Origin of the sequence: Halosimplex litoreum, assembly GCF_016065055.1 — an archaeon.
GTDB classification, from domain to species: domain Archaea; phylum Halobacteriota; class Halobacteria; order Halobacteriales; family Haloarculaceae; genus Halosimplex; species Halosimplex litoreum.
Map to the genome: position 1 here is coordinate 2956994 of NZ_CP065856.1, position 224826 is coordinate 3181819.

The following is a 224826-nucleotide window of genomic DNA, read 5'->3' on the forward strand; positions in this document are numbered from 1 at the left end:
CTGCGACCCCTCGGCGAGCGTCTCCTCGACGACCCGCTCGAGTTCGCTCGCGCTCGACGACTCGAGCGCGGCGATCTGGTCGTCGAGGGCGGCGTCGGAACTCCCCGCGAGCCGTTTCGCGACGAGGTTCGCGACGCCCGTCGGCTCGCGGTCGCCGAGGGCCGCTGCGACGGACTCGTTTTCGAGCGCCCGTTGCTGGAACTCCAGCGAGTCCAGCAGTGCGGCCTTCGAGAGAGCGTTGTCGTCGCTGCGGACGTAGACGGGTGCGGGGCTGACCGCGGTCCCGTTCGACTCGCTGTCGTTCGTGCCGTAGTTCGCCCGGATGTAGTCGAGCTTCTGGGCGACCTCCGTGTCGCCGACCGCGCTGGAGCCGTTCATCCGACTCTGGGTCTCCAACTGGCCGATCCCGGCGACGACGCCGCCGGTCACCAGCAGCATGAGCAGGAGCACGACCAGGTTGTGCTCGGTGACGAACCGGAACGGGCGGTCGAGGCGACTCACGGCGTCACCTCCGCGGACGCCTGCGGTGCGCCGCCCGGCGGTCTGTGTTGGCCGGGCGGGAGGGCGCTTCGACGTGAAGGCGGTTCGGGAACCATCGCGTTCGACACGACAGCCGGACAGGACATATAAAGGGGAACAGAGTTTCCGGGTCGGAAACTGTGCGAAACCGACCGGCAACCGCCCGGTCGCGGCCGTTCGGTGCGTGTCAGTCACGGCCGTGATAGTCGCGAGGTCCGGGCGCGGGTGTGTGTCGGACGAGACGGTATTCGATATAGCGCTATTCGGTTGAGGGCGTCAGACGCCGGGGTCGGCGCGAGCGACGACAACGTTACGTCGCTGGCGGGCGGAAATCGGGGTATGACGCTCAGACGGCCGCCGCTCGCGGCGGTTCACGAGGACGCGGGCGCGACGCTCACCGAGTTCGGCGGGTGGGAGATGCCCGTCGAGTTCGACTCCATCCGGACGGAACACGAGGCGGTCCGTGAGTCGGTCGGGCGTTTCGACGTGTCCCACATGGGACAGCTAACCGTGAGCGGCCCGGGCGCCCGCCGACTCACCAACCGGCTGGTGACGAACGACGTGGCCGACCTCGACCCCGGCGAGTCGAACTACGCCGCGATCACCGACGACCGCGGCGCGATGCTCGACGACACCGTCGTCTACCGTCCACCCGAGGCGTGGTCGGTCGAGGCCGACTACCTCGTGGTCCCCAACGCCGGCCACGACGACGAGACGACCGACCGCTGGATCGACCACCGCGACGCCTGGGAACTCGACGCGACGGTGGACAACCGCACGGAGTCGTTCGCCATGGTCGCGCTCCAGGGTCGCGAGGCCCGTGACCTGCTCGCCGCCGAGACCGACGCCGACCTCGGGGAACTGGGTCGGTTCGAGACGGCGGTCGGGGCGGTCGCGGGCGTCGAGACGCTGATATCCCGGACCGGCTACACCGGCGAGCCCGGCTACGAACTGGTCTACCCCTGGGACGAGGCCGAGGCGGTCTGGTCGGCGCTCGAGTGCCAGCCCTGCGGCCTCGGCGCGCGGGACACCCTCCGTCTGGAGATGGGGTTTCTGCTCTCGGGGCAGGACTTCGACCCCGAGGACGACCCCCGCAACCCCTACGAGGCGGGTATCGGCTTCGCCGTCGACCTGGACACCGAGTTCGTCGGTCGTGATGCGCTGGAGGGCGCGGCGGTGGAAGGCGTCGACGAGAGACTCCGGGGGATCGAACTGGTCGACCGGGGCGTCCCCCGGGAGGGGTACCCCGTCACGGCCACCGACGGCGACGGCCTCGGCGAGATCACCAGCGGGACGATGAGCCCGACGCTCGGACGGGGGATCGGGTTGGCCTATCTCCCCGTCGAAGTCGGACTCGACGAGTCGGTCCGCGTCGAGGTGCGGGGCGAACCGAAGAAAGCACGTACCACTGCGACCCCATTCCTCGATAGATGAGCTTCGACGTTCCATCGGACCTGCGCTATCTCGACTCTCACGAGTGGGCGCGGGTCGACGACGCCAGCGCACGCATCGGTATCTCCGAGTTCGCACAGGACGAACTCGGCGACGTGGTCTTCGTCGACCTCCCGGGCGAGGGCGACGAGGTGGCCGCGGGCGAGGACTTCGGCGTCGTCGAGTCGATCAAAGCCGTCTCGGACATCTACGCCCCGCTCGGTGGGACCGTCACCGCCGTCAACGACGATCTCGTCGACCGGCCGGAACTGATCAACGAAGCCCCCTACGGAGACGGCTGGCTGATCGAGGTCGAACTGAGCGACGAGTCCGAACTCGACGACCTGCTGTCGACCGACGAGTACCGCGACCAGATCGCCTGAATCGTCCGATTTTGCCACTCGACTCGAAGTCCTTCGCTCCCGACAGCGGCGCGAGTCTCTCGCCCGAAGCCGACGCGGTAAACCCTCTTTCGCGATACCGAATCCGTGGGGCGGGCCGTCTCCGACGAGGGCGGTGCGGTCGAGCCGATGGCTCGCGGGTCGCCAGCGTCCGAACGCGGGGTTCGGTGACAGGTCGACGCGAACCTGCCACAGTCGAGTGCGACTCGAAACGGCGTTCGGCCAGACCGTCCGTCTTTCGAGGATTTTCGGCAGATATCGTTATTACCTGTCGTCGCTCATCTCCCGCATGGACGGATCGCAAGAGGACGGTCGCCTGTCGCGGGACCGCGACGACGGGCTCGACCACCCGCTCGCTCGGCTGGTCGTCCGGGCGCTGCTCGACGAGTCGGACGGCGAACGCGGCATGGTGTTGCTGGTCAACGAGGCCGCCCGGTTCAAGGCCGCCAGCGACGGCGAGACGATGGACGCGATCACCCTCGACACGGTACGCGCCGAACTCGTCGAGGAGCACATTCCCGCGCTGGAATCCGCGGGGATCGCGACCTACGACGAGAACGAGGATTCCCTGTCGCTCGCCGGCTCCGAGGGGGAGGTCCGGATCCGACTGGAGGAAGCCGCCGCCGAGGCACCCGGGGAGTCGTACAAGTAAGTTCGACGGATCGACCGTCGGAACGATCGGTGACAGCCGCGATCTTTTAAACTGGAGTGGGCCCGCCCGGATTTGAACCAGGGACGAAGCGGTTATGAGCCGCTCTCTCTAACCAGACTGAGATACAGGCCCTCGCGTCTAGCGGTTCCGGGCGGTCGCCCTTTAGCCTACCGGGTTCGCGCGCTCAGCGGGCCCGGGAACGCCTTTTAGCCGCTCGCGCCCGGACCGTCGAACATGGAGTTCGACATCGTTCAGGGGGACATCGCCGAGCAGTCGGCCGACGCGCTGGTCAACGCGGCGGGGACGAGCCTGCGGATGGGCAGCGGCGTCGCCGGTGCGCTCCGGCGGGCCGCGAGCGGGCCGATCAACGAGGAAGCGATCTCGAAGGGGCCGGTCGAGCTGGGCGCCGCGGCCGTGACGGACCCGTACGGTCTCGACGCCGAACACGTGATCCACGCGGCCGCGATGCCCCACTACGGCGACGGGCGCGCGACCGAGCGATCGATCGCCGACGCGACGCGCAACGCGCTGGCCGCCGCCGACGACCTCGGCTGCGAGTCGGTCGTCCTCCCCGTCCTCGGCACCGGCGCCGCCGGCTTCGAGTTCGCCGATGGGGCGCGGATCGTCTGTGAGACCGTCGCCGAGTACGAGGCCGAGACGCTCTCGGACGCTCGCGTCGTCGCCTACTCGGACGAAGAGTTCGCCGAACTGGAGCGGGTCGCCGCGGACGTGCGGGAGTGAAATCGGCTACTCGCCGGCCGTCCGCCGGACCAGGTCGGCCAGGTCGTCCCAGAAGCCGTCGACGTACTTCTCGGCGTCGTCGACCGTGGGGCGGGCGTTGGTCTCGTTTACCACCGCGCGGTCGTCGGTGACGAGCAGGTCGACGCCGAGGAAGGGGACCTCCAGTACGTCGGCCGTCCGCTCGGCCAGCGCCCGGAGGTCGGGATCGAGGTCGACGCGGCTGGCCTCGGCGCCGCGGTGGACGTTGTGCTTCCACTGGCCGGCCGCGAGCGCCTCGTCGGGGAGGCGTCGCTCGACCGCGCCGACGTACTCGCCGTCGAGCACCATCACCCGGTAGTCGGTCGCGTCGGGCAGGTACTCCTGGACGAGGAAGGACTTGTCCCCCGTGGCCTGGAAGTCGTGGACCAGGTCGAGGTAGTCGACGACACCCAGCAGCGAATCCAGGTCGCCCGCCTTCGCGACGCCGACGCCCCGGGTGGTGGAGTTGGGTTTGACGACCACGGGCGGGTCCAGCCGCTCGAAGGCGTCGACGAGTTCCGATTCGTCGACGGGGTTCGACACCATCACCGTCTCTGGGACCGGTACGTCGGCGGCGGCCAGGCGAGCGATCACGCCCGCTTTGTTGCGCGAGCGGAGGATGCACTCGCGGTCGTTGACCCACGGGACGCCCAGCGCGGCGTCGGCGACACCGCCCTCCATCAGCCGCGGCGGGAAGACGAACCCGGCGTCGAAGTCCTCCCAGGGCGGGTCGCTGAGGGCGACTGTCCGTTCGCGCGAGCGGACGTGCTCGACCGCGATGTCGCGGTCCGCGAGCGGCTCCTGTATCCGCTCGTACGTTTCGGCGTTCGTCGCGACCGCCAGCCGGAGCATGCCCGCCCGTAGTGATCAGTCCCACTTAGCACCTCCGCCCCAGCGGTCGCACGCGTCGGTGTCGCCGACACGCCGGTCGTGAGTCGACGAACTCGCCCGAACTCGTCAGTACCCGACGGGAAAACCGAGAGGAAGGACGCCTCAGGCGATCAGCAGCTCTTCGCCGCGTTCGACCTTGATGCGGCAAGGCGGGGTGATCTTGTTGTACGCGCGGCGGTAGGCTTCCTTGACTTCCTCGGCCTGGTCGACGTCGCAGTAGGCGGTGAACAGGCGCTCGCCGGCCTGGATGCGCGCGGCGGTACCGACGATCTTGCCGAACGCCTGGCGCATGCCGTCGGAGACACGGTCGGCCCCGGCACCGGTCGCCTGCTTGTTCTCTCGGATGACCTGGTGGGGGAACTTCCGGAGGACCATCTTGTAGTTGCCCTCGCCGAGCTCTTTGATCAGGTGGCGGTTGGCCGAGAGGCGGGAGGCCTCCATCGAACCGTGGCGCAGCTGGACCGACTCCTCGACGATGAGCGAGATCTGCACGGGGTAGTCGTCGCCCTCGGTGTTCTTGTCGCCCATCTGGTGCTGTGCGATCTTCGAACCGGGAATACCCGTGATGTACTCCCGTCGGGTGTACGCGGGCTTGTCGATGTCCCGGTACATCGAGGCAGGTTTGTCCGACATATTCTTGCCGTAAACGAGTCCGAGCGCGTGGATAAAGCCTTCGAACCCGCCCGACCCCGTGAGAACGCCTGGCACTGACCTTCCCGGCTCGACCGCGAGTCACTCCTCGGTGGCGGCGTCGGGAACCGAGACGCGGTGTTCGTCGAGTTCGGCGACCAACGTATCCGGTTGGACCACCGTCACGCCGGCCTCCGCCGCACGATCGCGGACGTCGAGCGGGAGTGTCGCGCCGGCGACGATCACCGCCGCGTCGAGGTCCGCGTCGCCCTCGACCGCGGCGGCGAATCGCTCGATCGCCGACCCGTCGACCGCCACTGCGGCGTCCGCGTGAACGGCCAGCACACCCGCGCGCAGGCTCGCCGGTCCCGGGACCGCCGCGCACAGGTCCACCGCGTCGTCGTCGCCCGTGTCGACTGTCCACCCGGTCGCGCCGAGGCAGTCCGCGACGACCCGTCTGAACCCGTCGGCCCCGAGGGCGCCCAGCGTCGCGGGCGTCCACCCCTCGGCGGCGTCGGCGACCACTTTAGAGTCCGAGGCGTCGGTGACCGCGCCGGTACCGTCGGCGTCGTCGACCCCTTCGGCGTCGATCGGCGTCGCAGTTCGCTCGGCGGTCAGCCACTCGTCGTCCCTCTCGTCGTCGGCCAGCGTCCACTCGCCGTCCGGGAGGTCGGCCCCGCCGCCCTCGGCATCGTCGGCCGCGGATTCGCCGTCTGGTTCGACGCTCGCGTCGCCCGAGCCGCCGTCGGCCTCCTCGGACGGGACGACCACGGTGTCGGAGTCGACGTCGTCGGTGCCGTCACGCTCGCTCGCGGCCGGACCGGGCCGGCGGTCGGCGAGTCGTTCGTCGAGCTCCTCGACGGTGTCGAGCGCGTCGGGGACTCGCTCGCGGGCGACCGCGCGGGCGGCGTCGAGCGACGACTCGGCGCGGTCGCAGGCGGCCGTGGCCGCGGCGGACGGTGCCCCGTCGGCCGCGGCGAGCGCCTGCCGAGCCCGCTCACAGCGCGACTCGACCAGCCGTTCGGCGACGGTCGCGAGCCGCTCGCGGACCGCCTCGCGGTCGCCGTCGAAGCGCGGCTCGTCCCGCCCCCAGTCGAGCGCGCGGAGCCGTTCGTACCGCTCCAGCGCCCGCTCCCACCAGGTGACGGCGGTCTCGGCGTCGTCCGCCGACCGGGCGACTTCGACGGCCTGCTCGGCCCGTTCGAGCGGCGAGGCGGCCAGTCGCTCGCGCTCGGCGTCGAGGTTCGCCCGCCGCCGCTCGATCAGGTCGTCGCTCGGCCGGTCGGCGTCGACCGACAGCGCCGCCGCGTAGCTGTCGGCCGCTCGCTCGAAGTGGTCGGCCGCCGTCTCGTAGGCCTCGTCGTCCCAGCGGGTGTGGCCTCGCTCGCGGGCCTGCTCGGCCTGCTCGGCGTAGGCGCGACGCTCGAACAGTCGCAACCGGTCGCGATACCCTCCGATGCGGTCGTCGACCGACGCCGCGGCGCCGTCGAGCGACGCGGCCGCCTCCCGGGCGTCCCCGAGCGTCTCGCGCACGTCGCCGACCGCCGCCAGCACCACGTCGACGTCGCCGGACTCGAAGGCCCGCTCGACCCGGTCGAGCGTCTCCTCGGCGGCTTCGAGGTGGCGCTCGGCGCGCGACCAGACGCCCGCCGCAGCGTCGACGAACTCCCGGACGGCGTCCAGGTCGCCCCGCGTGGGGAACCGGTACTGCGCCCCAGTGACGGTGTCGAGTACGAGCGCTCCGTTTCGCAGGCCCGTCTCCGCGCGGGCGTCGACCACGTCGCCCAGCGCCACCGACTGGGTGCGATCCCCCCCGGCACGGCCGACGGCGAACAGCACCCGAACGTCCGTCACCAGCGCCACCGCGCTGTGGTCGCTATCGGGCACGACCTGCTCGGTCTCGACCGCGTCGTCGCTCGCCGCGCCGTCGGTCGCTTCGACCGTGACTCCCCGTTTCCTGTTCCGGACGACGAACCTGGCGGTCTCGGCCGGCTCGACGTATTCGGCGAGTGGCCGGTCGTGCAAGAGCCCTCGACCGATCAGCCCCCCGCTCCCCGTCTCCGTGAGCACCTGTGCGTCCCCGTTTTCGACTTCGATGACGTGTTTCATTTCCCCCACCGCGCGTGACTGGCTCAACCGTCGATTGGATGATACTAAACGCTTGTGTCGATTCGCCCCGGGTTCGGGTTCCGTGCGGATCCGGCGGTCGTTTCCGGACGAACCGGAAGCGAGCGACCGCGCCGCCGGGTTCGCTCGCGGGACTCGCGTCCGGACGCCGCCGTTCGTCGTCCGGCCCTCCGGTTACCCAGGTGTCACTGGTGGTCTTTTGAGGCTCGCGACCCAACGAATCGACACCTATGAACAAACTCGTCGACGGCGAGTGGCGGACGGATATCGACGAATACACCAACGAGGACGGGGAGTTCGAGCGTAGCGAGACCACCTTCCGCGACCGGATCGAGGACGACCCCGACGCGCGGTTCCAGCCCGAGGCCGGTCGGTACCACCTCTACGTCTCCTACGCCTGCCCGTGGGCCCACCGGACCCTGCTGATCCGGTCGCTGAAAGGGCTCGAAGACGCGATCTCGGTCGATATCGTCGACCCCTACCGCGACGACGGCGGCTGGCAGTTCACCCCCGACAAAGAGGGCTGTACCTCCGACACAGTCAACGGCAGCGACTACCTCCGCGAGGTCTACCAGGAAGCCGACCCGGACGCGACCTGCCGCGTGACGGTGCCCGTCCTCTGGGACAAAGAGGAGGAGACCATCGTCAACAACGAGTCCGAGGAGATCCTGCGCATGCTCGACACGGAGTTCGACGACGTGGCCGAGCGCGACGTGGACCTGTACCCCGAGGGGTACCGCGAGGAAGTCGACGAGATCATCGACGACATCTACGAGCCGATCAACAACGGCGTCTACCGGGCGGGTTTCGCCGGCTCGCAGGAGGCCTACGACGAGGCGATCGACGAGCTGTTCGCGGCCCTGGACCACTGGGACGAGGTGCTGGCCGACCAGCGCTACCTCGCCGGCGACCGCCTGACGGAGGCGGACGTCTGCATGTTCACGACGCTGGTCCGCTTCGACGAGGTGTATCACACCCACTTCAAGTGCAACGTCGAAGCGATCCACGAGTACGACAACCTCTGGCCGTACCTGCGCGATCTGTACCAGACGCCGGGCGTCGCCGAGACGGTGAACATGGACCACATCAAGGAACACTACTACACGACCCACCCGGACGTCAACCCCAAGCGGCTGGTCGCCCGCGGGCCGGACCTGCACTTCGACGCCGAACACGACCGCGACGAACTGCCCGGCAGCCCGCCCACGGAACTGCTGCCGCTCGCGTGAGGCGCCCGGCGGTCGCTCTCAGCTACTGGTCGAGTGGCTGGCTCAGTCGTCGCCGGCCGGCGCCGGACGCTTCGACAGGTCGCCGACGCGGGCCGCGAGTTCGCGGTCCAGCGGCGAGTCGGGGCGGGTGTGGAGTGTGAGGACGGTGCCGTCGTCGAACGTCGCGGTGACCGTCCGGCGTCGCCGCCGGACCGCCTCTATCCCGTCGAACTCCTCACCGTTGCGCACGGCGTAGACGACCAGGGCGAAACTCGCGACGGTCGCCAGCGCGAACAGCGGCGGGAGGACGGTACCGTCGACCGCGACCAGCACCGTGAACGGTCCGACCGCGAGCGCGGCCGCCCCCCAGCGACCGAGCGGGTCGGCGCCCGCGCGGCCGCGGACGCGGCGTTCGAGCCCGCCGAGCGCGTCGGCGAGGGAGGCCAGCGGGCCGAACCGACGCAGTCGGTCTGTCGGCGTCTCCCCGCTCGGGGCGGCGCCCGCGCGACGGACGTAGTCGGCGGCGAGCGCGCCCCCGACGGCGGCCAGCGCGAGCGCGGGTGTCAGCGGGTCGGCGGCCGTCCCCAGGACGCCGAGGAACGCGACCACCGAGCAGAGATAGCCGAGGCCGCCGAGCAGGCGGGCGTCACGGCCGCGCAGACCCACCGTCGCAGTGACGGAGCTGCGAACCGCCGACAGCCGGTCGAGGCCGACGCTGACCAGTCCGTCGTCGGTGACGGCGAGGAGTCGGCCGTCGCTGAGGCCGACCGCCGCCCGACCGCCGCGGTCGCCGAGCAGTCGGGCGGCGTCGACGACCTGCAGCGACTCGTCGCGCCGGAGGTGCTGCCGAACGGACGCGGTCTCGTGGCCGGGCGGCGACGAGAGCGTCCACGGTTCGACGGTCGTCGCGCCCGCGACGGCGGTCGCCAGCCGGCCGGCGTCGCGTCCGCCTCTCTCGTTGCCGGCCGCGCCGTCACTGTCGCCGCCGGCCCCGGACGGCGTGTCTCGGGGACCCGGCGGCGAGTCGCAGTCGGTTGTCGTCGTCCCCGTCACCGGCCGGTCGGAGTCGTCACCGTCCCCGACCGCTGGCGGCGGCCCCTCCCCGCCGTCGCGAACGGACTCGTCCCCGCTCTCGCCGGGCGGTCGCTGCTCACTCATGGCCTCGTCTACGGCGCCCGTACCCGATTGTAAATGGCGGCTTATCGCCCCGATACGGTCGCTTCGCCGACGCCGATGGGCCGCGTGTCTCCGAGAACGGCGGCGCCACTGGCGACACTCGCGCCGGCGTCACGCCGGCGGTGCCGACGACGGCGTCCCGGGCTCCGGCGACGACGGCCGCTGTCGAAAGGCCGTAGGAGCGGGGCGACGTCGGTGACGACATGACCCGGGTCACGGTCGGCGGGCGCATCCACGTCGGCTTCCAGAACCTCTCGCTGGCACACGAACGCCTCTACGGCGGCGTCGGCCTCGCGCTCGCCGAACCGCGGCTCGACCTGCGGGCCGAGCGGGCCGAAGCAGTCGACTGCGACGACGACGCGGCGCGGCAGTACGTCGATCGGGTCGTCGACCACCTCGACGTGCCCGGTGCGACCGTCCGCGTCGACGAGCGACTCCCCCGCCACGCCGGACTCGGTAGCGGGACCCAGCTCGCGCTCGCCGCGCTGGTCGCCGTCGCCGGTGCCTACGATATCGACGTGAACCCGCGCGAGCGCGCCCCGGCGCTGGGCCGCGGCGGCCGCAGCGGGATCGGCGTCGCGACCTTCGAGTCGGGCGGGTTCGTCGTCGACGGCGGCCACCCGACCGAGCGGTTCACCACCGCGCCGCCCGCCGAGGGCGAGTGGGCGGTCCCGCCGGTCGTCGCGCGCCACGACCTCCCCGAGTCCTGGCGGTTCGTCCTCGCGATCCCCGACGCGGGCCCCGGCCGGAGCGGCGACGAGGAGGACGAGAGTATGCGCTCGGTCGTCGAGCGGGCCGACCCCGGCATCGCCGAGGATATCGCGCTGGTCGTCACCCAGCAGCTGCTCCCGGCGGCCGCGACCGGTGACCGGGCGGCCTTCGGCGACGCGATCGCCCGTCTCGGCCGGCTCAACGGCGCCTGGTACGCCGACGAACAGGGCGGCGTCTATCGCCCGCCGGCGGGAGCGATCATCGACGCCCTCTCGGACCACCCGGCGGTCGCCGGGGCCGGCCAGTCCTCGTGGGGCCCCACCGTCTACGCGCTGACCGACGCCGACTACGCCGAGGACGTGGCCGATGCAGCCCGGGCGGCACTCTCGGCGGTGGCGGACGGCGGACGGGTCGTCGTCGCTCGCCCGCGAGACGACGGTGCGACCGTCGAGAGGGCAACCGCCGAGACCGACTGAGACCCGTCGAAGCTGCCGCACCGTCCGTTTCAGCGAGCGAGAATGGCGGCACAACAGGTAAACGGGTGGGGCCGAGTGGTGGTCGCATGGACCGGATACCGTTCGGGGTCCGCCAGCTCGACACGACCCTCGGCGGCGGGGCGCCGACGGGCAGCGTCGTCCTCGTGGCGGGCGAGGGCGGCGCGGGGTCGCGCGAGTTCCTCCAGACGAGCACGCTGTTGAACGGCCTCGCAGAGGGCGACGCGGAGTTACACGACCTCTACTACGGCGACCTGGCCGCAAACGCCCACCCGCCCGAGGAGGTCCACTTCGTCTCGTTCACCGAGAGCCGCGACTGCTTCGAGAGCGAGGTGCGGACGACGATGGAGTCGGAGATCGTCGACGCCGGCATGGACGCGGTCCGATACCACGACCTCTCGGAGCAGTACTTCCACCAGAGCCCGGTCCCGCGGGAGTGGTACGCCGACGCGGCCGCCGACATCCGCGACCTGCGGGCCCGCCAGGAACGCGACGACATCCTCGGCGAACTCGGGAGTCGGCTGAGCGAGCACGCGCCGGGCAACCTGGTCGTCATCGACTCGATCAGCGACCTCGTCAGCACCGCCGGCCGCGACCAGAACCTCGACTGGACCGACGTGGCCTTCCTCGTCAAGGGCCTCCAGAAGGGCGCCGACCAGTGGAACGGTGTCATCCTGGTCCACCTCAACCGGGAGACGGTCTCGCCGACCGAGTACGGCCAGCTCGTCGACGGCGTCGACGGCACGCTGGAGTTCCAGTGGGCCAGCGGCGGGTCGACCCGCGCGCGCACGCTCGTCGTCAAGCAGTTCCGAGGCGTCCTCGCGGCCATCGACAGCGAGAACATCGTCCAGTTCGAGACCGAGGTCGGCGACGGCGGCTTCGACATCAGCGACGTGCGCAAGATCCGTTGACCGGACTCCGGACCGTATTCGCCGGACAACGGCCGCGAAAGACGGCGTCGGGCGGATACGTTCAGTTCGACTTTCGAGAATCGGTGGCAAACCCTTAACTGCCTACTCGCGTCAGAGGAACGTAATGGCGAGCGAGTCGTCGGACGACGCCGGCGTGTCCGTGTCCCTGCCCGCCGACGTAGAGGCGTGGCTGGACCGCAAGGCCGCCGATCTGGGAGTCGACCGGGAGGCCGTCGTCGTCCAGTTACTCGCGTCCTACCGCGCCGCCGAGGAGTTCGGCGACGAGGAGGTGGCCGCCACCCTGAACGCCGACGTCGAGGACGAAGTGCGGGACGTGATCGCCGAGCGACTGCCCGACATCGCCGACGCCGTCGCCGAGCGCGTCGACGGCGGGAGCGGGGACCTCGACGCCGTCGAGGAGGGGCTGTCGGCGGAGATAGACCGCGTCGAGTCGCAGTTCACCGACAAGATCGACGACGTGCGCGACCGGGTCGTGCAGGTGAAACGCGAGGCCGACGACAAGGCCGACGGCGAACACACTCACCCTGAGTTCGGCGAGCTCGCGACGCTCTCGACGGCCGTCGACGACCTGGAATCGTCGCTGTCGGCCCTGGAGTCGCGGGTCGACGAGGCCGCCGACGCGGCCGAAGACGCCGAGGCGCGGGTCGACGCCCTCGACGACCGCGTGCGCGAGATCGAGCGAGCGACCGACCGGCTCGACGATGTCGAGGAGCGTCTGCAGACGGTCGCGTGGGTCGTCAGCGACCTCCGGGAGGCCGAGCAGGCCCGCTCGACCGGCACCGACGCCATCGACCGGCTGAAAGCCACCGCGGCGGAGCTGGACGTCGACCGGGCGGTCTGCGAGCACTGCTCGCAGGCCGTCGACATCGCGTTGTTGCACGAACCCAAGTGCCCCCACTGCGACGCGACCGTCAGCGACGTGACGCTGCCGAGCGGTCTGTTCGGCAAGCCGAAGCTGACCGTCGCGCGCAAGCTCGAGGCCGGCGACGAGACCGACCGTTCGAACGTCCCCGACGCGGCCGACGGGAGTTGACATCGTGAGCGACGATTCCGACACCGGTGGCCCCGATACGGACGACTCCGACGAGGCGACCGGGGGCGACCGCGGCGACCCCTTCGAGTCGTTGGACGAGTACCGCGACCGCGAGGGCGACCCGTTCGACTCGTTCGGCGCCGACTCGGCCGGACGTCGGGACGCCGTAACCGAGGACGACGACGCAGAGCCTCCGGATCCGGACGTGGCCACGACGGCGGGGTCGACCGACGAGTCCGCGACACCGGGGTCGGCAGACGCGGTCGACCCCGACCCCTTCGAATACATGGGTGACAGCGGCGGCGAGCGAGCCGGCGGCGCCGACCGCGAAGAACGGGTCGGCGAGCGCCGAGGGGACCCGCTCGCGGACGTGGCCGTGTCCGACGAGGACCCCTTCGAGTCGTCGGCCAGCGCCTTCGAGCGGTCGGGCGTCGAGGGGATCGACGCCGACGAGGTGTGGGACCGACTCACCGCGGAGCCCGACGGAGACGGCGGTGCGGACGCCGAGGGCACCCGCGACCGCTCCGAGGACGAGGAGGCCGACGTGGTCACGGTATCGAAACACGGCTACTGCGAGGGGTGCGAGCACTTCTCGGCGCCGCCCGACGTGGCCTGCAGCCACGAGGGCACCGACATCCTGGCGTTCGTCGACGTCGACAGCGTCAGGGTGAGTAACTGCCCCGTCGTCGAGGAGCGCCGGGAACTCGAAGACGACGCCTGACGGGGCGGTCTCGGGGCGACGTTCGGCGGACGAGTGAGTGGGTCCGCCGAGAGCGAGGTATACTTACGCCCGGGCCGTCAACGGGCCTGGTACCATGCAGTTCTGCGACGACTGCGGTTCGATGATGCACGCCGACGGTGACGAGATGGTCTGCAAGAGCTGCGGCGCCACCGTCGGGAAGGACGACGACCTGGCCGACCAGTTCGTCAGCACCGCCGAGCAGTCGGGCGAGGAGGTCGTCGAGACCGAGGAAGGCGCCAACTTCGAGGGCAAGCCCAAAGACAAAAGCGTCACCTGTGACGACTGCGGCAACGGCGTCGCCTGGTACACGATCAAACAGACCGGCTCCGCCGACGAGCCGCCGACGCGATTCTTCAAGTGTACGGAGTGTGGCCACCGCTGGCGCGAGTACAACTGACCCGGCCAGGGAGTCGGCGGTGACCGACGCGGCCGGCCGGCCCGTGAGCGGTTCGGGCGACCGCGCGACCGTACGAGGGTATATACCAGACCGGTCCAAAGACGGCGTGGGATGAGTTCGAACGACACCAAAGCGGCGGAGACATCGGTCGACGAGACGACGACGTGGCCGGACCTGGCGATCGGCCTCTACGAGCGACTGACCGGTAGAGGGGCGGCGATCACCTACGAGTTCGAGGACATGGAGGTCGACGTGCCGAGCAAGGCGGGCGAAGACGCCGAACACGCCCAGTGGCGCGTCGACGGGACCCTGCGTATCACGACCGAAGAGGAGTGACCGGAACAGCCCTGACGGTCGACGCGGAGCTGGTCGTCGAGCGTGGCGAGCGGACCTACCGCGTCTGGAGCGAAGACGACAGGCTCGTCCTCGACGCGCCGTCGCTGACCGCGTTGCGGGCGCTCGGGACCCTCCGGGACGCGCTTCCCCCAGGGATCGCCCCCGACGACCGGCTGACCGAAGCGGGGCTGACGGTCGAACTACAGGTGCGCCGGTCGCCCGTCGCGTCGCTCGGCGAGGGTGTCACGGGTGACCCGCTCGGTCGGTGGCTCGCCGGCGCGGACGCGGCCGTAGACCCCCTGGGCGTCCTGACGGCGGCCGTTCGTGCGCTCGGGTGACGGCGGGCGACCGTGTTCGACCGGCGACCGCGCTCCGGTCGCGGTCGCTCCGACGGCGGCCGACCACCCGCTACCGCGCCGTCGCGTCCGGATCGACCGTCCAGTAGGCGCCGCGGTGGCGGACCAGACCCCGGTCTTCGAGTCGAGCGAGGACGACCCCGACGCTACCGCGGGGGACGCCGGTGCCCTGGCAGATCTCGGCGGGAGTGAACGCCTCTCGGTGGCGCTCGGTGAGGTAGGCGAGCACGCGGTCGGCGTTCTCGGTGCCCGCCGCCGGCGGGCGGAGCTTCGGCTCGGGCGCCTTCTCGAACTGGTCGATACTGATGGGCATGGGGCTCTCTACGCCGGCTGCGGACATATCGCTATCGTCCCGTCTACCGGTCGGACGCGCTCGGACTCGGCGGCTGGGCGTGCCGTCGACGTCGTCGGACCGGCCGCGGTCGTCCCCGGCAATTATACCGCCCGGCCCGGTACCGTCGGACATGAGCGACGAACGGAGTGACGAGACGGACGACCCCGTGGAGGCACTGGTCGGGATCGTCGCGGTCGCGACGCTTCCGCTGGCGGCGCTGGCGGCTATCTTCGTCGGCGGCGACGCGGCCGCCGTCGTCGCCATCGTCGGGTGGTTCCTCCTCGTGCCGGTGCTGGGTATCCTCTCCGAGTACGTCGACCTGCGCGAGTACCTCGGCGAGCGGCGCGAGCGGGACCGAACGGCCGACGGGGTTCGGAGCGACGAACGGGACGGCGAGGACGACGCTCTCCAGCGGCTCCGGGAACGCTACGCTGCCGGCGAGATCGGCGACGCCGAGTTCGAGCGCCGGCTCGAACGCCTGCTGGAGACGGAAGACGTAGAGATATCGGAGGGCGTCGACCCGACCGGCTCCGTCGGGGCGGGCGTCGACCTGTCGGCCGACCGCCAGCGCGAGCGCGAGCGGGAACGGCGGTAGCGAGGAACTACGGCGAGACGGCGACCCAGGCGACGACGACGACGGCGGCGCCGACGACGGTGCTGCCGACGGCGTGGAGCCGCAGTCGGTCCAGCAGCTCGTGGGACTCCTCGTGGAGCGAGCAGACCTGGTCGATCTCCGAGCCGGCGTCGCAGACGGGGAGAAAGTCCATGGCGACGTGGAGGAAGATCCCGGCGGCGAAGCCGAAGACGACGGCGTTGAGCGCCGCGATCTCGGGGACCGGGAGCGCGGCCGTCGGGACGGCGGTGATGCCGACGCCGGCGGCCGGCAGGAGGAGCGCGGAGACGGGCTTGCCGTTGCGACGCAGGCGACGCGCCGCCGCGTAGCCCGCGGGGCCCTTGTGCGAGACGATGGCGAGGCCGAGCAACAGGCCGAGCGTCGGCATCGAGCCGTAGACGAGACCGATGATCAGCCCCGCCGAGAGCGCGTGGGCGGTGATCTGGGCGGTCGTCACGTCCATCGGGAGGTCGCGGTGGGTGAGCCGGTGGCCGACGACGTGGCCGCTGTAGCCGACGACGATCCCCGCGGCGATGCCGATGCCGCCGACCTGGGGCGCGATACCGCCGTTGCCGGCGATCCCGATGGCCTGCGGAACCAGGAACATCGCCGCGCTGGTCACCATCGCGCCGCTGGCGAGTCCGTACCCCCAGACGAGTCGCTGTGGGTCCGTCTCCGTCGCTCGCGCGCCGAGATACGACCCGCCGGCCATCGCCGCGAACGCGACCCACCCGACGATCAGCACTTTCCACGTCTCGGCCAGTGCCGCCGCGACCGACAGCGCCAGCAGTATCGCGACGCCCGCACCGCCGACCAGCGAGAGCCGACCACCCCCGTTATTAACACCCATATATCCGTTAATACTCATCGTTTAGTAACACGGGAGTTGTTGTTAATAAGGCTGTCGCTCGGGGCTCAGAGAGGCCGGAGAAGCGGCGAGACCGGGTGAACCGGCGGGGTGCCGGGTCAGGTCTCGCGCATCGCGCGGCGGTCGAGGACGCTCCCGTCGAGGCGGTCGGGGTCGGCGTCGCGGGCGGCCCAGACCACCAGGTCGGCGGCGCGCTCGGGGTCGGTGCCGCGGCCACCGGTCAGATCCGTGGCGACCGCACCGGGGTCGACGACCGCAGCGGGCCAGTCGGTGTCGGCGGCGAACTGTCGGACGAGGCCCTCGACGGCAGCCTTCGAGGCGGCGTAGGCGCCGAATCCCTCGCGGGCCTCGCGGGCGATGCCCCCCGAGAGCGCCAGCAGACGCGCGTCGTCGGCGAGGTGGGGGCTTGCCTCACGGAAGGTAGCGAAGACGCCGCGGGCGTTGGTCCGCATCGTGTCGTCGAACGCCGCGTAGGATTCGCGGTCGATCGGCGTCTCGCCGGGGTCGCCGTGGTAGACGCCGGCGTTCGCGACGACGACGTCGACAGCTCCGCCCTCGCGAGCGGCGGTCTCCAGCAGGCGTTCGACGTCGAACTCGTCGCGCACGTCCGCACGCTGGGTCGTGACCGACCCGCCCGATTCGTGGACGGCGGCTGCCAACTCCACCAGTGCGTCGGTGTCGCGAGCACACGTGACGACGTGCGCGCCGGCGTCGGCGACCGCTTCGACTACCGCTCTGCCGATCCCTCGCGTCCCGCCCGTGACGACGACCGTCGCTCCGTCCATACCGCGTCGTTGGGCCGGGTCCGTGATGAGCGTCCCGACGGAACGGGCGACGGCGGCTGTCCGTCGAGGCGGCGGCCGCCGGCCACCACGGGATCCACCGACCGCACCGGTTTGGCACCCCCTTTTTCAGTGCCGGGCACCGATGTGGAAGTAATGGTAGGTCTATCGGGACGGGCGGACGGCGAGTCTGTGACGGTGGTCGGCGGCGGCGTCGGCGGTCTCTCGACGGCGGCGTACCTCGCCGACGCCGGGGCGGACGTGACGCTCGTGGAGAAAAACGACCAACTAGGCGGGCGGGCGAGTCGCCTCGAAGCCGACGGCTTCCGCTTCGACATGGGTCCCTCGTGGTATCTCATGCCCGACGTGTTCGAGCGCTTCTTCGCCCACTTCGGGAAGGCCCCGAGCGACTACTACGACTTGGAACGGCTCGACCCGCACTATCGGATCTTCTTCAAAAACGAAGGCATCGGTGCCGGCGACGGCGAGCAGGTCGATATCGCCGCCGACCGGTCGAAGAACCGCGAGCTGTTCGAGTCCATCGAGCCCGGCGCGGGCGAGGCCTTCGACGAGTACCTCGCGACGAGCGAACGCCACTACGAGACGGCGATGGAGAAGTTCGTCTACGAGGACCGCTCGTCGCTGCGGGACTGGGTGGACCTGGACGTGATGCGCGCGGCGCCCATCGGGATCAAGCTCATGCGGTCGATGCAGGGCCACGTGGACAACTACTTCGAGAACCCCAAGCTCCAGCAGATCATGCAGTACACGCTCGTGTTCCTCGGGGGGTCGCCCCGCAACACGCCGGCGCTGTACAACATGATGAGCCACGTCGACTTCAACATGGGCGTGTACTACCCCGTGGCCAACGAGGCCGACGAAAACGGCGACCACCCGGGCGGCATCGGCGTCGTCGTCGACGCGTTCGTCGACCTCTGTCGGGAACTCGGCGTGGACTTCGAGACCGGCGTCGAGGTCGACGAGATCACCCGCCGCAAGCGCGGGTTCCTCGTCGCCGACGAGACGGGCGCGGAGCGCCGACCGGACCGCGTGGTCGTCAACGCCGACTACGCCCACGCCGAGCAGGAACTGCTGCCCGAGCACGAGCGGCAGTACGACGACGGCTACTGGGACGACCGTACCTACGCTCCCTCGGCGTACCTCCTCTACCTCGGGGTCGAAGGAGACGTGCCCGAACTGGCCCACCACACCCTCGTCCTCCCGGACGACTGGGACCCGCACTTCGAGAAGATCTTCGACGACCCGGCCTGGCCCGACGAGCCGGCGTACTACCTGTGCGTGCCGTCGAAGACCGACGACACCGTGGCGCCGGAGGGCCACAGTAACCTGTTCGTCCTCGTGCCCATCGCGCCCGGACTGGAGGACTCGCCCGCACGACGCGACCGGTACCGGGAGCAGATCCTCGACGACGTGGCCGACCACACCGGGACCGACCTCCGGGACCGGATCGTCTTCGAGGAGGACTTCTGCGTCTCCGACTTCGTCGACCGCTACAACGCGACGGCGGGGACGGCCCTGGGGCTTGCGCACACGCTCCGCCAGACCGCGCTCCTGCGACCGCCGAACCGCTCGGACGCGGTCGAGGGGCTGTACTTCACTGGCTCGTTCACGACCCCCGGGATCGGCGTCCCGATGTGTCTCATCAGTGGCCAGCACACTGCCCAGGCGCTCGTCGATGACGTGAACTAAAGCCGATCGACCGAGTATGTCCGACGACGCGATGGCTTCGCTGACCGCACGCCTCGGCGCGCTCGCACCGCCCGACACCACCGTCGGGTATCTCCTGCGGCTCTCGCGGCCGCGGTTCTGGCTGTACCTGGCCGGGCCGGCGATGGTCGGGACCGTCTTCGCTGCGGGCACGACCGACGCGCTGTTCACGCCGCTGACCGTCGTGCTGGCCGCGTACTTCCTCGTTCCCGCGAACGTCTTTCTCTACGGCGTCAACGACGTGTTCGACGCCGACATCGACGTCGAGAACCCCAAGAAAGAGGACAAGGAGGTCCGCTACCGGGGGAGTCGCGCGGTCGTCGCCGCCGTGCTGGCGAGCGGCGTCTTCGGGATCGCGATACTGCCGGTCCTCCCCACAGAGGCCGTCTTCGCGATGCTGGCCTTTCTCGCCCTGTCGGTCCAGTACAGCGCGCCACCGTTCCGGTTCAAGACGACCCCGCTGCTCGATTCGCTGTCGAACGGGTTGTACGTCCTCCCGGGCGTGGTGGCGTACGCGACCGTCGCCGGGGCGTTCCCGCCGACGCTGGCGGTCGCCGGTGCGTGGCTGTGGACGATGGCGATGCACACGTTCTCGGCCGTCCCGGATATCGAACCGGACCGCGCCGCGGGCATCGAGACGACCGCGACCCTCCTCGGCGAGGGGCCCACCTACGCCTACTGCGCGGTCGTCTGGGCGGCAGCCGCGGCGGTGTTCTGGCTGGTCCACCCCTACTGGGGCGGCCTGCTCGCCGTCTACCCCGTGTTCACCGCCGGCGTCGCGCTGACCGACGTGTCGGTCGACCGGGCCTACTGGTGGTTCCCGTTCCTGAACACCGCCGTCGGAACGCTGTTGACGATGGGCGGGCTCTGGGTGATCCTCTATGGCGCCTGACTGGGTCGAGTCGGCCGGCTGGCCCACTTCCGGGTCGATCGACCGTGGCCGGATCGAAGCCCGTCTGGACCGCCTCGTCCGTCTGAACCGGTTCACGATCGCCGTCGTCTTTCCCGTCACCGGGGCCGTCCTCCTGTTGGCCAGCGCGCTCGGGTGGTTCGCCACCGCGGTCGCGGCGCTCCCCGCACCGCTCGCGAGCGGGCTCGCGTGGCTACCCGAGGCGCTGGCGTTCAACCCCTGGCTCGTCCTCGTCGGCGTCGTCGTGATGCGCCTGCCGCTCGTCGCGGGCGTCGCGCCGCTTCTCGACCGGCGGGCGACCCTCGCGCTGGTCGCGCTGGCGGCCTACGCCTACGGGATCGAGTTCGTCGGGGTCACGACCGGGTGGCCCTACGGCGCCTTCGAGTACGGCGTCGCGCTGGGCCCGATGGCCGGCGGCGTCCCGCTCGCGCTGCCCGTCTTCTTCTTCCCGCTCGTGCTCAACAGCTACCTGCTCTGTCTGCTCCTGCTCGGTGACCTGGCCCGCTCGCCGTGGGTCCGTCTCCCGGTCGTCGTCGCGACGATCGTCGGCATCGACCTGGTGCTGGACCCGGGCGCCGTCGCGCTGGGCTTCTGGGCGTACGACGGCGGCGGCGCCTTCTACGGCGTCCCCTGGAGCAACTACGCCGGCTGGGTACTCTCGGCGACGGTCGCCGTCGGCGCCTTCGACTGGGGGCTGGACCGCGAGGCGCTGCTCGCCCGGTTGGAGGCCTGTCCGTTCATGCTCGACGACATGGTGAGCTTCGTGATCCTGTGGGGCGGGATCAACGCCGCGTTCGGCAACTGGCTCCCGGTCGCGCTCGCGGGGCTGTTCGGGCTCGGCCTCGTCGTCACCGACCGCTTCGACGTGCCGACGCGGCCGCGGTGGGTACAGTAGCGACTCCGGGCACGTCGACCGTCGCGGGACGCCGACCGATTCCGTCGCGCGCTACCGACAGATGTCGTGGAGCCGCTCGAGCGAGTCGATGTCCCAGGTGGGCCAGACGTTCAGGTCCCAGTCGGAGCGGTGGGGGCGGCGGATGAACGCCGAGTCGATGCCGGCGTTCTCGGCGGCGCGGATGTCGGACTCGTTGTCGCCGACGAACAGCGCCGAGTCGGCGTCGAGGTCCGACAGGGCCCGCTCGATGTAGTGGGGGTTCGGTTTCCGTAACGTGAGGCTCTCGAGGGTCGCCTCGCGGCCGTAGGCGGTGTCGAAGTGGGCGCCCAGGTCGAAGTGGTCGAGGAGGAAATCGACCGTCTCCTGCTGGTTCGAGCTGACGATCCCCGTCGCCACGTCCAGATCCGCCAGCGTGTCGATATCGCCGTAGGGGGTCTTCCGTCCGGCCCGGGCCTCGTCCTGCTGTGCGCCCGAGACGGTGCTGTCGCGGGCGCGCCAGAACTGCGCCGGCTCGAAGCCGTAGGTATCGCAGACGCTGTTGACCTGTTCGGGAGTCGCTCCGATCGTCATGTCCTCGACGTGGTCGGGGTCCGGGTCGGACACACCGAACTGCGCGAACGTCTCCTCGGTCGCCTCCTGGAGGACGTCGAACCGCGTTCGGCCCACGAGGACACCGTCGTTGTCGAATACGACGGTATCGTACGTCATAGTCCCCCTGGGTCGCCCGCGGTGAAAGGGCTTGCGACCGCCGGCCCGCCCGGCGCGTGCGCCGACCGCACGCGACCCACCGACGACTCTCAGGCGAAATACCGCGACAGCGGTAGAACTTTGTGATGCTGTCTCATGGGTGAGTATGTATCGCAATGCAACCGTGCCAAAACTGTCAGACGGTCATCGACGAGTACACCCTGGACAAACAACTCGAACCGCTACGAGAGCTGACAGTCGACGATTTCAACCTCTGTGGCGACTGCGTGACGATCGCCGACGGCGCGTGCGTGGAGTGCGGCGGCGCGGTCTACGTCCCCCGGAACGAGGACGCCAGACCGGACTTCTGCCCGGCGTGTCGGTCCGACCGCATCGAGCGGACCGGTCGGGACCCCGGCTGGCACCTCGAATCGCCCTCGACGACCTGACCGCGGGCGGCTGCGACGCGGTTTTCGGCGGCACGAACGCGTCCGAGCGGCGGCTTCGTGCCGCAGCCGGCGACCGCCGGACCCTGATCGGACGATCGAATTTTTACCGACGGGTCTCGACGCCTCGACCATGCCGGGACCTGTTTTCATCGAGGGCGCGACGGTCGATCTGCGGACCATCGAAGACGAGGATATCGCGTTCCTCCGCGAGGGATCGCATCACCCGCGCGTCCGGCGCTACGCCGGTCCGGACGCACCGGTCGGCGGCGACGACTACGAGTCGCGTCTCTTCGACCGGATGGACGGCCCCGACGCCGTCGAGTTGCTCGTCTGCGACGGCGACGAACCGGTCGGCGACGTGTCGCTGGCACCGATCGACGACCGGCGCGGCTGGGCCAATCTCGGCTACTGGATCCACCCCGACCACCAGGGCGAGGGGTACGCCACCGAGGCGGCGCGGCTGGTCGTCGACCACGGATTCGCGGCGCTCGGGCTCCACCGTATCTCGGCGACGATCCACGCCGGCAACGGGGCCTCGGAGCGAGTCGTCGAGAAGCTGGGGTTCTCCCACGAGGGCACCAAGCGCGACGACGACTTCGTGAATGGGGAGTACGTCGACCGCGAGGTGTACGCCGTCCTCCGCGAGGAGTGGGACGGGTAGTAGCGAGCGGTCGGACACCCACCAGTTTTGTACGCACAGAACAAGTCCAAATCGATGAGCGCGATCCGTCCGTCGGAACTCGCCGAGCGACTCGAATCGGGATCGACCGACCGGCCGTTCGTCCTTGATATCCGCCCAACCCCGTCATATCGCTCGGACGCGATCGACGGGAGTCACAGTCTCCCGGTGTACGACGAGCTGCGTCGGGGAGAGGAGGGTGCCCTGTTGGACCGGCTGGAGGAGGTGCCGGCCGACCGCGACGTGGTCGTCGTCTGCAAGATGGGCATCGTCGCGAAGAAAGCGACCGGGCTGCTCGTCGACGAGGGGTACGACGCGGCGACGCTACTCGGCGGGATGAGCGGCTGGAACGGGTATCACGAGGGGTCGCTCACCTACAGGCTCCGGTCGCTGATCTGGCGGTTACGGTAGGGGAAACTTGGCGGTTAGAGCGGGGACAGCCGTGTTCAGTGACCGAACGACCGTGAAATTCTTGTTCGACCGGTCGAAAGAAAACGCATGAGTGGCACGGATGCCGGTCCGAACGACCGGATCCGACGGGAAGCGCTCGAGCGGGTAAGCGACGGCATCGTCGCGCTGGACGAGGGGTTTCGGTACACGTACGTCAACCACCGTGCCGAGCAGATCCTCGGCTGCGACGAGGAGGCGGTGCTCGGCGAGTGCATGTGGGACGTGTTCCCGGAGACACGGGGGACGGCTACCGAAGAGAACCTCAGAGCCGCCGCAACGTCGGGCGAGCAACGCAGTTTCGAGCGGTACAACGCGGCGCTGGAGCTGTGGTTCGACGTCCGTGTCTACCCGGACGACAGCGGCCTGACCGTCCACTTCACGGACGTCACCGAACGCAAAGTGTACGAACGCGAGCTTCGCGCGTCGACCCGAAAGCTGACCGCGCTCGTCGAGAGCACCTCGGAGGCGATCTACATCAAGGACCGCGACGGGCGATACCAGTTCGTCAACGAGGCGGCGGCGGACGTGTTCGGGCACGACCCGGAGACGGTCGTCGGACGGACCGACGAGGGGTTGTTCGACCCGGAGAGCGCCGCCGAGATCCGCGAACTGGACGACCGGATCGTCGAAGGCGACGAGCGGGACTCGCGTGAGACGGTCCGATACATCGACGGCGTCGAACACGTCTTCCTCGACGACAAGTACCCCTATCACGACGAGGACGGCGACGTGGTCGGTGTCATGGGGATCAGTCGCGACATCACCGACCGAAAACGGCGTTCGCGCCGTCTCGAGGCGCTCACCGAGGAGTACGAGGCCATCTTCGAGACAGCAGGCGACGCCATCTTCCTGGTCGACGTCGAACCCGGCCGGGGAGACGGGGTCGGCGGTGCAGAGGCCGAAGAGGCGGACTACGAGTTCCGCTTCCAGCGGCTCAACCCCTCTCACGAGGATACGACCGGTCTCACGACCGACGCGGTCAGGGGGAAGACACCGCGGGAGGTGCTCGGTGAGGACCTGGGTGCGGAGGTCGAAGCGAACTACCATCGCTGCGCCGAGACGCGCGAGCCGATCACCTACGACGAGGAACTCGAGTTGCCCGAGGGCCGGTTCGTCTGGGAGACGAACCTCGCGCCGGTCGTCGTGGACGGTCGCGTCGCGAGGATCGTCGGGATCGCGCGGGACGTGACCGAGCGCGTCGAACAGGAGCGGGAACTCCGACGGAAGAACGACCGGCTCGACGAGTTCGCGAGCGTCATCTCCCACGACCTGCGCAACCCGCTGAACGTCGCCCAGGGGCGAGCGGCGATGCTCGACCGGCACTGCGGCGGCGAGGCGCTCGAGCACCTCGAACCGACGCTCGAGGCGCTCGACCGGATGGAGGCCATCGTCGAGGACACGCTCACGCTCGCCCGGCAGGGCGAGACGGTCGGGGAGACCGACCGAATCCCTCTCCGCGCGCTCGCGAGCCAGTGCTGGGACCTCGTCGAGACCGCCGACGCGACGCTCGACGTCGAGAGCGGGGTGGCGATCGAAGGGGACCGCGAGCGGTTGCGTCACGTCTTCGAGAACCTGTTCAGGAACGCGGTCGAGCACGGTGGGCCGGACGTGACCGTCCGGGTGGGACGGACCGACGACGGCACCGTCTTCGTCGAAGACGACGGCCCGGGGATCGACCAAGCGGACCGCGGACGGGTGTTCGAGCCGGGTCACACGTCGGTCGATGGCGGGACCGGGTTCGGGCTGACGATCGTCCGGCGGATCGCCCAGGCCCACGATTGGACCGTCGCCGTCGGCGACGGACCGGACGGCGGTGCACGGTTCGAGTTGGACGGCGTCGACGCACCGGCCGGCTGATCCGAGCTACCGGAAAGCCGTGCGGGAGGCGGACGATATTTGGGTTCCCAGCGGCTAGCACCGCCGATGACAGACCTCTTCGACCCGCTGGAGCTTCGGGACACTACGGTCCCGAACCGGGTGATGGTCTCGCCGATGTGCCAGTACTCCTGTGACGCCCGCGACGGGCGTGCGACCGAGTGGCACCACGTTCACCTCGGGTCACGAGCCGTCGGTGGCGCCGGCCTCGTCGTGGCCGAAGCCACCGCCGTCGAGAAGCGCGGCCGGATCACCCCCGAGGACCTGGGGATCTGGAACGACGACCAGGCCGACGCGCTCGCGCGCACCACCCGGTTCGTGAAAGAACAGGGCGCCGTCCCGGGCATCCAGCTCGCTCACGCCGGTCGCAAGGCGTCGACAAGTCGCCCGTGGGACGGGAGCCGGCCGCTGTACCCCGACGACGGCGGCTGGGAAGTCGTCGGCCCGAGCGGCGACCCCTGGCCCTACGAGGACGACGACGGCGAGCGCGTCGACGCGCCGCCCACTCGCGAGATGGACCAGGGGGACATCGAGCAGGTGATCGACTCGTTCCGGACGGCCGCCGAGCGCGCCCGTGACGCCGGCTTCGAGGTCGCGGAGGTCCACGCCGCTCACGGCTACCTCCTCCACGAGTTCCTCTCGCCGGTGACGAACCACCGCGCGGGCGACTACGGCGGCGACTTCGAGGGCCGCACCCGGCTCACGCGGGAGGTCACCGAGGCTGTCCGGGAGGTCTGGCCCGACGGCAAGCCCGTATTCGTCCGGATCTCCGGCACCGACTGGTTCGACGACCGCGAGTCGTGGACCGTCGAGCAGTCCGCGCGGCTGGCCGACCGGCTGGCCGGTATCGGCGCCGACCTGATCGACGTGTCCAGCGGCGGGATCGCGCCCGGTTCCTGGCCCGAACAGGCCGGGCCGAACTACCAGCTTCCCCTGGCCGAGACGGTCCGCGAGACGTCCGAGAGCGACATCGCCGTCGGCACCGTCGGCGGGATCACGACGCCCGAGCAGGCCCAGGCGGTCGTCGCCAACGACCGCGCCGATCTGGCCATCGTCGGCCGGCAGTTCCTCCGCGATCCCTACTTCGGGCTGCGCGCGGCCGACGCCCTCGACGCCACCGACGAGGTCACGGGACCGCCGCAGTACCGTCGCGGGTTCGGTTTCTGAGCGAGCGAGACGACGGGCGGAAGATAGGCAGGTCGAAGTGTCACCGGCCGTTGGGTCCGTCGTGCGAGTCCGCGCCGGCCCGCCGGGTCGAGGTCGAGCACCACACTCCAATTCATGACAGCGCTCTCTACAGTCTTCGGACGGATCGGGCCGGTCGTCACTCGTGGCGGTCGCTCGGACGCGACGGACGGGCTCGCGATACCCGTCGGCCAGCAACTGGCCGCCGACGGGCTCGACGCCGTGCTGGCGGTCGACCGAGCCGCCGTCGACCTGGTGCTGGCGGTCCGACGACCGTTACTGACGAAGTTCATGACCTCGGTCACCGGGATCGGGTCGGCGGCCAGTGTCGCGGTGCTACTGGGCCTGTTCTACCTGGCGGGTTGGAAGCGCGAGTTCGCGCTGGCGGGCGTCGCGCTGGTACCGACGGGTATCGTCGTCGTGACGCTCATGGGCGCGGTCCAGCGACCCTTCCCGCCGAGTCCGGTCTGTATGACTGGTGACACCGGGATGGCACCCCACTCGTTTCCGTCGGGCCACGCCGCCGCGGCGACGGTGTACGCGCTGGTCGCGCGTCGCTCGGCGGTGTTGCCGTTCGCGGTCGTCACGGGACTGGCCGCGCTGGTGGCGGTCTCGCGGATCTACCTCGGCACCCACTACCTCAGCGACACCGTGGCGGGCGTCGCTATCGGTGTCGGTGGGTTCGCGCTCGCGCTCGTCGTCCTCGACCGATTCGGCGACCGGTTGCCGCCCGGATTCGCCGGCAACCATTAGGAGCCGGTAGTCCGTAGAGCGGGCGTGTACTTCTTGACGCACCTGGCGGCGGCCGCGCTGGTGGGGCGGTACGCCCGGCTGGCACCGACGTGGCTGGTCGCCGGGGCGGCGCTGCCCGACCTCGTGGACAAGCCGCTGGGGACGCTGGGCCTCGTCGACCTCTACCACACCGTCGGCCACACCGCGCTGCTGGCGCCGCTGGCGGTCGCCGTCGCGCTGACCGGTCGGGCCGGCCTCGCGGTCGCCGTCGGCTGGGCGTCGCATCTCTTCCTCGACGCCTTCCACATCGTGATCAACGGCCGCCCCACCGACGCGCTCTTTCTCGTCTGGCCGATGGCCGTCCCGCCGGACCCGCTCGCGCTGCCGCCCGGCGCCTTCTTCCGCTACTACCTCTGGTCGCCCTCGTTCTTCCTGGAGGTGGCCTTCTGGCTCGCGCTGGCCGGGCTCGCCGTCCGGGAACGGCGCGCCGGGCGGTCGCTGCTGAATCGAGCGTGAACGCCGCTGTCCGCCCGTGGCTCCCTGCTACCCCGTCGGCGGGACCGGTCGGCACCGGCGGTAGTTTTACCACTCGGTAAACCCAACGGCGGGTATGGCAGCCGATGGCAAGATTCTGGACGGTGTCACGGTCGTCGACCTCTCGACGTTCGTGACGGGCGGGTTCTCCTCGTCGATGCTGGCGAACCTGGGCGCCGACGTGGTGAAGGTCGAACAACCCGGGTACGGCGACGCGATCCGCCACACGGGGCCGCCCTTTATCGAGGGCGAGTCGCCGTACTACTGGACGGTCAACTACGGCAAGCGCAGCGTCGAACTCGACCTGAAAAACGACGCGGCGCTCGACGCGCTGTACGACCTGATCGCGGAGACAGACGTCTTCGTCCAGAACTTCCGACCGGGGACCGCCGAGCGCCTCGGCGTCGACTACGACACCCTCAGCGAGCACAACGACGAGTTGATCTACCTCGCCATCTCGGCGTTCGGCCAGACCGGGCCCTGGCGCGAGCGGTCGGGCTACGACCTGCTGATCCAGGGGATGGGCGGGATCATGGACGTGACCGGCGAAGAGGGCCGCCAGCCGGTGAAGGTCGGCCTGCCGATGACCGACCTGATCACCGCGATGTGGGCCGCCTTCGGCGCGACTTCGGCGCTCTATCGCCGGGAGCTGACCGGCGAGGGCGAGTACATCGACCTCGGCATGTTGGAGTCGGTGCTGCCGTGGCTCACGAAGCAGGCTGGCCAGGTGTTCGCCGACGAGACGCCGCGGCGGATGGGGACGAAAGATCCCGTCCTCGCCCCCTACCAGACCTTCGAGACGGGCGACGGCTACATCAACATCTGTATCCTCAACGAGAAGCTTTGGGGCGAGCTCTGCGAGGCGATCGACCGCCCCGATCTCGTCGACGACGAGCGGTTCGACCAGAACAGCGACCGGGTCGAACACCAGGACGAGCTGGAGGCCGAGATCGAGTCGACGCTCGCCGAGCGGTCGACCGAGGAGTGGATCGAGATCATCGCGGAGGACAACGGCGTCCCCGCGGGGCCGGTCTACAGCGTCGAGGAGGCGCTGACCAACCCGCAGGTCGAGGCCCGCGGGGCGATCGGCGAGATCGAACACCCGGAGATCGGGGCGGTTCCGGTGGTCGAACACCCGCTGAAGTTCGAGACCGTCGACAGCGGGTTCGAGCTGCCGCCGCCGCTGCTCGGCGAACACAACCGCGAGGTGTTCCGCGAGTTGGGGTACAGCGAGGAGCGGGTGGACGAACTGGAAGCGATGGGTGTGTTCGGCGCGGACGAGGGCGGAGACGGCGGGTAGAGACGGTGGGATCAGTCCTCGGCGGCGTCGAGGGCGTCGGATTCGGAGCCGGTCGTCGGGGCGGTGTCGGTAGCGGCGTCGGAGTCTTCGAGGGGCTCGCCGTCGGCCAGCAGCGACGCGACGATGTACTCGTCGACGGCGCGGCGAGCCTGTTCCGGGGCGTCGTCGTGGCCGAGAGAGATGCGACGGCCGCGGGCGGCGTGGATAGCGTCGGTGATGAGCTGACCGACCAGCTCGGGGTCGACCTCGCGGAAGACGCCCTCGTCGATCCCCTCGTCGACGACCTCGACGATACTGCCCCTGATGCGCTCGTAGTGCTCGTTGAACAGCTCTCGGTGGCGCTCGTCGTTCTGGGCGTGGGCGTACAGCTCGTGGTACACCTTCATGCGGTCCCAGTGCGAAAAGTCCTCGAACTCCGGCCCGAACAGGCACTGTTCGACCCGCGCGTCGAGTTCGGTCCGTGGGTCGGTGTCGGCGTCGACCTCGACGCTGCCCTCGTACTGGTCGATGACGTACTCCAGGAACGACGACATCAGGTCGTACTTCCCGTCGAAGTGGTAGTGGATGACCTGCCGGGTCAGATCCATCTCTTCGCCGATATCGCGCATCCGGAGGTCGCTGTAGCCGTGCTCGCTCAGCGCACGAAACGTCGCCTCCATGATGACCTCCCGCGTGTCCTTCGACCCGACCGCCTCCTCTGTGCTGCCCATACCTCCACTCTATCCACTCCCGTATTTATATTGATGGTTCGACGCAACGCCGGCCGTGCGGTCGCCCCGTCGTTCCCCCGCCGGGCCGGCCCGTCTTACCGCGCGGTCTTACTGCCCGGTAAACTTATGGCCGCTCGGTCGAACGGTACGGGTGAACATGACACGAAAGATCGTTCGGAATGGGACGGTGGTGTCCCTGGATCCGGAGGTGGGCCAGTACGACGAGGCGGACGTGCTCGTCGAGGACGGCGAGATCGTCGAGATCGGGCGCGGTCTGTCGGCCTCGAACGCCGAGGTGATCGACGCCAGCGACCACATCGTCCTCCCCGGGTTCGTCGATTCGCACATCCACCTCGCCCAGACCCAGGTACGGGGTATCGCCGGGGACTGGTCGCTGATGGGCGAGTACTTCGAGCACATGCTCGGCAACATCACCGGTCTGTACCGGCCCGAGGACATGTATCTGGGCGGCCTGTTCGGCGCCTTCGAGAAGCTCCACACGGGGACGACGACGGCGTTGGACTGGTCGTATCCAAACACGCTCGAACACGGCGAGCGGGCGGTCGACGCGCTCAAGGACGCCGGGCTGCGCACGGTGTACACCTACGGGCCGCCGGGCGACGACTCCGCCAAGTGGTGGTACGAGAGCGACGTGGGGCTCCCGGAGGAGAACATCCGGACGCTCTACGACGAACAGATCGGTGACGACGACCTGCTCGATCTGGGGATCGGGCTCCGCGGCCCGGACTTCTGCGTCGACGAGACCGCCCGTTCAGATCTGGAACTGGCCCGCGATATGGGCGCCATCGCGACGATACACATGGGTGCCGCGCTGTGGCCGTCGTCGGAGTACGGCGGCGACTACCAGGGCTTTGGCTGTCTGGAGAGCGTGCTCGGCCCCGACGTGAACGTCGCCCACGGCAACCACTTCTCCCAGGAGGACATCGACCACGCCGTCGAACAGGGCGTCTCGTTCTCATCGACGCCGGAGGTCGAGATGCAGATGGGCCACGGCATCCCCGTCACCGGCAAGGTTCTCGACGCGGGCGGTCGGCCGACGTGGGGCGTCGACGTCTGTTCGGCCGTCAGCGGCGACATGGGGAGCCAGATGCGAATCGGCCTCCAGCTCCAGCGCATGTTCGACAACCAGGCGGTCCTCGAAGGCGACGAGGAGGTCGACGAGGTGAGCATCTCCTGCCGGGACACCCTGGAGATGGCCACCATCGAGGGCGCGAAGGCCCTGGGGATGGACGACGAGATCGGCACCCTGACGCCGGGCAAGCGGGCGGACATCCAGCTGATCCGGGCGAACGACTTCGTGACCGCGCCGAACCACGACCCGGTCCAGACCGTCGTCTTCCAGGCCGACCCCTCCCACATCGACACCGTGCTGGTCGACGGCGAAGTCGTCAAGCGCAACGGCGCGCTCACGAACCCCCTCGTCGACGACGAGTTCGACCGCTTCGTCGAATCGGGTCACCGGCTGCTCGACGAGGCCGGCATCGACCTGTGACCGGGAACGCCTGCGCGACCGCGGTGGCGTCCCCCGCCGAGACGAGAGCGGCGTCCCCCGCCGAGACTGCAGCGACCGCCCCGACGGCGAACCGACCCGACTTTGCGGTGCGACCCCCGATCGCGACACGACCATGAGAGTAGGACAATACAGCGCGGACGGCGAACTGCCGTGGTGTGGCATCGAGACCGACGAGGGCGTCGTCGCCCTGCCCGAGGCCGGCGCGGCCGCGGGCGTCGACATCCCGCGGACGACCGGCGAACTGCTGGCGACCTGGGAGTGGGAGCGCAAGGCCGACCTCGCGGTCGAGCACGCCGTCGAGACGGGCGAGGGTCTGCACGACGCCGACGACCTGGACCGCCACGCCCCCGTGACAGACCCGGAGAAGGTCGTCTGCGTCGGGCTCAACTACCGCGACCACGCCGAGGAGGGCGGCAATCCGATCCCCGACACCCCGGTGCTGTTCTCGAAGTTCCCGACGACGGTCAACGGCCCCGGCAACACCGTTCGCTGGGACCCCGACCTGACCGAGAAGGTCGACTACGAGGCCGAGCTCGTCGTCGTCATCGGCGAGGAGACGCGCCGCGTCGACCCCGACGAGGCGATGGACCACGTCGCCGGCTTCACGGTCGGTAACGACGTGTCGGCCCGGGATCTGCAGCACGGCGACGGCCAGTGGATCCGCGGCAAGAGCCTCGACGGCTTCGCGCCCATCGGCCCCGATCTGGTCACGACCGGCGAGGTCGAGGACCCCCACGACTTGGACATCTGGACGGAGGTCAACGGCGAGCGCCTGCAGGACTCCTCGACCGAGGAGTTCATCTTCGGCGTCGACGAACTGGTCTCCTTTTGCAGCCAGGCGTTCACGCTCGAGCCCGGCGACCTGCTCTTTACGGGGACGCCCCCGGGCGTCGGCGTCTACCGCGAACCGCCCGTCCTGCTGGAGGAAGGCGACGAGGTGACCGTCGGCGTCGAAGGGCTGGGCGAGTTGACGAACGACTTCGCGTATCTGGACTGAGACGGGCTGTCGGGTCTTCGACCCGTGACGCGTGCCTCTCGTTCAGCGAGCGGAGGTCACGAAGGGAGACGTCGACGACGCTACGACCCATCGATCTCCCGGAATTCGGGTCGATACGCGACGGTCCCGCTCACGTCGTCGAGCGCCCCTTCGCGTAGCGATTTGGCCATGAAGGCTTCGTCGGCGCCGTACTCGTTACCGAGCCCGTGCTCGCTGGCCCGTTCGAAGCCGAAGCGAGCGTAGTACCCCGGGTCGCCCAGCACGACCACGGCGTCGACACCGGCGTCGCGACACTCCGCCAAGCCCCGCTCGACCAGCGACGAGCCGACTCCCCGGTTCTGGTGGTCCGGGAGGACGCCGACCGGTGCTAGCCCCACGAGGGTAGCAGTACCGTTCGGTCCGTCGACAGACACCGGCGAAAAGAGGATATGTCCGACTATCCGGTCGTTTTCGACCGCGACGAGTGAGACGACGGCTTCGTCGGCGTCGTGCACTCGCCGTACGATGCGTGACTCGTCGTCTCTCCCGTCGAACGCGCGTCGATGTACCTCGGAGACTGGGTCGGCGTCACTGCGAGTGTAGGGTCGTATCTCCATGGACGGTCCCGCGTTCACAGACGAGTCCGCGCGACAAGAACGGATCTGTCCTGTCGGTACCGAGCCGCTCAGGGGCGGCCCACGAATCCAGTTGCAGCGTGGATCGAAACGCGGCGGACGTTCGGAGCAAGTCGGGCGAGCCGACCGCGTCTCCGCGGGTCGCATTCCGCAAGGGCTCGACGAGCTATCGACGGCCGAGAGTCGTGACAGATCCGGTCGTCCGATCACTCACCGATCCCGAACACGTCGCGCGGGTTCTCCCACACGACCTGCCGGATGTCGGCGGGGTCGATCCCGTAGCGGTACAGCTCGAAGATCGCCCGCTTGAGCGCGAACGGATCCGTTCTGAGAACGTTCGCGCAGTCGGTGTCGACCATGATCCGGTCGGGGCCCCACCGGTCGATGGCGTTCGCCACGTCGGCGGCGTCGACGCCGACCAGCCAGGAGTGGCCGATGGTGAAACTCGCGTAGCAGTCGGTCTCCTCCATGACGTACTCGATGTTGTTCGGGTCGGCGTGGGAGGCGACGACGCGCTCCTCCGGGAGCCCGGCGTCGTTCGCGGCCGCAACGTCGATCTTCACCGCCTCAAGATGGGGGTTCTCGCCCGTGATGACGGGCTCCTGACCCAGTCCGGTGTTCTTCTCGTACCCCGGCGTCCCGCCGGGCGGCCGGACGTACTCCCGCTTCGAGTCGGTCCCGGTGTTGGGCGTGTGGAGGATGACCGGGAGGTCGTGGTCCGCCGCGAGCGCCATCTGTGCCTCGACGACGGCGCGTTGCTCGTCCAGATCCCAGGCTTCGGCGTGCTGGGCGGGCGTGACGCCGGTCTCGCCGATGGTGACGACCTCGTCGAGTTCGCAGTAGTCGGCCATCGCGTCGAGCAGGTCGTCGGGGTTCTCGATGCGGACGCCGGTGTGGATCCCGAGGCCGAGTTTCGCCTCGAAGAAGTGGTCGCGCTCGATTGCGGCCCGGCGGTTGACGGCGTCGTCCCAGAGATACCGGATATCCTCGGCTCGTACCGGTTTGTAGGGGGTCCAGTGATACCCAGAGGAGACCATGATCATCCCCTCGCAGCCCGACAGCGCGTACCGTTCGCGGTCGGCCCACGAGAGCGTGTGGGCGTGGTTGTGCGCGTCGATCCAGGGGATGTTCAGCAGTTCGGTCGGCGGGTCGACCCGGTCGGCGTCGTCGAGATACGTCGCGTCGGTCGGCCGTCTGGTGGGTTGTGGTCGTGTCATAGGTATCGTTCGGCGTCGTCCGGCGACGCGTCACCGCGCCGGAACCGCTCTGACTCCCCTTCGCTCGCCTCGCACTTAGCGTTTTACAGCCTGGTAAACCTTTATGAGCGGCCGATCCTTCTGTGATACTGTATGACATTGTTGATCGGGACAGACGCGGGACTGCACCGGGTGGAGGAGTTGCCGTTCGCGGACGGCGAGGTCGAGCGGGTGCTCGACTGCGGCGTCGTAACGGCGGTGAAGACCTTCGACGCGTTCGAGGGCGTGTTCGTCGCCGCCTCGGAGGGAGCCTACCGGTCGACCGACGGCGGTGACTCCTGGGAGGACCTGGGCGTCCCCATCGGCGACCGCTTCTGGCACGCCGGGACGAGCGAGGTGTGGTCGATCCTCGGGACCGACGACGCGCTGTACGCCGGGACGAACGACCCCTACGTCTTCCGTTCGACCGACGAGGGCGAGACGTGGTCGGAGCTGAAGGGGTTTCGAGACCTCCCGTCGCGGGGTCACTGGGAGTCGCCGATCGACCCCCACTACGCTCGACTGCGGGCGCTGGAGCAGGTCCCCGGTCGACCGGAACGACTGATCGCCGGGGTCGAGGCCGGCGGGATCCACCTCAGTGACGACGGGGGGCAGACCTGGACAGACAGGCGGGATACCATCGTCGACGACGTCCACCAGATCCGTCCGATCTCCGAGGACGTGTGGCTGGCGACGACGGGCTATCTCGACCACGATCTGGAGAACCTGGGGCTGGGTCACGCGGTCGGCGAGGGCGGGCTCTGGCGGACGGTCGACGCCGGCGAGTCGTGGGACCGGCTCGACCGCGGGAACGACTTCTCGTACATCCGGCGCGTGTTCGTCCACGACGGCCGCGTGTTCTTCTGTGGCGGGGAGGAGGCCCCGCCCGCGTGGGTGAACGACGAGCACGGCGTCGCGCTGTTCGAATCGACCAACTTCGGCCGGGACTTCGAGCGGGTGGAGTTCCCCGGCGAACCTCACCAGGTGATCGAGGACTGGGCGGTCCACGACGGGGACGTCGTCTGCGGGTCGGGACTGTTCGACGTGCCCGACGCCCGCGACGACGTGCGCGGTCGCATCATGCGGCGCACCGACGGTGGCGAGTACGAGACCGTCGGTCGCGTCGACGCCAACGTCAGCCGGATCGAGGCGATCTGAGATGAGGGACGCGGACGCTCCCGCCGCGACCGCCGAGGCGCCCTCCCCACTGGGCCGCCTGCTGTACAGTGGCGTCCTCGCCTACATGGCGCTGGACGGCTTCAAGCACAACGACAAGCGCGTCGAGGCCGCCGCCGACAGCGGCGTGCCGATGCCCGACGTGATGGTCCCGTTCGTCACGGGGATGCTGTTCGTCGCCAACCTCGGCATCGCGTTCTGGAAGTACCCCCGTGCGTCGGCCGGCGCGCTGGTCGTCTTCTTCCTCGGGACCACGCCCGTCATCCACAACTACTGGACGATGGAGGGCGAGGAGCGCCAGGGCAACAAGATCAACTTCTGCAAGAACCTCGCCCTGCTCGGCGGCGCCGTCGTCCTCCTCGACGCCGCCGACCGCCAGCAACGCGAGGGGTAACGGCCGCTCGGACCCTCCCGCACGACCGCTTTCGACCGTTTCGACCGGTCCCCGGCGGAACCGGCCGTTGTTGCCCGCTTTTACCGAAGAGTAAAACCTATCCCGGGGCGGCCGTCAGAGACGGGTATGGTAGACGTAGCAGTCGTCGGCGGCGGCCCCGCCGGCCTGAGCGCAGGACTGTACGCGGCGAAAAACGACCTCGACACCGTCGTCTTCGACACCGACGAGTCGTGGATGCACAAGGCCCACCTGTTCAACTACCCCGCTATCCGGTCGATCAGCGGCGACGAGTTCCTGGAGGTCACGCGCGGCCAGACCGAGGACCGCGGCGCCGACCTCGAAGACGCCGAGGTGACGGCCGTCGAGCAGGACGGCGACGGCTTCGCCGTCCACACCGACGACGAGGAGTACGACGCCGACTACGTCGTCCTCGCGACCGGCGGTGACCGCGAGCTGGCCGAGGATCTCGGTTGCGAGTTCACCGACGAGGACGTCGTCGACGTGACCGTCGACATGGAGACCTCCGTCGAGGGCGTCTACGCCACCGGCGCGATGGGCCGCGCCGAGAAGTGGCAGGCCGTCATCGCTGCCGGCGACGGCGCCGCCGCGGTGCTGGACATCCTCTCGAAGGAGAAAGGCGAGTACTACCACGACTTCGACATGCCCGCCGACGTGCCCGACCTGTAATCGGGCCGACCACCGACCCCTCGTTCCTGCCGATGCGGTATCGCCGTCGAACTCCCGATACGCCGTCACCGAGCGGAGCGACCGCACCAATACGGGACCGGACGGGACCGGAACGACGCGTCGCCGGTCGCGACCCGAGATCGGCCGGTTACACTCGCGTCCCCCGATTACGCTCGGGTCCGCGAGCGCCTATGAGGGTGGCGTCCATCGGTGTGAGTGACGCGTGACGCGAGTCACGAAGACACCACCAATGAACGTACTCCTACTCGGTGCGAGCGGCATGATCGGACAGCGTATCGCAGACGAACTCCTCGACCGCGGCCACGCGGTCACGGGCACCTCACGCAGCGGCGACGTCGACGGCGTCGAGGGCGAGAACTTCGCGACACTCGCGCTCGACGCGACCGACGCCGACGCGGTCGCCGACGCCGCGGCCGACCACGACGCCGTGATCTCCGCGCTCGGTCCGTCCGAAGACGCCGACCTCGACATCCTCGTCGAGATGGCCGACGCGATTCTGGACGGCCTCCGCGAGAGCGAGACCGACCGCCTGCTGTGGGTCGGCGGCGCGGGCAGCCTCTACGTCGCCGAGGACACCCAGTTCATCGAGACCGAGGACTTCCCGGACGAACTCGTCCCGCTCGCCCAGGCCCACATCGACGCCTTCGAAGTCGTTCGCGAGGCCGACGACGTCGAATGGTCGTACCTCGCCCCGCCGGGCATCATCGAGCCCGGCGAGCGCACCGGTGACTACCGCACCGCCGAAGGCGAACTCGTCGTCGACGACGAGGGCGATTCGTACATCACCTGCGAGGACTACGCCATCGCCGTCGCCGACGAACTCGAAGCCGCCGACGAGGTCCACACCCACCTCGGCGTCGGTTACTGACGAACGGGGCTCGTCCGTTCGCGGTCACACGCTTTCGTTCCCCCGACTCGGGCTTCTGCTGGCACGGCGGTCCCGCGTCGCCCGCGAGAACACCGGTACCCCCCCGCTTTCGGTCGCGGCCTCGCGGCCACAAGACTGATTCCGTCGTTCTCCCAAGCGATAGTCACGCCAACAGATGCCCTCCTTCCCCCGACGGCTGCCGAGCGATTGGGAGTTCTGGCAGGCCGCGACGCTGATCGCACTCGCGGTCTGGATACTCGCCGAGACCAACCGCTTCTGGCTGATGAGCGCGCTCCAGTCGCTGGCCTGGTCGCTCCACGGGACCGTGCCCGGCGTCCCGCAGGCGGGTCTGGACCAGATCCGCCCCGTCGTGGACGTCTTCACCGCGATGTGGCTCCCGGTCGCGCTCTGTACGTTCTTCCTCGGGTTCTTCGCCTTCCACGTCGAGGCCGAACGGCACCGCGAGGCCGACGAGCGGCGGTCACCGCGTGGTCTCCGCAAGGATTAGGAGGGGGACCTGTGAAGCGTCGAGCATGACACGCCAGAACCTCGCGGACGCGAGCGACACCATCGAATCGGCTGCCGACGAGACGAGCGACGACGACGCGGCCGAGCGACTCGGCGGTCTCGCCGACCAGCTCGACTCGCTGGCGACCCAGGACCGCGACCCCGACCACGGTCGCCTCGCTCGCATCGAGAACGCGCTCAACGACCTCGAAGACTCGGACGTGACCGAGCAGGTTCAGTCGGCCCACGAGTCGGTCGTCGCCTTCCGCGAGACCGTCGAGGGCGTCTAACGACCATCTTTTTGCGGACAGGGTTTCCTCGGCGCGCCGGAGGCGCGCCTGCGGGGAACCCCGTCCGCAAAAACATGGGTGAAAAATGCCGCGAGCGCGCCAAAGGCGCGCTCGCGGTGAACCGCGCTCACTGCGTTCGCGCGGATGCTCAGTGTAGGTGAGAGGGGTAGCAATCCACCGTGGCGCGCGCTGTCGCGAGTCTCGTCTTTCTCGTGAGCGCAGCGAACGAGGGTTAGCGAGAGCTTCGATCTCGCCAGACGCGCCAGCACCGTGCGAGGGATGAGCGAACGGAGTGAGCGAATCGGCTGGGGAGGCTCGTGGCCGTCTGCGGTTGCTGTTCGGGGCGGGTGCGGTGCTGTCCCTGGTGGACTGAAAGGGCGAGGCGCGCTCGCGTTCAGTTTAGTCGTCTGAGCGGGCACTATCCGCGCGGGCGGTGCCGAGAGCGCGGATATCCCGCCTCGGCGACCGCGAGCGCGTCGAGGGCTTTCATCGCTTGCCGTCGACTGCGGTCGCGGTTGTTTGCGTTTCTTTCACGGTACGATCTGTTGCAACTCATGCTCGACAAGCACGCACACCGAACACTGTCGGGTCACGGTGGGCGAAGAGCGTACACGACGAACGGTTGGGAATGCGTTCGCTCAGGCCTCGCGCCGATAGAGGATCACGAGCAGGGCGACGAGGCCGAGCTGTGCGGTCTTGTCGACGAACCCCAGCGCCGAGAAGTTCGGGGCGTTGACGGCGTACCAGGCGACGACCTGGCCCAGCGTGAAGGGGATGCCGAGGAGGTAGACGAGCGGGCGGCGGTAGTTCGCGGCGACGGCGGCCGAGCCCGCGAGGAAGCCGACGCCGGCGAAGAGGAACGACCAGCCGAGCGGGTCGCCGACGAACAGCACCCCGAGGTAGAGGTGGAGCAGGCCCGAGACGACGGCCAGGGAGATGCCCGCGAAGTGGAGCGCCGAGAGCGATTCCTCCTCGACCGCGGCTCCGGATGCGGTATCGGTTGCCATGACGGCCAATAGGACAGGGCCCTAATCAATCCACGGTCCGGGCGACCGCCGCGCGGACGGCGTCGGCGAAGCGGTCGCGGGCGAAGCGGTCGCGGGCGAGGGTCGGCCGCGCGTCGGTCTCGACGGCGTGGCTCAGCAGGTCGACCGCCTCTGCCACCGAGCCGAACAGGCGGTCATCGCGGCCGTCGAGCACGTCGCGCTGGCCGCCGCTGTCCGGAGCGAACGCGACCATGCCCGCGGCGACGTATTCGGCGACGGACATCCCGAAGTGCTCCTCGGGCTTGGTGTTCAGGCCGTAGCGGTGGGTGCACAGCAGGCGTTCGAGGCGGTCGCGTGAGACGTCGCGTTCGAGGGCGACGTAGGGACGGGACTCGGCGGCGGCCGCGACGCGGTCGGCGTAGTCCCGATACGCTCGCGGCGCGGACCCGACGATGTGAAGGTGGCAGTCGTGGCCGCGCTCGCGGACACCGTCGACGATCCGGACCGCGTCGAGGAGCCGTTTGTCCGGCGCCAGTCGCCCGACGGCGACGATACCCGACTCGCGGCCGGTCCACGGCCGGTCGCAGTAGACGGGGTCGACCGGTGGGTGGACGACCGAGGGGCGGACGCCGTAGCCGTCGGCGACCACGTCGGCGGTCCACGACGAGTTTGCGAGCAGCGTCACGTCGTCGCCGGCCAGCGCCTCGCGCGTCGGCGCCGCGAGGCGGCTCCACAGGCCGTTCAGTCGCCCGGGGTCGCCGTCGGGCAATCTGTCGAGGTGGAACTGGGGGTAGTGGACGTACTGCACGGAGGGGATCGACAGTGCGAGTTCGTTGGCCGTGCTCACCGCGCAGTCGAACCGGTCGGCGACCCGCTCGAAGTCCGCCCGGAGCAGCACGGTCCGGGCGGCCAGTTGCGGACCGATTCGGGGAGTGGCCGCCGAGAGTGCCGCCGCGACCGAGCGGGCACCGGGCGGTAGTCGGACGGTCACGCCTCCGAGGTCGAACCCGAAGCGGTCGGCCAGCGCGGCCGGGTCGGTCTCCGAGACCGTGATAAGCGTCACGTCGTGGACGGGCGCGAGCGCCTCGCAGGTCGCGAGGCAGACGGCGTCGGCGCCGCCCTGGAAGTCCAGCGTGTTGTGGAGAACCGCGACCCGAGCCATAGCGCGCCGTTGGGACTCACCCCGGATAACCGCTCCCATGCGTTTATGAGGGTTCGGCCGAACGACCGTCAATGGACTGTGCGTTCGTCGGTGCCGGCGCGGTCGCCCGGAAGTACGCCGACGGTCTCCCGTCGTCGCCGCTGTCGCTGACCGCGGTCTGCGACCTCGACGCCGAGCGGGCCGAGGCGCTGGCGAACGACCACGACGCGACCGCCTACACCGATCTCTCGGCGCTGCTTTCGGCCGAGGACGCGCCGCTGGTCGTGAACCTGACGAGCCACGGGGCCCACGCGGGGGTCACGGAGCAGTGCCTCGAGGCCGACCGGCACGTCTTCGGCGAGAAACCGCTCGCGCTCGACGCCGCGGAGGCGACCGAACTGGTCGCGACCGCCGAGCGCCGCGGTCTCGCCCTGGGCTGTGCGCCGATCAACCATCGCTGTGACGCCCAGCGACACGCCGCCGGATTGGTCGGCGACGGCCGTCTCGGACCCGTTCGACTCGGCTACGCCCACGCTCACGTCGGCCGCGTGACCGACTGGCACGACGCGCCCGGCTCGTTTCTGTCGGTCGGGCCGCTGTACGACGGGGGCGTCTACCCGCTGAACCTGCTCGTGTCGTGGTTCGGTCCGGTCGAGCGCGTTCGCGCGGCCGACGGGCTCGACGCCTGGCCCGACCGCGAGCGCCGCGAGCCCGACCGGGAGAGTCACGTCGAGGCGACGCTGGCGTTCGCGAGCGGGCCGACGGTGCGGCTGACCGCCAGCCTCTACGCGCCCCACCGGAGCCGCGAGTTCAACAGCCTCGAGCTCCACGGCGACGATGGCTCGCTGTATCTCGCCGACAGCGGCGCGCTCGCCGCGGAGGCCGACACCGTCCGCGTCGGGGGATCGGGCCGCCCCTACGTCGACGCGCCCCACCCGGCCCCGCGGCGCGAGCGACCGTACGTCGATGGGCCGGCCCGGCTCGCGGCGGCCGTCGAGCGCGGTCGACGCCCCCGCGGAAGCGCCCGACGGGCGACGCACGTCGTCGCCGTCTGCAACGCCGTCGAACGCGCCGTCGAGCGGGGCGAGTCCATCGCCGTCGACGCCGTGGGGCTCGAACCGACCCGTCCCTCGGCGCCGCCGGTTCGGCCGGCGGTGGGGACGGACGGCGCCGGCCGATCGTCCGGCGCGGTCCGCGACGACGGTCGAGTCGGCCGGGACGCGGCGCTCCGGCTCCCGCCGGTCGGGTTCGGCTGCTCGCGCTATCGCGACGGGGAGTACGTCGACCGGGTGGACTCGATAGCGACCGCGCTCGACGCCGGCTACCGGCTGTTCGACTCGGCGGAGCTGTACGGTAACGAATCTCGGATCGGGGAGTTGCTCGCCCAGCCGGGAACGCCGGACCGCGGGGGGCTGTTCCTGACGAGCAAGGTCTGGAACACCAACCACGAACACGTCGCCGAGGCTTGCGAGGGGACGCTGGCGGCCCTGGGCGTCGACGCCATCGACTGCTACATGCTCCACTGGCCGACCGCCTGGGCCTACCAGGGACCGCTCGGTGACCTCGCGGCGAAGCCCCCCGCCGAGCAGGAGCGGCTGACGTTCCCGACCGACGACGGGGGCGAACCGGAGACGGCCGACACCGACCTGACCGAGACTTGGGCGCGGATGGAGCGGTTGCACGAGCAGGGGCTGGCACGGACGCTGGGGGTCTGCAACGTCGATACCGAGCAACTGGAGCGGCTCGCGGCCGCGGCGGACGTGTTGCCGGCGGTCGTCCAGGTCGAAGCGCACCCCTACCGGCCGCGGGCGGACCTCGTCCGGTGGTGTCACGAGCGCGGGATCCGGGTGATAGCCCACTCGCCGCTGTCGGCGCCGGGGCTGCTGGACGAACCGGCGCTGGCCGAGGTGGCCGACGAGCGAGGAGCGACGCCGGCACAGGTCGCGCTGGCGTGGCAGGTCGACCGCGGCGTCGTCCCGATCCCGGCGAGCAACCGCGCCGACCACGTCGTCGCGAACCTTGCCGCCGCCCGCGTCGAACTGACCGACACGGACCGCGAACGCCTGGCGACGCTCGAAAACACGGAGTTCGAGCGATGAGCGGGGCGGCCGCGAGGGGACTCCGCCGGGAGTGGACCGCCGCGGCAGTCGCGTTCGCGGTCGGGCTGGCCCTCGCCGTCGTCGGGCTGGACGGACTCGCCACGACCGACACCGTCGTCCCCCGCTGGGGGGTCGTCGTCGCGCTCCCGGTCGCCCTCCAGTGGGCGGCGCCCGCCGTCGGCGTCGGGGCGTTCGTCCTCTGGTTTCCCCGTCGCCACCTCGACGCGAACCGCCCCGACACCGACGGAGCGGACGACGACGGGGCCGACGGGCCCGTTCGCCGTTACGAGACGCTCGGACTCGCGAACCGCGTCACGCTCGCCCGCGGCGGGCTCGTCGCTGCCCTCGCCGGGTTCGTCGCCGTCGAGCCGACCGACGCCGTCCGCTGGGCGCCCGCGGTCTGCTACGGGGCGAACTGCCTGCTCGACCTCGTCGACGGCGCGCTCGCGCGCCGTCGGGGCCGGACGACCGTCCTCGGCGCTCGGCTCGACATGGCCTTCGACACCCTCGGGTTCCTCGTCGCCCCCGTCGTCGCGGTCGCGTGGGGCCGGCTCCCGGTCTGGTACCTCTCGCTGTCGGCCGCCCGCTATCTCTACAAGGCCGGTTGCGCTGCGCGGCGAAAGCGCGGTCACTCGCTGCGCGACCTCCCACCGAGCCGACTGCGCCGACCGCTCGCCGGGACGCAGATGGCTTTTATCACGCTCGCGCTCGCGCCGGTCCTTCCCGCCGCGACGATCCGTCCCCTCGCGGTCGTCGTGCTGGTGCCGTCGCTGGCGGTGTTCGCCAGGGACTACCTCGTCGTCGCCGGACACGTCGGTTCGCGCGCCGAGCCCGAACGGTAACGCCTGGGACGGGCGAGGGCTTTCGGCGGTCACCGTCGAGTGGGGTCGCTGTCGGTCGACTGCAGTTCGCGACTCGTTCGTCACGAGCAACCGATACGCAGGCAACGTGTACGGAACGTGCGGCGAGCCCGGCCACCCCGGAAAGATAATTACCCATCAGTCCTGAGGGTCTCTATTTCAGTGACCGACAGCATTCAGATGGCCCTCGTCCAGATCGACGAGTACGGCCCGTGGACGGTGACGCCGGCGCCCAGGCGCGAGACCGACCTCCAGTCGCTGCAGGCGGAGCTGTTCGCCGAACTGTCGTCGTTCGTCGGCGAGCGCGACGGCTACGCCTTCTACGGCCGCTTCGACAACATGGTCGCGGTGACGAACGGTCGCGACCCCGAGAGCCACCGGGCGTTCCAGCGCCGGGTGCGAAACCGCTATCCGGTGACGGTGAGCGTCGGGGTGGGGCGGGCGACGACGCCGGTCGAGGCGCTCGGTGCGGCGACCGAGGAGCTGCAGGCGGCGGGCAGCGCCCAGGCCGACGACCGCCGCGAGGTGTTCGGCGTCGCCGAGCGCGACCTGCCCGCCGAGGCCCGCGAACGCGTGACGGTCGCGCACTTCGACGTGGTCGACGCGACGGGGTCGCTGACCGACCGGGTCAACGCCGCCGACGCGACGCTGTCGGTGCGCCGGGCGACGCTCGACCTGGCGACGCACCTGCGGGAGGCCCACGACAGTGTCGCCCACTTCGTCGGCGGGGACAACGTGATCGCGGTCTGTCCGGATCTGGACGCGGCGGCGTTCGACGAGACGCTCACGCACGTCCGCGAGGAGAGCGGGATCGAACTGCAGGTCGGCGTCGGCCGCGGGCCCACGGCGCACGCGGCCGGCGACGACGCGAAGGAAGCCCTGGAGGTCTGTCGGGAGACCGGCACTCGCTTGCGGGGCGTCGACAGGGTCGCGGCCGACGACTGATGGAGCGCACGTCGCTGTACTTCACGGCGCCGCGCACGGTCGAGCGGCGGCCGACGAGCGTCGACCCCGACCCCGACGAGGTGGTCGTCGAGACGCGCGTCTCCGGGATCAGCGCCGGGACGGAGCTGCTCATCTACCGCGACGAGGCACCGACCGACGTGCCCGCCGACGAGACGCTGGACGCTCTGGACGGCGACCTGACCTACCCTGTCCGGTACGGCTACGCGGCCGTCGGAGACGTGGTCGCGACCGGCGGCCGTGTCGCGGACGACTGGCTCGATCGCACGGTCTTCGGGTTCAACCCCCACGAGACGCGATTCGCCGCCGCTCCCGACGCGCTCGTCGCCGTGCCCGAGGACGTGAGTCCCGAAGCGATGACGATGGCGCCCTCGGTCGAGACGGCCACGTCGCTCGTCCTCGACGGCCGTCCGCGGGTCGGCGAGCGCGTCGTCGTCTTCGGTGCCGGCGTGGTCGGCCTCTGTACCGTCGCCCGCCTCGCCGAGTTCCCGCTCGACCGGCTGGTCGCCGTCGACCCCATCGCCGCCCGACGCGAGCGAGCCCGCGATCTCGGTGCGGACGCGGCCGTCGGCCCCGGCGGAATCGCCTCGGTCGTCGACGGTTGGGACGACCCTGACGGTGCCGACCTCGTGTTCGAACTGTCGGGCCAGCCCGAGGCGCTCGATGCGGCCGTCGACGCGGCGGGCTACGATAGCCGCGTCGTCGTCGGCTCCTGGTACGGCGACAAGCCCGCGACGCTCGACCTGGGCACGGACTTCCACCGCGACCGGGTGTCGGTCGAGTCGAGTCAGGTCAGCACGCTGGACCCGGAGACGCGGGGTCGGTGGAGCAAGCCCAGGCGGATGGACGTCGCCCTCGATTGCCTCGGACGGCTCGACACCGAGTCGCTGATCTCCCACCGTGTCCCGTTCGGTGAGGCCACCGAGGCGTATCGACTCCTCGACGAGCGCGCCGACGACCCGCTGCAGGTGCTGTTGACCTACGAGTGAGAGACGCGACGCGGCCCCACGACGACACACATGACCGAATCACACGACTACGAACTGACCGTCACCCGCGAGTTCGTCGCACAGCACTTCCTGACCGTCCCCGACCCCGGGCCGGAGGGCCAGGTCCACAGCCACGTCTTCACCGTCGAACTCCGGTTCGGTGGCCCCGAACTCGGCGAGTACGGCTACCTCGTCGACATCGACGCCGTCGAGGCCGTTCTCGACGACCTCGAAGCCCGTTACCGGGACGCACTGCTCAACGACCTCCCGGAGTTCGAGGGGCTGAACCCCAGCGTCGAACACTTCGCGCGGCTGTTCGGCGACCGCGTCGCGGCGGCGCTGGCCGACCCCAACCCCGACGCATTGGTCGTCCGGATCTGGGAGGACGACTTCGCCTGGGCGAGCCACCGGCGGGACCTGGGCGGTACCGGCGTCGGGAACGGGAGTGGAGTGAGCGACGGTGAGAGAGCGAACGACGGAACCGGCGCCGAATGACCCACGCGGCGACGCGGTACCTGGAGTCCAAGCGCTCGGTGGACGACCGCGCACGCTCTCGTCGCGTCCGCGACCGTCTGCTCGGGGCACTCCCCGACGCGCCCCGCGTGCTCGAAGCCGGCTGTGGCACCGGCGTCACCGTCGCGAACCTCGTCGAGTGGGGCGTCGACCGTGGCGAGTATCGGGGGATCGACCGCGACCCGGGCGTCGTCGCGTTCGCCCGCGCCGTCCGGCCGCGGGAACTGCGCCGGCGGGGCCACGCGGTCGCCGAGACGCCCGAGGGGCTCGCCGTCGACCGCCTCGCCGCCCGATTCGAGACCGGCGACGCGCTGGCGGCGTTGGCCGACGAGCGCGGCGCGGATCTCTTCGTCGCACAGGCGTTCGCCGACCTCGTCCCGCTTCCGGCGCTCCTCGACACCGTCGAGACCGCGCTCGCGCCCGGCGGGCTGGCGTACCTCCCGATCACCTTCGACGGCGGAACCGTCTTCCAGCCCGACCACCCCGCAGACGACCGCGTCGAGCGCGCGTATCACGAAGCGATCGACGACCGCGAGGGTCGCGACGTCCGCGCGGGTCGGCACCTGATCGACCTCTGCCGACAGCGCGAGGGCGACCTGCTCGCCGTCGACGGCTCCGACTGGGTGGCCCGTCCCCGCGGCGGGCGGTATCCGGCCGACGAACGGCACTTCCTCGACCGGATCCTCGGCTTCGTCGCCGACGCGCTCTCGGGCGAGGGGATCGAGGGGTTCGACGACTGGCTGGCGACCCGCCGCGAGCAACTTCGGAGGGGCGAGCTGACCTACGTCGCCCACCAGTACGACCTGCTGTACCGAACGCCCGAGCGGTGACGGCGGTGACCGATCGAGACCGTCCGCTCCCGGGCGGTCAGTCCATCGTGACGTACTGACAGTCGGCCTCGATCCGGATCCCCGGGGACCCGCTCTCGTCGTCTTCGACCCAGACCTCGATTCCCGACCGATTCTCCCCGTCGCAGGGGAGCTGTGGCTGTTCGAACCCCGGCCAGTCGCGCTCGAAGCGGGTGCCGTCGACGGTCACGACGACGGTCTCGGGCTCGGTCGCGTCGGGGAAGGGGGCGTCCTCGTCGGCCTCGTCGTCGTCCGAGAGGCTGTACTCCTTCTCGAAGACGGTCTCGCCACTGTCGTCGGTGACCGTGACCGACACCTCGTGGGTCTCGTCGCGCTCCCCGAGGTACACGGTTACCCAGTGGGCGAGTTGCGGGGACGATTCGACCGCGCTGCAACCGCTGGCAGCGACGAGCGCTGCGCTCGCGCTCGCGAGCAGCGACCTGCGATTCAGGGAGGGCATCCCGACGATCTGAGTGGTCACGGCCCCTAAAAGCGGCTATGATCGCTATATAGACCAGCCCGGACGCTACCGAGACGGTCGGTGACGCCGGTGGGACTCCGCCGAGGGGGTCACATCGGTCGCCGCTCGTCTTTTCCGAGGGCTCCCTTCGGTCGCCCTCGCTACTCGTCCAGCAGGTGGTCGGCCAGGATCGGGACGAACGTGCCGATGTCGGTGACCATCCCGACCGCCTGGTCGCTGCCGCGGTCGAGCAGCTGAGTGACGGTGGCGGGGTTGATGTCGACACAGACGGTGCGGGTCGTCGACGGCAGACAGTTCCCGACCGCCACCGAGTGCAGCAGCGTCGAGAGCATCAGGACCAGATCGGCCTCGTGGGCCTGCTCGCGGATGGCGTTCTGGGCTTCCATCGAGTCGGTGATGGTGTCGGGCAGGGGGCCGTCGTCGCGGATGGAGCCGGCGATGACGAAGGGCACGTCGTTCTCGACGCACTCGTACATGACGCCCGATCCGACGGTGCCGCTCTCGACGGCCTGTTCGATACCGCCCTCGCGGATGATCTCCGAGATGGTGTAGATGTGGTGTTTGTGGCCCTTTCGTGGATGATCCAGGCTCTCGGTGTCCATACCGAGGGAGGTGCCGTACAGGTCGCGTTCGAGGTCGTGGACGGCGAAGCCGTTACCGATCGAGAGCATGTCGATAAAGCCCTCGCGGACGAGGCGAGCGAGGTCCTCGCGGGCGCCCGAGTGGATGAGCGCGGGACCACAGACCGCGAGGACGTCGCCGCCCTCGCGTTTGGTCTCCTCGATGGCCTCGCCGACCTGCCGGATGGTCGACTCCGAGGGCCGTTCCGAGGAGACGCCTCCCTGCATGAAGCCGAAGGCGCCCTCGCGGTCGCGGGGGCGCTCGGGCGGGCTCACTCTGATTCCGGTCTCGCCGGTGACGACCGCGTCGCCCTCCTCGACTGCGCTGAGGACCTTCGTGTAGGCCCGCGGGCCGCCGTTCTCGCTTTCCCGATCCTCGACGATCACGGCACAGTCCATCTCGACGTCCTCGACCTCGACCCACTCGCCGTCGATGCGGACCTCGGTGGGGTGGTTCGTGGTGGAGTAGAAGCCGTACGGCACGACCTTGTCCTTGGGGGCGCGCTGGAGCGTGGCGTCTTTCGGGTCCGAGGGGTTGGCACCGTTCTGGTGGAGCTCGTGGACGATCGATTGCAGGGTCTCCTCGTCGGGCGCCTCGACGAGGAGGCGAGCGTAGGACTCCTCGGTCTTCTCGCGGCCGATAGCGAACTCTTCGACTTCGAAGGAGCCGCCCATGTCCATGATGATACCGAAACTGGCCTGCATCATCCCCGAGTCGATGACGTGACCCTCCAACTCGACTTCGCGCGCGGCAGTCATGCCCGGAGCCACGGCGGGGGCGAGTAAGTCGTTTTGGATAGGATCCCGAACGTTCGGGCCCACCGAATCGAACGGGGCGAATCTCCGCGAACCCGACCGATCCGCTTACGTTCGCAGCGGCCCTATCGGCGGCCAATGGACCGCGGAGATATCGTGCTCGCGCTCGCACTGCTCGTCGGGATCGCTCTGACCGGTCAGGTCGCCGGCCTCGTCGAGTCCGCGGGCTTCGAGGGGGTCGGTAGCCTCGTCTGGCCGATCGGCTACGGGAGCGTCGTCCTCGCCGCGTGGTTCGTCTGGATCCGACCGATGGACCTCGGCTCGCGCGATCCCGACGACACCGACATCTGGGGCCCCGACGACGAAGGGACCGACACCGACCGATAATCCAGTCGCTCGACGGAGGTGCCAGGGGTCGCCGACTGACCGCTCGCCCGGCCGATCCCAGCGGTGCCGATGCGTTCTCCCGACCGACCTCGAATCCCGGCGAACGAGTGCCCGCAACGGCCCGGCTGCGATGGCCCCGGTTCGACACCGGGGCGCGGTCGCGACGGCGGCGCCGACGACGACGTTCCCGGTGACTGCGACCGCGCCAGCCCCACTGCTCGTGACAGCGAGACCGAATTCGTAACGTACTAGAAATCGTATACGATTCCCGAATAGACAGAAAAATTTAGTAACACGGTGATGACCGTTATCTGGGAGAGATGGACGAACGAGTCTACAGCTAGACGATACTACGAGGAAGGCGTGAAACGTGGCGGACCATCGAAATCGAACGCCTGAGACGAACGATTCACCCCGATTGTCGGGTAGAAGACGACTACAAGTGGATCTGCGGATCGTACTCGGGGATTGATTAGAGCAAAATAAAAAACATGCCGTCAATGACGAAGTTATTACCTTTCTGCGGCGGTGGGCTCCGCTCCGTTCGGTCTCGGAACCGTACTCGAGGGTCCGGGGCGTGCGGTCGCGGGTCGGGACGGCCTGTGGTGATGGGTGGCGCGGGACGGGGGTGGGAGGGGGTGGGATCGGGGTCCGGCGGGTGGTAGCGGCGGTCGTGTGGGGAAACGAACGGAAGACCTATCAGCGAGTCCGTGGTAGCAGGTGTGCATGACGAATCGACAGGACGAGCGCCCGGACAACAAGGTAGAGCGGGTGGTCCGCGAGTACGATCTGGGGGACCTGGGCCGGGAACTGGAGCGACGGTGGACGGGGGAGGGACGGGAACGCCAGAGCCTGCGCGACCTCGCGGACTTCTTCAACCGGCGCGTGCTGGAGAGCGCCATGGACGAGGCGGGGGTCGTGACGCTGCAGGGGGAACTGGAGAACATCTACGACCTGCTCACCGGCGACGACGTGACCGAGGGGGCGCGCACGCAGGCCCGAAACCGACTCGAACGGGAAGGGATCGACGTCGACGACCTGCAGAGCGACTTCGTGAGCCACTACGCCGTCCACACCTACCTGCGCGACTACCGGAACGCGGAGTACGAGGGCGGCAACGACGTGGACCAGCGCGAGAAGTCCGTCGAGACCATCCAGCGACTCACCAGTCGCCTGAACGCTGTCACCCGACGCAACGTCGAGAACCTCCGCTCGACCGAGCGGTTGGACATCGGACCCGTCGACGTGATCGCGGACGTACAGGTCGTCTGCCAGGAGTGTGGCCGCCAGGAGGACCCGATCGACCTCATCGAGCGCGGCGGCTGTCGCTGCCGTGTCGACGAGTAGGCATTACACTCGTATGTGTGTAATTCCGCCGAGACGGGACCAGGACGGCGTGGTCTGGGCGGATCGGTCGGCACGACCGGGAGCGACGATGCAATACTTTTATCCGCCGCTGACGGCCACCGATACACATGGGAGCGACCGATAGTAAGGCGAAGCCAGTAGACGTCGCCGTCGAGAACGTTGGGGGGATAGACACGACCGACGTGTCGTTCTCGGCGGGTGTGACGATACTCACGGGTCGCAACGCGACGAACCGGACGTCGCTGTTGCAGGCCATCATGGCGGGTCTCGGGAGCGACAACGTCTCGCTCAAAGGCGACGCCGACGAGGGCCGCGTCGAACTGACCGTCGGCGACGAGACGTACGCGCGGACGCTCACGCGTCAGAACGGGACCGTGGTCACGAGCGGCGACCCCTACCTGGAGGAGGCCGAGATCGCCGATCTGTTCGTCTTCCTGCTGGAGTCCAACGAGGCACGTCGGGCCGTCGAACGCACGGAGAACCTCCGGGAGCTCATCATGCGGCCGGTCGACACGGCCGCTATCGAGTCCGAGATCGACCAGTTGCAGGCCGAGCGCGACGATATCGAGGAGCGTCTCGACGACCTCCAGTCGCTGCGCACGACCCTGCCGGAACTGGAGGAGCGCCGTCAGGACCTCGAAGCCGAGATCGAGGACAAACGCGAGGAACTCGCCGACAAGAAAGCACAGATCGACGACGCCGACCAGGACGTGGGAACGACCCGCGACCAGAAAGCCGAGTTGGAAGACGCGCTGGAGTCGTTCCGCGAGGCCCGTTCGGACCTGGAGGACGTGCGCTACAACCTCGACAGCGAGCGCGAGAGCATCGGCGCGCTGGAGTCGGAGATCGAAGAGGTCGAGACCGAGCTCGCCGAACTCCCAGAAGAAGTGTCGGACGACGTGAGCGAGGTCGAGGACCACATCGACCGACTGCGTGACCAGCGCCAGACCCTGGACTCGACGGTCAACGAACTGCAGAAGGTGATCCAGTTCAACGAGGAGATGCTGGAGGGGACGAGTTCGGACGTGGTCGCCGCCCTCCGGGGCGAGGACGACGCCGAGGAGCTGACCGAGCGCCTCGTCGACGACCAGGTGGTCTGCTGGACCTGCGGCAGCGAGGTCGACCAGTCGGACGTCGAGACGACGCTCGACCGGATCCGCGACCTGCGCCAGTCGAAGCTCTCCGAGCGACAGGACCTGCAGTCGGAGATAGACGACCTGAAGACCGAGAAGGCGACCTATCAAGAGCAACAGCGCCAGCGCTCGCAGCTCGAGGACCGCCGTCGCCGCGCCGAATCCGAGCTCTCACAGCGCCGCGAGCGCGTCGAGGGCCTGGAGGGCGACCGCAACCGCCTGGAAGACCGGATCGACGACCTCGAAGGCGAGGTCAACGACCTCCAGGACGAGACCCAGAGCGACCTGCTGGACCTCCACCGGGAGGCTAACGAACTCGAGTTCGAGATCAGTCGCCGGCAGGACGATCTAGACGACGTCTCCGAGGAGATCGAGCGCATCGAGTCGGAACTGGACCGTCGCGGGGACCTCCAGGACGAGCGCGAGGAACTCCAGGACCGGATCGAGGACCTGCGCACCCGGATCGACCGTATCGAGACCGAGGCCGTCGAGCAGTTCAACGAGCACATGGAGTCGGTCCTGGAGATGCTCGGCTACGAGAACCTCGAACGGATCTGGATCGAGCGCAAACAGGAACGCGTCAAGGAGGGTCGGCGGCGCGTCGAGAAGTCCGTCTTCGACCTGCACGTCGTGCGTAGCACCGAGGACGGCACGACCTACGAGGACTCGATCGACCACCTCAGCGAGTCCGAGCGCGAGGTGACGGGACTCATCTTCGCACTCGCCGGCTACCTCACCCACGACGTCTACGAGACCTGCCCGTTCCTCCTGCTGGACTCCATCGAGGCCATCGACTCCGACCGCATCGCCCGACTCGTCGACTACGTCTCCGAATACGCCGAGTACGTCGTCGTCGCCCTCCTCGAAGAGGACGCGCAGGCGCTCGACGACACCTACCAGCGCGTCACCGAGGTCTGAGTCCACCCCCTTCTCGCTTCCGCCGCCGTGGACGTTCCGCTTCGTCACCGCACGCTCCAGCCGCGCTATCGGCCGACAGTCGAACACGTCCCGTCGCGCCGCACTTCTAGAGGTTTACTCGATCCGTAGTGAATATTTGGTATCGTAGAGTTCCAAATTCGTATACGAAATCTGGTAGCTTGTCGAGCCGTGGATGGCCGGTACGGAACGCGGGGGTGGATCCGAGTATATCCCTGGAAAGAGACACACACGACCGAAATATCGGTGTTTCGAGCATCCGAGTCGGCCGACCTGTCGACGCTCCCACCGGAAGCACTGATACACGAAAATCACCGTACAGCGTGGCGATGGCGACTTGAATTACTGTTCGCACGAGCCGAACGACAGTTTCGAAAAGTGCGAAGAACGCCTACTTCATTCGAACGTACCGATATCGTAGTATTCTGTAGATCAGATACGATGGGCGGGAACGGACGACACTGACGGGGCTGGTCGTCAGAGGATCGCCGACGAGGATGAGCTGGTCGTCAGAGGATCGCCGACGAGGATGAGCTGGTCGTCAGGCGCCGCGAGCGCGACGGAGTCGTTCCCGGACTGAGGCGAGGGGCGAGTACTGCGACCAGTACAGTTCGGTTCCGGCCCAGGCGACGGCGGTCAGGGCGGCGAGGCCGCCGAACGCCAGGTCGGTGAACCGGACCCAGGAGGGCGCGGCGTACAGCGCGCCGTTGACGACGAGGCTCGGGGTCAACTCCTTGAGTGCGACCCAGACGGTCTCGACGGGGCCACGACTGGGGTGGGTTATCTGACCGGCCGGCGGGACGGTGTCGGACCCGGTGTCGGGGTTGGCCGGCTGGAACAGGGGGACGCCGACGCCCGAACGCGAGCCCGACCCACCGGCGGTCGTGCCGCGCTCGTCGCGGATCGACCGCATGCTGTGTCCGCCCGCGCTCTCGTCGCCGGTGCCCAGCCGCTCGACGTCGTAGGGCATGCCGACGGTCTGGCTCCAGTTCACGGTCCCGTCGGGGGCGATCTCGGCGATACGGTCGCCGTGCGTGTCGACGATCAGGCTGTTGCCCGACGGCAGGCGGTCGACGTCCCGGGGCCACTGGAGGCGGCTGTCGCGCCAGCCCCACGACCGCACCCACTCGCCGTCGGCGGCCGTCGTCGCCTCGCCCGTCTCGGGGTCGACCCGCTGGTACTCCAGCAGCCGGCTGTTCTCCGAGTCGGCGACGGTGATCGCGGGCCCGCCGCGCTCGGGCGGGATGTAGTCCGGGTTGTGCTGCTCGTAGAGGATGTCGTAGTTGTCCTCCTCGCCGAGCGTCCAGTTCGCGTCGACGCCCTCGCCGGGCTCGACGAAGACGACCCGGTCCATGTTGCGGACGCTGACCATGAATCGACCGTCGTCGAGCACCTCTACGTCGTTGATGTGCGTCCAGTCGCCGGCGGCGCCGCCCACGTCGTCGGGGAAATACGCCGACGCGTTCCACTCGTAGACCGTCTCGTCGGTGGTCACGTTCACCACGCGGACGCTGTCGCGCAGGATGTCGGCGACGGCGACGTGGCTCTCGTTGATGCGGTCCACGTCGTGCCAGCGGCCGGAGTAGATCTTCGGGGTGAGCTCCCCGTAGACCGTCCGGGTCTCACCGGAGGTCAGGTTCACGCGTTCGAAGACGTTGAACGTACACCGGTCGGTGCGCACCGTCGCACAGGCCTCGCCGTCGCGATGTTCCGAGGCCAGGTACTCGACGGTGTAGGGTCGGCCTTCCACGGGGTCGACGTCGAAGTAGACGCGGTAGTCGTCCTCGTAGTAGGCCACCTCGCCCGAGCGATCGAACGCGACCAGTTCGGCCTGTTCGTCGGAGGCGTAGAAGCCCTGCGTACCGACCACGGTCAGGTCGGCGGGGTCGTACTCCGCGGGATCGACGAGCAGGGGGTCCTCGGCGGCGCTCGCCGCGCCGTCCGGCGAGCCGCCGGGGTCGGTGAGACCAGGGGCGACGGGATCCGAGGCGACGCCGGTCGGCGACGCTTCGGGACCCGCGACGCCGGGCGCGTCGGGCCCGGACCCGCTCGCGTCGGCGAGCGACCCGTGCGTGCGTGCGACGTTCGGCTCCGCAGTGGCGTAGCTGCTCGCCACCGCTCCCGCCGCGAGGACCAACACGGCGGCGAACAGCGCGCGAGCGACTCGTTTGGAGGGGCCGTCCATGTCCTATCCGTGTGTAAGGGTCCGTTAAGTTTCTTTAGATCCCGCTTGCGAGCCGGTTGCATCCTCGGGAGACCGTCCCGATCGACCGCACTCTCGGACGCGAAGCCCCGTCGCTCACCCCCGTGCGACGAACACGTCGCTGTCGAGGCGGTCGGTGACGCGGTCGGCGAGCGCGCGGAGGTTCTCCGTGTCGTCGCGGTTGTACGACACTAGCGTCTCCAGCGAGGAGTCGTCACCCCGTTCGTACTCCCGCCAGAGGCGGACGGCATCCTCGCCGGACAGATCCGGGCGGTCGCGGTCGATCCCCGTCTCCCGCTCGATGCGTTTCAGCCCGCCGGTCAGCCCCAGCCGTCGGCAGGGGTACATCAGGTCGACGTGCGGGACTTCGACGTCCACGTCGAAGGCGGTCTCGAGGAACGGCACGTCGAAGCGCTTGCCGTTGAACGTCACGAGCAGCTTCGCGTCGTCGAGGCGGCGCTGGAGGCGCTCACCGGTCAGGTCGCGGTCGGCGACCAGCACCTCGGTCTCGCCGGGCGTGTGGAGGCCGACGACCGTCACGTCGTGGCGGTGCTGGTCGAGCCCGGTAGTCTCGATGTCGAGGAAGCAGGTGTCCTCGCGGAAGTTCTCGTAACAGCGCCAGTGGCTGCCGGAGGGGAACCGCTCGCGGAAGAAGGCGGCGTCGCCGTCGTCGAGGCGCTCGGCGGCCGTCGCGACGAACGACTCGATGTTCTCGGCCTGTCGGGCGCCGACGGCCGACGGGTCGAAGGCGTCCCAGTGAGTGACCCCGGACTCCCACAGCGACCGCTCGGTCTTCTCGCCTACGCCGTCGACCGGGATGAAACTGTTCTCGATACGCACAGTGGTCGATTCGTCCCCGCCGTCTTGTCCCTTTCGGGACCGTCCGCGGACCCGGTCGCAGGGCGCCGCTCGGAGCGCGACTGCCCGGTGGGCGCGCACCTCGCCACGCCGCTTATGTGTCCCTCGTTCTAACGGCCGTCAATGGTCAGACGGCTCGCGCTGGTCGCACTGGTCGCGGTGACGCTGGCCGGCTGCAGCGCGCTCGCACCCGACGGCGCGGCGCCGACGCCGGCCGAGACGGTGACGCCAGTGGCGGTCCCGACGGACGCGCCCACAGAGACGGTGTCGCCGCCGCCAGGCGTCGCGGCCAACGGGAGCGTCTCACCCGGGGCGCTGACGCGTGCCCACTTCGCGGCGCTCGCCGACCGCTCGTTCCGCTGGCGGCTCGACTACCGGCGCAGCGTCGACCGGTCGGCCCCGGTCGGCGGCGAGACCGCGTCGAACGTCAGCGTCGACGTCGCGGAGCGACGACTGCGAGTCGGCGACGACGGGTCCTACCGCCTCGCTCGGCGGATGACCGGGATGGTGGGCGGGACCGTCTACGCCGACGACACCGGGCGATACGTGCGCGGCGCGGACTCGAACGGGACCGGGTACCGCGTCGGTAGCGGCGAGCCCAACTACCGACACTACCTGCGAACGGGCCAGACGCTCGGGCGCTACTTCGCCGTCGACGCCTCGACCGTCTCGACGGTCGAGCGCGAGGGGCGGACCTACTACCGCGTCCACGTCACCGCGCCGCCGCGGACCCTGGCCGAGGGGCACGCGAAACAGACGATCACGGACTACGCCGCGACCGCCTACGTGGCGCCGGAGGGGCTCGTGCGGGCGGTCGTCGTCGAGTACGAGTACACCCTCACGGACGACCGCGTCGCGGTGTCGCTCCGGTCGGCGTACCGCGGCGTCGGCGAGACCGACCTGTCCCGCCCCGACTGGGTCGCCGATTTGGTCGACGGCGGGACGGCGGCCACGGGGACGGCGACAGCGGGACCGACTGCGACCGCGGAGACGGTGACTCCGACGCCCGTTGACGGAGGGGACCAATAGATGGGTCGGACTCGTGGGCCGGGACTGGCCGGCTCCGGTCGCCTGCTCGTCGCCGTCGCGCTGGTGGTCGTCCTCGCTGGCTGCAGCGTCTTCGCCGGTGGCGGCCAGCCCACGCCGGCCCAGACGGTCACGCCGGCGCCGGTACCGGATCTGGGCCCGACGGACACCCCACCGCCGGCGACACCTCGGGAGCGGCTGGGGGCGTTCCCGGCGATCTCGGCCGAGGGCGACATCAACGTCAGCGGGCTGTTCACCGCACATATCGCGTACCTGTCCGACCACTCGTACACGCTGGAGTGGAACCGACGAACTGCCGGCGGGTCGGGCCCGATCGCACGGGAGTACGACCGACGGATCGCCGTCGGTGCCGACGGGAGTTTCCTGGTCCGTAACGCGGACGAGGGCACGAACACGACGGTCACCTACGGCGACCGCGACGGTGCCTACCGACGAGTCGAGGGGTCGAACGGCGCCGACGCCGAACCCGTGCCCGCGGGACTCACCGACCCCGTCGGCCAGCGCTACGCGGAGACCGTCTCCTTCGAGATACTCACGTTCCTGAACGAGGGGTACGACTCCGTCGAGGTGGTGACCAGGAACGGACGCCCGTACGCCCGGGTCGTCTCGGACAACGTCCCGCCACAGATCCCCGAGACCTACAGCGCGTACGCGGTTCACGACTTCGCCGCCACGCTGTGGATCGCCCCCGAGGGGTACGTCAGCGCCGTCCACTACGAGTTCGACCTGCGTAACATCGACGAGCGCATCGCCGTCGAGTGGCGCTACACCTACGACCGCGTCGGCGAGACGACCGTCGACCGCCCCGAGTGGGTCCCAGAGTCCACGCCCGTCCCCTCGCCGACCCCCACGGACGACCCCTCGCGCGTCCCGCCAGCGACGGTCGCCAGCACCTCCACTGCCGACTGATACGCCTCGTCGACAGTTGTCGTGGTACTCCCTGACAACCGCCCCGTCAGCGCCGCTCACGCCCGGATTCCTTTTTCGCTCCCGAGTTAATTTCTCGCAAAATATCGTGAAAAGAATTATGCCGGTGCCCGGTGAACGGTGAGATATGATCGAGGTCGGCGTCAACGGATACGGGACGATCGGCAAACGTGTCGCGGACGCGATACGCGCTCAGCCGGACATGGCGGTCGCGGGCGTCGCCAAGACGAGCCCGAACTTCGAGGCGAAGGTCGCGCTCGAACGCGGCTACTCCCTCTACGCGGCCGACGGAGAGCGGACCGACGCCTTCGACGAGGCCGGCTTCGAGCTGGCCGGGGCCGTCGACGAACTCGTCGCCGAGAGCGACGTGATCGTCGACGCCACGCCCTCGGGGATCGGCGCCGAGAACGCTGAACTGTACCGCGAACACGGCACACCCGCGATCTTCCAGGGCGGCGAGGACCCGGACGTGGCCGAGGTGAGTTTCACCGCCAGGGCCAGCTACGAGGCCGCCCGCGGCGCCGACACCGCCCGCGTCGTCTCCTGCAACACGACCGGGCTCTCGCGACTGTTCGCGCCCATCGTCGAGGAGTACGGGATCGAGAAGGCCCGCATCACACTCGTCCGTCGCGGCGGCGACCCCGGCCAGACCGACCGCGGGCCGATCAACGACACCCTGCCCGACCCCGTCGAGATCCCCTCTCACCACGGTCCCGACCTGAACACGGTCTTCCCCGACCTGGACGTCGACACCATGGGCATGAAGGTGCCCGCGACGCTGATGCACACCCACTCGGTCAACGTGACGCTGGCTTCGGACGCCGACGCCGAGTCCGTCCGCGAGCTGCTCGAGGCGGAGTCGCGCCTGTTCGTCCTCCCGCCCGAACTCGACATCGACGGCGCGGGCAAGCTCAAGGAGTTCGCCCAGGACGCCGGCCGCCCGCGCGGGGACTGCTGGGAGAACTGCATCTGGGGCGACTCGATCACCGTCGAGGGTCGCGACCTCTACCTCTTCCAGGCCATCCACCAGGAGGCCGACGTGGTGCCGGAGAACGTCGACGCCGTCCGTGCCGTCGCCGACACCGCCGACCGTGAGGAGAGCACGACCCTCACCGAGGACGCGCTCGGGCTCGACGGTCAGATCGGCGGGGCGACCCGCGACCCCGTCGCCCGCTCGCCTGCCGTCGCCGACGGCGGCCGCGACGACGACTGATCACACCGCATTCACCTCGATTTTCTACTCGCGTCCCGCCGACAGCGTGAACCGCTCGACGTCGTCGTCTCCCGTATCGACGACCTCGTCGGTTCCGGTGTCGAGGACGACGGCGTAGTGGGGACCGGGCGCGCCCTCGAAGGGGATGCCCCCGGGGTTGATCCGGACGGTGTCCTCGTAGGTCTCGTGGACGAACTGGTGGGTGTGGCCGTGCAGGACGTAGTCGTAGCGGCTGCACTCGACCAGCGCGTCGACGACGGCGCCGCTGGTGCCGTGGTAGACGACGAACTCCCGACCGTCGAGGGTGAGTTCGGCCGTCTCGCCGTGGTAGGTGCCGAAGCCGTCGACCGTCTCGGCCAGCGCCCACTCGCCGTCGTTGTTGCCCCGAACGGCGTGGAAGTCGAACGACGAGTCGAAGGGCGTCGCCGAGAACGGCGCCACGAAGTCGCCGCAGTGGACCACGAGGTCGCAGTCCTCGCGTTCGAACGTCTCGACGGCCGCTTCGACCGCCTCCAGGTCGTCGTGCGTGTCGGAAACGATGCCGAGTCGCATGGGCGGGCTTGGCCCGGTCGGACAATCAACGTGTCCCTCCACGCCAGGGTCAGGGACTGCGACCTCGACGTTGGATCCCGGAGGGGGACCGGCCCCGCCGTCGGGTTCCGGGAGACGCGGGTTCAAGACACTCCCCGTCGAACCGTCGCCATGGACGTACTCGTCACGGGCGGCGCGGGCACGATCGGCACGGCGATCACCGACCAGCTGGGCGACCGCGAGGACTACGAGTTCACCAGTCTCGACGTGACCGAACACCCCGACGACCACGTGGACTCGGTCGTCGCGGACGCGACCGACGGAGCGGTCGTGCGCGACCAGGTCGCCGAGGCGGACGCGGTCGTCCACCTCGCGCGGGTCCACATGGACGACGGCGGGCCGAACGACCGGACGATGGCCCGGAGCGACGAACACCTCGCGAACCTCCGACTCCACGCCACCGCCTACGAGGCGGCCGTCGAGGCGGGTCTGGACACCTTCGTCTACGCCTCCTCGAACCACGCCGTCGGGATGTACGAGGTCGAGGCCGCGCCCGACGTCTACTACGGGTCGGACCTCGAGGTCGACCATCGCGTCCAGCCCCGACCCGACTCGATGTACGGCGTCGAGAAGGTCTACGGCGAGGGGCTCGGCCGACTCGCCGCCGAGACGAGCGACCTCTCGGTGTACGCCCTGCGAATCTGCGCCGTTCGCGACCCCGAGTACGACCACCCGTACGGCGACGCCCAGCGCGGCGTCGACGAGGGCCGATTCGCCCTCGACTCGGCGGCCTACGACGAGCAGGTCGCCCGCATGCACTGCATGTGGCAGTCCCGTCGCGACATCGCTCACATGGTCGAGCGCTGTCTCGCCGACGACTCCGTCGACTTCGACGTGTTCTACGGCGTCAGCGACAACAGCGACCGCTGGTTCGACATCGACCACGCCCGCGACGTGCTCGGCTACGACCCCCGCGACGCCGCCGACGAGTGGGACGCCCCACCGTCCTGAGCGCCGTCTCCTCCCCGCCGCGCCGTCTCCTCCCCGCCGCGCCGTCTCCTCCCCGCCGCGACCTCCGATAGCCGAGGGATTAACTCGCTGTCGAGTTATTTTATTTCACAACTCAGAGAAAGAAATTTATTCCCGCGGCCCGAGCAGGGCACATGGGAGACACCGGCGGAGACTGGACGCGGCGGCACGCACGACTCACCTGGGAGGGTGAACAGGGTGGCACGCCACCGGAAGATGGGGGATCCGGCGGGGGGGTCGTCCGCGCGGACCCGCCCGCCGACGACTGGAGCGCGCGACACGCCTGGTGTCGCCGCGCCTGACGCCGCTCTCCTACTCGCGCAGGACTTCGACGCCGACCAGTCGCTCGCCGGTCAACGCGCGGATGTACGCGCCGCCGGCGATCGAGACGTGCCCGAAGTCGCTCTCCTCCATGCCGTACATCTCGATAGCCCGAGAGGTGTCTCCGCCCCCGACGACCGAGAAACAGTCCGTCCCGGCGATGGCTTCGAGCACGCCGACGGTCCCGTCGGCGAACCGCTCGTCCTCGAACAGCCCCAGCGCGCCCTTGACGAAGACCGCCTCCGATTCCTCGATGGTCGCGGCGTACTCCGAGACCGTGTTCGACCCCACGTCGAGGAAGGCCCGGTCTTTCTCCGCGACGTCGCCGACCTCGATCTCGGCCCGTTCGCCGCCCTCGGCTTCGAAGGCCAGGTCCAGCGCCAGCCGGATCTGGTCGCCGTAGTCGTCGATCAGCCCCCGGATCGTCTCCTCGTTGGCTTCCCACTGGTCGTCGAACAGGTCCATCCCCTCGATGTCCCGGCCGACGGGCACGCCGTCGGCCCGCAGGAACAGCTCGCCCGCGATCCCACCCAACAGGAAGGTGTCGACTTTGTCCTCCAGCGCGGTCATCACGTCGATCACGTCGGTGGCTTTCGTCCCGCCGACGACCATCGTCACCTCGCCGTCGAACTCACGCTCGGCGATGGCCGTGTTGGCCTCGTACTCCGTCTCCATGACGCGACCCGCGTGCGCGGGCAACGCCAGCGCGAATCCGACCAGCGAGGCGTGGCTGCGGTGGGCCGCCGAGTAGGCGTCGTTGACGTACCCGTCGAAGACCGGCGCCAGCGTTTCCACGAACTCAGTCTCGGCCTTGGTCTCGGGGTCCTCCTCGGGCAGTTCCTCGTCGCACATCCGCGTGTTTTCGAGGAGGAGAACGTCGCCGCCGTCGAGGTCGTCGATCGCCGCGAGCGCGTCGTCGCCGAACGTGTCCGGGACGAACTGGACGGGGCGGCCCACGTGCTCGCTCAGGATGTCGGCGTGCTGTTCGAGCGAGACGAACGTGTCGCGGCCAGGTCGGCCCTGGTGAGCCAGCAGCACGACACGGAAGTCCCGTTCGGCCAGTTCGCGCACCGTCTCGGCGTGGCGGTCGAATCGCCGGTTGTCCTGCACCTCACCGTCCTCGACGGGGGAGTTCAGGTCGAGTCGTACGAGCACGCGCTGTCCGTCTTCCAGATCGTCGAGCGTCTTGAACGAGGTCATGAGTCTGTTCGACCCGTCGCCCGGCGGCGAGAAAAAACCGCCCGGTCGGGTCTGGGCGCATTCTGTTCGAGTTGCAAGTCCAGACGTTCTTTCTGGTCGGTCCGCCGCGGAAGAACCGAGGACGACCGTGATCGGACTCGGCGGCAGGCGATGGACGCCCTCGGCGCGCTCGCTCACGGGTCGCTCCGCTCACGGCGCTGCGCGCCGTTCGCATCGAGGGCTCCTTTCAGTCGCCCTCGTACTCACGGTCGCTGACCGGAATTTCCGCGCTCTCGGCACCCCTCGCTCACGGCAGGGCCGTCTGCTCGCGGGCCGCTGGCCCGCTCGCACGGGCCGTGGGAGCATCGCTCCCACGCTGTTCGCTTCGAGGCGCTGTGCGCCTCGCACCGCTCGACAGCGCGCGCCGACCGCATCGCCACCCTCAAATGCACCAACGTCGGACCGTACTGACCGAAACTCGTTCGGAGTGCTCGCCGCGTTCCCGCTCGCTATCGCTACGACACAGACCGCGGGCAAGCAAGCGTTTTCAGGCATCCACACCGAGATCCGATATGCGCTGGGTACTCCGGGGACTGATGATCGTCGTCGGCGTGCTGACGCTGGCGGTGTACCTGGCCGGCGCCTACCTCGTCTACGAGGTGGCGCGGGCGGTCTGGGCGATCCGGCCGCCGCTTGGAACGCTAGCGCTGTATCTCGCGGTCCTGACGGTCGTCTTCGCGTTCGTCAGCTACCGGGTCGGCACCGCTCAGATCCTCCGGAGTCTCCAGGTGTGGGAGCTCCCCGAAGCCCGGGCGCCGATGCTGTACCGACGGCTCGGCGGGTTCAGCGACGCGATGGGTATCGAGCGGCCGGACGTGCTGGTCGCGGAGATGGGCCAGCCCAACGCCCTGGCGCTGGGCGGCGGGTTCGGTCGCGGGCACGTGGTGGTCGACCGACGGCTGTTCTCGCTGTTGACCTTCGAGGAGCTGTCGGCGATTTTGGCTCACGAACTGGCACACATCGAGCGCAAGGACAGCCTGGTTCAGACGGTCGGCTACAGCGCGCTCCGGACGCTGTCGGGGCTGGCTGCGCTGGTGCTCGCGCCGGTGCTGGTCGTCGCGGCGGGGCTGGCCCGCGGGGTGGCGTGGATCCGTGGGCGGCCGGAAGCGTGGACGCGGACGATCCCCGGGAAACTCCAGCGAGCGGTCGTCGGGACCGTCTCGCTCGTATTCTTCGCGCTGACGCTGGCGATACTGGCCCACTCCCGACGCCGGGAGTTCGCGGCCGACGACCGCGCCGCGGCGGTGACCGGCGACCCGCTGGCCCTGGCGCGGGCGCTCCGGAAGATCGAACGTGCGAGCGAGGGACCGTGGTCGCTGTTGTCGCCGCTGTACGTCGACGGTGAGGAGGAAGGACCGCTGACGCGGCTGCTGTCGACTCACCCCGCGACCGACGAGCGAGTCGAACGCCTCCAGGCGTGGGCCGAACGCGACGAGGGGATCCGAGTCGAACGCCGCCGCCCGTAACAGCGCCCGTGGTGGCCGTTCCCGACGACCGCGGGGCGCTATCGGCGGTATCGGGCGGCGACAGGGCACGTCGGGTCGGTCCCCATGGCCGAACGCCCGAGCTGTGCGTTCCGTATTCGAAAACCCTATACTCGCCTCGGGAGACGTTCTATCCAGTATGAGTGAATCTGACGAGGGGACCGTACGCATCGGTCTGAACGGCTTCGGTCGCATCGGACGGAACGTCTTCCGCGCGTCACTGGGAGACCCGCGCGTGGAAGTCGTCGGCATCAACGACGTGATGGACGACGCCGACATGGAGTACCTCGCGCGCTACGACACCGTGATGGGAACGCTCGACGGTGTCACGCTCGAGGAGGGCGTCATGACCGTCGACGGCACCGACTTCGGCGCCTCTATCCACGGGGAGACCGACCCTGCCGAGCTCCCGTGGGACGATCTGGACGTCGACGTGGCCTTCGAGGCGACCGGCATCTTCCGCAACTACGACGACGCGAGCAAGCACGTCGACGCCGGCGCCGACACGGTCGTCATCTCCGCGCCGCCGAAGGGCGAGAAATCGGTCAAACAGATCGTCTACGGCGTCAACCACGACGAGTACGACGGCGAGGACGTGGTCTCGAACGCTTCCTGTACGACCAACTCCATCACGCCCGTCGCGAAGGTGCTCGACGAGGAGTTCGGCATCGAGGCCGGTCAGCTCACCACCGTCCACGCCTACACGGGCTCGCAGAACCTCGTCGACGGCCCGAAATCGAAGACCCGACGGGGCCGCGCGGCCGCCGAGAACATCGTCCCGACCTCCACCGGCGCCGCCCAGGCCGCCACCGAGGTCCTCCCGGAACTGGAGGGCAAACTCGACGGGATGGCGATCCGCGTTCCGGTCCCCAACGGTTCGATCACCGAGTTCGTCGTCGACCTCGACGCCGACGTGACCGAGGCCGACGTGAACGACGCGTTCCGCGAGGCCGCCGCGGGCGAACTCGAAGGCGTGCTTGGCGTCACCGACGACGAGGTCGTCTCGACGGACATCCAGGGCACCCCCTACTCCTCGCAGGTCGACCTCCAGTCGACCAACGTCGTCAACGGCATGACGAAGATCCTCACCTGGTACGACAACGAGTACGGCTTCTCCAACCGCATGCTCGACGTGGCCGAGTTCGTCACCGACTACTGAGTCCTGTCTCAGACCTAACCGTTTTTTGCGTTCGGACGCTACTCACCGATAGCGATGTCCCTCCGAACGAAACTCGGTCAGCGGCCCGAGGAGTGGAACCGCCCGGGACGACTTCGATGGCTGGTCCCCAGCGCCGCCGGGCTCGGCGGCGTCGCCGGCGCCCTGCTCGCGCTCGCCGTCGAACCCTGGGCACTCCCCGGCGCCGTGACGGCCGGCCTGGGCGCCGGACTGGGTGCCGCCCTCGCCGTTGTCCTCGCCGCCGCGCTGGACTGATCTTCGAACGTCACCGTTGTTGACGCAGGTGACGGCTATTGGATTTGGGGCTGGCGGTGCGGTCGGCGTGCGCTGTCGAGCGGTGCGAGGCACACAGCGCCTCGAAGCGAGTAGCGTGGGAGCCGAGCGCCCACTGACCGTACGAGCGGGCCCCTGGCCCGCGAGCAGACGGCCCTGCCGTGAGCAGGCGGTGCGGAGAGCGCGGATATCCCGTCTGGTTCGAGAGGGCTCCGCTCTCTCGTCACCGAGCGAATCGGAGATTCGCGAGGTCTGCTCACGGGCGCTCCGCGCCCGTTCGCACGGTCCGAGGGACCGGCGGTCCCTCGCTGTCTGCGAGAGCTGTGCGCTCGCTCGATCCCGAACATCTCCGTTTTTCAGAGACAGCGACCGCGAGAGCGAGGACGACCGAAGGGAGCTCTCGTCAACGCGAACGGCGACTGCAGGGAGCCGTGAGCGAGCGCGTCGAGGGCTTTCGACACTTGTCGTCGAGTGCGGTCGCGGTTGCTCGACGTCCGCCCAAACCAACTCGAACAGAAACACCCACCCCACACGAGTCTCGGATCGGCCCACACGCTCATACCGTTCGGTCCCCACCTCACGCGCATGGACGGGGACGCGATGCTGAATCTGGTCGGGGCGGCCATCGTGGTCGCCGTCGTCGGGGGGTTCGTGGTGGTGGGGCTCAACATCGCGGGCGGGAACGGGGGGACCGACGCTCCGGAGGTGAACTGGACGGTCGAGCGGGTCGACGATACCGCCGTCCGGATCACCCACGCCGGCGGCGAGCCGGTCCGAGCGGACGATCTGACGATACGCGTCGAGAGCTACCGTCGGGCGACCGACTGGAGCGACCCGGTGACCGAATCGGAGAGTACGGTCGTCCAGGCGAGCGAGGGATCGACGGTCCGGATCGTCTGGAGCCCGGGCCGCGGCGACGACGTGATTATGCACGGCGAACGGGTCTGAACGACCGCCTCGCTCAGTTCGCTGGTGCGGCGGAGAAGTTCGCGACCACGTCGACGCCGTCGGGACCGATCCGGTAGCGACGGTCGGCGTCGAGTTCGACGGTCCGCTCGGTCCCGTCGGGCCAGGTCACGTCGACGGTCGCCCTCTCGGCGTCGCCGAGCCCGATGTGAGTGACCGAGGACTCCTGAGAGATGAAGTCGCTCCGGGAGTTCTGCCAGACGGCCGTCTCCCGGCCGTCGACGGTGACCGTCGCGTTCGCGCCGACGGCGACCGCACCGTTGCCGTCGACGATCTCGAACTGAGCGGCGCCGGCGGGGGCCGACCCGTTGGCTCGTCTTTCGGTGTCGGGCGACCGGACGGTGTTCTCGTAGACGGCGTAGGGCCCGTGGTAGTCGGCGATGATCACGTCGCGGTCGCCGTCGCGGTCGTAGTCGACAGTGACCATCCCGCGGCCGTCCTGCTCGGCGAACCCGCGGTCGGAGGCGTCGAGGCGGGTGAAGTTGTCGCCGTCCCGTTCCCAGACCATCGGGAGCGTAAAGACGGGGTCGGACTGGTTGAGTGCGACGACGGTCTGGGTGGTGTGGAACAGGTCGCGGTCGCCATCGTTGTCGAGGTCGGTGACGCTAGCGGCCCACCCCCAGCCGCCCTCGCGGACGCCGTAGGCGTCGGCGCGGTCGACGAACTCGCCGTCGCCCTGATTGATGAGCATGGTGTTGCCCTTCGTACGGCCGGAGTGGATGACGTACTGGAGGAACCGCTTGAGCCGCTCGTAGCGGTCGGGCGAGAGCGTCTCGCGGGAGGCCGGGATATCGATATTGGTGACGAACACGTCGGGGCGGCCGTCGCGGTTGACGTCGTTGATCTCCGAGGCCATGCCGTTACGGGCGGTAGCGCCGCCCAGTTGGACCTGCTCGAAGGTCCCGTCACCCCGGTTGAGATAGACGGTATCGTTGTTGTAGTCGTTGGCGGCGTGGATGTCGGGGCGGCCGTCACCGGTCAGGTCGACGAAGCTGGCCGCGAGGGTCCAGCGGTCGCCCGTGATCCCCGTTCCGTCGACGCGTTCGAAGCGCCCCTCTCCGGATTCGCCCGTGTTCTCGAAGAGGACGTTGGGGTTGCCGTTGTCGCCAGCGACGGACTTGTTGGTCGAGAAATATCCCTCGGGGCGTTCGTCGGCCCAGTCACCGGACTGATAGACGAAGAGATCGCGGTCGCCGTCGCCGTCGTAGTCGGCGGCGGCCGCGCCGAGCGGGTGCGTGAAGTTACCGAGGCCGACGTCGGTCCGTTCGAAGCTCCCCTCGTCGTTGTGGAAGGCGGCGGCGGGGCCGTCCTTGGCGAGCAGGAGCAGGTCGCGCCAGCCGTCGCCGTCGTAGTCGACGAAGGCGGCGCTCTTGTACTCCCGTTCGAGCCCGGAGAGCTCGCCCGTGCGCTCGAAGGCGCCGCCGGTGTTGCGAAAGAGGGCGGGGTGCTCGCCGCCGACGGCGAGCAGGTCTTCCCAGCCGTCGTTGTCGATATCGGCCACGAAGACGCCGTTGTTGCCGTTGCCGGCGGCGCCGGTGCCGGTGCCGTTGTACGCGAGCCCGGCCTCGGCGGTGGCGTCGACGAACCCGATCTCGGCGCTCGCTCCGTCGGTCTCGGCGCCGTCGAGCGACCCGGGCGCGGCGGCGCACCCGGAGACGACCAGCGTCAGCGCGACGGCGACGGTGAGGAGGGCCCGGTGGGCGGCGCCGCTGGTCCGTCGGTCCGAACCGGTCATTCGTCGATCCCTGTCGGGAGCGCGCGCTGGGAGCGGGGCGGCACGAGCAGCGTCTCGCGGTGGAGCGTCTCCAGGTAGTCGACGATGCCGTGGTCCTCGGCCGCCAGGTCGTCGTCGTACTCGTCGGTGTTCATCGCCTTGCGAGTCTCGACGAAGTCGTCGACGTGGCGCTGGAGGCCGCTGAAGTTGAACTCCGTCCCCTGGGCCGCGTCCGTGGCGACCCCCTCCGAACGCCGGAGGATCGTCGGGACGAAGTCGTCGTCGCGTGCGCGTGCGACTTTCTGCGTGTGTCCCACGCGGTCGTACTCCTCTGCGTACTCCTCGACGCTTCGGGCGTTTTCCTCGGTGATCCTGCTCTCGGCGCCGAGCTTCTCGCCGATCTCCCCGATCTCGTCGGTGTCGTGGGCGGGACAGAACATCTCGGCGGCCCGCTCCTCGTGGGACTGGTCGTACCAGCGGTCCAGATCGATGCCGAGTCGGGAGATCGCCATCGTCGTCCCGCCGGCGAACGGCCCCTCGCGGATGGTGATCCGGTCCTCGGAGGGCTGGCTGTCGCGGTAGCCGGACTTGAACCCCATCGACAGCGGCGCCGACTCCGGGATCGAGTCGTTGTCCAGCACGTCCGCCGGGATACCCTTGCCGACCATCCCGGTCCGCCGATCGGTCTTCGAGAAGACGCCCTCGAAGGTGTCGGTCACCTCGACGCCGTTTATCGTCTCGATCTCGCCGAACAGCGCTGCCTCGGCGGCCATGACGACCGAGCCGATGTCGCTGTTCATCAGCAGGACGGCGTCGAAGTCGTCGGCCTTGTCGGGGTCCTCGCCGACCCGGCGGAGCAGGTCTTCGGCCGGGACCAGCTGCTCGGGGACGCCGCCGGTCCGCTCGAAGTAGCTGGCCGAGTAGCCGAGCATGAAGAGCAGCCCCTGCGTGAACGACGCCGAGGGGTTGCCGCCGGTCCCCCACTGGAAGGCCTCTTCGAGGGTCCGAAGGGTTCCCTCGACCTGTTCACGCTCGGCCTCGGTCGGCGGAGTCGACCCCTCGTAGGAGAGCCCGAGGATCAGCTGTTGTTGCGGGATGACGGTGTTGCCGTGGGCGTCGTGGACGACCGCGTAGTTCCAGGCGTGTTGGCGCTTCGACAGCGCGTCGGGGTTGCCCGTCGGAACCGACAGCTCGAACTCCGTGTCCGTCCCCGTCCGGGTTCCACCCGCCCCCTCCGGTTCGCTGGGACCGTCGGATTCGGTTCCCACCAGGTCCCGTTCCCGTTCCTGACACGCCGAGAGCGCGCTCGCCCCACCGATAGCGACGGCCGTCGCGACGAACTCGCGGCGGCCGATCCCACGCTCGTTGTCCGGTGACATTTTCACAGGGTTAGTCGGTCCGATTGAAAAACCCTTCCACGAACGGTCGCACCGACTGCCACGTCCCACGCGCCGCCGGCGACCGTGCGGCGCCGTCACACCACGATATCTCCCGATCTGTACCGGACCGGACACGGTCTGTGACGCCCGCGCGCGAGCAACCTGGGAAACGTTGCTTTACCGACGATCGCGCACTGGTTCAGCGATGCAGAACGGCCGTTCGACAGCCGTGCATATCGACCGACGGACTTAGGACCCGACTGTCGGGCTTCGAAGCGTGGAATCTCGATCATTGACGATGGCAATTACGGCCTGGGCCCGAGGAGCCGGGAGTCGATCGGTTCCGTTCTCCGAAACGCGGGCGCTAGCGCCCGCTCGCGCCCGCTGCCCGAGCACGGGGGCGAGACCGATCGAATCCTCTGATCTGAGTCCCCCGATTTCGGGAGATTAGAGTCCCAACGACGCGTTCCTCCGATCGGCCCTCGACCGAAACCGACCGAACGCGTCCGCGTCCTTCCAAAAGTTTTATTACCCGTTATCGTAAACCAACCAAAGGCATGTCTGACAGTACCAATGAGTACAGCGATGTCGTAGACCGCCGGAAGTTCCTGACACTTGCAGGAGCGTCCGGTGCCGCGGCACTCGCAGGGTGTGGTAGCGGGGACGGGACACCGACCGACGGGTCCGGCTCCGACGGTAGTGACGGCTCGGACGGGTCCGACAGCAGCGACGGTTCGGACGGCTCGGACGGTTCGGACGGCTCGGACGGCGGCAGTACGAACGTCGTCGACCAGACTCACGCGAGTGGCCTCCAGGCCGACCCGACCAACCGCACGCTCAACCCGCACAACACGCAGATCTCTTCGGAGCCCGCACGACGGCTGGCGTTCGACCGCTACGCCGCGTACTCCTTCGAGACCCAGGAGTTCCAGCTCGCGGCCCTGGACGAGTGGGAGTTCGACGGGGAGACGGTCACACTGACGTTCCGCGAGGATCTCTCGTGGTCCGACGGCAGCGACGTCACGACCGAAGACATCGACGTCCAGTTCCAGATCCTCGAGAAGATCGGTAGCGCCATCTGGGGCTACGTCGAGAGCACCGAAGTCGTCGACGACTACACGTACCAGCTGAACCTCACGGGCCCGACCAACCCGGTCATGGTCAAACACCAGCTGGGTAACATGTGGATCGACACGCCGGCCGCGGCGTTCGAGCAGTTCGTCGACGCCGAGGCTACCGAAGTCCAGACCTGGAACTGGGAGGACAGCGACACCGAGGTCATCACGAGCGGCGCGTGGGCCTACGTCGACAAGAACCAGCAGCAGTGGAACTTCGAGCGCAACACCGAGTTCCACAGCATCGACAACGTCAACTTCTCGACCTACCGGTTCGACTCCTACCAGGAGGCCTCGGCCCCCCAGCAGGACTTCACCACCGGCGGCAAGCGCTTCGACAGCGTCTGGAGCATGTTCGCCGCGCCGGAGACGGTCAACGCGTTCCAGGACTACGTCATGGAAGTCCAGACCATCCCGGCCAAGTGGGGCTACGGGATGATCTTCAACCACGACGACCCGATCTTCGGCGACCGCGCGGTCCGCCAGGCGATCGCCCACGTCATCAACCGTGAGGAGCTCGTCGCGAACGCGGGTCCGCGCACGAAGTTCCCGGCCTCGGTCCCCTGTGGGATCGCCCCGCGCGACATCGAGGGCTGGCTCGGCGACGCCCAGAGCAACTTCGAGGACTACGGCGTCGGTTCGACCAACACCGAGGAGGCGACGCAGCTCCTCGAAGACGCCGGCTACTCGATGCAGAACGGCACGTGGACGAGCCCCGACGGCGAGCCCATCAGCGCCAACTACCTGACCCCCGGCGGGTGGACCGACTTCACGACGATGACCGAGACTATCGTCGACCGCCTCAACGAGTTCGGCTTCGATCTGTCGGTCGCGAGCCGACCGACCAGTGACTGGCAGGGCGCGTTCATCGAGAGCAACTTCAAGGTCGGGACGTTCTACTGGCTGCCCGGCCAGGCCCGGTCGTCGTTCCCGTACTTCCCGCTGCGCCACCAGCTCGCGCTGGCGGCGCTCAACGGCGGACACAACTACGACGCCGAGTCCGAGCAGACCATCCCGTCCATGAGCGGCGACGGCGAGATGACGATCAGCCCGCTGGCCAAGGTCGACGAGATCGCGACCAAGCCGACCAACGAGGAGGCGATGCCGATCGTCCAGGAGGCCGCCTGGCACAACAACTACGACCTGCCGATGCTCTCGCTGGTCTCGAAGTTCGAGCAGTCGTGGGTCACGACCGACGAGTGGAACGTCTCCGTCGAGGAGGGCGACCCCGCTCGTGGTATCAAGTGGCCGCCGTTCTGGTGGCCGCGCCAGGGCAAGCTGTCTGCCCAGGAGTAACGGACTCCGACCAGACCGATGGGGGGAGTATCGATCGGTCTCGCACCGAACCGCTTCTCACGACGCGAGTCGTTAGACCTTAGAGTGCCGGCTGTAAATACGATTATCAAGACGCATGGTTAACTACTACGTGCGGCGGACAGCACGGGTGTTCGTCACGATCTTCGGGGTCATGTCGCTCACCTTCGGGCTGATCCGTCTGCTTCCGGGAGGACCGTTCACGCAGTTGCGGACCCAGTTGCTCCGGCAGGGTATCCCACCCGAGCAGGTCAACCAGCAGATCGAGAACCTGCAGAACGTCCGGCCGGACGCGGGACTGGCGGAACAGTACGTCAACTACATGATATCGGCGTTCCAGCTCGACCTTGGAACGTCGATCCAGTACAGTCGCCCCGTCACGGAGATGGTCGCCCAGGCGGCGCCGTGGACGATCTTCATCGTCGTCGTATCGACGATACTGATGTTCGTGGTCGGGATCCTCCTGGGCGCGATCCAGGCCTACTGGGAGGGGTCGAGGTTCGACACCATCGCCTCCTCGCTGTCGATCGTGGGCATGTCGATCCCGTTCTACGTGGCGGCGATCCTGCTCCTGCTGTTCATGTCGTACCGCTGGGGCCTGTTCCCGGCGTCGGGGACGGCGAACCCCAACATCGAGAACCACTGGAGCCTGGGCTACGCTATCAGCGTGGCGATGCACGGGGCGCTCCCGATACTGTCGTACACGATCGTGGGGGTCGGCGGACAGGCGCTGGCGATGCGTGGTAACAGCATCCAGGTGCTGGGCGAGGACTTCGTCGAGGTCGCCAGGCTGCGAGGCCTGTCGGACGGTCGGATCGCGACCCGGTACGTCGCGCGCAACGCGATCCTGCCGATGTACACCGGGTTCCTGCTGCTGCTCGGCTTCCGGCTGGGCGGCACGGTGATCCTGGAGCAGATATTCAACTACCCGGGGCTGGGGCTGTACCTGTTGGACGCCGTTAACTCCAACGACTACCCGATGATGATGGGCACGTTCCTCGTCATCACGGTGGCACTGGTCATCGGGGTGTACGTCGCCGACCTGACGTACAGCATGATCGACCCGCGGATCAGTTCGGGTGATTCCAGTGAAGCATACTGAATCCGACGCCCCCACCGAGGGGCTCGACTGGCAGAGCGAGAGCACCGGCGCGGACATGACGAGGGGAGACCGGCTCCGGGAGTTCTACGAGCGGAGCGTCTACGAACCCGCGGTCGTCGCGTGGTCCGACATGCGGACGCGCGTCGGGCTCCTGATGCTCAGCGTCTACCTGGCGATCTCGGCGGTCGCCGTCCTGGGGCTGTGGCGCGAGCCGTCGTCGAGCCAGGCCCCCCGGCTGATCGGCATGTTCGAGAACTGGTCGTACCCGCTCGGGACGACCTCCGCGGGCGTCGATCTGACCGCCGAGCTGATCCACGCCACGCCGGACATTCTGCTGATGGTGCTGGCCGGCGGCGTCTGGGCCACCGGCCTCGCCGTCATCGTCGGGACGCTCGCGGGGTACAAGGGCGGCCAGGTCGACACCGTGTTGATGTCTATCTCGGACTTCTTCATGGCGATCCCCGGCCTCCCGCTGGTGATCATCCTCGCGATCACGTTCAGCCCGGAGAACCCGATCTTCGTCGGTGTCGTGCTGACGATCAACTACTGGGCCGGGCTCGGTCGGTCGCTGCGCTCGCAGGTGCTGACCATCCGCGAGGACAGCTACGTCGAGGCCTCCCGAACGATGGGGACCTCCACGTTCCGGATCCTCCGGAAGGACGTGATCCCGAACCTGATGCCGTACGTGACGGTGAACTTCGTGTTCGCCGCCCGATACACCATCTTCGCGTCGGTCGGGCTGTACTTCCTGGGCGTGTTGCCCTACAGCCAGCCGACCTGGGGTGTGACGCTGGCGCGCGCTCAGTCCAACGGCGCGCTGTTCGTCCCCGAGGCGGCCCACTGGCTGATCGCACCCATGGTCTTCATCGTCGGCCTGGCGCTGGCGCTGATCCTCATGGGACAGGGCCTCGACAGGGTGTTCAACCCGCGGGTCCGCACCCGGATGGCCGGGGAGTCCGAATCGACCGCGGAAGGCGACGAGACGACGACCAAGGGGATGATCTAGATGGCAACCGATCAACGATCCGGTTCGAACGCGACGGTACAGTCCACCGTCGAGGACCCGATCGTCGAGGTCTCCAACGCGAAGGTGACCTTCGACGGTGGCGACACGTACGTCCTCGACGACGTGAGCCTCGACATCGAACGCGACGAGGTGCTGGGCATCGTCGGTGAGTCCGGCTCGGGCAAGTCGATGTTCGCCTCGGCCCTGCTCGATTCGATCCCCGACCCCGGAGTGCTCACCGGCGAGATCCTCTACCACTCTACCGACGGTCGGACGATCGACGTGCTCGAACAGAGCGACGAGGAACTCCGGCAGTTCCGCTGGGAGGAGATCTCGATGGTCTTCCAGGGGGCGATGTCCTCGTTCAACCCGACGATGGAGGTCGGGACGCACTTCGAGGAGACGCTGAAGGCTCACGACGCCAACGTCGACGAGGGGATGGCCTTCGCCCGCGAGCTGCTCGAGGACCTGTACCTCGAACCGGACCGGGTCCTCGACTCCTATCCGCACGAGCTGTCGGGCGGCATGCAACAGCGCGCGCTGATCGCGCTGTCGCTGGTGCTCGAACCCGAAGTGCTCGTGATGGACGAGCCGACGGCGGCGCTGGACCTGCTCATGCAGCGGTCGATCCTGATGCTGCTCAACGACCTGCAGCAGAGCTACGACCTGACGCTCGCGTTCATCACGCACGACCTGCCGCTGATCACGGCGCTGGCCGACCGGATGAGCATCATCTACGCGTTCCAGTTCGTCGAGGTCGGGACCCGCGACGGGATCATCGCCGACGCGGGCCACCCCTACACGAGAGCGCTGTTGAACGCGACGCCGAACCTCGACGCCCCGCTGTCGGAGATGCAGCCCATCGAGGGCGAGGGTCCCGCACCGGTCAACGTCCCGGAGGGGTGTAGCTTCCACCCGCGGTGTCCGCTCGCGACCGAGGAGTGCGTCAGCGACGACCCGCCCCTCGAGAACGTCGGCGATGACCACCGCACGGCCTGTCACCACTGGGAAGAGGCTCGCGAGGAGATCACCCTCAACTACGGCGAGACCTCGGCCGACCCCGAGTTCGAGGCGAGCGCGGACCGCGACGTGACCGCACGGACCGACGAGGAACCCGTCCTCGGACTCGACGACGTCGAGGTCCACTTCGAGGAGGAACAGGGGCTGTTCGACATCTTCGGCGACGACCCGGACGTCGTCAAAGCGGTCGACGGTGTCGATCTCGACATCTACGAGAACGACGTGGTCGCGCTGCTTGGCGAGTCGGGCTGTGGGAAGACGACGCTGGGCAAGACCGCCATCGGCCTGCAGCGGCCGACCGGCGGCAGCGTCAAGTACCGCGGTCAGGACATCTGGGAGGCCAAGGACGGCGACGGGGACATCGACTACGACGAGATCCGCCAGGCCCTGCAGATCATCCACCAGGACCCGGGGAGTTCGCTCAACCCGAACCGCCGGATCGTCGACATCCTCTCGGAGCCGCTGCACCACACGCACCCGAACATCAGTCCCAACGAACGGCGGGACCGGATCTACTCGCTGCTCGACCGCGTGGGGATGAATCCGCCGGGTGACTTCGCCGACCGCTACCCCCACCAACTCTCCGGCGGGGAGAAACAGCGGGTCGCGCTGACCCGCGCACTGCTGATGAACCCCGACGCGATCCTCGCGGACGAGGCCATCAGTGCCGTCGACGTGAGCCTGCGCGTCGAGCTGATGGATCTGATGCTCGAACTGCAGAACGTGTTCGACACCTCGTTCCTGTTCATCAGCCACGACCTCTCGAACGCTCGGTACTTCACCGAGCACGGGGACGGTCGGATCGCGGTGATGTACCTGGGCGAGATCGTCGAGGTCGGCACCGCCGAGCGGCTGATCCAGAACCCTCAGCACCCCTATACGAAGGTGTTGCGCTGGGCGACGCCGTCGCTCCAGCTCGACGCGGTGGAAGCGGGCGAGCCGCCGATGCGCTCGATCGACGTTCCGGACCCGGTCGACCCGCCGTCGGGCTGTCGGTTCCACACCCGGTGTCCCATCGCCAGGGAGGCCTGCACCGAAGAGCAGCCGCCGCTGTACGACGTGGAAGGCGGCGAAGGCAACGGCGCCGCCTGCTTCCGCGCGGACCCCGACCACGAGTACTGGGATAGCGAACCGCTCGAGGGCGCCGAGCGTGTCGGGCCCGACGAGGAGTTCGACACCAGCAACGTCACGGGCGAGTTCGGCGCCGAGAGCGCCAGCGACTGACCGCCTCACCCCGACCCGTCTCGAGGGGGAGTCGACGCGCGGACTCGTTTTTTCGCGCCTCGCGTAGCCGATTCACGGTCGCACGCGGCGGGACGCTCACGACCGCACGGAGCCGTGCCACTCGCAACCCCACGGGTCGGACGCGCTCACGGAGCAGACGGTCTCGGCGAGGTGGGCAACCGGGGGCTTGAATACCGTCGGTCGACAGATTCGAACGTGCCCGGTGGAACCAGTGCGGTCGATCTCGTCTGTGCCCAGCGCGACAACATCCCGATAGCGCTGGCGGTCATGATGTCGATGGGGGCGTTGCTCGTGTTCTCGTTCGTCTTCGTCTCGCCCGGCGACGAAGCGTTCGTGATCCTCGTCATCGACGCGGTGTTGATCGGTGTCTCGACGGCTTTCTTCATCGGCACCTACTACTACTGCACGAAGCGTGCGATGGACGACTAGAGGCGACCGTCGTCGCGGTCGCGCGAAGAACGGTGGCGCGTCGGTCAGGCGTCGTCGAGGAACGCGGCGGTCTCCTCGGCGAGGTCGGCGACGTCGTCGTCGGTCTCCACGCGAGCGCGGTCCTCGAGCGGTCCGACAGCGCGGTCGTCACCCAGGTAGCCGAGGGCGCGGATGGCGCGGGCCCGAACGGTGTCGTTGGTGTGGTTGAGACAGGCGACCAGCGCGTCGTAGGCCTCGGCGGCCGCGTCGGGGTCGGCCTGGGCGATCTCGGAGACGGCGTCGATGGCCGCGCCGACGACCGTCACGTCCGGCGTGTCGAACAGTCCGACGAGCGCGTCGAGGTGGTCGGCGGCGGTCTCCGGGTCGCCCTCGGCGGCGGCCGTGACCACGTTGGCGAGTCGGCCCTGTGACTGGACCAGCAACTGGTGTTCCTGCTTGTCGTGTTCGAGCATGGTCTGGCGGGCCTCCTCGTCGTCGACCATGTCGATCCCCTCGGTGGTCTCGTAGGCGGGCGAGCGCCCGTCGAGCACCGCGGCGATGCGGTCGAGGTGCGGTGTCACCGCCTCGGGCTCGTTCAACACGACCTGGACGACGATCTGCGTCCCCAGCAGTTCCAGCGAGTTGAACTCCCGCTCGATCAATCCGAAGACCGCGGGCACCGAGTCGGCGAGGTCCTCGGGGAACTCTCGGGCGACACCCAGCAGCGCGGTCCCGGCCTGCTGTGCGACCGCGTTGCGGTCGTCGTCGAGCAGCGGGAGCAGGTCGTCGACGAACGGGCGTACCGTCGACGGGTCCCGTTCGGCGAGTTGCGACAGCGCCTGGGCGGCCTCGTTTCGCCTGATGTTCGTCTCCGATGTGAGCGCCTCCCGAATCTGGGCGCGGTCTTCGTCGTCGAGTGCTTCGGACCCGGTGTCGACCCCCTCCAGCGGTGCGGATTCCTCGTCGGTCATACCCGAGTCCAGCCCGTCGAACGACAAATACGTGTGGATATCGATACCACGGACGACCGTTCGGCTCACTCGGACGACTCGCACGGATATTCACCTCGCAATGTTTATGTGGACGTCGGAAATCCATCCGAACATGCAATCCAGCGACGCGGATCCCGAGTATCAGCGCCCGGATCTCCCGGTATCGCGGCGGGTCTCGGATCTGCTCGATCGCATGACGGTCGAAGAGAAGGCCGGTCAGCTAGTCGGAACGTGGGCCGGGCAGATGCACCGAGCGGTCGACGTCGAGGAAGTCAAAGATCTGGTGCGCGAGCAGCACCTCGGCTGTGCGGCGCCCTTTGGCTGGGCCGGGTCGACGGGGACGGAAGTCGACGAGATCGTCGACATCGTCAACGACCTCCAGGCGGTCGCGACCGAGGAGACGCGGCTCGGGATCCCCCTCTTTTTCAACGTCGACGCGGTCCACGGCCACGCATACGTCGCCGGATCGGCGGTGTTCCCGAACGGGCTGGGTGCGGCGGCGACGTGGGACCCCGAGCTGGTCGAGGCCGGTGCGCGCGTCACCGCGACGGAAGTGGCGGCGACCGGTGCCCACCAGAACTACGGCCCGACCTGCGACGTGGGTCGGGACCCCCGCTGGGGGCGCGTCTTCGAGACCTTCGGCGAGAGCCCACGGCTGGTCACCGAGATGGCCGCCGCGAAGGTTCGGGGCTACCAGGGCGAGGGGATCGAGGCCGACGACACCGTCGTCGCGACGGCGAAACACTTCCCGGCCTACAGCGAGCCCGAACGCGGCGAGGACGCCGCGCCGGTCGACGTCTCGGAGTACAAACTCCGCAACACGTTCGTCCCGCCGTTCGAAGCGGCGCTCGCCGAGGGCGTCGAGTCGGTGATGCCGTGTTACAACTCCATCAACGGCGAACCCGTCCACGGCTCCGAACGCTGGCTCACGGACCTGCTCCGGAGCGATCTCGGTTTCGACGGCACCATCGTCTCGGACTGGGGCGGTGTCCGCCACCTCACCGACGACCACAAGACCGCCGCGGATCTCCGCGAGGCGACTTACGACGCCCGGACGGCGGGCCTCGACGTGGCCTCGGTCGGCAACGACCTCGAAGTCGAGGAGCTGGTCGACCTGGTCGAGTCGGGCGACCTGGCCGAGTCGGTGCTCGATTCGAGCGTCGAGCGCGTGCTCGAACGCAAGTTCCGGATGGGGCTGTTCGAGGACCCCTACGTCGAGAAAGACGAAGCCCTGGAGACGGTCGGGTCCGACGACCACCAGGCGGCCGCCCTAGAGACAGCCCGCGAGGCGATGACGCTGCTGAAAAACGACGATTGCCTCCCGCTCTCGGGCGACGAGGACGTGTTCGTCGGCGGGCCCAACGCCGACGACCTGGTGAGCCAGGTCGGCGGCTGGTCGGTCGAGGACGAGGACCACGTCGACGGGACGACGATCGTCGAGGAGATCCGCGCGCACGTCGACGGTGACGTGACCCACGAGCAGGGGGCCACTCACAACGAGACGCTGGACGTGGACGCCGCGGCCGAGCAGGCCGCCGAGGCCGACGTGGCCGTGCTCGCGCTCGGTGAAGGGTGGTACCTCCACGAGTTCGGTGCGGGCGACCCCCGCACCGAGACGGGCGAGTTCCCCACGCGCGAGCGACTCGCGCTGGGCGAGGCTCAGCAGGAACTCGTCGAAGCGGTCGCCGAGACGGGCACGCCCGTCGTCGGCGTCCTCGTCACCGGCCGCCCGCTTGCCGTCGAGCATCTCGACGAGCGGGCCGCGGCCGTCCTGATGGCCTACTTCCCCGGCACGATGGGTGGGAAAGCCGTCGCCGAGACGCTGGTGGGCGAGAACGACCCCAGTGGCCGGCTGGCGGTGACCGTCCCCCGCTCGGGGACGCAGGTCGACCTCCATCACGACCACCTCCACCAGCCCCGTCCGATCGGCGACCACGAGCATCCCGATTCCTACGACCCCCTCTACGAGTTCGGCCACGGACTCTCGTACACCGAGTTCGAGACGGGTGACCTTTCGGTCGACGAGGACGTCGTCGGCCCGGGCGAGACGGTCGAACTCGACGTCACGGTCGAGAACGTCGGTGACCGTCGCGGGACCGAGGTGGTCCAGGCGTACAGCACGACCGAATCGAAGACGCTCGTGATGCCCGAGCGGCGCCTCCAGGCGTTCGAGCGGGTCGAGTTGGACGCCGGCGAGTCCGCGAGTGTCGCCCTCGAAGTCCCCGTCGAGAATCTGGGCGTCTACGCGCCCGGTGACGGCCACCGTGTCGAGGCCGGCGACTACGACCTCGTGGTCGACGGCGAGTCCCTCACGGTGACCGTCGACGGCGACTACCTCTAGCCCGCCGGTCGCCGGTTCGGTTCTCGGTGCTCTCCGTCCGGATAGCCACGGCTGGGGCGGCGAGACCCACCGATCCGCGGCTGTTCCCGTCAGCGGGACGCTCGACCCGCCCGTCCGGCGGCGACCAGCACGGCGACGGCGACCGCCAGCGCGGTGAGCGCGACGCCGAAGCCGGCGCCCGACCCGGCGGTGCCGTCGGTCGCGCCGGAGCCGACACCGGTCGCTCCACCGGGCGACGTGCTCGTCGGAGCGGTCCCGGCGGTTCCGTCGCCGTCGGCGACTGGTCCACCCGCCTGTGTGGCTGTGGCCGACGCTTCGGGAGCGGTCGTCACGGTCGGCGTGTTGATCAGGGGACCGTCGTCCGTGGCGTTCCCGGCCGCGACGGTCAGATACGTCCCGACCGGTCGGTCGCCGGCGGTGATCGGCGGGTCGGACGGGTCGAAGACGCCGTCGCCGCCGTCGCGGTGGGCGACGACGCGGACCCGAAAGTCGCGGTCGCGCTCGGCGACGAACGACTCGTTCAGCGCGACGGTGACGTTTCGGTGGACGCCCGCGGCCAGCGACCGGGACCCGATGCTGGAGTTCCGCCCGACCGGGGACACCGCGACGTGGCCGGGCGTCGAGAGGTCGACCCGGCGGACCGTGAGCGTCCCGTCGGCGACCGGCTGGGCTTCGAACCGCATGCCGAGGACCCTGGTCACCGAATCGCTCTTTCGGACCGTGATCTGCGTCCGCGCGGCCGGACTGAGCCGCGCGGCCGACGCGTCGGTCTCGGGGTCGAACGTCTCGTCGCCGTCGACGTCGGTGTGCAAGACCGCCCAGACCGTTCGGGTGCCCGACCACGACCGCCAGACCGAGTCGTCGACCCGGACCGGCACGCTCGTCCGGTAGGTCAGGTCCGGCGTCCGGCCGACGTACTCGTGTCCGATCGGGGCCCCGGGACGCCCGCCGTCGTCAGCGTGGAGGACGACGAACCCGGGCCGCAGCGCCGACACCGCCTCGACGACGACGGTCCCGTCGTCGGTCACCTGTGAGTCGGCCGCGACGTGGTCGCCGTGGGCTCCGACGGTCGCGACCGCCAGCGGCGTCGTGAGTGCCAGCGCCAGCGCGAGGACGACGGCGACCCGGCGCGAAGCGGTTCCAGACATGTCAGGCGGTGATCGTCGCCGGTTCCATCCTGAGGAACGCCCGCTCGTACCCCTCGTGGCGGGCCAATTGCGGAGGCGTCCCCACTCTGAGGGTCACTTCGTCACCGGACTGGACGGGTTCGGGCAGCGCCGCGCCGTAGTGGTGGCCGAGTTCGGGGTCGAGCGTGGGCTCGAGCGGCCCCTCGAAGCCGGTCTCGCCGTCGCGGGCCACCGAGGCGGACAGCGCCATCGCGGGGAGGACCAGCCGATTGAACGGCGTCCGCGCGGAGACGGCGAGGTACGGTCCGCCGTCGGTGAACCGGCCGGCGTCGGCCGCGGGGACCTGTGTGGTGACGAGTTTGGCGTCGCCGCTGCGGCCGGTACCGAGGACGCGCCCGGGGAGGGCGGCCGGTTCGGGCGCGCGGGGCTGGGGCACGTCGCCCATCTCCATCGGGCGGAGCGCGCCACGCTGGCCCGCCTGATCCAGCTGTTCGGTCGTGAGCCGTTCGCGCAGCCGTTTTCCCCACTCGAACTCGACGGCCGCAGTCGCACCGTCATCGAAGCGACCCTCGAAGGCGCCGGTCGTGCGCGCGCTCACGCCGCCGACGCTGAGCCGCGCGGCGTACGTCCCGTCGCCGTCGAGCGGGAAGTTCGCGCCGTAGTGAAAGCCCATCCGCTGGGAGAGCATCCGGTAGATGACCTCCTGGGTGACCAGGTCGCCGTCGCGGGTGATCTCGACCGAGAGGTTCGAGTCCGGGAGTACCGTCTGGGTCTCGGGGTCCCAGACCGTGGCCATCAGGTGGACGTCGTCGCCCTCCTCGATCTCGGTGACCGAGCGCTCGTCGAGGTTGACGGTCCAGAAGCGGTGGGGGACCGCGACCATCAGTGCGAAGCGGTAGTCGCCGGCCCTCGCCGTCCCGGGCATCACCATCGCCTCGCGGAACGACTGGACGTAGACGCCGCCGGGTCCGTCCGGGGTCGACGTGACCGTCGAATCGTCGGCCGGGGACCGTGTCGGTTGGGGTGTCGATCCGGTGGCGGGGCCAGCGGTGTCGGTCGCGTCGCCGCCGTCGCCGAGACAGCCGGCGAGGCCGACCGCCGCGGCGCCCGTCGCGGAGTGGAGGAATCTCCGTCGGTTCATCGCCCGGACGTTGGGCTATCTCGCCGTTAACCGTTCTGGTCGAACCGTCGACAGGTTTGGGACGAACCAGACGGCGACGCCGCGAGGTGCTCGCCGGCCGCTCGCCAGTCGCACCGACTCGGTCCGGTCTGTCAGCACGGCTCAGTGTGCAGTTAAGTCGTCAGCGGTCGTAGGTATCCCATGGTATTCGAGAACGTCACCCTGTTCGAAGTACACCTCGACGACGCCCAGTTCAGCTCCGACGCCGGCCGATCCGACGGTCGGAGAGCCGACGCGGTCGACGACGAGGCGGTCGTTGACGCCGAGGCCGTCGCAGACGCGGAACCCGCGGACGGTCGCGCGACCGACTCGCCGAGCGGTCGCGGTCGGTTCGTCAAGCTGGCGGCGGCGAGCGTCGTCCTCAGCGTGGTCGCGACGGTCGTCGCCCGGCGGGTCGCGGGCCGCGGGGACGAGTCGGTCGAGGTCGATCTCGAAACCGACTCCGCGTTCGACGACTCGGAGGTCGCCGGGGAGTCCGAGCGGACCGACGGTCCGGTCACGACTCCGACGCCCGACGACGACGAACGAACTGCCGGCGAGTGAGGCGGTGATCCGCCGTTTCGAAGCGCCCGTCCCCGGAACGGCCCCGACCGGGGCGCTCGAGCGAAACGTTAAATCGTTGTTTTAGTCTCGCGAGGGGTTATTGTGGCGGGGGTCCACGGTTCGATTGCGGTCGGCGCGCCCTCCACCTGGCGAGCCAACCGCGTACCCGAAAACCCCACCCGCGACCCGACACGGCCGGGCGGCTGCCCGCCGCCCGTGCCCGGCCGTCCCGTCGCCCGCGGGGCGGTCCGTTCGCCCGTTCGAACCCGTCGCCCGCGGGTTCGAACACCCATTCCGCGCTCGCCGAATCGCCCCCGAGCGACTGCGTTCCCGAGCGACAGTGCGCCGAGGGCCACCCGGCGGGGCCGGCGGACTCGACTGACAGCTCTTATTCGCTCGGCGATCCCATCGCGATCATGGAACGCCGTCGGACGGTCGTCGTGTCGGTCATCGTCAGCACGTTCCTCGTCGGACTCGGCGGCGGCGTCGTCTTCCCGATCCTGCCGAACCTCGGCGCCGTGCTCGGTATCTCGCCGTTCCTCGTCGGGTTCATCCTCAGCGCCAACCGCTTCACCCGCATCCTCGCCAACGCGCCGGCGGGCTCGATCGTCGACCGCGTCGGAACGCGGACGCCCTTCGTCGTCGGGCTGTTCGTCGAGGGGCTGGCGACGGCGGGCTACGTCGTCGCACTCCGGGCGTCGCTGCCCGAAGCGTGGTTCCTGCTGGCCCGCATTCTGTGGGGGATCGGCAGCGCGCTGGTGTTCGCCACCGCCTACACCATCGCCGCCGACGTGAGCGACGGTGAGGACCGGGGGACGAACATGGGCGTCGTCCGCGGCGGCATCACCCTGGGGTTTCCCGCCGGCCTGGTCATGGGCGGCGTCGTCAGTGACACCTACTCCGTGTTGGCTGCCTTCGCCGTCGCCGCCGGCTTCGCACTGCTGGCCAGCGCGGTCGCCTACCGCACCATCCCCGAGACCCACGTCGACGAGGAGCGTCCCGCGGTCAAACCCTGGGAGATCGACACCGCACTGCCCACGCTGACCGTCGGGTCCGTCAACTTCGGACTCTTCTTCGCCTACCTCGGCGCGCTGTTCGCCACGCTCGTCCTCTTCGTCGACGCGAAGGACATCGCGGTCTGGGGCTACGGCCCCCAGGGCATGTCCGGACTGCTCATGGCCGTGACAGTCCTCTCGGCGTCCGTGTTCACTCTCACCGGAGGGAAGATCAGCGACGAGCTGGGCGCCCGCGTGCCCACGCTGCTCGCGTTTCTCGTCGTCTCCTTTCTGGGCTTTCTCGCCCTCTCGACGGCCGCCAGCCTGGAGCGACTCGTCGTCGCCTGCGTCCTCATCGGCACCGGCCAGGGTGGCGCCAACGGCCCGCTGATGGCGCTGCTCGCCGACCTCACCCCCAGCGACCGTACGGGCCGCGCGATGGCAACCAACAACGTCCTCGGCGACCTGGGCGGCGGCCTCGGCCCGATGGTCTCGCTCCCCGTCGTCGAAGCGATCGGCTTCGCCCCCGTCTACGCCGCCTGTGCCCTGATACTACTCCTCGCCGGCGGGCTCCTCGTGGTCGGCATCTACTCCCAGACCGGGACCCTCAATCCCCGGACTGCGACCCTTTCCAACGACTAGTGATTTCGAAACCGAATGTATTCGATTCCGCTCTGTCGGCCGAAACAATTCGAAAGTGATACTTTCGGGGTCGCTCCGAATCATTTCCCGAAACAGCCTCGAGAACGTCCGAAACCAGTAATTACCGACATATTCGGTTCGATCGGTCTGGGTCGCACTGAGGACGGCTGACCACGACGTCGGGAGGTAGAACCGAAACGTCGGTAACGGGACTCCAGGGGTGTGCTCGTAGTTTCGAACGTCTGTCTATGATACGGTTCGAACATGTTCTTCGATCTAGCTCGGAACGCGGAGATCGAGTCGGTTATCAGTGGTCATCGGTGAGAAGTGGTGTGACCTCCTCCGAAACCGAGGATCCGGCGACGCTGGATCCCCTGACGACTGCCGCCTACCACGTCACCGTCGACGGTGGCCGTGACTCGTTCTACGCGCTGAGCATCGAGCGCGAGGACAGCGACACCGCCTATCTGATGTCCGATACCGTCGTCGCGCTCGACGAGATGCGATAATCCGTCCTCGAGACGTTGCTCGCAGTCGCTCTCCGGCGAGTCGGTCCGTTGCTCGGTGAAACCGGACGCAGACGCACTCGTTCGTTCTACGCGCTGCGCTCGACCGCCAGGGTTCGGCTCTACGAAACCAACGACAGACGGGACGAAGGCGAGCGACATGGAAGTCGCTTGTAGAGTCGTGCCGGCAGAAGATGGGTTGGGGCGGAGTTGAACCGGAATCAGACGTGCTCGCTTCGCTGCGCGCGACTGATGGGGTTCAACTCCGCCAGACCCACCTGCCGCTCACGGGTTTGTTCGCGGCAGGATGGGTTGGGGCGGAGTTGAACCGCCGACTTCCTCCGTGTGAAGGAGGTATCATAACCGGACTAGATCACCAACCCGGACACTCGACGGTAAACCAGGCCCGCCCTTAAGAATTGCTTTCCGCGGTCGCTACTGCGACGGGGTTCGCCACTCCCGTAGTCGACGACCGACTCACGTGTCTCGGCGACGACCGCCACGGTTTCGTCTCGAACCCGAGCCGATACCGTCTCAAACTTCGACCGAACGGTCTCGAACCGCCCCGGTTCGGGCTCACGCTCACGACCGACCAGCGATCGCACCCGCTTCCCCACCGACGCTACCTCTTCGCGAACGCCCGTTCGAGCCGTCCGCACCGCTCGCTCCAGGTAGTACCGGCTGTGTTCGAAGTACCGATCCATATTTGCCCGCACGAGTCCGACGGAGAGTCACTCCCTCTCCATCGCAACGTTTATATTGGTTTAGGCTAACCTAAAACACGTCGGCGTGGGGCCACTGCGGCCCGCGCCGCTGTCTGTCCCATACTGTCAGGCTTGCACGCGACGGTGGGCATCGCCGTGTGCGGCCGTTCCTCGGGGTCGGACGGAGACGTCCACCCGCCACACCCTTACGCTCGCACGCTGTAGCGGGGGCCATGTTCGAGCAGGTCCCGGTGCCGACGCCGTTCCAGGTCGGGCCGGTCAACGCCTACCTGACCGACCGGACGCTCGTCGACCCCGGTCCCGACAGCGACGAGGCCTGGACACGTCTCACGGACGCGCTGGCCCAGCGCGACCTGGCGCCCGAGGACGTCGAGCGATTGCTCATCACGCATCCCCATCCGGACCACTTCGGCCTCGCCGAACGCTTCCGCGAGCGCGGCGCGACGGTCGTCGCTCACCCCGACGCGGCGTCGATCATGGCGGACTTCCCCGGCCGACTCGACGCCGAACAGGCCTTTTTCCGCGACTTTTTCGAGCGCTGCGGCATGGCGCCCTCGACGGCCGACACCGTCACCGAACTCCCCGGCGCGTTCGTCCACTACGCGCCCAGCGTGACCGTCGACCGCGAGGTCGCCGCGGGCGACCGGGTCACCGTCGACGGCACCGAGTTGCTGGTCGACGACCTGGTGGGTCACGCCACCGGTGAGGTACTCTTCGCCTTCGACGGCACGGCGGGACGGGAGGCGCTGGTCGGCGACAACGTCCTCGTGGAGATCACGCCCAACCCGTTCCTCCAGCCGCCGCCGGATCCCGAGTCCGACCGCCCGCGAGTGCTCCCGGCGTACAACGACTCTCTCGCCGACCTGCGGGAAGACGGATACGACCGCCTCCATCCGGGCCACCGCGACCGTATCGACGACCCCAGCGGGCGGATCGACGACATCCTCGGCGAACACCACGACCGTACCGAGCGCGTCGCCGGCCTGCTGGACGAGCCGACGACGCCGGTCGCGGTCATGAACGAGCTGTTCGGCGACCTGCCCGTCACCGAGCAGTTCCCCGGGATGAGCGAGGCGGTCGGCCACCTCGACGTGCTCGAAGCGGCCGGTCGCGCGGCCGCTCGCGAGCGCGACGGCGAGCTCGTCTACGAGCGGACCGAGTGAACGGAGCGGGGTCGCACACTCGACCGGGGGCGGCGGCGAGTCAGTACGTCGGCTCCTCCTCCGGGACGCCCTCGCGGTGGTTGACGACGCGGGCGAGTGTGAACAGCAGGTCCGAGAGCCGGTTGAGGTAGACGAGGCCGGTTTCGTTGACGCCCGCTTCGGCCCCGGCGAACGCGACGGCGCGGCGCTCGGCGCGTCGGCAGACGGCCCGGGCCCGGTGGAGTCGCGCGCCGGCCTCGGAGCCGCCGGGGAGGACGAAGTGCTCCAGCGGGTCGAGTTCCGCGTCGAACTCGTCGATGCTGTCCTCGATCGCCTCGACGTGGGTCTCGCGGACCCGCGGGTCGTCCTCGTCGGGGTCGGGGTTGGCGAAGTCGGCCTGGGTGACGTGGAGGTGGTTCTGCACCTCGCGCAACAGCTCGTCCACGTCGTCGTGGCCGGTCGGGCGGACCGATCCGACCATCGCGTTGACCTCGTCGACGGTCCCGTAGGCCTCGATGCGCGGGCTGGCCTTCGAGACGCGGGACATGTCCCGCAGGTCGGTCTGTCCCTCGTCGCCGCGGCCGGTGTAGATCTTCATACCGACGCTCGGGCCGCCAACGTCTTAACTCCGTGTCCGAACGGGCGACGGGTCGGCGATCACCGCCCGCGACCGACCCGCCGCCAGCTGGGAGCCGGGCCGGCCGTCCTCGGTCGGGCCGCCCCGACCAGAGATCGGGACGTTAAATTACCGCGACTCGGAACTGGGGGTATGAGCGAAGTCCTCACCCACGAGTGTCCGGTCTGTGAGAGCGAGCAGGAGTTCTACCAGGCAGCCAGCACGAACGTCCACATCGGCGAGAAGGTCAAGTGGCACTGCTGGGAGTGTGACTACGGTTTCGTCCGCATCGACCACACCGTCGACACGAGCGAGACGTCGGCGTAGCCGACTCGAACCGGTCGCTTTTCCTACCGAGACCGTCCGATAGCGGCGTCCGTGGTCAGCCGTCGGTCGCCTCCGTCTCGGCTGGCGTCAGCGAGAGGACGACGGCGGTGCCACCGAGGTCGCTCTCCTCGAAGCGCAGGCGGCCGCCACAGGAGTCGGCGACCCAGCGGACGATCCAGAGGCCGAGCCCGCTGCCGTGTTCGAGCTGGGTGATCTCCGTCGACTCGTCGACGACGGTCCGCTCGTAGTCGGGGATGCCGGGACCGTCGTCGTCGACGCGGAGTTCGACGCGCCCCTGCCGGCGCTCGGTCTCCACGCGGACGCGGACGCGTTCGCCGCCGTACTCGACGCTGTTTTCGAGCAGTTCCGTCAGCGCGAGCTCGATCCGGCCGTCGCCGACGACCCGCGCGTCGTCCACGTCGGTCTCGATCCGGGCGTCGGCGTGGTCACCGCGGTACTCCGAGACGACGGCGTCGACCACGGACTCGACGCCGATCTCGTGGTCGCGGAGCGACCCCTCGCGCATCGTGCGGTCGAGCGAGCGAGCGCGGTCGCCCAGCGAGGCCACGTCCGAAGCGGTGTCGATGAGCGTCTCGGCCCACTCGCCGACCGTCTCGTCGTCGACCCGTCCCGCGATCATCTCCGCGTAGCCCAGCACCACGTTGAGGTCGTTGCGGAGGTTGTGCCGGAGGACGCGGTTGAGCACCTGTAGTCGCCGCTCGCGCTCTTTCTGGTCGGTGATGTCCGTGTAGATGCCGAAGCTGTTGATCTCCTCGTCGCCGGTGTCGTAGGGGATCCCCCGGAAGAGGAAGTCGCGGTACCCGTCGGCGGTCTGCCGGCGGACCTCGCTCTGGACGGTCTCGCCCTCGGCGGCCTGTCGGTCGAGGTTGCGGCCGCTCTCGTACTCGTCGTTCGGGAGGACGAACTGGTTGAGCGACTCGCCGGTGATCGTCGCCGCGTCGTAGCCGAACACGTCGGTGAAGGCGTCGTTGACCGCGGTCACGACGGGCTCGCCGTCGGTGTGGGTGGCCTCGACGACGGCGTCCGGGAGGTTGTCGAAGAGGTATGTGAACCGGTCGCGCTGGGTCTCCAGTCGCTGGCGGGTCTCGTTCAGTTCCGTCCGGTCGCGGACCACGCCGACGGTGCCGGCGGTCTCCTCGCCGGGGAGCGGCGACACCTCTATCTCCGCCGGGAGCGACGCGCCGTCGACCCGTTCGAAGTTCGCCTCCAGCACGCGGCTCTCGGTTCCGTCGCTCACCTCGCCGACGGCCGCGTCGAGCGGGCCGGCGTCGGCGAGCACCGCGGCGACCGGTCGGCCGACCAGGTCCGAGCGCGCGACGCCGAGCCAGGTCGCGAGCGGCTCGGTCACCAGCGAGAAGCGCCCCTCGTCGTCTGCGACGTACACCATGTCCTGGACGTTCTCGAGGACGGTCCGGTAGCGGACGAGTTCGTCCTCGTAGGCGACGCGTTCGAGCGCGACCGCCGCGTTCGACGCGAGGATCTCGGCCAGCTCCCGTGCGCGCTCGTCGAAGGCGCCCGGTTCGGTCACACCGATGCTCACGGCCCCCTGGTCGCCCAGCGGGACGTACAGCGTCTCGACGGCGTCGCCGGGCATCTCAGACGGCGCGATCGCGACGTTCGATGGTGCGTGGCGGATCTCGCCCGACTCGAAGGCGCGCCCGGGGCCACCCTCGCCGACCGCGTAGTCCGGCCGGTCGTCGACCGCGACCGCGTCGCTGTCGGAGGCCGCGAGCGGGACGAGCCGGTCGCGCTCGGCGTCGTACAGTCGGACGACGTTCATGTCGAACCCCAGCGTGTGCGCGACGGCGTCGACGACGATCTCGCCGACCTGCTCGACGCTGTGGGCGCCTAGCAACGCTCGCGAGGTGTCGAGTAGCTCGGCGAATCGCTCGCGGGCCGCGCGAAGCTGGCGCTCGCGTTCCTTCCGGTCGGTGATGTCGCGGATGACGCCCGCGGTCCCGGCGAACTCGCCCTCTTCGTCGGACAGCATCACCATGTGGTCCTCGGCGTCGATCGGCTCCCCCGACTTCGGAAACAGGTCCACGTCGAAGGTCGTCTCGACGACGTTACCGTGGATGAGGTCCCGGAGCTTGTTCTCCGCGCGCTGGACCGTCTGTTCGTCCTTGACGATCGAGGTGTGTTCGCCGAGCAGTTCCTCGCGCTCGTAGCCGGTCAGCTCGACCAGCGCGTCGTTGACCACCTCGAAACAGCCCTCGTCGTCGAGCGCGTAGACGCCGTCGTCGACCGCTTCGATGATCGACTCGTAGCGCTCGAGCTCGCGGGTCCGCTCGCGCTTGTCGGTCACGTCCCGGAGCACGCCCGCGACGCCGACCACCTCGCCGTCCTCTTCGACGGCCGTCAGGTGGTCTTCCGCCGGGAACGGCTCGCCGTCGTCGGGGACGATCGTCGTCTCGACGGTCTCGGCCGCCGTCTCGCCACGGACCACGCGACGGACCGCCGGAAAGGCCCGGTCGGCGGCTGCCTCCGTCGTGATAGTCGAGACGTGCTCGCCGATCAGCGCATCGGCGTCGCGGCCGACCATCGCCGCCAGCGACTCGTTGACGATGGCGAAGTTCCCCTCCAGATCGATGACGTACAGCCCGTCGTTGACGGCGTCGAGCGCCGCCGCCGTCTCTTCGAGGGCCGCTCGGGAGACGGCGGCGCCCTCCCCCGCGGGCTCCGGCTCGTCGTCGGTCGTATCGGGCCCCGCTTCCAGATGCGCCCGGACGCGCTCGCTCAGCGGCTCGTCGACCGTCGTCCGCGGGACGTACTCGGTGACGCCGAGCCGCGTCGCCGCGGCGGCCAGCTCGCCGTCGGGCTCCTCGGAGGTCAGCAGGACCGGGCGGTCGTAGCCGAACTCGCGGACGCCGGCGAGCGCGTCGAGCGGGTCGACCGTCGTCTCGCCGTCCCCGGTCCCGTCGCCCTGTTCGACGACGACACAGCGCACGTCCTCCCCACCGATGGTCAACAGGGCCGCCCGCGTCGACGCGGTCGGGACTACCTCCCACCCGTCGGCTTCGAGGTCGTCGACCCAGGGCGAGTCGCGATTCGGACCGACCGCCAGCACCGTCGCTCCCATTCGTGACCCAAAGCAACGAAAGCCGCCCATATATCCGCTTCCCCCCGATTATCGAAACTGAGGCGCGAGTCGCGAGCGACGGAGCCGTCCGGCCGGCCGCGCCGCGTAGAACGCAGGCGTGGGGTGCGACCGCGACTCACTCCTCCAGTGCGTGCCAGGAGAGGCGCGGTTCGCGGGCGGCGCTCACCTGGTCGATCCGTCGGGCCGCCGTCCGCTCGGGGGCGGCGTCGAGCGTCGCGTCGTCCTCGGCGGCGACCGCGTCGAACGCGGCGGCCAGGTCGTCCAGCGACCCCTTCCCCTCGGCCTCGGTCGGCTCGGTCATCAGCGCCTCGTCGACGATCTCCGGCCACTTCGTCGTCGGCGGGTGGACGCCGTAATCGAGCATCCGCTTGGCCGCGTCGGCCGCGTCCTGCTCGCCCGCGCTCGCGACGAACTCGTGGTGGAACGGCCCGTAGGGAACTTCGTAGTCGATCCGACTCGCGAGATAGTTGGCGTTCAGGACGGCGCGCGCGCTGGCGTCGGCCAGCCCCGCGTCGCCCAACCGTGCGATGTAGGCGAACGCGCGCACGAGCACGAGCCAGTTGCCCGAGAAGCCGTGGACCTTGCCGATCGACCGCTCGGGCTCGTAGCGCTCGTACCCGCTGCCGTCCGCTTGCTGGCGGACGTGTGGTGTCGGGAGGAACGCGGCGAGTTCCTCGGTGACGCCGACGGGGCCGGCGCCGGGACCGCCGCCGCCGTGGGGCGTCGCGAACGTCTTGTGGACGTTGTAGTGCATCACGTCGAAGCCCATGTCGCCCGGTCGGGCCCGGCCGAGCAGGGCGTTGAGGTTCGCGCCGTCGTAGTACAGCAGGCCGCCGGCGTCGTGGACGATCTCGGCGATCTCCTCGATGTCGCGCTCGAACAGCCCGAGCGTGTTGGGGTTGGTGAGCATCAGCGCCGCGGTGTCCTCGCCCACGGCGGCCTCCAGGGCCCCGATGTCGACGCGGCCGTCCTCGGCGCTGGGGAGTTCGACCACGTCGAACCCCGCCATCGCCGCCGTCGCGAAGTTCGTCCCGTGGGCGCTATCGGGGATGACGACCTCCGTCCGGTCGTCGCCGTTGGCTTCGTGGTAGGCGGCGGCGATCCGGATGCCGGTGAACTCCCCCGCGGCGCCCGCGGGCGGCTGGAGCGTCACCGCGTCCATCCCGCCGATCCGGCCGAGGTAGCCCTGGAGTTCGGCCTGTAGCTCCAGCGTGCCCTGGACGCTCGTCGCCGAGCGGTCGGGGTGGACCGCCGCCGCGGGCAGCGCCGCAACCCGCTCGGTGAACTTGGGGTTGTACTTCATCGTACACGACCCCAGCGGGAACGGCCCGCTGTCGACCCCGTAGTTCATCCCCGAGAGTCTCGTGTAGTGGCGAGCGAGCTCGGGCTCGGACAGATCCGGCAGCTCCAGCGAGTCGCGCGTCAGGTCGTCGGGCAGCGGCGCGTCGTCGCCGACCGCGACCTCGGTCGAGTCCTTCTCGGCCAGCAGCGGTTCGTACTGGCCGTCGTCGGTCCAGCGGGCCTGGTCGTAGCGCGTCCCCGCCTCTGGGGCGTGGTCGTCGGTGGCGTCGCGGTCCTCGCTCATCTCAGGCCACCTCCGCCATCGCGTCGACGAACCGGTCGATCGCCGGTTCGTTCGCATCGGTCACGCAGACCTGGATCCGGTGTTCGCCGACGACGTGGACGGCGAACCCCTCCGATTCGAGGTCGCTCGCTACCGCCGCGGCCGGCTGGTCGGTGTGGGCCTGGAACTCGCGGAAGTGGTGGCGGTCGTTCACCGGCGCCTGCAGGCCCGATACTTCGTCCAGTCGGGTGGCCAGGTCCCGGGCGAGGCTCACGCAGTCCTCGGCGAGACCCACCAGGCCGTCGGGACCCAGCGTCGCGACGTGGACCGCGGTCCGCAGCGCCATCAGCGCCTGGTTCGTGCAGATGTTGCTCGTCGCTCGTTCCTTCCTGATGTGCTGTTCGCGGGTCTGTAGCGTCAGCGTGAACGCTCGCCGGTCCGTGGCGTCCGAACCGATCCCCACGAGCCGGCCGGGGACCTGCCGGAGGTACTCCGCCCGGGTGGCGAAGAGTCCGGTGCCCATGCCGTAGGCGGTGCCGGCACCCAGGGCGCTCGCCTCGCCGACGACTACGTCGGCACCCACGTCCGCGGGCCGCTCAAGCAGCGCGAGCGCGACCGGGTCCGACCCCAGAACGAACAGCGCGTCGTGGTCGTCTGCGAGCTCGCCCACCGCACCGAGGTCGGGCTCGATGGCGCCGCAGACCGTCGGGGTCTCGGCGTACACCATCGCGGCGTCGTCGTCGAGCGCGTCGGCCAGCCCGTCGACGTCGACGGTCCCCTCGGCGGTCGGGTAGGTCTCGACCGAGAGGTCGGGGCCGTCGGCGTAGGCCGCGAGCACTTCGCGTTTGCCCTCGCGTAACTGGTCGGGCACCAGGATTCGCTCGCCCGACACCGACCGGACCCGCTGAGAGAGCGTCGCGGCCTCGCCCAGCGCCGTCGCGGCGTCGTACATCGAGCAGTTGGCCACCCCGAGGCCCGTCAGTTCCACGAGCATCGACTGGTACTCGAAGAGCGCTTGAAGGAAGCCCTGGGCGACCTCGGGCTGGTACTGCGTGTAGGAGGTGAGAAACTCCTGGCGGCTCGCCAGGTCGTCGACCAGCGCCGGGACGTAGTGGTCGTAGTGGCCCCGGCCCATGAACTCCGTTAGCTCGTCGTTGCGTCCCAGCGTTCGTTCGACCAGCCGCCGCGCGTCGCGCTCGCTGCGCGGTTCGACGCCGAGCTCGCCGTCGAAGCGGACCGAATCGGGGATGTCGAACAGGTCTTCGACACCCTCGACGCCGATCGCGTCGAGCATCGCCGCGGTGTCGTCGGTGTCGCCTGGCGCGTACGGGCTCCCGCGCCTCTGTCGTGTCATGCGTGTCCCTCGCGTGTCATAGTAGACTCCCGTCGGGAGATAGCGATACTATCGGACGCTCGCACATGAGCCTCCCGTTTCGGCCGCTCGGTGGGTGGCGTCGACCCGCTGGAGACGGGCGCTGACCCGCCGCTCAGTACTCGCTCCGGTACCACGAGAGCGTTCGGTCCAGCGCCTCGGCGTGAGGCGTCGGCTCCGACGCGAAGGCGTCGGCGAACTTCTCGTGGCTGACGACGAAGGGCTCGGCGCGCTGGTAGCGGGTCTCCCGGAGTTCCCCGACCTCCGAGACGGCCAGCCCGAGCAGGCGCGCCAGCCACGCGGGCGTGGCCCGGACCGACGGGTCCGTCCCCGCGACCTCGCCGGCCAGCGCGACGAACTCCCGCGTGGTGAGCGTCTCGGCGTTCGGGACGTGCCACACCTCGCCGAGCGCCCGCTCGCTGGCACCCAGGGTCACGAGCGCTCGCGCGAAGTCGGGGACGTAGGTGTAGGTGTGTGGCTGGTCGGGGTCCCCGAGGTAGTTCACCGTCCCGCCGTCGAGGATCTCGGGACAGAACCGTTCACCGGCGATCGAGGCGGTGACACCCGGGCCGTAGAAGTCGCTGGCGCGCCCGATCGTCGCCCGGACCCGCCCCGACTCGTGGGCGTCCAGTACTGTGTCGGCCATCTCGGCCCGCGTCCGGCCCTTCTCCCCCGTCGCGGCCGCGGGCAGGTCCTCGGTGAGCGGCCCCTCTGTCGGTCCGTACGCGTAGCAGTTGTCGGCCATCACGAACCGGGCGTCTGCGTCCGCCGCGCCGTCGAGTGCTCCCTCTAGCAGCGGCGGGAACTGGTTCGGCCACTCCGCGTAAGGAGGGTTGAGACAGAAATACACGACTGTCGCCCCCTCGCAGACTTCGCGAGCGACTTCGGGATCGGACACGTCGCCAGCGACGGCGTCGACGTCCCCGGCGATCCCGTCGGGCGCGGTTCCCGACCGGTTGACTACCCGCACGTCGGCGCCCCGTTCGAGGAGCGTCCGCGCGACCGGCACCCCGACCTGCCCCGTCCCGAGGACGACGTGGGTCCCCGTCGCGAGGTCCCCGTCGGTTACCATCCGCCTCCCTCCCAGCCGCCGCTCGCTCCGGCCCGATACCCTTCCCTACCGCTCGCGGCCGGCACGACCATCGTCGCAGTGACAGTCTCGACGCGAACGTATCACTCTTCGTGCCGTTTCCACGGGAATTTGCGATCGGTCGGATCGGAATCGCCGGATTGGGGCGGGCTACGACTGCAGTCGCTCCAGCGCCTCGATGCACTCGATCAGCGCGCGGCCGTTGTGGTAGGCGCCCTTGTACATCGCGCCCTTGCGGCCCACGGGTTCCAGGTCCTCGGTCACGCCGGAGTGCCACTCGCCGACCTCGCGGTCGACGTGGTACTCGTCGACGAAGTCGTAGGTCTCGGCGAACACTTCGGCGTAGCGGTCGTCGCCGGTCAACTCGTACATCCGCAGGGCGCTGGTCAGCGCCTCGGCCTGGACCCACCAGGCCTTGATCCGGCTCGTGGCGGGCTCCTCGAAGGGACCGTAGAAGTACAAGCCGCCGTCGTCGTCGTCGTAGCCGTATTCGAGCGAGTAGTCCCACAGCGTCTCGTAGAGGTCGCGGTAGTAGCCCAGCGGGTGGTCCAGCGCGGCGGCGGCGTCCATCGTCAGCCAGACGTTCTCGACGTCGTGGCCGTAGGAGACGATCCGGTAGTTCTCGTCGTCCAGCAGCGGCTGCCAGTCGGGCGCGTACTTGTCGGTACAGGCGCCGAGCTTCTTGCGGACGACGGTGTTGGTGTTGATCGTCAACAGCTCCGAGAGGCGTTTCCCGGCCAGATCGTGGCCGGTGGCCTCGTAGAAGGTCGTAAAGGCCTCCATCAGGTGGAGGTGGGTGTTCATCAGCTTCGTCGTGGGGTCGAGTTCGGCGTCGACGTCCTCCTTGGGTGACCAGTCCGGCTCGATGTTGTCGAGGTAGGTGCCCCCGTCGGTGACCGGCGTCCAGTCGGGTTCGAAGTACTCGACGTAGCCGCCGTGTTCGGCGTCGTAGGCGTGCTCTTCGAAGCGCTCGAACAGGTCGACTGCGGCCTCGCGGGCGGCCTCGTCGTCGCTGGCGCGATAGTACTCGGCGAGACCGTAGAGGACGAACGACTGGCCGTACATGTGCTTGTTCGGCTCGACGAGTTCGCCGTCGCGTTCGACCTGCCAGTAGTAGCCGCCGTGGTCGTCGTCGCGCATCTCGGAGACGAGGAAGTCGAACCCACGCTCGGCGGCGTCGAGCAGTTCGTCGCCGTAGCCGGCGCGGTAGAGCCGCGCGGAGAACCAGAGCATCCGGGCCTGGGTGACGACCATCTTGCGGTCGTCGCCGGCGAACTCGCCCTCGGCGTCGTAGCTGGTGAGAAAGCCGCCGTGTTCGGTGTCGACGGCGCGGGGATACCAGAAGTCGATCACCGTCTCGCGGAGGTTCTCCCGGAGTCGGGGCAGATACGCCTCGGCGAGGTCGGCGGGGTCGCGTGTCATGATCCCGGATTCACTCGGCCGGTACTTGAACGCTCTCAAGGCGGAAGCGAGCGCGGGTGCTACCGGGATCGACGACGACCACGGCCGGCCCCACCGAGCGGGAACGGGCGATGCCCTTTATTCCGTCCTGGTCCCGTGTTCCGGTATGGACGTTGTCGCGAGTGACGACCCGATGATCGACGCCGAACTGCTGGTCGAGCGACTGGACGGGAGCGCGACCGTCACCGTCGCCGAGACCGGAACCGAGGAGGCGGTTCGCGAGGCCGCGAGCGACGCCGACGCGCTGGTCACCGACGTGTCGACGCCGGTGACCGCCGACGTGCTCGAGGCGTGTGCAGACCTGCGGATCGTCGCGCGGGCAGGGGTCGGTATCGACACGATCGACGTGGCCGCCGCGGCCGAGCACGACGTGATCGTGACGAACGTTCCCGAGTACTGCACCGAGGAGGTGGCGACCCACACCGTAGCGCTGTTGCTCGCCTCGCTCCGCTCGCTGGGGCGCTACGACCGCGACGTGAAGGCCGGCGGCTGGGACTGGCGGGTCGGCGGCGAGATCCACCGCCTCTCGGGCCTCACCCTCGGGTTCGTCTCCTACGGCCCCATCGCCCGGCGGATCCGCCAGTTGGTCGAGGGGTTCGGCGTCGATCCCGTCGCCTACGACCCGTACGTCGACGCCGAGGAGATGGCCGTCGACGGGGTGGAGAAGGTCGACTTCGCGGAGCTGCTCGACCGGACGGACCTCCTCTCGGTGAACGCGCCGCTGACCGACGAGACTCGTGACATGGTCGACGCCGCCGCGTTCGAACGGCTGGCCGACCACGCCGTCGTCGCCAACACCGGCCGCGGCGGCGTCGTCGACGAGGTCGCGCTAGCCGACGCGCTCGAAGCGGGCGAGATTTCTGCCGCGGGACTGGACGTGTTCGACGAGGAGCCGCCCGAGGAGTCGCCGCTGTTCGAGCGCGACGACGCGATTTTGGCACCGCACGCCGCCTGGTACTCCGAAGAGGCCCGCGCGGACCTCCACGAGACGGTCGCGGCGAACGTCCGGGCGGCGCTGGCGGGCGAGCGGCCGCCCGACCAGATCGACCCCGACCTAGACTGGGTCTGAGCGCCGGACCGTCGAAGGTCCGATCCCCGACGGCGAGCGCCGAGGTGGCCGCTCGCCGGCGAGCGACCTACCCGTCGACCTCGATCCGCGTGCCGGGCCTGTCGCCGTCGTCGGTGACCGGAAGCCGTACCGTCAGCACGTCGTCGCGGTAGGTCGCCGAGATGTCGTCGCGGTCGACCCGCTGCGGGACCGAGACGTGGCGGTTGAACACGCGGGTCTCGCCCGCTTCGGCCCGGTGTTCAGCCGTGACGTGGAGCCGACCGTCGTGCCAGCGCAGGTCGACGTCGGCGCGGTCGTAGCCCGGCAGGTCGACGTACACCTCGTAGGCGCCCTCGTCTTTGAACAGTTCGACCTCGTGGTCCGGGTGGTGTGTCACGAGTTGCCTCCACTCGAACCGACGGGACCGAACCATTTCAACCGTCGCGACGATTCCCGGCGCGCGGGAGTGACCGTGGGACGCGTTGACTAATCGGTCAGTCAGTTCGGAACGCTTTTGACTGACCGGTCAGTTAAGATCGCTCATGACTGGAGCGACGGACAGCGCCGCGGCCGACGGCTCCACCCCGGAGGCTATCATGGGGGCCACCTACCGGGCGCTGTGCGAACACGGCTACGCGGATCTGACGATGCAGGACATCGCCGACGAATCGGACAAGAGCAAGGCGTCGCTGCACTACCACTACGATACGAAAGAGGAGCTGCTGCTGGCCTTTCTGGACCACCTCTACGACGCGTTCACCGAGGACGTCGGGGAGACCGACGGCGACGACGCCGTCGACCGACTCGTCACGTTCGTCGACGAACTACTCTGCCCGGCCGAGCAGACGGACGAGTCGCGCTCGGAGTCGGGCCGCGACGGGACGAGCGACCGGGAGACGGGTAGCGACGGTCCGAACGACGCCGACGGAGCGGACGAGTTCGAGGAGTTCCAGACGGCGCTGCTGGAGATCAAGGCCCAGGGACCCTACGTCGAGGCCTACCGCGAACAACTGGAGCGGGTCGACGCCTTCGTCCGCGGTCGCGTCCGTGAGATCGTCGCCGACGGGATAGACGAGGGGACGATCCACTCGGACGTGGACCCCGACGACACCGCCGCCTTCGTCGCGACGCTCGTCGACGGTGTGAACACGCGGCGGGTGGCTCTCGGCGAGACCGACGGGAGCGTCCGCGACACCTTCCTCGGGTACGTCCGCGAGAACCTCGTGGCCCCCGACGCCGACGTGGCGGTCGACCTCGTCGGCGATACGGGGTGTGAGGCGGGCGGCGACACCGCCGACGCGGCCGGAGTCGACGGCGACGACGGTCGAGCGACGGCGGGAGGCGACGACTGATGGCCGGCTCGTCGCTCGACCGTCTGGTCGCGGGCGTCCGCAAGCGGGTGAACATGGTGTTCAAGGGCCGCGAGGAGTTCGACCTGACCTCCGGGGGCATCGCGCGGCCGCTGTTTTACCTCTCGATCCCGATCGTCGTCACGAACCTCCTGCAGACGATGTACAACCTGGTCGACACGATCTGGCTCGGCCAGTACTCCACGGAGGCGTTGGCGGCCATCAGCTTCGCGTTCCCGCTGGTCTTTTTCCTCATCTCGCTGGGACTCGGGATCTCGATCGCGGGGTCGATCCTCGTCGCACAGAACGTCGGCGCCGGCGACGAGCGCCAGGCGGAGTTCGCCGCCTCTCAGACCGTCACCTTCGCGATCATCGCGTCGCTCGTCCTCGGGAGCGTGGGCTACTTCGCCGTCGGCGACCTGCTGCAGTTGCTCGGGGCCTCCGACGACGTGTTGCCGGGCGCGACCGCGTACCTCCAGATAATCTCGCTCGGGATGGTGTTCATGTTCGCCTTCTTCGTGTTCATGTCGCTGATGCGCGGCTACGGCGACACCATCACCCCGATGCTCGTCATGTTCGTCACGGTCGTCGTCAACATGGTGCTGGATCCGTTCCTCATCTTCGGCTGGGGGCCGTTCCCCCGTCTGGGCGTCGAGGGCGCCGCCTACGCCACTATCTTCTCGCGAGCGCTCGCGACCGTCATCGGCATGTACATCATGTTCGAGGGCAGTCGGGGCGTGCGGATCCGTCTCGCGGACATGGCGCCCGACCTCACGTACCTCCGCAAACTCCTCCGAGTCGGCATCCCCGCCTCCATCGAGGGGACCGGCAACTCCATCGCGGTCAACCTGATGCTCGTCATCGTCAGCACCTTCCCGACGGTCGTCGTCGCCGCCTACGGCGTCGGCGTCCGGATGTTCTCGGTCATCTTCCTCCCCGCCATCGCCGTCGGCCGCGGCGTCGAGACGATGTCCGGCCAGAACATCGGCGCCGGCGAACAGGAGCGCGCGGCCTCGGCCACTCACTTCGCCGCCCGCGCGATGTTCCTCGTCCTGCTCGTCGTCAGCGCGCTCACCTGGCTCGGCGCCGGCAACATCGTCGCCGTCTTCTCCGACGACCCCGAGGTCGTCGAGGTCGGGACCGTCTTCCTCCGCTACGTCGCCCCCACCTTCGGCTTCACCGGCATCTTCCACTCCTACAAGGGCGGGTTCCGCGGCGCCGGCAAGACGATGACCGCCGCCCTCATCTCCATCGGCATGCTCGGCGCCATCCGCTTGCCCGTGGCGCTCGTCGCCTCCCAGGAGTTGGCCTACCAGGGGTCCTGGCTCGCCGGACTCGTCGCCGCCATCCCCTTCGATCCCCTCGCGGCGCTCGTCGACGCTCCGCTCGCCACGCTGGCCGCCTTCGAGATGGGATACAGGGGGATCTGGGTCGCCTTCGCCGTCTCGAACGTCGCCGGCGCCGCCATCGCCTTCGGCTGGTACATACGGGGCACCTGGCGCGACGCCGACCTCACCGACGATACGACCGGAATGAGCGCCTCGACCGACCCGGAACCCGACCCCGAACCCACCGACGACTGAATCCGGGCGCCTCCCTCCTGCCGACGGTCCGCTCACGCGCGAGAGCTTAAAAGGTATGGCGCCGTACCACCGGGCGAGGCGACCACATGCCGGCGCGTGACCCCTCGTTCGCGATCCCCGGGCGACCGGAGCGCACCTATCCCCGCAGCGGCGGCGTCGAGTACGAGGGCGAGACGGTGTTCGTCCTCACCCCCGCGGCCGACCGCCCGGACTGCGACCTCGAAGCGCTCGTCACGGACGTGCTCGACGCCGAGACGTATCGTTCGGGCGACTTCATGGAGTTGCCCATGCCGCTGTATCTCGTCCGCGACGAGGAGACGGCCGACGTGTTCCGCGTGACGGTCCGCGACGGCGCCGTCCGGTTGCACGTCCTCCCGGAGACCGACTCCGAGGGGCTGCGACGGTTCTACGAGCGACTCCGGGAGCGGTCCGACTACGAGTGGTCGGTGGCCTGCCGGACCGACTTCGGGTGAGCGCCGCCGGCGTGGAGGCCGTGACCGCGTCGCCGTCGCCGAACGACGCCGCTCACCCCTCGAGGTAGTCGGGCCGCTCGTCGTAGTCGATGGGGTCTTCGACGCCGGCTCGCTGGAACGCCTGCAGTCGGAAGGCGCAGGCGTCGCAGGTGCCGCAGGCGGGCGCTTCCTCGCGGTAGCAGCTCCAGGTGATGTCGTAGGGCACGTCGAGTTCGAGCCCGCGCTCGGCGATGTCGGTCTTCGACCACTCGACGAACGGGGCGACGAGTTCGATCTCCGTCTCCGGTTTCGTACCCACGCGCATCACCTGCTGGAAGGCGTCGAAGAATTCGGGACGACAGTCGGGATACCCCGAGAAGTCCTCGCTGTGGGCGCCGATGAACACGGCCGAACAGTCGGTGGCCTCGGCGTAGGAGGTCGCCATCGCGAGCAGGTTCGCGTTCCGGAACGGGACGTAGGAAGTCGGGATCTCCTCGCTGTCGAGGTCGGCGTCGGCGACGTCCATCTCGGCGTCGGTCAGGCTCGACGCCCCGATCGCCGCGAGGTGGCGCGTTTCCACGTGACAGAAGTCGGCGGCGTCGACGTCCCCGGCGAGTGCCTCGGCGCACTCCCGTTCTTTGGTCTCGGTCTCTTGGCCATAGGAGGTGTGGAAGAAGTACGGCTCGTAGCCCCTGTCCATCGCCTCGTAGACCGCGGTTGCGCTGTCCATCCCGCCCGATACCAGAATCACGGCTCGGTCGTTGTCGGTCATGTTTGAATCGTCGTGCGGTCGCAATTATTCAGTTCAGGTCCCCGGCGCGTCGTTCCACAGGTCGACGTGTAGCCGCGGCGTGTACCGATAGCCGTACGCCGCCGCCAGTTCGGCCACCGTCTCGCGCGTCTCGTCGAGGCGCTCGCGGGTCTGTCCCTCCGGCATCAACAGCACGTCCGAGTCCGCGACGGTCGCGGTCGCCGCCGCGCGCACCCGCTCGACCAGGCGCTCGATCTCCGCCACGTCGTCGCGGTCGGTGACGACGAACTTCAACTGGGTCTCGTAGGCGTCGACCAGTCGCGCGAGCGCCTCGATATCGACCCGCCGGTCCTCGTGGCGGTCGGCCCACTCGCCGTCGCCTTTCGGGTCGCGCTCTGCGGTCGGCGTGCTGCTCGCCAGTTTCGGACTGACGCTCGCCAGGTCGATCGGCGCGTCGCGGTAGACCGTCCCGTTCGTCTCGACGGTAGTGTGATACCCCGCCGCGTCGAGCCGTTCGAGCAGATCGACCACCTCGTCGTGGATCATCGGTTCGCCCCCGGTCACCACGACGTGGTCGGCGCGGCCGTGGTCGGTCCGGGCGCGCTCGGCGACCGCGTCGACGACCTCGTCGACCCCCATCCAGGCGTGGGTCGGCTCCCAGGAGGTGTGATAGGAGTCACAGAACCAACAGCGGAGGTTACAGCCGCTCGTTCGGACGAACACGCTCGGGACGCCAGCGAGTTTTCCCTCTCCCTGCAGCGAGTGGAACAGCTCGTTGACCGGCAGCGCCTCCTCGGCGTCGGCGGGGCGGTCGGCTGCCCCCTCGACCGCGTCGTTCACCGGCATCAGTACGTTGCACAGAGTTCGCTCGTCTCGCTCACCGCGACGGCCACCTCGGAGACGGTGTCGGGGAACGCCTCGCGCAGCTTCCGTTCGAGGACGACCGCCATCACCTCCGCCGTCGGCGGCCGTTCGAGCACGACCACCGCGTCGCCGTCACCGCTCGCCTCGAACGCCTCGACCAGCGGGTCGCCCCGTTCGAGCAGGAACATGTGGTCCCACTCGAAGATGACTGCAGTAATATCGCCTTTGTCGACGACCCATCCCTCCTCGCGGAGCCGTCCCGTCACCTCGACGCGGATCTCGTAGTTGTGCCCGTGCGGTCGCGAACACTTCCCGTCGTGGTGCCGGAGTCTGTGCCCCGCGCTGATCCGGATCGGTCGGTCGCCGCCGACGACGAGCGTCCGCTCCTCGCTCCCGGCCGCGTCCGATCCGCTTCGCCCCCGTCCAGTCATACTCGGGTATTATCGAAGGTGTACTAAAGTGTGCCCATCGACCCGATCCCGACTCGGGGAGCGTTCGAACGACCGGTGGGCTTCGGTGGCTCGACTACTCCGACTTCGACGACTCGTCCGTGTACCACCACGCCCACGCGACGAGGACGGCCTGGAGCGGCAACCGTGCCCACAGCGCCGCGTCGCGCGGGTCGCGTAGCTGCTCCGGAACGTCTCGTACGTCGAAGTCGTCGCCCGTCGCCATGTAGACGTTCGCCGGGAACACAGCGACGAGCAGCGCGATCAGACCCCACGCCGAGCGACGGCGGGTCCGTTCGAACAGCACGCCGACGCCGAGCGCGACCTCCGCGACCCCGGACAGGTAGACGAGTGTTCGCGGCCGCGGGAACTGCGGCGGCACGACTCGTTCGTACGCGTCCGGAGCGACGAAGTGGAGCACTCCCGCGAGGACGTAGACGAGCCCCATGACGTACCGGAGCGGCCGTTTCGACCCGGCGAGGAAACTGGTGCGCATAGGGGCACCGTTCGAGCGCGACGGTCGAAAGCGTTGCTCCCGTCGGTCTGATTCGGAGAAATGCCGCCTCCCGGATTTGAACCGGAGGAAGACGTACTCACTCGCTCCGCTCGTTGCGCGTGACTTCCAGGGTTCAAATCCACTCGACGTCGTTTTCTCGACCGTTCGCTGTCGCTCACGGTCTCGAAATATGCCGCCTCCCGGATTTGAACCGGGGACAGCTCGATCTTCAGTCGAGTGCTCTCCCAGTCTGAGCTAAGGCGGCTCGCCGTCGGGCGTATCTCCGAGTGCGGGGAGGGGAGAAAAAAGGATTTCGAAAGCGGGCCCGACCGTTCGACTCGTTGACGCGCCCCGCTCAGGGGAGAAACAGGTCGGCGGAGTCGAACTCCGTGCCGCAGTCGTCGCAGACGTAGGTGGTGCCGTCGGTGGTGCTGACGTGTCCGCTACACTTCGGGCAGGTGGAACCGTCGATCATGGCCACCCCTCTCTCGGCGGGACACATAGCCCTTGTGAGTCGCCGAGATCCGTGTCGAACCGGCGCGAGCGGCCGAATCTGACGCGTGACCACGAAGTATTTGTTTCTGGCACCCGACCGTTCGACGAATGCATCGCCCGGAGTGGACCGCTTTTACCCGCCCTTCCCACCGATACTGACCGATGAGCGACGCCGACGAGCGTTTCGAACTCGGTGAGGCTGCGCCGACCCGCGAGTACGGGGTCGCGGCGCTGGCGGTCGCCTGCGTGGTCGCGGCGGTCCTGGCGACGGCGCTGATCCCCGCCGCCGCGTCGGTCGGGCTCGGCGACGCACCCGCGGAGTCGCTGATCCCGCTGCCCGCCGGCGCGGAGAACCGATCGGGGGACGGTGCCGGCCCGCCGGGGGCCGGCGGTGGCGGGTTCGGCGCGCTGAACGTCGGCAACAGCACGACCGTGGGCGAGCCGGTCGGCGAGAGCGGGGGGAGTCCGTTTCGCTCGCAGGACACGGAAGTCCACTTTCGAGTGCGGAGTCAGGAGTCGAACTACTGGCGCACGGGGGCGTACGACACGTACACGGGGAGCGGATGGTCGCGCTCGCGGCCGAGCGACGCGACGACGCCGGTCCGGGGGTCGGAGACGCGGTACCGCGTCGAACTCGTCCAGTCGGCGAGCGCCGCGCCGACGGTGTGGCGACCGACGGGTCTCGAACGGGCGGAGGGTGTCTCGCTGACCGATGGGGGGCTGGCCCGCGCGGACGACCGACTCGCGACGGGGGCCAGCTACGTGGGGGTGAGTCGGACGCCGCCGCGGGACCCGGCGGTCCTCCGGGCGAGCGGGCGGGACTACCCGGACGAGATCGAGGACCGGTACACGCGGCTCCCGCCGCGTACGGCGGTTTCGTTGCGGCCGTTCGCCAACAACGTCACGGGGGGCGCCGAGAACCCCTACGAGGCGGCGACGCGGATCGAGCGGTGGCTGGAGCGCAACAAGGCGTATTCGCTGAACGTCTCGCGGCCGTCGGGGGGCAACGTCGCACGGGAGTTCGTCACGGAGATGGACGCGGGCTACTGCGAGCACTTCGCGACGGCGATGGTGACGATGCTGCGCAGTCAGGAGATCCCGGCCCGCTACGTCGTCGGCTACTCGCCGGGCCGGCAGGTCGGCGCGAACGCGTTCCAGGTGCGGGCGATGAACGCCCACGCGTGGGTCGAGGTGTACTTCGCCGACGTGGGGTGGGTCCGATTCGACCCGACGCCGGGCGCCGAGCGCCTGCGAGCCGAGCAGTCGGCCTACGAGGAGAGCGGCGCGCCGGGGCAGTACGCCCCCCAGGAGGAAGGGAGCCCGGGCGAGACGTTCTCGCCAGACCCCACGGAGAACGGGACGGAGTCGGGGGCGGGAACGGTCACCGACTCGGGGGCCCCGGAAGGTCCGGTCGCGACGCCACCGCCGTCGACGCCGGTGACGCCGGGCGGTCCGGTCGAGACGCCGGAGAGCGACCCGAACGAGCCGACCGGCGGGTACGACGTGTCGCTCAACCGCACGGCCGCGCCGGGGGCGACCGTCGAGGTGACGGTCGAGGCGGGCGCCCAGCCGGTCGCGGGCGCGACGGTCGCGTTCGACGGCGAACCGGTCGGCCAGACTGGGCGGGACGGGACCGTCACGGGCCGCGTTCCGTTCGTCGAGAACCTGACGATCACGGTCTCGGGCGGAACGACGGCGGGGTCGAGCGTGGGGACCAGCGGGGCGGTAGCGATCGACGCACCGGAACCGGAGCCCGCGTCCGCGAGCGGGTGGTTCGCAGACGGGACGGCCGCAGCCGTCTCCCGCACGCTGGCGGACGACGACTCGCGCCGGGGGCCGAGTAGCGCGTCGCGCCGGCAGGCGGCGAACGACACCTCGCGGTCGTTCGACGTGGCGACGAACGCGACGCTGTCGATTTCGGGAGACGTGCGGACCGGAGCCACGGTACTTCTCACGGCGACGGTCGACGGCGTGGCGGTCCCGAACGCGACCGTGACGGTCGACGGCGAGCCGGTCGCGCGGACGGACGACCGTGGCAGAGCGAACGTGACACTGCCGGGGTCGCCGGGGAACGTCACGCTGCGCGCCGTCCGCGAGCCGGTCGTCGGGGAGCGGACGGTCGAACTCGCCGGGTTGACCGTCGGGACCGATCCGCTCTGGCCGCTCCCCTTGGCGGGCACGGCCGTCGAAGTGACGGCGCGACTCGGAAACGAGTCGGTCGCTGGGGCGCCGGTCCGCGTCGGCGGCGAACTCGTCGGCACGACCGGCGTCGACGGGACGCTGGCGGTGACGCTCCCGTTCTCGTCGTCGGCGTCGGTCGCCGCCGCCACGAGCGGGCAGACCGCGCGAACGACGGTCACCAACCCGCTCGTCAACGCGGCGGCGGTCGGGTTCGCGACGGTCGCGTTGGTCGCGCTCGCGGCGTTCGGAGCCGTGCGCCGGTCGTTCGACCCGCGAGCGGTCTCGCGGCGGGTCGCCGTCGGGATCCGGAGGGTCGCCCGCTGGGCGGTCCGCGGATTCGTGGCCGTCGCGGTCGCCGCAGCGGCGCGCCTCCGGGCGACGCTCGCACACCTCCGTAGGCTGGTCGCGGGCGAGCGCTCGCCGGCCGAACTGCTGGCGGCACTGGCCGCGTGGCTGGCCGGGTGGTCCGGGCGGCTGCGTCCCGGTGCGTCCGCGGGCGGAGCGGCCGGACGGGGCGGCGACTCGATAGCCGGACGGGGTGGCGACGACACCGACGCTGCCCACCTGACGATCCGGGAGGCGTGGGGCCGGTTCCTCGGTCACGTCTCGGTCCGGCGCCCGTGGACGAAGACGCCGGGGCAGCTGGCCGACCACGCGGTGACGGCCGACGGCCTCCCGGCCGAGGCGGTCGCGACGCTGCGCGACGAGTTCCGGGCCGTCGAGTACGGGCCCCGATCGCCCGACGAGTCCGTCTCGGCCGTGGAGGGCGCCATCGGGCGCATCGAGTCGTCGCTCGACGCGACCGACGCGACCGACGTCGACGGCGGGGACGCCACCAGCGGTGACGAGACCGGAGACGAGGGGGCGGGAGGAAACTGATGGCGGGAACGGTCCGGGCGGCGTTGGGCGGTCTCGGCGTCCTCGCGACGCTGCTGGGCGCGCTGGCGGTCGCTGCGCCGGCGGCAGTCGCCGAGACCGCGCCGCTGTCGACGCTGGTGAGTGCGGCCGCGAGCGTCGGGCCGCGGGACCTGTTCGTCGCCGGCAGCGCCGCGCTCGGCCTCTCGCTACTGCGTGCGGCCGTCACCTCTCGGGAGTCGCGGCTGGTCTCCGGGTCGGCGGCGGAGAGCCGGCGGTTCGCGGCCGTCGTCGCCGACGAACCCGAGACCGCGACCGCACCCGACGGGACGCTGGCGGCGAACGAGTTCGCCGAGGCGATCGAGCGGGCCGTCGACGGTGACGACCGAGCGCTCGAGACGGTCGACGAGCGGCTCCGTCGACTCGCCGTCGCACGACTCGTGCGCGAGGGGATGGACTGCGAGTCCGCCGACCGCGCCGTCGCCGCGGGGACGTGGACCGACGACCGCACCGCGGCGGCGTTTCTCTCGGAGGAAGACGGCCCCGTCGCGACGCTTCGGTCGCGACTCCGGCTCTGGCTCGACCCGGCGCGCGAGCGCGAGCGCCGTATCCGGCGGACGGTCGCGGCGCTGGACGAGGTCGCCGAGTCGGCGGCGGACGAGGAACCCGGAGGTGCGGCGTCGTGAGCCACGAGCGCGTCTTCCGCTGGCGGGCGGGTGCGGTCGCGGCGGGGACGCTCGTCGCGCTCGGGCTGCTGTACGCCTCGCCACTGCTGCTTGCGGCGACGACGATCCCACTTGGGTACGTCGTCTACGGTGCGCTCTCGTCGGTTCCGGCGGACGCCGCGGTCCGGATCGATCGGTCGTTCGACGAGGCGACGCCGCCGCCGGGCGAGGCGGTGACCGTCCGGCTCACCGTCGAGAACGTCTCCGAGGCGACCCTGCCGGACCTGCGGGTCGTCGACGGCGTGCCCGACGACCTCGCTGTCGTCGACGGGTCGGCCCGAGGTTCGTTCGTCCTCCGTCCGGGCGAGTCGGCGACGGTCGCCTACGACGTGGTAGCCAAGCGCGGCGACTTCGCCTTCGCCGATCCGGTCGTGCGCCTGCGGTCGCTGAGCGCGGGCCGCCTCGTCACGGAGACGGTACCGGCTGCGGGCGAGGCGGAGCTGTCCTCGCTCGACCCGGTGTCGGCGGCGCCGGTCGGGGCGACGACGCCGGTCGGCACGGGGACGCACCCGACCGACAGCGGCGGCGAAGGCCTGGAGTTCCACTCGACGCGGGAGTACCGACCGGGCGACTCGATCGGCCGCATCGACTGGCGCCGGTTCGCCAAGAGCAAGGAGCTGTCGACGGTCTCCTACCGCGAGGAGCGGGCGGTCCGGGTCGTCCTCGCCGTCGACGCGCGACCGGTCGGGCGCGTCCGTCCGCACGCGGGCGCGCCGACCGCCGCCTCGCTGGGCGGCTACGCGGCCGAGCGGCTGTACGAGACGCTCGTCGACGGCGACGTGACGACGAGCGTCGCCGCGTTCGGCGTCGACGGGGGCGCTCCGTCCGTCCCGACCGGGGCGGGACCGATCCCCTGGGTCGACGGTGAGCGCGCCGACGCGGCCGCGGTCGCGCGGACGCTGTTCGACGCCGTCCAGCGCGTCGCCGACGACCCCGATCCCGACTCGGGTGCCGGCGAAGCGGGGAGCGTAGCCCCTTCGGCTGACCGCGACCGCGCCGGCTCGGCGGCCGCAAACGGGGCACCGACCGCCGGTGAGAAGAGTGCGGCGGCGAACGGAGCGGTCGGCGACGACGGGCCGGTCGACGGCGATGGTGCGGTCGGCGACGACGGAGCGGTCGGAAGCGGGGCGGCTGGCGACCGGCAGCGACCGACCGAGCGACCCGACCAGGCCGCGCCGGACGGCGGTGCGGACGCCGTCGAGTTACTGCTCTCGCAGTTCCCGGCGACCGCGCAGGTCGTTCTCGTGACGCCGCTGGTGGACGAGTGGCCGGTCTCGTTCGCTCGGCGGCTCCGTCGGCGCGGGTATCCGGTCCTAGTTCTCAGTCCGGACGCGACGGACGGGGGGTCACTGGGTGGCCGCGTCGCCGGCCACGAGCGTGACCTTCGGCTCGCGGACGTGTCGGCGACCGGCGCCACCGCCGTCGACTGGGACCCCGACGACTCCGTCGAGGGCGCGCTGGTGGCCGCGCTGTCGCGGCTGTCGGGAGGTCTCGGTGGCTGACGAACCCCCTCGTGCCGCGACGAGCGGGGCGACCCAACGGAGCAGCGGATCCGATTCGAGTGGAGAGCGCGACCGGGGTGGCCCGCCGACGAGGGCCAGCGCCGCGGTCGTCCTCGTCGTGTCGCTGGCGGCCGCGACCGGACTGATCGCGGACGCCGGATCGACGCTCCCGGTCGTCGTGGCCCTCGCGCACGCGGCGGTGTTCGCGGTGAGCCTGTGGCTGGTCGACCGCGACCGATGGCGCGGCGCGGCGACGGCGGTCGCCGGCGTGCTCGCTCTCGGCGTCGGCGCGAGCTTCGCCGTCGCCGTCGGCTACACGTTCCTCGACCTGCTCGCGGCCGCGTACCCGGTCCCCGAGGTCTCGCAGATCCGTCCCCGCGGACTCCGGATCGTCAGCGCCACCGCCGTCGTCCTCTGCGGGACGGTCGCGCTGGTCGGTGGGTTCGCGACCGTCGCCGGGCGGCTCCGGTCGGAGACCGTCTGGGCGTACGCGAAACTCGCCGTCGAGACGTTCGTCGTCCCACTGACGGTCGCCGCGCTCATGCTCCTGACCGCGCTGCTCGCCCGCCTCGGCGGCGCGAGCGAGGCGCCGCTGTACGCACCGCTCGCCGAGCGCGTCGCCGGGGCCGTCGGCGCCGTCGTCGCACCGGTGCCCGGACGGACGCATCTGCTGACGTTCGCGCTCCTCGTCGCGGCGGCGTCGCTGGCGGTCGGTCGCGGAGTCGACGCACTCCCGGTCGCCGAGCTGTCGACGCCGCGGACCGACGACCGCGTCGAGGCGACCGCCGACGCGGTCGTCCGCGGCGCTCGTCGGACGCTCGTCGTCACGGCGTTCGCGCTTCCGGTGACGCTCGTCGAGGTGGTCCTCGCACCACCGGACCTCCGATCGCTCGCCTCACCGGGCGTCTACGGCGTCCTCGCGGCGGTGACCGCGAGCCACGCGCTCCGCGCGCTCCTCCTCGCGACCGCGCTCGCCGCCGGCGGGACCGCGGCGGCCGTCTCGCTGCTCGCCCGCCTGGCGCGGACCGACGCGTCGGACGCCGTCGTCGCGCTCACGCCGTTCCTCGGCGGCGGCGCGGTCGTCGCGCTCGCCGTCGCGCTCCACGGGGTCGTCCTCCCCCCGACGCTGTCGTTCGTCGCCGACGCGCTCCCGGGTGGATTCGAGACGGCCTTTACCCGTCGGTCCGGTGCGGTGGTCGAGTTCTACGGGTCGCTCCCGGTCGTCGCGACGCTCGCGGCAGTCCTCGTCGGCATGACCGCCGTGCTCTCGATCGTGCTCGCGCTGGTCACGAGCACCGGCGCACTCCCCGAGTCGGCGCCGGGGCCGGCGCTCGCCGCGGCCGGTCTCTTCGTCGCCGCCGTCTTCGCCACCGGCGCGGGCGTCGGCCCGCCGCTCGTCCTCGGCGGTATCGTCGCCAGTTTCGTCGTCTGGGACGCCGGTGCGTACGGCGCCGCGCTCGGTCGCGAGGTCGGCACCACCGCCGACACGCTCGCCCCCGAGTCGGTGCACGTCGGCGCCACGCTCGCCGTCGGCGTCGGCGGCGCCGCCCTCGCCGCGGCCGTCCACCGCGTCGCCGCGAACGCGACGATCGCCGACGTGACGACGGTCCCGTTCGCCCTCGCCGTCGTCGTCGCGGGGCTGTTGTTGCTCGTCGCCGCCTTGCGGTAGCTCGGAACCCGAGCCGACTCGACGCTGCACCGACGCGCCGACCCTACCGCGGCTCGTCGACGGCCGGGACGGCCACCCGTTCCAGTGCGTCGTCGACTACCTGGGCAGGGTCGGCGTCGCGCACGCTCGCCTCCGTCGTCAGCACGAGTCGGTGGGCGAACGTCGCGTGGACGGCCCGCCGCACGTCCTCCGGGACGACGTAGCTGCGTCCCTCGACGACCGCCGCCGCCCGCGCCGCCTCGAACAGCCGCTGGACGCCACGGGGCGAGACGCCCACGTCGACGCGGTCGTCCTCGCGGGTCGCCCGCCCGAGTTCGACGACGTAGTCCCGCAGTTTCCCGTCGACGGAGACCGTCTCCGTGACTGCCTGTAGCTCGGCGACCGTCTCGGGGTCGACGACGGGGTCGACGCTCGGCGACTGGCTGGTCCGGTCGGCCCGGCGGTCGATCAGCGTCCGCTCGTCGTCGAAGCCGGGGTAGCCCATCGCGAGCTTGAAGACGAAGCGGTCGCGCTGGGCCTCCGGCAGGCCGAACGTGCCCTCCTGCTCGATGGGATTCTGCGTCGCGATGACGAAGAAGGGATCCGGCAGCCCCGTCGTCTCGCCGTCGACGGTGACCTGGCCCTCGCCCATCGCCTCCAGCAGCGCGGCCTGGGTCTTGGGCGGCGCGCGGTTGATCTCGTCGGCGAGGACGACGTTCGCGAAGATAGGCCCGGGGACGAACTCGAAGTCGCCGGTGCCCTCGTCGTAGACGTTCGAGCCAGTGATGTCGGAGGGCAGGAGGTCCGGCGTGAACTGGATGCGCGAGAAGGAGAGGCCGAGCGCGCTGGCGAACGACCGGGCCGTCAGCGTCTTGCCGGTCCCGGGCACGTCCTCCAGCAGGACGTGTCCCTGCGCGAGGACCCCCGTCAGGACCTGTTCCAGAAAGCGGTCGTCGGCGATGACCGCCTCGCTCACCGCGTCGAGGATCCGCCGGCAGGTCCGCCCCGCCTCGTCGTAGTCCATGTTCGCGTTGCGGGATGGCGCGACCAAATGCTTTCGGCCTCCGGAGTGTGTGAATCCGGGTCCAGTGGTGAGACCGCGACGGGCCGGACAACTGCGCCAACAGCGGTTAGCGACATCACCGCCACGAACAGCGTGAAAGCCGCTTAAACAACCGCTGGTACCGCGACTGCACTCGTGCTCGGAACCGCAGACAGCGTGAAAGCCCCCGGCACCTGCGGTCCCGGGGCTCGCTGCGCTCCTCGTCGCTCGCTTTGCTCACTCCTGCGGTGCTTTCGTCGCCCGGGTTCCCGCAGGTGCCGGCCCCTTTCATTCCCGCCCGCGTCGGCTGGTCGGCCAGTCTGTGAGGGCGGGAATGGAAGGGCGACCGTCTCGGCGACGGCTGGTGACGCAAGCACTGGACCGAGCGCAGCGAGCCACTCGAGTCGAGACGGCCGGGGCTTTCACGCTGTCTGCGGTGTCGAGCCGATCACGTTCGCGGTCGGACCCCCAGTCACACACCAGTTAGACGTGCTCCATCCCGGATCACCACTCGGCGTCGACCAGGTCGTCGATCCGTTCGAAGGCAGTCCGCTCGCGCTCACCGCCCGCGGTCTCGACGACCGACTCGAAGTACGCGAGCCGATCGAGCAGCGTCTCCCGTTCGTAGCCGGGCACGTCCAGCCGCGAGGCCGCGACGGTGGCCTCGACGACGGCGTAGAAGCCGCGATTCGTCGTCGGGACGACTCGTCGCTCCACGCCGCCGTCGACCGGTCGGAGTGCCCAGGTGACGATCTCGGTGTCGCCTTCGTGGTCGGTTCCGACGCGCTCGGCGTCGATCTCGACCCAGGCGTCGGCGCTGTCGAGGACGGGGCCGTCGACCTCGTAGACCGACAGGGCGGCGTCGACGAAGTCGACGGGGTCGCGCGTGAACTGGACGACGCCGCCGCCCTGCTCGCTGAAGTTGCGCCAGGTGCGAGTGCGGCCGTAGGTCCGGGCGGTGACGGGGTCGCCGGCGTGCAGACCGAGCGCGGCGACGTTCCAGCGGTCGTTCGGGCCGAGCGTGGTGACGACCGACTCGACGACGCCCGCGAGTTCGACGGGCCAGTCGGCGTCGGTTCCGCCGCCATCGGCGTCGCCGTCGCGCTCGCGACTCACACCTCCAACCCCCGTTCGAGCGCGACGAACAGCGCGGCGGCGACGATATCGGCTGTCGTCCCGGGGTTGACGTCCTCGGCGACGAACTCCTCCGCGAGGGCTTCCGTGTCCACATCCCCGTCCAGCGCGGCCTGCGCGCGCTCGGTCGCCCGCTCGGCTGTGGCGCGGTCGTGCTGGGTGACGACGAAGGTGTCGACCTCGGCGGCCAGCAGTTCGAGGAACGCGTCGGCGGCGCGGTCGGCGACCGGCCGTCCGGGGTCGCCCGACTCGATCGACTCGGCGGCGGCGAACGTGCGCTCGAATCCCCGGACCCACTCGCGGGCGACGCCGTCGCGGTCGGCCGACCGCGCCATCACGTCGGCGAGGGTCAGCCCGCGCTCCTCCAGGGCGGGGACGGCGTCGCTCCCGCGGCGCACGTCCAGTGCCGCCATGTCTTCGGGCGGGTCGTCGACGGCCACGTCGACGGCCTCGAAGGCGCGGTAGAACCCGGCGGCGTCTGCCACGGTCGTCGACTCGACTACGGCCGTGGCGGTCTCGGGCGAGAGCGGTCCGTCCTCGGCGCCCGCGGCGGCGACCAGGGGCAACTGGAGCAGGAGCGCGCCGAACTGGGTGTTGCCGCCGCGTTGCTCGGCCATCCCCTCGATCGCTCGTCGAAACGACTCGCCGAGCGGTTCCCCTTCGGCGACCATCTCCAGCCCCGGCCGCGCCCCCACCGCGCCGGCGAGGAAGTGCTCGAACTGGAGATCATCGTACTCCCGGCGGCGGTCGACGTTGCCCGGCTTGGGCGTCCCGGCGACTTCGAGCAGGAGGGCTAGCTCGGCGTTCTGGGCGGTCGTCCTCACCGCTCGGTCCCTCCCGATCCGACTACGCCAGCCCGGCCGTGCGATCCGTCGCCGCTCGACTCGCCGCCGGCACCCTCGTCGAACCACTCGTCGACGGCGGCGCGGACCCGGCGGAGGACGCGCGGGTCGTCGCTCGGGCGGCCGACGCTCACCGCGTCGGCGCCGTAAGTCAGGTACGCGCGGACCGTCTCGCGGTCGCGGACGCCGTTGTTCGCGACGACGAACGCGTCGGTGGCCTCGACCACGTCGGCGACGACGCTCTCGGAGTCCATCGCGTCGACGTGGACGACGTCGGCGCCCGCGCCGGCCGCCCGCGCGACGACGGCGGGCAGGTCGACGCCCGCCAGTTCGGTTCGGACCTTGACGCTCACCGTCACGCCCGTTTCGGCGGCGGCCACGACGTAGTCGGCGAGTCGGTCGGGTTCGCGCAACAGCGACTCCCCGGCGCCGGCGGCGCACATCTCGTCCTGGCGGCAGTGGGCGTTGATCTCGAGGAGCGCGTCCCGGTCGGCACAGATCGCGGCGGCAGCGCGGATCGGTTCGGGGCCGCTCGCGCGGACGTTGAACGCCGGTCGGAGCGGCGCGTCCGCGAGCGCGGCCAGCTGCTCGTCGACGAACGAAAGCGGGTCCGCCGGGAGGAACTCCTCGCGGTCGCGGTCGACCATCTCGCGGGCGGCCTCGCGGGTCGGTTCGTCGAGCGCGATCCCGCCCAGGAAGGCCGCGCCGGCGAACTCGCTGGCGGCGCCGGCCCACTCGGCGTCGGCGCGTCCGCTCAGGCTCGCCAGGGCGAGTCGGGGTTCGAACGCCCGGGCGGGCGCTTCGGTCACGATATCGCCTCCAGCGCCTCGCGTGCGGCGCGGGCGACCCGCTCTGCGTCGCCCTCGTCGTCCATCCGGGTGTCGGTGCGGACGACCGGCCGACTCAGATCCGTGCCGTCTGCGTCGTCGAGGACGAACGCGTCGGCGAAGGGGTACGCCTCGGCGACCCCGGCGGTGCTGGCCTCGTAGCCCGCCGCTTCCATCAGGTCGTCGGCGGGACCGGAGAAGACGGTGTCCTCGACGAACGGCGAGACGGCGACGACAGGCGTCTCGGCGAGCGCGTCGGCGATCCCGTCGAGCGCGAGCATCGGCCCGAGGCTCGTGATCGGGTTCGAGGGCCCCACTACGACCGCGTCGGCCAGCGCGTCGAGCACGGCGTCGGTCGCGGTCGCCTCGTCGCTCCCCCGGAACTCCACCGATTCGATCGCGGGCTCGCCGCCGCGAGCGACCCAGAACTCCTGGAAGTGCATCGGTCCCGACTCCGTGTGGACGATGGTCGCGACGGGGTCGTCGCTCATCGGCAACAGGTCGAGAGTCAGGTCGAACGCGTCGGCGAGGGTCCGGGTCGCCTCGGTCAACGTCGCGCCCTCGTCGAGCAGGCTCGTCCGCGTCACGTGGACGGCGCGGTCGGCGTCGCCGATCAACATGAACTCGCCGACGCCGGAGAAGCGACGCCAGCGGGCGATCTCGCGGCCCGAAATCTGGCGCTCGTCGTCGAGATAGCGAGGCTCGGTTCCCAGCCCGGCCGATTCGGCGATGTCGACGAGTTCCCCGTGGGTGGTCGCCGAGTCGTCGGCGATGCCCCACCAGGTGTCACGGTCGAGGCGGCCGCCACGGAGGTAGAGGACGGTGTCGACGTCTGGGCAGACGAGGTGGCCGCCCAGTTCCACGTCGTCGCCGGTGTTGCCGACGACGGTCGTCTCCGTCGGCTCGAAGACGGCGTCGGCGCCCGACAGGAGCTTCGGCGTGCCCGTCCCGCCGGACAGAAGCGTCACCATACCCCGGCGTAGGGGTGAGCCCGGGCTAAAGCTTTGCGTACGGCGAGGGCGGGGACGGGGGCGACGGCCGCACCGAACCAGTTCTATCGACTCCGGAACCGTCCGCCGATGCCACAAGCTAGTTGCCGGGGCTGGGCGACCTGTGGATATGTCAACGGCCGACGGTCCCGACGAGGAGCACCGACGGACACGCCGCCTGGAGACGGGCTGGCGGTTCACGCGCGGCGACGTCGACGACGGCGCCGACCCCGCGCTCGACGACGGCGACTGGGAGCGCGTCGAAGTCCCCCACGACTGGAGCATCGAAGGTCCCTTCGACCCCGACAACCCCAGCGAGGCGGCGGGCGGGTTCGCCCCCGAGGGCGTCGGCTGGTACCGCCGCGAGCTGCCCGCGGACATCGACGGCGAACCCACCATCCGATTCGACGGCGTCTACCGAAACTTCGACGTGTACGTCGACGGCGAGCACGTCGGCACCCGCCCGTACGGCTACTCCACCGTGAACTACGACCTGAGCGAGTACGGCGTCACCGGCGGCGAGACGCTGGCGGTCCGCGTCGCCAACGACGAACACCCCCACACCCGCTGGTACACGGGCTCGGGCATCTACCGCGACGTCCACCTCACCGAGACCGACGCCGTCTCGGTCGCGCCCTTCGGCACCGACGTGCGGACTAACGCCGTCAACCGCCAGCGCGCCGAGGTCCAGGTGCTGACCGAGGTGACTAACGGCGACGAGGAAGCGGTCACCGTCGCGCTGGAGACCGACATCGTAGACGCCGACGGCGAGGTCGTCGCCACCGCCGGCGACGAGGCGACCGTCGAGCGCGGCGCCGCCCACGAGTTCGAGCAGCGCCTCTCCGTCGCCGACCCCGACCGCTGGACGCTCGACGAGCCGGCCCGGTACTTCGCTCGCAGCGTCGTGTACCGCGAGGACGGCGGGGGCGCGACGGCTTCACAGTCGCGTAACGATGGCGGCGATGGCGCCATCGCAGTCGACGACTACGTCACCCCCTTCGGGATCCGCACCTTCGAGTGGACCGCCGACGAGGGCTTCTTCCTCAACGGCGAGTCGATGGACCTGAAGGGCGTCAACCTCCACCACGACGCGGGCTGTCTCGGCGCGGCGGTCACCGAACGGGCGCTGGAGCGCCGCCTGGAGACCTTGCAGGAGCTGGGCTGTAACGCCATCCGCACCGCGCACAACCCACCCCAGCCAGAACTGCTCGACCTCGCCGACCGGATGGGCTTTCTCGTGATCGACGAGGTGTACGACAAGTGGCGCCACGTCGGTGCCGACGAGTGGTTCGACGAGTGGTGGGCCGAGGACCTCGCGGCGATGATCGACCGCGACCGCAACCACCCCTCGATCGTCCTCTGGAGCGTCGGCAACGAGAACTTCGACCAGGGCGAAGACGAGATGATCGAAGACCTGGCGATGCTCACCGAGGCCGCGAGCGAGATGGACCCCACCCGTCCCGTCACGTACGGGAATCCGCCGTGGGGCGACGGCACCGAGGGCGTCGTCGACAACATCGAGCGCGTCGCCGAGCACGTCGACGTGCTCGTCGGCAACTACCAGGAACACTGGTACGACGACTATCGCGAGGCGGGCATCGACCTGCCCATCCTCGGCTCGGAGAACCGCCGCTTCTTCCGCGGGTCGGGCGACGACCCGCTCGCCTTTGTCCCGCGCAACCCCTGGTACGACGTGGCGGAGCGGTCGGACGTCTGCGGGCAGTTCCTCTGGCCGGGCATCGACTACCTCGGCGAGGCCCGCGACTGGCCGAGCAAGGGATGGCCCACCGGCCTGATCGACACGACCGGTGCGATCAAGCCCTCCGGACGGTTCCACCAGGCCGCCTGGTCCGACGAGCCCGTCGTCTTCGCCGCCGCCGTCGACCACGACCGCGAGCGCCCGGCCTGTCGCCCGGCGTGGAGCGGCCCGCCCCTCTCGGAGCACTGGAACTTCCCCGACCGCGAGGACTCGCAGGGATTCGTGAACGTCTACACCTACACGAACGCCGAGACGGTCGAACTCTACCAGAACGACGAGTTCCTCGGGACCCAGCACGCCGCCGACTACGGCCCCCGTCCCATCGAGTGGTACGTCCCCTACGAGTCGGGCACCCTGCGCGCCGTGGCGAAGGAAGACGGAGAGGTCGTCGCCGAACACGAGCTGGCGACGGCGGGCGAGCCCGCGGCGGTCGAGCTGTCGGCCGACCGCGAGACGCTGGCCGCCGACGGCCGCGACCTCGTGTACGCCGAGGCGACCGTCGTCGACGACGACGGAGTGCGCGTCCCCCGCGCCGACCACGAGGTCGACGTCTCGGTCTCCGGCGCGGGCGAGATCGCCGGCGTCGACAACGGCGACCTCGACAGCGACGAGCCCTGGGTCGGCGAAACTCGCTCGGCCTACCACGGCACCTGTATCGCCGTCGTCCGCGCCGACCGCGACGGCGGCCGAGTCGAGATCGAAGCTGCGGCCGACGGACTCGACGGCGACGGCGTCACGCTCCCGGTCGGCGCCGACGGCGACTGACCGGGCGGATTCGGCCGCCGAACGGTCTGTTCAGCAATACTTTTTTGGCAGGCGTGGGCGCATCCGGAGTATGCGCGCCCGCTTCTACTGGCCGCTGAGTATCGCTTTCGGGCTCGGTGTCGCCGCCGTCCTACGGGCGGTCGTCGGGCTGCACCTCGGCGCCGTCGGGTTCGGATTCGTCTACGCCGTCGGTCTGGGCCTGTTCTGGAGGGCGCACTTCGACCTGAAGTCGCGCGTCGGCTCGTGGAAGCGCCCGTCGCTGTGGTCGGGCGCGTTCGCCGGCCTGTTCACGTTCACGATGCTGCTCGTCGGCGAGACCGCCGGTTCCGACACCGACCCCCTCGTGGTCGCCTTCGGGCTGGCGGGAGCGGCGATCCTCGGGACGGCCGCCGGGATCGGGATCACGCTGGAGAACCTCGACGCCGCCGACGCGGCGGAGTGAGCGACCGATAGGTCGAACGCCGCCGGAGTTCCCAGCCGGCGGTAGACACACCGAACCGGACCCGTGTCGTTCAGTGCAGGTGATAGAGTGAGCGGTCGCAGTGGCGCGCGCTGTCGCGGCCGCGAGTCCGGAGCGGACGAGCGGCCGCGACGGAACTGCGCGAGGGACGAGTGAGCGACCGGAGGGAGCGAGCGAATCGGCTGGGGAGGTGTGTGGCGTGGTGCGGTTGCTGTGGTATCCCTGGTGGACTGAACGGGCGAGGTGCGGTCGGGCGGTCTGGGCGGCCCCTATCCGAACGGAGCGAGGATATGTCGCACAGATCGCGCGAGCGTGCCGAGGGCGTTCGGCGCCTCCCGTCGACCGCGGTCGCCGTCGCTCGAATGCAGTTCAGAACACGACCGCCCGACACGACCGGTCCACTCGGACGCGATACCGAACGTCGCCGTCGGAGTCCGACAACTGATAAACCGTTGGCCGTCGAAGAGCGACCAATCGCGATGTCTCGCACGACGATTCCGGACCTCTACGAGAAGTACGAGGGCGGCGAGCCGCTGACGATGCTGACGGCCTACGACGCGCCGATCGCCGCGCAGGTGGACGCGGCGGGCGTCGACATGATCCTCGTCGGCGACAGCGCCGGCGACAACCACCTCGGCTACGACGACACGCTGCCGGTCACACTCGACGAGGCGCTGTCGAACGCCGCGGCGGTCGTCCGGGGCACCGAGGAGGCGTTCGTGGTCGCCGACCTGCCCTTCCTCACCTACGGTACGTCGACGGCCGAATCAGTGGAGAACGCCGGTCGCTTCCTCAAGGAGGCGGGCGCCGACGCAGTCAAGCTGGAGACGGCGCCCTACGGCGAGACGACGATCGAGATCGTCGACCGGCTCACCGAACTCGGGATCCCCGTCCAGGGCCACGTCGGGTTCACGCCCCAGCGGAAACAGGAGATCGGCGGCGCCTACGTCCAGGGCCGCGACACCGACACCTCCTCGTCGGGCGAAGCGATCGTCGAGACCGCTCGGCGGCTGGCGGAAGCGGGCGCGTTCTCCATCGTCCTCGAAACGGTCAGCGAGGGGGTCGCTCGCGAGGTCACCGAAGCCGTGGACGTGCCGACCATCGGCATCGGCTCCGGCCGCTACGTCGACGGCCAAGTGCTGGTGATCAACGACGTACTCGGGCTCGGCGCCGAACCGTACAGCCTCTCGAAGCAGTACGCGGACCTCGATGCCGAGATCCGCGACGCGGTCGAACGGTACGTCGAAGAGGTCGAATCCGGCGCGTTCCCGACGCGGGACAACGCCTTCGACCCGATCGACGAGGAGTGACGCCGGTCGCCGGTGCGACTCGGCGGACTCACCGGAACTCGATCCGCCGTTCGCCGGTCTCGACCTCGACCCGACCGCCCATCGGTACGGGTGCCGTCGGGTTCGTGTGGCCGAAGTCGAGGTCGAAGACGATCGGGACCCCGGGGTTGTACGCTCGAACCCACTCGCGGACGGCCGCTCGCTGGTCCGCGCGGTATTCGGCTCGTTCCTCGTCGGTCCGCTCGACCTCGCGGCTACGCGTCTGCGGACGGCCCACGAGGACGGCAGCGAACCGTTCGAGCAGGCCGCGCTCGCCGAGCGTGGTGAGCTTCCGCCGTACCGCCTCGGCCGTGGGGAGTTCCTCGGATGTCTCCAGCGCCAGAACGGCCCCGTCGAGCGCCTGCGGGGCGGGAACCGCCCGGTCGGCGGCCAGCAGCCACGGGAGGACGGTGAGACAGCCGCCCCAGAGCCGCCCCGAGATCACCTCGCCCTCGCGCTCGTCGGGCACGTCCCAGCGCGGGCCGTCGTTGGGCTCGTACTCGGGCTCGACCTCACGGAAGTCCTCGCGAGCCCACTCGACGGTGTCGTCGGTCCATCTCTCGGCGGGAGCGAGTTCGCCCAGCGACGGCTCGAACAGCGCTCGCCGAAGGTACCGCTCGGTGTACTCGGGGAGGTGGCCGGCGGTCGCCACGTCGTTGAGCAACTGTCCGCCGTAGAACGAGACGACCCCCTGGGTCCAGAGGAAGCTGGCGAGGCAGGTGTTGTCGCTCATCCCGAAGAAGCGAGTGGGGTTGGCCCGGAGAATCTCGGGGTCGAGGTGTCGCAGCACGCGGACCTGGTCGTCGCCGCCGATGGTCGCGAAGACGGCCGAGATATCGGGGTCGCGGAACGCCTCGTGTACGTCGGCGGCGCGCAGTTCCGGATTCGCGCGGAGTTCGTCGGGGTCGGTCTCGGCGGTGTCGTAGACCACCGGGTCGAGGTCGAAGCGGTCGCGCAGGCGTTCGAGCGCGAGGTCGAGCACGTCCGGAAACACCGTCGCCGCGCCGCTGGAGGGCGCGATCACGGCTACGCTGTCGCCCGGTTCGGCGGGCCGTGGCGTGGTGAACTCGTCGGGAGCACCGCTGTCGTTCATGTCCGGGTCGTCACGTCCCGGAGGAAAAGCGGTTGCGTCGCCGTGCGGTGTAGTGCCACGGGCTACCGACCGCGCCGGTCGCGACCGGCGAACCAGGGTCGGTGCCACCACTGCCAGAGCCGCTTGGTGAGTCTGGTCACCGGGAACGGCCCGTGGCCGAGCATGGTCGTCGCGAACCCGACCACGAGCGTGCCGAGGAAGACGGCGACGCCCGCGCCGGCCGACAGGACCCAGGGGTTCGCGGCGTCGACCCACGGGTCCACGGCGAAAAAGAGGACGGTGAGCGCGGCGACGACGGCGGGAACGAGGGCGTCGACGACGCTGAGGACGGCGACGCCGACGACGCGGAGGACGTTCATGGGACTGGGGGCTCCGTTTCGAGGGGCGGTCAGTCGTCCGCGGAGACCGCGTCGGGGTCGGCGCCCGCGGCCCGTGCGGCGTCGTCCTCGATGCTCGGCGGGTACTTGCCGCGGTCGAGGACCAGATCCGACTGCGGGCGGGCCATACAGGTCAGCGCGTAGTGCTCCGCTTCCTCGTCGGTGAACCCGCGGGCGGCGGGCTGGGTGACCTCCCCGGATTCGATCTTCGCCGAGCAGGCGAGACACATCCCCACGCGACAGGAGTACTCCTGGGCGATGCCCTCCTCGATGCACCGACTGAGGATCGTCTCTTTGTCCGAGACCGTGATCGTCTCACCGGTCCCAGCGAACTCGACGGTGTAGTCGGTCATGGCCCTCGATTCGACACTCTCCGCCTAAACTCTTTATGCCCGGCGCGGACAGCGCTCGATTCTCGCGCGGGCGACGGCGACCCCGCTCGACGGGACCTTTCACCGGAGTCGCCACCCGCGGAGGAAGGCGACGGCGACGCCGCCGACGACGACGCTGAACAGCAGCGTCGCGGTCCGGACGACCAGCACGCCCGCGGCGGCCGTGGCGGGCGAGACGGCGGTGACGAGGCCGATCGCACCGCCGAGCAGCACGTCGTAGGCGCCGAGGCTCCCGGGGATCGGGACCGCGCTCGCGACCTGCGGGAGCGGGACGACGACGACCAGCGGGACGAGGGCGAGGACGCCCACCTCCGCGCCGACGCCGACGAGCGCGACCCACAGCGCGGCCGCGGTCAACACCTGTTCGGCCACGCCGCCGACGACGATCAGCGCGAGCAGCCCCGGTCGGTCCCGGAACCGGACGATCCGGGTCCAGAACCGGTCGAGCGCCCGCTCGACGACGGAACGATCGTGGGGGGTCTCGCGGTACAGCGAGGAGGTCCACCGGACCACCGGCGCGAGGACGACCGCGAGGCCGTCGCCGATCGGGTCGCGGAACCGGACGACGACGGTGCCGAGGACGGCGAGTCCGACGACGGCGCCGCCGAGGGTCGTGAGGAAGTACCGGGGCGCGGGACCACCGAGGACGACCACGAGCGCGGCGGCCGTCGAGACGACCAGCTGGGCGCCGGACTTGACGTACTTGGCGACCGAGCGGACCGCGAGCGCCTCGCTGTAGGTCGTGTCCGTCGCGGTCCCGACGAACGTCGCCATGATGGGTTCGGAGCTGACCGGCCCGGCGGGGCTCAGCGTGTCGAAGAAGTCACCCGCGACGGCGAACTGGACGCTCCGGCTGCCAGTGAGTCCGTCGCCGAGCGGGCGGACCGAGGCCCAGAAGCCCAGGCCGTCGACGACGCCCTCGGCGACGACGAGGACCGCGACCGCCGCGAGCAGTCCGGGGGCGACCGCCGAGAGGCGAGCGGCGACGCTGTCGACGCCGACGAACGCGAGGTAGCCGGCGAGCGCGCCGCCGCCGACGAGGACGCCCGCCAGGAACCGGAGACTCCGGCGCACGCCCGTGGGTCGGGCGGGTCGGGAGAAAAGCCCTCCGGGAGCGTCGACAGTTCGACTCGCGGGAGATGACCGGACCCGCGGTCACCCCTCGACGCGGCGCCAGTACAGCGCGAGGTCGAGGGTCACGTCGTCGAACTCGACGGTCTCCTCGCGGACGCAGGCGTAGCCGAGTGACTCGTAGAACCCGCGGGCCTGCTCGTTGTCCGCGCCGGTGTTCAAGACCAGCGCGCGGTAGCCCCGGCGACGCGCCCGGCGGGCGAGTTCCTCGACGATCCGGGTACCGAACCCACGGCCCTGCATCGCCGGATCGACGCGGACGCGGGAGAGTTCGCCGGTCCCCGCCGCGGCGTCGAAGCGGTCGGCCATCCAGCCGTCGAGCGGTTCGACGGCGCCGGTGGCGACGATCTCACAGTCCGGTTCGCGGATCGTCCCTCCCCGCTCACCGTTCGAGGTCTCCCTGCGGTCGACCTCGCCCACGAGGAACTCGCCGCCGGCCTCGAGGTAGTGGTCGCGCACGTCGTCGAGGTCCGTATCGGGTGCGTCGACGACCCACTCGGGCGTCTCGGCCATCGCCTCGCGGTTCAGTTCGCGGACGCGCTCGCCGTCGCCGGCGCGGTATCGGCGGATCGTCAGGTCGGTCGACTCGGGCATACTCATACCGACGCGACGGGCGCGTCGTCGTCGACGGGGACCCGCTCGCACAGGTCCGAGGCGGTCTCGGCGTCGTCCTCGGCGCCCGCGTCGTCGGCCGGCGCGTCACAGCCGGGTGAGAGATCCGTGGTCATAGTTGAGAGGGGCGACGGTCGCGGCTTAGCTACTGTGCTGACACGGGTCTCTCCGACGTGAACGAAGACACAGTCGACACAGTCACGCCAGGAAGTACTCGATGTCGTCGACGGCGTCGCCGTGGGCGTGGTAGGCGTCGTCGGGCACCTCGTCGAACCACGCCAGGTCCAGATCCGACCACTCGCCGAACGTGGGGTCGTCGGCGACGGGTTCGCCGGCCACCGGTTCGGTCCCGACGACGGCGTCGTAGCTGGTTGCGGTCCGGTCGGGGTCGCTCCGCAGTTCGTGGGTGACCGCGCTGACCCGGAGGACCTCGGCGGCCGCGGCGTCGACGCCGGTCAGGGTCGTGGCGATCTCCCCGGCGCGGTCGAGCCAGTCGGCACCACCCGGAACGTGCCCGTAGGGCAACCGCCGGCCGTGGGGGCTGTCCATCAGCAGGACCGCACCGTCGTCGTTCGTGACGCCGACGGCGACGAGTCCCTCGATCTCGGCGTAGTACTCGAAGGCGTCCGCGCTGTCGGTCGTCCTGGCCTCGGTGTACTCGACACCGGGCTCCTCGCGCAGCGTCGACGGGTCGCGGAGTTCGTCCATACCCCGTGCGTTGTCGGGCGCGGTATTTGGACGTTGGTACCTCGGTCGCGGTACGCCCTCGCGGCACACCGGACGCGCGGGACGGCGGCCCGACCGCCCGAATCGGTGAGTATGGCGAGAGAAACCCCGATTTAACCGGTAACAACTGGCATATCTCTGGCGTCCCGACCTCCGAGCGGGTCGGGACCTATGCCAATCCACTGGAACGCACGGCGCCCGAATCGATCGCCGGACGGCGGCGAGCAGCGACACCCCGCGACACCGGGCGTCGGTCCGACGCCTGGACGGACGTACGTCTGTCTGACGTGCGAGGTCGAGTTCGTCATCCCGCGGAGCGAGACCGCGGTCTGCTGTCCCATCTGCCGCATGAACCGCATCCGGGCGATCGACTGAGCGGCGCCGGCGCCCGACGGAGCAGGGCCGACGCCGGACCGACGATGACCCGCGGTCTCGAAGCGGCGCACTCTCTCAGTCCGAGCGGTCGCCCAGCGGGTCGTCGGCCTCGAAGTCCGGCCAGAAATCGTCGGCGCGGACGGCGTTGGCGGGCTGGAGGCGCTCGGGCGGCTCGGCGAACCACGCCGCCCCGTTGAGTTCACCGGGCTGGACGGCGATGTGACCGTCGACGTAGGCGGCGTCGAAGAAGACGTACAGCGCGTGCAGGCGCTCGTCGCGGTCGCCGGTCGATTCCGCGGTCACGCGCCGCAGGTGGAAGGTATCGGTCACCTCACAGTCGACCCCGGTCTCCTCTCGCACCTCCCGGACCGCGGCCGCTTCGAAGGTCTCGTCGCCCTCCTGTCCGCCCCCCGGGAGGCCCCATCGCTCGTCGGCGCGATTGAGGATCATCAGGACGCGCCGGTCGGCTTCGAGGTCGTCTGGCATCGACTCCGTGAGCGGCGCCGTCTGGTCCGGCTCGCGGACCACCCAGCAGTACGCACCGCCGATGTAGCCCTCCCGGGACTCGGCACAGAGCGTCGCGAATCGCTCCGGGGGGACCTCGTCGCGGATCCGCTCGACCGGGACCTCGCCGTACTCCGCCTGGAGGCGGTCCCGCCGTCGCTCCACGGCCTCGCGGTTGACGTGTTCGGGCGCCATGGGTCCGGTTCGAGACGGGGCGCTGAGATAAAGGCGCCGGGACCCGGCGCCGACACCGTCGCGGGCTCACTCGACCTCGGCCAGCGAGTCGAAGCCGCTCCAGCACTCGCAGTCCAGGTCGTCGATAGCGGTCACCTCGTCGGGCAGGTTCGATATCGGCATCCCGTCGTCGAATCGGTCGCAGTCGTCCGTGTGGACCGAGAAGTCGTCGCTCGCCATGACCGGCATACGTCGGACGAAAGTGAGACTCCCTCAAAAATCCCGCGGGGCGTTCTCGGCGAGCGTCGCTATCTGTGTCGGCTGTGTCTGGACAATCGTTTTGAGGGCGGGCCGAGACGGAGTGATATGGAAGTCGCCGAGCGGGTCCACCTGATCCCGGTGGGCTACGAGAACGACCGGATCGTCCTGCCGGCGGTCGAGTTACGCGCCGACCGGGTCGTCCTCCTGCGCTACGAGGACGAGACCGACCACCCTTCCTACGTCGAGACGGTCCGCGGCCGGTTCGAGGAGGCGGGCATCGACCACGAGACGGTGCCGTGCGACGTCTTCGATTTCTACGACTCCATCGGGACCGTCGCCGAACTCGCCACGCGCTTCGCCGACCACGAGGTGTACGTCAACCTCGCCTCTGGGTCGAAGGTCACCGCCATCGGCGGCATGATCGCCTGCATGGCGACGGGTGCGACCCCCTACTACGTCCGCGCCCAGCGCTACGCCGCCGAGACCGACGGCGACGTGGCCGAGGGCATCCGCGAGATCACCGAACTCCCCACCTACCCGATGCAGAGCCCCGAACCCCAGCACGTCGCGGTCATGGACCACCTCGACCGCCAGGACGGCGCCCGGAAACGGGACCTCATCGACTTCGGCAAGAGCGAGGGCCTGCCCTTCATCGCCGACCGGGACGCCGCCAACCGCAAGAGCGAGTACCGCCTGCTTGACAGCCACGTCCTCGGCCCGCTCGCCGACACCGGCTACGTCGCCCTCGAAACCGTCGGCCGCTCGACCCGCGTCTCGCTGACCGAGAGCGGTCGCAACACGCTCCGGGCGTTCCGCTATCTCGTCGAGGACGACTGACCGCCGAAGCCGGCGCTCGCGACCGCGACCCTGCCACGCCGGCGCACGCAATTGTCAACGGTGAGAATTGCACCGCGTGACTCAAGAGGGGGCGTCGAGTGGTACGACCACCCCCAGATGCCAGACGTTCACGACCGCGAGTCGGGGTCGGACGCCCACCGGCTCGCCCCCGCCGCACCGGACGAGGAGTACGTCTACGGTGCCTGCAGCCCCGGCTGGCACAGCGCGGCCGACCGGAGCGACGCCCTCGCAGACTGGATCGCCGTCGCCCGCGCCAACGACGTCGAGCGGGTCTGTTCGCTCCTCCCCGGCGACCAGTCGCCCGCCGACCCCGCAGTCGACGGGTACACGGACGTCTTCGGCGAGGAAGACGTCCTCCACGCCCCGATCCCCGACGGTCGCCTGGCCCGTCCGGCCATCCTGAAACAGGAGGTGTTGCCCTTCCTCGACGACGCCGTCCACGCGGACGAGCGGGTCGTCGTCCACTGCCTCGACGGGATGGGCCGCACCGGCCAGGTGCTCGCCGCCTGGCTCGCCCACGACCGCGACTACGCGCCCGAAGCAGCCATCGAGGCCGCCGAGGAGATGGGCCGACAGCCCCGCGAGCCCGTCCGCGAGGGCAACGCCTCCGAACAGGAGTTGCACGACCTGCTCGCGGTCGTCGGCTGAGCGGTCGGGTTACCACTCGGAGATACTCCCGTCCGTCCGGCGCACGACCGGCGCGTCCCAGGCGTCCTCGGTCGCCATCTCGCGGACGAAGTCCTCGTCGACCTCGATGCCGAGTCCGGGGCCGCTGGGGAGGTCGACGTACCCCTCGTCGTCGTGCTCGAAGACGCTCATGTCCGTGAGGTAGTTCGGGACGTCCTCGTTCAACACGATCTGTTCCTGGATGATCGCGTTCTGCGTGCAGGCGTCCACCTGGAGACTCGCCGCGAGCGCGACCGAACTCAGCGGCGAGTGCGGTGCCAGCGCCACGTCGTACGTCTCGGCCATGCTCGCTATCTTCCGGAGTTCCGTGATGCCACCGGCGTGGGAGACGTCCGGCTGGACGACGTCGACGGCGCCGCTCTCGAGGAGGGGTTTGAACTCCCAGCGTCCGTACAGCCGTTCGCCGGTCGCGATGGGGACGGCCGTCCGCTCGGCGAGATCCGGGAGCAGGTCGTTTTTCTCCGGGCCGAGGAGCTCCTCGTAGAACATCGGGTCGAACTCCGCCAGCTCGCCGACGAGTCGCTTCGCCATCGGTTTCGACGGCTTGCCGTGGAAGTCCAACATCAGGTCCACGTCGTCGCCGACGGCCTCGCGCATCGCCCGCACGTTCTCGCGAGCCGCCTCGACGGCCGGGGTCCGGTCGATGTGTTCGAGGTCGACGCCGGGGCCGCTCTTGATCGCACTGAACCCCTCCTCGACGCGGCTGCGTGCGGCGTCTCCCGGGTCCGCTCCGTTGGCGTGGGCGTACAGCTTGATCCGCTCGCGGGCCTTCCCGCCCAGCAGCTCGTAGACGGGTGCCCCGAGTGCCTTCCCCTTGATGTCCCAGAGCGCCTGATCGATGCCCGAGAGCGCGCTCATCAGGACCGCCCCGCCGCGGTAGAACCCGCTGCGGTACATCTGCTGCCAGAGCAGCTCGATGTCGTAGGGGTCCGCACCGAGGACGTAGCTGTCCATCAGCTCCCGAACGGCCTCCGCGGCCGTCTGCGCTCGCCCTTCCAGAACCGGTTCGCCCCAGCCGACGAGGCCGTCGCTCGTCTCGACTTTCAACAGCAGCGAGCGCGGCGGGACCTCGAACAGCTCGTAGTCGGTCACGTCCATACGTCGGCCCCGGCGTGAGTCCACAAATAGCTACGCCCGTCGGCCCCGTGTGCTCGATTTTGCGCACCGTCGGGACCGGACTGCAGTCGACGAGGCGGAGCCTTATGTCCGGTGGCGCACAACTCTCGGGTGATGACGACGATCAAGGACAGCGTCCACGACCACATCGCGGTCGAGGGCGTCGCGGCGGCGCTGCTGGACACGCCGCCCGTCCAGCGGCTCCGACGGGTCAAGCAACTCGGCACGGTCACCTTCGTCTACCCCTCCGCCAACCACACCCGCTTCGAGCACTCGCTGGGCGTCTACCACCTCGCCAACGAGGCGCTCGCCCACCTCGGTATCGAGGGGCGTCAGGCCGAACGGGTGCGCGCGGCGGCGATGCTCCACGACGTGGGTCACGCCCCCTACAGTCACAACGTCGAGGACATCGTCCACCGCCGGACCGGCAAGTACCACGACGACGTCCACGACATCCTCGACGACGGTCCCGTCGCTCGCGCGCTGGCCGACCACGACCTCGACCCCGCGGCCGTGGCCGACCTCGTGGCCGGCGACGGCGAACTCGGCCAGATCGTCTCGGGCGAACTCGACGTCGACCGGATGGACTACCTCGTCCGGGACGCACACCACACGGGGGTCCCCTACGGCACCATCGACGCCGAGCGGCTGGTGCGCGCGCTGCGGTTCGTCGACGGCGACCTCGTGCTGGACGAGGGCAACGTCCAGACCGCCGAGAGTCTGTTGCTCGCCCGGGCGCTGATGAACCCGACCGTCTACAGCCACCACGTCGCCCGCATCGCCAAGGCGATGCTCCGGCGGGCGACCCAGCGGCTGCTCGACCGCACCGACACCGACGCCGGGCAACTCCGGCGGATGGACGACTGTGGGTTGCGCGTGGCGCTCCGGGAGTGCGACGCGACCGCCGCGCTCGCCCACCGGCTCGACCGCCGGGACCTGTACAAGCGTGGCGTCTGGGCCGAGATGGAAGCCGTTCCCGAGAACTTACTCGACACCGATCAGGCGGCGATCGCCGACCACGAGCGGGCCGTGGCCGAGGCGGCCAACGTCGACCCCGACGCGGTGATCCTCGACGTGCCCGGTCGCCCCTCGATGAAGGAGTCCAGTAGCAGGGTGCTGGTCAACGGCGAGGTGCGCCGGCTAAGCGAGCAGTCGACGCTCGTCAACGCCCTGCGGGCCGCCCAGCGCGACCAGTGGCGGCTGGGCGTCTACGCGCCCGCCGAGAGCGCCGAGCGAGTCGGCAACGCGGCCGTCCGGACGCTCGGGCTCGACATCGACGACACCAGAGTCCGGGACGTGCGGCCGGGCGTCCACGCGACGTTGGACGAGTTCAACTGATCGGGTAGAGCGGGGTCCCCTTCCTCAAGGAACGAGCGAAGCGAGTGAGTAGGGAGGGGAGGAGCGCGTTCGTATCCGTCACAAACTCCCATCTATAAGTGGCAACTCATCTACATTGAATATGTGGCAGATGAGTACGTGCGTCGGACGGCAATCACTCGCCTCTCGGTAGATGACGAGCAACGCGAGTTGCTTGAGGAAACCATCTCCGAGTGGAAGCGTGGCTGCCAGCTCGCCACCGACATGGCGTGGGGCAAGTGCAACGCCAAGAGCGACGTCCAACCCCTCGCCTACGACGACGTGCGCGAACACACCGGCCTCGGAAGTCAGCACGCGATCCTCGCCACCCACCAAGCTGCCCAAGCCATCACCGGCTGTCTCGAACGCCGCTCGAACGGCCAGAAGGTCAGCAAGCCCACCTTCACCGCACCAACGATTACATACGACACGCGGAGTATGACACTGTTCGATGACGACACGGTGTCACTCGCCACGACGAGGAGTCGAATCCGATGTCCGCTCGCCCTCCCCAACGCCGAGGATGGCTATCAGCGCCAGTACCTCGATTCAGACGAATGGAGCGTCACCGAAAGTACGCTCACCGCCCGCGACGGCGAGTACTTCTTACACATCGGCTTCCGCCGACACAAAACCAATACTGAACGGAACACCGCCGAGGACGGAACGGTTCTCGGGGTTGACCTCGGTATCGAAAACCTCGCCGTCACCAGTACTGCCCGCTTTGTCAGCGGGCGGGAGCTAACCCACGACCTCCGCGAGTTCGAGAAAGTACGCGCCGGGCTCCAGCAGACCGGAACGCGAAGTGCCCACAGAACGCTCGAACAATCGAGTGGCCGTGAGCTTCGGTACGTTCGGGACGTGCTTCACCGAGCGTCGAACGCCATCGTAGACGAAGCACTCCGGTACGAGTGCGACGTGATAGTATTCGAGGACTTGACGCATATCCGGGACCGAACCGGTGCGTCGTGGGGGCACAAGTGGGCGTTCCGAACGCTGTACGAGCAAGTGGTATACAAAGCCGAAGCAGAAGGCATCTCGGTGATGCAAGTGGGTTCGGCCTACACGTCGAAGCGATGTGCTGAGTGCGGGTTCACCGCAGACGAGAATCGCCCGACTCGCAGCGGCTTCCAGTGCGTGAAGTGCGAGTCGGAAGCGAATGCGGACTACAACGCGGCGAAGAACATCGGTATGCGGTACGTCCGTCGAGGCCGACAGTCGTCTCGGCGGACGGGCAACAGTCAGCTTGCCCTGAAGTCTGGAACGGTGACGCCGAGCGGTGGATTTACCGCCCACCCGGATGGGTTCGAGGCCGAGTTCATGGACAAACCCCACTCTCCACGAGCGAACCCCTCAGGGTGAGCGAAGTAGGGTGGGGTCGTTGACCTGACCGGAACCCGCCACCGACCGCACCCGCCACCGACCGCACCCACGGCGGCTGCGACCGACGCCGGGGCTCCCCGACGAGTTTAATTGAGGGCTCCCGAGTCTTTCAGTAATGAGTTCCACCACGTTCGAGGGGCGGATCCTCCGCGGGCGCGAGTTCGAGCCCGTCGAGGGCCGCGTCGTCGTCGAAGACGGCGAGATCACCGCCATCGAGGAAGATCCGACCCACAGCGACGACGTCGTCCTCCCGGCGTTCGTCAACGCCCACACCCACGTCGGCGACTCTATCGCCAAGGAGGCCGGCGGCGGTCTCTCGCTGGAGGAACTGGTCGCGCCACCGGACGGCCTGAAACACCGACTGCTGCGCGCGGCGAGCCAGGAGGAGAAAGTCGAGGCGATGCGGCGGTCGCTGCAGTTCATGGTCGATTCCGGCACTGCGGCTTGCATCGAGTTCCGCGAGGGCGGCGTCGAGGGCGTCGAGGCCTTCGAGGAGGCGGCCCACGGGCTGCCCATCGACCCGATGGTCATGGGTCGCGAGACGGTCGCGGCGATGGCGGCCGCCGACGGGTTCGGCGCCAGCGGCGCCAACGACGCCGATTTCTCGCGGGAGCGGACGGCGACCGCCCGCGCCGGCAAGCCCTTCGGCATCCACGCCGGCGAGGTCGACGCCTCCGACATCAACCCCGCGCTCGATCTGGACCCCGACTTCCTCGTCCACATGGTCCACGTCGAGGGGCTCCATCTGGACCGCGTGGCCGACAGCGAGATCCCGGTCGCCGTCTGCCCGCGTTCCAATCTCGTCACCGACGTGGGTCTCCCGCCGATCGCCGAGCTGTTGGAGCGGACGACCGTCGCGCTCGGGACGGACAACGTCTTCCTCAACAGCCCGTCGATGTTCCGCGAGATGGAGTTCACCGCGAAGCTCGCCGACGTGAGCGCCCGCGAGGTGTTGCGCATGGCGACGGTCAACGGCGCCGCGATCGCCGACCGCAACTGCGGGCTAATCGAGCCCGGTCGCGACGCCGAACTGCTCGTCCTCGACGGTGACTCGGACAACCTCGCCGGCGCGAAAGACCTCGTCCGTGCCGTCGTCCGGCGGGCAGGCGTCGCGGACGTGTCCGACGTGTATCTCGCCGGCGACTGACGGACTCGCCCGGGCTTCCCGCTCGATGTCGCCCCTGCCGAAGGGTTATACTTCCGTGTGTGGTACTCACATGCATGGGGATGTACGACACGATCCTGCTGCCGACGGACGGCTCGGCGGGTATCGAACTGGTGGTCGAGCACGCGGGGGAACTGGCCCGGGTCCACGACGCGACGGTCCGGGCGCTGTACGTCGTCGACGCGACGACGTTCACCGGGCTCCCGATGGAGACCACCTGGGAGGGTGTCCGTCAGGTACTCGAGTCGGAGGGGGAGACTGCGCTCGAGGTGGTCGAGCGGCTCGCACCGGACGACGTGACCGTCGGGACCGAGACGGTCGAGGGGACGCCCAGCACCGAGATCGTCCGCTACACGCGCGAGCAACCCGTCGACGTGGTCGTGATGGGTACGCACGGCCGCGGCGGTATCGACCGGCTGCTGCTGGGGAGCGTCGCAGAGCGCGTCGTCCGGAAGTCGGCGGTCCCCGTCGTGACGGTGCCGGTCAGCGAGCGCGCGACCGACTCCGAGGCGGTCGTCGAAGCGGACGCCGACCCGGCGGCGGGCGTCGAGCGTTCCTGACCCGGTCGGCGGCCGCTCCGCCGCTCCGCCGCTCGCCCGAGCCGCCGGTCTCGTCAGTCGACGATCGGGCGCAGATGCTCGCAGTCACCCGCGGTGACCTGCACTCGCTCCTCGCCGGTGTCGACGACCAGCGTCCCCGGGAACTCGATGTCGACGGCGTCGCCCACGACCTCTCCGGCCGGCGTGTCCACGCGCACCCGCTTGCCGAGCGTCGTGGCGTGCTTCTTCCAGGCCTGGATCACCGACTCCGGGTCCGCGCGCAGTTCGTCGAACGCCTCGACGACCCGCTGAGTGAACAGCCGGCGGTCGACGGCGCCCACCTCGTCGAGTAGCGTCGCGGGCCGGGCCTCGCTCGGCAGCGCCGCCGGCTCGAGGTTGGCGTTGATCCCCGTCCCGACGACGACCCACGAGACGCGGTCGGCCTCCCCCTCCATCTCCGTGAGGATCCCCGCGAGTTTCCGTTCGCCGTCGTCGCTCTCCGCGTCTTCCCCGGCGACGACCACGTCGTTGGGCCACTTGATCCGTGCGTCGACGCCGGCTTCGCGGGCGGCTCGCGTCACGGCGACGGCGGCCGCGAGGGTGAACGCCGGTGCGTGGGCGGGCGGCACGTCCGGGCGGACCAGCAGACTCAGCCAGATCCCGCCGCTGGGCGAGGACCACGCGCGGTCGAGTCGCCCCCGCCCGCCGGTCTGCTCGTCGGCGAGGACGGCCACGTCAGCGGCGCCCTCTCCCGCGAGGTCGCGAGCGCGGGCGTTCGTGGACGGGATCGAGTCGTGAAACTCCACGTCGAAGGGCGCTTCCAGCCCGTACTCGACGGCGGCACCGCCGAACTCTGGAACCTCGACGAGTTCGTAGCCCTCGTCCCGGCTGGCGATCCCGAACCCCTCTTCGCGCAGCGCCTCGACGTGTTTCCAGACGGCCGCCCGCGACACGTCCAGGCGTTCTGCCAGCTCCGGCCCGGTGACGGGTCCGTCGGTCAGCCCATCGAGGACCCGCTCGCGCGTCTCCTGCATGGGGACGCGTTGTCCGGGCAACGTTGTAAGTCGTCCGGAGCGATCCGGCCCGCGACCGCGAGAGACGGTATTAGTATCGAGAGGGAGACTGTCCCGGTCGACCCCAGTTACGTCGTCGCGGGTGGCTCCCGCCCGCGACACAGTCGACCGACGCGGTGCCCTCGGGCCCAGGCGGCGATCCGACCGGGATGGTGTGGTTCTGACCGACGTTAGACGTTCAATTATCCAGTTTCGTTGTCGTGAACGAACTGCATATTTTACCGTCTGAAACGAGTTGGTGTGATCGATGGTCCGACAAACAGTCTCCGAAATTTTCGATATCTATAACAGACGAACGGAGCTGCTCGGTCTGGTCTGTGGCGGGACCCTCGACAAGCGGGCGGCTCAGGAACGTGTCGATTGCTCCCGGCCGACGATCGACCGATCCTTTCGGGAACTGGAGGAACTCGGCGCGGTCACGTCGGTCGGGACCACGTACGAACTGACGAAGTTCGGCCAGTTGCTCTGCGAAGAGTTCACACGAACGCGCGCGACGGTCTCGACGCTCGCCGATCTGAGTGATGTCCTCTCGCATCTCCCGGACGACTGTGAGATCGACATGCAGTTACTGGACGGGGCCAGCGTCCGCCGAGCCGCCGAACACGCGCCTCAGGAGCCGTTTTTGGACATCGTCGAGGTGGCCGACGGAGCGTCGGCGATCAGGGGCTATTCGAGTACGGTCATGCCGTCGTACGTGGACGCGTTCGCGTCGCTCGTGGTCGAGGACGAGGTGCCGGCGACGTTCGCGTTCACGACCGACGTCGTCGAGACGCTGGCGCGCAACTACCCTGAACGCTTCGAGCAGGTGCGCCGGGCCGAGCACGTCGAGATCCACGAGATCGCGACGACCAGCGGCTACGGATTGCTCGTCGTCGACGACACGGTCGCCGTCCCCGTCGGCGGTGACGGGGGCGGACTCGCGGCCGTCATCGTCAACGACTCCGACGGCGCACGAGCGTGGGCCGACGACCGGTTCGAGGCGTTGCTCTCCGACGCGGAGACGGCGACGGCCTGATACGGACTATCGCAAGCGTTTCTCGGGTCGACCACGGAACGACTCGCGATAATCCGTATGAGTCGTCCTACTCGCCGTCGTCGGCCGGGACGCTCCCGACCGGGATGCCGAGGACGTGGTCGGCGCCGTGGGCCACGTCCTTCGCGACGAGCGCCGCGCCGTGGGCCGACGCGTACGGTTCGACGAACCGGACCGGAGCGAGATCGACGCACCGTTCGTAGACCCGCCGTCCGACCGGAAACGGCTGCTCGCGCCGCATCAGGCGGCCGCTCAAAGCGACCGCGTCGAGCCCCTCGTCGAGTGTCAGGGCGAACGGGTAGAGTGCGTAGACGTTCTGAATCGCCGCCAGGGAGACGAGTTCGAGCAGTTCCGGGTCGGTGATATCGTGAACCTCGGTGAGGTCGTCCTCGCGGCGCGCCACGAGCCCGCACTGCATGAACACGTCGTCGAAGCCGGAGTCGGCGGCCCGACGAACTGCCTGGGGGTCCGGCCAGCCGTGGACCGGCCCGATCCAGTGGAAGAAGCCGGCGAGCCGTCCGTTACAGACGAGCCCGGCCATACAGGACGAGCTGGCGCACGCCCAGATGAACGTCCCCGAGGCACCGAAGTCGGCCCGCACGCGTTCGAGCGCGTACCGCATGGAGGCGACCTTGTCGGCGCCGGCCAGCACGGAGTAGTGTCTGAAGTAGTCGTGGAGCGTGTCGAGTCCGCGATGGACACCCGGGAGGACCACCGCCGGAACGTCGGCCTCACGCAGCCTGTCGAAGACCGCCGCTCCCGCTCCCGTGCCGTAGTCGAGCCCCACGAGATCGGTGACGCCTCTGTTCGGGACGCGTTCGATCGCTTCGATCTCGTCGATCGCGTTGCCGAACGCGTACGTGATCGTTGCGAGCGTGATCCGGGAGAGGCCGACCCGGTCGTCGAGGATCGCCAACGTCTCCTCGACCGTCTCCAGGTCTCGGCGGTCTATCAGGAAAGCCGTCCGTAACTCGCCGTCCTCACCGGTACACGCGACTTTGATCCCCGTCGTCGAATGGTCGATACCGACGTACATCGTGTCCTCCTGCCGTCCGACACCCCGCTCGAATCGACACCCACCACCCACCTCGCTCGAATCGACAGCTACGATCGCGTCACCGGACGGATCGATCCCATCGACCGCTTCGGTGACCCTCACGAGTGGTGACTCACGCGAGACGGGCGCATTGTTAATCGTACACTAGCAGCCGCCGGGTTCCGATCGGCCACCGGCCTCTCACGTCGGGTTGCCGACCACCGCTCGGATCGATGCCGACGCAGTGGCGTCGACGTCTCCTCCCGCGGTAGGGAGCCGTTCCGCCGAGTAGGGTTCACGTCGAGTCCGATAATCACGGCTTGAACAGCGTTCAGTGTGTAATACTTTGCTACTGGGGAGTCACTGTGTTACTAGGGAACGTGTATTTCACCGGTTCCGGTGACGTGGCGCGTTCCCGGGCAAAACGATGCCTGTACGAGACAACGGATGCGACACGAAATCGACCGCCCGCCAGCGCCCGTCCGGCGAGATGGGTGCCGAGCAGCTGAGTATCGTCCTCTTGCGGACAATTTCGGGCGGCCAGCGGTGGCAACAGATACTGGTCGCTATCTCGGTCTTCGGTGCGTATCGGGGCCGACGGTGGCTGGTGTTCGCCACACTTTCGGCACTCGTCCTCCTGGCGTGCTCGCGGTTCGTCGCGAGTGCCGTACCGTCGCTCCTGGCGCTGTACGACGACTACGTCACGGTCCGTGACGGTGCGAGCGACTGTCCCTGTCGCGAGTCCGACGCGCCGACCGACGGGGGGCCGGTCCCGTGTCCCGGCACTGCCGAGTCCGCCCGGTCGACGTCCGATGACTGCGTGGTCCTCCGGGTCGACGGGGCCGAACTGCTTCGGGCGGACGGTCCGGGCGGTCGGATCGCGCTGGACGTCGAGGAGGACTGACCGACGAACGAGTTGCGACCGCTCGTCGGGGGCGAGCTCACCGTCGATTTCAAGCCGACTCCGGTCGTCGGTTCCGGTAGATGACGACGGTCCTCGCGTTCGACCGCGACGAGACGGTCGACGTGAACCCGCCCCCGGACCGCGAGGCGGTCCCGCTCGCGTGGCTGCGGTCGTTCGACGAACGCGCGGCGGTCGAGGTCTGGGCGATCGGCAACCAGCGACTGCGCTACGAGGCGTCGGTCCCCGGCGTCCCGGAACTCCTCTCGGGAGTCGGTGCCGGCCGCGCCCGTCCGCGACTGCTCGCCGGGGCACTGTGGATCGAGTGGCACCTCCACGACTACCCCGTCCTCCGGAGGCTGTTCGCCGCGGCCGCCCCACACGTCGACGCGGGCGCGATGCCCACGCGCGAACGACGCCTCCGACTGATCGCGGACCTGCACGACGACGCGTCGGCGTGCGTCGTCGTCGACGACGTCGACCGCTCGCACGTCGACGGGTGGGATCATTACTACCCCTGGGAGTTCGTCCGCGCGGTGCGCGACGGGGCGTTCGCGTTCGGTCCGCCGGACTGACCCGACCTGCAGGGCCGCGACCCACGGAATCGGGACTTGCTCGACGAGACGAGCGCCGCCAGCGCGTCCCGAAATCGGCGGTGCGACCCGCTGGGTGCGCTCGGATCCGACCCGACGACGCTCTCAGCCGAGATTACTCGCGAGTTCGCTCGCCTTTCCCATCGCCACCGATCCGACCGGTCCACCGACACACCCGCACCGTTTCCAGGTTTTCGTGCGGTCGCCGACCGGTAGCCGCTGGATCGAACCACGTCGCGGTAACTGCCGGCACACGAGGGCGAAAAGGTGACACTAGCCGATCGGGCGGTGACCGTTCCCGCCATGCGTCAGTATATAACAAAGATTGGCAACCGACGAGTTCGAAGCGTGATGTCACGGACACCCAACAGAAGACTGATAGCGGTACTGCTCGCGGCCGTGCTGGTCGGAAGCGTCGCGACGGTCGGCGTCGTCGCAGCGATGAACGCGGCGGGGAACTCACAGGACACGACATACCTCAGAGTGGCTCACGCCTCGCCGGACGCGCCGTCGGTCGACGTGACGGTCGACGACGAAACGGTCCTCTCGGACGTCTCGTTCGGAACCGTCAGCGACTACCTGACTCTCGAAGCCGGGACCTACAACGTCACCATCGCGGCGGCGGACGACCCCGATACGGTGGTGTTCGACGACGAGGTCACCCTCGAGGCGCGGTCGGTGACCACGCTGGCGGCCAGCGGGGAGATCAGTGAGGGCGCCGAAACGTCCTTCGAGCCGGTGGCGTTCGAAGACGACGCGTTCACGCCCGCCGAGAACGAGAGCGCCGTCCGCGTCGCTCACCTCTCGCCCGACGCGCCCACCGTCGACGTGACGGCCGAGAACGGGAGCGTCGTGCTCGCCGAAAACGTGAGCTTCGGCAACGCCTCGGACTACGTCACCGTCCCCGAGGGCGACTACACGGTCGAGATCCGCGAGGCGACCGAGGGCAACGACGGGTCGGTCGTCACCACTGTCGACGTCTCTCTGGAGGGAGAGACGGCGTACTCGGCGCTGGCGGTCGGCTACCTCGACGCCGAAGCGGCGCCTGCCGACACCCCCTTCGAGGTCGTCCTGACGGAGGACGCCACGAGTAGCGTCGAGTTGCCGTCCGAGCAAGAGGAGTAGCCGAGCGAAGCGACCGATCGAGGACAGCGACTAGTCGAGGACGAACATCGCGTCGCCCATGTCGACGGAGTCGCCCTCGCTGACGGCGACGGCGGTGACGGTGCCGCCGTTCTCGGCGACGATGTCGTTTTCCATCTTCATCGCTTCGAGGACGCAGAGCACGTCCCCGGCCGCCACCTCGTCGCCCTCGGCGACGTTGACCTCCAGGATGGTGCCCTGCATCTCGGCGGTCACTTCCTGGCCCTCGGCGGAGACGCCGCCGGAGTCGCCGCCGCTCGACCCGCCGCCACCGCCCGGTTGCGGGCGCTGGGCCTGTCCACCGCCCGAACCGCCGTCGACCTCGGTCGGGATGGCCGGCGCGCCGCGCTCCTCGAGTTCGACCTCGAAGCGCTTGCCGTTGACCTCGACGGTGAACTCCCGCTCGACGACGTCTTCGTCGTCGCCGCCGCTCGCCGACTCGGTGCCCCACCGCTCCTGTGCGGCCTCGATGCGCTCGGGGTCCACGTCGTCGTCGAGGTACTTCGTGGTGTGACGGCCGTCGAGGAACGGCTCGTCGGTGAGCATCATGCGGTGGAAGGGGATGATCGTCGGGAAGCCCTCGATGGTGTAGTCGGCCAGGGCGCGCTTGCCCCGGGCGATACACTCGGCGCGGTCCTCGCCGTGGGTGATGAGCTTCGCGACCATCGAGTCGTAGTCGGTGACCAGATCGTCGCCCTGGCGGTGAGCGTCGTCGACGCGAACGCCGATACCGCCCGGCGGGTCGTACACCTCGTACTCCCCGCCCGTGGCGGGCGCGAAGTCGTCGGCGGCGTTCTCGGCGTTGATACGGAACTCCATGGCGTGGCCCTCCAGTTCCACCTCGTCCTGCTCGAAGGTCAGCTCCTCGCCGGCGGCGACGCGGATCTGCCACTTCACCAGATCGATGTCCGTCAACTCCTCGGTGACGGTGTGTTCGACCTGGATCCGCGTGTTGACTTCGAGGAAGAAGAAGTCGGTGTCGGCGTCGAGCAGGCCCTCGTCGTTGCGGTCCTCGTCCTCGACGAGGAACTCGAAGGTGCCGGCGTTGTAGTAGTCGCCGGCGTCGGCGCCCCTGCGGGCGGCCTCCCTGATGTCCTCGCGCAGCTCGTCGGTCAGTGCAGGGCTCGGTCCCTCCTCGATGACCTTCTGCTGGCGGCGCTGGAGCGAGCAGTCACGCTCGCCGACGTGGCGGACGGTGCCGTGTTTGTCGGCGATGATCTGCACCTCGACGTGGCGGGCGTTGTCGAGGAACCGTTCGAGGTAGACCGAGGCGTTCGAGAAGTACGCCTCGCCCTCGCGCTGGGCGGTCTCCAGCGCCTCTTCGGCGTCCTCGGCGCTCTCGACGACCTCCTGTCCCATCCCGCCGCCGCCCCCTTCGGCCTTGATCAGGACGGGGAAGCCGTGTTCCTCGCCGAACTCCCGGACCTCCTCGGGGTCCTCGACCGACTCGGTGGTCCCGGGGACGATGGGCACGTCGGCCTCCCGCATCACCTGGCGGGCGTGAGTCTTCTCGCCCAGCCGTTCCATCGCCTCGCTGGCGGGACCGATCCAGGTGATCCCGTCGGCCGCCTCGACGCGGGCGGCGAAGTCGGCGTTCTCGGCCATGAACCCGTAGCCCGGGTGGATCGCGTCGGCGTCGGCCTTCCTCGCGGCCTCGATGACGGCTTCCCCGTCGTTGTAGGAGTCGGCGGCGCGGGCGGGGCCGACGTTGTACGCCTCGTCGGCGTAGCGGACGAAACCGGCGTGTTTGTCGGCCTCGCTGTAGACGGCGACCGTCGCGACGCCGAGCTCCTCGCAGGCGCGCATCACGCGGACGGCGATCTCGCCGCGGTTCGCGACGAGGACCTTCTCGAACATATCACCCTGTACCGAGCGTCGCCCTTTAAATCTAATCGGAGTTCGCGGCGCTGGTCGACCGGTCACCCACCCGCCCTGTCGTTCGTGTCTAGCCCGATCGTTGATGGGGAATTTCGTCCGTCTGTGGCCTCTTCCGTTCGATTTCGGCCGATCGGTTTGTTGGTGTTAAGTCGATCCGATACCAACTTCCTCCATGGAACGTCCCCACTGGACGGCGGCCGGCGCGTCGCCCGAATCGAGCACCCGCGAGACGGTCGAACGCGGCGACTACGAGACGGTCGAGCGACGAGTGCTGGTGATCGGTGCCGGCGCCGCCGGCGCCCGGACGGCGATCGAGCTCGTCGAGCAGGGGGTCGACCCCGAGGACCTGCTGGTGGTCGGCAAGCGGGGCCACGGCGACGCTCACACCACGTGGGCGCGCGGCGGCATCAACGGCGCGCTCGGGACCCACGACCCCGAGGACGACTGGACGGTCCACGCCGCCGATACCCTGAACGAAGGCCACCACGTCAACGACCCCGGGAAGGTCGAGACGGTCACGAAGCGGATGCCGGGTCTGCTGCGGGAACTCGACGACTGGGGGATGGCCTTCAGTCGGACCGACGACGGCGAGATCGACCAGCGCTACTTCGGCGCCCAGTCGTTCCGGCGGACGGCCTTCGCCGGCGACCACACCGGCGAGTCGCTGCTCGACACGCTGGTCGAGCGCGCGCAGGCTCTCGAGATCCCCTACCGCGAGAACCTGTTCGTCTCCGATCTGGTCACCGACGGCGGCCGGGTGCTCGGTGCGGCGGCCGTCGACACGGACACCGGGGAGTTCGTCGCCCTCGACGCCGAGGTCGTGGTGCTCGCCGCGGGCGGCTACACCAGCCTCTACCGTCGCCACTCCTCGCGGGACGACGAGAACACCGGCGACGGCCCCGCGCTGGCCTACCGCGCCGGTGCCGATCTCCTCGATATGGAGTTCGTCCAGTTCCACCCGACTGGGATGGTCGGGAACCGCTACGGCGAGGAGTGGGACGGCCGCCTCGTCACCGAGGCCGTCCGCGGCGAGGGCGGCCGGCTGTTCAACGCCGACGGGGAGCGGTTCATGGAGCGGTACTCGCCCGACCAGATGGAACTGGACGCCCGCGACGTGGTCGCCCGCGCTATCGCCCAGGAGATCGAGGAGGGAAGGGGAACTGAAAACGGAGGCGTCTACCTCGACATCTCCCACCGTGAGCGCGAGTTCATCGAGGAGCGGCTCCCGCGGATGTACGAGCGGTTCGCGGATCTGGGCGTCGACATGGCCGAGGAACCGGTCGAGGTCGCGCCGACGGCCCACTACGGCATGGGCGGCGTCGTCGTCGACGACGTGGGCGAGACGGCCGTCGACGGCCTCTACGCCATCGGCGAGACGATGGCCGGCGTCCACGGCGCCAACCGCCTCGGCGGCAACTCGTTGGCCGAGACTATCGCGTTCGGCGAGGCGACGGGCCAGGCCGTGGCCGAGCGGCTCGCGGCCGGCGGCGTCGATTCCGGCGCCGAAGACCGCGCGGTCGACTTCCGCGAGCGCACCGAGACGCGCTTCGCCGATCTCGCGGCGCTGTCGGGACGCGACGGCACGCACGACCCCGAAGCGCTGCTCGACGAGGTGCGCGAGGTGCTGTGGGACCACGCCGGCATCCTCCGGGACGGCGAAGGGCTGGCCACCGCGCTTGACGAACTGGCGGACCTCCGCGAGCGCGCTGCCGACCTCGCTGTCGGCGACCGGACCGATCGCTCCTTCGAGTTCGCGCTCGACCTCGGATTCGCGCTGACCGTCGCCGAGGCGACCGTGCGCGGCGCGCTCGAACGCGAGGAGTCCCGCGGCGCCCACGTCCGCACCGACCACCCCGACACCGACCCCGAGTGGCGCCGCTCGGTCGTGATCGGCCGCGACAGCGTCGGCGCGATGCGCGTCGACACGGCCCCCGTCGGCACGCCGAGCGAGGCGGTGCAGGCGGCCCTCGACGAGGGGTACGAACTGGATTACCACCAGCTGGAGTAGTCGGCCGAGGGCCGACGGTTCCCGGCGAGTGGCCCCACCGCCGAACCCTCTCGTCGGGAAAACGGTTATGCGCTTGCTGGCCGTCGCTTCGGGGGTGAGCGACAGCGAACGCGTCGCGCGGACCGAGGACGGACTGGCACAGGTGCTCGACGCCGATGGCCGGGTCCGTGAGGGCGCGACCGTCCCCGACATCTCCGACGAGCGGCTCGTCCGGATCTACCGCGAGATGAAACTCGCCCGGCACCTCGACGAGCGCGCGGTCTCGCTGCAACGGCAGGGCCGGATGGGCACCTACCCGCCGCTTGCGGGCCAGGAGGCCGCGCAGGTCGCCTCGGCGCACGCGTTGCGCGACGACGACTGGATCGTCGACCAGTACCGCGAACACGGCGCGATCGCGGTCCGCGGGCTCGAACCAGAGTACCTGCTGTACTGGATGGGCCACGAGGTCGGCAACGAGTGGCTCGCTTCCAAGCACGTCTTCCCCCTCAACATCTCCATCGCGAGCCACCTCCCCCACGCGACGGGGATGGCCTGGGCCGCTCGCCTCCAGGGCGACGATCGGGTCGTCTGCTGTCACTTCGGCGACGGCGCCACGAGCGAGGGGGACTTCCACGAGGCGCTCAACTTTGCGGGCGTCTTCGACGCCCCAGCCGTCTTCTTCTGCAACAACAACCAGTACGCAATCTCCGTCCCACGGGATCGCCAGACGGCGAGCGCGACTATCGCCGAGAAGGCCGACGCCTACGGTTTCGCCGGAATTCGGGTCGACGGCATGGACCCGCTGGCCGTCTACCAGGTGACCAGGGGGGCCGTCGAGAAGGCCCGCGACCCCGGCGCCGAGCAACTGCGCCCGACGCTGATCGAGGCGGAGATGTACCGCTTCGGCGCCCACACCACCGCCGACGACCCCTCGCGGTACCGGACCGACGAGGAGGTCGAGGCCTGGCGCGAGCGGGACCCGATCCCGCGGATGGAGACCTTTCTCCGCGAGCGCGGTCTGCTCGACGACGAGCGCGTCGGCGAGATCGAGAGCCACAACCGCGAGCGGGTGGCCGAGTTGGTCGACGCCGCCGAGGCGTACGAGCCCGAAGTCGCGGCGTGGTTCGAACACGCCTACGAGGAGCCGACCGACCGCGTGCGGGAAAGTCAGGCGTACCTCCGCGAGTTGCGCGAGCGCCACGGCGACGACGCGCTCCTGCGCGAGGAGTGAGTCGGAAGGGCCGAGGACACCCGCTACTGTGTCGTGTTACCGCCCGACGTGTGACCGCCTACCGTTCGGAAGTCGCCGTATAGCAATACCGGTCCCGTCCGTCCGCACTCGTATGGCCTACCAGGTCGAATGCAGCCAGGACGACGAGTTCATGATCAAATCCGAGGACGAGCACGAGGTCATCGAACACGTCAAGGAACACGCCCACGAGAAACACGACATGGACCTGAGCGACGACGACGCACGCGACATGGTTCAGGAAGCGTCCTGAACGACGACGAGGCGGCGGGCGGTTTTCCGGCACGCTCGATCGGCGAGCGGCGCCACCAACCGTTTTGTGGGCGGCGACCGCAGTTCGCGTATGGAGACGGTGACTGGGGCGGCGGTGGTGGCGTGACGGGCGTCTACGAGTACGCGCTGGCGGAGACGGCCGCGGACCTGCACCCCGAGGTGCGCGAGCGCTACGCGCTCGGGCCCGACGACGCGTTCGCGACCGTGGGACGGGGCCGGATGGACATCACCCGCGGTGCCGTCGCACTCCCGGTTCTGTACGCGATGCCCACGCGGAACCTCCTGTTCCCCGAATCGGGCGAGGACGTGCCGTTCTCGGTCACCACGGTCGGCTGGCGCGACCCCGCGGGGTACGAGGCGCTGACGACCCGTCGCTCGTTCGAGTTCGACGGGACGGTTCGACGGTTCGACTCGACGACGGTGTGGGACCGCGACCGCGAGCGGTTGTTCGACTTTCTCGGCACCGGCGGGACGGTCGTCTCGGAACTCCACCCCCGTGTCGAGGACGGCGCGCTCGTCGTCGAGGGCGGCAAGCAGTGGACCCGCGTCGGTGGGCGCTACCTGCCGACGCCCGGCCCGCTCGGGGTCGACGTGACGGTGCGGGACCGCTACGACGAGTCCGACGAGCGGTTCTACGTGACCGCGACCGTCGAGAGCGGGCTGGTGGGCCACATTCTCGGCTATCGCGGGTCGTTCACGCAGGAGCGCCGGGAGATGGAACGGGTGCCCGACGACCTCAAGCCCGTCACCGGGATCGACCCGCTGCCGCCATGAGCGGCGGAAAGGTGGACGGGAACGGCACGGCCGAGACGGATCCGGACCCGTTCGCTCGCCTCGTCGCCGGCGGCTCGCTGGCCGATCTGAGTGCGGTCGCCGGTGGGGGGCTGTGGGTCGTCCTCGCCCTCGCCGGCGGGCTCTCGCAGGTCGAACGGGCGCTCGCGCTGGCGCCGTTAGTGGTCGTTCCGCTGGGCGTCGGCCTGGCAGCGCGCGGGGAGTTCACCGGCCTGTCGGGTCGACTGCTCGGTGCCGCCGTCGCGTCGCTCCCGGTCGGCGCGTCGCTGATGGCCCTCTCGCTCGTGGTCGACGCGGGACCGGTCGCCGCGGGGCTGGCCGCGCCGTGGGTGTTCGTGACGAGTCTGCTCGCGCTCGCCGGGGTGTCGCGAGCGGTCGAACGGGGCAGCATCCGGCCGCTGACGCTCGGCCTCGTCGACGCCGGCCTCGCCTACGTTCCGGTCGCCGCCGTCGCGCTCGTGCTCTCGCATCTCGGGATCACCTTCTGGTTCGACCCGACCATCGTCCTCCTGACCGCGGTCCACTTCCACTTCGCCGGGTTCGCGCTGCCGGTGCTGGCGGGCGTGACGGGCCGTCACCTCGGCGGCTTCGACGGCGCCGTTCGCGCCGTGGCGGGCGTGATCCTGGTCGGGCCGGCGATAATCGCCGTCGGCATCTCGTTCTCGCCGCTCGTCGAAGTCGTCGCCGTCGGCGCGTTCACGCTCGCCGTGGCGGCGTTCGGCCTGCTGGTCCTGGTTCGGGTCGTTCCGTCGCTGGACGTGCTTCCGGCCGCGCTCGTGGGCCTCTCGGCGCTGGCGCTCCCGGTGTCGATGGTGCTGGCGCTGGGCTACGGCGTGGCGGCGTTCGGCGGGCCGAACCCGCTGGGCCTGGGCATCGGGCGGATGGCGACGCTGCACGGGTCGCTCAACGCCTACGGGTTCGCGCTGTGTGGCGTCCTCGGGTGGCGAGCCCACGGGCGCGGGGCGTGACCGGGAACGAACCCCCGCTCAGGCGGTGGCGGGGCCGGAGACGGTATCGGGCCGCCCCTCGAACAGCTCCCGGAACAGCTTCCGCTCGGCCGAGCGGAGGTGTTCGGTGAACGTCGACTGGGAGATGCCCATCATCGACGCGACCGCCTCCCCGCTGGTCTCGCGGGGCCACTCGAAGAACCCGGCGAAGTAGGCGGTCTGGGCGGCTTCGAGCTGTCGCTCGGTCAGCGCCTCCTCGAGCCCCGAGCGGAACTCCGGCGTGGACTCGCCGTCGCGCTCGCGTTCCAGCTGGGAGACGAGTTCGAGCCCCGGGTGAGCCGAGCGCACGGCCTCGACGACCGACCGGACGTCGTTCGACCGCGACACGTCGACGACGAGCCGACCGTCCCCGCGGTCGATCGACAGCGACCGCACCGCCGCACCGTACCGCGCGGCCGTCGTCACCACCGACGAGTCGTCCGTTCGGAGCCGGAGCAGACAGCGCTCCTCGAGCGCACACAGCGACTCGACGGCGCGCACGTGCGACGACGCGTCGACGTGCTCGGCGACCGCCGACGGCTCGCTCCCGGTCACCGAGACGTAGGCCGCGCGGTCGCCGTCGCCCTCCGAGAGCCGTTCGAGGTCGACCCGACACTCGAGCGCCGCCGACAGCGAGACGAACGGATCGGTCACCTCGTCGACCCGGAACTCCAGCCGGGTCACGTCGTCGGCCGCGAGCGTCCGTCTGCTCTCGGCCGCGTTGATCGCGTCACCGACCGTCAGCCCGAGTTCCGCGAACACGCCGCGGTCGATCGACTCGAAGGCACCGTCGGCGCCGCTCTCGACGACCAACACTCCGTAGTCGGCGTCGTGGTACGACAGCGGGACGACCACGCCCGCCGCCGCCGCGGGGTCGTCGACCGGCGCTCCGCCGTCGTCGACGAACGACGGGGAGCCGCGTTCGAGGACCTCGTCGACGACAGTCCGGTACCCATCGCCGGACGCGAGCCGGGCTTCGAGGGTCGCCTCGGCGACGCCGGCCGCCGTCCGCACGTCGACGCCGTCGTCGACGAGCCGCGAGTCGCCGACCCAGGCCCCCTCGAACAGCGCCGAGTCGGCGAACCGGTCACACAGCACCCGCTCGATCTCCCGCCGCGTCGACGCCGCGACCAGCTCCCGGTTGACGTCACGGAGCACCTCGTTGGTGTTGTTGAGCCGTTCGAGACGCTCGTTTTGCGCCTCGATACGGAGCCGCCGCTCCTTGCGCTCGGTCACGTCGCGCTCGACCGCGACGTACCGTTCGACCGCGCCGGTGTCGTCCGTTATCGGCGCGATCGTCATGTCGACCCAGCAGAGGTCGCCCGACTTCCGGCGGTTGACGATCTCGCCGTCCCAGACGTTCCCGGAGGCGATCTCCGCCCACATCTCCTCGTAGAACGCCTCGTCGTGTTCGCCGGATTTCCACAGTCGCGGGTTCTCGCCGACGACCGCGTCGGGGTCGTGGCCGACGACGCTCTCGACCGCCGGGTTGGCGTACTCGATCGTCCCGTCGGTGTCGGTGAGGAAGATCGCGTGGCCGGCGTGTTCGATCGCCTTCCGGAACCCGCGGAGCCGTTCGGTGAGACGGCGCTCCTCGACGACGTAGCTCGACAGGTAGTGGACGGTGAACAGCGCGAGCACGCTGACGAGCAGTCCGGGGAGTTCCGCCAGCGCGGTCGTCGTCTGGCGCGCCGACAGCAACTGCCGCGTCGCCATCAGCGCGAGCATCACCGTCAGGAAGCCAAAGCGCCGGTCGTCGCTCCGCGAGAGCAACACCAGCGAGTAGCCGACCCCGACGACCCGGAGGCCGATCGAGGCGAGGATGACACCGTTCACGACCGGGCACCTCCGGGGCGACGGGCGTCGCCGTTGCGAGCGTCGGTCACGTCACGAACTCGTTCGTCCCGTCCTATATAAACTCAGCCCGTTCCCAGATCCTGAGACGCGTGGCGACGCGGTGACGCGACCGTGAGATCCCCCGCGCCAAACAGTATTGGCCGGTCGGTTATCCCTCGAAATCGGTGCCGATTCGGGGCCAAAGAGTATCGGTGGCACGCACTCCCGCCGGACGCTCGTACGTTGACGTGTATGATCCGAGCGACCATCGGGACGAGACCGGACCGAGCCGAACCGGACGAGCGTGACGGGTGGTGTCGATGAGCAGTCGCGACGACCCACAGCCGGGCGTACCGGACGTGGGCCGCGAGATCGACGCGATGGTCGACGACGAGGCGGCCGACGCCCGCGAGGAACTGTCGAAGACCGACCACGACACGGATCTCGGGATCGCGATGGCGGAAGACGCAAAGCGCGTCTCACGGGGGGAGCTCTCCGCCGAGGCGTACTGGGAGCGATACGACGAGGCCGCCGACCGCGAGTTCGGCGACGCCTATCGCGAGACGCCCAACCCGTCGATCGAGAGCGACGACCAGACCATCGACGCCGGCGCCGCCGACGCGATGAGCTGTTCGGTCGGCTCGATGGACTCGGTGGCCTGTGACCTCCCGGCGGGCGAGTCCGGCGACGCCGCGGTCGACTCGGAGTCGGACGGCGACGAGCGCTGGGGGATGGTCATCGACCTCGAGAAGTGCGTCGGCTGTGACTCGTGTACGGTCGCCTGCAAGGCCGAGAACCGGACGCCGCCGGGCGTCTCCTACAACGTCGTCATGGAGGAGGAACACGGCGATTTCCCCGACGTGACCCGGACGAACGTCCCCCGGCCGTGCATGCAGTGCGAGAACCCGCCCTGTGTGCAGGTCTGTCCGGTCAGCGCGACGTACAAGATGGACAACGGGGTCGTCAACGTCGACTACGACCGCTGTATCGGCTGTCGGTACTGCATGATCGCGTGCCCGTACGGGGCGCGCTATTTCGACTTCGGCGAGAACTACGACGACGAGGTCGCGGAGGCCGGGGAGGTGACCAGTCCCGAGTACGGCGTCGACCGCGGGAAGCGCGAGGGCGACGAGTCACCGGTCGGCAACGTCCGCAAGTGTAGCTTCTGCACGCACCGCCTGGAGCGCGGCGAGGAACCGGCCTGCGTCGAGACCTGTATCGGTGACGCCCGGAACATGGGCGACCTCGACGACCCCGACAGCGAGGTCTCGGAGATGGCCGACTCCCCGCGGGCGTTCCAGTTGAAAGAACACGAGGGGACCGACCCCAACGTCCACTACCTCAGATAGAGCCATGGCGACCGACCATTCCCGGTTCGAGTTCGACCCCGGATTCGTCAGCGACCGCCTGCGCGTCGCCTGGTACGCGTTCGTCGGCGCGCTCCTGCTCGTCGGCGGGTACGCGACGTACCTGCGGATCACGCGGGGGATGGCGAGCACCAACCTCACGAGCACGACCCCCTGGGGCGCCTGGGTCGCCTTCTACATCTACTTCGTCGGCCTCTCGGCGGGGGCGTTCCTCGTCAGCACGCTCGCGAACGTCTTCGGCGTCGAGGCGATGCACCGGATCGACCGCGACGCGCTGTTCGCGGCGATCGTCAGCATGGTCGTCGCGCTGCTGTTCGTCTGGACCGACCTGGGCCGGATGGACCGGATGTACCACCCGTTCGTCTGGCGGCAGTTCACCTCCGCGCTCTCCTGGGAGGTCCACGCCTACGTCGCCTACATCGGCGTCCTCGTGACCGAGCTGTACTTCTCGATGCGCTACGACCTCGCCCGCGTCGCCGAGCACGGATCCGGCCTGCGGGCCCGGATCAGCGGGCTGCTGACGCTTGGCCGTCGGGCGACGACCGAGGCTTCCCGGACCACCGACCGGACCTGGCTCAAGCGGGCCGGGATCGTCGGCATCCCGCTGGCCATCTTCATGGTCCACGGCGGGACCGGCGTCCTCTTCGCCGTCTCGAAGGCCCGCCCGTACTGGAACAGCGGGCTCTTCCCGGTGATCTTCATCGTCTCGGCGGTGCTGTCGGGGACGGCGCTCGTGATGGTGCTGTACGTCCTCCGGACGAAACTGTTCGACGGGGAGCGCGTCGACCGGGACCTGCTGGACCAGCTGGCGAAACTGCTGGCGGCGTTCGTCGTCGTCGACGTGGCGCTGACGGCCATCGAGGCGCTGATCGCTATCGTCAGCTTCCACCCCCACGTCGTCGAGACCTGGCAGATCATCGCGTTCGGCGAGATGTCGTGGTCGTTCTGGTGGTTCATGGTCGGGTTCGGGTGGGTGTTCCCGCTCGTCGTGCTCTCGAAGCGCGACTGGCGACGCACGCCGTGGCTGATGGCGCTGGCCGGGCTCAGCGTCGTGATCGGCATCGTCGCCGTGCGGTTCAACATCGTCGTCCCGCCGCAGATCCGCCCCGTCATGGAGGGGTTGCCCCACGGCTCGTACTTCCCGACGGCCGTGGAGTGGGCGACCAGCGCCGGGATGATCGCGGTCGGCCTGCTGCTGTACACGATCGGCGCGGAACTGCTGCCGCTGACGCCGCTCGACGGAGGTGACCACTGATGTCAACCGACGACACCACCGACGCTGACGCCGGAGGGACCGAAGACGGAGGCCCGTCGCTCACGCGGCGCGACCTCGTGAAGGCGGTCGGGGCCGTCGGCGCCGTCGGCGCCGCCAGCGCCGCGACCGTGAACGTCGACACCGACGACCTGTGGACCGACGACACCGAACACTACGTCGGCGACGACTACGGGGAGTACGACGCCGGCGACGTGATCCACACCACCTGCGGGCAGTGCAACACGTTCTGCCCGATCAAGGTCCGGCTGGCCGACGACAGCGGGACCGGCGAGTACAGCTCGCTCGTCCGCAAGCTGGCCGGCAACCCCTACTCCTTTTTGAACACCCAGCCGTTCTCGCAGGTTCCCTACGATAGCGACCCCGAGGAAGTCGCGACGGGCGACGTCGAGGGGAGCGGCGACGTCGACGCCGATCGGTGGTCGCTCTCGGGCGGCCGCATCTGCCTGAAAGGGCAGGCGGGCATCCAGACGGCCTTCGACACCTACCGGGTCCGAAAGCCGATGAAACGCGTCGGGCCGCGGGGGTCGGGCGAGTGGAAGACCGTCTCGTGGGAGCAGGCCATCGCGGACATCGTCGAGGGCGACGACGATCTGGGCCACCCCGGACTACGAGACCTGTGGGGCTACGCGCCCGAGGAGGAGGTGATGGCCGACTGGGAGGCGGTCCAGTCCGGCGATCTGGACAGGTCGACCTTCGACGAGCGGTACGAAGACGTCCTGATCGACACGGACCACCCGGACCTGGGCCCGAAGGCCAACCAGATCGTCGACGTGGGGGGGTTCCGGCGTAACTTCGTTCGGGCCCGGCTGTGGCACCAGGGCCTGGGCTCGATCAACAGCGTCCACCACGCGGGGACCTGCGGGTTCTCCAGCGTCATGGGGAACGTCCGCTCGCACGCGGCCAAGAAGAAGCGCCAGTACCCCGACATCGAGCACTGCGAGTACCTGCTGGTGTGGGGGACCAACCCGATGGTCGCCAACAAGGGGCCGACGTGGCTCGCCCCGAAGCTGACCAACGCGATCGAGGACGGGATGCGGATGGACGTGGTCGACCCGCGCCTCTCTAAGACCGCCGAGAAGGCCGACACCTGGGTCCCGGTCGAACCCGGCGCGGACGGCGCGCTCGCGCTCGGGATGGCGCGGTGGATCCTCGACCACGACCGCCACGACACCGAGTACCTCCGCAACCCCGCCCAGAGTGCCGCTGCGGCGGACGGCGAGCCGACGTGGAGCGACGCGACCCACCTCGTGCTCGTCGACGAGGACGCCGGTCCCAAGGCCCGCGCCGCCGACCTCGGGCTGGTCCCCGACGGCCACGAGCACGCCGACGACTTCGTCGCCGTCGACGCCGAGACGGGTGAACCGCGGCCGGCCAGCGAGGTCGAGACCGGCGTCCTCGACGTGTCGCTGACCGTCGACGGCGCCGCCGTCGAGAGCGTCTGGCGTCGCTATCGCGAGCGGGTGTCCGAACACACGGTCGACGAGTACGCCGAGATGGCCGGCGTCAGCGCCGACCGGATCGCCGAGATCGCCGACGAGTTCACCAGCCACGGCAAGCGTGCGGCGATCATGGCCTACCGCGGCCCGGCGAAACACACCAACGGCTTCTACAACAGCCGCGCCATCGCGACGCTCCAGCACCTCGTCGGCAACTACGACTGGAAGGGGGGACAGATCACCCCCTACGCGGGTTACAGCACGATGTCCGGGCGCTACGAACTCGGGCAGGTCCCGGACGGGCACTCGCCGTGGGGGATCCCGCTGTTGCGCGGCGGGGTCAACTACGAGGACACCTCGCTGTTCGAGCGCGACGGCGGCTACCCGGCGAAGCGGCCGTGGTTCCCCGTCGCGCCGCCACAGGCCACCCAGGAGCTGTACGGCAGCGCCGCCGACGAGTACCCCTACGGCGTCGAGGCGCTGTTCATCCGCCCGTACTCGAACAACCACGTGATGGCGGTCGCGGGCGGCGACCAGATCCCCGAGATCCTGAGCGACCCCGACACCATCCCGCTGGTCGTCGCCTCGGACACGGTGATCGGTGAGACGAGCAAGTACGCCGACTACGTCCTGCCGGAGCCGACCTACCTCGAGCGCTGGGAGAACTTCGGCACCTACCCGAACAAGCGCCTGGCCGACGAGAAGATCAGCCAGCCAGCCGTCAGCGTCGTCCCCGACGCCCGTCCCTTCGAGGAGGTCCTGATCGACCTCTGGAAGGAACTGGACCTCCCCGGCGTCGGCGAGGGCGCGATCCCGGACGCCGAGGGGAACCTGTGGCCGCTCGACCGCTCGGAGGACTTCTACCTGAAGCTCGCGGCGAACGTCGCCTACGACCGCGAGCCCGTCTCCGACGCCGACGCGGACGAACGCGCGGCCTTCCGCGAGAGCCACGAGACGGGGCTTGGCGAGGCGTTCGACCGCGACCGCTGGCAGCGAGCGGTCCGCGACGAGGAGTGGCCCAAGGTCGTCACCGTGCTCGACCGCGGCGGCCGCTTCGAGGAACCGGTCGACGAGTACGCCGACCGGTTCGCCGAGCACGGCCACGAGTACGACTACGCCGATCGATTCGACGACAGCAACGCCTACGACGGCGAGCAGCTGCGGTACAAACTCGGCTCGCGCGTCGACTTCTACAGCGAGGTCGTCCCGACGGGCAAACACTCCTACACCGGCGAGCGCTTCGACCCGCTGCCGCGCGTCGACGACGTGGAACACTACAACGGCGACGTGCAGGCGTCGGTCGGCGGTGACGACGAGGCCGAGCGGCCCCTGCGGCTCGTCAACTGGAAGCCGCGGACCCAGGGGATGCACCGCACCCAGAACAGCCCGTGGCTCCGGGAGACGCGCCCGGAGAACCCCCTGTGGATCAATCCGCGGGACGCCGAGGAGCGCGACGTCGAGAACGGCGACGAGGTGGTCATCGACGCTGGCCGGACCACCGTCGAGGGCGTCGCGATGGTCACCGGCGGGATCCGCCCCGGCGTCGTCGGCGCGATGTGGGGCTGGGGCCGCACCGGCGACGGCGCGAGCGCCCAGACCGTCGACGGGGAGACCCGCGAGGCGGTCGGCGAGGACGGCCACACGCCCTACCAGTTCGACGAGCCGATGACCGACGAGGCGGGGCTGGCCAAGGGCCGCGACGCCGGGTTCGCGATCAACCACGTCCAGCCGCTGGACGCCGAGCTGGGCGACACCGGCCTGTCGGACCTGGTCGGCGGGTCCAACGCACAGTACGACGCATTCGTCGACGTGGAGCGGCGGTGATTCCGATGTCCGACAGCGTAGACGCGGACGCGGACACGAACCCGAACACGAACGCGGGTCGGTCCCATCACGCCGGCGACGACCGACCGGCGGGGCCGCCCCCGGACGGGGCAGCCGCGCTGGCGCGAGCGCAGGTGTACGGACTGCTGGCGGCGACGTTCGACGGCGACGTCGAGACCCTCGCGAGCGCGCTCGCCGACGGGACGGTCGCTCGACTGGCCGACGACCTCCCGGTGGAGATACCGACGGCGCCGCTGGAGCGCTCTGACCCGAGCGTCGAGGCGCTCCGGGTCGGCTACGACAACCTCTTCGCCGTGCCGGGACCGCACTACGTCCCGCCGTTCGCCTCGGCCTGGGCCGACGACCCCAGCGAGTCTTTCGAGTCGGACTCGCCGTATCACGAGGCGGGCGAGGCCGGCGAGTTGTTCGGCGACCCCGCCGCGGCGGCCGCGCGTTCGCACGCCGCGGCGGGATTCGAACCCGAGCGAGGCGACGGCGTGCCCGACCACCTCGCCGCGTCGTTCGAGTTCATGCGCGCCCTCTGCGAGCGCGAGGCCGCGCTCCTCGCCGGTGACACCGGTGACGAGACGGGCCGAGGGACCGGCGCGACCGACGGGGAGGCCGGCGATGGCGCCGACGGGGCCGACGAACTGGCGGCGGTCCGCCGGCTTCAGCGCGAGACCGTCGGGCGCCTCGGGTGGCTCGACGCGTTCCACGAGGCGGTCGAGCGCGCGGACTCGGCCGAACGGCTGTTCGCCGCGCTCGCGCGGCTCACCCGGGTCTTCGTCGCCTGGGACGCCAGGGCCGGCGTCGCGGCGGTGTGACCGCCGCCGCGGCCTCACGTAGCGGCGCGGGCGAACTGTCGCTGCCGACGAGTTCCGCTACAGCGGGATGTTCCCGTGTTTCCGGTCGGGGTGGTCCTTCCGTTTCGAGCGCAGCGTCTCCAGGTCGCCGATCAGTCGCGAGCGGGTCTCGGGCGGTTCGAGCACGTCGTCGACGAACCCGCGCTCGGCGGCGGTGTAGGGGTTGGCGAACTCCTCGCGGTACTCGTCGATGAGTTCCTGGCGCTTCTGTTCGACCTGCTCGGCGGCGTCGAGTTCCTCGTCGTAGAGGATGTTGACGGCGCCCTCGGGACCCATGACGGCGATCTCCGCGGTGGGCCAGGCGTAGTTCACGTCGCTGCCGACGTGCTTGGAGGACATCACGTCGTAGGCGCCGCCGTAGGCCTTGCGGGTGATGACGGTCATCAGTGGCACCGTCGCCTCGGAGTAGGCGTACAGCAGCTTCGCGCCGTGTTTGATGATCCCACCCTTCTCCTGGTCCTTGCCGGGCATGAAGCCGGGCACGTCGACGAACGTCAGGAGGGGGATGTTGAACGCGTCGCAAAAGCGGACGAACCGCGAGCCCTTCAGCGAGGAGTCGATGTCCAGCGTCCCGGCGTTGACGCGGGGCTGGTTGGCGACGACGCCGACGGCGTGGCCGTCGAGGCGGGCGAAGCCGGTCAGGAGGTTCCGGGCGTAGCGCTCGGCGGCCTCGAAGAAGGAATCCTCGTCGACGACGCCGTCGATCACGTCGTGCATGTCGTAGGGCTTCTGCGGGGACTGGGGCACTACCTCGCGCAGATCCTCGTCAGCGCGGTCGGGGTCGTCCCAGGGATCGACGCGCGGCGGGTCCTCGGCGTTGTTGGCGGGCAGGTACGAGAGGAGATACCGGATGTCGTCCAGCGCCTCCTCCTCGGCGGCGGGCGCGAAGTGCGCGACGCCCGAGTCGCCGGTGTGGGTCGCGGCGCCGCCGAGTTCGTCGAAGGTCACCTCCTCGCCAGTGACCGTCTCGATGACGTCCGGGCCGGTGATGAACATGTGGCTGGTCTCCTCGACCATGAAGATGAAATCGGTGATGGCCGGGGAGTACACCGCGCCGCCGGCGCAGGGACCCATGATCGCCGAGATCTGTGGCACGACGCCCGACGCCAGCTGGTTGCGGTGGAAGATGTCTGCGTAGCCCGCCAGGGCGTCGACGCCCTCCTGGATGCGGGCGCCGGCCGAGTCGTTGAGGCCGATTATGGGTGCGCCGGTGTCCATGGCCTTGTCCATCACCTTGCAGACCTTCTGGGCGAAGGCCTCGCCCAGCGAGCCCCCCAGCACCGTGAAGTCGTGGGCGAACACGAAGACGGTGCGGCCGTCGACCTCGCCGTAGCCGGTGACGACGCCGTCGCCCGGGAACTCCCGTTCTTCCATGTCGAACTTCGTCGAGCGGTGCTCGCGCAGGGCGTCGATCTCGACGAAGCTGTCGTCGTCGAGGAAGTAGTCGATGCGCTCGCGGGCGGTCATCTTGCCGCGGTCGTGCTGGGCCTCGATGCGCTCGTCGCCGCCGCCCTTCCGGGCTCGCTCCTTGCGCTCGCGCAGGTCCTCGACGTCCTCCTCGCGGGTCACGTCGAGTTCCCTCCGAGCGGGTCGAACGGCCGGCCGACGCGGGTCCGTGCGGTCATTGGTGGGGCATCGGCAGTCCGGGAGAAAAGCGTTTCCCGACGCCGGGGCGGCGACGGCGTGTCCGCCCGGCGAGTACGGCGGAAACCGGCGAAGTTTTGACCACGCCGCCACAGACGAGTCCTGTGAAGAACGTCACGGCCCGCCGGTCGAACCCCTTCGGCTTCTCGCCGCCGTGTGAGCCGTTCGTCGCCGGCTACGGCGACGCCAACGCCGACTTCCACGTTGTCGGCGACCATCCCGGCGTCCACGGCGGAGCCGAGTCCGGCTACCCGTTCACGGAGTTCGAAGCCAGCGAGCGATTCCAGCGGGCGCTCGCCGAGGGCGGCCTGCTCGCCGAGACCGGGTCACCCCCGGTCGTCGAGAAGACCTACTTCTCGTATCTCTACCCCTGCGTCCCCGAGGGCGTCCCGAGCGCACAGGACTACGCCGACCTGGAGAACATCTTCGACTCGGAGATCCGGGCGATCACCGCCCACGTCCTCCTGCCGGTCGGCGAGCGCGCGACCCGGCACGTCTTCGCGAACATGACCGCGCGACCGGCCGAGGAGGTGGATCTGGACGCCCAGCACGCCACCGAGATCCCGGGGAGCGGCTGGCTCGTCGTCCCGGTCAAGGGCCCCGTGGAGTGGTCCGACGACGACGAGCGAGCGTTGGTCGACGCGCTCGTTGAGCTGCGCCAGCGCGACTACGTCCGTCGGGCGGACCTGGGGCGGTTCCTCCCCGACGACGACCCGTACATGGTCCGATAGGCGACGCGGCCGGCAACGGCCGTGAACGCCGCGCCCGGCTCAGAACGGCGCGAAGAAGGCGGCGTCCTCCGCCAGGAAGAGGCTCTCGAAGCCGAGATAGAGCGTCGCGAGGATGCCGAAGAAAACGACCGTCCGGAGCGTCCAGAGCCAGGCCATCGCGAGCCTGTCCGAGTCGGAACTCCCCTCGCGTAGTTCCGCGACGGCGTCCCGGCCGAGGACCCAGCCGACGAACGCGACGACGAGCAGCACCGACAGCGGCAACAGCAGGCCGTAGGCGATCGAGTCGAACCAGACGAACCAGGCCGAGAAGCCCCCGGGTTCGCCCGTGTCGAGCGCCGATGGGAGCCCGAGGACGAAGAGGACGAGGCCGGCGCCGACGGCCAGCGCCGGTCGCGAGGCGTCGGTGTTGTCGGTCGCGTAGGACACGGCGACTTCGAGCAGGCTGATCGCCGACGACAGCGCCGCGAGCGCGACGACGCCGAAGAAGACGACGCCGAGGAGTCGGCCGGCGGGCAGCGCCGCGAACGCCGCGGCCATCGCCTCGAACAGCGCCGTCGGCCCGCTGGTCGCCGGGTCGATCCCCTCGGCGAAGAGGATCGGGAAGACGACGACGCCGGCGAGCACGCCGATGAGCGTGTTCGAGACGACGATGACACCGCCGTCGACGGGGAGGCTGTCGTCCTCGCCGACGTAGGAGGCGTAGGTGACCATGATGCCCATCCCCAGCGAGAGGGTGAAGAAGGCCTGGCCGACCGCGTCGGGGACGACCGCGCCCGCGTTGGCGACGAGCGAGTCCACGTCCGGCGAGAGGAAGTACGCGAGGCCGTCGGCGGCACCGCCCAGCGTGAGCGCCCACGCCGCCAGCGCGAGCATGAGAACGACGATGGACGGGACCATCACCTTCGTCGCCTTCTCGATGCCGTCCTCGATGCCCATCGCGACGATCCCGACGGCGATCGACAGGAAGAGCAGTTGCGCGGCGATCGCCTCGGGACCGGAGGCGACCGCCGAGAGGTACGCCCCCGGATCGTCGAAGTACGCGCCGGTGGCGCTGCCGAGGATGTACCGGAGGACCCACCCGCCGACCACGTCGTAGTAGGAGAGGATCCAGAACCCGGTGATCATCCCCATGGCGCCGACGATTCGCCAGACTGGTCCGCCCAGCTCCGCGAAGGCGTCGACGACGTTGCGCTTTGTCCGCCGGCCGACGACGAACTCCGCGAGCAGCGCCGGGAAGCCGACAAGCGTCACCGCGATCAGGTAGAAGACGACGAAGGCGGCGCCGCCGTTCGCGGCCGTCTTGAACGGGAACTGCCAGAGGTTCCCCAGGCCGACTGCGCTCCCGATCGCCGCGACGAGGAAGCCGACCCTCGTCGCCCAGGTCTCTCGTTCTACCATATATCCCCGCTTTCGACCGGTGGCCGTGAAAACGGCTACGACCAGTGACGCTAAGTGCCGCCCGTCCGACACGCACGAACGCAATGCCCTCCCTACTGGAACGACTGCTCGGCGACGACGACACCGACGAGGGAATCGACCTGCAAGAGCGCGAAGACGAGGCCCACGAGGCCTTGCAGAACCGCGTTACCCCGGAATCGTACGGCATCGACGACTGCGCGGTGACCGGCGTGGCGGTCGTCAACGAGGGGCCCGACGAGGAACCGATCACCGTCCCCATCGCCCGCTTCTCGCTCGGCGAAGACGTGGAGTCACCGGACCTGGACCTGGTCTGGGAACTGGTGAGCGAGGCGATCCAGGCCATGCAACCCGGCTTCGAGGGCGTGTTCGTCCGGCACTACGACGTGCAGTTCACCTTCGACGGGGACGGGTTGTTCGAGGCCGAGGAGTGTCGGCGGATCGCGGTGACGCCCGAGCTGGCCGACCGCCTCGTCACCGAGACGGGCTTCGACGCGGCGGCGTTCGAAGAGGCGATGCTCGAAGCCGACGACATCGACGACCATATCGCGCCGGTGGCGTGGGGCGAGTGCGTCGACTACAGCCGGAACGACAACGCTGCCGTCGTCACGGGTGCGGCGGCCGCGGCCGCTGGCGCGAGCGCGGCCGGGGCCAGCTGCGCCGGTGCGGGGGCCGCGGGCGGCTGCTAGCGCTTCGAAGTCGAGGTTTCGACCGCTACGCTTCCCCGTACACCGGCACGGCCGCGCCGCTGGTGACGCTCGCAGCGTCCGAACAGAGGTACACGATCGTCTCGGCGATGTCCGAGGGGTCGACCCACGACTCGTGGTCGGCGTCGGGCATCATCTCGCGGTTCATCGGCGTGTCGATGACGCTCGGCATGACCGCGTTGGCGCGCACCTCGCCGAGGTTCTCCTCTGCGACGGTCTCGGTGAGGATCCGGACGCCGGCTTTCGACGCGCGGTAGGGGCCGTCGCCCTCGCCGCCTTCCAGCGACGAACGGGCTGAGACGCTGACGATGGCGCCCTCGCCCGGGAGATCCGACTCCCGGAGGTGGGGGATGGCGTGTTTCGAGGCGAGGAACATCGTCTTGAGGTTCACGTCCACGAGGAAGTCGAAGGTGTCGGCGTCGGTCTCGTCGATCGGCGTGCCGCCGCGCCAGGTGCCCGCGATATTCGCGAGCGCGTCGAGGCCGCCGTGGTCGTCGACGACGGCCGAGAGGGTCTCGGCCACCTCGTCCTCGTCGGTGAAATCGCCCTGGTAGAAGTCGACACGCTCGCGGTCGGTGTCGAGAGCGAAGTCCTCGTCGTCCGGTCCGATCAGGTCGGCGCCGCAGACGGTCGCGCCCGCGTCGGCGAACGCGCCGCAGACCGCGCTGCCGAGCGTCCCGCCGGCGCCGGTCACGAGCACTACGCTGTCTCCGAAGTCAAAGTCGGCTGACATACCCCTGTGTAAGGACCGGTGGCCGTTAAAGGTAGGTCGGCGGGCGCAAGGTCTACCGGTGGAGGGTGCGAACGCCCGAGCATGGACTGTATCGCCCACCGCGGGTTCGCCGGCGCCAATCCCGAGAACACCGTCGCGGCGGTCGAGGCCGCGGCGGCCCGCGCCGACGGCGTCGAGGTGGACGTGCGACGGTGTGGCTCGGGGGAACTCGTCGTCCACCACGACGGGACGGTCGACCGGACGACAGACGGGAGCGGCCCGATCGCCGACCACACCGCCGAGGAACTGGCGGCGCTGTCGGTCGAGGGGACGGGACAGGGCGTGCCGACGTTCGAGGAAGTCGTCGCGGCAGTCCCCGACGGCACCACGCTGCACGCGGAGTTGAAGGAGCGGGGGACCGGCGAGGCCGTCGAGCGGGTGGTCGCCGCGATCGGCTGTGACGCCGTCGTCTCGTCGTTCGACCCACGTGCGCTCACCGAGATCGAGGCGCTGCCGACGGCGCTCGTCCAGTTCGAGGGCGAGGCGCTGGTCTCGCGGGCGCGCCAGCTGGGCTGTTCGTTCGTGCATCCGAACCTGAACGCTTGTAACACCGGACTCGTCGATCGCGCCCACGGCGCCGGGATGGAAGTCAACGCCTGGACCGTCACCGCGCCCGGGGAGACCGACCGGCTGCGCGCGACCGGTGCCGACGGCGTGATCGCGGATTTCCCCGATTGCTGTCCCGCCTGAGTAGCCGGTTGTTGCCCCGCCCGACTCAGAGCGCGTCGAGCAGCACGTCGATATCGTCGGCGGTGTTGAAGACGTGGACGGAGACGCGAACGGTGCCCGTCAGCGGGATGTCGCGCACGCGGATTCCCGCATCGTCGAGCCGCTCGGCGGTCGCTTCGGGGTCGTCGGCCGCGAACGAGACGAGCCCGGACTCGTACGCCGGGGGCGAGACGAGACGGTCGCCCAGCCCCGCTTTGAGCCGGCCGGTCAGGCGCTCGACGCGGTCGGTCACGGTATCGAATCCGAGCTCCTCGATCGTGGCGATGCCTTCGCGGAGGCCGGCGTAGGGGACGGGCGAGACGCTGCCGACCTCCAGGCGCTGTGCGTTGGGTTTCAGCTCACAGGGGTCGGCGGAGGGGTCCTCGACGCCTTTGTAGCCGACCCCCGCCGGGTCGAGCGTCCGGGCGAACGCGTCGTCGACGTAGAGGAAGCCGGTGCCGGTCGGGCCGAGCAGCCACTTGTGGCCGGCGGCGGCGACGGCGTCGGCGCCCCACGCCTCGAAATCGACCGGTCGCTGGCCCACGGACTGGACGGCGTCGACGAGGACGCGAGCGCCGGCGTCCTGGGCGATCTCGGTGAGTTCGGTCGTGGGGAGCCGGCAGCCGTCGGTCCAGCACAGCGAACTGAACACGGCGAGCGTCGCGCCGTCGACGGCTTCGCGCCACGCCTCGCGGTCGACGTGGCCGCCCGCGGCCTCGACGACGCGGACCTCCACGTCGCGGGTCTCCCGGAGGTGTTGCCAGGGGAGGATCCCGGCGGGGTGTTCCTGGTCGGTGCGGACGACGACGTCGCCGGGCTCCCACTCCATCGCGCCGGCGATGCGGGCGATGCCGTCGGCGGTGCTCTGGGTGAGCGCCACGTCCTCGGGCTCGGTGCCGACGTGGGCGGCGACCGTCTCCCGGGTCTCGTCGAGCGCCTCGAACAGCGCGCCGTACGTGCCGGCGTCCGTCGGCGCCTCGAACTCGTGGTAGGCCGCTTCCGACTGGACGGCCTCGACGACGCGGCGCGGGCTCGGGCTGCCGGCGCCGGTGTTGAGGTAGACCGCTTCGTCGAGCGCGGGCATGTCCGCGCGGAGTTCCTCGGGCGTCATGGCCGAATCGACGAACTGAGCGCGGTTAAACCGACCGCCACGACGCCGACGACCCGGACGCTCGTCGACGGTCGCGGTCAGTACAGGACAGGTACGTAGCGGTGCGGTCGGCGCGTGCTGTCGCGCGCTTTCATGCGCGCGACGGCACCGCGCGAGGGATGAGCGACGACAGGAGCGAATCGGCTGGGGAGGCTCGTGGTTGTCTGCGGTCGCTGGCGCGGTACGGTGGCGATCGCTGGCGCGGTACGGTGGCGGTCGCTGGCGCGGTACGGTGGCGATCGCTGGCGCGGTACGGTGGCGATCGCTGGCGCGGTACGGTGGCGGTGCTGTGCGGTTGCGGTCCCTGGCGTCTCGGCGAACGGAGTGAGCCGAGGCTCGGAAGACGAACGCAGTGAGTCTTCCGGCGGACTGAACGGGCGAGGCGCGCCCGCGTTCGATTCAGTCGCCTGAGCGGGCACTATCCGCGCGAGTGCGTCGCGGTGCGGTTGTCCGAGCGCGGATATCCCGGTCAGCGACCGCGAGCGCGCCGAGGGCTTTCACCGCCTGTTGTCGAGTGCGGTCGCTGTCGATCGACTTCCTTTCACAACCCATCCACCAGAAACCACTACTCGACTAGCACATCGAACCGATCACGAGCGCGCGGTCGCTCGCCAACGGCTAAGGGGCCGCCGGACGAACCCTCGGGTATGTTCGACGACGACGACCTCGCGGCCATCCGCGAGGGTCGCGAGGAGTGGGAAGCCGAGACCCGGGGGCCCACCGTCGACCGCTTCGGCGAGCGCGAGGAGACCTTCGAGACCGACACCGGCGGCCAGGCGGTCGACCCGCTGTACACGCCCGCCGACGTGGCCGACCTGGACTACGAGGACGATCTGGGTTTCCCCGGCGAGGAACCGTACACACGCGGCGTCTACTCGACGATGTACCGCGGCCGGCTGTGGACGATGCGCCAGTACGCCGGGATGGGCACCGCGACCGAGACCAACGAACGGTTCCACTACCTCATGGACGAGGGCCAGACCGGCCTCTCGATGGCCTTCGACCTCCCCACGCAGATGGGATACGACTCCGACGCCGGGATGGCCGCCGGCGAGGTCGGGAAAGCCGGCGTCGCCATCGACTCGCTGCGGGACATGGAGACGGTCTTCGACGGCATCCCGCTCGACGAGGTGAGCACGTCGATGACGATCAACGCTCCCGCGAGCGTGCTGCTCGCGATGTACATCGCCATCGGCGACCAGCAGGGCGTCCCCCGCGAGGAGTTGCGGGGGACCATCCAGAACGACGTGCTCAAGGAGTACATCGCCCGCAACACCTACATCTTCCCGCCGGAGCCGTCGATGCGGATCATCACCGACATCTTCGAGTACTGCGCCGCGGAGGTGCCCAACTTCAACACCATCTCCATCTCGGGGTATCACATCCGCGAAGCGGGTTCGACGGCGGCCCAGGAGATCGCCTTCACCCTCGCCGACGGCATCGAGTACGTCGAGGCGGCCCAGGACGCCGGGCTCGACGTCGACGACTTCGCCCCGCAGCTGTCCTTCTTTTTCGCCTCCTACAACAACATCCTCGAAGAGGTCGCGAAGTTCCGCGCGGCCCGGCGGATGTGGAAACGCATCATGGAGGAGCGGTTCGGCGCCGAGGCCGACGCGTCGAAACAGCTGAAGTTCCACACCCAGACCGCGGGGTCGACGCTGACCGCCCAGCAGATCGAGAACAACGTCGTCCGCGTGGCCTACCAGGCGCTCGCGGCCGTCCTCGGTGGGACCCAGAGCCTCCACACCAACGGCAAGGACGAGGCCCTCTCCCTGCCCACCGAGCAGTCAGTGCGGACCGCCTTGCGGACCCAGCAGATCCTCGCTCACGAGTCCGGCGCCGCCGACACCATCGACCCGCTCGGCGGGAGCTACTACGTCGAGAGCCTGACCGACGACATCGAAGCCGAGGCTCGTGAGATCATCGACGAGGTCGACACCCGCGGCGGGATGGGCCGGGCCATCGAGGGCGGCTGGGTGCAACGGCAGATCCAGGACGTGGCCTACGACCGCCAGGAGGAAATCGAGAGCGGGGAGCGGGTCATCGTCGGCGTCAACGAGTACACCGTCGAGGAGGACGCTCAGGACCCCGACATCGAGGAGGTCTCCGAGGAGCAGGAACGGGCCCAGATCGAGCGGCTGGAGTCGGTGCGGGCGGAGCGCGACGACGAGGCGGTGGAGGCGGCGCTGGCGGCGCTTTCCGAGGCCGCCGCGGGCGAGGAGAATCTCGTGCCGTACATCGTCGACGCCGTCAAGACCTACGCGACGACCGGCGAGATCTGCGACGCGCTGCGCGAGGAGTTCGGGGAGTACCAGCCCGGCGCCGCGATGTAAGTGGGCGATACTCGACTCGTTCGCACGGTCGGTTCGTTGCCAAAGGAGCGCACTCCATCCGAGTGAGAGCTGTTGCAGGTGGAGGTGCGGCTGGCGCGTGCTGTCGAGCGTGCCCGCCTCGTGGCGGGCCGCTCGAAACAGTCGCGCGAGGGATGAGCGACGACAGGAGCGAATCGGCTGGGGAGGCTCGTGGCCGTCTGCGGTGCTGTGCGGGGCGGCTGCTGTCCTGGTGGACTGAAAGGGCGAGACGCGCTCGCGTGCAGTTTAGTCGTCTGAGCGGGCACTATCCGCGCGGTGCGAGGCGCGCAGCGCTTCGAAGCGAACGGCTGTGCCGTGAGCGGGCGGTGCCGAGAGCGCGGATATCCCGTCTCAGCGACCGCGAGCGGGTCGAGGGCGTTCATCGCCTGCCGTCGAGCGCGATACCGGCTCCAGCTAGCGAGCGGGTCGAGGGCGTTCAACGTTTGTTGTCTCCAGCGGTCGCGTTCACTCGATCTCGTCCTACACTAAATCGACCAGAACCGACTACTCAACCCACGATTCGAACCGAACATCGTCAGAACGAGCGACGCCGGGATTAAGCCGCGAACGGGCCAAGACACCGTATGGAGTTCGACCACGCGGGTATCGCGACCGACGACCGCGATGCGCTCATCGATCGGTACGAAGCGATTTTGAACGCCTCGGTCGCTCACGAAGAACAGTTCGGTGACCTCCGAGTCGCCTTCCTCGACCTGGGCAACGGCTACTTCGAACTGCTCGAACCGACGGCCGACGCGGAGGGGCCGATCCCGAACTTCCTCGAGGGCCGCGGCGCCGGGATCCACCACCTCGCGCTGCGAACGGACGACATCGGCGACGCGCTCGACCGCGCCCGCGCGGCCGGCGTCGACCTCGTCGACGAGCAGCCCCGGCCGGGCGCGTGGGGCCACGAGGTGGCCTTTCTCCACCCCGAGTCGACTGGCGGCGTCTTGATCGAGTTCGTCGAGCACTGAGGAGCGGCCGCGGATCGAACCCTGACGGTCCATCGCCATCACCCCGGCAGCAGGTCGCCGAGCGCGGCGCCGATGGCCATCGGCACGAGCGCGACGGAGAGCTGGCAGACCGCGATCCAGGGGTCGGTCCAGTCGAGCACGCCCCAGACGGTCATGACGACGACGGCGGTCACGAGCGGGATGGTGAGTACGCCCAGGAACTTCCGCGGGAGGATCCCGAAGATCGGCTGGTAGACGCGCACGTCCTGGAAGTCGGCGACGTAGAGGATGCCGGCGACGAGCGCGAGCGTCAGCGCGTTCGTCAGCAGGAAGTACAGCGGCCGGTCGCTGAGGAACACCGCCACGTCGTAGGTGCCGCCCTCGACGAACATGGGGATGCCGAAGAGCAGCGCGCCAAGCAGCGCCTCGGCGGCGTCCGAGCGGTCGAACCCGAAGGCGACGCGGCCGAACACGGGCGTCTCCTGGACCTCCATCGCCGTCCGCATCGTCTCGCGGACCTGCTCGCGCTCGGCCTCGGAGTCGACGGTCTCCTCCAGCTCGGCGAGTTCGTCGAACAGATCGCCCATGTCGGGGTCGTCCCCGTCGTCCTCGAAGTCGGGGACGCGATCGCCGCGCCCGCTTCCGTCGTCGCTCCGACCGCGACGGCCGCTCATCCGTCACCGGGTCCGACGGGACCGCCGAAGTCGTCGAACTCGTTGCCGGGGCCGTCTTCCGGTCCCTCGCCGCCCGCCCCGCTGCCGTCCGGTTCGCCACCGCTCGGCTCGCCGCCGTCGGCCCCGCCCGGTGCGGGCTGGTCGTCGGGGTCGACCGGGCTCTCGGCGCGCAGCTCCGGCGTCGGGTCGGGCTCGCTCGGCTCGACGGGGTCGTCGCCCTCCCAGACGTAGAACCCCTCGCCGGTCTTGCGGCCCAGATCGCCGGCCTCGACTTTCTCGCGGAGGACCGGCGGCGGCGCGAACCGCTCGCCGAGCGCGCTCCGGAGGTGTTCGAGCGCTTCGAGCGTCGCGTCGAGCCCGCGTTCGTCGGCGGCGGCGAGCGGGCCGACGGGGTGGTCGTGACCGGCGGTCGTCGCCCGGTCGATGGCCGCGACGCCGGCGGCGCGCTCGTCGACCATCGTCACGGCTTCGGCGGCCAGCGCGAGCCCGAGCCGCGTCGCCGCGGCCCCGGGTGTGTCCCGGACGACGATCGACTCCCGGTTCAGTCCGTCGACGAACGAGACGGCGGCATCACGGGTGGGTTCGGCCGTCTGCTCGGCGACGACCACCTCGACCAGCGGGGCCGCCGGCGGGTCGACGAACTGCAGGCCGACGGCGCGGCCGGGGTTTCTGAGGCCGGCCGCGACCGCCGTCACCGACACCGCCGAGCCGCTGGTGGCGACGAGCGTCCCCTCGTCGACCGCTTCCTCGACGTCGGCGAACAGCGCTCGCCGCGCCTCGCGGTCGGCGTCGGTCGTCTCGATCACGATGTCGGCGTCGGCGACCGCGCCGTCCAGTCCGGTGGTCGCTTCGATGCTGTCGACGGCCGACTCGCGCGCGTCGGCGTCGAGTTCGCCCGCGGCGGCGGCGTCGTCGAGGCCCGCTTGGACGGCGTCGATCCCGTCCATAACGACGTTGGCGTCGTCGTCGTGGAGGGTCACGGCGTGGCCCGCCGCCGCGCAGCACTGCGCGATCCCGCGCCCCGTCGCGCCCGCGCCCAGTACGGCTACGTCCATACATCCCATGCGAGTGCCGACCCGATTAAGCGTTGTTCCCCCGTCGTCCCTCGAAGCTCGAAGGGACCGAGGCTCCCGACCCGCCCGGTCGCGACGGCGACGGGAACGACCGCGAGCCGACCGCAGACGGGGGCCTCGTCGGTCGCTCGCTCGTTCGAACGGCCGACGGGACCGCGACCCCGTGGCCGGTGACCCCCGCCGTCAGCCGCGTGTCAGACGCGTGTCTCTCTCCCGATCGATCTCACAGACGCGCCGCGTTCGACCACCCAGGTCCCGAATATGTGCGATATCGGGTCTTCTGTCCTCTGACATGCGACGAAAAACGGCCGAAGGGTTTATATGTCCCCAAAATTTGTCTATATAAGAACAATGGAACGGCCGAGCCGCCAGCGCGAGCGCGTGGAGTCCGAGGAAAAACAGGAGGAACAAACGGACGAGCAGGCCGAACAGCAGCAGTGTCCGGAATGCGAGTCGTCCGCGCTCGTGACGAGCGCCGACGGCGGTGAGATCGTCTGTGAGGACTGCGGGCTGATCATCGACGAGGGTAACATCGACCGCGGACCGGAGTGGCGGGCGTTCAATCACAGCGAGCGACAGGAGAAATCGCGGGTCGGCGCGCCGACGACCCAGACCATGCACGACAAGGGGCTGACCACCCAGATCGACTGGAAGGACAAGGACGCCTACGGTCGCTCCCTGTCGTCGGAAAAGCGCAGTCAGATGCATCGACTCCGGAAGTGGCAGGAGCGCATCCGGACGAAAGACGCCGGCGAGCGCAACCTGCAGTTCGCGCTGTCGGAGATCGACCGCATGGCCTCGGCGCTGGGCGTCCCCCGCTCCGTACGGGAGGTCGCCTCGGTCATCTACCGACGCGCGCTCGACGAGGACCTCATCCGCGGCCGCTCCATCGAGGGCGTCGCCACCGCCTGTCTGTACGCCGCCTGCCGACAGGAGGACATCCCCCGCTCGCTGGAGGAGGTCTCTGAGGTCTCCCGCGTCGAGCAGAAGGAGATCGGGCGCACCTACCGCTACGTCGCCCAGGAGCTCAGCCTCAAGATGGAGCCGGTCGACCCCAAGCAGTACGTCCCCCGGTTCGTCTCCGAGCTGGAACTCTCCGAGGAGGTCCAGGCGAAGGCCAACGAGATCATCGACGTGACAGCCGAGAAGGGGCTGCTCTCGGGCAAGTCCCCGACGGGGTACGCCGCCGCCGCGATCTACGCCGCCTCGCTGCTGTGCAACGAGAAGAAGACACAGCGCGAGGTCGCCGACGTGGCGCAGGTGACGGAGGTCACGATCCGGAACCGGTATCAAGAACAGATCGAAGCGATGGGCATCCACTGACCGGCGCCGCGCCGCAGTGACCCCGCTCGTCCGTAACTGACGGCCTCGCGCCGTCCTCCGTTCTCCGCGCGCTCGACGCACGAGCGGCTGCGCTGTCGCTCCACGCCGTCGGCTTCGAGTCCGAAAACCGCGTGTCGCCGTCAGTCCGCGACCTGGGCGTCACCGCCGACGGCGTCGACGTCGGCGGTCTCGTCGGTCGCGGCGGCCATCTTGACGAAGTCGTTGATCGCGATGAGGCCGAAGCCGACCTTCGCGACAACGTCGATGTACGTGACGACCAGCGCGGTGGTCTCGAGGTCCATGACCTCGAACCCCGCGGGGCCGACGAGCCAGATGACCGGGTAGACCAGCCAGAGGACGACGACGAACGCACGGAGTTTCCGGAACAACGCTGCCACGTCGTCGGGTTCGTCGTCGGCTACCGCCTCTATCTCCGTGTACAGGAGGTAGACGACGGCGGCGAACCCCGCGCTGCCGGCGAGATAGAGCAGCCAGTTCAGCGGGGCGGCGAGCGTCGCGCCGACGAAGCCGAGGACGATGGTCGCCGCCTGCAGCGCGGCGAGACGGGCGATAGCGCGCGTCGACGCCCCCACGATCAGCGCGACGAGCGCGACGTGGATCGGCGTCGTCAGCAGCCAGTCGACGTAGCGCGGGACGAAGACCGTCCCGCCGTCGGCGGTCGCGAGCCCGCCGATCCCGAGCGCCATGAGGCCGTAGGCGACCGCCGCGATCGCGGGCACGAGTGCCGCCAGCGCGAGCTGTCGCCGTCGTTCCGTCGGGACCAGCAGGATGCCGTAGGCCAGCATCGCGGTCCCGACGACCATTCCGAGCGTGCCGATGGTGAACCAGGTTGTGAGTCCGAACATGGTCAGTCGTCCGTGGCCGCGGTCGCGGCCGGTCCGGCGTTCTCGGCGCCGGTTCGCGTCTCGAAGCGCGACAGCGCCGTCGTCAGTTCCTCGGCCCGCTGGCGGAGGTCACGCGCGGAGGTCGCGACCCGGTCGATCGACTGGGACTGGTCGTCGGCCGCCCCGGCGACCGTGTCAGCCTCCGTCGCCGTCTGCTGGCTGATCGCCGTCAGCTCGTCGATGGTGCCCATCACCTCCTGGGCGGTCCGGGCCTGCTCCTCGGTCGCGTCGTCGATCTCCTGGATGCCGGTGTCGACCTCCTCGGTGTGCTCGACGATCGTCTCCAGGGCGTCGACGGCGTCCTCGACCGTCCCGACGCCGTCGGTGACTCGCTCGCTGGTCGACTCCATCCGGTCGACCGTCTCGCCGGCCTGTGCCTGGATGCCGTCGATCCGTGACTCGATGTCGCCGGCGGCCTCCTTGGTCTCCTCGGCGAGGCCCTTGATCTCGTCGGCGACGACGGCGAAGCCGGCTCCGTCGCCGTCGGCGTGGGCAGCCTCGATGCTCGCGTTCAGCGCCAGCATGTTCGTCTGCTCGACGATCTCGGTGATGACGCTCACGATCTGGCCGATCTCGTCGAGTTCGTCGTCCAGGTCGTTGATCGCCGCGACCGTCTCCTCGGTCTCGGCGTCGATCGCGCCCATCTCCTCGATGGCGCGCTGGGCGGCCTCGCGGCCCTCCTCGCCGACCTCGGCGGCTCGCTGGGAGGTCGTCGCGACCTCCTGGGCCGAAGAGGCGACCTGCTGAGCGGTCGCCGAGAGGTTCTCCATCTCGCCGGCGGCGGCCTCCAGGCGCTCGGACTGCTCGGTCGTCCCGTCGAAGATCTCCGAGATCGAGGCGGTCACCTGATCGCTCGCCTGGTCGACCCGCTCGGCGTTGGTCCCGACCTGTTCGCTCGCGGCCGACACGTCGCCGGCGAAGGACTTCATCCGCGCGATGGTCTCCTCCAGCGCGTCGAGCGTCTCGTTGATGCTCTCGCCGACCGCCGCCATCGAGGCGTTGTCGCTGTCGGGGTCGACCCGGCGGGTGAGGTCGCCGTCGGCCGCCTCGGAGAGCACGTCGCCGTACTCGGTCGCCTTGGCTTCCAGGTGGGTCGTCATCGACTCCATCTCCGCGGCCTCGCGCTCGGCGCGCTCTTTGGCCTCCTCGGCCTCCGCGCGCGCCTCCTCGGCTTCGGCGCGAGCCTCGTCGGTCTCGGCGATCTGCTCGCGGATGGAGTCGCGCATGTCCTGGAACGAGCGGTAGAGCGCGCCGATCTCGTCCTCGCGAGTCGTCGCGAGGTCGACTTCCAGGTCGCCGTCGGCCATCGACTCCGCCCGCTCGGACACCCGCCGCAGCGAGACGATCGTGTTGCTCCCGATGGTGACGCCGACCAGTCCGAGGTTGATGATCGCGAGCAGGACCAGTCCCACCAGGTCGGAGTTGATCTGCGAGCCCAGCGCGTAGGCCGCCTCCTTCGGCGAGTGGATCATGACGACCCAGTCTCTGGTCTCCATCCCCGTGCTGGCCATGAGCCGGTCGCCCATGTCCATGAACGCCGTCGCGCCGGCCGACGCGTTCACCGCGTGGCCCTCGTGGTCGGTGAGGATCCTGCTCGCGTTGGGGTGGGCGACGTACCGTCCGTCGCCGTTGACGACGACCGTCGAGGTGTCGTCGCGCGAGTCCGCGAACGACGACGACCGCGCTGCGAGGTCGGTCATGAACACGAGCGCGCGGTTCTCGACGCCCGGAACGGGCGTGACGACGGCGACGATCGGGTGATCGACCACCGGGACCGAGAACGGTTCCGTCACGTAGGTGTCGCCGGGGTCGTCGAACTGCGGCGGATCGGTCGCGAAGGGTGCACCCTGTTCGGCCGGGCTCAGCCCTTCGAAGTCGTCGTCCGTGCTCTGAGTGAACACCATCGACTCCGTGTCGAGGTAGTGGATCGCCACCACGTCCGGTGGGACGGCCCCCGACTCGAACTGGTCGGTCAGCGCTCCGTCGACCGCCTCGCCGTCACCCGACCGAACGGCTTCCAGCTGGGACGTGAGCACGGCTTCCCGCTGGACGCTCTCGAGCCAGGAGTCCAGCTCGGCCGTCCGCGTCTCCGAGAGCGTTCGCAAGTCGTTTTCGACGTCGTCCTGCAGCGTCGCAGAGGCCTGCGTGCTGATGACGGCCCCGAAGCCGACCATCACCACGACCGCCACCGCCAGCGCCGCACCGAGGCGAGCGGCGTACGAACGCCTGATCACCCCGGGCAGGAGAGAAGGGACATCCGATGTCATCGTGCGGTACAGCGAGACACTCCCTGTAAAGCGTTCGTGCGCGATTCTCAGCGGTGATAGCCGAGCCCCGACGATACCGGCGAGTGTCGCCGGTCGATCGCCCTCGACTCGGGCTCGGCCCAGACCGGATCGGCCTGGGTCCCCGTTCGACCGACCGGTTCAGGCCTCGGGCTCGACCCAGACCGGACCCGCCCAGGCCATCCCGTCGTCGGCCTGCTCGACGCGGAGGTAGTACACGTCGGCGTCGCTACCGCGTTCGTCGCCGTCCGGAGCGTCGGCGACCGACGGGCCGGAAGCGCTCAGTCTCCCGTCGTCCCACGTCATCCCCGTCACGGGCTCGTCGTCGGTGACCTCACCGGCCTCGGTGTAGGCACCTAGGTCGGCCGTCTCGTCGGTCGTTCCGCCCACGACGTGCCAGTCGGCGTTGTTCTTGACGACGGTCACCCGCTCGATCGGGGCGGTCCCGGCCACGAGCCACTCGACGGTCCGCTCGCCGTCGGCGACCACTGCGCTGTCGTCCTCGCCGACGGCGGTCCCGTCGACGGCGAATTCGGCGAGGATCCGATGGGGTTGGCTCGTCGCGTACACCCGCCGCGACCGCAGGCTCTCGAAGATCGACTCGCGGGTCAGGTCCTCGGCGTAGAAGCCCGTCAGCCCGCCCGGATACGACCCCTCGTCCCAGATCCGCCAGATGTGACCCCAGCCGATCCCGTCCTCCCAGAGGTCCGACAGGGAGGGGAGATGCGGCGGCAGGTGGATGTGCGAGCGGCCCGGTCGCGGCGCGTGGAAGTCCGACGACCCCATCATGCCGACGCGATAGCCGAGTTCGTGGGCGTCCTGGACGTAGTGGCCGGGCTCGCCCATCTCGCCCTGTCCCATCCGGACGGGCTTGGGGTTGCCCGCTTCGCCCGGCTGTTCGCTGGAGCCCCACTGGGAGTACACCTCGACCAGCGGCGCGATCTCGTCGTCGTACTCCATCGCCGAGAAGTCGAGCGGGTACATCGCCTCGGCGGGGTGGTGGGGGATCGCGAGCACCTCGTTGCCGGTCTCCTCGCGCCACTCGGTCAGCCGACGGAACAGTTTCTCGTAGCGGTTGGTGTCGACGTCGAGCGAGTCGAACAGCTCGGCCTCCTCGACCCCCTCGAAGTAGACGTTGATGTGACCGCCCACGTTGGGCTGTTTCGTCCACTCGTAGCCGAACAGGGTCACGAACTCCCCGGGGTCGTGGAAGTGCTTCGTGACGGTCTTCATGCCCTCGAAGTGGCCGTTGTGCATCCGGCGGCGCTGGAGCTTGGGCGGGATAAAAAAGCCCATCGTGTCGTGGTCGGTGTAGGCCACCACGTCGAGATCCATCACGTCGCGCCCGAAGCGAAAGCCCTTGCTCATCGACCCTGCGCCGTCGGAGAACTGCGAGTGGAGGTGGATATCGCCCCAGAACAGCCGCTCGTCGGGCGCGGACTCGAACACCTGGACGGGGTTGCTCACGAAGCGAGTGCCCGACTCGTCGGTGAGCGTCAGGTACTGGACGCCGGGCGTCTCGAAGGCGACCCCCGACAGTTCGGTCACGGCCCCGTCGGTCAGGCCGAAGTCGACCTCCTCGGGGTGGACCGCTTCGGGGTCGGTGCTGTCGACGGCGAGCGTGCCGTCGTAGTCCGGAAGGGCGCGGAGGTACTCGTCCCAGACCGAGACGGTGGCCGACAGCGACTCCGTCGTGGCGACGCGGGAGGGAAGGACACATTCGACGTCGTCGAACCGTCGCCGCCGACCGCGCGCGATGTCGGCCAGCGAGGGGTTGTTCTCGGCGAAGACCTTCACGGACTCGATGGCTTTCGTCAGCACGGGGACCACCGCCGCTCCGGCCGCGGCGCCAGCTCGACGCCGCCGACTCCTCGGCGAGCGCCTGTCTGAACGGGCATATCACCGGCGTAGCACGGCTCGGGGTTAAGCTTCCCGGCGAACCGGGACGGTCGATACCTCCGCGACCCAAACAGTCTTGGTCGATGACTCGAGAAATATGCGGAGTACGAGCCGCGCTCCGACGCGGCTACCGACCACGATGTCAGAAGACACCACGACGGGCGATCGAGGCGGGACGGCGGCCGACGGCAGCGGCGGCGATGGAGCGGAGACCGGCGACGACGGCCGCGACGGCAGCCGTGGCCCGGTGCTGGCCGTTCTCGCCGACCCCGAGCGGGGCGACGAGCGGCTGCCGCAGGTGCTCGGCGCGCTCGACGGCGACGACCGCGCCGAGCGGTTGCGCGCGACGCTCGCGCTCTGTCTCGCCGTCGAGGCCGACGCGGATCTGCTCGACCCGGTGGTCCGGCGGCTGGTCGACCGCCTGGACGACGAGCCGCCCGTCGAGATACCCCACGCGCTGGACTACCTCGCCGCTCGCCGGCCGAAGGCGGTCGACGAGGTGGTCACGGATCTGGACGAGCAGCGGGAGCTGCGCGCCCGACAGCACCTCTATCAGTCCGGTGCCGGGTTCGCCCGCAGCGAGTACCGCCCGTCCGCTTCGGGCGACCGCGGCGCCGGCCGAGCGCGTGTCGCGGGTGGTGGAGGCGGCGGGGGCGACGGCCAGCGCGTCTACACGGATCGCTCGCCCGGCGCCGACTTCGACCCGTCGACGCTCGCCGAGGGAGGGGGTGCCGACGGAGCGGAGAGCGACGACGCCGAAGGCGACCGGGGCGAACCGGACGGCGACGACGCGGACGACGGGCGGCGGGCGCTGACGCGCGGCCGACTGGCGCTCGTCACGCGCCGGCTCTCGACGGTGATCGACCGGAGCCGGTTCGACGACCTGACCGTCCACTCGGACCGTGAACGGGGCCGATTCGGCGACAGCTACCAGGCCGTCGGAAGCGTCGGTGACGAGGAGGCCCCGCTCTCGCTGACCGTCTTTCGGATGCCCGACGACGACCGAGCGGCGTTCGCCGGCGCGCTCCGTGACGCCCTCGACGCCTGGGCGGGCGCCGACGGCCACGAGCTGGTGCTGACGGTCCACGACTGGGGGCTGCGCCCGCGACCGTGGGCCGCGCTCGAACACACCGGGACCGCCCTCGCAGACCGCGAAGACGGGCCCCTCGACGCTCGCGAGGCCGTCGCGAACGCCGCCGAGATCGCCGACGCCGTCGCCCACGTCCACCAGCGCGGCGTCGTCCACGGCGCGCTCGACCCCGCGACCGTCGCCTATCCCGGCGCGACCTTCACCGAGCGCGAGCGCCAGCGCCCCCGAGTCACCGACTTCGGTCTCGCCCGCGTCTACGCCGACCACCGCGGACTCGCGAACGTGATCGACCCCAGATTCGCCGCCCCGGAGCACTACTCCGGCCGATTCGGGGAGATCGACCGCGCCACCGACGTGTACGGGCTCGGCGTCCTGCTCTATCGGCTGGTGACCGGCGAGCCCCCTTACCACGGCACCGTCGAGGAGGTACGCGCGGGGGTGTGCTCCGACCGCGCTCCGGTGCCGAGCGAGGTCGAATCCGACCTCCCTGGCGACCTCGACCGGGTCGTCCGCAAGGCGACCGCGACGGGGAAACTCGCCAGATACGAGACGGTCACGGGGTTCCGGCGGGAACTCCGGGGAGTCGACGTCGATGGCCGGTGAGGTGGAGCTCGGGCTCTATCTCGTCGCCGACAACCCCAACCTGACCTTCATCGTCTTCATCGGCCTCGTCCTCCTGACGGTCATCGCCGCACGCTTCGGCGCCTACGCCTACCTCAACATGCGCGCCACCGGCGTCGACGCCCAGCGCGTCCTCTGGGAGTACCTGCTGTACGTCGGGGCCGTCGCCGCCCTCTACGGCGTCGTCGGTATCCTCGAGATCGTCTCCTCGATCCGCACCCCGTACAAGACCGGGCTCGTGCTCGCCGTCGTCCTCCTGCTCGCGCTGTCGGTCCGGGAGATCTACTTCAACGCCGCGCTCTCGACGACCGGCGCCGACGGCGCGTTCCCGGGCCGCCGCTTCATCGAAGTCGCCTTCGTCGCCGTCGTCGCCGCCGTCGTCTTCGGGATCGCCCGCTTCGGTCTCCGGCGGCCCTTGCTCGCGCTCCAGGGCGTCGGCGCGCTCGCCTTCGCCGGCTACGGCTTCTGGTTCGGCCGCAAACAGACCGCCGCCGCGATGGTCCAGGGCACCATGATCGACTCGCTGCTCCGCCACCTGCTACCGGTCCTCGCGTTCGCCACGCTCGTCCCCGCCGTCGATATCGCCACCGTCGCCGGTCTCGACCGCGTCGTCGTCCAGCACGTCCAGATCGTCTTCGTCATCATGACCGCCACCGCGCTGATGACCGCCACGATCAAGCTCCGACAGAATCTGGTGAGTCTGTGACCACCGCCGACGCGAAAGACCGAACTCCCGAGGCCCACCAGAGACACCCCATGGACGAGTACGCACACGTCGTCAACGTCGACGGGGTCGTCGCGAGAGCGCGGGACGAGGAGTCTGACGACTCCGGCGACTCGACCACCGAGTACCTGCTTATCGAGCGGAGCGCCGAGGAGGACCACGCGGCCGGTCTGCTGGGACTCCCGGGCGGCAAGCTCGAACCCGGACCCGGCACCGACCACGCCGTCGAAGCGACGGTCCGACGGGAGATCGAGGAGGAGGTCGGCCTCACCGTCGGCGGGGTCGAGTACGTCTGTTCGGGCACGTTCGAGACCGACACCGGCTACCAGTGTCTGAACGTGGTCACGCTGTGCGAACACGTGGGCGGCGACGCCCGCCCCCGCGAGCCCGACGAGGTAGCGGCGGTTCACTGGCTTACCCTCGACGATCTCCGCGCTCGCGAGGACGTGCCCGAGTTCACCGAGACGTACGTCGAGCGGGCCGCTGCCGTGGCCGCGTCGGAGTGAGCCGTTGCGAGAACCGACTCACAGCCGGTCGCGATCGACTCGCACCCGTCCGAACTCCTCGACGGCGAGCCAGCCACCCCAGACCGCGAACGCGACCGACCCGAACAGTTCGGGGATCGCGATCCCCGGCGGGAACCACGGGAACAGGAGCCACCACGCCCACGAGACGACGTGGAGGACGCCGAGCAACACCAGAATCAGCCCTCGGAGCGGCCGTCCCGCGGCGTAGTCGCCAGCGCCCCAGAGGAACACGGCGAGCGTCAGGAACACGAAGAAGGGGACGGCGACGAGGCCGTGGAACGGGCTGGGGATCGGGAACACGCCGACCAGCGCCATGAACAGCATGGCGAGCAGGCCGAAGACGCCCCCCGCCTGCCGGATCGGGTGGTCGGTGTCGGCCAGCACCGAGACGACGAAGCCGGTACCGAGGGCCCCGCCGGCCAGCAAGGCACCGTTGAATATCGGTGCGGTCACGGCGCCGCGGGCGCCGAGATCGGAGAGGGCGTACGACAGCGGCGAGAACCACGGCGCCGCGACCATCGCGTAGACGACGCCGCCGAAGGCGACGACGATGGCCGCGAGACCGACGACGGGCGGGACCAGCGGGCGAGCGGGGTCGTACTCGGCCATACCGCGCGCTGGGACCGCCGCGAGGAAAAAAGAAGGGGAACCGATGGTTGGTAAAGATTTTCTCCGTGGGCGTCTCAGGGGTGTGCATGACTACACGCGAGTACGACGTCGTGGTCGTCGGGGCGGGGACCGCCGGTTGCTACGCCGCGGCGACCGTCGCCCGCGAGGGCTACGACGTCGCGCTCCTCGAGCGCAAACCCGAGGAGGAAGGGGGCCACATCGCCTGCGGCGACGCCCTCAAGGGCGCGAGTTCGTTCCCCGACGCGATCCCGAAATCGAAGATCGAACCGGCGATGACCAACACCGGCGTCGACCACGGCCGGTTCGAGATCCCCCAGGAGGACACCGTGCTGGAGATTCCCGTCCCGGGCGAACTCGCCGTCATCGACCGCTGGGAGTACGGTAGAGCGGTCATCGAGGGCGCGCTCGACGCCGGCGCCGACATCCACTTCGACACGGTCGTCCAGGACGCCCACCAGGCCGACGACGGGACCGTGACGGGCGTCCGAGCCATGCACGAGGGCGACCCCGTCGACTACGAGGCCGAGATGGTGATCGACGGCGCGGGCGCGCTGTCGATCCTCCAGGACAAGGTCGACTTCGACGGGGCCACCTTCGACACCAACGTCAGCTACAGCCAGTTCTGCTCGGCCTATCGCGAGGTCGTCACCGTCGACGAGCCCGTCGAGTGGGACGACGCCTTGGTGTTCAAGCCGACCGAGCGGGCAGCGGGGTACCTGTGGTACTTCCCGCGGACCGACACCGAGATCAACGCCGGGCTGGGCTTCCAGATGAACGAGGAGCCGATGCACCTGGTCGAGGACTTAAAACGCGACCTGCGCAATCGCGAGGAGTTCGACGGCGCGACCGTCGAGGACAAACTCGGCGCCGCGCTCCCGACCCGCCGTCCCTACGACTCGGCGGTCGCCCCCGGCTTCCTCGCGGCCGGCGACGCGGCGGGCCTGGTCAACCCCACGACCGGCGGCGGCATCGGCGGCGCCGCCTACTCCGGGCAGTACGCCGGCGAGCAGGCCGTCGCAGCCATCGAGGACGGTGACGTGAGCGAGGACGCCCTCTGGGAGTACAACAAGCGCGTGATGGACCACTTCGGCGCCCGCTTCGCCACGCTGGACGTCTACAACATCTTCGTGACCGCCTACGACATCGACAGCCTGATGGGCATGCTGGCGGCGCTGCCGGCGGAGAAGATCGCCGAGGGACTGTACGCCGGCGAGACCGACATCGGCCCCTTACTCAAGCTCAAGACCGCGGTCAAATCCGTCGGCCACTGGGGGACGATCTACGACCTCTACGAGACGAAACAGCTGGCCGAGCGCGTGCTGGCCCACTACGAGGACTACCCCGAGACACGCGCCGGTTTCGCCGACTGGCAGGTCCGCCGCGACGAGATCCTCGACGACGTCTACGAGACGACCGGCGCCGACCCGAAGTACTGAGCGTCCGCGTCGTTCCTCCTCCGACCGTTCCCCACCGACCCCGGAGCCGCTGGATCCGTCGTTACTGGATACATTCTGGACAGTAGACGGCGATTACCCCATAGATCGTGACGAATGTTTATATGGATTCGTCAATATACCGATCGGTAACGCGCGGTGGGGAACAGTCCGGGTGCGTACGGGTCGGCGGCTGGGGTCGCCGTCCCACAGGGGTGCTCGGGCGTCGTTCAGGCGCGCGTGGGGAAGACAAGCATGAGAGAGTGCGACACATCGAGAGCCGTATCACCGGTCATCGGGGTCATCCTGATGGTCGCGATCACCGTCCTGCTGGCGGCGACGGCGGCGACGTTCTTCATGGGGTTCGAGGGGTCGCTGTCGGGGTCGCCCACCGTCGCGGTGCAGGGCGAGTTCGCCGTCGACAGCGGCGGGCACGAACTCGCCGTGGCGTTCACCGGCGGCGACGTCGTGGCCAGCGAGAACGTGAAGATACACGTCGCGAACGCAGGGTGTCGGGGCGTCGGGTCGGTCACCGACCGCTACGACGTCGGCGAGCTCGGCGTCTCGGGGTCGTCGGTCGCCGCCGGGACGGACGCACAGGTGACCGTCGGGACCGTCTGTCCGACGGGGGCGAGCCAGCTGGACCTCTCGCGGACGGAGGTGACCGTCTCGTGGCTCGAACCCGGTGCGACGAGCGGACAGGTGCTCTACCGCTGGCGCGGCCCCGCGGCCTGAGTCCGCGGAGCGACCGCTCGGCATCGCTCACGGCCGGTCGCGCGCGAGCGCTAGAATCGTCTCCGTCAGCACGTCGACGCCGACGACCAGCGAGTCCTCGTCGACGTCGAACGTCGCGGTGTGGTGGCCGCCGGGGTGGTCGGTGCCGACGCCGACGTACGCCGCTCGCCCGCCCCGTTCCTGCACACGGTTCATCAGGAACGTGGCGTCTTCGCTCCCGCCGAGGTCGTCGTTTCGCAACACGGAGTCGACGCCCGTCGTCCGCCCCGCGATCGTCTCGACCACGTCGACGACGGCGTCGTCGCTCTCTCCCCCCGGCGCCTCGCCGTCGGGCGTCACCTCGACTTCGCAGTCGTGCATCGCCGCCGCGCCCTCGAGCACGGAGTGGGCCCGACCGCGCATGTACTCCATGAGTGCGGTCGTCTCCCCGCGGACTTCGCCCTCGATGTGGGCTTCCTCCGGGATCACGTTCGTCGCGCTCCCGCCGCCGACTGTCCCGGCGTTGACGCGCGTGACGCCGTCCTCGTGGCGGGGGATCGCGTAGAGGTTCTGGACGGCAGTGGCCATCGCCTGGACGGCGTTGCGCCCCGACGCCGGACGACCGCCGGCGTGGGCCGATTCGCCCGAGAAGTCCGCCCGGAACTGGTGGACCGCCAGGAACCCCTCGACCCCCGCGACCACCTCGCCGGTCGGGTGGTCGAGACCGACGTGGACGGCCAGCAGGTAGTCCACGTCGTCGAGCAGCCCGCTCTCGGCCACCGGCTTCCCCCCGCCGACGGACTCCTCGGCGGGCTGGAACAGGACCTTCAGCGTCCCCGCGAAATCGCTGTCGGCGACCGCCTCCAGCACGCCCAGTCCGATGGTCGCGTGGGCGTCGTGCCCGCAGGCGTGCATCGCCCCCTCGTGTTCCGACCGGAAGCCCTCGCGGGCGGGGACGTGGTCGTCGTCGGTCGACTCCGCGCGCGGGAGCCCGTCGATGTCGACCCGCAGGGCGACCGTGGGGCCCGAACCCCGTTCGAGGACCGCCGCGGCACCCGTGTAGCCGCCGCGCAGTCGCTCCAGCGTTTCGGGATTCGCCCCCACCTCCTCGGCCTGTCGGTACCACCGGTCCAGTTCCTCGTCGTCCGGGACCCCGATGCGCTCGCCCTCGGCCAGGACCTCGGGTCCGACGAGGACCTCGTCGACGTCTATCGGTTCGAGTTCGTCCACGATCCGCGCGGTCGTCCAGAACTCCCGCCAGGCGGGCTCGGGCTTGCGGTGAAACTCACGGCGCAACTCGACGAGACGCTCGCGGCTCGGCTGACTCATGGAGAGTGGTGGGCGCCGCGGGAAGGTGTCGGTTTCGGCGATCGGAAGCTGTCGGTCGAGGGACCTCGACGACGGGATCGGCAACCGCTAACAGCGTGAAAGTCCCGCCCGTGTCGGCTGACCGGCCAGTCTGTGCGGGTGGGACTGAAAGGGGCCGTGCGCTGCGGGAAGACGGGAGCAGCAAGCACTGGAACGAGCGAAGCGAGTGAAGGGCGCAGCAATCCCCTCGACCGCAGCGCACGGGGGCTTTCAGGCTGTTTGCGGTTCCGTACACGAGTGCTGTCGCGGTATCGGTGGCTGTTCAAGTGACTCTCACGCTGTTTGCGGTCCCGACGCTCCCCGCGGATGCGGTCGCTGTCGTAGGAATTACGTCAAAATCACCTCGAACGACTCGAACTCAGCGGACCTGTTCGATCTCGGCTTCGACGTGGATGCGGTCGGGGTAGTCGTCGCCGGCGACCGAGCGGGCGAAGTCGTCGTGGCCGTGGACTTCGACGGTGCGGGTGTAGGCGGTGTACTGCCAGGGCTCGAAGCTCCCGCCGTCGGCCGCGAGGCGCTTGCTCTGTGGCACGCGGTGGTCCGTCGGCGGTTGCGGATGGGGCCCTTTCAGCTCCACGCCCTTGCGCTCGGCGGCTCCCTTGACTCCGTCGACGACGTCGTCGAGGAGCCGTCGATCGCCGCTCGTGAACGTGAGCTTCGTGACGAAGGGCATGTCAGTTCGGTCGCCGGGCACCGGGATAAGCGATGCGTTTGCCCCCGAAACTTGTCAGAATATAGGGCGGTTTCGGGAGCGACGCTCCGATATTCACTTAAGGAGTGATAGAGTACTTAGTGGCAATGATAGAGGCCACGAGCGCGGGAGCCATCCTCTTTCGCGATACGCGTGGCCGGCGGGAGTACCTCCTCCTCAAGAGTCGCCCGGGCGACTGGGAGTTCCCGAAAGGGGGCGTCGAGGGCGAGGAGGAGCTCCAGCAGACCGCCATCCGCGAAGTGAAAGAGGAGGCCGGGATCGGCGATTTCCGGCTCTTGGACGGCTTCCGAGAGGACTACGACTACGTGTTCGAAGCCAACGGCAACACCATCCACAAGACCGTACACCTGTTCATCGCCCGCTCGTTCGAGGCGTCGGCGGAACTCTCCCACGAGCACCGCGACCTGCAGTGGCGCGACTACGAACAGGCCGTCAACACCGTCACGCAGGACGGCCCCCGCGAGATATTAGAAGAGGCCCACGAGTTCCTCGACGAGAAACTCGCCGAAGACGAGGACGACGAGGAGAAGGAAGCGGAGTGACGGTCTCAGTCGTCGCCGCGATCTGAACGGAGAACGGGTCGCCCGGCCAAACGGGCGATTATCCCTCGTAGAGCGACAGCACTCTCGGGAGTCTGTTGAACATCTTGATCCCGAACGGCAGTCCGACGACGGAGAGACAGAGCAGATACGCCGCTCCGGTCCAGAGCAGGCTGGCCCACCATCCGACGAGGACGAAGTAAATCCCTCGGACGAGGATGCTGGAAGAGTTGCTGCTACTCCCGCCTATTTCGACTCTGTCGACATCGTCGTCGGTCTGCTTGAGCGTGAGCGCCTTCGGAACCACGTTCACTAGTTTTACGCCGACCGGAAGCCCCACGACGGTCAGACTGAACAGCCACGCCGCCGTCAGTAGGATACCAGTCGCCCACCAACCGATGGCGACGAACCAGACCGCCCGGATAGCTATCGAGGGGCTATCGTCGGCCATCAGTCGTACTTCCGTTGCTCTTGGCGGATGGAATTGGCCACGTCCTGGTAATCGGGGACGCCGCGCCAGACGATCTCGTCGTTACTCGCGGTCCGCAGGGTGAGCGAACCATGACCGACCAGCCGCTCGAAAATCGATTGGCTGGTGCTCAGACTGTTCAGGTCGGCAATCCGATACTCACGGCTCGCCTTCGACAGCAGCCCGATTTTCGCTTTCACTCGTTCGTCCGTGACTACGTACCGGGACTGTATCCGCGCGAGAACGACGTACGCGAAGATACCTCCCCCAACGAGAATTCCACCGGCGGCGGCGTCTCCGCCGAGCCCTGCGAGTAGTACGAACGCCCCGAGAGCGATCTGTTTCCACCAGAGTGCCCAGCTCGGCCGTCGGTTCTGATGTGCCGACTCGCCCTGCATGAGGTCGATACCGTCCGTATCAGCCTGATGCTGTACATTCTCACCTGCCGTAGTAGTATTACCCATACATCAGGTCCACACAGTTAAATCAACAAAAATCTATTGGATCACAGACAATACGGCCGTCCTCGTTCGTCAGGCTGCTTCCGATCAGTGATCAGTCGATATCGTACTGGATATACGTTTCATACACCAACTGTGAGGGGGCTGGAAATCGAACGACGTCGGGATCCGAATTGGACCGCTGGAGCCATGTCGGTCGGGCGCGTTCGGTCCCTATCGTGAGCGAGTTTACGTTCGAACTCACCGTCTGTCAGTGGGCCGAACGGGAGTGGCCGCCGGCCGGAGGCGGCCCCGAAGTCGGAGACGACGACCGGACTGCCGTCGTCGCCCGACAGATCGGGACCAAACGGCGTCGGTGGGACACCGTCGTCGTCGAGTGCGACCCCGAGGGACTGCGCCGGCGGGCGAACTTCGGGCTCGCCGAACTCGGCTCGGATCTCCTGCACGTCGTGCGCAACGCGCCCGCCGAGTGGACCTGGTACCGCGACGCGCTGCCCGACCCCGGCTACTCCTGGCGCTACGTCCGCGAGGCGATCCACGAGGCGGCCGACCGCGGCGTCGTCGAGACGCGTCGGCTGTCGAACAACCGGATCGAGATCCGACGCAAGTGGGCCTATCCCGACTGGGTCGAGCGGATCGTCGCCGTCGAGAACAAGCCGGACCTGGACGCCAGCGCCGCCCGCGCGCTCGGCCCGCAACTGGAACGGGACGTGGCGCTCTCGCTCGCCGACGAGGTGTGGGTCGCCACGACCGAAACCGGCGAGACCGTCGAGCCGGCGCTGATCGAGGACGTACCGGTCGAAGCGGGGGTCCTCACGGTCGACGCGGCGGGCGAGGCCGACGTATCCTGGCACCCACGGTCGCTCGCGGTCGACGACCCCGGTACTCGGATCCTCGAACGCCCCTCCGGCGGCGACCGCGACGCTTCGGCCGCCCGCTTCGAGTACGTCGACCCCGAGTGGAAGGCCGACAAGCGGCTCGAACTCGCCGAGCGCGCGTACGGCCGCGGCTGGCGCGCCTACGCCGACACGATGCGCCCCGACTGCCGCCACTTTCGGCTCACCGACGAGTCGGCGGGCTTTCTCCCCTACTGCGCCGCGAAGGACTGTCACCCGACCGCCGGCGAGTGTTCCGGGTCCTGTGGCGAGTTCGAGCCGGAACCGCCGGTGTGGCGCTCGGGCGACTGGCCCATCTCGGGCGGACCCGGCAAAGGGGTCAAGCGACTGCTGGACCGGCAGCGACGGCGTCTGCGACCCGGGCTGGACGAGGAAGCGTAGCGGCCCCGGGCGGACGGCGCCGGTTCGCACCTCCGGTCCGTCGCCATCGCCGTCGCCGCTCTCAGTCGTCCTCGAACCCGAAGACCCGTCGCAACTCGAACTCGATGCGGTCGACGAACTCCTCGAGAACGGCGTCGAACCGCTCGTCGTCGACGGGTACCTCGCCCGCCCGCTCGCGCGGGTTCTCCGGGAGTTCGACCCGGAATCGGCCGTCCCCTTCGTAGAACGGCTCGCTCCCGTCGAGGACGCGACGGTCGATCGCTTTGAGCAGCGTCGAGTCGTAGCGACCGTGGAAGTGCTGGTAGGCGTTCTTGTAGGCGGTCTGTAGCTCGTTCATGTAGTGGACGTACTTGTCCTCGAACTTCTCCGGGTCGAACGCCGTCATCGCCAGTCGGTACGACCGGGGGCCGGTAAACGACTCCGTTCGACGCCGGTCGTCGCCGGTCCGCTCAGTCGTCCCCGTCGTCGCGCCGTTGCACTTCCAGCGCGTCGCGCTCGACGGCCAGCCGGTAGGTCGGGACGGTCTTCTGGACGCGCTCGACGACGCCCTTCTCGGTGAGCGAGCGCAGCGCCGACCGGACCTCGTCGACTGCGGGGTCGCGACCGGTGTCGCGCAGATCGTGCAGGGTCGCGACGACGCTCTGGGGTTCGTCGTCGTGGTCGGGGAGGACGTCGATCGCCGCGGCCTGCAGCGCGGGGACGGTGACGGCTTGCTCGTCGATCTCGCCCTCGACCTGGTCGCCGACGAGGTCGTTGGCCTCCGGCGTGGCGCAGATGAGGCTGTCCTCGTCGCGGTAGTAGTAGTCTTTCAGTTCGGATTCGAGGTACTGGTGGACGTCGCTCCCGCTGTCCATGTCCCACTGGGCCTGGAGATCGGCGTTTTTCGTCGGCTGGAGCGCCACCACGTCCGCGAGTCGCTCGCGGGCCTCGTCCGATAGCGTCATTCGTCCGAGCGTAGGTTCACCGGGTTATTAATCCGTGTTGCTTGCCGGACGACGACGCATCGTTCACAGGTCGCCGAGCGTCCCGGCCACGTCCGCCCAGTGGCTGCCCTTCCAGAAGTGCTGGCCGCAGTTTCGACAGCGCCAGACCGTCTCCTCGTGGGTCTCGGGGGCGTAGTCGGGCGTCGGCTCGGTCCGGTCGACGCGTTCGAGCGGGCCGTTACAGGCCGAACAGCGCGCCGGCTCGTCGGCCAGTTCGAGGTCGAACCCCGACCGGCGCAGTTCCAGGAGCTGCTCGGTCACCTCCCGCGTCGAGAGCAGTTGCGAGCGCTCGGCGCGAGCCGCCAGCTCGCGATCGCGAGTCACCAGCACCCGCCCTTCGGTGTGGGCGAGCGCCAGCACGTCGTCGTCGGCCTCGATACCGCGCTCGCCCGCGTAGGCGGCGTCGTACCCGCACATCCGCAGGTACGTCGCCAGCTTCCCGAGCATCGTGTCGAGCAACAGCGCCGTCTCGCCGGCCGGTTCCTGCGGGAGGTCGTCGCGGTCGTCGGCGTCGCGGCGGCCGCTGTGGCCCCCATCTCCGACCGCCTCGGCGGCCACAGTGGTTCCCCCGCGGTCGCTCGCGCGCTCGTCGGTGTCGGACTGGTCGCCGGTCATTCGAGGAACTCGCGCAGGCCTTCGACGCCTCGCGTATTGAGTACGTCGGTCTGCTCGGCCCAACCACGACGGGCCGTGTGAACGCCGTATCGGACGTATTCGTAGCTTTCGGGCCGGTGAGCGTCGGTATCGACGGCGATCGTCGCCCCCACCTCGACCGCGGCCTTGACCGCGCCGCCACCCAGGTCCAGCCGGGCGGGGTTCGAGTTGACCTCCAGCGCGGTGCCGGACTCGGCCGCGACCGACGCCAGCCGCTCGACGTCAACGTCCAGCCCGGATCGCTGATTGATGTACCGGCCGGTCGGGTGGCCGATGATGTCGACTTCGGGGTGCTCGGCGGCGGCGACCAGCCGGTCGGTGCCGTCGCCGTCCAGCCCGGAGTGGGGCGAGGCGACGACCACGTCCAGCTCGGCGAGCAGGTCGTCGGCCACCGAGACCGACCCGTCGGTGTCGACGTTCGCCTCGACGCCAGCGAACACCGCGATGTCGGCCTCGTCGGCGACCCCGCGGACCTCGTCGAGTTGCTCGCGGAGCTGTTCGTCGGGGACGCCGACGCCGCCGACCATGCCCGGCCCGGTGGCGTGGTCGGTGATCGCGACGTAGTCGTGGCCGAAGTCGGCGGCGCCCTCGACCATCTCCGCGACCGTGTGGTCCCCGTCCGACCAGCCCGTGTGGGTGTGCAGGTCGCCGCGGATCGCCGACGGCTCGACGAGATCGGGGAGCTCGCCCTCTCGAGCGGCCTCGATCTCGCCCCAGTTCTCGCGGAGTTCGGGGGCCATCCACGGCAGGTCCAGCGCCTCGTACATGCCCGCCTCGGTCTCGCCGGCGACGCGCTCGCCGGCCCGCTGGTCGGCGTCGGGGTCGTCCACGTCGGCGACGTCGAAGACGCCGTACTCGTTCATCTTCAGGTCAGCTTCGATGGCGACGTTGCGGAGCGTGACGTTGTGGTCCTTGCTGCCTGTGAAGTACTGCAGCGCGCTCCCGAACTCGGCGGGGGCGACTACGCGCAGGTCGACGCGGACCTCGCCGGAGCGGACGCTGGCCTTCTGGCCGCCGGCCTCGATGACGCCGTCGGCCTCGGGCCAGTCGACGAACGCTTCGATCACCGCCTCGGGGTCGTCGCTCCCGACGAGCACGTCGACGTCGCCGATGGTCTCCTTCCACCGGCGCAGCGACCCCGCGAGGTCGATCCGCTCGACGCCCGGGTGGCCATCCAGATACGAGACGACCCCGTCGCCGCGCGGGCGCGCATCGCCCAGCAACTCGCGTTCGGTCGCCTCGCGGGCGAACTCGACGTTCTCCAGGATGTTCTGTTCGGTCTTCGCGCCGAAGCCGCCGACTTCCCGGATCTCGCCGGCTTCGGCGGCCGCTTCCAGGTCGTCGAGGTCCTCGACGCCCAGCGCCTCGTAGAGGCTGCCGACGGTCTTCGGGCCGACGCCTTCGACGCGGGTGAGCGCGCCGATGTCGACCGGCATCTCCGCACGTAACTCCTCTAACTCCTCGATCTCGCCGGTTTCGACGTACTCGACGATCTTCGAGGAGATGGCGTCGCCGACGCCCTCGATCTCGCCGACGGCGGACGCGCCGTCGTCGGTGGCGAGGCCCGCGACGTCGACGGGCGAGTCGCGGACGTTCTCGGCGGCGCGACGGTAGGCGCGGGGCTTGTACTCGACGCCCTCGGCTTCGAGGCGGTCGGCGAACTCCTCGAGGCGGTCGGCGATCTCGTCGTCGGTGCTCATGGCGACCTCGACCGATGGCTCCCCTGGCTGTCCTGGTCCTGTCCGAGCGCCTTCTTCAGGAAGCTCATCCAGCGCTTCTTGTCGGCGGTCTCCTGGGCCTCGATCTCCGCTTCGAGGTTCGTCGGACCGAGGTTCTCCAGCGCGTTGAGCGCGCGGTCGATCCCGATGATCGCCTCGGCCAGTGCTTCGCCCTCCTCGCGGGAGATCTCCCCGTCCTCGATCAGGTCCTCGCGTTCGCGGCGTTCACGCCGGAGGTTCTTCTTGGCCTGGTCGACGCGCTCGCGCTCGCCCGCCGGGACGGTGTCGCGCCGCTTGATCTCGAAGACGAACTCCCGCAGGTCGATGTCCTCCCCCTGGATCTCGATGTGCTCGGGGATCGTCGCACCCACGGTGGCTCCCTCGCGGCCGATGCGTTCCAGGAGCTGTTTGCGCTCGTACTCTTGCACGGTCGCCAGTCCGGTCTCGACGGTGAAAAACCCACGCGGTGCCGCCGTCCACGGCGGATTCTCGGGTCGGTGCCGAACGGACGGGCGCCGCCGCCGTGGGAGTTCTCACCGAATCCGAAGGGTAGGCCCTATATGGGTGGGCGTCCTACGAGGGTGTAGCACCGTCGTCAGCGGACGGCCGGCGATTCCATCAACTATGTCCCGCGTATACAGACTCCATTCGACACTGGAACTGCCCCTGGAGGACGTGTACGACTTCTTCGACGACCCGGACCTCCCGGACGATATCGAAGACGTCGACATCACCCGCCGGAACAACACGCTCATCATCAGCGCTGTCTCCGCCGACGAGAGCATCAGTAAGTACACACCGACTGCACAGCTGAAAGCCAGCGTCACGGAGAACCGCGTCTACGAGGAGATCGAAGAGGAAGACGAGGAGGACAGCTCCCCCGTTCACACCACCGACACCGCCGGCGGCCCGCAGTGGGGCGCCCTCGAAGAGGAAGAGGAGGAACCGCCCTCGGAACTCGTCGAGTACGCCTGCTTCAAGGGCGACCGCGAGACAGTCCTGCAGAACAGCACCCTCCAGTACGAGATGTTCCTCGTGCTCTGTGACATCGCCCGCGAGGCCGAGAAAGGCACGCTCACGGCCATCACGTGTCCCGACGACGACCTGGAGGCCGTCCGCATCGTCGACAGCGAGGACCGGCCCGCCTCCATCAACGTCGTCGAGGACCCTCGCGAAGACGAGGACTCCGAAGGCGTCAACTGGCGCGACAACGAGTTCATCAGCGGCTAACGACCGTTCCTGTCGTCCCCGTCTCTCACCCCTTCTACCCGCCGGTGTACTCCGTCTGGCACTTACGACCGTTCCGGTCGTCGGACTGCTCGGTCGCGTCTCACACCGCGGCGTCGCGCACGTCGACGCTTCCGTCGCTCGCGCACTCGACCGTACAGCCCGCGTAGTCGAACGTCACTCGTCCCCCGGTCCCGTCCGGCGTGGAGAACAGCGCGTCGAGCGCGTCCGGGTCGAGCGCCTCGTACAGCGGCGGGAGCGCCACCTGGTCGACGCCCTTGTGCGCGGCGACCGACGAGACGACGCTCTCGCTCGGCGGCTGGCTATCGTCACTGTGACCTGGTGTGGTCGTGCTCATCGAGCGCGGATTCTCCATTCCGACGTAAAACTCCACCGAAGGTTTATACGACGTTCGTCGAACTTGAACGCCCGTTCGGAACTCTATTCCGGCAGGACACCCGGACCCAGGAGCCACTCGGCCACGTCGCGGGTGAGGTACACCTCGATCCAGGCCGCGACGACGATCGTGACGGCCAGGATGGCACCGATGACGGCGAGTTCGTACAGTTCGACCCGCGACAGCGCTGTCTCGTCCCAGCCGAGGAGGTACCGGACGATCCGGTGGGTGACGCGTAGTCCGATCGCCGCCGCCGCGAAGAAGGCCGAGAGTTCGAGCACCCCGTGGGGGAGCAACAGCGAGAGGACCACCGCCCAGGAGGTCTGGCGGACGACGACCGAGACCACCGCGCCGACGAGGGCGCCGTTGACGACCAGCCCGAACAGCGAGAGCAGCCCGCCGGTGACCGTCCCGAGGCCGATCAACAACAGAGCCCTGAGGTTGTTGAGCAACAGCGGCACGAACGCCAGTTCCGGCAGCGGGCTGTCGGCCGGCACCCCCGCCTGAGCCTCCCGGATCAGCGCCTCCAGCTGCGCGACGGGGATCGACCCGACGACCGCGTAGGCCGCGAACGCGCTCCCGAAGAAGACGACTAACGCCGCGACCAGGTGCCACCGGAACCACCGGGTGTACCGCGCCTCCCGGTGCAGCTCCCGAAGTGACCGTCTCCCGCCAGTGTCGCCCGCCTGGGGTTTCGTCCCGTCGTCGTTCGCCCCACGCTGGTCGGTATCGGCACTCATTACCGGCCCGTTCGATCCCGACCCCCTTCTGTCCTCCGGCCGACAAGACCACTGACCCGCCGCGACGGCGCGCTCTTCGTGTGGAGTGTTCTCGTCCCCCGACCGACTGGTCCTCCAAAAAGAACTTAACCGGCCCGGTAATTACATCTCATTACCGATGTCAGCCGAGTTCCCCGACTACCTGGACGTCGACTACAGCGAAGGCGAAGGCGAAGACCCGGCCGACTACCCGCACGTCAACGACAAGATCGAGAAGGCGATCGAGGTCACCCGACGGGGCCTCGAGGAGTACGAGAACCCGGTCGTGATGTGGACGGGCGGCAAGGACTCGACGCTCACGCTGTACTTCGTCAAGGAGGTCGCCGAGCAGTTCGACCTCGAAGTCCCCCCGGTCGTGTTCATCGACCACTACCAGCACTTCGACGAGCTGATCGACTTCGTCGAGCACTGGGCCGACGAGTGGGACCTGGAGGTCATCTGGGCCCGCAACGAGGACGTCGGCGAGATCGTCGACGAGCAGGGTCTCGAACCCGGCGACGATATCGCGATCGACGACCTCTCCGAACACAACCAGCACCACGTCCGGGAGATCCTCGAGTACGAGGAAGATAGCTTCCCGTTCCTGCTCGACACTTACGTCGGCAACCACCTGCTCAAGACGGTGGCGCTCAACGACGCCATCGAGGAGTACGACGTCGACGGCATCATCTCCGGCATCCGCTGGGACGAGCAGGAGTCGCGCGCCGACGAGACGTTCTTCTCGCCGCGCCACGACCCGGACATCTACCCGCCCCACGACCGCGTCCAGACCATCCTCCAGTTCGACGAGGCCGCCGTCTGGGAAGCGTTCTGGAACTTCGTCGTCCCCGACACCGTCGAGGCGTTCCCGGACGAGGGCTACGTCCCCGAGACCGACGACGACCTGCCCGAGGGCATCGAGCAGGACGACATCCCCGTCTCGCCGAAGTACTTCGCGGGCTTCCGCTCGCTCGGTTCCGAGGTCAGTACGGATAAAGCCGCCGAGGAGCCCGCCTGGCAGCAGGATCTGGACTCGACGACCGAACGCGCCGGCCGCGCCCAGGACAAAGAGGACCTGATGGAGCGCCTGCGCGACCTCGGTTACATGTAGGAACGACCCGCTTCGTCCGGGGACCCCCGGAGCGACCGCGGTGAGCGGGACCCCGACGGCGGGCGAACGGTTCTCACTTCTCGAAGCGGTACCTCGTGCCGACAGCGGCGCGTGTCGCCCCAGCGGCGCACGTCCCTGCAGCGCCGCACGCCACCGGCGCGTCCGCTGCGACCGGGACAGCCGGACCGCGCGACAGCGAGGGTCGTCGTCGGAGCGCGAGAGAAAGATCGTCGCCGGGTCCGCGTCCGCGACCGGCGCTACGGTTCGACGCACCGTTCGGCCGGGTCGTACTCCAGGACGCCGAGCGCGTCCATCATCGGCAGGTGTTTGTGGTGGAGTTCGATCGCCGCCTCGGTTAGTCCGGCGTCGTCCGCCTCGCTCCCCTCTCCGCGCGCGACGACCTGCGAGGCGAGTTCCTGCAGGTCGATCGGCGTCGTTCGCTCGTCGAGGACGGCGAGCGTCAGTCGGCGCCGCCGGTCCGCGAAGATTCGGTACCGCTCGTCGTCGTTCAGTTCGTCCGTGGCCGCGTATTCCAGTTCGATTTCGGTCATTGTCTCTGACATCGTCGTTCTCCAGGGCTTCACCGTAACGTGATAGCAGAGACGCCTTCCTCACTCGTAAGGCCATTCTCTAAGGAGTTAGGTATCGCAGAGTGACACGTTCGGCAGGGACGGCGCCACGGACGGCTGGGACCGTCGCTGGGTCACCGCCGGTCGCACCTCGAACCGGGCGCGTGGGTGTTCCGGCGACGGAGGATTCAAACGCGCCAGACGCGTAGCATGCCTGATGGACGAGGGATCGCTGACGGACGCGATGCGTACCACGCTGGCGCTGTTCGACGATGGGGGGGAACCGCAGACGACGACGGAGATAGCGGACCGGCTCGACCTGGGGCGTCGGGCCACGTACGGCCGACTGGACCGACTGGTCGAACGGGAACGACTCCGGACGAAGAAGGTCGGGGCGAACGCCCGGGTCTGGTGGCGGCCGGTACGGTCGGAGCCCGAGTGGCCGGCCGCGGCCGAATCGCTGGTCGAGGACGTGCTCGACGACGTGGAAGTGGGGATCTTCGTCCTCGACGAGACGTTCGAAGTCGCGTGGATAAACGGCGCCACCGAGCGCTACTTCGGGATCGACCGCGAGCGGGCGCTGGGCCGCGACAAGCGCGAGCTCGTGGCCGACCGGGTCGCACCGGCCGTCGAACGGTCGGGCCGGTTCGAGTCATCCGTCCTCGCGACGTACGACGACAACACCTACACCGAGCGCTTCGAGTGTCACGTCACGCCGGAGGAGGGCCGCACGGAACGCTGGCTCGAACACCGCTCGAAGCCGGTCGAGTCGGGCGCGTACGCGGGTGGCCGGGTCGAACTGTACTACGACGTCACCGAACGGGTCCGCTCGGAACGGGCGCGCCGCGAGGAGCACCGAGAGTTCGCGTCGCTCGTCGAAGCTATCGAGGGGTACGCCATCGTCACCCTCGACCCAGATGGGCACGTCGAGACCTGGAACCCGGGCGCCGAGCGGATCAAGGGCTACGAGGCAGAGGCGATCGTCGGCGAGCACTTCTCGACGTTCTACACCGAGGCGGACCGGGCGGCCGGCGTCCCGGCGGAGAGCCTCGAGACCGCGGCCGAGCGCGGCTCGCTGGAGGCTGAGGGGTGGCGCGTCCGGGCCGACGGCACGCGGTTCTGGGCCGACGTGACCATCACGGCGATCCGCGGCGACGACGGCGAGCTAAAGGGGTACGCCAAGGTAACCCACGACGTGACCGAGCGGCGGGCGCGCGAACGGCGCCTCGCGCGCCAGCACGACGAGCTGGTGTCGGAACTCGACGAGGTCTTCGAGCGCGTCGACGACGCGTTCTACGCGCTCGACGAGTATTTCAGGTTCACGTACGTCAACGACCGCGCCGAGGAGTTGCTGGGGCGCGACCGCGGGGACCTGCTCGGCCGGTCGGTCTGGCGGGCCCTCGACGTCGAGGAGGCGGACCCGATCCGCGAGCGGTTCGAGCGGGCGATGGCGACCCAGGAGTCGTCGACGTTCGAGCGGTTCTCGGAACCGCTCGGCATCTGGGAGACGGTCCGGATCTACCCCTCGCCGTCCGGGCTGTCCGTCTACTTCCGCGACATCACCGAGCGCAAGGAGACCGAGATGGCGCTGAGCGAGAACGAGGAACGCCTGCGGCTCGCGCTCGAGGCCGGGGACCTCGGCGTCTGGGAACTCGACCTCGAGAGCGGGACGTCCCCGGACCGTTCCCCGAGGCACGACCGGATATTCGGCTACGAGCAGCCACAGGCGGAGTGGAGCTTCGAGCGGTTCCTCGACCACGTCCACCCGGCGGACCGCGAGCGCGTCGAAGAGAGTTTCGAGGCGGCGTTCGACACCGGCGAGTGGCGCTTCGAGTGCCGCATCGTCCGCGCCGACGGCGCCGAGCGGTGGATCGAGGGCCAGGGCGAGTTCTTCGACGGTGAGGGGGGCGAGCCCGAGCGGGCGGTCGGCGTCGTCAACGACGTCACCGAGCGCGTGGAGCGCGAGCGCGAACTCGAGGAGTCGAAGACGCGGTACCAGACGCTCGTCGAGCACTTCCCCAACGGGGCGGTCACGCTCGTCGACGCGGACCTCCGGTACGTCACCGTCGGCGGGACGCCGCCCGGGGAGGCCGACGTCGACCCCGACGAGCTGGAGGGGCGGTCGCTCCGGGAGGTCTTGCCGGCCGACGTCGCCGACCTGCTCGTCCCGCGCTACGAGGCCGCGCTGGACGGCGAGGCGGGCGAGTTCGAGGCCGACCTCGGCGACCGTAGCTACGAGTTCCGGGTGGTCCCCGTCCGCGACGAGTCCGGGGCGGTGTCAGCGGTCATGGGGATGTCCCAGGACGTCACCGGCCGGCGGGCCTACGAGGACTACCTCGAGGACGCCAAGTCCCAGCTCGAGGCCGCGACGGAGGCCGGTGCGATCGGGACCTGGGAGTGGCACGCCCCCGAGGACCGGTTCGTCGCGGGGACCGCCCTGGCGCGGCAGTTCGGCGTCGCGCCCGCAGCGGCCAGAGAGGGCGTCTCCGTCGAGCGGTTCTTCGAGGCCGTCCACGAGGCGGACCGCGCCCGCGTCGAACGCGAGGTCAGGGCCGCGCTGGACGAGTGCGGGGAGTACGAGTCGGAGTACCGCGTGCGCGACGCGGAGGGCGAACTGCGCTGGGTCGTCGCGCGCGGGTCCGTCGAGTGCGACGAAGACGGCGACCCCGTCTCGTTCCCGGGCGCGCTCACCGACATCACCGAACGCAAGCGGACGGAGATCGTCCTCGAACGACAGCGCGAGCAGCTCGCGGCGCTGAACAACCTCAACGAGGTCGTCCGCGAGACCACCGAGGCCGTGATCGAACAGTCCACGCGCGAGGAGATCGAGCGGACGGTCTGCGAGCGGCTCGCGGCGACGGACTCGTACCTGTTCGCGTGGATCGGCGACGTCGACGCACGCTCCGAGACGGTGAACCTGCGGACGGAGGCCGGCGTCGAGGGGTACCTCGACGGGATCTCAATCTCCGTCGACCCCGACGACGAGCGCAGCGGGGGGCCGACGGGCAGAGCCCTCCGGACGAGCGAGACGCAGATCTCACACGACATCCGCGCCGACGAGCGTCACGACCCCTGGCGGTCGCACATCGAGGAGTACGGGTTCCAGTCCTCGGCGGCGGTGCCGATCGTCCACGAGGGGACGACCTACGGCGTGCTCAACGTCTACGCCGAACGACCACGGGCCTTCGACGGCCGGGAGGGGGCCGTCCTCACTCAGCTGGGCGAGGTCGTGGGCCACGCCATCGCCGCCGCCGAACGCAAACGGGCGCTGATGAGCGACGAACTGGTCGAACTCGAGTTCCGGATCCGGGACGTGTTCGCTGCCCTCGGCGTTCAGGGGGAGACCGGGGGCCGGGTGACCCTCGACCACTTCGTCCCCGTCGGCGACGACGAGTTCCTCGTCCACGGGACCGCGACGGACGAGGCGGTCGAGACCGTCCGGACCTTCGTCGAGGCGCTCCCCCACTGGGAGGACCTGTCGGTCAGTTCTGACGGCGATCCGGCGAAGTTCGAACTCCGGTTGACCGAGCCGCCGGTCCTGTCGGCCGTCGCGTCGCAGGGCGGGTACGTCCAGAGCGCCGTCATCGAGGACGGCGACTACCTGATGCGCATCCACCTCGCACCGTCCGTCGACGTGCGGCGGGTCATCGACGCCGTCGAAGACGCCTACCCGACCGCCCGGATGCTCCGCCGCCGCCAGATCAGTCGCGACCACGGCGACTCGGAATCGACGCCGCGGGGGCTGATCGAGGACCTGACCGAACGGCAACGCGTCGCGCTCGAAGCCGCCTACCACGCCGGATTCTTCGAGTGGCCCCGCGACGCGTCCGGCGAGTCCGTCGCCGAGTCGCTCGGCGTCGCGGCGCCGACCTTCCACCAGCACCTCCGGAAGGCCGAACGCAAGGTGTTCGAGTCGATCTTCTCGTCGCTCGTCCCGCAACCCGGATAGCGCGCTCGCGGTGGCGCCGGCGCCCGCTCCAACGGCCTCCGACAGCTGCGAGTGGCCGTCGACGTGCGAGGGGCCCAGATCGTCGAAGCTGCCGTGAATTCGCAGTTCTCCGGCGAGGCGTCCCTCGCGGTCGGCTGTCGCGGCGAAACCGTCACCGTCGAGCCCGGCGATTCGGTCCTGATCGAACGGACCGTCGACGGCGAGCAGTGTCGCGTCGCGCTCACCGTCGACGGCGAGGAAGCCTACGGCGAGGACGTGCCGGGGTACAAGCGGGTGACGCTGACCGTGAAGCCGGAGGGTCGGCCGCCCCCCCCAATCGATCGGCTACCGATAGCATTCGGACCAGTCTTAAGTTCGCACGGGCCCCAAGAACGGAGAATGCCAACCAGACGGTCGGTAATCGCCGCCCTCCTCGGCGGGGGCGTCGGCGCCGCGACGCTGACGGACGCCCGGGGATATCTCGACCGGTTCGCGCCGCTGTCGGGCGACGCATGGGGCGCTGCCACGGCGGAGACCCGCGACCGGGTCGCGACGCCGTACGGTCGTGCGACGGTCCGGTACGACGACGCGGGCGTCCCGACCGTCGAGGGTGACGACGAGCTGTCGCTGTACTTCGCGGTCGGGTACGTCCACGCGGCCGACCGGCTGTTCGAGATGGACCTGATCCGCCGGCGGATGCGCGGGACTCTCTCGGCGGCCGTCGGCGAGCGAACCGTCGAATCGGACCGGTTCCACGCCCAGATGGACTTCCTCGGCGCCGCCGAGGCCAGCTGGCGGGCCGTCGAAGACACCCCCACCGGTGAGGCGATGCGTGCCTACGCCGCCGGCGTCGAAGCTCAGCGCACGAGCGAACCGCTGCCCCTGGAGTTTCGTCTGCTCGACTACGAGCCCGCGGCGTGGACGCCCGTCGACTCGATGCTCGTCGAGAAGCAGATCAGCTGGGGACTGACCGGGAGCTTCCGGTCGCTGCGTCGCTCGGTCGCGGCCGACGCGCTGGGTGAACCGGCCGCGGCGACGCTGTACCCCGAGCGCATAGACCACGACGTGCCGATCCTGCGGGAGGAGGCGGCCGCCGGAGCGGACGGCACTGGCGAGGGAAGCGCGCCCGACGACTCGGGTGGGTCCGGTCTCGCGTCGCTGTCGGCGTGGCTGGCCGACTTCGAGTCCGAGCCCGGGATCGGGTCGAACAGCTGGCTCGTCTCGGGCGAACACACCGCGAGCAGCCGGCCGCTGCTCGCCAACGATCCCCATCTGAACCTGATGGCGCCGCCGGTGTGGTACCAGATGTACCAGCGCCGGCCGGGGATGCGCGTGCGCGGTGTCACGTTCCCGGGCGTCCCGTTCGTCGTCATCGGCGAGAACGACGCGGGCGCGTGGGGCTTCACCAACGCCGGGGCGGACGTGCTCGACACCTACACCTACGAGACCCGCGACGGCGAGTACCGCGACGGCGACGAGTGGCGCGCGTTCGAGACCGAGGAGCGAACGATCGAGGTCGCCGGCGGCGACGACCGCACGGTGACCGTCCGCAAGAGCGTCCACGGCCCGGTACTCGAACGCGAGGGACGACGGGTCGGCGTCGCCTGGACCGGCCTCCAGGCTTCTCGGACGGCGATCGCGGTCCACGAACTCGACCGCAGCCAGGGACGCGAAGCCGCGCTCGCCGCGCTCTCGAAGTTCGACACTCCCACGCAGAACGCCGTCTACGCCGACCGCGACGGGAACACTGCCTACTGGGTGACCGGGCTGATCCCCGTCCGCGAGTCCGGTGGCGACGACGGCGACGGGACCAGCGGTGAGGCCAACGGGGAGTCGGTCCGCGGCGACCGCGTCTTCGACGGCTCGGCCCGCGAGGGCGAGTGGCCGGGCTACGAACCGTACGGCGACCCGGACTTCGAGACGGGGTGGATCCCCTTCGACGAGAAGCCCGGTGTGCGGGACCCCGACTACCTCGCCACGGCGAACCAGCGGATCGTCGACGGCCCCGACCGCTACCTCGGCGAGGGGTACGCCGCGCCCTTCCGCGCCCGCCGGATCTACGACCTGCTCGACGAGCGGGCCGCGAGCGACGACCCCTTCGATTTCGACTACGTGCGCCGCGTCCAGCGCGACGTGGCCGACGAGCGCGCCCGGTCGTTCGTCCCGGCGATCCGCGACGCTCGCGAAGCCATGGACGACGCCGCACGGGCCGCGGCCGACCGTCTGGAGGGGTGGGACTACCGGATGGACCGCGACTCGCGCGCCGCGCTCGTCTTCGAGCTGTTCGTCGGCCACTACCGCGAACGGGTGTTCGACCCCGTGTTCGAGTCGACTGGCCTCGACGAGAGCCACTATCCCAACGACTGGGTACTGCTCACGCTCGGCCCCGAGAGTCCGTGGTTCACCGACCCGCCCGCCCAGGGAGTCGACTCGCGGTCCCGGGACGACCTGATCGCGGCTGCGATGGCCGACGCGGTCGCCGAGGTCGACGCCGAGGGCTACGAGACATACGGCGACTACAACCGGACCGCCATCGACCACCCCTTCGACCTGGGCTTTCTGAACTACCCGCGACTCCCGACGGACGGCTCGCCCGCGACGGTGCGCAACTTCCGCAAGGAGTCGGCCGTCGGCAGCAGCTTCCGCCTGCTCGCCCGCTTCGACGGCGAGCCCTCGTTGGGGATGATCCCGGGCGGCAACGACGGCGAGTACTTCTCCGACCACTACAGCGATCTCCTGGAAGCGTGGGCCGACGGCGAGTATCGCCCGCTGGTGGCGACGGTCGACGGCGACCCCGAGATTCGGTTCGACCCCGACGACTCGACCGGCGCCGACGGAGGTGCGAACGATGAGTGAGTCGCTGGAGGACGTGTACGGCTCCGAGCCCGACGATTCCTCGGCCGGGGTCCGCGCCCGGCTGCACGACGCGCAGACGAGCCCGCGCGAGCGGTGGATCCTGACCCTCGCGGCGACCGCGCTCGGCCTCGCGCTCGCGACCGCTCACTGGAGTGGGCTCCTCGCGGGCGGCGCTCTGGTCGGGTTCTGCTGGCCGACGCTCCGCCGGGCGCTGGTCGCCGGCCTGACTTTCGGCGTCGTCGTCCTGTCGGTCGTCGCCGTCCAGTTCGCCCTCGCCGGGAGTCTCGACGAGTACCTCGCGATGGGGCCACTGCTTGCGGTCAGCGTCGCCGTCCCGCTCGTCGCCGGCCCGCTCGGCGCCGCAGCCCGCGGACTCGTTCCGGACGCGCCGCTGTCGGACGAATCGTAGCTCGGCAGCGAGCGGCCGCTCACTCGTTCAGGTCGTCGATCAGCGCTTCGAGCGTCCCGATGTGCTCCTCGAACTTCTCGCGTCCCAGATCCGTGAGTTCGTAGGTGGTCTGGGGTTTACGGTCGACGAACTGCTTCTCGACGGCGACGCAGTCGGCGTCTTCCATCTTCCCGATGTGGCTGGCGAGGTTGCCCTCGGTCACGTCGAGCGCCTCTTTCAGGTCGGGGAAACTCGTCTCGCCGTGGCGGTAGAGGTAGGCGAAGATCTGGAGTCGCGTCGGCTGGTGGACGAGCTTGTCGAAATCCATGGGTCAGGCCCGCGTCAGGTACACGTAGGCGGCTATCGCGTACACGATGAAGAGGATGCCGAAGACGCCGACGCCGACGTAGCGCAGCGGTTCGGCGTGGGGGAGCGACGACGCGTAGAGCAGGACCCACGCGCCGCCGGCGTAGAAGGCCAGCCGGTCGCGCCGTCGGATCCGATAGGCCGTCAGCACGGCGCCGGTCACCAGCAGCCCGAGTCCGATCGTCGCGATGACCAGCCCGAAATACAACAGCGCCCGGTCGAGCCCAGGGATCTGCCCGGCTGCGTCGCCGGTGACGCCGGTCACGGCCAGCAGGAAGGCGCCCAGCGACCCGTAGACCGCTCGCCAGCTCGGCGCGCCCTCGGGCGTCTCGCGACTGGGGAGTCGCGCGGAGACCAGCCACAGCGTCGCGACCGCGACGACGCAGAACACGCCCCAGATCGTGACGTAGGCGGCCGCGCCGAGCGTCTCGTAGAGGAAGAACGTCGCCTGGACGAGCAGCGCCGCGACGCCGATGATCAGCCCGGCCACCAGCCACAGGCGGGCGCGACCCGGATACCGCTCGGCCAGCCCCATCGCGCCCTTGATGTCCGACAGCTGGCGCTGTAGCTCCTCCGGATCGACGTTCTCGGCGGCGTCGCTCACGGCGACCACCTCACCGTGGGAGGCTGTGCGTCCGTCGACCGGCGTGGGGTGTCGTGGCGTGTCGTCATGCGTTCGTGAAACAGCCGTTGGCGCCGTGTTGTCGGAGAGCCGGTAAGTCGATTCCGGAAGCGTCGGCGGGGACCACCGCCGAGCGACCTATCCCAGTTCCGCCGAGCGAAAGCGCAGGTAGCCGACCAGGGGTGCGCCGACGGTCCACGCGGCTAGAACCAGGACGTTGACCCACGGTTCGTAGCCGAGGTAGTCGGGTCGGTCGGCGAACTGTTCGAGGGCCGCGTACTCGCCGGGTGAACCGGCCCAGACGAGTTCCGGAAGGAGGTTGAAGTACGCGCCAGCGGGCGAGAGCGAGCCGATCAGGGCCCGCGCCGAATCGGAGACGCCCACGCCGGGGAGAGCGGCGACGGCGTCGAGCGCGGTCCCGAGGTTGAGGACCGGCAGTGGGCCGACCCAGAACGCCGACAGCAGGAAGTACGCGCCGACGACGCCGACCATCGCGCGCGACCGGGAGGCCACGGAGGCGGAGACGGCGAGGAAGACGCCGACCATCGCGAGCGCGAAGGCCGTCGAAAGCGCGCCGAGGACCAGGAATCGGGCGGGGTCGGGCGCGTGTTCGTAGGTCGCCAGCGCGACGGCGAAGGCGACGGCGACGCCCAGGGCGGTCGTCACCGCGGCGACGGCCGCGCGGGTGACGTACTTCCCGCGGACGTACGCCGCCCGCGAGTTCGGCAGGCCGAGGTGGTAAGTGATCGTCCCGCGCGCGCGGTCGCCGGCGACGGCGAGGTAAGCCAGCGGCGCGAGCAGGAGCGGGAGCGCCCAGGCCACCAGCGCCGAGAGGCCGAACGTCGTCCGCACGGGATGGGGGTGGACTTCGCTCGACCCGAGGAAGACCAGTCCCGCCAGGACCGCGAACGAAACGACGACGCCGACGACGGCGTACGAGCGCCTGATGCTGCGGAAGTCCGTGCGGGCGACCGTCGCGGTGCTCACGCCCGCTCACCTCCGGCAGTCGCGGCGCGGGCGTCGCCGTCGTCCGCGCGGCCCCCGGCGCCGTCGTTCGCGTCGGTCTCGGTGGCGGCCTCCGTTTCGGGTCCCTCGGCGGTGTAGGCCTCGAAGAGGTCTTCGAGGGAGGACTCCTCGATAGTCACGTCGGCGACGGTCGTACGGTCGTCCAACCGGCGGAGCGCGACCATCTTCGCGCCGGGTGCCGCGCAGGCCACCCGGACCGTCGACCCGTCGACGGACGCGTCGGTGACGCCGTCGACCGCTCGAATCGGGTCGAGGTCGGGCACCGCGTCGACGGTCGCCGAGACGACGGCTCCCATCCCGAGGTCGTCGCGGAGGTTCTCGACGGAGTTGACCGCGGTCAGCTCCCCGTTCTGGAGGATGCCGACGCGGTCGGAGACGCGCTCGACCTCGTCGAGGATGTGGCTGGAGAAGAACACGGCCGCGCCGCGGTCGGCCTCCTCGCGGACGATCTCCCGGACCAGCTGGACGCCGTTGGGGTCGAGCCCCGCGGAGGGCTCGTCGAGCACGAGCAGATCGGGGGCGCCGACGAGCGCGACCGCCAGCGCCATCCGCTGGAACATCCCCGTGGAGTAGTCGTCGGCGGGTCGCCGAGCGTCTTCGGGTGCGAGGCCGACCCGGTCGAGGAGGGCGTCCGGGTCGTCGTCGGCACCCTTGGTCTCGACCGCGGCCGCGACGTGCTCGCGTCCGGTGAGGTTCGGGACCGGCTCGAACGCTTCCGGAAGGAGTCCTACCCGGGCTTTCACCGACTGGGGGTCCGTCGTCACGTCGGTCCCGAGCACGGACACCTCGCCCGCGGTGGGGTCGAGAAACCCCAGGAGAACGTTGATCGTCGTCGACTTCCCCGCGCCGTTGGGGCCGAGGAACCCGACGATTTCGCCGCGGTCGACCGAGAGCGACAGGTCAGAGACCGCGGTCACGTCGCCGTAGCGCTTCGTGAGCCCATCTATCTCGACCGCGCTCATCCCACCAGCACCTCCGGGGAGCGGTCGGCGGCGGGCGAACTGTACTGCTCGATCGGAACGGGGACCAGTTCGGGCATGCCTCGATCCGAAAACTAGTTTCCAAGCCAATAAAGTTTGCGTGGAAATTGTACTTTGTAATGCAAAGCGTAGTTTGCGACACAAAGCGTAGTTTCCGACGCAAAGTGCGGTTTCCGACGGTGAGTGGATCGAGGGCGGGTCCTCCGTCGACGGGTTGAGCGAGTTCGGCCCTGAGTGGCGGATCGACGCGAGACTTTTTCAGCCCCCGTGACCGACTGTGTGGTATGGCAACGTGGATCGATGATCCGTTCATGCGCCGGAGCGTGCTCATCACGCTCCTCTGGCTGCTGGCGATGCTCGTCGGCGGTGTCGTGCTGATACGCTTCGGCGACGTGATCCAGGGACTGTTCGCCTGAGGCCGTCGGATCGGCGAGCGGGGACTACCGGATCGGCAGGTGAACGCTATCGATCGGCGAGTGGCGACTGTGCGATCGAGGAGTGGAGCGGACCCGACGGGAGAAAAACACATACGGGACGAGAGCGAGAGGGCGAACGATGGTAGCAATCGAGACCGACGTCAACCGGCCGTACGTGCCCGCCGACGGGGCGACGCTGACGGCGACGGTCGACGTCGAACCGGGGACGGGGAGCGGGTCCAGCGAACGGCACATCCTCCTCTGTCTGGACACGAGCGGCTCGATGGACGGGGCGAAACTCGACCAGGCGCGGGAGGGCGCCTCGTGGGTGTTCGGCCTCCTCGAACCCGACGATTACGTCGGCATCGTCGCGTTCGACTCCGACGCGGAGGTCGTCATGCGTCCCCAGCGATGGGGCGACACGGCCCGCGAGGATGCCATGCATCGCGTCGAACAGCTGGGCGCTGGCGGGGGAACCGACATGTACGACGGCCTCGACTCGGCCCGGACCGCGCTGGACTCGCTGGGGTACCGCCCGGAGACCGACGACGCCGTCCGCCGAGTCCTGTTGCTGTCCGACGGCAAGGACAACAACCACGATCCCGCGGACTTCCGCGATCTCGCGCGGGACATCGACGGCTCGGGCATCCGCATCCTCTCGGCGGGCATCGGCACCGACTACGAGGAAGAGACCATCCGCACGCTCGGCACGACCGCCCGCGGCGAGTGGACCCACCTCGACTCGCCCGGCGACATCGAGTCCTTCTTCGGCGAGGCCGTCGAGCAGGCCCAGTCCGTCGTCGCCACGGAGGCGAGCCTCGAACTCGACGCCGCCGCCGGCGTCGAGGTCAGCGAGGTGTACCGCGCGCTCCCGCAGGCCCAGGAGGTCGACGTGAACTGGGCGGGCAACACCGCGACGGTTCCGCTGCCCGACCTGGCCGAGCGGGAGGACCAGCGCGTCGTGCTAAAAGTACACGCGCCCACACGCGAGAGCCTCGGCGAGCACTCGCTGGTCGATGTGACGCTCACGGCGTCGGGCGAACGGGCGAGCGAGCCGATCGTCGCCGAGTACACCGACGATAGCGCCGAACTGGCGGCACACAACGAGGCGGTGTCGCTCGACCACCGCCAGACGGTCGTCCGGACGGAACTCGGGAAGGGCAACGTCGCGGCCGCCGAGACGGAAGTCGAGAAGATGACCCGGATCCACGGCGAGGACACGGCCGTCGTCGAGGAGGCCCAACGCCAGACCCGGCTCGTCAGCGAGGGCGGACGCAACGAGCGCGAGAACGCCACCAGGATCGTCGACGACTCCCGAATCGAATGACGGCCGCGCCCACCCGGGGCGACCTGGTCGTCGGCCGCTACGAACTCGGCGAGGTGGTCGGCGAAGGTGGGTTCGCCAAGGTGTTCGACGCCGTCGACACCGAGACCGGCGAGGCCGTCGCGCTCAAGTATCCCAACTACGAGGGCAGCCAGAACGACCGCGACATCGTCCGGACCTACTTCCAGAAGGAGGCAGAGACGCTGGCGGCGATCCGGGCGGCCGGTGGCCACCCCAACGTCATGTCGCTGCGGCAGGTCACCGAGGACGAGGACGGTACGTCGGTCCTCGTCGTGGAACTCGTCGACGGCTACGAGCTCGACGACGCCATCCGGCGGACGGGCCCGCTCGACGACATCGACGAGGTCCGCCAGATCGGGATCGCTCTCTGTGACGCGATGAGCTTCCTCCACGAGAACGAGATCGTCTACCGCGACCTGAAGCCGGACAACGTGATGATCACACATCGTGGGGGAACGGTGACGCCGGTGCTCATCGACTTCAACACGGCGACGGGCTTCGACACGGGCGCCGAGGCCGCCGACCAGACCACCATCGTCGGCCCGTACAAGCCCCGTGAGGTCGCCGAGGCCGACGCGACCGAGATGCGCCAGGGGCCGTGGTCGGACGTCTACTCCGTCGGGAAGATCCTCCTCTACCTGCTGAAGGGGACGGTCCCGCGAAAGGACGGCGTCGACCCGCGCGACTTCGGCGCCGAGTGCGAGCCCTACCTCGCCGAGATCGTCGAGAAGGCCACCGCGACCGACTACGAGGACCGCTACCGAAACGCGACGGCGATGAAGCGGGTCCTCGAAGCGCGCGACCCAAGTCCGCCGCCGTCGGCGACGGTCCGGTACACGCAGGCCGGCGAGCGCTACACGATCTATCCGGGCGACACCATCGGCCGGCGCTACGCCGAGGGCCCCCGGTCGTCGGTCGTGATCGAGGACGAGGAGGAGTACATCTCGACCGTGCAGGTGCAGTTCGACACCGACGCCGACGGCGAGTGGTTCATCCGCGACCGAAGCCTCAACGGGACGTACGTCCAGACCGGCGGCGGCTGGCAGCGCGTGCTCAGCGAGGCCGGTCGCGAGCGCCTGGAGCAGTCGGGGGAGGACGCGACCGACGCGGAGGGGAACGTGCCGCCGGAGCTGTACGGGCTGCGCGAGGGCGACCTGGTCGCGCTCGTCCACCCGAGTTACGGCGTCACCTTCGAGTTCAGTACGGCATAACCATGGACTACGCAACGCACTACGACGTGGGGGACCGCAAGCGCGACGGGGGGATCAACGAGGACAGCGTCGCGGTCTCCGTGTTCGAACAGGGCCACCGCGCGGGCTTCCGCGGCTACGACCGCGACGAGCCCGACGGTGACGAAACGGGCGATTCGGACGGCGATGGGAGCGATGGGAGCGCGCGACCCGCGGGACCGGACGGCGACGCCGACCCACAGTCCGACGAGGCCGCCGCCGACGGGGAGGCCGAGCGCGCCACCGAACCGAGCCCCGACCCGGACAACCGGAGCGCGGCGGTGTTCGCGCTCGCCGACGGCGCCGGCGGCCACGACGCCGGCGACGCCGCCTCCTACATCGCGACGACGGCCGTCTGCGAGCACCTCGCGGGTACGGCCGTTTCGGCCGCGCGCAGCGAGCCCGCCGGGTTCGACGTGGCCGTCGACGAGCCGCTCTCGGCCCCGCCGCGGGACGCGGACCTCGAATCGGCGGTCGCCGAGGCGGTCGTCGCGGCCCACCGAGAGGTCCTCGAATACGCCGCCGCCGCCGGCGAGCAGGCCCACGCCACCGTCGTCGCCGGCGTCTGCGTCGGCGGCCGCTGTCACTACGGCTGGGTCGGCGACTCCCGGGCGTACATCGTCAACGCCGCCCGCGACGAGATCCTGCCGCTGACCACGGACCACGCGGTCGTCCAGCGGCTGCGCGACGCCGGCGAGATCGACGACGTAGAGGCGCTGGTCCACCCGCGAGGCAACGAGATCACGCGGGCACTCGGCGGGAGCGGCCGCGCGGACCCCGAGACGACGACCGTCGACGTGGAGACGGCGACGGTTCCGCTCTACCGCGAGGACGTGCTGCTCGTTACGAGTGACGGGCTGTTGGACGCCCAGACCGAGGCGGCGAAGCTCTACGAGTGGTACGTCGACGCCGGCCGGGACGACGAGATGGCGGCCGTGGTCCGCGACCGCGCGGTCACCGACGGAGAGATCCGCGAGGCGGTGCTGTCGGCCGAGTCACTGGCCGACGCGGCCGAGCGGCTGGTCGGGCTGGCCAACGACCGCGGCGGCAAGGACAACTGCTCGACGGTCCTCCTGCACGACGGGACGCTCCCGCCGACGCCCGAGGACCCGCCCGCCCGGGCGGCCGGCGCTCGCAAGTCGGTGGAGGACCGCGAGACGCGGGTGCAATGAGCGTCTCGGGATCGGGAGCCGAGCGACCCGTGAGCAGCGAGACGCGGGTGCAATGAGCGTCTCGGGATCGGGAGCGGGGAACGAAGTGACCCGCGAGCGGCGAGACGCTCGTCGAACACGACTGAGGCGGTGGCGCGGCCGACGGGGTCGGCGCGGTCGCCCGCGGTCGCGCGGTTCTCGACAGTCCGTCGCACCGACACGACGGGGCAACTGTTTTGATGACCGGCCTGCATATGCCGACAGCTATGTCGCACAGCACGAGCGGGACGGTCGAATGCCCCCTCTGTGGGGAAGACTTCGACCCGACCGCCGCGGGGGGCTGGTGTACGAACTCCGACTGCGGGGAGTGGCAACACGAAGCGGCCGTACCCGAGAGGGACGCCGCGGCCGACGCCGGAGAGACCGACGAGGAGGTCGACGCTGCCGGGACCGGTTCGGCGGACGATCCGATCCCGGACGCCGAAGTCGACGGAGCGGACGGGGAGCCGGCCGACGTGGCCGGCGCGTCCCACGACAGTGACGTCGACGGGAGTACGGTCGACCACGAGGCCGAGACCGACGACCCAGACGAGGGGGCAACCGGCACGGGACCGACGGCGGCTAAGGCCGACCCGGAGGACGCGGCCGACGGCGTCGCGGCCGCCGAGGCTGGTGCCGCAGTCGCCGCCCCGGACGGTGACGCGGCCGACGCCCTGGACGGTGACCGATCGGAATCGACCGACACCGGGGCGGCCGACGCCCTGGACGGTGACCGATCGGAATCGACCGACACCGGGGCGGCCGACGAGGGATCCGCTCCCGCGGTGGACGGCGAACCGGCGGCCGAGACGAACGAGCGAGCGGCCGAAACCGAGGCCGACGTCGACGCCGACGAGACGTCCGACCTTTCCTGTCCGGGCTGTGGCGAATCGGTCGGTGCCGAGGACAACTTCTGCGCCAACTGCGGCGAGGACGTCTCGACGCTGGAGCCGGGACCGCTGACGACGTGTCCGGCCTGCGAGAGCGAGGTCGACGCGGAGGACAACTTCTGTGCCTCGTGTGGCGAGGACCTCGACGCGTACCGGTCGGGCGGCGACGCGAGTGCCGCCGACGAGGCCGACGACGACGGCGCCGCGTCGGCTGGTGGCGCCGATACCGCGAGCGACGACCGTTCGGTGGAGCGGCCACACGGTGCGGACGCGGACGCAGCGGCGGCGGCCGACGGGGATTCGGCGGCCGAAGGGCCGGAGTCGCTGGTGCTGGTCGTGCGTAACCGCGAAGTTCAAGTGTGGGACGGGGATACGGTCGGTCGAACCGTCCGGAGTATCGTGATGAACACGGGCGGCGACGAGGACGACGCGGTGCGCATCCACCGCGAACACGTGCGGTTCGTCCGTGAGGACGGGCAGTTCTACCTCGTCGCGCTCGGGCAGAACCCGACGGTCGTCGACGGCGAGTCGCTCGACGAGGGCGAGCGGGCCCCCGTCTCGCCGGGCGACCGGATCGAACTCTCCGGCGTCGCGACGCTGCGCGTCCAGGCCCCCTGACCCCGCGGCTCGGCCCGACGAGCGAGCATGGATACCAGAGACACGCGCCGTGAACTCGGCAGGTCCGTCCGCCTTCTCGCAGACGAGGAGCGGTGGCTGTTCCTCGGACTCCTCGCCGGGGCCGCGGGCTACCTCATCTGGCTGGCCGGGACCGGCGTCGCCGTCTCGCAGATCGCCGACCTCGCTGTCGGCGCCTACACCGTCGACCCCTGGTCGACCGAAGCCGCGGGGCTCGCGGTGACGTTCGCCGTCCTCTGGGTGCTCGTCCCGTCGGCCGTCGCCGTCCGCTACGTCGTCGGCAAGCTCACGAACCTGCGGGGGAACGTCGAGCAGTGTTACCGCTTCGACCGGCCGCTGGTGGCGCTGGTCCCGCCGCTCGTTCTGCTGGGCGTCGCCGTCGCGGTCGGCGCGGCCCGCGGCGTCGCCACGTGGGACGTGCTCGCGCTGCTGGCGGTCGCGAACACGCTCCTGCTCGTCCGGACCGTCGCCTACGGCTACCGGGTGTACTCCTTCTCGGTGCCGCGCTTGCTTCAGGCGCTCGTGTTCGCCTCCGCCGTCGTCGCGACGACCGCGACCGTCTCGCGGGCCGCATCGCTGGGCGGCCAGACCGCGCTGGTCGAGGCGGCAACGGTGCGATACGGCGTGAGCGACGTAGTGTTCGGCGAGGTGAGCCGTGCCGGATTCACGGCGCCGCTGCTCCCGCTCGCCGCGGTCGCGGCGCCGGCCACGCTCGCGCTCGCGTACGTCTGGCTCCAGTTGTTCGCCAGCCTGCTCGTCCGGATCAGACGGCCGAACGTGCCCCGTTCGGCGATCCGCGCCGGCCAGCGCTACCCGCAGGTCGTCCAGCCCGGCACGAGCGACCGCCTCGCGATGGGCACGGCCTCCGGGGGTGGCTCCGGGAGCGAATCCGGCGGCGCGTCGTCCGGCGGGGGATCGCGATCGACCGACGCCGCCGACGCGTCGTCCGGCGGCTCGTCCGCCGATACCGCGTCGACGGCCGACGATCCGACGAGCGACGCGTCCGGGTCGGCCGACTCGAGCGGGGACTCCGTCGAGCCCGCGGGGCAGACGCGCGTGTTCTCACCGCCGGAGGACGCCGAAGCCCCCGGTGCCGACGCCGGGAGCGGCGGAACGGCGGTGAAAAACGAGTTCTGCCCCATCTGCGGGGAGACCTACGCCGCCGAACCCGACCGCACGAACTGCCCGAACTGCAACGCCGTCCTCGACCGGGACTGACCCAGTCGCGCGTCGGCTCCCGCGCCGTCGTCGTCCGGTCGACCGCTCACTCGTAGGTGAGGGTCGTGCCGCCGTCGAACAGCAGGTCGCCGCCGTTGAGGTGGCTTCCGTGAGCCGTGAAGCCGAAGACGAAGAGGTTCGCCACGTCGACGGGGTCCATGAGCTCAGAGACGCGGGACTGGCCGAGCATCACGTCGTCGATCACCTCGTCGACCGAGATGCCGCGCTGGTCGGCCGTGTCGGGGATCTGGTCGGTCACCAGCGGCGTCTTCACGTAGCCCGTCGAGACGGAGAAGGCGCGCAGGCCGTCGCCGCCCTCCGCCGCGATGGACTGGGTGAGTCCGCGAAGTCCGAACTTCGAGACGTTGTACCCCACCTTGTCGGCGGTGACGTAGCGGCCGTGGACCGAGGCCATGTTGCCGACGACGCCCGCCCCGTCGTCCGTCTCGCGAATCCGGCCGACGACGAGCTTCGAGAGGTAGAGCGGCGCCCGGAGCATCACGTCGTGCATCTCGTCGTAGCGGTCTATCGGGAACTCCTCGATGGCGTCGATGTGCTGTAGTCCCGCGATATTGGCGAGATAGCGGACCGCCCCGAGCTCGGCCGCTTCGTCGACGATCCGCTCGATATCGTCGTCGTCGGTCAGGTCGGCGACGATCGACTCGACGCGCCCGGCGACGCCGAGCCGGTCGGCCTCCTCGCCCGTCCCGGCGAGGCCGCCCTCGTCCACGTCGGTCGCGGCGACGGTGAGTCCGTTGGCGGCCAGCGCGAGCGCCGTCGCTCGGCCGATACCCGACCCGGCGCCGGTCACGACGGCGACGTTCCCAGCTGCGAACCGGTCGTCGTCGACGAACAGCAGGTCGTCGTCGGTGATCGGGCCGACCGCGAGCCGGTCGTGCGTGTCGTTCGTTGCCATGTGTCTCGAAACGTCCGGACCCGCGGAAAAGGGGTGGGTTGATATGTTCACCCAGACCGACCCACGACCGGTTCGACTCCTATCGTGCGTCGGCGACCTCGTCGAGTACCTCGGGGTTCTCGACGGAGGACAGGTCGCCGGGGTCGTCGCCGGTGTAGGTCCCTCGCACTGCGCGGCGGACGATCTTCCCGCTCTGGGTCTTGGGGAACTCGTCGACGAACAGCACCTCGCGCGGACGGAACGGCTTTCCCAGCTTCGACCCGACGAGCTCACGGACCTCGGCGCGCAGTTCGTCGGACTCCGCGACGCCGTCCTCGACGACGACGTAGAGGACGACCGCCGTCCCGGTGGTGTCGTCGGGGACGCCGACGGCCGCGGCCCGGTTGACGGCCTCGTGTTCGATGGCGGCGCCCTCGACCTCCGCCGGGCCGACCTTCCGCCCGGCGACGTTCAGCGCGTCGTCGGCCCGGCCGTGGAGGAACCAGAAGCCGTCTCCGTCCTTCTGAGCCCAGTCGCCGTGGTCCCACAGGTCCGGCCAGGTCGACCAGTACTCCTCGAGATAGCGCTCGTCACCCGACCACAGCGACTTCGTCATCGACGGACAGGAGTCGCGGGCGACGAGATACCCGCGATCGCCCGTCTCGGCGATACTCTGGCCGTGCTCGTCGACGATGTCGACGTCCATCCCGAGACCTGGGCCACCGAGCGTGCAGGGTTTCAGGTCCTGGACGGGCATGGGCATGAGGAAACAGCCGCAGATCTCCGTGCCGCCGGAGATATTGACGATCGGTGCCTCGCCGCCGCCGACGTGCTCGTAGAACCACAGCCAGGACTCGGGGTCCCACGGCTCGCCGGTCGAGCCGAGGACGCGCAGGCTGGAGAGGTCGTGGCCCTCCGGCCACTCGTCCCCGTGCTCGCGCAGCGCGCGGATCGCCGTCGGCGAGATGCCAAACTGGGTGATGTCGTGGCGGTCGATCATCGCCCAGTAGCGGTCGGGTTCGGGGTAGTCCGGCGCGCCCTCGTACACGAAGACGGTGTTGCCGAAGTGGTGGTTGCCGACCAGCGTCCACGGACCCATCATCCAGCCGATGTCGGACACCCAGAAAAAGCGGTCGGCCGGTTTCAGGTCGAACCCGAAGTGCAGTTCCTTGGCGCACTGGACGTTCACGCCCGCGTGTGTGTGGACGATCCCCTTCGGCTCGCCGGTGGTCCCCGACGAGTACAGCAGCATCGACTCCCGGCTCGCGTCGAGCTCGCGCGTCTCGAACTCGTCGCTCCGGGTCCCGACCGCGTCGGTCCACCAGCGGTCGCGGCCCTCGGTCCAGGGGACGTCGTGGTGGCTCCCGGCCGCGGACTCGCGTTCGGCGCCGCCGCCGGCGCGGGTTCCCAGCCGGTCGTAGACGACGACGTCTTCGACGTGGCCGGCCGCCGCGACGGCCTCGTCGGCGGTGGGCTTCAGGCGCACCTCGCTGCCGCGGCGGTAGAAGCCGTCGCCGGTGAACAGCACCGACGGCTCGGCGTCGTCGATGCGGGTCGCCGTCGCGTCGACGCCGAACCCCGAGAAGATCGGGACGGCGATCGCCCCGACCTTGAAACAGCCGTAGAGGATCGAGACGACCTCGGGGACCATCGGCATGTACAGTCCGACGGTGTCGCCGACGCCGACACCGCGCGCGTCGAGGTAGTTCGCCACCCGGTTCGACTGACGGTGGAGCTCGTGGAAGGTGAGCTCCCGGATCTCGGTGGCCTCGCCGTCGGGCCCGACGGGCTCGCCTTCCCAGATGCAGGCTACCTCGTTCCGGGTCTCCACGTCCCGGGCCGCGTGCCGGTCGAGGGTGTTGTGAGCGATATTGGTCGTCCCACCGGGGTACCAGTCCGTGAACTGGGGGCCGTCGCTATCGTCGCGTACCCGGTCGTAGGGCTCGAAGAAGTCCACGTCGAGGTAGTCGGTCATCGTGTCCCAGAACCAGTCGACGCCCGAGGCGGGCTCGCCGGGGTCGGCCTCCGTCGTCCGGGCGATCAGCTCCTCGTAGTCGCCGATGTCGTAGGTCTGCATGAACTCCCAGACGTTGGTCGACTCGACGAACTCCCGGCTCGGCCGGTGGACCACCTCGTCGATATCTCCGAGTGAGTCGGACGCCATACCGGGAGTTCGCCCGGCGAACCCAAAGTAGTTGCCCGGTCGATCGTGAACGACCGTCGACGACCGGCCCCGTCGAGTCCCGTCGAGCACCGTCGGGTCACCGTGATACGACGTCCCCGATCGCCCGCAACTTCTTTTCGCGTGGCCGTCCGAGAGTACGGTATGTACGTTCGGGACGCCAAGAACCGCGACGAGGCCTGGCTGCTGGACCACATCGAGGCGATGGGGTTAGACGAGACAGCGTTCCGTTCGCGCGACTACGTGATCGCCGTCGACGAGGTGGACAACGTCAAGGCCGGCTTCGGCCGCTACCGCGTCCACAAGACCGACGACGGCGAGGTGTGCGAACTGACGAGTATCGGCGTCCTCGACGGCTGGCGCGGGCAGGGCGTCGGCGCGCACGTCGTCGAGCGACTCGTCCGTACGGCCGCCGACGAGGGGTTCGAAGTCGTCTACTCGCTGACCGACGAGCCCGACTACCTCGCGCAGTTCGGCTTCGACGCAATCGAAGAGTCCCGGCTCCCCGAGCGCCTCCGCGAGCGCCTCGGCGAGAAACGCGAGGGCGTCGCGCCCGAGGCGATCCCGATGCGGATCGACCCCGAACGATTCCACGTGCCCGACCGCCTCCGGGAGGCGTTCAAGGGCGCAGCGGCCGCTCCGGACGACGAGGAACCCGAGGAGGGGCCCGAGGACTTCGGTATCGACCCCGACGAGGCGACCTACAAGTACGACACCGGTCGGTGACCGCGCCGCTACCGGAGAGCCTCGCGAGGCCGGGGCGGCGTTCCACCGGCTCCCGCGGCGGGAACGGAAGTTTAAAGATTGTCTCAGGGCCAGTTTCGAGACAAGAATGCTCCCGATCCCGCTCCAGCTGGTCGACGGGTTCCTGCTGAAGGTGAACTTCGGCGACGCGCTCATCGTCGGGTTCGTCCTGGGACTGTTCGCCGTGGCGACCCAGCGCTCGCGGAAACTGCTGACGCTGCACCTCATCGCGTTCGGCGCCCTGTTCCTCCTGAGCCCCGCGAGTATGTACACACCACAGGAGTTGAGCCTCCTCAACAGCATCATCCAGTACAAGATAATCGGCCTCGTCCTGTTGGTCGTCTCTCCCGTCCTCTACACGACCGCACAGAAGTAGCCGTCTCGCTCGTTCCCACCGATTCTCTACGCGCACCGTGCCACACCGTCGAGCCGCGACGCCGTCACTCGATCTTGCCGAGCGCGGCGAAGAAGTCCAGCGGCGGCCCGGCGATCCGCACCGGTCGCGCCGCGCGTTCCAGGGTCACCTGCGCGGGGACGCCCAGTTCCTGCCGTGCGCGGCCGTCGCTGACGACGAACCCGCCGTCGGCGTCGTCGATCCGGACGGTAACCGTGCTGTCGGCGTCGACCGCCAGCGGCGGCATCGACTCCTCGCCGGACATCTCGGTGAGTACGAGCGTCGACACCCCCGGGTGGACCAGCGGACCGCCCTCGCTGAGGTTGTAGGCGGTCGAACCGGTCGGCGTCGCCACGAGCACGCCGTCGGCGTGCCCGCTCGTGTACAGCGACCCGTCGACGCGCACCTCGACGGCCGCGCCGCCGCCGTGGCCCCGCCGTGGACCCTGCACGACCACCTCGTTGAGCGCCGGCGGCAGCGACCAGCCGTCGCCGCTAGCCTCGACCCGCGGCATATCGCGGGTCTCGATGGCGCCGTGAGTCTGGTACTGTTCGACTTCGTCGGCGACGGCGTCGACGGCCTCTTCGGGCGGGACGGCGTTGAGAAAGCCCACCTCGCCGAGGTTGACACCCATGATCGGCGTCGCCCCGGCGGCGCGGGCGGCGAACAGGAACGTGCCGTCGCCGCCGATGCTCACCACCAGGTCGCAGTCGGCCAGCTCGTCGACCGGGACGCCCAGCTCCGCCGGATCGGGGTGGCCGCTCGGCCAGGCGGCGGGCTCGTCGGCGGACTCCTCGTCGACGGCGACGGCCACGCCCATCCCGGCCAGCCGTTCGTAGAGGTCCGCGACGATCCCAGCGGCGCGGCGGTTACCGCGCTGGCCCACGATTCCGACTCGCATTGGCCTCCGATTCGCGTTCCTCCGCAATAAACGACCCCTTCGGCGTCCGCCGGCCGCGGTGTGGTCGGCCGCTCGAATCAACTCCGATAGCTGGCGGGCAAGTTTAATACCGGACCAGACTCATCTCCGCCCATGAGTACCCCGGAGTCCGGGGAGGCGAACGGATGAGCGACGACGCGGACGACGACTGGTTCGAGGACGCCCTCGGTGACGAAGAGTCGGAAGCGTCGACCGCGGCCGACGACGGCTCCGAAGCGACGGCTGAGGACGCGTTCGACGACGCCGAGACCGACGCGCAGTTCGACGAGTCCGACGACAGCGAGCCTTTCGGCGGCGAGAGCGGGGTCGCCGATTCCGGCGGCCCAGGCGCATTCGACGATTCGAGTGGGGCCGACGCGTTCGGCGGCGCCGACGACGACGGGTTCGCCGATACCGGCGGGGACAGCCCGTTCGGCGACGTGGGGACCGACGAGGACAACGCGTTCGGCGACAGCGGTAGCGGCGACGCGTTCGGCGGTGACACCGACGACGGGCTCTTCGACGACGACTTCGCGGACGCCATGGGCGGTGTCGGCGGCGGCGACGCCGACTTCGAGGACGAGGACTTCGAGTCGAACATTCCCCGACTCGACCTCGGTATCGAGGGCCTCGACAACATGGTTCAGGGCGGCATCCCGCTCCGTCACCTCATCGTCATCGTCGGCGGCGCCGGTACCGGCAAGACGACCTTCGGCCTCCAGTTCCTCCAGCACGGCCTGGAGAAGGAGGACACCGACCGCGGCGTCTTCATCACTCTCGAACAGACCTACGAGGACATCATGGCCACCGCCGAGGAACGGGGCTGGGAGTTCGAGCGCCACGAGGCGGAGGGTAACCTCGCAGTCATCGATCTGGACCCCGTGGAGATGGCCAACAGCCTCGACAACATCCGCGGCGAGCTCCCCGAACTCATCGAGGACTTCGACGCCGACCGGTTCGTCCTAGACTCCGTCTCGCTGCTGGAGATGATGTACGACGACGTCTCTAGCCGCCGCACCGAGGTGTTCGACTTCACCCAGAGTCTCAAGGAGGCCGGCGTCACCACCGTCCTCACCAGCGAGGCCAACGAGGACAACCCCTACGCCTCCCGCCACGGCATCATCGAGTACCTCACCGACGCCGTCCTCCTCCTGCGGTACGTCCGCTCGGAGACCCAGGAGACCAGGCTGGCCGTCGAAATACAGAAGATACGCAACGCCAACCACTCCCGGGAGACCAAACCCTACGAGATCACGATGGACGGCATCTCGGTGTACGAGCAGGCCAATATTTTCTAACCATCTTTTTCGCCGGGGGGTCGCCACAGGCGACCCCCCCGGCCAAAAACATGGGTGAAAAAGGCCGGTCGCTCACTACGTTCGCGACCGGTGAAACGCCTCGCTTCGCTCGGCGCATGCTCAGTACAGGTGATGGAGTGAGCGGTCGGCGGTTGCGGTGGCGCGTGCTGTCGGGCGTGTCCGCCTCTTGGCGGACCGCTCGAAACAGCCGCGCGAGGGATGAGCACCGCACGCCGCAGGCGCGCGGAGCGCAATCGGCTGGGGAGGTGTGTGGCTGTCTACGGTGCTGTGCGGAGCGGTTGGGGCCCCTGGCGGATTGAAAGGGCGAGGCGCGCTCGCGCCCTGAGTCGCCTGAGCGGGCACTATCCGCGCGGGTGGTGCGGAGAGCGCGGATATCCCGCTCAGCGACCGCGAGCGCGTCGAGGGCTTTCGTCGCTTGCTGTCGTGTGAGGTCGATCCGTTTCAAGCCGAGCGCGTCGAGGGCTTTCGTCGCTTGCTGTCGTGTGAGGTCGATCCGTTTCAAGGCGAGCGCGTCGAGGGCTTTCGTCGCTTGCTGTCGCGTGAGGTCGATCCGTTTCAAGGCGAGCGCGTCGAGGGCTTTCGTCGCTTGCCGTCGCGTGAGGTCGATCCGTTTCAAGGCGAGCGCGGCGAGGGCTTTCGTCGCTTGCTGTCGAGCGCGGTCGCATCCGTTTCAAGGCGAGCGCGTCGAGGGCTTTCGTCGCTTGCTGTCGAGCGCGGTCGCATCCGATCGACTTCGTTTCACGACTGGTCGAACAGAAACAACTGATACACTCGCAGACCGTAGTGAGCAACGGCGAGTCCAGTTCACCGCCGACTCAACTGGCGTCGGGGAACCGGAGCGTCACGGTGCTGCCCTCGTCGTCGACGTCGAAGGAGAGGTCGGCCTCGCAGCAGTCGGCGACCCAGGAGACGATCCAGAGGCCGATACCGCTGCCGTGGGCGAGCGGGGTCTCCTCCCTGCGTCGGAGGACCGCCCGTTCGTGCTCGGAGATGCCGGGGCCGTCGTCGCTGACGCGCACCGTCGAGCCGTCGGCGGCGCAGCCGACGGTGACCCGGACGGTCGGTTCGGCGGCGTCGTTGTGTTCGACGGCGTTCTCGACGAGGCACTCGACGGCCGATTCGACGCCCTCGCCGGTGGTGACGGTGCAGGTCTCGGGGCCGTCGACGGCGTAGGCGGCGTGGGGGTTCCGGTCGCGGACGCGGGCGACCACCCGCTCGGCGACGACGCGCAGGTCGTAGGTCGCGGTCTCGTCGGTCCGGTCGACGAGGCCCTCGATCGTCCGCGCCTTCTCGCTGAGGGCGATCAGCTCGTCGCTGGCGTCGACGATGCGGTCGACTCTGGCGGCGTCGTCGCCCGCGGCCTCCTCGGCGAGCAGGTCCGCGTTGCCGCGGATCGTCGTCAGCTTGTTGCGGATATTGTGCCGGAGCACCCGCGAGAGGATCTGCCTGAGCAGTTCCAGCTCGGCCTCGCGTTCCTCGAGTTCGCCCTCGCGCCGCTTGATCGGCGTGATGTCGCGGAGGACGACCACCCGGGCGACGGTCCGGCCACCTTCGACGACGGGCGAGACCGATACCGAGAACGAGTGCGACTCGCCGTCGACGGGACGGGTGACGACCTCCGGGCCGAACGGTCCACCGTCGGTCGCCGACCGTCCGCCGTCGGCCACCTCGGCGAGCGACGGGAAGTACGTCCCGACGGAGTCACCGGCGTACGAGCGCGGGATGTCGAACTGCGCGCGGGCGGCGCGGTTGCAGTCGACGACCCGGTCCTCGTCGTCCAGCGTCACGACGGCGTCCTGCATCTCCGCCATCGCCGCCTGGCGGGCGACGGGCACGACGTCGAGGAACTCGGCGCGGTACAGCGCCCACGACAGCAGGAGGCCGCTCCCGACGAGGCCGAACGGCGTCAGGTCGTGGACGGTCGGAACCCCTCCGAACAGGGTCACGACGTTCGCGGCCACCGGTGGAACCACCGCCACCGAGAGGACGGCGGTCTGGCGGCGCCTGAGGCCGCTCGACCGGGACCACTCGACGACGAGCAGTCCCGTACCGACGGCGATCAGCCCGTAGTTGACGGCGGTCTGGAGCCAGAACCACGGGCCGTACGCGACCACTGGGATCGTCCCGTCGACGGCCGTCGTCGGGCCGAAGACCAACCCGTGGGTACCGTTCGAGACCACCAGCAGGAGTTCGATCAGCACGTACGCGACGGACGTGGCGGCGACGGTCCGGGACAGAGACAGCCGACCGGTCACCGCCGCGGCGACGAGGAACCAGCCGACCGAGATGATCGACGCCGCCGAGAGCCGGAGCGTCCACAGCGCCATCGACGGCGCGAACCCCGCGATGAAGTAGTTGACTCCGAGGGTCAGCGGCCACAGCGAGATCCCGATGACGGCTAGTGTGAAACCTGTACTCGCCGGTTTGTCGGGTCTGCGGAGGGGCTCGTGCAACAGGCCGAGCAGCCCGGCCCCCGTCAGCAGGTACGCGATCCCCACGACCGCTGTCGCCGACGCCATTCTACGACGGTTGAACGGGGTGCTACAAAATACGTCCGGTCGGTTCGGCGGCGACGGCGCCGCTGCGAGGCGAGACCGGGATCGAGCGAAGTCGCAGGACTGCGGCCCGTCGCGACCCGTCGAACTACCGCCGACGGGACAAAGCTTACACCGCACCTCCCGAAATGTCGACGCGATGGAACGAGTCTCCGCGACACGACGAAGAGTGCTCCGGGGTGGTGCCGCAGCGGTCGGTGCGGTCGCCACCGGGGCGTTCTCGGGGTGTTCGGCGAGCGGGTCCGGGAGGTCTCGGGATTCGTCCGCACCTCCCGCGTACGCGACGTGGTTGCCCGCGCCGGAACGGGTGTTGCGCGACCCCGAGGCGGCCGACGACCGAGCCACCCGGGGGCTCCGGCGTACGTACCCCTTCCGGACCGTCGCGTACGACGACGTGGCTGCGTACCTGGACGAGACCGGTCGAACGGTGGCCGACTCCGTCGACACCGCGCCCGGGGACTACGAGACCCAGTACGCGGACGGCCACGTCCACCCGGTGCTCGACGTGGGTCCCGCCGATGCCAGGCTGGGCGTCCGGTCGATCCGAGGGATCTCCGTGCTGGAGACGGACCTGGACGACGCGACGGCGGTCGAGGCCTTCGAGGCGTACGAGGACAACGACTTCGAGCGGGTCGGCGAGTACGAGGGGTACACGCTGCTCGGGGCCGCCCGCGGACCGTGGGTCGCCGCCGTCGCCGACGGGACGGTCGTCGAGGCGTTCGAAAACTCGGGGGGACGTGGACCCGTCCTGCGCGAGCCGCGAGCGGCCGTCGAGGCGGTCGTCGAGGCGCGTGCGGGCGAGGACGGGAGTCGATACGTCGAGTCGACCGAGGCGGTGGCGGCCCTGGTCGATCGCCTCGGCGACGCCACGCTCGTCTCCGGCACGGTCACCCCGGAGGGTACCGCGGCCGACACCGATTCGCCGACCGGGACCGCTCGAACGCCAGAAACGTCCGGAACGGTGAGCGAGGGCGACCCGCTCGCGGAGGGGACCGCGCTGACGATCGACGGCGAGACCACGACGGCGCGCCACGTCGCCGTCTTCGGATCGGCCGACGCGGCGGACCCGGACGCGGTCGGCGGCGACGGGTCCCCGTTTGCCGACTGGTCCAATGCGTCGACGAGCGTCGACGGCCGCGCGGTCGTCGCGGAGGGTACCCGCGAGACGGCTGCCGTGCTCGACATCGAATCGGGGCCCGTCGAAACGGCCGACGGGTAGACCGGCGTCGGATTCGGCCGCGAAAAGGTTCGAACCGCACTCGATCGGCGTTACCAGTCGACCGAGAGGCTGCCGTCGCCGTTCGGGTCGGGCGCGATCTCCTCGTCGGTGCGGCGGTCGACGACGTGGATGACGCCGCGGTCTTTCTTCGCGGGACAGATCTCCGCCGCGCGGACGTTCTCGTCGAGGTCGTCCTCGTCGATGAAGTACGTCCGTGGTTTGGCGATCCCTGTCGAGAGATCCAGCTTCCAGTTGTCCGAGACCTCGGCGCACTTCCCGGCGCCGAAGCACTTGTTCGCCTCGAAGATGATCTTGTACGGTTTCTCCTCGACGGGGGGCGCGTCGCGCTCGCCGATGGTCGCCGGATCGACGGGTCCGTCCTCGGCCATACGGTCGTATCGGCGACGACGGACCTTTCGTCTGTCGATTCGTGCGAGCCTTCGCTCCGGCGGTCCACCGCGCTGGCCGCCGAGCCACCGGGCGGCCCGCCGTCTATAAGACGCGGGCGGCCCCACCGACAGACATGACGTATCTGGTGCCCTTCGACGGGTCGGCACTGGCCGAGGCCGCCCTGGAGCGGGCGACGGAGTTCGCCGAACTCACCGACGAGGAGGTCGTCGCGCTGATCGTGATCCCGCTGGACGAGCGCGAGTTCGCCGTCGAGCGTGGCTGGATCGACGCGGACGAGCGCTACGATCCCGACGAGATCGAGGCCGAGCTGGAGGTGGCGATCCGCGCCGTCGCGCCCGAGGCGACGATCCGCTGTGAGCGCCCCGAGGACGTGAGTTCGGTCGCGTCGGTCACGACCGACGTGGTTCGGACGATCCGCGCGGTCGCTCAGGATGTCGACGCCGAGATCGTGTTTATCGGCAGCGAGAACGCAGGGCGCGTCTCGACGCCGGTCTCCAGCGTCGGCGCACCGGTTTCGGAAGATCCTCGCTACGACGTGCACATCGTCCGCCACGTCGACGAGGATTAACGCACGACGGTGACGGGGACGGGCGAGCGCCGGACGACCGCCTCGGCGACGCTCCCCAGGAGGATCCGGGTGACGCCCGAGCGACCGTGGCTCCCCATGACGATCTGGTCGATCCCGTTCTCGTCGGCGAACTCGACGATCGCGCGGGTCGGCTTGCCGACTTCGGTCTCGCGTTCGGTCGATAGCTCGGTGCCGTCGGCGAGGGCGGCGATCTCCGCGAACAGCTCCTCGGCCGCGGCCTGTTCGCTCTCGTACCACTCCTCGGAGAAGCTCGGAATCGAGGCCTGAGCGCTGTAGCCGGCTTCCGCAGGGTTGATGACGTGCAACAGGACCACCTCCGCGTCGTCGAACTCCTCGGTGACGAACTCGAACGCCCTGTGTGCCTGCTCGGACCCGTCGACCGGGACGAGGATGCGCTTGCCCATGTCCCACGTACGACGCGGCCGGTGCTTCAATCTTCGGCGCGTCACCGGTTCGGTGCAGTGAGCCGCCGACCGACAACCCTTAGGCCCGCTCGTCGTCTACCCGGCGGTATGCTCGACACGTTCGTCGCGGCGCCGCTCCAGTCGACCGGAGCGCTGGCCGCGGCGGCGGCGTTCCCCGCGCTGACGTGGGTCACGCTCGTCGCCTGGGTGTACCTCGACGCCGTGGCGCGCGACGGCGACCACCCCGTCCGCTCGGCGGTGACCGTCGCGGTCTTCCCACCCGCGCTGGTCGCGTACGTCGTCTCCCGTCCCGAACGGACGACCCCACAGGCCGACCGCGAGCGACTCGCGCTGACCGTCCTGCTCGCGCTCCTGGCGGCCATGATGGTCGGCACCGTCTTCTCGCCGCCGGACGTCTTCGCCCAGCCGCGCAACACCTTCGGCTCGCTGCTGGTGACGCTACCGCTGTTTTACCTGCTCGTCTACCGCGAGAACGCCGAGGCCGCCGACGCGGACACGGCGTCCTGAGCGTCGACGGTAGGTCTCCGCCGTCGTCAGTCGTCGCCGTTGACTTCACCGCGCAGGGTCGCGACCTCGGCGACTCGTTCGGCGTGGGCGTTGTGCTGGTGGATGGACTCGTCGTTGGACTGCTCCATGCGGACGACGGCGTCGTCGTCGAGGTGGGGGAACTCCTCGATGACGCCCTCGGCCATCGCGCGCACGCAATCCTCGACGAACTTCGCGTCGAGGTGGGACTGGTAGGTCATGTGGTCCTCGTCGGGCCGCTTGGCGAGGTTGTAGATGCGTGCGCTCATCGAGTCGCGGGCCACCTCGATCAGCTCGACCAGGTCCACGTCGGGGCCGCCCTCGCTCTCGACGGTCAGCGTGGCGTGGCCGCGTTGGGAGTGGCCGGGCTGGGGCACCTCTTCGAGGAACTCCTCGATGGTGCGGTCGTCGACGCCCTGGTCGCGCAGCTTCTCGCGGGCGCGGGCGGCTGACATCCCCTGCGAGCAGGGACAGACGGTCATCCCCGTGACCTCGGCGCCGATCTCCTCGCGGATGTCGCCGTCCTCGGTGGCCGTCGCCGAGGCGATCACGTCGGCGGTCGACTGGGTGGGCAGATCGCTCTCGGGCGTCTGCTCGCGCGTGACGAACTCCGCCTCCATGCGGACCTCCGCCTGCTCAGTGTAGTCGTGCTTGTCGAGCAGGCGCTCGGCGGCGGTGCCGCAGATGTCCTCGATGCGCAGGTCGCCCTGGCTGACGGCCTCCTCCAGGGTCTCGTCGATCACCTGCATGTTGCGGCTCATGTCGGCGCCCTTGCGCCAGGACGGCAGGTCGACGAACACCTCGAACTCGGCCATCAGGACGTAGGGTCGTTTCTCCTCGCGGCTGATCTCGACGAGCTTCTCGACCCCGGTGACGCCGACGCGGTTGAGGCCGACGGTCACGTCCGGGCTCGACGCCTGGACGTCCGGCAGTTGTGGTGTCATTGCCGCCGGCTTAGGACCTTCCCCGAATAGTGTTTTCGAAAGGGCCAGTACCCGCCTCGCTCGGTGACGACACGTCGCTGTTCACGGGGGCGCGTCGGCCCGTGACGACCGACGACGACCGCGGCGAGCCGGTCGTCGTCGCTGGGCGCGGTCGCTGCCGGCCGGGTTACTGCTCCAGGTCGCGGAACAGCGCTTCGAAGTCGTCGTCGGCGAGGCTCTCGGCGGCGGTCGACAGCGAGGCGCGCAGCTCGGCTCGGCGGTCTTCCAGCCGGCGGAACTCGTCGCTATCGGCCAGCTCCGCTGTGCCCTTGGCCGCTCGAAGCGCGACGCAGGTGCGCGTCACTCGGTAGTACTCCCGGAGCGCTCGCTCGTAGTCGGCACAGCGCAGGAGCCGGTCGACGGTGTCGAGCAACTCCTCGCCGGTGACCGGTTTGACGACGTAGTCGTCGAACTCCATGTCGACGATGTCGAAGTCGGCGTCGACCGCCGTGACCATCGCCACCCGGCACTCGAGCCCGCGCTCGCGGACCGTCTCCAGCACCTCGTCACCGACCAGGTCCGGCATCCGCCGGTCCAGCAACACCACGTCGACCGCCTCGTCGAGCTTCGAGAGCGCCTGTTCTCCCCCGTAAGCTGTCCGCACGTCGTAGTTGTCGCGGACGTGTGCGGCGTAGGAGTCGGCGACTGCTGGCTCGTCGTCGACGATCAGCACCACCGCCCGCTCAGGACCCGTCATACGAACGTAAATATATGACGCTAGCGGGCGCAAAAAGCTTCCGTCGGGTCCCACTTCGTGACGTAGACACCGACGCGCTCGTGGTCGGTCTCTCCCACCGTCGAACGCGCTCGACGCCGTGTCTCCGGGTGCCGCTGTCACTCCTCGTCGTACTCGTCGACCAGGTCCTCGTAGCGGGCACCGGTCTGTTTGAGCGTCTCCGTCGAGTAGAGCCGCTCGTGGTCGACCGGCAGGTACTCGGCGGCCAGCTCGTCGATCTTCGCGTCGACGGCGTCCTGCTCGCGTCCGTGGATCATCGTGAAGAGGTTGTACGGCCACTCCTGGTCGGGGCGGCGCGGCCGGTGGTAACACAGCGTCACGTACGGCAGTTTCCCGACCTCGACGCCGCGGTCGTCGAGTTCGTCGTCGGGCACGTCCCAGACGACCATGCAGTTGGCGTCGAACCCGGTCACGAGGTGGTTGACGACGCAGCCGATCCGCTTGATGCAGCCGTCGGCGAGCAGCCGCTCGACACTCGCCAGCACCCCGTCGACCGGCGCGCCGACCGCCTCGGCCACGTCGCGGTAGGGAGTCGCCGTCAGCGGGAAGCCGCCCTGAACTTCCAGCAGGACCCTGCGGTCCAGCGCCGACAGGTCCGCCGCGGCCCGTTCGCTGATAGTCGTCGCCGCCACGTCGGTCTCCGCGAGGCTCTCGCGGGCGAAGCGGTCGCCGTTGACGACCGGGAACTCGAGATCGATGTAGAAGTCGGTCAGCATCGGCAGGACGAGCACCTCGCAGCCGGTCCGCCGTTCGATTTCGGCGAGGATGGCGTCGCGCCGTTCCTTCGAGGCGGCCGTGACCACGAACCACATGTTCCACTCGTGGTCGCGGGCGTAGTTGTGGTTGACCTGCTCGTAGCCGTTGATGACCTCGGCGACCTCGTCGAACTGGTCCGCGGGGGCCTGCACCGCCGCCAGCGTCGAACTACCGATCACCGGGGGGTTCAACACGGGGCCGAACCGCCGGAATATCCCCTCGTCGTAGAGCCGCTGGACCCGGTCGAGCGCTTCGCTCTCGTCGACGCCCACGTCCGCGGCGACCGCCTCGAAGGGCCGTTCCCGGACCGGAAACCCGCTCTGCCACCCGTCGACGAGGGCCGCGTCGACGGCGTCGACCTGTGCTCGCCAGTCCGCCGTCCCCTGACTCATTCGTCGACGGTTAGGGGTAGTCCCGTGTGACTCTTTCGACTCCCTGGCGGGCGGGACCGCTCCCTCAGGGCCGTAGCTACCGGAATCCGACGAACGTGCGGATCGCGGCGGCGAAACTGACCGCGGCGCCCATCGCTCGACGAAATCAGGGCGCTTTAACCCGATCGGACCGAACCGATCGATATGGCACAAGCGACGCGCGAATTCGGGGACTGGCCGCTCAAGCGGCTGATGACCGAGGTCGTCGGCTCGGGCCACAAGTCCGCCGACGACATGACTCGCGAGCAGGCCCGCGAGGCCTTCCAGCGCATCCTCGCCGGGGAACCCGACCACACCTCCCTCGGTGCGTTCTGGCTCGCGAACCGCTGGAAGCGCAACGACGCCGAGGAACTCGCGGCGTACGTCGACGTGATGCGCGAGGAGTCGGTCGTCACGGCCGAACCCGACGCCGACCCCGTCGACTGCGGTGCCAACTACGACGGCAAGGGCCGCTCGGCCGTCCTCGGAGTGGCCGCCGGCGCCGTCGCCGCCGCCGCGGGCACCCCTATCGTCGTCCACAGCGGCGACCGCGTCCCGACCCAGAAGCAGGACAGCTACAAGCACGTCCTCGACGAACTGGGCGTCCGGACGGAGATCGAACCGTCCGAGAGCGCCGACATGGTCGACGAGACCGGCTTCGGCTACTACTACCAGCCGGCGTTCAACCCCGGGATCGACGACCTGTTCGAGCGCCGGGACAACATGGGCGTCCGCACGTTCGTCAACACCGTCGAGACGCTCGCCAACCCCGCCGACGCCGACGTGCATCTGGGGTCGTTCTACCACCTGCCGTTCGCGGTGAAGATGACGGACACCCTCAAAGCGGCCGAGAGTCAGTCGGTCTCCCGCACGCTGTTCTTCCAGGGCATGGAGGGTTACGACGACGTGCGCCCCGGGACCACTGTCGTCGGAGAGTGGGGGTCGGTGCGAAGCACCGACGAATCGGCGAGCGGGGAGCGGAGCGACCCGCGAGACAACGAGGGCGACGAGGAACTCGACGACTTCGAGATCAAGACCGCCGAGTACGGCATGGACTTCGAGAGCGAGGACCTCGGTGTGGAGGACGTGGCCGCCGAGTCCGCCGAGATCACCGAGGCAGTCCTGGCCGGCGAGCGCGACGACCAGTTCACCGACGCCGTCGCGCTCAACGCGGCGCTGCGGATCTACGCCCGCGAGGACGCCGACTCGATCGACGAGGGGCTGGAGACGGCCCGCGACGTGCTGGCGAGCGGCGAGGCCGAAGCGGTGCTGGACGACCTGCGGGCGTTCTGACTCGCTCGGCCGGACCGCCGACGACGCGGGCGGTACCACCAGCGTTTTCTCCGCGGCGGGCCACCTCTCGGGTATGAGTGACGAACTGACAGCGACGCTCCACACCTCCGAGGGCGACATCGAAGTGCGACTGTTCGAAGACAAGGTGCCGAACACCGTCGAGGCGTTCGTCGACCACGCGACCGAGTCCGACTACGAGTCGGCCGAGGTCGGCCCCGGCGAGGGCGCCTGGGAGGACCCCGAGAGCGGGGAGAAGCGAGTCGACCCGCTGTACGACGACGTGGAGTTCCACCGGGTCATCGAGGACTTCATGCTGCAGGTGGGCGACCCGACCGGGACCGGCCGCGGCGGCCCGGGCTACACCTTCGACGACGAGTTCCACGAGGACCTCCGTCACGACGAGCCGGGCAAGCTGTCGATGGCCAACCGCGGCCCCGACACCAACGGCTCGCAGTTCTTCGTCACGCTGGGCGCCCAGCCCCACCTCGACGACAAACACGCCGTCTTCGGCGAGGTCACCGACGGCATGGACGTGGTCGAAGCGATCGGCTCGGCCGACACCGACCCGAGTGATCGCCCGATCGACACCGTCGTGCTCGAATCTGTCGAAATTCACCGATAATACCGACCGTTCATCACGGCTTTCGCCCCCTACGCTTTTATTCCTTTAAGCCGTTAGTGCGTCTCGGGTATTCACCCGTGGTCCTGTAATTCTCCGTTATAATACCATGGGTTAGAATATAATTTAAGATAATTTTTGACCGCCGTGGTGTTGCGATTTTGGAAACAACTTACGGCAAGTTCCACCGCAATTTAAGTATCGTGCTCGGTAATAGGGGCGTATGCCTCGCGATACTGACGACTCCGACACCAGCCGACGACGATTCCTGAAAGCGACCGGTGCGGCTGCCCTCACCTCCGCGGTAGCGGGCTGTGGAAGCGACGGTGGCGACACTGCCACGCCCGGCGACGGTGGCGACGGCGGTGACGGCGGTGACGACGGTGGCGACGGCGGCGACGGCGGGATGACCGACTCGGGGACCGACAGCGACCCGATAACCGTAGACGGCTATCCCTACGGCGTCGGCGAGACGATGATCGGGGAGGCCCAGCGGGTGATGGAAGAGGCGGGTTACGGCCCGGACAACCGCTTCGAGCTCGACTGGCTCCAGTACGAGAGCCCGACCTGGGCGGAGATGGCGAGCACGATCGCCAGCCGACTCGAGTCCGCCTACATCGACATGAACCAGAGTTCGGCGGCGTTCTCGCCGCTGCTGGAGACCACCCGCAACGGCAACCACATGGCGTACACGCTCGGGTGGATCGCCGACTACCCCGGGCCGCAGAACTTCGTCCAGCTGATCGATCCGCCGAACACGACGTACGCCGACAACGCCGCGGCCAACGGTGCGCGACTGTTCTGGTCCGAGGACGCCGAGGCCGATCCGGAAGTCCGCCAGTACATGGTCGACCAGTTCGACCGCATCGAGGACAACCCACAGGACACCGAGGAGGCCGCCCAGATCCGCGGCGAGGCCGCGGTCGCGATGGAGGAGGGCATGTGGCAGGAGGCCGCGCTCATCCCCCTCTACCAGGGCGTGACCGAAGGAATGTGGTACGACCACGTCGACTACAACCCGCCGGGCCCGATGGGCCCGTCCCGCGCGAAGGCGAGCAACTCCGTCGCGGGACTGGAGGGGAAAGACCGCCTCAGCACCATCTCCT

The 224826-nt window shown here is 69.5% G+C and carries 217 protein-coding genes and 3 tRNA genes (2 of these 220 only partly in view); 126 read left to right on the forward strand and 94 right to left on the reverse strand.

The window, feature by feature from the left end:
- Positions 1 to 501 carry the 5' portion of an efflux RND transporter permease subunit gene (locus I7X12_RS14640; RefSeq protein ID WP_198060799.1) on the reverse strand. The gene continues 2085 nt to the left of window position 1, outside the view, so the window shows 501 of its 2586 coding nt (coding positions 1-501); the start codon lies at positions 499 to 501; its stop codon lies beyond the left edge, outside the window.
- Positions 502 to 858: 357 nt separating this feature from the next.
- On the opposite strand from I7X12_RS14640, the gene gcvT reads away from it, so the two are divergent.
- From gcvT to I7X12_RS14655, 3 genes are all read left to right on the forward strand, one after another.
- Positions 859 to 1953, forward strand: a complete 1095-nt coding sequence (gene gcvT / locus I7X12_RS14645) for a glycine cleavage system aminomethyltransferase GcvT (protein ID WP_198060800.1) — start codon at positions 859 to 861, stop codon at positions 1951 to 1953.
- Positions 1950 to 2333: a glycine cleavage system protein GcvH gene (gcvH, locus tag I7X12_RS14650; RefSeq protein ID WP_198060801.1), complete on the forward strand. Its 384-nt coding sequence runs from the start codon at positions 1950 to 1952 to the stop codon at positions 2331 to 2333. The genes gcvT and gcvH overlap by 4 nt, the downstream gene beginning before the upstream one ends.
- A 307-nt stretch (positions 2334 to 2640) precedes the next feature.
- On the forward strand, positions 2641 to 3003 hold the full coding sequence (locus I7X12_RS14655; RefSeq protein WP_198060802.1) for a hypothetical protein: 363 nt from the start codon (positions 2641 to 2643) through the stop codon (positions 3001 to 3003).
- Positions 3004 to 3060: 57 nt separating this feature from the next.
- Here the strand turns inward: I7X12_RS14655 and I7X12_RS14660 are convergent.
- A tRNA-Ile gene (locus I7X12_RS14660) sits at positions 3061 to 3135 on the reverse strand.
- Between the two features lie 102 nt (positions 3136 to 3237).
- Between I7X12_RS14660 and I7X12_RS14665 the strand changes: the two genes are divergently transcribed.
- On the forward strand, positions 3238 to 3744 hold the full coding sequence (locus I7X12_RS14665) for a macro domain-containing protein (RefSeq protein WP_198060803.1): 507 nt from the start codon (positions 3238 to 3240) through the stop codon (positions 3742 to 3744).
- A 6-nt stretch (positions 3745 to 3750) separates the two neighbouring features.
- On the opposite strand, the gene I7X12_RS14670 is transcribed toward I7X12_RS14665, so the two are convergent.
- The 3 genes from I7X12_RS14670 to I7X12_RS14680 all read right to left on the reverse strand — a co-directional run bounded on the left by I7X12_RS14670 (position 3751) and on the right by I7X12_RS14680 (position 7392).
- On the reverse strand, positions 3751 to 4614 hold the full coding sequence (locus tag I7X12_RS14670) for an ATP-grasp domain-containing protein (RefSeq protein WP_198060804.1): 864 nt from the start codon (positions 4612 to 4614) through the stop codon (positions 3751 to 3753).
- Between the two features lie 141 nt (positions 4615 to 4755).
- Entirely contained in the window at positions 4756 to 5286 is a 531-nt protein-coding gene (locus tag I7X12_RS14675) for a 50S ribosomal protein L16 (protein ID WP_198060805.1), read from the reverse strand.
- A 99-nt stretch (positions 5287 to 5385) separates the two neighbouring features.
- Complete coding sequence (locus I7X12_RS14680) at positions 5386 to 7392, reverse strand: hypothetical protein (RefSeq protein ID WP_198060806.1); 2007 nt, start codon at positions 7390 to 7392, stop codon at positions 5386 to 5388.
- 248 nt (positions 7393 to 7640) lie between these two features.
- Here I7X12_RS14680 and I7X12_RS14685 point away from each other — a divergent pair, with 248 nt between their 5' ends.
- Positions 7641 to 8639: a glutathione S-transferase family protein gene (locus I7X12_RS14685; protein WP_198060807.1), complete on the forward strand. Its 999-nt coding sequence runs from the start codon at positions 7641 to 7643 to the stop codon at positions 8637 to 8639.
- Positions 8640 to 8681: 42 nt separating this feature from the next.
- On the opposite strand, the gene I7X12_RS14690 is transcribed toward I7X12_RS14685, so the two are convergent.
- The gene (locus I7X12_RS14690) at positions 8682 to 9776 is read right to left on the reverse strand and encodes a hypothetical protein (protein WP_198060808.1); all 1095 of its coding nucleotides are present in this window, start codon (positions 9774 to 9776) and stop codon (positions 8682 to 8684) included.
- A gap of 221 nt (positions 9777 to 9997) precedes the next feature.
- On the opposite strand from I7X12_RS14690, the gene I7X12_RS14695 reads away from it, so the two are divergent.
- From I7X12_RS14695 to I7X12_RS14725, 7 genes are all read left to right on the forward strand, one after another.
- Positions 9998 to 10981: a beta-ribofuranosylaminobenzene 5'-phosphate synthase family protein gene (locus tag I7X12_RS14695; protein ID WP_198060809.1), complete on the forward strand. Its 984-nt coding sequence runs from the start codon at positions 9998 to 10000 to the stop codon at positions 10979 to 10981.
- Positions 10982 to 11067: 86 nt separating this feature from the next.
- The gene (locus I7X12_RS14700; protein WP_198060810.1) at positions 11068 to 11910 is read left to right on the forward strand and encodes an RAD55 family ATPase; all 843 of its coding nucleotides are present in this window, start codon (positions 11068 to 11070) and stop codon (positions 11908 to 11910) included.
- Positions 11911 to 12034: 124 nt separating this feature from the next.
- Positions 12035 to 12964, forward strand: a complete 930-nt coding sequence (locus tag I7X12_RS14705) for a hypothetical protein (RefSeq protein ID WP_198060811.1) — start codon at positions 12035 to 12037, stop codon at positions 12962 to 12964.
- A 4-nt stretch (positions 12965 to 12968) separates the two neighbouring features.
- Positions 12969 to 13685, forward strand: a complete 717-nt coding sequence (locus tag I7X12_RS14710) for a hypothetical protein (protein ID WP_198060812.1) — start codon at positions 12969 to 12971, stop codon at positions 13683 to 13685.
- Between the two features lie 94 nt (positions 13686 to 13779).
- Entirely contained in the window at positions 13780 to 14103 is a 324-nt protein-coding gene (locus tag I7X12_RS14715) for a transcription factor S (protein ID WP_179919563.1), read from the forward strand.
- 111 nt (positions 14104 to 14214) lie between these two features.
- A complete protein-coding gene (locus tag I7X12_RS14720; RefSeq protein WP_198060813.1) occupies positions 14215 to 14439 on the forward strand; it encodes a hypothetical protein in 225 nt (74 codons plus the stop codon).
- Entirely contained in the window at positions 14436 to 14777 is a 342-nt protein-coding gene (locus I7X12_RS14725) for a hypothetical protein (protein WP_198060814.1), read from the forward strand. Before I7X12_RS14720 ends, I7X12_RS14725 begins: the two co-directional genes overlap by 4 nt.
- A gap of 70 nt (positions 14778 to 14847) precedes the next feature.
- Here I7X12_RS14725 and I7X12_RS14730 read toward each other — a convergent pair whose 3' ends face one another.
- Complete coding sequence (locus tag I7X12_RS14730) at positions 14848 to 15108, reverse strand: MarR family transcriptional regulator (protein ID WP_198060815.1); 261 nt, start codon at positions 15106 to 15108, stop codon at positions 14848 to 14850.
- 151 nt (positions 15109 to 15259) lie between these two features.
- On the opposite strand from I7X12_RS14730, the gene I7X12_RS14735 reads away from it, so the two are divergent.
- Positions 15260 to 15724, forward strand: a complete 465-nt coding sequence (locus I7X12_RS14735) for an SHOCT domain-containing protein (RefSeq protein ID WP_198060816.1) — start codon at positions 15260 to 15262, stop codon at positions 15722 to 15724.
- A gap of 7 nt (positions 15725 to 15731) precedes the next feature.
- Here I7X12_RS14735 and I7X12_RS14740 read toward each other — a convergent pair whose 3' ends face one another.
- Together I7X12_RS14740 and I7X12_RS14745 are read right to left on the reverse strand one after the other, a co-directional pair.
- Entirely contained in the window at positions 15732 to 16610 is an 879-nt protein-coding gene (locus I7X12_RS14740; protein ID WP_232342857.1) for a ZIP family metal transporter, read from the reverse strand.
- Positions 16611 to 16708: 98 nt separating this feature from the next.
- On the reverse strand, positions 16709 to 17395 hold the full coding sequence (locus I7X12_RS14745; protein ID WP_198060817.1) for an SDR family NAD(P)-dependent oxidoreductase: 687 nt from the start codon (positions 17393 to 17395) through the stop codon (positions 16709 to 16711).
- Between the two features lie 153 nt (positions 17396 to 17548).
- Between I7X12_RS14745 and I7X12_RS14750 the strand changes: the two genes are divergently transcribed.
- Genes I7X12_RS14750 through cruF form a run of 3 tightly spaced genes read left to right on the forward strand, consistent with a single transcriptional unit; the run spans position 17549 to position 20925 of the window.
- Positions 17549 to 19102: a phytoene desaturase family protein gene (locus I7X12_RS14750; RefSeq protein ID WP_198060818.1), complete on the forward strand. Its 1554-nt coding sequence runs from the start codon at positions 17549 to 17551 to the stop codon at positions 19100 to 19102.
- Between the two features lie 31 nt (positions 19103 to 19133).
- Complete coding sequence (locus I7X12_RS14755; protein ID WP_394355631.1) at positions 19134 to 20012, forward strand: prenyltransferase; 879 nt, start codon at positions 19134 to 19136, stop codon at positions 20010 to 20012.
- A complete protein-coding gene (cruF, locus tag I7X12_RS14760) occupies positions 20002 to 20925 on the forward strand; it encodes a bisanhydrobacterioruberin hydratase (protein WP_198060820.1) in 924 nt (307 codons plus the stop codon). The genes I7X12_RS14755 and cruF overlap by 11 nt, the downstream gene beginning before the upstream one ends.
- A 51-nt stretch (positions 20926 to 20976) precedes the next feature.
- Here cruF and I7X12_RS14765 read toward each other — a convergent pair whose 3' ends face one another.
- Positions 20977 to 21633, reverse strand: coding sequence for an HAD family hydrolase (locus I7X12_RS14765; protein ID WP_198060821.1), 657 nt, complete (start codon positions 21631 to 21633; stop codon positions 20977 to 20979).
- Between the two features lie 155 nt (positions 21634 to 21788).
- Here I7X12_RS14765 and I7X12_RS14770 point away from each other — a divergent pair, with 155 nt between their 5' ends.
- The 8 genes from I7X12_RS14770 (at position 21789) to I7X12_RS14805 (ending at position 28816) form a co-directional block, all read left to right on the forward strand.
- A complete protein-coding gene (locus tag I7X12_RS14770; protein WP_198060822.1) occupies positions 21789 to 22061 on the forward strand; it encodes a DUF7571 family protein in 273 nt (90 codons plus the stop codon).
- A 130-nt stretch (positions 22062 to 22191) separates the two neighbouring features.
- Positions 22192 to 22722, forward strand: a complete 531-nt coding sequence (locus I7X12_RS14775) for a GNAT family N-acetyltransferase (protein WP_198060823.1) — start codon at positions 22192 to 22194, stop codon at positions 22720 to 22722.
- 54 nt (positions 22723 to 22776) lie between these two features.
- A complete protein-coding gene (locus I7X12_RS14780) occupies positions 22777 to 23151 on the forward strand; it encodes a rhodanese-like domain-containing protein (protein WP_198060824.1) in 375 nt (124 codons plus the stop codon).
- Between the two features lie 87 nt (positions 23152 to 23238).
- On the forward strand, positions 23239 to 25047 hold the full coding sequence (locus I7X12_RS14785; protein WP_198060825.1) for a PAS domain-containing protein: 1809 nt from the start codon (positions 23239 to 23241) through the stop codon (positions 25045 to 25047).
- A gap of 66 nt (positions 25048 to 25113) precedes the next feature.
- Entirely contained in the window at positions 25114 to 26232 is a 1119-nt protein-coding gene (locus tag I7X12_RS14790) for an NADH:flavin oxidoreductase/NADH oxidase (RefSeq protein ID WP_198060826.1), read from the forward strand.
- 114 nt (positions 26233 to 26346) lie between these two features.
- The gene (locus I7X12_RS14795; RefSeq protein ID WP_198060827.1) at positions 26347 to 27003 is read left to right on the forward strand and encodes a phosphatase PAP2 family protein; all 657 of its coding nucleotides are present in this window, start codon (positions 26347 to 26349) and stop codon (positions 27001 to 27003) included.
- 24 nt (positions 27004 to 27027) lie between these two features.
- Positions 27028 to 27498, forward strand: a complete 471-nt coding sequence (locus tag I7X12_RS14800; RefSeq protein WP_198060828.1) for a metal-dependent hydrolase — start codon at positions 27028 to 27030, stop codon at positions 27496 to 27498.
- 94 nt (positions 27499 to 27592) lie between these two features.
- Positions 27593 to 28816, forward strand: a complete 1224-nt coding sequence (locus tag I7X12_RS14805) for a CaiB/BaiF CoA transferase family protein (protein ID WP_198060829.1) — start codon at positions 27593 to 27595, stop codon at positions 28814 to 28816.
- Between the two features lie 11 nt (positions 28817 to 28827).
- Here the strand turns inward: I7X12_RS14805 and I7X12_RS14810 are convergent, their stop codons facing one another.
- A complete protein-coding gene (locus I7X12_RS14810) occupies positions 28828 to 29526 on the reverse strand; it encodes a TetR/AcrR family transcriptional regulator (protein ID WP_232342859.1) in 699 nt (232 codons plus the stop codon).
- Between the two features lie 157 nt (positions 29527 to 29683).
- Here I7X12_RS14810 and I7X12_RS14815 point away from each other — a divergent pair, with 157 nt between their 5' ends.
- Positions 29684 to 31039 carry an amidohydrolase family protein gene (locus I7X12_RS14815; protein WP_198060830.1) on the forward strand — a complete coding sequence of 452 codons (1356 nt, stop codon included), beginning with the start codon at positions 29684 to 29686 and terminating at the stop codon, positions 31037 to 31039.
- A 133-nt stretch (positions 31040 to 31172) separates the two neighbouring features.
- Positions 31173 to 32057 carry a fumarylacetoacetate hydrolase family protein gene (locus I7X12_RS14820; protein WP_198060831.1) on the forward strand — a complete coding sequence of 295 codons (885 nt, stop codon included), beginning with the start codon at positions 31173 to 31175 and terminating at the stop codon, positions 32055 to 32057.
- An 80-nt stretch (positions 32058 to 32137) separates the two neighbouring features.
- Here I7X12_RS14820 and I7X12_RS14825 read toward each other — a convergent pair whose 3' ends face one another.
- Both I7X12_RS14825 and I7X12_RS14830 read right to left on the reverse strand, forming a co-directional pair.
- On the reverse strand, positions 32138 to 32653 hold the full coding sequence (locus tag I7X12_RS14825) for a GNAT family N-acetyltransferase (RefSeq protein WP_198060832.1): 516 nt from the start codon (positions 32651 to 32653) through the stop codon (positions 32138 to 32140).
- Between the two features lie 224 nt (positions 32654 to 32877).
- On the reverse strand, positions 32878 to 33888 hold the full coding sequence (locus I7X12_RS14830) for a TatD family hydrolase (RefSeq protein WP_198060833.1): 1011 nt from the start codon (positions 33886 to 33888) through the stop codon (positions 32878 to 32880).
- 132 nt (positions 33889 to 34020) lie between these two features.
- Between I7X12_RS14830 and I7X12_RS14835 the strand changes: the two genes are divergently transcribed.
- The 6 genes from I7X12_RS14835 (at position 34021) to I7X12_RS14860 (ending at position 37849) form a co-directional block, all read left to right on the forward strand.
- Positions 34021 to 35064, forward strand: a complete 1044-nt coding sequence (locus tag I7X12_RS14835; protein ID WP_232342860.1) for a WD40/YVTN/BNR-like repeat-containing protein — start codon at positions 34021 to 34023, stop codon at positions 35062 to 35064.
- 1 nt (position 35065) lies between these two features.
- Positions 35066 to 35476 (forward strand): DoxX family protein, encoded by a 411-nt coding sequence (locus I7X12_RS14840; RefSeq protein WP_198060834.1) that lies wholly within the window; start codon positions 35066 to 35068, stop codon positions 35474 to 35476.
- A 126-nt stretch (positions 35477 to 35602) separates the two neighbouring features.
- Positions 35603 to 36163 (forward strand): NAD(P)/FAD-dependent oxidoreductase, encoded by a 561-nt coding sequence (locus I7X12_RS14845; protein WP_198060835.1) that lies wholly within the window; start codon positions 35603 to 35605, stop codon positions 36161 to 36163.
- 250 nt (positions 36164 to 36413) lie between these two features.
- Positions 36414 to 37052 (forward strand): NAD(P)-dependent oxidoreductase, encoded by a 639-nt coding sequence (locus I7X12_RS14850; RefSeq protein WP_198060836.1) that lies wholly within the window; start codon positions 36414 to 36416, stop codon positions 37050 to 37052.
- A 175-nt stretch (positions 37053 to 37227) separates the two neighbouring features.
- Complete coding sequence (locus I7X12_RS14855) at positions 37228 to 37560, forward strand: hypothetical protein (RefSeq protein WP_198060837.1); 333 nt, start codon at positions 37228 to 37230, stop codon at positions 37558 to 37560.
- A gap of 25 nt (positions 37561 to 37585) precedes the next feature.
- Positions 37586 to 37849, forward strand: a complete 264-nt coding sequence (locus tag I7X12_RS14860) for a DUF7553 family protein (RefSeq protein WP_198060838.1) — start codon at positions 37586 to 37588, stop codon at positions 37847 to 37849.
- A 638-nt stretch (positions 37850 to 38487) separates the two neighbouring features.
- Here I7X12_RS14860 and I7X12_RS14865 read toward each other — a convergent pair.
- Complete coding sequence (locus tag I7X12_RS14865; RefSeq protein WP_198060839.1) at positions 38488 to 38856, reverse strand: DUF7475 family protein; 369 nt, start codon at positions 38854 to 38856, stop codon at positions 38488 to 38490.
- 25 nt (positions 38857 to 38881) lie between these two features.
- A complete protein-coding gene (locus tag I7X12_RS14870) occupies positions 38882 to 39997 on the reverse strand; it encodes a glycosyltransferase (protein ID WP_198060840.1) in 1116 nt (371 codons plus the stop codon).
- 71 nt (positions 39998 to 40068) lie between these two features.
- Here I7X12_RS14870 and I7X12_RS14875 point away from each other — a divergent pair, with 71 nt between their 5' ends.
- From I7X12_RS14875 to I7X12_RS14900, 6 genes are all read left to right on the forward strand, one after another.
- On the forward strand, positions 40069 to 42075 hold the full coding sequence (locus tag I7X12_RS14875) for an aldo/keto reductase (RefSeq protein ID WP_198060841.1): 2007 nt from the start codon (positions 40069 to 40071) through the stop codon (positions 42073 to 42075).
- Positions 42072 to 42917 carry a CDP-alcohol phosphatidyltransferase family protein gene (locus I7X12_RS14880; RefSeq protein WP_198060842.1) on the forward strand — a complete coding sequence of 282 codons (846 nt, stop codon included), beginning with the start codon at positions 42072 to 42074 and terminating at the stop codon, positions 42915 to 42917. The genes I7X12_RS14875 and I7X12_RS14880 overlap by 4 nt, the downstream gene beginning before the upstream one ends.
- A gap of 198 nt (positions 42918 to 43115) precedes the next feature.
- Positions 43116 to 43880: a GTP cyclohydrolase IIa gene (locus I7X12_RS14885; protein ID WP_198063882.1), complete on the forward strand. Its 765-nt coding sequence runs from the start codon at positions 43116 to 43118 to the stop codon at positions 43878 to 43880.
- Positions 43880 to 44887 (forward strand): zinc-dependent alcohol dehydrogenase, encoded by a 1008-nt coding sequence (locus I7X12_RS14890; RefSeq protein WP_198060843.1) that lies wholly within the window; start codon positions 43880 to 43882, stop codon positions 44885 to 44887. The genes I7X12_RS14885 and I7X12_RS14890 overlap by 1 nt, the downstream gene beginning before the upstream one ends.
- 30 nt (positions 44888 to 44917) lie before the next feature.
- Positions 44918 to 45382 (forward strand): 6-pyruvoyl trahydropterin synthase family protein, encoded by a 465-nt coding sequence (locus I7X12_RS14895; RefSeq protein ID WP_198060844.1) that lies wholly within the window; start codon positions 44918 to 44920, stop codon positions 45380 to 45382.
- Positions 45379 to 46230 carry a methyltransferase domain-containing protein gene (locus I7X12_RS14900; RefSeq protein ID WP_198060845.1) on the forward strand — a complete coding sequence of 284 codons (852 nt, stop codon included), beginning with the start codon at positions 45379 to 45381 and terminating at the stop codon, positions 46228 to 46230. Before I7X12_RS14895 ends, I7X12_RS14900 begins: the two co-directional genes overlap by 4 nt.
- Positions 46231 to 46267: 37 nt before the next feature.
- On the opposite strand, the gene I7X12_RS14905 is transcribed toward I7X12_RS14900, so the two are convergent.
- On the reverse strand, positions 46268 to 46729 hold the full coding sequence (locus I7X12_RS14905) for a hypothetical protein (RefSeq protein WP_232342862.1): 462 nt from the start codon (positions 46727 to 46729) through the stop codon (positions 46268 to 46270).
- A gap of 140 nt (positions 46730 to 46869) precedes the next feature.
- The gene (locus I7X12_RS14910; protein ID WP_198060846.1) at positions 46870 to 48108 is read right to left on the reverse strand and encodes an ornithine cyclodeaminase; all 1239 of its coding nucleotides are present in this window, start codon (positions 48106 to 48108) and stop codon (positions 46870 to 46872) included.
- Between the two features lie 135 nt (positions 48109 to 48243).
- Between I7X12_RS14910 and I7X12_RS14915 the strand changes: the two genes are divergently transcribed.
- The 3 genes from I7X12_RS14915 to I7X12_RS14925 all read left to right on the forward strand — a co-directional run bounded on the left by I7X12_RS14915 (position 48244) and on the right by I7X12_RS14925 (position 51911).
- The gene (locus tag I7X12_RS14915) at positions 48244 to 48492 is read left to right on the forward strand and encodes a hypothetical protein (RefSeq protein ID WP_198060847.1); all 249 of its coding nucleotides are present in this window, start codon (positions 48244 to 48246) and stop codon (positions 48490 to 48492) included.
- Positions 48493 to 49218: 726 nt separating this feature from the next.
- Positions 49219 to 49839: a rod-determining factor RdfA gene (gene rdfA, locus I7X12_RS14920; protein ID WP_198060848.1), complete on the forward strand. Its 621-nt coding sequence runs from the start codon at positions 49219 to 49221 to the stop codon at positions 49837 to 49839.
- Positions 49840 to 49967: 128 nt separating this feature from the next.
- Positions 49968 to 51911 (forward strand): archaea-specific SMC-related protein, encoded by a 1944-nt coding sequence (locus I7X12_RS14925; protein ID WP_198060849.1) that lies wholly within the window; start codon positions 49968 to 49970, stop codon positions 51909 to 51911.
- A 559-nt stretch (positions 51912 to 52470) separates the two neighbouring features.
- Here I7X12_RS14925 and I7X12_RS14930 read toward each other — a convergent pair.
- Positions 52471 to 54114 carry an aryl-sulfate sulfotransferase gene (locus tag I7X12_RS14930; RefSeq protein ID WP_198060850.1) on the reverse strand — a complete coding sequence of 548 codons (1644 nt, stop codon included), beginning with the start codon at positions 54112 to 54114 and terminating at the stop codon, positions 52471 to 52473.
- Positions 54115 to 54228: 114 nt separating this feature from the next.
- Positions 54229 to 54972 carry a ribonuclease H-like domain-containing protein gene (locus I7X12_RS14935; protein ID WP_198060851.1) on the reverse strand — a complete coding sequence of 248 codons (744 nt, stop codon included), beginning with the start codon at positions 54970 to 54972 and terminating at the stop codon, positions 54229 to 54231.
- 141 nt (positions 54973 to 55113) lie between these two features.
- Here I7X12_RS14935 and I7X12_RS14940 point away from each other — a divergent pair, with 141 nt between their 5' ends.
- The 3 genes from I7X12_RS14940 (at position 55114) to I7X12_RS14950 (ending at position 58177) form a co-directional block, all read left to right on the forward strand.
- On the forward strand, positions 55114 to 56019 hold the full coding sequence (locus I7X12_RS14940) for a hypothetical protein (RefSeq protein ID WP_198060852.1): 906 nt from the start codon (positions 55114 to 55116) through the stop codon (positions 56017 to 56019).
- Positions 56020 to 56946, forward strand: coding sequence for a hypothetical protein (locus I7X12_RS14945; RefSeq protein ID WP_198060853.1), 927 nt, complete (start codon positions 56020 to 56022; stop codon positions 56944 to 56946).
- A 145-nt stretch (positions 56947 to 57091) separates the two neighbouring features.
- Positions 57092 to 58177, forward strand: coding sequence for a type II glyceraldehyde-3-phosphate dehydrogenase (locus tag I7X12_RS14950; RefSeq protein ID WP_198060854.1), 1086 nt, complete (start codon positions 57092 to 57094; stop codon positions 58175 to 58177).
- 24 nt (positions 58178 to 58201) lie between these two features.
- On the opposite strand, the gene I7X12_RS14955 is transcribed toward I7X12_RS14950, so the two are convergent.
- Complete coding sequence (locus tag I7X12_RS14955) at positions 58202 to 58729, reverse strand: metallophosphoesterase (protein ID WP_198060855.1); 528 nt, start codon at positions 58727 to 58729, stop codon at positions 58202 to 58204.
- Positions 58730 to 58879: 150 nt separating this feature from the next.
- Between I7X12_RS14955 and I7X12_RS14960 the strand changes: the two genes are divergently transcribed.
- Both I7X12_RS14960 and I7X12_RS14965 read left to right on the forward strand, forming a co-directional pair.
- Complete coding sequence (locus I7X12_RS14960) at positions 58880 to 59719, forward strand: NAD-dependent epimerase/dehydratase family protein (RefSeq protein ID WP_198060856.1); 840 nt, start codon at positions 58880 to 58882, stop codon at positions 59717 to 59719.
- 152 nt (positions 59720 to 59871) lie between these two features.
- Positions 59872 to 60039: a hypothetical protein gene (locus I7X12_RS14965; RefSeq protein WP_198060857.1), complete on the forward strand. Its 168-nt coding sequence runs from the start codon at positions 59872 to 59874 to the stop codon at positions 60037 to 60039.
- A gap of 10 nt (positions 60040 to 60049) precedes the next feature.
- On the opposite strand, the gene I7X12_RS14970 is transcribed toward I7X12_RS14965, so the two are convergent.
- On the reverse strand, positions 60050 to 61258 hold the full coding sequence (locus I7X12_RS14970) for a phosphoglycerate kinase (protein ID WP_198060858.1): 1209 nt from the start codon (positions 61256 to 61258) through the stop codon (positions 60050 to 60052).
- A 551-nt stretch (positions 61259 to 61809) separates the two neighbouring features.
- Here I7X12_RS14970 and I7X12_RS14975 point away from each other — a divergent pair.
- The 4 genes from I7X12_RS14975 to I7X12_RS14990 all read left to right on the forward strand — a co-directional run bounded on the left by I7X12_RS14975 (position 61810) and on the right by I7X12_RS14990 (position 65179).
- Positions 61810 to 62763: a M48 family metalloprotease gene (locus I7X12_RS14975; protein WP_198060859.1), complete on the forward strand. Its 954-nt coding sequence runs from the start codon at positions 61810 to 61812 to the stop codon at positions 62761 to 62763.
- Between the two features lie 157 nt (positions 62764 to 62920).
- Positions 62921 to 63940: a type I glyceraldehyde-3-phosphate dehydrogenase gene (gap, locus tag I7X12_RS14980; protein WP_198060860.1), complete on the forward strand. Its 1020-nt coding sequence runs from the start codon at positions 62921 to 62923 to the stop codon at positions 63938 to 63940.
- 54 nt (positions 63941 to 63994) lie between these two features.
- Positions 63995 to 64213 (forward strand): hypothetical protein, encoded by a 219-nt coding sequence (locus I7X12_RS14985; protein ID WP_198060861.1) that lies wholly within the window; start codon positions 63995 to 63997, stop codon positions 64211 to 64213.
- 603 nt (positions 64214 to 64816) lie between these two features.
- Positions 64817 to 65179 (forward strand): type IV pilin, encoded by a 363-nt coding sequence (locus I7X12_RS14990; protein ID WP_198060862.1) that lies wholly within the window; start codon positions 64817 to 64819, stop codon positions 65177 to 65179.
- 13 nt (positions 65180 to 65192) lie between these two features.
- Here the strand turns inward: I7X12_RS14990 and I7X12_RS14995 are convergent, their stop codons facing one another.
- Positions 65193 to 66932 carry a CRTAC1 family protein gene (locus I7X12_RS14995; protein WP_198060863.1) on the reverse strand — a complete coding sequence of 580 codons (1740 nt, stop codon included), beginning with the start codon at positions 66930 to 66932 and terminating at the stop codon, positions 65193 to 65195.
- Positions 66929 to 68290: a DUF7405 family protein gene (locus tag I7X12_RS15000; protein WP_198060864.1), complete on the reverse strand. Its 1362-nt coding sequence runs from the start codon at positions 68288 to 68290 to the stop codon at positions 66929 to 66931. The genes I7X12_RS14995 and I7X12_RS15000 overlap by 4 nt, the downstream gene beginning before the upstream one ends.
- 557 nt (positions 68291 to 68847) lie before the next feature.
- Between I7X12_RS15000 and I7X12_RS15005 the strand changes: the two genes are divergently transcribed.
- The 5 genes from I7X12_RS15005 (at position 68848) to I7X12_RS15025 (ending at position 75521) form a co-directional block, all read left to right on the forward strand.
- A complete protein-coding gene (locus I7X12_RS15005; RefSeq protein ID WP_232342863.1) occupies positions 68848 to 70701 on the forward strand; it encodes an ABC transporter substrate-binding protein in 1854 nt (617 codons plus the stop codon).
- A 115-nt stretch (positions 70702 to 70816) separates the two neighbouring features.
- Entirely contained in the window at positions 70817 to 71821 is a 1005-nt protein-coding gene (locus tag I7X12_RS15010; RefSeq protein ID WP_198060865.1) for an ABC transporter permease, read from the forward strand.
- Positions 71799 to 72827 (forward strand): ABC transporter permease, encoded by a 1029-nt coding sequence (locus I7X12_RS15015; protein WP_394355614.1) that lies wholly within the window; start codon positions 71799 to 71801, stop codon positions 72825 to 72827. The genes I7X12_RS15010 and I7X12_RS15015 overlap by 23 nt, the downstream gene beginning before the upstream one ends.
- Positions 72828 to 75071 carry an ABC transporter ATP-binding protein gene (locus I7X12_RS15020; RefSeq protein ID WP_198060866.1) on the forward strand — a complete coding sequence of 748 codons (2244 nt, stop codon included), beginning with the start codon at positions 72828 to 72830 and terminating at the stop codon, positions 75069 to 75071. It abuts the gene before it with no gap.
- 216 nt (positions 75072 to 75287) lie between these two features.
- A complete protein-coding gene (locus I7X12_RS15025; RefSeq protein ID WP_198060867.1) occupies positions 75288 to 75521 on the forward strand; it encodes a hypothetical protein in 234 nt (77 codons plus the stop codon).
- A gap of 44 nt (positions 75522 to 75565) precedes the next feature.
- Here the strand turns inward: I7X12_RS15025 and I7X12_RS15030 are convergent, their stop codons facing one another.
- Positions 75566 to 76471: a HEAT repeat domain-containing protein gene (locus tag I7X12_RS15030; protein WP_198060868.1), complete on the reverse strand. Its 906-nt coding sequence runs from the start codon at positions 76469 to 76471 to the stop codon at positions 75566 to 75568.
- Positions 76472 to 76604: 133 nt separating this feature from the next.
- Here I7X12_RS15030 and I7X12_RS15035 point away from each other — a divergent pair, with 133 nt between their 5' ends.
- Positions 76605 to 78833 (forward strand): glycoside hydrolase family 3 N-terminal domain-containing protein, encoded by a 2229-nt coding sequence (locus tag I7X12_RS15035; protein WP_198060869.1) that lies wholly within the window; start codon positions 76605 to 76607, stop codon positions 78831 to 78833.
- 89 nt (positions 78834 to 78922) lie between these two features.
- Here the strand turns inward: I7X12_RS15035 and I7X12_RS15040 are convergent, their stop codons facing one another.
- Together I7X12_RS15040 and I7X12_RS15045 are read right to left on the reverse strand one after the other, a co-directional pair.
- Entirely contained in the window at positions 78923 to 79981 is a 1059-nt protein-coding gene (locus tag I7X12_RS15040; protein ID WP_198060870.1) for a DUF7282 domain-containing protein, read from the reverse strand.
- A gap of 1 nt (position 79982) precedes the next feature.
- Positions 79983 to 81101 (reverse strand): DUF7350 domain-containing protein, encoded by a 1119-nt coding sequence (locus tag I7X12_RS15045; RefSeq protein WP_198060871.1) that lies wholly within the window; start codon positions 81099 to 81101, stop codon positions 79983 to 79985.
- A 180-nt stretch (positions 81102 to 81281) separates the two neighbouring features.
- On the opposite strand from I7X12_RS15045, the gene I7X12_RS15050 reads away from it, so the two are divergent.
- From I7X12_RS15050 to I7X12_RS15060, 3 genes are all read left to right on the forward strand, one after another.
- Positions 81282 to 81683, forward strand: coding sequence for a hypothetical protein (locus I7X12_RS15050; protein ID WP_198060872.1), 402 nt, complete (start codon positions 81282 to 81284; stop codon positions 81681 to 81683).
- Positions 81684 to 82099: 416 nt separating this feature from the next.
- A complete protein-coding gene (locus I7X12_RS15055) occupies positions 82100 to 83320 on the forward strand; it encodes an MFS transporter (RefSeq protein WP_198060873.1) in 1221 nt (406 codons plus the stop codon).
- 332 nt (positions 83321 to 83652) lie between these two features.
- Positions 83653 to 83829 (forward strand): hypothetical protein, encoded by a 177-nt coding sequence (locus tag I7X12_RS15060; protein WP_198060874.1) that lies wholly within the window; start codon positions 83653 to 83655, stop codon positions 83827 to 83829.
- A gap of 305 nt (positions 83830 to 84134) precedes the next feature.
- On the opposite strand, the gene I7X12_RS15065 is transcribed toward I7X12_RS15060, so the two are convergent.
- Positions 84135 to 84209 (reverse strand) — tRNA-Val (locus I7X12_RS15065).
- On the reverse strand, positions 84195 to 84530 hold the full coding sequence (locus I7X12_RS15070; protein ID WP_198060875.1) for a DUF7553 family protein: 336 nt from the start codon (positions 84528 to 84530) through the stop codon (positions 84195 to 84197). Before I7X12_RS15070 ends, I7X12_RS15065 begins: the two co-directional genes overlap by 15 nt.
- Before the next feature lie 233 nt (positions 84531 to 84763).
- On the opposite strand from I7X12_RS15070, the gene I7X12_RS15075 reads away from it, so the two are divergent.
- On the forward strand, positions 84764 to 85714 hold the full coding sequence (locus I7X12_RS15075; RefSeq protein WP_198060876.1) for an MBL fold metallo-hydrolase: 951 nt from the start codon (positions 84764 to 84766) through the stop codon (positions 85712 to 85714).
- A 40-nt stretch (positions 85715 to 85754) separates the two neighbouring features.
- Here the strand turns inward: I7X12_RS15075 and I7X12_RS15080 are convergent, their stop codons facing one another.
- Positions 85755 to 86291: a cob(I)yrinic acid a,c-diamide adenosyltransferase gene (locus tag I7X12_RS15080; RefSeq protein WP_198060877.1), complete on the reverse strand. Its 537-nt coding sequence runs from the start codon at positions 86289 to 86291 to the stop codon at positions 85755 to 85757.
- A gap of 171 nt (positions 86292 to 86462) precedes the next feature.
- Between I7X12_RS15080 and I7X12_RS15085 the strand changes: the two genes are divergently transcribed.
- Positions 86463 to 86636, forward strand: a complete 174-nt coding sequence (locus I7X12_RS15085; protein WP_198060878.1) for a DUF7838 family putative zinc beta-ribbon protein — start codon at positions 86463 to 86465, stop codon at positions 86634 to 86636.
- 55 nt (positions 86637 to 86691) lie between these two features.
- Here I7X12_RS15085 and I7X12_RS15090 read toward each other — a convergent pair whose 3' ends face one another.
- The 5 genes from I7X12_RS15090 to I7X12_RS15110 all read right to left on the reverse strand — a co-directional run bounded on the left by I7X12_RS15090 (position 86692) and on the right by I7X12_RS15110 (position 95205).
- Positions 86692 to 89736 (reverse strand): PAS domain S-box protein, encoded by a 3045-nt coding sequence (locus I7X12_RS15090; RefSeq protein WP_198060879.1) that lies wholly within the window; start codon positions 89734 to 89736, stop codon positions 86692 to 86694.
- Between the two features lie 136 nt (positions 89737 to 89872).
- Positions 89873 to 91342 (reverse strand): aminomethyl-transferring glycine dehydrogenase subunit GcvPB, encoded by a 1470-nt coding sequence (gene gcvPB / locus I7X12_RS15095; protein ID WP_198060880.1) that lies wholly within the window; start codon positions 91340 to 91342, stop codon positions 89873 to 89875.
- Between the two features lies 1 nt (position 91343).
- Positions 91344 to 92675 carry an aminomethyl-transferring glycine dehydrogenase subunit GcvPA gene (gene gcvPA, locus I7X12_RS15100; RefSeq protein WP_198060881.1) on the reverse strand — a complete coding sequence of 444 codons (1332 nt, stop codon included), beginning with the start codon at positions 92673 to 92675 and terminating at the stop codon, positions 91344 to 91346.
- Positions 92676 to 92808: 133 nt separating this feature from the next.
- The gene (locus I7X12_RS15105) at positions 92809 to 93765 is read right to left on the reverse strand and encodes an NAD-dependent epimerase/dehydratase family protein (protein ID WP_198060882.1); all 957 of its coding nucleotides are present in this window, start codon (positions 93763 to 93765) and stop codon (positions 92809 to 92811) included.
- A gap of 168 nt (positions 93766 to 93933) precedes the next feature.
- Positions 93934 to 95205: an AGE family epimerase/isomerase gene (locus I7X12_RS15110; protein ID WP_198060883.1), complete on the reverse strand. Its 1272-nt coding sequence runs from the start codon at positions 95203 to 95205 to the stop codon at positions 93934 to 93936.
- A gap of 145 nt (positions 95206 to 95350) precedes the next feature.
- Here I7X12_RS15110 and I7X12_RS15115 point away from each other — a divergent pair, with 145 nt between their 5' ends.
- Positions 95351 to 96313, forward strand: a complete 963-nt coding sequence (locus I7X12_RS15115) for a C-terminal binding protein (protein WP_198060884.1) — start codon at positions 95351 to 95353, stop codon at positions 96311 to 96313.
- 67 nt (positions 96314 to 96380) lie between these two features.
- On the opposite strand, the gene I7X12_RS15120 is transcribed toward I7X12_RS15115, so the two are convergent.
- Entirely contained in the window at positions 96381 to 96689 is a 309-nt protein-coding gene (locus I7X12_RS15120; RefSeq protein WP_198060885.1) for an Hsp20/alpha crystallin family protein, read from the reverse strand.
- A gap of 145 nt (positions 96690 to 96834) precedes the next feature.
- Here I7X12_RS15120 and I7X12_RS15125 point away from each other — a divergent pair, with 145 nt between their 5' ends.
- The 3 genes from I7X12_RS15125 (at position 96835) to I7X12_RS15135 (ending at position 99697) form a co-directional block, all read left to right on the forward strand.
- Positions 96835 to 97644, forward strand: a complete 810-nt coding sequence (locus I7X12_RS15125; RefSeq protein ID WP_232342864.1) for a TetR/AcrR family transcriptional regulator — start codon at positions 96835 to 96837, stop codon at positions 97642 to 97644.
- Complete coding sequence (locus tag I7X12_RS15130) at positions 97644 to 99224, forward strand: MATE family efflux transporter (RefSeq protein ID WP_198060886.1); 1581 nt, start codon at positions 97644 to 97646, stop codon at positions 99222 to 99224. Before I7X12_RS15125 ends, I7X12_RS15130 begins: the two co-directional genes overlap by 1 nt.
- Before the next feature lie 86 nt (positions 99225 to 99310).
- Positions 99311 to 99697 carry a hypothetical protein gene (locus tag I7X12_RS15135; RefSeq protein ID WP_198060887.1) on the forward strand — a complete coding sequence of 129 codons (387 nt, stop codon included), beginning with the start codon at positions 99311 to 99313 and terminating at the stop codon, positions 99695 to 99697.
- A 52-nt stretch (positions 99698 to 99749) separates the two neighbouring features.
- Here the strand turns inward: I7X12_RS15135 and queC are convergent, their stop codons facing one another.
- The 5 genes from queC to I7X12_RS15160 all read right to left on the reverse strand — a co-directional run bounded on the left by queC (position 99750) and on the right by I7X12_RS15160 (position 102501).
- Positions 99750 to 100448 (reverse strand): 7-cyano-7-deazaguanine synthase QueC, encoded by a 699-nt coding sequence (gene queC / locus I7X12_RS15140; RefSeq protein WP_198060888.1) that lies wholly within the window; start codon positions 100446 to 100448, stop codon positions 99750 to 99752.
- A 33-nt stretch (positions 100449 to 100481) separates the two neighbouring features.
- Positions 100482 to 101273 carry a 7-carboxy-7-deazaguanine synthase QueE gene (locus I7X12_RS15145; protein WP_198060889.1) on the reverse strand — a complete coding sequence of 264 codons (792 nt, stop codon included), beginning with the start codon at positions 101271 to 101273 and terminating at the stop codon, positions 100482 to 100484.
- A complete protein-coding gene (locus I7X12_RS15150) occupies positions 101273 to 101722 on the reverse strand; it encodes a 6-pyruvoyl trahydropterin synthase family protein (protein WP_198060890.1) in 450 nt (149 codons plus the stop codon). The genes I7X12_RS15145 and I7X12_RS15150 overlap by 1 nt, the downstream gene beginning before the upstream one ends.
- Before the next feature lie 94 nt (positions 101723 to 101816).
- Entirely contained in the window at positions 101817 to 102236 is a 420-nt protein-coding gene (locus I7X12_RS15155) for a DoxX family protein (protein WP_232342868.1), read from the reverse strand.
- Positions 102237 to 102427: 191 nt separating this feature from the next.
- A tRNA-Phe gene (locus tag I7X12_RS15160) sits at positions 102428 to 102501 on the reverse strand.
- Positions 102502 to 102893: 392 nt separating this feature from the next.
- Between I7X12_RS15160 and I7X12_RS15165 the strand changes: the two genes are divergently transcribed.
- The 4 genes from I7X12_RS15165 to I7X12_RS15180 are packed head-to-tail and all read left to right on the forward strand — an operon-like array spanning position 102894 to position 109663.
- Positions 102894 to 105791 carry a transglutaminase domain-containing protein gene (locus tag I7X12_RS15165; RefSeq protein ID WP_198060891.1) on the forward strand — a complete coding sequence of 966 codons (2898 nt, stop codon included), beginning with the start codon at positions 102894 to 102896 and terminating at the stop codon, positions 105789 to 105791.
- Positions 105791 to 106453, forward strand: coding sequence for a DUF7269 family protein (locus I7X12_RS15170; protein ID WP_198060892.1), 663 nt, complete (start codon positions 105791 to 105793; stop codon positions 106451 to 106453). The genes I7X12_RS15165 and I7X12_RS15170 overlap by 1 nt, the downstream gene beginning before the upstream one ends.
- On the forward strand, positions 106450 to 107994 hold the full coding sequence (locus tag I7X12_RS15175; RefSeq protein ID WP_198060893.1) for a DUF58 domain-containing protein: 1545 nt from the start codon (positions 106450 to 106452) through the stop codon (positions 107992 to 107994). The genes I7X12_RS15170 and I7X12_RS15175 overlap by 4 nt, the downstream gene beginning before the upstream one ends.
- The gene (locus I7X12_RS15180) at positions 107987 to 109663 is read left to right on the forward strand and encodes a DUF7519 family protein (RefSeq protein WP_198060894.1); all 1677 of its coding nucleotides are present in this window, start codon (positions 107987 to 107989) and stop codon (positions 109661 to 109663) included. The genes I7X12_RS15175 and I7X12_RS15180 overlap by 8 nt, the downstream gene beginning before the upstream one ends.
- 43 nt (positions 109664 to 109706) lie before the next feature.
- On the opposite strand, the gene I7X12_RS15185 is transcribed toward I7X12_RS15180, so the two are convergent.
- The 5 genes from I7X12_RS15185 to cofD all read right to left on the reverse strand — a co-directional run bounded on the left by I7X12_RS15185 (position 109707) and on the right by cofD (position 114458).
- On the reverse strand, positions 109707 to 110666 hold the full coding sequence (locus I7X12_RS15185; RefSeq protein WP_198060895.1) for an AAA family ATPase: 960 nt from the start codon (positions 110664 to 110666) through the stop codon (positions 109707 to 109709).
- A gap of 522 nt (positions 110667 to 111188) precedes the next feature.
- Complete coding sequence (locus I7X12_RS15190) at positions 111189 to 111800, reverse strand: DUF447 domain-containing protein (RefSeq protein ID WP_198060896.1); 612 nt, start codon at positions 111798 to 111800, stop codon at positions 111189 to 111191.
- On the reverse strand, positions 111797 to 112642 hold the full coding sequence (locus I7X12_RS15195) for a triphosphoribosyl-dephospho-CoA synthase (protein ID WP_198060897.1): 846 nt from the start codon (positions 112640 to 112642) through the stop codon (positions 111797 to 111799). Before I7X12_RS15195 ends, I7X12_RS15190 begins: the two co-directional genes overlap by 4 nt.
- Entirely contained in the window at positions 112639 to 113469 is an 831-nt protein-coding gene (locus tag I7X12_RS15200; protein WP_198060898.1) for a tRNA-dihydrouridine synthase, read from the reverse strand. The genes I7X12_RS15195 and I7X12_RS15200 overlap by 4 nt, the downstream gene beginning before the upstream one ends.
- Positions 113466 to 114458 (reverse strand): 2-phospho-L-lactate transferase, encoded by a 993-nt coding sequence (gene cofD, locus I7X12_RS15205; RefSeq protein WP_198060899.1) that lies wholly within the window; start codon positions 114456 to 114458, stop codon positions 113466 to 113468. Before cofD ends, I7X12_RS15200 begins: the two co-directional genes overlap by 4 nt.
- Before the next feature lie 148 nt (positions 114459 to 114606).
- Between cofD and I7X12_RS15210 the strand changes: the two genes are divergently transcribed.
- From I7X12_RS15210 to panB, 3 genes are all read left to right on the forward strand, one after another.
- Positions 114607 to 117000 (forward strand): glycoside hydrolase family 2 TIM barrel-domain containing protein, encoded by a 2394-nt coding sequence (locus I7X12_RS15210; protein ID WP_198060900.1) that lies wholly within the window; start codon positions 114607 to 114609, stop codon positions 116998 to 117000.
- Between the two features lie 70 nt (positions 117001 to 117070).
- Positions 117071 to 117442 (forward strand): hypothetical protein, encoded by a 372-nt coding sequence (locus tag I7X12_RS15215; RefSeq protein ID WP_198060901.1) that lies wholly within the window; start codon positions 117071 to 117073, stop codon positions 117440 to 117442.
- A gap of 497 nt (positions 117443 to 117939) precedes the next feature.
- A complete protein-coding gene (panB, locus tag I7X12_RS15220) occupies positions 117940 to 118770 on the forward strand; it encodes a 3-methyl-2-oxobutanoate hydroxymethyltransferase (RefSeq protein WP_198060902.1) in 831 nt (276 codons plus the stop codon).
- Between the two features lie 28 nt (positions 118771 to 118798).
- Here panB and I7X12_RS15225 read toward each other — a convergent pair whose 3' ends face one another.
- The 7 genes from I7X12_RS15225 to I7X12_RS15250 form a co-directional block, all read right to left on the reverse strand.
- The gene (locus I7X12_RS15225) at positions 118799 to 119881 is read right to left on the reverse strand and encodes a S66 family peptidase (RefSeq protein WP_198060903.1); all 1083 of its coding nucleotides are present in this window, start codon (positions 119879 to 119881) and stop codon (positions 118799 to 118801) included.
- Positions 119882 to 119943: 62 nt separating this feature from the next.
- The gene (locus I7X12_RS15230) at positions 119944 to 120240 is read right to left on the reverse strand and encodes a hypothetical protein (protein ID WP_198060904.1); all 297 of its coding nucleotides are present in this window, start codon (positions 120238 to 120240) and stop codon (positions 119944 to 119946) included.
- Between the two features lie 29 nt (positions 120241 to 120269).
- Positions 120270 to 120611: a 2Fe-2S iron-sulfur cluster-binding protein gene (locus I7X12_RS15235; protein ID WP_198060905.1), complete on the reverse strand. Its 342-nt coding sequence runs from the start codon at positions 120609 to 120611 to the stop codon at positions 120270 to 120272.
- Between the two features lie 99 nt (positions 120612 to 120710).
- Complete coding sequence (locus I7X12_RS15240; protein WP_198060906.1) at positions 120711 to 121724, reverse strand: lysylphosphatidylglycerol synthase transmembrane domain-containing protein; 1014 nt, start codon at positions 121722 to 121724, stop codon at positions 120711 to 120713.
- Positions 121725 to 121805: 81 nt separating this feature from the next.
- Complete coding sequence (locus I7X12_RS15245; protein ID WP_198060907.1) at positions 121806 to 122381, reverse strand: GNAT family N-acetyltransferase; 576 nt, start codon at positions 122379 to 122381, stop codon at positions 121806 to 121808.
- Complete coding sequence (locus tag I7X12_RS20720; protein WP_269750327.1) at positions 122378 to 122509, reverse strand: hypothetical protein; 132 nt, start codon at positions 122507 to 122509, stop codon at positions 122378 to 122380. The genes I7X12_RS15245 and I7X12_RS20720 overlap by 4 nt, the downstream gene beginning before the upstream one ends.
- Positions 122510 to 122591: 82 nt before the next feature.
- On the reverse strand, positions 122592 to 123101 hold the full coding sequence (locus tag I7X12_RS15250) for a hypothetical protein (protein WP_198060908.1): 510 nt from the start codon (positions 123099 to 123101) through the stop codon (positions 122592 to 122594).
- A 189-nt stretch (positions 123102 to 123290) separates the two neighbouring features.
- Between I7X12_RS15250 and I7X12_RS15255 the strand changes: the two genes are divergently transcribed.
- A complete protein-coding gene (locus I7X12_RS15255) occupies positions 123291 to 123494 on the forward strand; it encodes a hypothetical protein (RefSeq protein ID WP_198060909.1) in 204 nt (67 codons plus the stop codon).
- Positions 123495 to 123569: 75 nt separating this feature from the next.
- On the opposite strand, the gene I7X12_RS15260 is transcribed toward I7X12_RS15255, so the two are convergent.
- Both I7X12_RS15260 and I7X12_RS15265 read right to left on the reverse strand, forming a co-directional pair.
- Positions 123570 to 124193, reverse strand: a complete 624-nt coding sequence (locus I7X12_RS15260; RefSeq protein WP_198060910.1) for an NUDIX hydrolase — start codon at positions 124191 to 124193, stop codon at positions 123570 to 123572.
- A 66-nt stretch (positions 124194 to 124259) separates the two neighbouring features.
- Positions 124260 to 124421, reverse strand: a complete 162-nt coding sequence (locus I7X12_RS15265; RefSeq protein ID WP_198060911.1) for a hypothetical protein — start codon at positions 124419 to 124421, stop codon at positions 124260 to 124262.
- A 117-nt stretch (positions 124422 to 124538) separates the two neighbouring features.
- Between I7X12_RS15265 and I7X12_RS15270 the strand changes: the two genes are divergently transcribed.
- Positions 124539 to 125270: an HFX_2341 family transcriptional regulator domain-containing protein gene (locus tag I7X12_RS15270; RefSeq protein WP_198060912.1), complete on the forward strand. Its 732-nt coding sequence runs from the start codon at positions 124539 to 124541 to the stop codon at positions 125268 to 125270.
- 117 nt (positions 125271 to 125387) lie between these two features.
- Entirely contained in the window at positions 125388 to 125939 is a 552-nt protein-coding gene (locus I7X12_RS15275) for a protein-tyrosine phosphatase family protein (RefSeq protein ID WP_198060913.1), read from the forward strand.
- A gap of 9 nt (positions 125940 to 125948) precedes the next feature.
- Here the strand turns inward: I7X12_RS15275 and dgoD are convergent, their stop codons facing one another.
- A complete protein-coding gene (gene dgoD / locus I7X12_RS15280) occupies positions 125949 to 127076 on the reverse strand; it encodes a galactonate dehydratase (protein WP_198060914.1) in 1128 nt (375 codons plus the stop codon).
- 132 nt (positions 127077 to 127208) lie between these two features.
- Here dgoD and I7X12_RS15285 point away from each other — a divergent pair, with 132 nt between their 5' ends.
- From I7X12_RS15285 to I7X12_RS15300, 4 genes are all read left to right on the forward strand, one after another.
- The gene (locus tag I7X12_RS15285) at positions 127209 to 128432 is read left to right on the forward strand and encodes an HD domain-containing protein (protein ID WP_198060915.1); all 1224 of its coding nucleotides are present in this window, start codon (positions 127209 to 127211) and stop codon (positions 128430 to 128432) included.
- 123 nt (positions 128433 to 128555) lie between these two features.
- Positions 128556 to 129812 (forward strand): RNA-guided endonuclease InsQ/TnpB family protein, encoded by a 1257-nt coding sequence (locus I7X12_RS15290; protein ID WP_198060916.1) that lies wholly within the window; start codon positions 128556 to 128558, stop codon positions 129810 to 129812.
- Between the two features lie 136 nt (positions 129813 to 129948).
- On the forward strand, positions 129949 to 130980 hold the full coding sequence (locus I7X12_RS15295) for an amidohydrolase family protein (protein ID WP_198060917.1): 1032 nt from the start codon (positions 129949 to 129951) through the stop codon (positions 130978 to 130980).
- A gap of 80 nt (positions 130981 to 131060) precedes the next feature.
- Positions 131061 to 131558, forward strand: a complete 498-nt coding sequence (locus tag I7X12_RS15300) for a universal stress protein (protein ID WP_198063887.1) — start codon at positions 131061 to 131063, stop codon at positions 131556 to 131558.
- A gap of 53 nt (positions 131559 to 131611) precedes the next feature.
- Here the strand turns inward: I7X12_RS15300 and I7X12_RS15305 are convergent, their stop codons facing one another.
- On the reverse strand, positions 131612 to 132571 hold the full coding sequence (locus I7X12_RS15305) for a biotin--[acetyl-CoA-carboxylase] ligase (protein ID WP_198060918.1): 960 nt from the start codon (positions 132569 to 132571) through the stop codon (positions 131612 to 131614).
- Positions 132572 to 132857: 286 nt separating this feature from the next.
- Between I7X12_RS15305 and I7X12_RS15310 the strand changes: the two genes are divergently transcribed.
- A complete protein-coding gene (locus I7X12_RS15310) occupies positions 132858 to 133625 on the forward strand; it encodes a helix-turn-helix transcriptional regulator (protein WP_198060919.1) in 768 nt (255 codons plus the stop codon).
- A gap of 67 nt (positions 133626 to 133692) precedes the next feature.
- Here I7X12_RS15310 and I7X12_RS15315 read toward each other — a convergent pair whose 3' ends face one another.
- Complete coding sequence (locus I7X12_RS15315) at positions 133693 to 134679, reverse strand: hypothetical protein (protein WP_198060920.1); 987 nt, start codon at positions 134677 to 134679, stop codon at positions 133693 to 133695.
- A gap of 427 nt (positions 134680 to 135106) precedes the next feature.
- On the opposite strand from I7X12_RS15315, the gene I7X12_RS15320 reads away from it, so the two are divergent.
- The 3 genes from I7X12_RS15320 (at position 135107) to I7X12_RS15330 (ending at position 137298) form a co-directional block, all read left to right on the forward strand.
- Positions 135107 to 135583 (forward strand): hypothetical protein, encoded by a 477-nt coding sequence (locus I7X12_RS15320; protein WP_198060921.1) that lies wholly within the window; start codon positions 135107 to 135109, stop codon positions 135581 to 135583.
- Between the two features lie 80 nt (positions 135584 to 135663).
- A complete protein-coding gene (locus I7X12_RS15325; protein ID WP_198060922.1) occupies positions 135664 to 136155 on the forward strand; it encodes an adaptin protein in 492 nt (163 codons plus the stop codon).
- 369 nt (positions 136156 to 136524) lie between these two features.
- On the forward strand, positions 136525 to 137298 hold the full coding sequence (locus I7X12_RS15330; RefSeq protein WP_198060923.1) for a DUF4397 domain-containing protein: 774 nt from the start codon (positions 136525 to 136527) through the stop codon (positions 137296 to 137298).
- 30 nt (positions 137299 to 137328) lie between these two features.
- Here the strand turns inward: I7X12_RS15330 and I7X12_RS15335 are convergent, their stop codons facing one another.
- Positions 137329 to 139173: an ATP-binding protein gene (locus I7X12_RS15335; protein WP_198060924.1), complete on the reverse strand. Its 1845-nt coding sequence runs from the start codon at positions 139171 to 139173 to the stop codon at positions 137329 to 137331.
- 193 nt (positions 139174 to 139366) lie between these two features.
- On the opposite strand from I7X12_RS15335, the gene I7X12_RS15340 reads away from it, so the two are divergent.
- The 5 genes from I7X12_RS15340 (at position 139367) to I7X12_RS15360 (ending at position 144463) form a co-directional block, all read left to right on the forward strand.
- Entirely contained in the window at positions 139367 to 141202 is a 1836-nt protein-coding gene (locus tag I7X12_RS15340; RefSeq protein ID WP_198060925.1) for an L-aspartate oxidase, read from the forward strand.
- 67 nt (positions 141203 to 141269) lie between these two features.
- Positions 141270 to 142412 (forward strand): pyruvate dehydrogenase (acetyl-transferring) E1 component subunit alpha, encoded by a 1143-nt coding sequence (gene pdhA / locus I7X12_RS15345; RefSeq protein ID WP_232342872.1) that lies wholly within the window; start codon positions 141270 to 141272, stop codon positions 142410 to 142412.
- A 112-nt stretch (positions 142413 to 142524) separates the two neighbouring features.
- On the forward strand, positions 142525 to 142683 hold the full coding sequence (locus I7X12_RS15350) for a DUF1059 domain-containing protein (protein WP_152436373.1): 159 nt from the start codon (positions 142525 to 142527) through the stop codon (positions 142681 to 142683).
- A 122-nt stretch (positions 142684 to 142805) separates the two neighbouring features.
- Positions 142806 to 143477 carry a DUF4166 domain-containing protein gene (locus tag I7X12_RS15355; protein ID WP_198060926.1) on the forward strand — a complete coding sequence of 224 codons (672 nt, stop codon included), beginning with the start codon at positions 142806 to 142808 and terminating at the stop codon, positions 143475 to 143477.
- Positions 143474 to 144463: a YndJ family protein gene (locus tag I7X12_RS15360; RefSeq protein ID WP_198060927.1), complete on the forward strand. Its 990-nt coding sequence runs from the start codon at positions 143474 to 143476 to the stop codon at positions 144461 to 144463. Before I7X12_RS15355 ends, I7X12_RS15360 begins: the two co-directional genes overlap by 4 nt.
- Before the next feature lie 18 nt (positions 144464 to 144481).
- Here I7X12_RS15360 and I7X12_RS15365 read toward each other — a convergent pair whose 3' ends face one another.
- Complete coding sequence (locus I7X12_RS15365; protein WP_198060928.1) at positions 144482 to 146317, reverse strand: bacterio-opsin activator domain-containing protein; 1836 nt, start codon at positions 146315 to 146317, stop codon at positions 144482 to 144484.
- A gap of 320 nt (positions 146318 to 146637) precedes the next feature.
- On the opposite strand from I7X12_RS15365, the gene I7X12_RS15370 reads away from it, so the two are divergent.
- From I7X12_RS15370 to I7X12_RS15385, 4 genes are read left to right on the forward strand one after another with little or no spacing between them, the layout of a single operon-like run.
- Positions 146638 to 147666 (forward strand): 4Fe-4S dicluster domain-containing protein, encoded by a 1029-nt coding sequence (locus I7X12_RS15370; RefSeq protein ID WP_198060929.1) that lies wholly within the window; start codon positions 146638 to 146640, stop codon positions 147664 to 147666.
- A 4-nt stretch (positions 147667 to 147670) separates the two neighbouring features.
- Entirely contained in the window at positions 147671 to 148939 is a 1269-nt protein-coding gene (gene nrfD / locus I7X12_RS15375; protein WP_198060930.1) for an NrfD/PsrC family molybdoenzyme membrane anchor subunit, read from the forward strand.
- The gene (locus I7X12_RS15380; protein ID WP_198060931.1) at positions 148939 to 152220 is read left to right on the forward strand and encodes a molybdopterin-dependent oxidoreductase; all 3282 of its coding nucleotides are present in this window, start codon (positions 148939 to 148941) and stop codon (positions 152218 to 152220) included. The genes nrfD and I7X12_RS15380 overlap by 1 nt, the downstream gene beginning before the upstream one ends.
- Positions 152221 to 152225: 5 nt before the next feature.
- A complete protein-coding gene (locus I7X12_RS15385; protein WP_198060932.1) occupies positions 152226 to 153044 on the forward strand; it encodes a TorD/DmsD family molecular chaperone in 819 nt (272 codons plus the stop codon).
- Between the two features lie 57 nt (positions 153045 to 153101).
- On the opposite strand, the gene I7X12_RS15390 is transcribed toward I7X12_RS15385, so the two are convergent.
- Positions 153102 to 154652: an acyl-CoA carboxylase subunit beta gene (locus tag I7X12_RS15390; RefSeq protein ID WP_198060933.1), complete on the reverse strand. Its 1551-nt coding sequence runs from the start codon at positions 154650 to 154652 to the stop codon at positions 153102 to 153104.
- A 179-nt stretch (positions 154653 to 154831) separates the two neighbouring features.
- Here I7X12_RS15390 and I7X12_RS15395 point away from each other — a divergent pair, with 179 nt between their 5' ends.
- Positions 154832 to 155458: a uracil-DNA glycosylase family protein gene (locus tag I7X12_RS15395; RefSeq protein WP_198060934.1), complete on the forward strand. Its 627-nt coding sequence runs from the start codon at positions 154832 to 154834 to the stop codon at positions 155456 to 155458.
- 39 nt (positions 155459 to 155497) lie between these two features.
- On the opposite strand, the gene I7X12_RS15400 is transcribed toward I7X12_RS15395, so the two are convergent.
- Positions 155498 to 156856: a sodium-dependent transporter gene (locus I7X12_RS15400; protein ID WP_198060935.1), complete on the reverse strand. Its 1359-nt coding sequence runs from the start codon at positions 156854 to 156856 to the stop codon at positions 155498 to 155500.
- Positions 156857 to 156939: 83 nt separating this feature from the next.
- On the opposite strand from I7X12_RS15400, the gene I7X12_RS15405 reads away from it, so the two are divergent.
- The gene (locus I7X12_RS15405) at positions 156940 to 157563 is read left to right on the forward strand and encodes a hypothetical protein (RefSeq protein WP_198060936.1); all 624 of its coding nucleotides are present in this window, start codon (positions 156940 to 156942) and stop codon (positions 157561 to 157563) included.
- A gap of 25 nt (positions 157564 to 157588) precedes the next feature.
- Here the strand turns inward: I7X12_RS15405 and I7X12_RS15410 are convergent, their stop codons facing one another.
- Positions 157589 to 158314, reverse strand: a complete 726-nt coding sequence (locus I7X12_RS15410) for an SDR family oxidoreductase (protein WP_198060937.1) — start codon at positions 158312 to 158314, stop codon at positions 157589 to 157591.
- An 81-nt stretch (positions 158315 to 158395) separates the two neighbouring features.
- Here I7X12_RS15410 and I7X12_RS15415 point away from each other — a divergent pair, with 81 nt between their 5' ends.
- Complete coding sequence (locus tag I7X12_RS15415) at positions 158396 to 159043, forward strand: glycerophosphodiester phosphodiesterase (RefSeq protein WP_198060938.1); 648 nt, start codon at positions 158396 to 158398, stop codon at positions 159041 to 159043.
- 25 nt (positions 159044 to 159068) lie between these two features.
- Here the strand turns inward: I7X12_RS15415 and I7X12_RS15420 are convergent, their stop codons facing one another.
- Positions 159069 to 160172, reverse strand: a complete 1104-nt coding sequence (locus I7X12_RS15420) for an aminotransferase class V-fold PLP-dependent enzyme (protein WP_198060939.1) — start codon at positions 160170 to 160172, stop codon at positions 159069 to 159071.
- A 686-nt stretch (positions 160173 to 160858) separates the two neighbouring features.
- Here I7X12_RS15420 and I7X12_RS15425 point away from each other — a divergent pair.
- Positions 160859 to 162544 (forward strand): acyl-CoA mutase large subunit family protein, encoded by a 1686-nt coding sequence (locus I7X12_RS15425; RefSeq protein ID WP_198060940.1) that lies wholly within the window; start codon positions 160859 to 160861, stop codon positions 162542 to 162544.
- Between the two features lie 602 nt (positions 162545 to 163146).
- The gene (gene mce, locus I7X12_RS15430) at positions 163147 to 163536 is read left to right on the forward strand and encodes a methylmalonyl-CoA epimerase (RefSeq protein ID WP_198060941.1); all 390 of its coding nucleotides are present in this window, start codon (positions 163147 to 163149) and stop codon (positions 163534 to 163536) included.
- 38 nt (positions 163537 to 163574) lie between these two features.
- Here the strand turns inward: mce and I7X12_RS15435 are convergent, their stop codons facing one another.
- Positions 163575 to 164189 (reverse strand): DUF2391 family protein, encoded by a 615-nt coding sequence (locus I7X12_RS15435; protein WP_198060942.1) that lies wholly within the window; start codon positions 164187 to 164189, stop codon positions 163575 to 163577.
- Complete coding sequence (locus tag I7X12_RS15440; RefSeq protein WP_198060943.1) at positions 164186 to 165244, reverse strand: 3-hydroxyacyl-CoA dehydrogenase family protein; 1059 nt, start codon at positions 165242 to 165244, stop codon at positions 164186 to 164188. Before I7X12_RS15440 ends, I7X12_RS15435 begins: the two co-directional genes overlap by 4 nt.
- Positions 165245 to 165613: 369 nt before the next feature.
- Between I7X12_RS15440 and I7X12_RS15445 the strand changes: the two genes are divergently transcribed.
- A complete protein-coding gene (locus tag I7X12_RS15445) occupies positions 165614 to 166585 on the forward strand; it encodes a transcription initiation factor IIB (protein ID WP_049930379.1) in 972 nt (323 codons plus the stop codon).
- A gap of 140 nt (positions 166586 to 166725) precedes the next feature.
- Here the strand turns inward: I7X12_RS15445 and I7X12_RS15450 are convergent, their stop codons facing one another.
- The 3 genes from I7X12_RS15450 to I7X12_RS15460 all read right to left on the reverse strand — a co-directional run bounded on the left by I7X12_RS15450 (position 166726) and on the right by I7X12_RS15460 (position 171605).
- Positions 166726 to 167451: a bacteriorhodopsin gene (locus I7X12_RS15450; protein WP_198060944.1), complete on the reverse strand. Its 726-nt coding sequence runs from the start codon at positions 167449 to 167451 to the stop codon at positions 166726 to 166728.
- Positions 167452 to 167453: 2 nt separating this feature from the next.
- Positions 167454 to 169664 (reverse strand): methyl-accepting chemotaxis protein, encoded by a 2211-nt coding sequence (locus I7X12_RS15455; protein WP_198063889.1) that lies wholly within the window; start codon positions 169662 to 169664, stop codon positions 167454 to 167456.
- A 252-nt stretch (positions 169665 to 169916) separates the two neighbouring features.
- A complete protein-coding gene (locus I7X12_RS15460) occupies positions 169917 to 171605 on the reverse strand; it encodes a DUF3604 domain-containing protein (RefSeq protein WP_232342874.1) in 1689 nt (562 codons plus the stop codon).
- A 208-nt stretch (positions 171606 to 171813) separates the two neighbouring features.
- Here I7X12_RS15460 and I7X12_RS15465 point away from each other — a divergent pair, with 208 nt between their 5' ends.
- From I7X12_RS15465 to I7X12_RS15475, 3 genes are read left to right on the forward strand one after another with little or no spacing between them, the layout of a single operon-like run.
- Positions 171814 to 173367 carry a protein kinase domain-containing protein gene (locus I7X12_RS15465; protein ID WP_198060945.1) on the forward strand — a complete coding sequence of 518 codons (1554 nt, stop codon included), beginning with the start codon at positions 171814 to 171816 and terminating at the stop codon, positions 173365 to 173367.
- Entirely contained in the window at positions 173357 to 174091 is a 735-nt protein-coding gene (locus I7X12_RS15470; RefSeq protein ID WP_198060946.1) for a hypothetical protein, read from the forward strand. Before I7X12_RS15465 ends, I7X12_RS15470 begins: the two co-directional genes overlap by 11 nt.
- 50 nt (positions 174092 to 174141) lie before the next feature.
- Positions 174142 to 174615 (forward strand): NUDIX domain-containing protein, encoded by a 474-nt coding sequence (locus tag I7X12_RS15475; protein ID WP_198060947.1) that lies wholly within the window; start codon positions 174142 to 174144, stop codon positions 174613 to 174615.
- 18 nt (positions 174616 to 174633) lie between these two features.
- On the opposite strand, the gene I7X12_RS15480 is transcribed toward I7X12_RS15475, so the two are convergent.
- The gene (locus I7X12_RS15480; protein ID WP_198060948.1) at positions 174634 to 175245 is read right to left on the reverse strand and encodes a DUF998 domain-containing protein; all 612 of its coding nucleotides are present in this window, start codon (positions 175243 to 175245) and stop codon (positions 174634 to 174636) included.
- 86 nt (positions 175246 to 175331) lie between these two features.
- On the opposite strand from I7X12_RS15480, the gene I7X12_RS15485 reads away from it, so the two are divergent.
- Positions 175332 to 176702: a geranylgeranyl reductase family protein gene (locus I7X12_RS15485; RefSeq protein WP_198060949.1), complete on the forward strand. Its 1371-nt coding sequence runs from the start codon at positions 175332 to 175334 to the stop codon at positions 176700 to 176702.
- 252 nt (positions 176703 to 176954) lie between these two features.
- On the forward strand, positions 176955 to 177434 hold the full coding sequence (locus I7X12_RS20620; RefSeq protein ID WP_232342876.1) for a type IV pilin: 480 nt from the start codon (positions 176955 to 176957) through the stop codon (positions 177432 to 177434).
- A 27-nt stretch (positions 177435 to 177461) separates the two neighbouring features.
- Here the strand turns inward: I7X12_RS20620 and I7X12_RS15495 are convergent, their stop codons facing one another.
- Together I7X12_RS15495 and I7X12_RS15500 are read right to left on the reverse strand one after the other, a co-directional pair.
- The gene (locus tag I7X12_RS15495; RefSeq protein WP_198060950.1) at positions 177462 to 178742 is read right to left on the reverse strand and encodes an amidohydrolase; all 1281 of its coding nucleotides are present in this window, start codon (positions 178740 to 178742) and stop codon (positions 177462 to 177464) included.
- A gap of 397 nt (positions 178743 to 179139) precedes the next feature.
- Positions 179140 to 179454, reverse strand: a complete 315-nt coding sequence (locus I7X12_RS15500; protein ID WP_198060951.1) for an uS10/mL48 family ribosomal protein — start codon at positions 179452 to 179454, stop codon at positions 179140 to 179142.
- Positions 179455 to 179579: 125 nt separating this feature from the next.
- Here I7X12_RS15500 and I7X12_RS15505 point away from each other — a divergent pair, with 125 nt between their 5' ends.
- Positions 179580 to 180035: a bis(5'-nucleosyl)-tetraphosphatase gene (locus tag I7X12_RS15505; protein WP_198060952.1), complete on the forward strand. Its 456-nt coding sequence runs from the start codon at positions 179580 to 179582 to the stop codon at positions 180033 to 180035.
- Between the two features lie 58 nt (positions 180036 to 180093).
- On the opposite strand, the gene I7X12_RS15510 is transcribed toward I7X12_RS15505, so the two are convergent.
- Both I7X12_RS15510 and I7X12_RS15515 read right to left on the reverse strand, forming a co-directional pair.
- Entirely contained in the window at positions 180094 to 180483 is a 390-nt protein-coding gene (locus I7X12_RS15510; RefSeq protein WP_198060953.1) for a YccF domain-containing protein, read from the reverse strand.
- Complete coding sequence (locus tag I7X12_RS15515) at positions 180483 to 180965, reverse strand: PH domain-containing protein (RefSeq protein ID WP_198060954.1); 483 nt, start codon at positions 180963 to 180965, stop codon at positions 180483 to 180485. Before I7X12_RS15515 ends, I7X12_RS15510 begins: the two co-directional genes overlap by 1 nt.
- A 215-nt stretch (positions 180966 to 181180) precedes the next feature.
- Here I7X12_RS15515 and I7X12_RS15520 point away from each other — a divergent pair, with 215 nt between their 5' ends.
- Positions 181181 to 182239: a DUF5787 family protein gene (locus I7X12_RS15520; RefSeq protein WP_232342881.1), complete on the forward strand. Its 1059-nt coding sequence runs from the start codon at positions 181181 to 181183 to the stop codon at positions 182237 to 182239.
- Between the two features lie 61 nt (positions 182240 to 182300).
- On the opposite strand, the gene I7X12_RS15525 is transcribed toward I7X12_RS15520, so the two are convergent.
- The 5 genes from I7X12_RS15525 to I7X12_RS15545 form a co-directional block, all read right to left on the reverse strand.
- The gene (locus I7X12_RS15525) at positions 182301 to 182624 is read right to left on the reverse strand and encodes a DUF5783 family protein (protein ID WP_198060955.1); all 324 of its coding nucleotides are present in this window, start codon (positions 182622 to 182624) and stop codon (positions 182301 to 182303) included.
- A 64-nt stretch (positions 182625 to 182688) separates the two neighbouring features.
- Positions 182689 to 183183, reverse strand: a complete 495-nt coding sequence (locus I7X12_RS15530) for a DUF5797 family protein (protein WP_198060956.1) — start codon at positions 183181 to 183183, stop codon at positions 182689 to 182691.
- A 63-nt stretch (positions 183184 to 183246) separates the two neighbouring features.
- A complete protein-coding gene (locus I7X12_RS15535; protein ID WP_198063892.1) occupies positions 183247 to 183669 on the reverse strand; it encodes a Mut7-C RNAse domain-containing protein in 423 nt (140 codons plus the stop codon).
- A gap of 164 nt (positions 183670 to 183833) precedes the next feature.
- Positions 183834 to 185576 (reverse strand): DNA polymerase/3'-5' exonuclease PolX, encoded by a 1743-nt coding sequence (gene polX / locus I7X12_RS15540; protein WP_198060957.1) that lies wholly within the window; start codon positions 185574 to 185576, stop codon positions 183834 to 183836.
- Positions 185573 to 186022, reverse strand: coding sequence for a DUF5788 family protein (locus I7X12_RS15545; protein WP_198060958.1), 450 nt, complete (start codon positions 186020 to 186022; stop codon positions 185573 to 185575). Before I7X12_RS15545 ends, polX begins: the two co-directional genes overlap by 4 nt.
- A gap of 196 nt (positions 186023 to 186218) precedes the next feature.
- Between I7X12_RS15545 and I7X12_RS15550 the strand changes: the two genes are divergently transcribed.
- Positions 186219 to 186824, forward strand: a complete 606-nt coding sequence (locus I7X12_RS15550) for a DUF7110 family protein (protein WP_198060959.1) — start codon at positions 186219 to 186221, stop codon at positions 186822 to 186824.
- Positions 186825 to 186924: 100 nt separating this feature from the next.
- On the opposite strand, the gene I7X12_RS15555 is transcribed toward I7X12_RS15550, so the two are convergent.
- Together I7X12_RS15555 and I7X12_RS15560 are read right to left on the reverse strand one after the other, a co-directional pair.
- Positions 186925 to 187179: a HalOD1 output domain-containing protein gene (locus I7X12_RS15555; RefSeq protein WP_198060960.1), complete on the reverse strand. Its 255-nt coding sequence runs from the start codon at positions 187177 to 187179 to the stop codon at positions 186925 to 186927.
- Positions 187180 to 187262: 83 nt separating this feature from the next.
- Positions 187263 to 187958 (reverse strand): stage II sporulation protein M, encoded by a 696-nt coding sequence (locus I7X12_RS15560; RefSeq protein ID WP_198060961.1) that lies wholly within the window; start codon positions 187956 to 187958, stop codon positions 187263 to 187265.
- Between the two features lie 157 nt (positions 187959 to 188115).
- On the opposite strand from I7X12_RS15560, the gene I7X12_RS15565 reads away from it, so the two are divergent.
- The gene (locus I7X12_RS15565; RefSeq protein ID WP_198060962.1) at positions 188116 to 189087 is read left to right on the forward strand and encodes a phosphoadenosine phosphosulfate reductase family protein; all 972 of its coding nucleotides are present in this window, start codon (positions 188116 to 188118) and stop codon (positions 189085 to 189087) included.
- Positions 189088 to 189344: 257 nt separating this feature from the next.
- Here I7X12_RS15565 and I7X12_RS15570 read toward each other — a convergent pair whose 3' ends face one another.
- Positions 189345 to 189650 carry a DUF7344 domain-containing protein gene (locus I7X12_RS15570; protein ID WP_198060963.1) on the reverse strand — a complete coding sequence of 102 codons (306 nt, stop codon included), beginning with the start codon at positions 189648 to 189650 and terminating at the stop codon, positions 189345 to 189347.
- Positions 189651 to 189873: 223 nt separating this feature from the next.
- Here I7X12_RS15570 and I7X12_RS15575 point away from each other — a divergent pair, with 223 nt between their 5' ends.
- From I7X12_RS15575 to I7X12_RS15585, 3 genes are all read left to right on the forward strand, one after another.
- Positions 189874 to 193605, forward strand: a complete 3732-nt coding sequence (locus I7X12_RS15575; protein WP_198060964.1) for a PAS domain S-box protein — start codon at positions 189874 to 189876, stop codon at positions 193603 to 193605.
- A 378-nt stretch (positions 193606 to 193983) separates the two neighbouring features.
- Entirely contained in the window at positions 193984 to 196440 is a 2457-nt protein-coding gene (locus I7X12_RS15580; protein ID WP_198063893.1) for a penicillin acylase family protein, read from the forward strand.
- On the forward strand, positions 196433 to 196849 hold the full coding sequence (locus I7X12_RS15585; RefSeq protein ID WP_198060965.1) for a hypothetical protein: 417 nt from the start codon (positions 196433 to 196435) through the stop codon (positions 196847 to 196849). The genes I7X12_RS15580 and I7X12_RS15585 overlap by 8 nt, the downstream gene beginning before the upstream one ends.
- 19 nt (positions 196850 to 196868) lie before the next feature.
- Here I7X12_RS15585 and I7X12_RS15590 read toward each other — a convergent pair whose 3' ends face one another.
- From I7X12_RS15590 to I7X12_RS15605, 4 genes are all read right to left on the reverse strand, one after another.
- Entirely contained in the window at positions 196869 to 197156 is a 288-nt protein-coding gene (locus I7X12_RS15590) for a winged helix-turn-helix domain-containing protein (protein WP_198060966.1), read from the reverse strand.
- A gap of 3 nt (positions 197157 to 197159) precedes the next feature.
- A complete protein-coding gene (locus tag I7X12_RS15595) occupies positions 197160 to 197798 on the reverse strand; it encodes a hypothetical protein (protein WP_232342882.1) in 639 nt (212 codons plus the stop codon).
- Between the two features lie 156 nt (positions 197799 to 197954).
- Positions 197955 to 198803, reverse strand: a complete 849-nt coding sequence (locus tag I7X12_RS15600; protein WP_198060968.1) for an ABC transporter permease subunit — start codon at positions 198801 to 198803, stop codon at positions 197955 to 197957.
- Entirely contained in the window at positions 198800 to 199804 is a 1005-nt protein-coding gene (locus I7X12_RS15605; protein ID WP_198060969.1) for an ABC transporter ATP-binding protein, read from the reverse strand. The genes I7X12_RS15600 and I7X12_RS15605 overlap by 4 nt, the downstream gene beginning before the upstream one ends.
- Positions 199805 to 200106: 302 nt before the next feature.
- Here I7X12_RS15605 and I7X12_RS20725 point away from each other — a divergent pair, with 302 nt between their 5' ends.
- The 6 genes from I7X12_RS20725 (at position 200107) to I7X12_RS15630 (ending at position 206746) form a co-directional block, all read left to right on the forward strand.
- Positions 200107 to 200238, forward strand: a complete 132-nt coding sequence (locus tag I7X12_RS20725; protein ID WP_269750328.1) for a hypothetical protein — start codon at positions 200107 to 200109, stop codon at positions 200236 to 200238.
- A gap of 139 nt (positions 200239 to 200377) precedes the next feature.
- Complete coding sequence (locus I7X12_RS15610; protein ID WP_198060970.1) at positions 200378 to 201565, forward strand: vWA domain-containing protein; 1188 nt, start codon at positions 200378 to 200380, stop codon at positions 201563 to 201565.
- On the forward strand, positions 201562 to 202794 hold the full coding sequence (locus I7X12_RS15615; protein ID WP_198060971.1) for a serine/threonine protein kinase: 1233 nt from the start codon (positions 201562 to 201564) through the stop codon (positions 202792 to 202794). Before I7X12_RS15610 ends, I7X12_RS15615 begins: the two co-directional genes overlap by 4 nt.
- Positions 202795 to 202796: 2 nt before the next feature.
- On the forward strand, positions 202797 to 203984 hold the full coding sequence (locus I7X12_RS15620; RefSeq protein WP_198060972.1) for a PP2C family protein-serine/threonine phosphatase: 1188 nt from the start codon (positions 202797 to 202799) through the stop codon (positions 203982 to 203984).
- 245 nt (positions 203985 to 204229) lie between these two features.
- Positions 204230 to 205510 carry a double zinc ribbon domain-containing protein gene (locus tag I7X12_RS15625; protein ID WP_198060973.1) on the forward strand — a complete coding sequence of 427 codons (1281 nt, stop codon included), beginning with the start codon at positions 204230 to 204232 and terminating at the stop codon, positions 205508 to 205510.
- 27 nt (positions 205511 to 205537) lie between these two features.
- Positions 205538 to 206746, forward strand: coding sequence for a hypothetical protein (locus I7X12_RS15630; RefSeq protein WP_198060974.1), 1209 nt, complete (start codon positions 205538 to 205540; stop codon positions 206744 to 206746).
- A 46-nt stretch (positions 206747 to 206792) separates the two neighbouring features.
- Here the strand turns inward: I7X12_RS15630 and I7X12_RS15635 are convergent, their stop codons facing one another.
- Both I7X12_RS15635 and I7X12_RS15640 read right to left on the reverse strand, forming a co-directional pair.
- Entirely contained in the window at positions 206793 to 207662 is an 870-nt protein-coding gene (locus I7X12_RS15635; protein ID WP_198060975.1) for an SDR family NAD(P)-dependent oxidoreductase, read from the reverse strand.
- A 79-nt stretch (positions 207663 to 207741) separates the two neighbouring features.
- A complete protein-coding gene (locus I7X12_RS15640; RefSeq protein WP_198060976.1) occupies positions 207742 to 209805 on the reverse strand; it encodes an AMP-binding protein in 2064 nt (687 codons plus the stop codon).
- A 162-nt stretch (positions 209806 to 209967) separates the two neighbouring features.
- On the opposite strand from I7X12_RS15640, the gene I7X12_RS15645 reads away from it, so the two are divergent.
- Positions 209968 to 210549, forward strand: coding sequence for a GNAT family N-acetyltransferase (locus I7X12_RS15645; protein WP_198060977.1), 582 nt, complete (start codon positions 209968 to 209970; stop codon positions 210547 to 210549).
- 106 nt (positions 210550 to 210655) lie between these two features.
- Positions 210656 to 210943, forward strand: coding sequence for a hypothetical protein (locus I7X12_RS15650; protein ID WP_198060978.1), 288 nt, complete (start codon positions 210656 to 210658; stop codon positions 210941 to 210943).
- A gap of 64 nt (positions 210944 to 211007) precedes the next feature.
- Here the strand turns inward: I7X12_RS15650 and I7X12_RS15655 are convergent, their stop codons facing one another.
- Complete coding sequence (locus I7X12_RS15655) at positions 211008 to 211862, reverse strand: NAD(+)/NADH kinase (protein WP_198060979.1); 855 nt, start codon at positions 211860 to 211862, stop codon at positions 211008 to 211010.
- A 164-nt stretch (positions 211863 to 212026) separates the two neighbouring features.
- Between I7X12_RS15655 and I7X12_RS15660 the strand changes: the two genes are divergently transcribed.
- Both I7X12_RS15660 and I7X12_RS15665 read left to right on the forward strand, forming a co-directional pair.
- Positions 212027 to 213178, forward strand: a complete 1152-nt coding sequence (locus I7X12_RS15660; protein WP_198060980.1) for a KaiC domain-containing protein — start codon at positions 212027 to 212029, stop codon at positions 213176 to 213178.
- A gap of 436 nt (positions 213179 to 213614) precedes the next feature.
- Entirely contained in the window at positions 213615 to 213965 is a 351-nt protein-coding gene (locus tag I7X12_RS15665; protein ID WP_198060981.1) for a hypothetical protein, read from the forward strand.
- Positions 213966 to 214014: 49 nt separating this feature from the next.
- Here I7X12_RS15665 and I7X12_RS15670 read toward each other — a convergent pair whose 3' ends face one another.
- Positions 214015 to 215718, reverse strand: a complete 1704-nt coding sequence (locus I7X12_RS15670) for a sensor histidine kinase (protein WP_198060982.1) — start codon at positions 215716 to 215718, stop codon at positions 214015 to 214017.
- Positions 215719 to 216043: 325 nt separating this feature from the next.
- On the opposite strand from I7X12_RS15670, the gene I7X12_RS15675 reads away from it, so the two are divergent.
- Complete coding sequence (locus tag I7X12_RS15675; protein ID WP_198060983.1) at positions 216044 to 216973, forward strand: hypothetical protein; 930 nt, start codon at positions 216044 to 216046, stop codon at positions 216971 to 216973.
- Positions 216974 to 217023: 50 nt separating this feature from the next.
- On the opposite strand, the gene I7X12_RS15680 is transcribed toward I7X12_RS15675, so the two are convergent.
- On the reverse strand, positions 217024 to 217362 hold the full coding sequence (locus tag I7X12_RS15680; RefSeq protein WP_198060984.1) for a ferredoxin: 339 nt from the start codon (positions 217360 to 217362) through the stop codon (positions 217024 to 217026).
- Between the two features lie 134 nt (positions 217363 to 217496).
- Here I7X12_RS15680 and I7X12_RS15685 point away from each other — a divergent pair, with 134 nt between their 5' ends.
- Complete coding sequence (locus I7X12_RS15685) at positions 217497 to 217952, forward strand: universal stress protein (protein ID WP_198060985.1); 456 nt, start codon at positions 217497 to 217499, stop codon at positions 217950 to 217952.
- On the opposite strand, the gene I7X12_RS15690 is transcribed toward I7X12_RS15685, so the two are convergent.
- A complete protein-coding gene (locus I7X12_RS15690) occupies positions 217949 to 218377 on the reverse strand; it encodes a universal stress protein (RefSeq protein WP_198060986.1) in 429 nt (142 codons plus the stop codon). The two genes, I7X12_RS15685 and I7X12_RS15690, sit on opposite strands and share 4 nt — an antisense overlap.
- 108 nt (positions 218378 to 218485) lie before the next feature.
- On the opposite strand from I7X12_RS15690, the gene I7X12_RS15695 reads away from it, so the two are divergent.
- Positions 218486 to 218905, forward strand: a complete 420-nt coding sequence (locus I7X12_RS15695) for a hypothetical protein (RefSeq protein WP_198060987.1) — start codon at positions 218486 to 218488, stop codon at positions 218903 to 218905.
- 26 nt (positions 218906 to 218931) lie between these two features.
- Here the strand turns inward: I7X12_RS15695 and mptA are convergent, their stop codons facing one another.
- From mptA to ahbB, 3 genes are all read right to left on the reverse strand, one after another.
- Entirely contained in the window at positions 218932 to 219867 is a 936-nt protein-coding gene (gene mptA, locus I7X12_RS15700; RefSeq protein ID WP_198060988.1) for a GTP cyclohydrolase MptA, read from the reverse strand.
- 166 nt (positions 219868 to 220033) lie between these two features.
- Positions 220034 to 220603, reverse strand: a complete 570-nt coding sequence (locus I7X12_RS15705; RefSeq protein ID WP_198060989.1) for a response regulator — start codon at positions 220601 to 220603, stop codon at positions 220034 to 220036.
- A 137-nt stretch (positions 220604 to 220740) separates the two neighbouring features.
- Positions 220741 to 221790 carry a siroheme decarboxylase subunit beta gene (gene ahbB, locus I7X12_RS15710; RefSeq protein WP_198060990.1) on the reverse strand — a complete coding sequence of 350 codons (1050 nt, stop codon included), beginning with the start codon at positions 221788 to 221790 and terminating at the stop codon, positions 220741 to 220743.
- Between the two features lie 183 nt (positions 221791 to 221973).
- Between ahbB and I7X12_RS15715 the strand changes: the two genes are divergently transcribed.
- The 3 genes from I7X12_RS15715 to I7X12_RS15725 all read left to right on the forward strand — a co-directional run.
- Positions 221974 to 223101, forward strand: a complete 1128-nt coding sequence (locus I7X12_RS15715; protein WP_198060991.1) for an anthranilate phosphoribosyltransferase — start codon at positions 221974 to 221976, stop codon at positions 223099 to 223101.
- 73 nt (positions 223102 to 223174) lie between these two features.
- Positions 223175 to 223723 carry a peptidylprolyl isomerase gene (locus I7X12_RS15720; protein ID WP_198060992.1) on the forward strand — a complete coding sequence of 183 codons (549 nt, stop codon included), beginning with the start codon at positions 223175 to 223177 and terminating at the stop codon, positions 223721 to 223723.
- 220 nt (positions 223724 to 223943) lie between these two features.
- A protein-coding gene (locus tag I7X12_RS15725; RefSeq protein ID WP_198060993.1) for an ABC transporter substrate-binding protein crosses the window boundary here: on the forward strand, positions 223944 to 224826 show its 5' portion. The gene runs 1082 nt beyond the window's last position; the window shows 883 of its 1965 coding nt (coding positions 1-883); the start codon lies at positions 223944 to 223946; its stop codon lies off the right edge, out of view.

Coding starts and splice junctions, on each gene's coding strand:
- gcvT (WP_198060800.1), top strand. CDS start 859: ATGACGCTCAGACGGCCGCCGCTCGCGGCGGTTCACGAGGACGCGGGC.
- gcvH (WP_198060801.1), top strand. CDS start 1,950: ATGAGCTTCGACGTTCCATCGGACCTGCGCTATCTCGACTCTCACGAG.
- I7X12_RS14655 (WP_198060802.1), top strand. CDS start 2,641: ATGGACGGATCGCAAGAGGACGGTCGCCTGTCGCGGGACCGCGACGAC.
- I7X12_RS14665 (WP_198060803.1), top strand. CDS start 3,238: ATGGAGTTCGACATCGTTCAGGGGGACATCGCCGAGCAGTCGGCCGAC.
- I7X12_RS14670 (WP_198060804.1), bottom strand. CDS start 4,614: ATGCTCCGGCTGGCGGTCGCGACGAACGCCGAAACGTACGAGCGGATA.
- I7X12_RS14675 (WP_198060805.1), bottom strand. CDS start 5,286: ATGTCGGACAAACCTGCCTCGATGTACCGGGACATCGACAAGCCCGCG.
- I7X12_RS14680 (WP_198060806.1), bottom strand. CDS start 7,392: ATGAAACACGTCATCGAAGTCGAAAACGGGGACGCACAGGTGCTCACG.
- I7X12_RS14685 (WP_198060807.1), top strand. CDS start 7,641: ATGAACAAACTCGTCGACGGCGAGTGGCGGACGGATATCGACGAATAC.
- I7X12_RS14690 (WP_198060808.1), bottom strand. CDS start 9,776: ATGAGTGAGCAGCGACCGCCCGGCGAGAGCGGGGACGAGTCCGTTCGC.
- I7X12_RS14695 (WP_198060809.1), top strand. CDS start 9,998: ATGACCCGGGTCACGGTCGGCGGGCGCATCCACGTCGGCTTCCAGAAC.
- I7X12_RS14700 (WP_198060810.1), top strand. CDS start 11,068: ATGGACCGGATACCGTTCGGGGTCCGCCAGCTCGACACGACCCTCGGC.
- I7X12_RS14705 (WP_198060811.1), top strand. CDS start 12,035: ATGGCGAGCGAGTCGTCGGACGACGCCGGCGTGTCCGTGTCCCTGCCC.
- I7X12_RS14715 (WP_179919563.1), top strand. CDS start 13,780: ATGCAGTTCTGCGACGACTGCGGTTCGATGATGCACGCCGACGGTGAC.
- I7X12_RS14720 (WP_198060813.1), top strand. CDS start 14,215: ATGAGTTCGAACGACACCAAAGCGGCGGAGACATCGGTCGACGAGACG.
- I7X12_RS14730 (WP_198060815.1), bottom strand. CDS start 15,108: ATGCCCATCAGTATCGACCAGTTCGAGAAGGCGCCCGAGCCGAAGCTC.
- I7X12_RS14735 (WP_198060816.1), top strand. CDS start 15,260: ATGAGCGACGAACGGAGTGACGAGACGGACGACCCCGTGGAGGCACTG.
- I7X12_RS14740 (WP_232342857.1), bottom strand. CDS start 16,610: ATGAGTATTAACGGATATATGGGTGTTAATAACGGGGGTGGTCGGCTC.
- I7X12_RS14745 (WP_198060817.1), bottom strand. CDS start 17,395: ATGGACGGAGCGACGGTCGTCGTCACGGGCGGGACGCGAGGGATCGGC.
- I7X12_RS14750 (WP_198060818.1), top strand. CDS start 17,549: ATGGTAGGTCTATCGGGACGGGCGGACGGCGAGTCTGTGACGGTGGTC.
- I7X12_RS14755 (WP_394355631.1), top strand. CDS start 19,134: ATGGCTTCGCTGACCGCACGCCTCGGCGCGCTCGCACCGCCCGACACC.
- cruF (WP_198060820.1), top strand. CDS start 20,002: ATGGCGCCTGACTGGGTCGAGTCGGCCGGCTGGCCCACTTCCGGGTCG.
- I7X12_RS14765 (WP_198060821.1), bottom strand. CDS start 21,633: ATGACGTACGATACCGTCGTATTCGACAACGACGGTGTCCTCGTGGGC.
- I7X12_RS14770 (WP_198060822.1), top strand. CDS start 21,789: ATGCAACCGTGCCAAAACTGTCAGACGGTCATCGACGAGTACACCCTG.
- I7X12_RS14775 (WP_198060823.1), top strand. CDS start 22,192: ATGCCGGGACCTGTTTTCATCGAGGGCGCGACGGTCGATCTGCGGACC.
- I7X12_RS14780 (WP_198060824.1), top strand. CDS start 22,777: ATGAGCGCGATCCGTCCGTCGGAACTCGCCGAGCGACTCGAATCGGGA.
- I7X12_RS14785 (WP_198060825.1), top strand. CDS start 23,239: ATGAGTGGCACGGATGCCGGTCCGAACGACCGGATCCGACGGGAAGCG.
- I7X12_RS14790 (WP_198060826.1), top strand. CDS start 25,114: ATGACAGACCTCTTCGACCCGCTGGAGCTTCGGGACACTACGGTCCCG.
- I7X12_RS14795 (WP_198060827.1), top strand. CDS start 26,347: ATGACAGCGCTCTCTACAGTCTTCGGACGGATCGGGCCGGTCGTCACT.
- I7X12_RS14805 (WP_198060829.1), top strand. CDS start 27,593: ATGGCAGCCGATGGCAAGATTCTGGACGGTGTCACGGTCGTCGACCTC.
- I7X12_RS14810 (WP_232342859.1), bottom strand. CDS start 29,526: ATGGGCAGCACAGAGGAGGCGGTCGGGTCGAAGGACACGCGGGAGGTC.
- I7X12_RS14815 (WP_198060830.1), top strand. CDS start 29,684: ATGACACGAAAGATCGTTCGGAATGGGACGGTGGTGTCCCTGGATCCG.
- I7X12_RS14820 (WP_198060831.1), top strand. CDS start 31,173: ATGAGAGTAGGACAATACAGCGCGGACGGCGAACTGCCGTGGTGTGGC.
- I7X12_RS14825 (WP_198060832.1), bottom strand. CDS start 32,653: ATGGAGATACGACCCTACACTCGCAGTGACGCCGACCCAGTCTCCGAG.
- I7X12_RS14830 (WP_198060833.1), bottom strand. CDS start 33,888: ATGACACGACCACAACCCACCAGACGGCCGACCGACGCGACGTATCTC.
- I7X12_RS14835 (WP_232342860.1), top strand. CDS start 34,021: ATGACATTGTTGATCGGGACAGACGCGGGACTGCACCGGGTGGAGGAG.
- I7X12_RS14840 (WP_198060834.1), top strand. CDS start 35,066: ATGAGGGACGCGGACGCTCCCGCCGCGACCGCCGAGGCGCCCTCCCCA.
- I7X12_RS14845 (WP_198060835.1), top strand. CDS start 35,603: ATGGTAGACGTAGCAGTCGTCGGCGGCGGCCCCGCCGGCCTGAGCGCA.
- I7X12_RS14850 (WP_198060836.1), top strand. CDS start 36,414: ATGAACGTACTCCTACTCGGTGCGAGCGGCATGATCGGACAGCGTATC.
- I7X12_RS14855 (WP_198060837.1), top strand. CDS start 37,228: ATGCCCTCCTTCCCCCGACGGCTGCCGAGCGATTGGGAGTTCTGGCAG.
- I7X12_RS14860 (WP_198060838.1), top strand. CDS start 37,586: ATGACACGCCAGAACCTCGCGGACGCGAGCGACACCATCGAATCGGCT.
- I7X12_RS14865 (WP_198060839.1), bottom strand. CDS start 38,856: ATGGCAACCGATACCGCATCCGGAGCCGCGGTCGAGGAGGAATCGCTC.
- I7X12_RS14870 (WP_198060840.1), bottom strand. CDS start 39,997: ATGGCTCGGGTCGCGGTTCTCCACAACACGCTGGACTTCCAGGGCGGC.
- I7X12_RS14875 (WP_198060841.1), top strand. CDS start 40,069: ATGGACTGTGCGTTCGTCGGTGCCGGCGCGGTCGCCCGGAAGTACGCC.
- I7X12_RS14880 (WP_198060842.1), top strand. CDS start 42,072: ATGAGCGGGGCGGCCGCGAGGGGACTCCGCCGGGAGTGGACCGCCGCG.
- I7X12_RS14885 (WP_198063882.1), top strand. CDS start 43,116: ATGGCCCTCGTCCAGATCGACGAGTACGGCCCGTGGACGGTGACGCCG.
- I7X12_RS14890 (WP_198060843.1), top strand. CDS start 43,880: ATGGAGCGCACGTCGCTGTACTTCACGGCGCCGCGCACGGTCGAGCGG.
- I7X12_RS14895 (WP_198060844.1), top strand. CDS start 44,918: ATGACCGAATCACACGACTACGAACTGACCGTCACCCGCGAGTTCGTC.
- I7X12_RS14900 (WP_198060845.1), top strand. CDS start 45,379: ATGACCCACGCGGCGACGCGGTACCTGGAGTCCAAGCGCTCGGTGGAC.
- I7X12_RS14910 (WP_198060846.1), bottom strand. CDS start 48,108: ATGACTGCCGCGCGCGAAGTCGAGTTGGAGGGTCACGTCATCGACTCG.
- I7X12_RS14915 (WP_198060847.1), top strand. CDS start 48,244: ATGGACCGCGGAGATATCGTGCTCGCGCTCGCACTGCTCGTCGGGATC.
- rdfA (WP_198060848.1), top strand. CDS start 49,219: ATGACGAATCGACAGGACGAGCGCCCGGACAACAAGGTAGAGCGGGTG.
- I7X12_RS14925 (WP_198060849.1), top strand. CDS start 49,968: ATGGGAGCGACCGATAGTAAGGCGAAGCCAGTAGACGTCGCCGTCGAG.
- I7X12_RS14930 (WP_198060850.1), bottom strand. CDS start 54,114: ATGGACGGCCCCTCCAAACGAGTCGCTCGCGCGCTGTTCGCCGCCGTG.
- I7X12_RS14940 (WP_198060852.1), top strand. CDS start 55,114: ATGGTCAGACGGCTCGCGCTGGTCGCACTGGTCGCGGTGACGCTGGCC.
- I7X12_RS14945 (WP_198060853.1), top strand. CDS start 56,020: ATGGGTCGGACTCGTGGGCCGGGACTGGCCGGCTCCGGTCGCCTGCTC.
- I7X12_RS14950 (WP_198060854.1), top strand. CDS start 57,092: ATGATCGAGGTCGGCGTCAACGGATACGGGACGATCGGCAAACGTGTC.
- I7X12_RS14955 (WP_198060855.1), bottom strand. CDS start 58,729: ATGCGACTCGGCATCGTTTCCGACACGCACGACGACCTGGAGGCGGTC.
- I7X12_RS14960 (WP_198060856.1), top strand. CDS start 58,880: ATGGACGTACTCGTCACGGGCGGCGCGGGCACGATCGGCACGGCGATC.
- I7X12_RS14965 (WP_198060857.1), top strand. CDS start 59,872: ATGGGAGACACCGGCGGAGACTGGACGCGGCGGCACGCACGACTCACC.
- I7X12_RS14970 (WP_198060858.1), bottom strand. CDS start 61,258: ATGACCTCGTTCAAGACGCTCGACGATCTGGAAGACGGACAGCGCGTG.
- I7X12_RS14975 (WP_198060859.1), top strand. CDS start 61,810: ATGCGCTGGGTACTCCGGGGACTGATGATCGTCGTCGGCGTGCTGACG.
- gap (WP_198060860.1), top strand. CDS start 62,921: ATGAGTGAATCTGACGAGGGGACCGTACGCATCGGTCTGAACGGCTTC.
- I7X12_RS14985 (WP_198060861.1), top strand. CDS start 63,995: ATGTCCCTCCGAACGAAACTCGGTCAGCGGCCCGAGGAGTGGAACCGC.
- I7X12_RS14990 (WP_198060862.1), top strand. CDS start 64,817: ATGGACGGGGACGCGATGCTGAATCTGGTCGGGGCGGCCATCGTGGTC.
- I7X12_RS14995 (WP_198060863.1), bottom strand. CDS start 66,932: ATGACCGGTTCGGACCGACGGACCAGCGGCGCCGCCCACCGGGCCCTC.
- I7X12_RS15000 (WP_198060864.1), bottom strand. CDS start 68,290: ATGTCACCGGACAACGAGCGTGGGATCGGCCGCCGCGAGTTCGTCGCG.
- I7X12_RS15005 (WP_232342863.1), top strand. CDS start 68,848: ATGTCTGACAGTACCAATGAGTACAGCGATGTCGTAGACCGCCGGAAG.
- I7X12_RS15010 (WP_198060865.1), top strand. CDS start 70,817: ATGGTTAACTACTACGTGCGGCGGACAGCACGGGTGTTCGTCACGATC.
- I7X12_RS15020 (WP_198060866.1), top strand. CDS start 72,828: ATGGCAACCGATCAACGATCCGGTTCGAACGCGACGGTACAGTCCACC.
- I7X12_RS15030 (WP_198060868.1), bottom strand. CDS start 76,471: ATGACCGACGAGGAATCCGCACCGCTGGAGGGGGTCGACACCGGGTCC.
- I7X12_RS15035 (WP_198060869.1), top strand. CDS start 76,605: ATGCAATCCAGCGACGCGGATCCCGAGTATCAGCGCCCGGATCTCCCG.
- I7X12_RS15040 (WP_198060870.1), bottom strand. CDS start 79,981: ATGTCTGGAACCGCTTCGCGCCGGGTCGCCGTCGTCCTCGCGCTGGCG.
- I7X12_RS15045 (WP_198060871.1), bottom strand. CDS start 81,101: ATGAACCGACGGAGATTCCTCCACTCCGCGACGGGCGCCGCGGCGGTC.
- I7X12_RS15050 (WP_198060872.1), top strand. CDS start 81,282: ATGGTATTCGAGAACGTCACCCTGTTCGAAGTACACCTCGACGACGCC.
- I7X12_RS15055 (WP_198060873.1), top strand. CDS start 82,100: ATGGAACGCCGTCGGACGGTCGTCGTGTCGGTCATCGTCAGCACGTTC.
- I7X12_RS15070 (WP_198060875.1), bottom strand. CDS start 84,530: ATGGATCGGTACTTCGAACACAGCCGGTACTACCTGGAGCGAGCGGTG.
- I7X12_RS15075 (WP_198060876.1), top strand. CDS start 84,764: ATGTTCGAGCAGGTCCCGGTGCCGACGCCGTTCCAGGTCGGGCCGGTC.
- I7X12_RS15080 (WP_198060877.1), bottom strand. CDS start 86,291: ATGAAGATCTACACCGGCCGCGGCGACGAGGGACAGACCGACCTGCGG.
- I7X12_RS15085 (WP_198060878.1), top strand. CDS start 86,463: ATGAGCGAAGTCCTCACCCACGAGTGTCCGGTCTGTGAGAGCGAGCAG.
- I7X12_RS15090 (WP_198060879.1), bottom strand. CDS start 89,736: ATGGGAGCGACGGTGCTGGCGGTCGGTCCGAATCGCGACTCGCCCTGG.
- gcvPB (WP_198060880.1), bottom strand. CDS start 91,342: ATGAGCGAGGACCGCGACGCCACCGACGACCACGCCCCAGAGGCGGGG.
- gcvPA (WP_198060881.1), bottom strand. CDS start 92,675: ATGACACGACAGAGGCGCGGGAGCCCGTACGCGCCAGGCGACACCGAC.
- I7X12_RS15105 (WP_198060882.1), bottom strand. CDS start 93,765: ATGGTAACCGACGGGGACCTCGCGACGGGGACCCACGTCGTCCTCGGG.
- I7X12_RS15110 (WP_198060883.1), bottom strand. CDS start 95,205: ATGACACGCGACCCCGCCGACCTCGCCGAGGCGTATCTGCCCCGACTC.
- I7X12_RS15115 (WP_198060884.1), top strand. CDS start 95,351: ATGGACGTTGTCGCGAGTGACGACCCGATGATCGACGCCGAACTGCTG.
- I7X12_RS15125 (WP_232342864.1), top strand. CDS start 96,835: ATGACTGGAGCGACGGACAGCGCCGCGGCCGACGGCTCCACCCCGGAG.
- I7X12_RS15130 (WP_198060886.1), top strand. CDS start 97,644: ATGGCCGGCTCGTCGCTCGACCGTCTGGTCGCGGGCGTCCGCAAGCGG.
- I7X12_RS15135 (WP_198060887.1), top strand. CDS start 99,311: ATGCCGGCGCGTGACCCCTCGTTCGCGATCCCCGGGCGACCGGAGCGC.
- queC (WP_198060888.1), bottom strand. CDS start 100,448: ATGACCGACAACGACCGAGCCGTGATTCTGGTATCGGGCGGGATGGAC.
- I7X12_RS15145 (WP_198060889.1), bottom strand. CDS start 101,273: ATGCCGGTGAACGACGCGGTCGAGGGGGCAGCCGACCGCCCCGCCGAC.
- I7X12_RS15150 (WP_198060890.1), bottom strand. CDS start 101,722: ATGACTGGACGGGGGCGAAGCGGATCGGACGCGGCCGGGAGCGAGGAG.
- I7X12_RS15155 (WP_232342868.1), bottom strand. CDS start 102,236: ATGCGCACCAGTTTCCTCGCCGGGTCGAAACGGCCGCTCCGGTACGTC.
- I7X12_RS15165 (WP_198060891.1), top strand. CDS start 102,894: ATGAGCGACGCCGACGAGCGTTTCGAACTCGGTGAGGCTGCGCCGACC.
- I7X12_RS15170 (WP_198060892.1), top strand. CDS start 105,791: ATGGCGGGAACGGTCCGGGCGGCGTTGGGCGGTCTCGGCGTCCTCGCG.
- I7X12_RS15185 (WP_198060895.1), bottom strand. CDS start 110,666: ATGGACTACGACGAGGCGGGGCGGACCTGCCGGCGGATCCTCGACGCG.
- cofD (WP_198060899.1), bottom strand. CDS start 114,458: ATGGTGACGCTTCTGTCCGGCGGGACGGGCACGCCGAAGCTCCTGTCG.
- I7X12_RS15210 (WP_198060900.1), top strand. CDS start 114,607: ATGTCAACGGCCGACGGTCCCGACGAGGAGCACCGACGGACACGCCGC.
- I7X12_RS15215 (WP_198060901.1), top strand. CDS start 117,071: ATGCGCGCCCGCTTCTACTGGCCGCTGAGTATCGCTTTCGGGCTCGGT.
- panB (WP_198060902.1), top strand. CDS start 117,940: ATGTCTCGCACGACGATTCCGGACCTCTACGAGAAGTACGAGGGCGGC.
- I7X12_RS15225 (WP_198060903.1), bottom strand. CDS start 119,881: ATGAACGACAGCGGTGCTCCCGACGAGTTCACCACGCCACGGCCCGCC.
- I7X12_RS15230 (WP_198060904.1), bottom strand. CDS start 120,240: ATGAACGTCCTCCGCGTCGTCGGCGTCGCCGTCCTCAGCGTCGTCGAC.
- I7X12_RS15235 (WP_198060905.1), bottom strand. CDS start 120,611: ATGACCGACTACACCGTCGAGTTCGCTGGGACCGGTGAGACGATCACG.
- I7X12_RS15245 (WP_198060907.1), bottom strand. CDS start 122,381: ATGAGTATGCCCGAGTCGACCGACCTGACGATCCGCCGATACCGCGCC.
- I7X12_RS20720 (WP_269750327.1), bottom strand. CDS start 122,509: ATGACCACGGATCTCTCACCCGGCTGTGACGCGCCGGCCGACGACGCG.
- I7X12_RS15250 (WP_198060908.1), bottom strand. CDS start 123,101: ATGGACGAACTCCGCGACCCGTCGACGCTGCGCGAGGAGCCCGGTGTC.
- I7X12_RS15255 (WP_198060909.1), top strand. CDS start 123,291: ATGCCAATCCACTGGAACGCACGGCGCCCGAATCGATCGCCGGACGGC.
- I7X12_RS15260 (WP_198060910.1), bottom strand. CDS start 124,193: ATGGCGCCCGAACACGTCAACCGCGAGGCCGTGGAGCGACGGCGGGAC.
- I7X12_RS15265 (WP_198060911.1), bottom strand. CDS start 124,421: ATGCCGGTCATGGCGAGCGACGACTTCTCGGTCCACACGGACGACTGC.
- I7X12_RS15270 (WP_198060912.1), top strand. CDS start 124,539: ATGGAAGTCGCCGAGCGGGTCCACCTGATCCCGGTGGGCTACGAGAAC.
- I7X12_RS15275 (WP_198060913.1), top strand. CDS start 125,388: ATGCCAGACGTTCACGACCGCGAGTCGGGGTCGGACGCCCACCGGCTC.
- dgoD (WP_198060914.1), bottom strand. CDS start 127,076: ATGGACGTGACCGACTACGAGCTGTTCGAGGTCCCGCCGCGCTCGCTG.
- I7X12_RS15285 (WP_198060915.1), top strand. CDS start 127,209: ATGACGACGATCAAGGACAGCGTCCACGACCACATCGCGGTCGAGGGC.
- I7X12_RS15295 (WP_198060917.1), top strand. CDS start 129,949: ATGAGTTCCACCACGTTCGAGGGGCGGATCCTCCGCGGGCGCGAGTTC.
- I7X12_RS15300 (WP_198063887.1), top strand. CDS start 131,061: ATGTACGACACGATCCTGCTGCCGACGGACGGCTCGGCGGGTATCGAA.
- I7X12_RS15305 (WP_198060918.1), bottom strand. CDS start 132,571: ATGCAGGAGACGCGCGAGCGGGTCCTCGATGGGCTGACCGACGGACCC.
- I7X12_RS15310 (WP_198060919.1), top strand. CDS start 132,858: ATGGTCCGACAAACAGTCTCCGAAATTTTCGATATCTATAACAGACGA.
- I7X12_RS15315 (WP_198060920.1), bottom strand. CDS start 134,679: ATGTACGTCGGTATCGACCATTCGACGACGGGGATCAAAGTCGCGTGT.
- I7X12_RS15320 (WP_198060921.1), top strand. CDS start 135,107: ATGCCTGTACGAGACAACGGATGCGACACGAAATCGACCGCCCGCCAG.
- I7X12_RS15325 (WP_198060922.1), top strand. CDS start 135,664: ATGACGACGGTCCTCGCGTTCGACCGCGACGAGACGGTCGACGTGAAC.
- I7X12_RS15330 (WP_198060923.1), top strand. CDS start 136,525: ATGTCACGGACACCCAACAGAAGACTGATAGCGGTACTGCTCGCGGCC.
- I7X12_RS15335 (WP_198060924.1), bottom strand. CDS start 139,173: ATGTTCGAGAAGGTCCTCGTCGCGAACCGCGGCGAGATCGCCGTCCGC.
- I7X12_RS15340 (WP_198060925.1), top strand. CDS start 139,367: ATGGAACGTCCCCACTGGACGGCGGCCGGCGCGTCGCCCGAATCGAGC.
- pdhA (WP_232342872.1), top strand. CDS start 141,270: ATGCGCTTGCTGGCCGTCGCTTCGGGGGTGAGCGACAGCGAACGCGTC.
- I7X12_RS15350 (WP_152436373.1), top strand. CDS start 142,525: ATGGCCTACCAGGTCGAATGCAGCCAGGACGACGAGTTCATGATCAAA.
- I7X12_RS15360 (WP_198060927.1), top strand. CDS start 143,474: ATGAGCGGCGGAAAGGTGGACGGGAACGGCACGGCCGAGACGGATCCG.
- I7X12_RS15370 (WP_198060929.1), top strand. CDS start 146,638: ATGAGCAGTCGCGACGACCCACAGCCGGGCGTACCGGACGTGGGCCGC.
- nrfD (WP_198060930.1), top strand. CDS start 147,671: ATGGCGACCGACCATTCCCGGTTCGAGTTCGACCCCGGATTCGTCAGC.
- I7X12_RS15380 (WP_198060931.1), top strand. CDS start 148,939: ATGTCAACCGACGACACCACCGACGCTGACGCCGGAGGGACCGAAGAC.
- I7X12_RS15385 (WP_198060932.1), top strand. CDS start 152,226: ATGTCCGACAGCGTAGACGCGGACGCGGACACGAACCCGAACACGAAC.
- I7X12_RS15400 (WP_198060935.1), bottom strand. CDS start 156,856: ATGGTAGAACGAGAGACCTGGGCGACGAGGGTCGGCTTCCTCGTCGCG.
- I7X12_RS15405 (WP_198060936.1), top strand. CDS start 156,940: ATGCCCTCCCTACTGGAACGACTGCTCGGCGACGACGACACCGACGAG.
- I7X12_RS15410 (WP_198060937.1), bottom strand. CDS start 158,314: ATGTCAGCCGACTTTGACTTCGGAGACAGCGTAGTGCTCGTGACCGGC.
- I7X12_RS15415 (WP_198060938.1), top strand. CDS start 158,396: ATGGACTGTATCGCCCACCGCGGGTTCGCCGGCGCCAATCCCGAGAAC.
- I7X12_RS15420 (WP_198060939.1), bottom strand. CDS start 160,172: ATGACGCCCGAGGAACTCCGCGCGGACATGCCCGCGCTCGACGAAGCG.
- I7X12_RS15425 (WP_198060940.1), top strand. CDS start 160,859: ATGTTCGACGACGACGACCTCGCGGCCATCCGCGAGGGTCGCGAGGAG.
- mce (WP_198060941.1), top strand. CDS start 163,147: ATGGAGTTCGACCACGCGGGTATCGCGACCGACGACCGCGATGCGCTC.
- I7X12_RS15435 (WP_198060942.1), bottom strand. CDS start 164,189: ATGAGCGGCCGTCGCGGTCGGAGCGACGACGGAAGCGGGCGCGGCGAT.
- I7X12_RS15440 (WP_198060943.1), bottom strand. CDS start 165,244: ATGGACGTAGCCGTACTGGGCGCGGGCGCGACGGGGCGCGGGATCGCG.
- I7X12_RS15445 (WP_049930379.1), top strand. CDS start 165,614: ATGGAACGGCCGAGCCGCCAGCGCGAGCGCGTGGAGTCCGAGGAAAAA.
- I7X12_RS15450 (WP_198060944.1), bottom strand. CDS start 167,451: ATGTTCGGACTCACAACCTGGTTCACCATCGGCACGCTCGGAATGGTC.
- I7X12_RS15455 (WP_198063889.1), bottom strand. CDS start 169,664: ATGGTCGGCTTCGGGGCCGTCATCAGCACGCAGGCCTCTGCGACGCTG.
- I7X12_RS15465 (WP_198060945.1), top strand. CDS start 171,814: ATGTCAGAAGACACCACGACGGGCGATCGAGGCGGGACGGCGGCCGAC.
- I7X12_RS15470 (WP_198060946.1), top strand. CDS start 173,357: ATGGCCGGTGAGGTGGAGCTCGGGCTCTATCTCGTCGCCGACAACCCC.
- I7X12_RS15475 (WP_198060947.1), top strand. CDS start 174,142: ATGGACGAGTACGCACACGTCGTCAACGTCGACGGGGTCGTCGCGAGA.
- I7X12_RS15480 (WP_198060948.1), bottom strand. CDS start 175,245: ATGGCCGAGTACGACCCCGCTCGCCCGCTGGTCCCGCCCGTCGTCGGT.
- I7X12_RS15485 (WP_198060949.1), top strand. CDS start 175,332: ATGACTACACGCGAGTACGACGTCGTGGTCGTCGGGGCGGGGACCGCC.
- I7X12_RS20620 (WP_232342876.1), top strand. CDS start 176,955: ATGAGAGAGTGCGACACATCGAGAGCCGTATCACCGGTCATCGGGGTC.
- I7X12_RS15495 (WP_198060950.1), bottom strand. CDS start 178,742: ATGAGTCAGCCGAGCCGCGAGCGTCTCGTCGAGTTGCGCCGTGAGTTT.
- I7X12_RS15500 (WP_198060951.1), bottom strand. CDS start 179,454: ATGCCCTTCGTCACGAAGCTCACGTTCACGAGCGGCGATCGACGGCTC.
- I7X12_RS15505 (WP_198060952.1), top strand. CDS start 179,580: ATGATAGAGGCCACGAGCGCGGGAGCCATCCTCTTTCGCGATACGCGT.
- I7X12_RS15510 (WP_198060953.1), bottom strand. CDS start 180,483: ATGGCCGACGATAGCCCCTCGATAGCTATCCGGGCGGTCTGGTTCGTC.
- I7X12_RS15515 (WP_198060954.1), bottom strand. CDS start 180,965: ATGGGTAATACTACTACGGCAGGTGAGAATGTACAGCATCAGGCTGAT.
- I7X12_RS15525 (WP_198060955.1), bottom strand. CDS start 182,624: ATGACGGCGTTCGACCCGGAGAAGTTCGAGGACAAGTACGTCCACTAC.
- I7X12_RS15530 (WP_198060956.1), bottom strand. CDS start 183,183: ATGACGCTATCGGACGAGGCCCGCGAGCGACTCGCGGACGTGGTGGCG.
- I7X12_RS15535 (WP_198063892.1), bottom strand. CDS start 183,669: ATGCTCGGGAAGCTGGCGACGTACCTGCGGATGTGCGGGTACGACGCC.
- polX (WP_198060957.1), bottom strand. CDS start 185,576: ATGAGCACCGACGACGAGATCGCCGACCGCCTCGAGGAGTTCGCCGAC.
- I7X12_RS15550 (WP_198060959.1), top strand. CDS start 186,219: ATGTCCCGCGTATACAGACTCCATTCGACACTGGAACTGCCCCTGGAG.
- I7X12_RS15555 (WP_198060960.1), bottom strand. CDS start 187,179: ATGAGCACGACCACACCAGGTCACAGTGACGATAGCCAGCCGCCGAGC.
- I7X12_RS15560 (WP_198060961.1), bottom strand. CDS start 187,958: ATGAGTGCCGATACCGACCAGCGTGGGGCGAACGACGACGGGACGAAA.
- I7X12_RS15565 (WP_198060962.1), top strand. CDS start 188,116: ATGTCAGCCGAGTTCCCCGACTACCTGGACGTCGACTACAGCGAAGGC.
- I7X12_RS15570 (WP_198060963.1), bottom strand. CDS start 189,650: ATGTCAGAGACAATGACCGAAATCGAACTGGAATACGCGGCCACGGAC.
- I7X12_RS15575 (WP_198060964.1), top strand. CDS start 189,874: ATGGACGAGGGATCGCTGACGGACGCGATGCGTACCACGCTGGCGCTG.
- I7X12_RS15580 (WP_198063893.1), top strand. CDS start 193,984: ATGCCAACCAGACGGTCGGTAATCGCCGCCCTCCTCGGCGGGGGCGTC.
- I7X12_RS15585 (WP_198060965.1), top strand. CDS start 196,433: ATGAGTGAGTCGCTGGAGGACGTGTACGGCTCCGAGCCCGACGATTCC.
- I7X12_RS15590 (WP_198060966.1), bottom strand. CDS start 197,156: ATGGATTTCGACAAGCTCGTCCACCAGCCGACGCGACTCCAGATCTTC.
- I7X12_RS15605 (WP_198060969.1), bottom strand. CDS start 199,804: ATGAGCGCGGTCGAGATAGATGGGCTCACGAAGCGCTACGGCGACGTG.
- I7X12_RS20725 (WP_269750328.1), top strand. CDS start 200,107: ATGGCAACGTGGATCGATGATCCGTTCATGCGCCGGAGCGTGCTCATC.
- I7X12_RS15610 (WP_198060970.1), top strand. CDS start 200,378: ATGGTAGCAATCGAGACCGACGTCAACCGGCCGTACGTGCCCGCCGAC.
- I7X12_RS15615 (WP_198060971.1), top strand. CDS start 201,562: ATGACGGCCGCGCCCACCCGGGGCGACCTGGTCGTCGGCCGCTACGAA.
- I7X12_RS15620 (WP_198060972.1), top strand. CDS start 202,797: ATGGACTACGCAACGCACTACGACGTGGGGGACCGCAAGCGCGACGGG.
- I7X12_RS15625 (WP_198060973.1), top strand. CDS start 204,230: ATGTCGCACAGCACGAGCGGGACGGTCGAATGCCCCCTCTGTGGGGAA.
- I7X12_RS15630 (WP_198060974.1), top strand. CDS start 205,538: ATGGATACCAGAGACACGCGCCGTGAACTCGGCAGGTCCGTCCGCCTT.
- I7X12_RS15635 (WP_198060975.1), bottom strand. CDS start 207,662: ATGGCAACGAACGACACGCACGACCGGCTCGCGGTCGGCCCGATCACC.
- I7X12_RS15640 (WP_198060976.1), bottom strand. CDS start 209,805: ATGGCGTCCGACTCACTCGGAGATATCGACGAGGTGGTCCACCGGCCG.
- I7X12_RS15645 (WP_198060977.1), top strand. CDS start 209,968: ATGTACGTTCGGGACGCCAAGAACCGCGACGAGGCCTGGCTGCTGGAC.
- I7X12_RS15650 (WP_198060978.1), top strand. CDS start 210,656: ATGCTCCCGATCCCGCTCCAGCTGGTCGACGGGTTCCTGCTGAAGGTG.
- I7X12_RS15655 (WP_198060979.1), bottom strand. CDS start 211,862: ATGCGAGTCGGAATCGTGGGCCAGCGCGGTAACCGCCGCGCCGCTGGG.
- I7X12_RS15660 (WP_198060980.1), top strand. CDS start 212,027: ATGAGCGACGACGCGGACGACGACTGGTTCGAGGACGCCCTCGGTGAC.
- I7X12_RS15670 (WP_198060982.1), bottom strand. CDS start 215,718: ATGGCGTCGGCGACAGCGGTCGTGGGGATCGCGTACCTGCTGACGGGG.
- I7X12_RS15680 (WP_198060984.1), bottom strand. CDS start 217,362: ATGGCCGAGGACGGACCCGTCGATCCGGCGACCATCGGCGAGCGCGAC.
- I7X12_RS15685 (WP_198060985.1), top strand. CDS start 217,497: ATGACGTATCTGGTGCCCTTCGACGGGTCGGCACTGGCCGAGGCCGCC.
- I7X12_RS15690 (WP_198060986.1), bottom strand. CDS start 218,377: ATGGGCAAGCGCATCCTCGTCCCGGTCGACGGGTCCGAGCAGGCACAC.
- I7X12_RS15695 (WP_198060987.1), top strand. CDS start 218,486: ATGCTCGACACGTTCGTCGCGGCGCCGCTCCAGTCGACCGGAGCGCTG.
- mptA (WP_198060988.1), bottom strand. CDS start 219,867: ATGACACCACAACTGCCGGACGTCCAGGCGTCGAGCCCGGACGTGACC.
- I7X12_RS15705 (WP_198060989.1), bottom strand. CDS start 220,603: ATGACGGGTCCTGAGCGGGCGGTGGTGCTGATCGTCGACGACGAGCCA.
- ahbB (WP_198060990.1), bottom strand. CDS start 221,790: ATGAGTCAGGGGACGGCGGACTGGCGAGCACAGGTCGACGCCGTCGAC.
- I7X12_RS15715 (WP_198060991.1), top strand. CDS start 221,974: ATGGCACAAGCGACGCGCGAATTCGGGGACTGGCCGCTCAAGCGGCTG.
- I7X12_RS15720 (WP_198060992.1), top strand. CDS start 223,175: ATGAGTGACGAACTGACAGCGACGCTCCACACCTCCGAGGGCGACATC.